The sequence below is a fragment of the Neisseria sp. LACPHL-SPEC-2024-00856 genome (assembly GCF_047915665.1).
Taxonomy (GTDB): Bacteria; Pseudomonadota; Gammaproteobacteria; order Burkholderiales; family Neisseriaceae; genus Neisseria; species Neisseria polysaccharea.
In genome coordinates this window covers 113,325-335,643 of sequence record NZ_JBLRPR010000002.1, presented here as the reverse complement: position 1 = coordinate 335,643, position 222,319 = coordinate 113,325, and the positions used below count along the sequence as shown (strand labels likewise).

Below are 222,319 nucleotides of genomic sequence, written 5' to 3'. Positions count from 1 at the left end.
CGGCGGATCGAGGTCTTCCATGCGGACCAGCCATCTTCCGCCGTTTGAGCGTGCATCGGCATAGGAAGCGACGGCGGTCAGCAGCGAGCCGATGTGGAGCAGCCCGGTCGGGCTGGGGGCGAAACGTCCTGTGTACATATTTGGTACAGCCCCTTTATTTAAGACTATTAATCAAAGCCATTATCTCATCTTTATTCAGTTCCATCCCGGGCTCTTCAAGCAAGGTTAAATCATATAGGGCATTATATTGTTCTTCGGTAGCTGAATCATCAACTTCGCCACTCGTGCTTGTACTAACACAGCAGTTTCTCGTTGGCGTTCCCCTGTTACAATTGCACTAATGCAAGTGTAACAATCTCCACACCCAGCATCATTTGCATGATGCGGGATATTTTTTAAGGAAATTTTATGGAGTTTTTTTTAGCGGTTTGGCATTCAATATTTGATTTCATAACTGGTCTATTTATATTTAAACCATGGGAAGAAGATACGGCAAAAAATAAAATAAAAAGTTTAGCTTTACTTTTCTTTCTGACAATTTGTGGCTTTATTTTTTATATTTTAGTCTTTTAAAGCAAAGCACATAAAAAACATGAAAATAATGAAAAATCAATAGCAAAATTATTCATTATTAACCCATACTCCACCATTTAGCTTGTTTCTTCTGTATTTGCCGCTCTGCTTGGCGTTGCTGCTCTATCGCTTGGTTAGCTGCACCATAATTGCGCTCTGACATAAGACCGGACGAGAAAAAATCGAAGGCTCTATTTGCAATTCGCTCATTACTTGCATTTCTATCAACCGGTTTCGTCAATTCTCTATATATGGTATGGGGAGGTACCGGATCCTTAAAAATCAGATCTGAATAAATTTCATCGGGTGAAATGATTTCGAGTGCTTTTGCCATGATTCTATTCCCTTTTGTGTTGGTGGATAATGTCGTGCATTAACTTCTTGTTAATTAATATTTTTAGGGTGAACCCACTGTGTCCGGTCAAAAGGGCGATGCCGTCTGAAAGCCTTTCAGACGGCATCGGGGATGAAAAGTTTAAACCAACGGTGAGAGCAGTTTTTCAAACGCTTCTTCAAATTGTTTCAAACCGTCTTCCTGCAAACGCGTCGCCAAGGTTTCGACATCGATGCCGAGCGCGGCGGTTTCGGCAAGCTGCGCTTGTGCTTCTTCTACGCCTTCTGTCAGCGAGGCTTTGGCTGTGCCGTGGTCGATGAAGGCTTTGAGGGTGGCATCGGGAACGGTGTTGACGGTGTGCGCGCCGATCAGGCTGTCAACGTAGAGTGTGTCGGGATAGGCCGGGTTTTTCACGCCGGTAGATGCCCATAAAAGTTGGACGCGGTTGGCACCTTTTTCGGCAAGTGCGGTAAATTCGCTGCTGCCGAAGTATTGCGCCCAATCTTGATAGGCGGCTTTGGCCAGCGCAATGGCGACTTTGCCTTTGAGCCGGTCGGGAAGGGTGGCGTCCAATGCGGCATCGACACGGGAAATAAAGAAGCTGGCGACAACTTGGATATGGGAAACGTCGTGTCCTGCTTCCAAACGTTTGGCAATGCCACGCGTGTAGGCCGCATAGGCTTTGAGGGTTTGGGCGCGGGAGAAGAGCAGGGTCAGGTTCACGCTGATGCCGTCTGAAACGAGGGTTTCGAGCGCATCGATGCCTTCGTCGGTTGCTGGTACTTTAATCATGGCATTTTTACGGCTGATGGCAGCGTGCAGGCGGCGCGCTTCTTCAACCGTGCCTTGTGTGTCTTTGGCAAGCTCGGGGGAAACTTCTAGGCTGACGAAACCGGTTTTGCCGCCGGTGGATTCGTGTTCGGCAAGGCAAACGCCGCAGGCTGCCTGTACGTCGGCAATCGCCATGGTTTCGTAGCGTTGTTTGGGGCTGAGGTTTTGCTGCTGGAGGGCGGCGATTTCATCGGCGTAAAGCGCGTCGCCGGCGAAGGCTTTTTGGAAGATGGCGGGATTGGAAGTTACGCCGCACACGCCTTGTTTCAGCATTTGCGCCAATTCGCCGCTTTGCACGAGCGAGCGGGAAAGGTTGTCCAGCCAGATTTGTTGTCCTAATGCTTTAACGTCCGATAAAATAGTCATTTCTGATTCCTTTGGATGGATGTGTATGTTTCAAAGGCTTATGCTACCCCGATTCGGAAATTTTGGGTAGTTTTATTACAGCAAAGGCGGATGGCGATGGCAGGAAACGAAAAATATCTTGATTGGGCACGAGAAGTGTTGCACACCGAAGCGGAAGGCTTGCGCGAAATTGCGGCGGATTTGGACGAAAACTTCGTCCTTGCGGCGGACGCGTTGTTGCACTGCAAGGGCAGGGTTGTTATCACGGGCATGGGCAAGTCGGGACATATCGGGCGCAAAATGGCGGCAACCATGGCCTCGACCGGCACGCCTGCGTTTTTCGTCCACCCTGCGGAAGCGGCACACGGCGACTTGGGTATGATTGTGGACAACGACGTGGTCGTCGCGATTTCCAATTCCGGCGAAAGCGACGAAATCGCCGCCATCATCCCCGCACTCAAACGCAAAGACATTACCCTCGTCTGCATCACCGCCCGCCCCGGTTCGACGATGGCGCGCCATGCCGACATCCACATCACGGCGTCGGTTTCCAAAGAAGCCTGCCCGCTGGGGCTTGCCCCGACCACCAGCACCACCGCCGTCATGGCTTTGGGCGATGCGTTGGCGGTCGTCCTGCTGCGCGCACGCGCGTTCACGCCCGACGATTTCGCCTTGAGCCATCCTGCCGGCAGCCTCGGCAAACGCCTGCTTTTACGCGTTGCCGACATTATGCACAAAGGCGGTGGCCTGCCTGCCGTCCGACTCGGCACGCCCTTGAAAGAAGCCATCGTCAGCATGAGCGAAAAAGGTTTGGGCATGTTGGCGGTAACGGACGGGCAATGCCGTCTGAAAGGCGTATTCACCGACGGCGATTTGCGCCGCCTGTTTCAAGAATGCGACAATTTTACCGGTCTTTCGATAGACGAAGTCATGCATACGCAGCCCAAAACCATCTCCACCGAACGCCTCGCCACCGAAGCCCTGAAAGTCATGCAGGCAAACCATGTGAACGGGCTTCTGGTTACCGATGCAGACGGCGTGCTGACAGGTGCGCTGAATATGCACGACCTGCTGGCGGCACGGATTGTATAAGGCATTGCAGCCGTTTCAGACGGCATTTGTGGTAAGATATGCCGTCTGAAAACAAGGAAATCCCATGCAGGCAATTTCTCCCGAATTACAGGCGCGCGCCGCCAAAATCAAACTGCTGATCTTGGATGTGGACGGTGTTTTGACCGACGGGCGCATCTTTATCCGCGATAACGGCGAAGAAATCAAATCGTTCCACACGCTGGACGGACACGGTCTGAAAATGCTTCAGGCAAGCGGCGTGCATACTGCGATTATCACAGGTCGGGACGCGCCCTCCGTCGGCATCCGCGTCAAACAGTTAAGCATAAATTACTACTTCAAAGGCATTTCGGACAAACGCGCCGCGTATGAAGAGCTGCGCGTGCAGGCAGGCGTGGAAGAAGCCGAGTGCGCCTTTGTTGGTGACGACGTGGTCGATTTGCCGGTGATGGTGCGCTGCGGATTGCCGGTTGCCGTCCCCGACGCGCATTGGTTTACGCTGCAACACGCCGCCTATATTGCCAAACACCCCGGCGGTGCGGGCGCGGTGCGCGAAGTGTGCGACCTGATTATGCGCGCGAAAGGTACGCTGGGCGCGGCTTTGAACGAGTACATCAAATGAAAGTAAGATGGCGGTACGGAATTGCGTTCCCATTGATATTGGCGGTTGCCTTGGGCGGTCTGTCGGCATGGTTGGGTCGTATCAGCGAAGTCGAAATCGAGGAAGTCAGGCTCAATCCCAACGAACCCCAATACACAATGGACGGCTTGGACGGCAGGCGGTTTGACGAACAGGGATACTTGAAAGAACATTTGAGCTCAAAGGGAGCGAAACAGTTTCCGGAAAGCAGCGATATACATTTCGAGTCGCCGCATCTCGTGTTCTTCCAAGAAGGCAGGTTGTTGTACGAAGTTGGCAGCGATGAAGCCGTTTACCATACCGAAAACAAACAGGTTCTTTTTAAAAACAACGTTGTGCTGACCAAAACCGCCGACGGCAAACGGCAGGCGGGTAAAGTTGAAACCGAAAAGCTGCACGTCGATACCGAATCTCAATATGCCCAAACCGATACGCCTGTCAGCTTTCAATACGGCGCGTCGCACGGGCAGGCGGGCGGCATGACTTACGACCACAAAACAGGCCTGTTGAACTTCTCATCTAAAGTGAAAGCCACGATTTATGATACAAAAAATATGTAAAATTTTTGTTTTAATAGCATTTTTTTCGGCATCCCCCGCTTTTGCCCTTCAAAGCGACAGCAGGCAGCCTATTCAGATTGAGGCCGACCAAGGTTCGCTCGATCAAGCCAACCAAAGCACCACATTCAGCGGCAATGTCGTCATCAGACAGGGGACGCTCAATATTTCCGCCGCCCGCGTCAACGTAACGCGTAATGGCAAAGGCGAACAGTTTATGAAGGCCGACGGCTCACCCGTGCGCTTCAGCCAAACGTTGGACGGGGGCAAAGGGACGGTGCGTGGTCAGGCAAACAACGTTGCTTATTCGTCTGCAGGCAGCACCGTAGTCTTAACCGGTAATGCCAAAGTACAGCGCGGCGGCGATGTCGCCGAAGGCGCGGTGATTACCTACAACACCAAAACCGAAGTCTATACCATCAGCGGCAGCACAAAATCCGGTGCAAAATCCGCTTCCAAATCCGGCAGGGTCAGCGTCATCATCCAGCCTTCGAGTACGCAAAAATCCGAATAATCCCAAAATGCCGTCTGAAACATAAACCCGGTTCGGACGGCATATGCCGACCGAAGATATTGAAGAGATATTTATGAGCGCAAACGTCAGCCGCCTTGTTGTTCAAAATCTGCAAAAAAGTTTTAAAAAACGCCAAGTCGTTAAAAGCTTCTCCCTCGAAATCGAAAGCGGGGAAGTCGTCGGCCTGCTCGGGCCCAACGGTGCGGGTAAAACCACCAGTTTCTACATGATAGTCGGACTCATTGCCGCCGACGCAGGCAGCGTGATGCTGGACGGGCAGGAATTGCGCCACCTGCCCATACACGAACGCGCCCGCCTCGGTGTCGGCTACCTGCCGCAGGAAGCCTCGATTTTCCGCAAAATGACCGTCGAACAAAACATCCGCGCCATTTTAGAAATCAGTACCAAAGACAAAAGCCGCATCGACGGCGAAGTTGAAAAACTGCTTGCCGACCTGAATATCGAGCGTTTGCGCAATAATCCTGCCCCATCTTTGTCGGGCGGCGAACGCCGACGCGTCGAAATCGCCCGCGTACTCGCCATGAAACCGCATTTTATTTTGCTGGATGAGCCTTTTGCCGGCGTCGATCCCATCGCCGTCATCGACATCCAGAAAATCATCGGATTTCTCAAGTCGCGCGGTATCGGCGTATTGATTACCGACCACAACGTACGCGAAACCCTCAGCATCTGCGATCGGGCTTATATTATTTCAGACGGCACGGTGTTGGCATCGGGAAAACCTGATGATTTGGTCGGAAACGAAAAGGTTCGTTCTGTTTATCTGGGTGAGAACTTTAAATATTGAGAATATTTTTCAGACGGGCGGCCTAATATCGTCGGGCAGGCGGCAAGAATACGGATTTATGCTGTTTTTACATAAATTAATTCAAATTTAAAACATTGACTTAAACCTGTTTTCAAAGAATATTACCCGATATGCTTGCATGTCGTCCCGTAATTTGGTTTAATACGCATCTCTTGACGAGACAGACAAAGGCCAGATAGCTCAGTTGGTAGAGCAACGGATTGAAAATCCGTGTGTCGGCGGTTCGATTCCGCCTCTGGCCACCAAAAAACCGCTTATAAGCGGTTATTTTTTTGCCTGCCGTTTTTGGGAAGTTGTCCGTGTCTAACCGTTATGTAGAAGGACAAAAGCGATAATGACCGCCCCGTTGTGTTTTGGAGAAGAGGGTAAAGGCAGAAAACATATGCCGTCTGAATGATATTTCAGACGGCATTTTATATTGCGGCGGCACTCAGTCCGTGTCGTCTTCAGGCAATTCTGCCGAACCCATGCGTTTGAGCACGATATTGGTTTTGTTGCGCAGCCGTTTGCTTTTCGGATGGTCGGCGTAGTAGAGCGGGGCGGGGACGCGGGCGGTCAGTTTCGCCGCCTGCTGTTTGCTCAGCTTGGCGGCGGGTATTTGATAAAAATACCGGGACGCGGCTTCCGCGCCGAAAATGCCGTAGTGCCATTCGATTGAATTTAAATACAATTCAAAAATCCTGTCTTTGTCGGTAACGGCTTCCATCATCGCGGTAATCGCGGCTTCTTCGCCTTTGCGGATATAGCTGCGGCTTTCGTTCAAAAACAGGTTTTTGGCAAGCTGCTGGCTGATGGTCGAGCCGCCCGCCTTCACTTCGCCGCTGTTCCGGTTGCGCCTGATGGCGTTTTGAATGCCGCCCCAATCGAAGCCGCCGTGTCCGGCGAAACGGGCATCTTCGGAAGCAATCAGGGCTTTTTTCAGGTTGACCGAAATGCGGTTGTAAGGCACCCAGCGGTAATCCAGTGCCACATCGCGCCCTTCTTGTTCAAACTGCTTCATCCGCATCGACATAAAGGCAGTCCGATGGGGTGCGACGGCGCGGTAGGTGATGATGTTGCCGTACACATAGGCATTGAAGAAGATAAAGATGCCGACGGGCAGGGCAATCAGCCATTTGACGATGCGGAACATATTACATGGCTTTCATATATTCGATAACGGGGCGGATGTCCGGTTTGAAACCGCGCCAAAGGGCGTAGGAAGCCGCCGCCTGACCGACCAGCATGCCCAGGCCGTCTGAAACTTCGGCCGCGCCGTTGCTTTGGGCAAAGTTTAAAAACGCCTGCGCCGCGTCGCCGTAAACCATATCGTAGGCAAGGCGGCAGTTGCGAAAAATTTCAGGGCTGACGGCAGGAAGCTGACCGCTCAAGCCGCCGGACGTGCCGTTGATGATGATATCGAAACCGCCGTTCAAATCCGCCATCGGGACGGCTTCAATGCCGAAAAGCCGCGCCAATTCCTCGGCTTTGGCGTGGGTACGGTTGGCAATAACGATACGGGCAGGACGGTGTTCTTTCAATACCGGAATCACGCCGCGCACCGCGCCGCCCGCGCCCAAAAGCAAAATGGTTTTGTCCTCGATGGCAATGTTTTTGACTTGCGTGATGTTGTTGGCCAAACCGATACCGTCAGTGTTGTCGCCGCGTATTCTGCCGTCTTCCAACCACACCAGCGTATTGACCGCACCTGCTGCCAAAGCGCGGTCGGAATGCTCGTCCGCCAGATGAAACGCTTCCTGTTTGAACGGTACGGTAACGTTTGCCCCGCAACCGCCTGTTCCAAAAAATGTCGAAACTGCCTGCGCGAAACCGTCGATGTCGGCGCAAATGCGCCCATATTCGATGTCAACGCCTTCCTGAAGGGCAAACTGCTGATGGATTTGCGGCGATTTACTGTGTGCAACGGGGTTGCCGAAAACGGCGTAGCGGGGGAGGGCGGTCATGGTCGTGTTCCAAAAGACGGGAAGGCTATTTTATAACGGCGGCGTACAGATGGAAACGATGCCGTCTGAAACGGTTGTCAGGTAGCATGACGGAATATTTTTTTCTTGAAAAAAGTTGTTTTTTTTTCACAATTTAACTTTATTTTGTTGACAAGGACGAAAGGGTCGGACATGAAAAAGATGTTGTGCTTGGCAGTATTTGCATTAGGGTTGGCAACGCCGGCGGTGGCGGCGGATTGGGTGAGGTTAGGTGATGACGGTGGCACTACCATATTTTTTGGTGATGCAGACAGCCGTACGGGCAATAGAGCATGGTTTGAACAAAGGTTCGCCAAGCCGCAAAAGTATGGTAATGGAAAATTTTTTAATAAAGCTAAAGCGTTGGAGGAAATGGATTGCAGTGGTAAACGTTATAGGGTTTTGACAGTAACGTGGTATTCCAAATCGGGAAAATCTATCGACTCTGCTACACCATCCTATGCCGAATGGAATTATGTTATGCCCGGTACGGGTGGAGAGGCTCAGTACGAATTTGTCTGCAACCACGATCCCCGTTGACCGTTTTCAAATCAAACAACAGATGCCGTCTGAACTGCTTTCAGACGGCATCTGTTTTGTCGGCATTCGGACAAAAGGGCGGGCATTCTGCTTTTGAACAGACAAACCGAAGCATATTGTTGACAATCTTGCCGTCTGAAACTATATTTTACAGCTTGAAATTTGACGCAGGGCCAGTTTCAGACGGCATGGACGTGGTAGAATCATGCTGGCCTTGCGTCAAGCCGCCGCGTTCCGCGTATTTTGCCATTTCCCTTTTCCAGGAGCTGAAAAATGTCTATTAAAAACGCCGTAAAATTGATTGAAGAAAGCGAAGCCCGCTTTGTCGATTTGCGCTTTACCGATACCAAAGGCAAGCAGCACCACTTTACCGTGCCTGCGCGCATCGTGTTGGAAGACCCCGAAGAGTGGTTTGAAAACGGTCAGGCGTTTGACGGTTCGTCCATCGGCGGCTGGAAAGGCATTCAGGCTTCCGATATGCAGTTGCGCCCCGATGCGTCTACAGCCTTCGTCGATCCTTTTTATGATGATGCGACTGTTGTGTTGACTTGCGACGTTATCGATCCCGCCGACGGTCAGGGTTACGACCGCGACCCGCGCTCCATCGCACGCCGCGCCGAAGCCTATTTGAAATCTTCCGGTATCGGCGACACGGCATACTTCGGCCCCGAGCCTGAATTCTTCGTTTTTGACGGCGTAGAATTTGAAACCGATATGCACAAAACCCGTTATGAAATCACGTCCGAAAGCGGCGCGTGGGCAAGCGGTCTGCATATGGACGGTCAAAACACCGGCCACCGCCCCGCCGTCAAAGGCGGTTACGCGCCTGTTGCGCCGATTGACTGCGGTCAGGATTTGCGTTCGGCGATGGTGAACATTTTGGAAGAACTCGGTATTGAAGTGGAAGTGCACCACAGCGAAGTCGGCACCGGCAGTCAAATGGAAATTGGCACGCGCTTTGCTACTTTGGTCAAACGCGCCGACCAAACCCAAGATATGAAATACGTCATCCAAAACGTTGCCCACAACTTCGGCAAAACCGCCACCTTTATGCCCAAACCGATTATGGGCGACAACGGCAGCGGTATGCACGTCCACCAATCCATCTGGAAAGACGGTCAAAACCTGTTTGCAGGCGACGGCTATGCCGGTCTGAGCGACACCGCGCTCTACTACATCGGCGGCATCATCAAACACGCCAAAGCCCTGAACGCGATTACCAATCCGTCCACCAACTCCTACAAACGCCTTGTGCCGCACTTTGAAGCGCCGACCAAACTGGCATATTCCGCCAAAAACCGTTCCGCTTCCATCCGTATTCCGTCTGTGAACAGCAGCAAGGCGCGCCGCATCGAAGCGCGTTTCCCCGACCCGACCGCCAACCCGTATTTGGCATTTGCCGCCCTGCTGATGGCCGGTTTGGACGGTATTCAAAACAAAATCCATCCGGGCGACCCTGCCGATAAAAACCTGTACGACCTGCCGCCGGAAGAAGATGCATTGGTGCCGACCGTTTGCGCTTCTTTGGAAGAAGCACTCGCCGCCCTCAAAGCCGACCACGAATTCCTGCTGCGCGGCGGCGTGTTCAGCAAAGACTGGATCGACAGCTACATCGCCTTTAAAGAGGAAGATGTCCGCCGCATCCGCATGGCGCCGCACCCGCTGGAATTTGAAATGTATTACAGCCTGTAAGCACGTCGGGTTTTCAGAAAAGCAATGCCGTCTGAACACAGTTTCAGACGGCATTTTGCATTGGAACGGCAAAACGGCGGCGCGGCGCGGCGTTTTCCAGCAGGCGGGCGATATTTGCTACAATAGGCTTTTGTTTTTTTTTGGCTGCACGAACGATGACTGCATCGAAATCAGGTTTTATCGGGCAAATCTTTTCCCGCAATATGCTCGTCTGTATTTTTACGGGGTTTGCCTCGGGGCTGCCGCTGTATTTTCTGATTAACCTGATTCCGGCGTGGTTGCGCAGCGAGCAGGTGGATTTGAAGAGCATCGGGCTGATGGCGTTAATCGGACTGCCGTTTACCTGGAAATTTTTGTGGTCTCCGCTGATGGACGCGGTCAGGCTGCCCGTTTTGGGCCGGCGGCGCGGGTGGATGCTGCTGACGCAGGCAGGTTTGCTGGCGGCTTTGGCGGCATATGCCTTTTTAAACCCTCGGAATCATCTGCCGCTGATTGCCGGCTTGTCGGTGCTTGTCGCTTTTTTTTCCGCCAGTCAGGACATTGTATTGGATGCGTTCAGGCGCGAGATTTTGTCGGACGAAGAATTGGGTTTGGGCAATTCCGTTCACGTCAACGCCTACCGGGTTGCCGCCCTGATTCCCGGTTCATTGAGTTTGGTGTTGGCAGACAGGATGCCGTGGTCGGAAGTATTTGTTATCACTTCATTATTTATGCTGCCCGGCCTTCTGATGACGCTGTTTCTCGCGCGCGAACCCGTGTTGCCGCCTGCCGTTCCTAAAACGTTGAAGCAGACCGTGGTAGAGCCGTTTAAAGAATTTTTTACACGTAAAGGCATCGCTTCGGCGGTGTGCGTGCTGCTGTTTATCTTCCTTTACAAGCTTGGCGACAGTATGGCAACCGCGTTGGCAACGCCGTTTTATCTGGATATGGGTTTCAGCAAGACCGACATCGGTTTGATTGCCAAAAACGCAGGACTGTGGCCGGCAGTGGCGGCAGGTATCTTGGGCGGCGTGTGGATGCTGAAAATCGGCGTAAACAAAGCCTTGTGGATATTCGGCGCGGTGCAGGCTGTAACCGTTTTGGGGTTTGTATGGCTGGCAGGGTTCGGACATTTCGATACAGTCGGTACAAGCGAGAGGCTGATGCTGGCGGCAGTTATCGGCGCAGAGGCAGTCGGCGTGGGTTTGGGGACGGCGGCGTTCGTATCGTATATGGCGCGCGAGACCAATCCCGCATTTACCGCAACGCAGCTTGCACTGTTTACCAGCCTGTCCGCTGTTCCCCGTACGGTCATCAATTCCTTTGCCGGTTATCTGATTGAATGGCTCGGTTATGTACCGTTTTTCCAGCTGTGTTTCATACTTGCCCTGCCGGGTATGCTGCTGTTGCTGAAAGTTGCGCCTTGGAACGGGGAAAAAACTCAGGATGCAGGCAGATGAACGCGTCAAACTGGAGCGTTTACCTGATATTGTGTGAAAACAGCGCGTTCTATTGCGGCATCAGCACGAATCCGCAACAGCGGCTTGCCGCCCACACAGCCGGAAAAGGCGCGAAATATACCCACGTATTCAAACCAGTAGCGATGCGTATCGTTGCAGGCGGGATGGATAAAGGCACTGCGCTCAAACAGGAAATCGCCGTCAAAAAACTGACCGCCGCACAAAAACGGAAATTGTGGGAACAGGCAGAAAAAATGCCGTCTGAAACCTGACGGTTCAGGTTCGGACGGCATGGTTACAGCAGTTGGCAACAATCAGGACAAAGCAGGGCAGGCGACGCTGTCGTTTTTGATAAAGACAATAGGTTTGTAACGGCAATGAAGATAAGTGGAAAACAGCGCGAGCATTATTTGAATACGGATTATCTGCAATGAAAAGAACGGTTTTTTCCAAGATGGCGCAAGATTTCTTCGACGGGAAAATGGATGCCGAAACGTTTTACAACCGGTTTATGGACGATTGGATTGCCAACAGTAGCAAGCCGGATGACGTGCGTGTGCCTGTTCCCTATATCGAACAGTCTTTGAGTTTGGCTGTCGACAGTTATTGTCCTGTGGAGTTTCGGGATGATATGCAGCCGTATGATTATGATGAAGAGCAGTTGAAGCGGGTTGTCGGTATTTATCTGCAAACCGATGATGTGGATGAGGCTTATCGATGATGAGGAGGCAGGGTTTGATTTGATGGCTTGATGCCGTCTGAACTTGGTTTCAGACGGCATTTTTATTGCCCTTTGTTTGGAAAAACGGGGCGTTTTGCGGCGGATGCCGCTTTTTTTTTACGGAGTTTTGAAAAAGGAAAACCGACGTTTCAACACACAGGACGGCACATAAAGCGTCGCCCTATGAAAGTGAAGGCATATATCAGTATTTTTTATACGCCAACAGAAAAGAATACGATGAACTGTTTGTTGAATTTGTATTGATTAATCAGTATATTTTTTATGCTGGAGTATTTTTCCTTATCGGTATCCCTTCTTTTATGAGGATGCCTGCCGCTCATATAAAGAACGGGGAAGACCCGATGGGAAAATATGGTACAGCCCTCGACATCGCACAATATGTCAACTTATTTGTTTGTTTTATTGGGCAGCAAAAAGGGAATTTTTTGTGTTCAAAACTTTCGACTCCGCTTAAAGTCTTGCAGGATAAGGCTTGCAGGGGTTTCTAGCCCCTTTTTTGTCCTATATGCCGCTTATTCAATATTTAAAAGATATAATGGGGAATAGTGGATTATTCTCATCCCATGCTACCTCATAATTAACAAATATATTTTTTAATGTTTTAATGAAAGGAATGTTTAATTCAAATTTCTTTCCATTCCACTCTTCAAACGCCTCTGGAATATATTCCTTTATTAAATCTATCCCTTTTTTTGTTAATACAATTTCCCCCTGATACCACACCTCATTATCATTATTAAAAGGACTTTGTTTTGCTAAATTATGGCAAAAGTCTAAAATATCATTTTTCGTTTCAAAGTTGATAGGTTCAAGAGTTGCTAATTGACATATTAATAATCTATATATGAATTCAACTGCAAATTGCCAATCTTTGTTTCCTTGACCATGCGATGCAAAATGCATTGGAAAATAACCATCTAATGCTAAATACTCAAATTCGCATTGAATATTTTCTGCTGTCTCTAAATTCATTAAAACATCCTTATCTAGCAGGGAATTTAAATTTTAACTCTGTTGGCTTGCCTTTTAAATTAATATTTAAGTTATTTAATGTGTATTTCCGTTTTTTAGATTGTGGTTTTCAATTTATAGCGAATTGGATTTGGAATATACAGCATTGCAAAAAGCGTTTGACTCTCCAATGCCGTCTGAAAACCGGTTTCAGACGGCATTGGCGTTCAGTAAGAAAGGTCGCGCCTGCCGCCCGAACGTCTCGCCGCAGCCTCTGCGTAACGGCTCACCTCTTTTTCCAAATTTTCCAAGTTCAAAGGAAAATCAGGCAGTCTGTCTCCCTGTTTCTCTTCGCGGATAATCCGCCCGCCATCCAAATACCACGTCTGTTGCGCATGATAGGTCTGTATATCCGCCGTTACGCCATCCGCTTTCAATGCTACCGTCGAAGATTGTGCAATAAAAAGATTTCCGTTTTTCAAATAATATTCGAAACTCTGGCGTTTTTTTCCATTGTCGAAACTCCAATAGACTTTTTGCGGCAGACCGTCCGCATCATAGCCGACCACAAGACTGTTTGCCTTCATCCCCCGTGGCATCAATTCCCGCATATTCTGATAAAACACAGAATCGCGCGAGTCCGACGCAATCCGGTTGCTCTCTTCGCGGAAGTCCCAAACCTTCTGCTCGTCATTCGCGACATCTCGGTATTTCGCCAAATATACCTGGGCCATCTGATAACACCCGAGACAATGCTCATAAACATCTTCCCCGATTTTCCCGCGCCCCGCCGCATCAAATACCGAACCGTCCGGTTGCCAAATAACCCGATATTCTCCTGTCGTTTCATAATTTTCCCCGTGAACCGTTCCGCCGTACACATTTACAGAAAACGGACGATCGTTCCGATACAGATATTCGGCATTAACAAACGCTTCCGGCGAGCGTTGCAAAAGCGAAACCGCAACCAAACCGCCCTCGCCGATATAGTAATCCAGCCAGACCTCTTCCCCATGTTCCTGCTCCGTTACGTGAAACCATTTCGCCTTTTCTTTCAAACGACTGAGCCGGATAGCGAGCGCAAGATAATCCTTCTCCGACTGCAACGGACCGTCATCCACAGTTTCGGCAAGACTTTCCTCCGTCCTCATCGATTCCTTCACGATGACGACCGCCCTGTCGGCATTTCGGAACAGGCGGGCAAGTTTCGCCACAAAAGCATTCGGATTTTCAGGTATTTCAGTTGCCGTATCGCTCAAAAACCAACGCGGATTAATCTCATAGGCAATACCCTTCCCCAGCCAAAAGGCAAATACAAGTGCAAAAAATGACAACAATACCGGTTTGAATTTTTTAAACATATTTATTTTCCGTTTAACAGGATATATCGATTATATCAGACGAGCTTTAATTGTTTGATTTTTAATCTAATCTACGGTTGCTACCGTACTTTAAAAACCCCTATGCAGGCTGCGGCTTGTTACTCTTGTTTGCTTCGGTTCAATTTTTTGACTAATTCAAATGCTTCAGATTGATATTGATCTTTCCATTTTTTCCAATCTAACGGCCTTCCCAAGCGTTCCCAATCTTCTAAAACCGATATTTTGAACGTTTCCATTTCCCACCAATATTCGGCATATAAACGTGATTGATTGGGAATGTCGGCTTCTGCCCAATCGGCAAAATGCAAAAAATGAGAAATATCGCAAACTATATTATTTTCAGGAACTTCTTCGGCAAATAGATTCTTGACCAACTGTAACGCTTCGGTCTGATATTTTTCTGTCCATTTCTCCCATTTTTCAGGCTTTCCCGATATTTCCCAATCTTCCAATGCGGAGGCATTTAAGATTTCCAATTCCCACCAGCAGTCGTAATAACGGGAGGATTGGTTGGGAATTTTATTTTCTACTTCGGAAACAAATTGGGTAAAACTAAAAATATCCTTAACGATTTTTTCAAATCTATTTTCCATAAATTGCTGCCTCTTCCAAATTATAGTGGATTAAATTTAAATCAGAACAAGGCGACGAAGCCGCAGACAGTACAGATAGTACGGCAAGGCGAGGCAACGCTGTACTGGTTTAAATTTAATCCACTATACGAGCCAACAACTTCGGTAAAATCAAGCCGGCAAGCCCCTGCATCCTGTGCTAATCGGAGAAAATGCCGTCTGAAAGCCGAATACCGCTTCAGACGGCATTTGCCAGATTTGACCTTGCCGGTGCTTACGGACGCTTTTTAAATATAAAGAAGGAAATATCGTCTAACGCATCTTCGGCAAAACCTTGAAAATCCGGATTGCCTTGTTTTGAGCGCAATAAAGCAATCACTTTATCGCAATCGCCGATATTTTCATGCATCCTGGCGAGATGTCCGAAACAGGTTAATGACAATCTGGCAATATCCAAGTCTTTATGCTTCGACAACTCCGTTAATTTCTCAGAAATCCAAGGGATTTCATCCTCCTCTGAACTGAAGGTCATACCGAGCATACCGTCAATAACACTCTGTTTATTCTCAGAATAAATCATCTTTTCTACTTGTTCCTTATCAGCCATCATTTTTTGTCCATTTAATTAGTCGTTTGTATTAAATTGACATTATTTATTTTCCAATTTACTTTATAACTATCTTCATAATAATCTAATTCAAAAAAACCTGATATTTCAATATCCAATTCCATTATTGTTTTAATGCATTTTTCAAAATAAATAATGAAATAAGATTTCACGCATGCGCCAAAAAAAATATAGCTGCTCCAATTAAAACTATTTGTCGGGAAAACCCACCCATTTTTATATATTTTTGCAGATTCTTTCTCTTCGATATTGAAGGGACAATTATTCCAAAAATTATTAATGTTTTCTTGGATGATTTTTATATCATCGTCAGAGCATTCAATCCATCCTTTTATGGAAACATATGATGCCATTTAATCTCCTAAACCTGTTTTAACAATGCCGCCTTTTGATTCAATATATGACTTAACTTGTGAATGAACACCGTGCCTGTTCCGTACAGCAAGCACAGGTTGGATTAAGATTCGACAATCTGTTTGGATTGACAGAAAGGTCGTCTGAAAAATCGATTACGGTTTTCAGACGACCTTTTATTGTCGGGTTCTCAATCCAACCTATGCTTGCCATTAATGTTATTCATCGTAGTAAGGTTCTGTCGAATAATTGTCTTTGCCCCCGGCAATGATAGTAACAATTTTCCCTTTTGCTTCCCAAGCTTGTACTCCTATTTCATCAAACTCATAGACATATGTCGGATAAGATTCATTTGATAAATAATATTTATCAACACCGTATGATTTAGGGTGATGGAAAAGCTGTTTAAAATCTTCAAAATTCAGACCTATTATATTAACGCCCATAAAATATAGCTCCTGATAACAAAATATAGAAATAATTTTGTTTTTTTCGACGGAAATGAGTAAATTTGAGTCGGGAGATTCATAATATTCTGTTCTAAACTCATCAGGAGGTTCATACATAAAAGTTTCCAGTATGTTTTTGTACTCTGTTATATCCGCACCAAAACGGAATATTCCTACAGAAGTAAAAGGTAAAAATTCGGGAGTTTTAACGACCGCGTCGACCATGCTCTTCTCCTTTTGTTTTTCGATTGGCATTTTTGGCAATATTTTTGATTTTTTGCTTAATCTTTAAGCGTTCATTTTTGGACATTCCGGGAATAATTTTATTTGTTAATTCAGCAATTTTTGATTCCGCTGATATTTGACTTCGACCGCCATCTCCATGTTTTTCATTCTTGGAGCTTCCTGTTCTTTTGGGCGGACAAGAATTATGAACCCAAACCCCTTCCGTTTCCGCCTGATTACCCTTGACGAAGTAAGTATGCCAATCGGCAACGGTCAGATTGTAGGCTTTGAGCGGCTGCTGTTTGAAGGTAATGTTTTGAACCGTCTGTTTTGCGCCGCTTTCGGAAAGCAGGGTGTCGCCTTTTTTCAGACGACCTGCCTGTATCCATTTTCCTTGACTGTAAAACGGGTGGATTCGGTTGGAAATCAGGGTTTGGTTGTTGCCGATGCCGTCTGAAACTTCAATGTAAACGGTTTCCCGATACGGATTGCCGTATTGGGCGGTAACGGGTTTGTATCCTGTTTCCCCGCTTGCCTCGTCCTTGGCAAAGACGCGGTCTCCGACCCAGATACGGGCAATAGCTTTGTAGCCGTCTGCCGTTTTGACCAAGGTGCTGCCGTGGAAGGAACAGGTGTAGGATTTTTGAAGAACTTAGTTCTCAATATCCTGTTTCAAATGAAGGAAATGCCGTCTGAAAAACAAGCTTGATTTCAGACAGCCTTTTAATTGTTGGGTTTTCAATCCAACCTACGGTTACTTAACCTATTATCATTGGCTTGAGCTGCGCAAGCCTAGGTCGGATGAAAACCCAACATCTCGTTTTTACTGATAGAAAGGTTGTCTGAAAAACCAAACACGGTTTCAGATGACCTTTTGATTCTTGCTACCTAAGAACTTTGTATCCATTCTTCTTTTCTAATTCCAAATTCAAATTCAGCCTGTTTAAATGCCGAATCTAATGTGTCATGATAAGTATCCGTTTGTTCCTGACCGGTCTCATCCAAATAAAATAAATAAAATCCTTGGTCATCTTCATATTGAACAATACTTAAAGCAACAGGTTTGGGAAGTATCCCCATTGGAGTGCGATGAATCGTTCTAATAGGAAAATCTTTATTTTTATCTAAGATAACTTTGAATAATTCTTTTACACTCATAATTTTCTAATCCTGAATAATTGTTACTACACTATTTTCTATTACACGTCCATTGGGTTTGTCATATGATTCAAAATGACCATGATGCGTAGATGAATTTGTTTCATGATGACCATATCGTACCTGTCGCATTCCATCTTGTGATACATATCGACCATTTGGATATGACTTATAGTTTTTCCCTAGCCATTTCTCAGCTGAATTTAAAAAAGTAGATTCAGATACAGTTCCTGCATGGTATTCGGGAGCTCTTTTGGGCGGACAAGAATTATGAACCCAAACCCCTTCCGTTTCCGCCTTATCGCCTTTGACAAAGTAAGTATGCCAGTCGGCAACGGTCAGATTGTAGGCTTTGAGCGGTGTTGGTTTGACAATGGTGTTGCGGACGGTTTGGGTTCTGCCGCTTTCGGAATACAGCCTGCTTCCCGCTTTCAAATCTTCCGCTTTAACCCATTTGCCGTCCGAATAAAACGGATGGATGCGGTTGGAAATCAGGGTTTGGCTGTTACCGATGCCGTCTGAAACTTTAATGTAAACGGTTTCTTGGTACGGATTGCCGTATCGGGCGGTAACGGGTTTGTATCCCGTTTTTCCGCTTGCTTCGTCCTTGGCAAAGACGTACTCCCCAGTTTGGATATGTGCGATGGCTTTGTAGCCGTCTACCGTTTTGACCAAGGTGCTGCCGTGGAAGGAGCAGGTGTAGGATTTTGAGAAATCCCCGCTAACTGCGGCTTTCCCCGGTTTTGCCGCCCTTCCTAGTTTTGCCACCTTCCCCAGTTTCGCCAACTTCGCAGCTTTGGCAAACGGCAGGATGTTGGCCAGGGCTTCGACGGTTTCGGCGGCATTGGGGTTTTCCTGTATCCACCGGTCAACGGCTTCGCGCGTATTCTTTTCAAAGCCCGCCACGCTGCCAAAGCCGCCGATGGCGGCGAATTTGCCCTCGGCGGGTAAGGGGGCGATGTTGCGCATTGCGGCTTTGTCTATGGCATAGCGCGTTCCGTACAGTATGTCGCCTATGCCCAAGGCTTCGCCCGCGCTGATAAAGGGGTTGAGCGCTCCGGCGGCGACGCCGTTGACAAACTCCATGCTGTTGCCCCAGCGGTCGAGCTTGGCATTGTGCTCGAACATTTTTCTGTTGGCTTCATCGGCGCGGTCGGAGAAATTGCTGCCGAGGTTGTTGTAGTTGTCGGATATGCGTTGCCGGATGCTGCGGGTGTCGGTCGGATTGAGTTTGATGCTGCGTGCTGTGCCGTTGACGTGATAGGTGTATTCGTCGCGTGCACCCGTAGGTTTGGGGTAATTGATGCCTTTGGGCCCGTCGTAGGCATCGGCGGGATGGTGCTCGTGTCCTTCCCAGTTGAGCCGGTACACGGTAAAGCCTTCGTCAACGTTGCCTTTTTCTTTGCTTGCGCTGTGGCCGGCGTGGTTGTCGAAGGGGGCGTGTTCTTCGTATCCGTGTCCGGAAAAGCGGACGGTGTAACCGAGATTGCCTTGGATTGCCGCCTGTTGGATGAGCAGGTTGCCCATCTGGTGGGTATAGTCTTGGATGACGTTGATTTGGCCGGTGCGGTCGGAGACGCTGCCGCGCGGGTCGCCGAAGAGGTGGTATTTGCCGCCGGGTTCGTAGTGCTGCCGTTGGGCGTTATCGGTAATGAACGGGTCTTGCGCCAATTCTGCCGCGAGGGCGGGCTGTATGAGTGCGGCCGCCGCTACGGCGCAGGCGGCAAGGAGGTTTGTCAGTCTGCGCAGCGGTTTCACGGTTTATCCTCCTTTGTGGCGGCGGATGACTTCGTTGCCGACATCGGGGTTTTTGCCGTTGTTTTGTTTGAAGTCGGGACGGTTTTGGGCGGTCGTGTCGCCGTAGGGGGTGATGTCGGAGAAATCGACCATCAGGCGGTCTGAGGCTTTGACGGTTTTGCCGACGCTGTAAGGTCCCATCCAGAGGGCGTATTGTTCTTGGTATTGGGATTCGTAGGCGGCGGTTTTAGGGGCAATCAGCAGTTTCCGGCTGTCGCGGTCGACGGCGAAATATTCGAGCTTGGTTTGGGCTTTAAGGGTTTCGGCGTTGTAGAGGTGCAGCTCGGTACGGCTTCGGACGGTGCCGAATACGTCGACGGTTACGAATACGTCGGTGTCGGCGTATTCGGGCGGTACGACTTCGATGCCGCGCAGGTAGAAGACGGTTTGGATGAGGTTGGTCAGGAAGGAAACGTCGCGGGGGTTGGCGAGCAGGGTTTCGTTGCGGTAGTCGCCCGTGCCGTTGACGGACAGTCCGGCGGAGCGTTCGCCTTTGCGTCCGCTGTTTTTCGTCAGAGCGGCGGCGGGGGCGTTTAAGACCGATGTGGAAGTGGTTACGCTGGAGAGCGCGTCGGATTTGGTGGTGGCGGTAGTGTCGTAGGCGGGGTAGCTGTATTGGGTGGCACTTTCGGGGTTGTTGTGGTAGCCGCCGCGTATCAGTGCGTCGATAGAGTAGCGTCCGCCGCTTATGTTGCCCGAACCTTGGTCGCCCATAACGGAGACGTAAAGGGCGGCTTTGCGTCCTTTCAGGGCGGACAAGTCCATTTCTTTGACGGCGGCGCGGGACGATGCGGCGACGAGTTCCTGTTCGACGGCAAAGCGTTTGCCGCCGCCGTGGGCGGGAATACCGGTCAGTGTGCCGCAGGCGGTGAGGACGAGGGGGATGAGGAGGAGCAGGATTTTCATGGCGGGGTTTGTTTGATGTTGAACGGGTTTGAGTGTAAGGGATTTTAAGGTTTTGTAAACAAAAGGGGCAAAAATGCCGTCTGAACGGCGGAACGGGCTTTCAGACGGCATTTGACTGTTTAAAGCGGCGGCAGTTCTACAAATGGAAAGAAATGCTGAAACCTCTGATAAATTTCAGGATGTTTTTTTAAGGCTTTTAATGCTTTTTCTTTTGAAACGGGAGGGTCATAGACATCTATCCCCCTTAAGAAAGCAATGCCTGTTAATGCATTATCCTGATTTTTTGATAAGTTATTTTCGGGAATAAATCCTATAATATCAATTAGATGGAATAGTGATTGAAGATCTGTTAAATCAAAAAAATAATTTGGAATTTCATCTAAATCCATTTCCCTTATGATTTTTTCGACCCACATTTTAAATTCGGTAATATTGATTGCTTGACAATATATACTGCCTAGAGCAAAATTTAAGTCGGTGCTATTTTCTTTATAAATTTTCCACATAATTATCTTCTTGTGTTCATCGCTTTCCAGCCGATACATCCGGTATCTTGATGATGCCAAGTGTAATCCTTTATTTTAGTTTCTTCTTTGTCGTCAAACGTTCCTTTTAGTTACCTGCTTTGTATCAAAAATGCCGTCTGAACGGCAGGACGGGCTTTCAGACGGCATTTGCGCTCAATAATAATATCCCGCGCCCAGAATACACGGTTTTGCCGCGCCGGTTGCTTTGTGCGGACTACCGTGAATGCGATTAATCCAACACGCCGCCAACCACGCAAATGCGGCGGCTTCTACCCATTGCGGATCGAGGTTCAGTTCGGCGGTGCTGTGCAGGGAAACGCGTGTGCCGAAACATTCTGCCAAATCCGCCATTAAAACAGGATTGCGGATGCCGCCGCCGCAAATATACATTTGACGGGCATTTGCCGCTGCGTGTGAGACGGCGTCGAAAACGGTTTGCGCGGTGAATCGGGAAAGCGTCCGTAATACGTTGTATCGGTTTTCGCAGCCGTCAAGGTAGGTTTCGAGCCAATTTAGGGCAAACAGTTCGCGCCCCGTGCTTTTTGGGTGGGGTTGTGAGAAATATGGGTGGGCGAGCAGCCTGTCGAGCAGGTGCGGCAATATGTTGCCTTGTGCCGCTTTTTCACCGTTTTTGTCGTAAGGCAGCTGCCAGTGTGCTTGCGTCCATGCGTCCATCAGCATATTGCCCGGCCCCGTGTCGAAGCCGAAGGCGGGTGCGTCGGGCGGGAGTACGCTGATGTTGGCAATCCCGCCGATGTTCAGCACCGCGCGTGTTTCTTTGTCGTCGCGGAACAGGGCTTCGTGAAAGGCGGGGACGAGCGGCGCACCTTGTCCGCCGGCGGCAAGGTCGCGGCTGCGGAAGTCGCCGACGGTAAAAATCCGCGTCAGTTCCGCCAGCAGCGGCAAATCGGCAAGCTGTACGCTGTAACCGTGTTCCGGCGCGTGTCGGACGGTTTGGCCGTGGCAGCCGAGGGCGGTAATGTCGTACGGCGCAAGGTTTTGACTGCACAGCAGTTCGGCGGCGGTTTGCGCATACAGGCGGCTGAGTTCTTGAGACAACATCCTGCTGCGGTGCAGTTCGTCTGTTCCTATATTTTGCAAAGCAAGCAATGCTGCGCGCAAATCGTCAGGGTAGGGGGTAAAGGCGTGCCCTTCCGCGCCCAGCCATTTGCCGCCGTCCATCCGTATCAGTACGGCATCCGCCCCGTCCATGCTTGTTCCCGACATGATGCCGATGTAAAGCTGTGTTTCCATCATCACTCCCGAACCGGTGTAAAACGCCATTTTAACGTGTATTGACGCTCGTATACCGATTTGCCGCCGCAGTGTAAATAAATGTTTCAAGACGGATTGCAAAAGGTTACAATATCCGCGAAAACCCTTTCTGTATCCACTAAGGAATCTTCCATGGCTCAAACTCAAATGAGTGCGAACTTGAAACTGATTAACGCCGTCTTTGCCGCCATGCTGGTAGGCATAGTCGGCTATTTTATCTATTGGGGTTTGGGTTACACCCACTACACGAACAGCGTGCTTTTCATCATTGCCACGATGTTCGGCGTATTTATGGCGTTTAATGTCGGCGGCAACGATATTGCCAACTCTTTCGGTACCAGCGTCGGTTCCGGCACGCTGACCATCCCGCAGGCTTTGCTGATTGCGGCGGTGTTTGAGGTCAGCGGCGCGGTCATCGCGGGCGGCGAGGTAACCGATACCATACGCAAAGGCATCGTCGATTTGAATGGTATGAATCTCGAGCCTATGCAGTTTGTGTTTATTATGATGTCCGCACTTTTGGCGGCGGCGTTGTGGCTGCTGTTCGCGTCCCGCAAAGGCCTGCCGGTTTCGACGACGCACGCGATTATCGGCGGCATTGTCGGCAGTGCGTTGTGTATGGCGTTTACACATAATGCAGACGGGGTGGCGTTGATACGGTGGGGCAAGCTGGGCGAAATCGGAATGTCTTGGGTATTGTCGCCCGTGTTGGGCGGCGCGGTGTCCTATTTCCTGTTTTCGCGCGTCAAGAAAAACGTCTTAGATTACAACGCTTGGGCGGAAGGCACGCTCAAGGGCATCAAGCAGGAAAAAAAGGCGTATAAAGAACAACACCGCTTGTTTTTCGAGGGTTTGACCGAAGCCGAAAAAGTCGAATACGCCACCAAAATGGCGCACGACGCGCAAATTTACGACGAGCCCGAATTCGATCCGCAAGAGCTGCAATCCGAGTATTATCGCGGGCTGTATGTGTTCGACAACCGCAAAGACAATGTCGATTCCTACAAGGCGCTGCATTCTTGGGTTCCCTTTATCGCTTCGTTCGGCGCGATGATGATTTCTGCCATGCTGATTTTCAAGGGCTTGAAAAACCTGCATTTGGGGATGAGCAACGTCAACAGCTTCCTGACCATCTTTATGATAGGCGCGGCGGTGTGGATGGGGACGTTTGTGTTTGCCAAAAGCCTCAAGCGTAAAGACTTGGGCAAATCGACCTTTCAGATGTTTTCATGGATGCAGGTCTTTACCGCCTGCGGCTTCGCATTCAGCCACGGTGCGAACGATATCGCCAACGCCATCGGCCCGTTTGCCGCGATTATGGATGTTTTGCGGACGAACAGTGTTGCCGCGCAAAGCGCCGTCCCCCCGATTGCGATGCTGACTTTCGGCATTGCGCTGATTGTCGGTTTGTGGTTTGTCGGTAAAGAGGTGATTAAAACCGTCGGTACGAGTTTGGCGGAAATGCACCCCGCCTCGGGTTTTACCGCCGAACTGTCCGCCGCATCCGTCGTGATGGGTGCGTCGCTGATGGGGCTGCCCGTGTCCAGTACGCATATCTTGGTCGGCGCGGTGCTCGGCATCGGTTTGGTCAACCGTAATGCCAACTGGAAACTGATGAAACCCATCGGTTTGGCGTGGGTCATTACCCTGCCTGCCGCCGCCGTATTGTCGGTTGCCAGCTATTTGATTTTGCAGGCAGTGTTCTGATTGTTAAACGATTATGCCGTCTGAACCCGTGTTCAGACGGCATTTTGTTGATGGAATGTGCGGGCTTGTGTCTTATGCACAATCTGTTCTGTCGGGATATGCCGTTTGGTATAGTGGATTAACAAAAATCAGGACAAGGCGACGAAGCCGCAGACAGTACAGATAGTACGGCAAGGCGAGGCAACGCTGTACTGGTTTTTGTTAATCCACTATATCTTGGTTTCGGAACGGTCGGACACAAAGGTGCGGAACGTTATGATATGCCGCCGCCTGTTCTTGAAAACACTTATCCTGCCGGCAGCAAAATGCCGTCTGAAAAAGCCTTTCAGACGGCATTTGTACGTTAGCCGCAATCACACCGTTTGCGAATATTTCGCCTTGGTTTCCTTGTGGCGCAAGTGGTGGTCGAACACCATAGCGATGTTGCGGATGAGGAAGCGACCCTTCGGGGTAACGGTCAGCCCCTGCTTGTTCAGGCTGACGAGTCCCAAATCTGCAAGTTTTTCCAAATCGGCGAGTTCGTCTTTGAAGTAACGGTCGAACGGAGTGCCGGATATGTCTTCGTAAACGCGGTAGTCGAGCGCGAAACGGCACATCAAATCCTGAATGATATTGCGGCGCAGGATATCGTCCTGATTGAGCTGATAACCGCGCATAACGGGCAGTCTGCCTTCGTCGATGGCGGCATAGTAGGCATCGATGTCGCGTTCGTTTTGGGAGTAGGTATTGCCGATTTTACCGATGGACGACACGCCGATGGCAACCAGGTCGCAATCCGCATAGGTCGAATAACCTTGGAAATTGCGTTGCAGCAATCCTTTTTCGAGGGCGACAGACAATTCGTCGTCCGGCTTGGCAAAATGGTCCATACCGATGAAGACGTAGCCGCGTTCGGTCAGGGTTTGGACGCAGTATTGCAGCATATCGAGTTTTTCCTCGCTGCCGGGAACGGCGGCGGTATCGATGCGGCGTTGTGGTTTGAAAACATGCGGCAGGTGGGCGTAGTGATAAAGGGCGAGCCGGTCGGGATCGAGCGACAAAACAGTATCGATGGTGGTTTTGATGCTTTCGGAAGTCTGATACGGCAGGCCGTAAATCAAATCGACGCTGACGGATTTGAACCCTGCCTCACGGGCGGCATCGATGACTTCTTTGGTTTCTTCGTAACTTTGGATGCGGTTGACCGCCGCCTGCACTTTGGGGTCGAAATCCTGAATGCCCACACTCATACGGTTGAAGCCGAGTCTGCCCAGTTTGAGGACGGTTTCCCGGCTGACTTTGCGCGGGTCGATTTCGATGGAGTATTCCCCGTCCGGAATCAGTTGGAAATATTTCCGTATCATCTCAAAGACGCGTTCCAACTGATTGTCGCTCAAAAAAGTCGGCGTGCCGCCGCCGAAGTGCAGTTGGGCAAGCTGGTGCCGCCCGCCCAAATGCGGGGCAAGCAGCTTCATTTCTTTTTCAAGATATTCGATATAGGCATCGGCGCGGCTTTTGTCTTTGGTAATGATTTTGTTGCAGCCGCAGTAGTAGCAGATGGTATTGCAAAAGGGGATGTGGATGTAAAGGGAGAGCGGTTTGTTTGACGCATCCGCGCCGCGCGAATGCAGGGCTTCGAGATATTCCTTTTCGCGGAAACCGCCGTGGAAACGGTCTGCGGTAGGGTAGGAGGTGTAGCGCGGGCCGCTGGACGGGAGGCCGGCAATCAGCTCGCGGTCAAACTCGGGACGGGTATTGTGATTGTTCTGTATCTGTATAATTTTCATGGTGCGTGTTCGATTTTATGATGTTCGTCAAATTTTGGATAGTTTGGTAAAATGCCGCCGTATGATAAACCTGTCTTGATATGTGTCAACAAATACACAATCGGGATGGGGCAAAACGCACAAAAAGGTACGGTATGGCTCCGCATAATACTACACATCAGATGAAAACGCTGTGTTCTTCCTGTTCCCTGAGGGAACTCTGCCTGCCTGTCGGGCTGCTGCCCAACGAGTTCAGCCAACTCGATGCCGTCATCCGCCAGAGCCGCCGCCTGAAAAAAGGCGAATACCTGTTCCGTGCCGGCGAAGCCTTTACCTCGCTCTTTGCCATCCGTTCGGGTTTCTTCAAAACAACCGTCGCCAGTCAGGACGGACGCGATCAGGTAACGGGTTTTTTTATGTCGGGCGAACTCATCGGTATGGACGGCATCTGTTCCCATGTACACAGTTGCGATGCGGTCGCCTTGGAAGACAGCGAAGTGTGTGAACTGCCGTTTACCCACATCGAAGAACTGGGGCAGAATATCCCCAGCCTGCGTACACACTTCTTCCGTATGATGAGTCGTGAAATCGTGCGCGACCAAGGTGTTATGCTGCTGTTGGGCAATATGCGCGCCGAAGAGCGGATTGCCGCCTTCCTGCTGAACCTTTCCCAAAGGCTCTACTCGCGCGGTTTCGCCGCCAACGATTTCATCTTAAGAATGTCCCGCGAAGAAATCGGCAGTTATCTCGGGCTGAAACTTGAAACCGTCAGCCGCACATTATCCAAGTTCCATCAGGAAGGATTGATTTCCGTCGAACACAAACACATCAAGATCCTCAATCTGCAGGTGTTGAAAAAAATGGTGTCTGGCTGTTCGCACGCCATTTGAGCCATTGTCGTCCAGGATAATGCATATAGGCAGGATATTTGTTCTTCCCATAATTTCAGATAGTATGGGAAAGCAAATATCCTGTCTTTGTTTTACAGACAAAATGCCGTCTGAAGGGAAAACACTAAATAGAGAAATCTTCGCTGACGGGTGTGTACAGGATTTTGTCCACCTTTTCACGGGTCAGGTGCGGTGCAAACGATTGGATAAAGTCATACGCATATCCGCGCAAATAAGTATCGTTGCGCAAAGCAATCCACGTCGGCGACGGCTCGAACAGGTGTGCTGCATCCACAAGCTGCAAATCGCCGTCCGTATCCGGGTTGTACGCCATTTTCGCCATCAGTCCCACGCCTAAACCCAAGCGCACATAAGTCTTCAATACGTCCGTATCCGCCGCCGCCAATGCGACATCCGGCCGTTCCAAACGGGCTTTGGCGAATGCCCGCGCGATGCTGCTGCCCGCATTGAATGCAAATTCATAAGTAATCAGCGGAAACCTCGCCAAATCTTCAATACGGAGGGGATTCCTGCATTCGAGCAGCGGATGGTCGTTCGGCACAATTACCGCGTGTGTCCAGTCGTAGCAGGAAAGTCTTCCCAATTCGGGGTGGTCGTCTATACGTTCCGTAACAATCGCCAAATCCGCCTCGCCTGATGTAACCATACGTGCGATGGCGGCAGGGCTTCCCTGTTTGATGGTCAGATTGACTTTCGGGTAGCGTTTCACGAAATCGGCAACAATCAACGGTAGGGCATAACGCGCCTGAGTATGCGTCGTAGCAACCGTCAGCGAGCCGCTGTCGTGTCCGGTAAACTCGCTGCCGATATTTTTAATGTTCTGAACATCGCGCAAAATACGTTCTGCAATATCCAAAACCACCTTGCCCGGCTGCGAGACCGAAACCACGCGCTTGCCGCTGCGGATAAAAATCTGAATGCCGATTTCTTCTTCCAGCAATTTGATTTGTTTGGAGATGCCGGGTTGTGATGTGAATAAGGCTTCGGCCGCTTCGGAAACGTTCAGGTTGTGCCGGTAAACTTCTAAGGCGTATTTTAATTGCTGTAATTTCATGTCGGGTCGGTGTGGGTCTGTGTCGGGTGGCTGAACATTGTTTATAATTTATCATATTTTCTTGCCGTTACGGTATGGGGCTTTGCCGTTGTGTTTGTTGTTTTTGTGCAACGGCAATCGTGCGATATGGAAAAAATCCCCCTAAAGTAATGACACGGAATTGATTTTTCGGCATGATAGACTATCAGGAAACAGGCTGTTTTACGGTTGTTTTCAGGCGTTGAGTATTGACAGTCCGCCCCCTGCTTCTTTATAGTGGAGACTGAAATATCCGATTTGCCGCCATGTTTCTACAGCGGCCTGTATGTTGGCAATTCAGCAGTTGCTTCTGTATCTGCTGTACAAATTTAATGAGGGAATAAAATGACCAAACAGCTGAAATTAAGCGCATTATTCGTTGCATTGCTCGCTTCCGGCACTGCTATGGCGAGCGAAGCCCATATCCACGGTTATACCGTGAGCGGCCAATCACAAGAAGTCGTACGCAACAACTACGGCGAATGCTGGAAAAACACTTACTTCGACAAAGCAACCCAAGGTCGCGTAGAGTGTGGCGATGCAGTTGAACCGGCTCCTGTTGCTGTTGTAGAGCAGGCTCCGCAATATGTTGACGAAACCGTTTCTCTGTCTGCCAAAACCCTGTTCGGTTTCGACAAAGACGTACTGCGTGCCGAAGCCCAAGACAACCTGAAAGTATTGGCCCAACGCCTGGGTCAAACCAACGTACAATCCGTACGTGTTGAAGGTCATACCGACTTCATGGGTTCTGAAAAATACAACCAGGCTCTGTCCGAGCGTCGCGCCAACGTAGTGGCAAACTACCTGGTCAGCAACGGTGTGCCTGCTTCTAAAACTTCTGCTGTCGGCTTGGGCGAATCTCAAGCGCAAATGACTCAAGTTTGTGAAGCTGAAGTTGCCAAACTGGGTGCAAAAGCCTCTAAAGCCAAAAAACGTGAGGCTCTGATTGCATGTATCGAACCTGACCGCCGTGTTGACGTGAAAATCCGCAGCATCGTAACCCGTCAGGTTGCTCCGGCTCATGTTCACACCCAACAATAAGCTTTAAAAGCATCTTGCCGATGGGTAGGGTTGGATTCCTCTCCTGTATAAGAGAAGAGGTTTACGTATCAAACTCTAATCGGTTCTGATGAAACAAAACAAACCCCGCTTTTGCGGGGTTTGTTTTTAGGATGCTTGAGGAAACGGTTATTGTCAGAATATGGGGTAGGGTTTATGCTCCATCAAAATCTTCCTGGTGTCTTGAAACTCCGGTTTTGAAGGCGATAGAATTTGGATTTGTTTGTGAGGGAACAAACTCTCTCAAATCAGTGCTGTACGCGGTGCTGCGTTTTATGTGCGGTACTGTGTAAAATACAGCAGATTAATAAAAATCAACATGGCGGTGCGTTCGGATATTTTGCGACATGAAAGAATTTGACTTCATCAAACGGTATTTGCAAACAGGTGCGGATAAGGATGTCGTATTGGGCATAGGCGACGATGCGGCGATTGTCCGCCCGCGTGAAGGCTTCGATTTGTGTTTCAGTGCGGATATGCTTTTGAAGGACAGGCATTTTTTTGCAGATGTCAAACCTGAAGACTTGGCTTGGAAGGTTTTGGCCGTCAATATTTCAGATATGGCGGCGATGGGTGCGATGCCGCGTTGGGTGTTGTTAAGTGCGGCGTTGCCCGAATTGGATGAGGTATGGCTGAAACGGTTTTGCGGCAGCTTTTTCGGTTTGGCAAAAAAGTTTGGCGTAACGTTAATCGGCGGCGATACGACCAAGGGCGATATGGCGTTCAATGTAACCATTATCGGCGAATTGCCGAAGGGTAGGGCGTTGCGGCGTGATGCGGCGGTTGCGGGCGACGATATTTGGGTGTCGGGGCGTGTCGGTATGGCGGCTGCGGCTTTGAACTGCCGTCTGAAACGGTGTGTGTTGCCGGATGATGTATTTGCCGAATGCGAACAAAAGCTGCTCCGCCCCGAGCCAAGGGTTGGGCTGGGGCTTGCGCTGTTGCCATTTGCCCGGGCGGCGCAGGATGTTTCAGACGGCCTCGCGCAAGATTTGGGGCATATCCTGACCGCTTCCGGCGTTGGGGCGGAAATTTGGGCCGATTCGCTGCCGTCTTTATCCGTATTGAAAGATATTTTGCCCCGAGCGCAATGGCTGTCTTATACTTTGGCCGGCGGCGATGATTACGAACTGGTATTTACCGCATCGGAAAGTTGCCGCGAAAGCGTGCTTGCCGCAGCAGAACGATGCGGCGTGCCGGTAACTCGTATCGGTAAAATCAATGGGGAATGCCGTCTGAAGGTTTTAGATGCCGGCGGCAGGGAATTGGAACTACATTCTTTAGGATTCGATCATTTTGGCTGACTTTAAACCTGATTGGGCGTGGCTGCGGCAGCGTCCCTTGCGTTTTTTGGCTTTCGGTTTCGGCAGCGGGCTGGCTCCGTTTGCGCCGGGAACATTCGGTACTTTGGCGGCACTGCCTTTGGCATTTGTGCTGATATTGGCGGGTGTGGACGGATGGCTGCTGGCATTGTTGTGCGCCGTGTTGTTTGTTTGGGGCATACGCATTTGCGCGTGTGCGGAAAAGGAAAGCGGCGTATCCGACCACGGCGGCATCGTGTGGGATGAAATCGTTGCGATGATGTTTGTGCTGGCGTTTGTGCCGTTCAGGTGGACGTGGTGGCTGGCGGCATTTGTTCTGTTCCGTCTGTTTGACGCGCTCAAACCGTCCCCCGTCGGTTGGTTTGACAAAAACCTGCACGGCGGTTTGGGCATTATGGCGGACGATATGGCGGCTGCGGTGATGACCTTGATTGTCTTGAGGATTGCAATGCTGTTTTAAACGGTGCTGCCTTGTAAAAATGCCGTCTGAAAGCCTTTCAGACGGCATTGTTTCGGAGGTTAACGCGTTACCGGTTTATATTTAATCCGTTTCGGTTTCGCGCCTTCTTCGCCCAAACGGCGTTTCTTGTCGGCTTCGTATTCCTGATAGTTGCCGTCGAAGAACACCCATTTGGAGTCGCCCTCGCAAGCCAAGATATGCGTGGCGATGCGGTCGAGGAACCAACGGTCATGCGAAATCACCATCACGCTGCCGGCAAATTCCAACAATGCGTCTTCCAGCGCGCGCAGGGTTTCTACATCAAGGTCGTTAGACGGTTCGTCCAGCAGCAACACATTGCCGCCGCTCAACAAGGTTTTCGCCAAGTGCAAACGTCCGCGTTCGCCGCCTGACAATTGACCTGAGATTTTGCTTTGGTCGCTGCCTTTAAAGTTGAAACGACCCAAATATTGGCGGGCGGGAATTTCAAACTGACCAACCTGCAAAATGTCGCGGCCTTCGGCGATGTTGTCGAACACGGTTTTGTCGTTTTGCAAACCTTCGCGGCTTTGGTCAATCAAGCTCATTTTCACGGTTTGACCGATTTTCACTTCGCCGGAATCAGGCTGCTCTTTGCCTGAAATCATTTTAAACAGCGTAGATTTACCCGCGCCGTTCGGACCGATGATGCCGACAATCGCGCCCGCAGGTACTTTAAAGCTCAAATCGTCAATCAGCACTTTATCGCCAAACGATTTGGAAACGTTCACAAATTCAATTACTTCGTTACCCAAACGTTCGGCAACAGGGATAAAGATTTCCTGAGTTTCGTTGCGTTTTTGGTATTCGTAGTTGCTCATTTCTTCAAAACGCGCCAGACGCGCTTTGGACTTGGCTTGGCGGCCTTTGGCATTTTGGCGTACCCATTCCAATTCCTGCTTCATCGCTTTCACGCGCGCAGCTTCGGATTTCGCCTCGTTTTCCAAACGTTTTTCTTTCTGCTCCAGCCAAGACGAGTAATTGCCTTTCCACGGAATGCCGTGTCCGCGGTCGAGTTCCAAAATCCATTCGGCGGCGTTGTCGAGGAAGTAGCGGTCGTGCGTTACCGCAACGACTGTACCGGGGAAGCGGACCAAGAATTGCTCCAGCCATTCGACAGATTCCGCGTCCAAGTGGTTGGTCGGCTCGTCAAGCAAAAGCATATCGGGCTTGCTCAACAAGAGTTTGCACAAAGCCACACGGCGTTTTTCACCGCCGGATAAATTGCCGATTTTGGCATCCCAATCAGGCAGGCGCAACGCGTCGGCAGCGATTTCCAATTCATGTTCCGCACCGCCGCCGGTAGACGAACCCGCCGCAATAATCGCTTCCAAGCGGCCCTGCTCTTCTGCCAACGCGTCAAAATCCGCATCAGGATTGGCATACTCGGCATACACTTCTTCCAAACGTTTCTGCGCCGCAGCCACTTCGCCCAAACCGCTTTCCACTTCCTCGCGCACGGTTTTTTCAGGATCAAGCTCCGGCTCTTGCGGCAGATAGCCGATTTTGATGCCGCCCATCGGCACGGCTTCGCCCTCGAATTCCTTATCCACACCCGCCATAATCCGCAGCACGGTGGACTTGCCCGCGCCGTTCAAACCGAGCAGGCCGATTTTCGCGCCGGGGAAGAAGGAAAGGGAAATATCTTTAATGATGGTTTTCTGCGGCGGCACAACCTTACTCACGCGCAGCATAGAATAGACGTATTGTTGAGACATGGTTTTTCTCGATTCGGTCAAACAAATTTCAGACGGCCCATTTTAACCGATTGCTCAAATACTTGCTTGTTCAAATGCCGTCTGAAAATAGAAATCAGCATCACAATATGCAGCAAAACCGAACCAATGCTTTCATTCTCCAAAATTTTCAACACGAAACCGTAAAAAATTTGATTTAAGCCAGTTTATCTTTGAACAAACGTTGCCAATAATCGATATGCTCCATAAAATGCGCCTATATCCTTGAAAGTACATAAACAAATAATAACGACAAAGAAACACCGCGCTAAAAACAACTTCAGATTTCCCAATACAAATACTTTTAAAATAAGGATTTGCCTCATGTCTGAACATACGCAAAAAACAACAAAACAAGGTTTGCCCTCACTGGCAAAAAGTACGATTTGGATGCTGAGCTTCGGCTATCTCGGCGTTCAGACGGCCTTTACCCTGCAAAGCTCGCAAATGAGCCGAATTTTTCAAACGCTAGGCGCAGACCCGCACAATTTAGGCTGGTTTTTCATCCTGCCGCCGCTGGCCGGTATGCTGGTTCAGCCGATTGTAGGCTACTACTCAGACCGAACTTGGATGCCGCGCCTGGGTGGCCGCCGCCTGCCCTATCTGCTTTACGGCACGCTGATTGCGGTCATCGTGATGATTCTGATGCCCAACTCGGGCAGCTTCGGTTTTGGCTACGCTTCTTTGGCGGCTTTGTCGTTTGGCGCGCTGATGATTGCGCTGTTGGACGTGTCGTCGAATATGGCGATGCAGCCGTTTAAGATGATGGTCGGCGACATGGTCAACGAGGAGCAGAAAAGCTACGCCTACGGGATTCAAAGTTTCTTAGCGAATACGGGCGCGGTTGTGGCGGCGATTCTGCCGTTTGTGTTCGCGTATATCGGTTTGGCGAATACGGCCGAAAAAGGCGTTGTGCCGCAGACCGTGGTTGTAGCATTCTATGTGGGCGCGGCGTTACTGATTATTACCAGTGCGTTCACGATTTTCAAAGTGAAGGAATACGATCCGGAAACCTACGCCCGCTATCACGGCATCGACGTCGCTGCGAATCAGGAAAAAGCCAACTGGTTCGAACTTTTGAAAACCGCGCCTAAAGCGTTTTGGACGGTTACTTTGGTACAATTCTTCTGCTGGTTTGCCTTCCAATATATGTGGACTTACTCGGCAGGCGCGATTGCGGAAAACGTTTGGCAGACAACCGATGCCTCTTCCGTAGGCTATCAGGAAGCAGGCAACTGGTACGGCGTTTTGGCGGCGGTACAATCCATTGCTGCCGTTATCTGCTCGTTTATTCTGGCAAAAGTACCGAATAAATACCATAAAGCCGGTTATTTCGGTTGCTTGGCTTTGGGTGCGCTCGGTTTCTTCTCCGTTTTCTTCATCAGCAACCAATACGCGCTGGTGTTGTCTTATACCTTAATCGGTATTGCGTGGGCCGGTATCATTACCTATCCTTTGACGATTGTGACCAATGCCCTCTCAGGCAAACACATGGGTACTTATTTGGGCCTGTTCAACGGTTCTATCTGTATGCCTCAAATCGTCGCTTCGCTGCTGAGTTTCGTCCTCTTCCCTATGCTGGGCAGCCATCAGGCAACCATGTTCTTGGTTGCCGGCGCAGTCTTGTTGATGGGGGCTTTCTCAGTATGCCTGATTAAAGAGACCCACGGCGAATAATCCGTTTCAACACCATCGGCAAAGGCCGTCTGAAACCTTTGCCGATCTGACAATTTTAATAACAGGAGCTTCATAAATGTACACGAGAATCATGGAAGTCAGCCCTTGGACACTGCGTTCGACAAAACTGGAAAAAGAGCACAAACGGCTGCAAGAGAGCCTGACCAGCTTGGGCAACGGCTATATGGGCATGCGCGGCAACTTTGAAGAAACCTACTCCGCCGACAGTCACTTGGGTACCTACATCGCCGGCGTGTGGTTCCCCGACAAAACCCGCGTCGGCTGGTGGAAAAACGGCTATCCTAAATATTTCGGCAAAGCCATCAATGCGCTCAATTTCAGCAAAGTCAAAATCTTTGTCGACGGACAAGAGGTGGACTTGGCGAAAAACGACGTTGCCGACTTCTCCGTTGAACTCGATATGCAGCACGGCGTGTTGCGCCGCTCGTTCACCGTATTCGGCGTGCGTTTCGATGTGTGCAAATTCCTGTCCGTCGCGCAAAAAGAGCTGGCTCTCATCCGCTGGGAAGCCGTATCCGTTGACGGCAAAACCCACCAAGTCCGCATCGATTCCATCATCGACGCCGACGTGAAAAACGAAGACTCCAACTACGAAGAAAAATTCTGGCAGGTATTGGACAAAGGCGTTTCAGACGGCCTCTCCTACATTGCCACCCAAACCGTCGCCAATCCTTTCGGCGTGGAACAATTCATCGTCAACGCCGAGCAAACCTTCGCCGGCAGCTTCAAAGCTCTCGGCGGCAGCCAAACCGACTGGCAGGTCTCCAATTCTTTCGAAGCCGAAGTCGGCGGCACGCCCGAAACCTTTGAAAAACGCGTGATTGTTACCACCAGCCGCGATTATCAAGGCTTGGACGCAGTGAAAGCCGCAGGCCGCTCCTTGTCGGAAAAAATCGCAGACGTTGCGTTTGAAACCTTGCTGGACGCACACAAAGCAGGCTGGCTGCACCGTTGGGAAATCGCCGACGTGGTCATCGAAGGCAGCGACGAAGCGCAACAAGGCATCCGCTTCAACCTGTTCCAACTGTTCTCCACCTACTACGGCGAAGACGCGCGCCTGAACATCGGCCCCAAAGGCTTTACCGGAGAAAAATACGGCGGCGCAACCTATTGGGATACTGAAGCCTACGCCGTACCGCTCTACCTCGCGCTGGCTAAACCCGAAGTTACCCGCAACCTGCTGCAATACCGCCGCAACCAACTGCCGCAGGCGCAACACAACGCGTGCGAACAGGGCTTGGCGGGCGCACTTTATCCGATGGTAACGTTTACGGGCATTGAGTGCCACAACGAATGGGAAATTACCTTTGAAGAAATCCACCGCAACGGCGCGATTCCTTACGCCATCTACAACTACACCAACTACACCGGCGATGAAAGCTATCTTGCCAAAGAAGGCTTGGAAGTCTTGGTCGAAGTGTCCCGCTTCTGGGCGGACCGCGTCCACTTCTCCAAACGCAACGGCAAATACATGATTCACGGCGTAACCGGCCCGAACGAATACGAAAACAACATCAACAACAACTGGTACACCAACACCCTCGCCGCATGGGTATTGGACTACACCCGCGAGGCCTTGGCGAAATACCCTCGTCCCGATTTGAACGTGAGTGCCGCCGAGTTGGAAAAATGGGCGGACATCAGCGCCAATATGTACCGTCCGCATGACGAAGAACTCGGCGTATTCGTGCAGCACGACGGCTTCCTCGACAAAGACATCCGCCCCGTGTCCGCGCTTTCGCCCGATGATTTGCCGCTCAACCAGAAATGGTCGTGGGACAAAATCCTGCGTTCGCCCTTCATCAAACAGGCGGACGTATTGCAAGGCATCTACTTCTTCGGCGACCGTTTCAACATGGACGAAAAACGTCGCAACTTCGATTTCTACGAACCGATGACCGTGCACGAAAGCTCGTTGTCGCCATGTATCCACTCTATTCTTGCTGCCGAACTGGGCAAAGAAGAAAAAGCTGTGGAAATGTACCAGCGCACCGCCCGCCTGGACTTGGACAACTACAACAACGACACCGAAGACGGCCTGCACATCACCTCCATGACCGGCTCGTGGCTCGCCATCGTCCAAGGTTTCGCCCAAATGAAAACCTGGGGCGGCAAACTCAGCTTCGCCCCGTTCCTGCCGAGTGCTTGGACAGGCTACGCCTTCCATATCAACTACCGAGGCCGTCTGATTAAAGTCGCAGTCGGCAAAGAAAACGTCGTCTTCACCCTGCTCAAAGGCGAGCCGCTCGATTTGCAGGTGTACGGCAAAGACATCACACTCAACGGCAGCCACACTGTCGCGTTGGAAAAATAAGGAGGGCGAAAAATGACGTTTACCGCAGTGCTCTTTGACCTCGACGGCGTCATCACCGACACCGCCGAATACCACTACCGCGCATGGAAAAAGCTCGCCGAAGAACTGGGCATCGGCATCGACCGCAAGTTTAACGAGCAGCTCAAAGGCGTGTCGCGCGACGATTCGCTCAAACGCATCCTCGCACACGGCGGCAAAACCGTCGGCGAAGCCGAGTTTGCCGAACTGACCCGCCACAAAAACGACAACTACGTCGAGATGATTCAGGCAGTCAAACCCGAAGACGTGTACCCCGGCATTTTGCCGCTGCTGGAAGCATTGAAAGTAAACGGCAAAAAAATCGCCCTCGCGTCCGCCAGTAAAAACGGCCCGTTCCTGCTCGAACGCATGGGGCTGACCCACTTCTTCGACGCCATTGCCGACCCTGCTGCCGTCGCGCATTCCAAACCCGCCCCCGACATCTTCCTCGCCGCTGCCGAGGGCGTGGGTGCGGACATCCGCCGCTGCATCGGCATCGAAGACGCAGCGGCAGGAGTAGCCGCCATCAAAGCCGCCGGCGCCTTGCCCATCGGCGTGGGCAAAGCCGAAGACTTGGGCAGCGACATCGCGCTGGTGTCCGGCACCGCCGAGCTGACCTACGCCTACCTGCAAAACGTGTGGGAACAGTCGGGCAGGTAAAGCACGTCAGATAAAGTGTCAAGGAAGTAAAAGGCCGTCTGAAAAATATTTCAGACGGCCTTTCTGCTTTTATAGTGGATTAACAAAAACCAGTACGGCGTTACCTCGCCTTAGCTCAAAGAGAACGATTCTCTAAGGTGCTGAAGCACCAAGTGAATCGGTTCCGTACTATTTGTACTGTCTGCGGCTTCGTTGCCTTGTCCTGATTTTTGTTAATCCACTATAGAACAGAATGATAACCCAACTTACGCAACCCTAAAAACTGAATGCCAATTTCTTAACCATGCTATTCAAATTTATTTGAACGATTTTTTTTTCTAACCAGTCAACCTTAACAATCACTATTAAAATGCGCACCGATGTTCTGTCTCCACCTGTATGCGGCTTGGGCGACGGCGAGGCTGCATTCGAGTAGGTTGCGGTTTTCGTATTCGGACGCGGTGTGCGGTTCGGTTTGGTTTTGCTTCCAAAGCCGCAGCTGGGCGATGGCGCGGCGCAGGCCGGTATCGTTGCGGAGGATGCCCAGATGGCGTTGGTTGAACGCTTGCAGGGTGGGGCGGCTGAATGCGTTTTGGAGGCCGTCTGAAAAGATGCCTGCTTCGGCGGTGGGGCTTTCAGACGGCCTTTGGGGCGGTGCGGTTTGGAACGCTTGTCCGTCCGCGATGGTTTGGGCGGCAAGCCTGGCGGTAACGACGCATTCGAGCAGGGAGTTGCTGGCGAGGCGGTTGGCTCCGTGCAAGCCGGTGCAGGCGGTTTCGCCTAAGGCGTAGAGCTGCGGCAGGGAGGTTCTGCCGCAGGGGTCGGTTTGGATGCCGCCGCAGGTGTAGTGCTGCACGGGGCGGACGGGGATGGCTTGGCGCGTGATGTCCAGGCCGCATTGGGATAAACAGTACCGATGGATGGAAGGGAAATGCCGGCGGACGAACGCTGCGGGTTGATGGCTGATATCGAGCGAGACGAAATCTTGCGTTTGTTTGGCGATTTCGGCGGCGATGGCGCGGGCAACGATGTCGCGCGGCGCGAGTTCGGCGCGGCGGTCGTAATGCGGCATAAACCGTTCGCCCGCTTGGTTGGTCAGGATGCCGCCTTCGCCGCGCACGGCTTCGGAAATCAGGAAGGTGCGGCCGTTTTCAGACGGCCTTGCCAAGCCTGTGGGGTGGAATTGGATAAATTCGAGGTTTTCGACTGCGCAGCCTGCGCGTATCGCCATGGCGATGGCGTCGCCCGTGCATTCGGGCGGCGTGGTGGTGGCGGCGTAAATTTGTCCGAGGCCGCCGCCTGCGAGTACGGTATGGAGTGCGCGGATGCGGTGGGTTTCTTGCGTTCGGCGGTCGAGGACGGTCAGTCCGCACGCCGCACCTGATTCGGTTTGAATGTCCAACGCCATCTGCCGCTCGCAAACGCGGATGTTCGGGCGGCGGCGTATTTGGGTAATCAGGCTCTGCATGACGGCTTCGCCCGTGTAGTCGGCGACGTGGGCGATTCGGCGGCAGGTGTGCCCGCCTTCGCGTGTCAGGTGCAGACCGTTATTATTTTGGTCGAACGCCACGCCCTGCGCCAGCAGCCATTCGATTGCCGGTTTGCCCTGCGACAGGATGGTGCGGACGGCGGCTTCGTTGCACAAACCTGCGCCCGCTTCCAAAGTATCGGCAACGTGTTTTTCGATGTCGTCCTCTCCCGACCACGCCGCCGCAATCCCGCCTTGCGCATGACGGCTGGCGGTGTCGTCCAGCCGGTTTTTGCACAAAATGACGATGCAGAACGATTCAGGCAGCGACAGGGCGAGCGTCAGTGCCGCCAGCCCGTTTCCGGCAATCAATACGTCGCAATCGGTTTGCATGGTGTTGTCCTTGTTTGAGAGGTCGTCTGAAACGGCAATATGGACGGCAAATCAGGCGGGGCCCATGCCGTTGAACACATCCCCGCGTTTGAGTCCTGCCGCGAAGTCGAGCATACGCTGCAAAGGCAGTTTGGCGGCTTCGCCCAGCTTCCTGTCCAACAGTATTTCGTTGCGTCCGCTTGTCAGGGCGTATTTGATGCCGCCCAGCGAATTCATCGCCATCCACGGGCAGAACGCGCAGCTTTTGCAGCTTCCGCCGTTGCCTGCCGTCGGGGCGGCGATAAATTCTTTGTCGGGCGCCTGCTTTTGCATTTCGTGCAGGATGCCCAAATCGGTTGCCACGATGAATTTTTTTTCGGGACGCGATACGGCGGCTTTCAGCAGTTTGCTGGTCGAGCCGACCACGTCGCCCAGTTCAATGACGCTTTGCGGCGATTCGGGATGAACCAGCACCACCGCGTCGGGGTGTTCCGTCTTCAACGCCGCCAGCTCCTGCCCTTTGAATTCGTTGTGGACGATGCACGAACCCTGCCACAACAGCATATCCGCGCCCGTTTCGCGGCGGATGTAGTCGCCGAGGTGGCGGTCGGGTCCCCAAATCAGTTTCTCGCCGCGCGATTTCAGATACGACACGATTTCCAACGCCACCGAAGACGTTACCACCCAATCGGCACGCGCTTTCACGGCGGCGGAAGTGTTGGCGTACACCACCACCGTGCGGTCGGGGTGTTGGTCGCAAAACGCCGAAAACGCCTCTTCCGGACAGCCCAAATCCAAAGAACATTCCGCTTCCAAATCAGGCATCAGCACCGTTTTTTCAGGGCAGAGGATTTTCGCGCTCTCACCCATGAATCGCACGCCCGCCACCACCAATGTACCGGCTTCGTGTTCCGCGCCGAAGCGTGCCATTTCCAGCGAATCGCCCACACATCCGCCCGTTTCCAAAGCCAAATCCTGAATCAGCGGGTCAACATAATAATGCGCCACCAAAACCGCGTTTTTCTCCTCCAGCAAAGCCTTGATTTCGTCTTTCAGACGGCCTGCCGTCTCGCGGTCGGGCGTATCGGCAACCTTCGCCCACGCCTGACGGATTTGGCAGGCGGAAGTCGGCGTTTGGATGAGGGGCATATCGTAGTCGAACGAGCGGCGGGCGGCGGTTTGCATGATGTTTCCTTGTAGCTGGTTTTTGAGGCGGCATGAAGGTTTGCTGTCTGTTTTTCAAACTGTTTTTACATTATGCTCAACTTGAGTATAATATGCAAGGTCGTCTGAAAACAGGTTTGCGATACCGCAAAACCGACCTGCTTGTTCCGACAAGCCGCTTTGGTTTATAGTGGATTAACAAAAATCAGGACAAGGCGACGAAGCCGCAGACAGTACAAATAGTACGGCAAGGCGAGGCAACGCTGTACTGGTTTAAATTTAATCCACTATACAATAAAGCCTTTCCCAACCGCAGAAAGCCGAGCATGGATGCCTACCCCGAAGCCGAAGCCCCGCCGCAAAGCATCGTCGAGTTGGTTCCCGTATTGATTGCCGTTACCGACGGCGGCCTGCGGGTATTGACCGTCGCCCAAGGCACGCTCCTGCCCAACGGCCCGCTCTCCCCCCTGCGCAATTCCCTGCAGGCGGGCGTGAAGCTGTGGGTCGCCAAGCAGACTTCGCAGCCTATGGGCTATGTGGAACAGCTTTACACCTTTGTCGATACCCACCGCCGCAACGAACACGGCATGCCCGTCTTGTACGTCAGCTATTTGGGGCTGGTGCGCGAGGCAGCCGACAGCATCCTGCATCCCGACGCGAAATGGCAGGACTGCTACGGCTATTTCCCGTGGGAAGACTTGCGCACCGACGGCGGACAGCGCGACGCCGTCGTCAGCCGACTGCGCATTTGGGCAAACTCGGCGGACACGGAGGAAGTGCGTCAAATGCGGCTCAAGCGCATTCATTTGTGTTGGGGGGTCGAACCGGAAAACTGGTCGGAAGAATACGTTTTGCAACGCTATGAAATGTTGTATGAAAGCGGCCTGATAGCGGAGGCCGCCGAGCCGCAGGCAAACTTCGACTTCGCGCTTACGGGGCAGCCCATGCGCCACGACCACCGCCGCGTACTGGCGACCGCCCTGTCTCGCCTGCGCGCCAAAATCAAATACCGCCCCGTGATTTTTGAACTGATGCCGCCCGAATTCACGCTGCTGCAACTGCAAAACAGTGTCGAAGCCATCAGCGGCAGATTGCTGCACAAGCAAAACTTCCGCCGTCAGATTCAGCAGCAAAACCTCATCGAGCCGTCGGATACCGGCGTATCGGGCAGCAAAGGCCGTCCCGCGCAGCTTTGCCGCTTCCGCGATGACGTCCTGCCCGACAGGCTGATTTCGGACATCGGATTGCCGCTGGGCAGCCGTTAGCCCGTTTTCAGACGGCATCAAATGAAGTTTTGCCCCATCGGTGCAACATCCATCTTTTTCAACAAAGGAAACTCCATGCCGTCTGAGAACACCCTTTTTCCCCTGCCCGACACCCTGTTGCGCCCCATGGTGGAACAAGCCTTGAGCGAAGATTTGGGCAGGCGCGGCGACATTACGTCCGCCGCCGTCATCGCGCCTGACAAAACCGCCAAACTCTTCCTCGTCAGCCGCGAAAACGGCGTCATCGCCGGCATGGACTTGGCGCGCCTCGCCTTTCAGACGATGGATCCGTCCGTCCGCTTTCAAGCTGAAATCCAAGACGGGCAAACCGTCCGCGCAGGTCAGACGCTTGCCGCCGTCGAAGGCAACGCCCGCGCCCTGCTCGCCGCCGAACGCACCGCGCTCAACTACCTCACGCACTTAAGCGGCATCGCCACCGCCACCGCGCGTGCCGTTGCCGAAGTCGCCGAATACGGTACAGATATCGTGTGCAGCCGCAAAACCATCCCCCTGCTGCGCGTCCTGCAAAAATACGCCGTCAGGGCGGGCGGCGGCGTGAACCACCGCATGGGTTTGGACGATGCCGTACTCATCAAAGACAACCACCTCGCCTATTGCGACAGCATCGCCCAAGCCGTTCGGCAGGCAAAACAGGTGGTCGGAGCATTGACCTGCGTGGAAATCGAAGTGGACACGTTGGCACAACTGGACGAAGCCATCGCAGCGGGCGCGGAACGGATTTTGCTGGACAACATGGACGACGAAACCCTGAAAGAAGCGGCAAACCGCTGCCACACGCAAACTGTCCATCCCCACACCCTCTATTGCGAAGCATCGGGCGGCATCGGCTTCGACCGACTGAAGCGCGTGGCACAAACCGGCGTGGACGGCATCGCCCTCGGCTATCTGACCCACAGCAGCCGTTCGTTGGACATAGGTCTGGATTTTGTGGCGTGAGTTTTAGGGTGTAGGCGGCTGTCTGATATGTCAGGCAAGGAACCGCTTAACCGTAATCCGGTTATTGCCTCAAGGAGGAAATGCCGTCTGAAAGATTCTTCAGACGGCATTTTTCGTGAAGGTTGTGATGCTTTAGAAAAAACAGCATTTCAGGCAGGCGCAATTTAGGCATTTCGGCATTGGAACCATTTGATGAACGGTAGCCGAAAGATACTTCATTAACGGAGCGGTCAGCCGGAACACCTATCCAATGCACCCATATCTGCACATACCACCACCGCGTCTTTCACTACCGTCGGCAACGCTAAAGCCATATCGGTATGTATCTGGTTTTTCTTGTCGAGGATGCGGTGCATCGTTAGGAAGGCACGACCGATGCACATCTTGCCCGTATCGTCGGCGGCGATGATGAAATGCCGAACCGGATGTTGGCGTTGGACAGCCTGTCGCGCAGAACGGCCTTGATTCACGGAAAATATCCATAATGGTTTTCTTAAAAAATACGGATGATTCCGCTCGGCGGCAGGGCAGGGGAAAGGACAGAGGCGGCAGTTTTATGCCGTCTGAAAGCCTGTCTTTACGCTTGTTTGCAAAAATAGTGGGAAAAGGAACATACAATCCTGTACAATGAGCCATAAACAATTGATTTATAATATAATTTATAAAGATAATCAAAATCATCCATATCTGCCGCCCGTCAATCCGCTTGGCGGGCGGAAAAGGTTTTAGGAATACCGATGAACACAATACCGCTCCACACCATACTCAAACTTATGGCGCATCCCGAACGTATGGCGATACTGATCCAACTGTTGGACAGCGAACGCAATATCGTCGAACTGGCAAAATCCTTATCCCTGTCGGCTACCGCAGTTTCCAACCATTTGAACCGCCTGCGCGTGGAAGGTCTAGTCGATTTTACGCGTTACCACCGCATTATCGAATACCGCCTGATTTCCGAAGACGCGGCGGTGATTCTGCACACGGTTCGCGATTTGGAAAACAAACGCGTGGCATAGTGTTAGAATCCTTTCCTTTTGCCGTCTGAACGTTTCAGACAGCATTTTTCGGAAATGTTATGAAAATCACCACTTGGAACGTCAATTCGCTCAATGTACGTCTGCCGCAGGTGCAAAACCTGCTTGCCGATAATCCGCCGGATATCCTTGTTTTACAAGAACTCAAGCTCGATCAGGACAAGTTTCCCGCCGCCGCCTTGCAGATGATGGGCTGGCACTGTGTTTGGAGCGGGCAGAAAACCTACAACGGCGTGGCAATTGTCAGCCGCAGCGCGCCGGAAGACGTGCATTTCGGTTTGCCCTCCCTGCCGGACGATCCGCAACGGCGCGTGATTGCGGCAACCGTCGGCGGCGTGCGCGTCATCAATGTCTATTGCGTCAACGGCGAGGCTTTGGACAGCCCCAAATTCAAATATAAGGAACAGTGGTTTGCCGCATTAACCGAATTTGTCCGCGACGAAATGACCCGCTACGGCAAACTGGTGCTGCTGGGCGATTTCAATATCGCGCCTGCCGATGCGGACTGTTACGACCCTGAAAAATGGTATGAAAAAATCCACTGTTCGTCCGTCGAACGGCAGTGGTTTCAAAATCTGCTGGATTTGGGATTGACCGACAGTTTGCGCCATATCCATCCCGAAGGTGCGTTTTACACATGGTTCGACTATCGCGGCGCGATGTTCCAGCGCAAACTGGGCCTGCGTATCGACCATATATTGGTTACGTCCGAAATGGCGGCCGTTTTGAAGGATGTCCGCGTCGATTTGGAGACGCGCGCGCTGGAGCGTCCGAGCGACCACGCGCCCGTGTGTGCGGAATTCGATTGGTAGGATGAAAGGCAGATGCCGTCTGAAACCGTTTTCGGGTTTCAGACGGCATCTTTGTTTGAAGGTTCAAACCGTGTATCGGTAAAGCGCAATCATCAGCGGCATGGTGATGACGCACAGCAGGGTAGTGATGCCGTAAATCGCGCTTGCCTTGCATGCGTCGTTGCCGTATACGACCGCCATTTGCGTGATGGTTGCCGCCGATGGGCTGATGGTGGCGAGAAAGCTGATGAGGACGACGGTTTCGGACAGGGCGTTGAGGTGTGCCAGCCCCGACAGTTTGACGACGGCAAGCAGTATCAGCGGAATCAGAATCAGCCGCAGGAATGCCACGGCATATAGCCTTGCCGAACACAAAAGCGCGTGCGGCGGCACGGAGGCTATCAGCATTCCGGCAACAATCATGGCAACCGGTCCGATCATGCTGCCGACGGCGGCGAGGGTGTTGTCCATCAGGCGGGGCAGTTTGATTTGGAAGGCAAACATCAGCAGTCCGGTAAAAATGCAGAGGATGTTGATGTTGGTCAGGATGGTTTTCCATGAAAGCCTGACGTTGCCCGAGACCAGCAGGCGCAGGTGCGTCCAAAACAGGACGGTTTGCACGATGATGAAGCCGCCGGTGTAGATGACCCACTCCGAACCGAAAACGGACATGACCAGCGGAATAATCAGGTTGCCCGAATTGCTGTACACCATCGCGGCGTGTTCCAGACTGTCGAGCCTGAGCAGCTTTTTCAGGATTTTGCCGATGGCAATCAGCAGGATGTGGAAGAGGACGGCGAGCTTGACTGAAAGCAGCAGACCTTGTGCCACTTCGGGCGTGTAGCCGATTTGGAAGGCGTGCAGCATTACCGACGGGCTGATGAGGTAGAGGGCGATGACCGACAGCGGATAGCTGTTTTCCGATTTGAGCAGCCCCGATTTCACCAAACCGATGCCCATAAAAACAATCAGTGTCAGTTCGGCGATTTTGCCTGCAAGGAGCAGGGCGGTATCCATAGAATCACCGTGTCAGAAAAAAGGGAAAGATTGTACGCCTGCGGGCGCAAATACGGAAATGCCGTCTGAAAAGCATTCAGACGGCATTGGCGTTGCAGGGCGCGTTATATGTGCCGTGCGGCATTGACGGCGCGTTGGTCGGGGTTAATCAGGATTTCGACGCGGCGGTTTTGTGCGCGGCCTTCAGCCGTAGCGTTGGAAGCGGCAGGCATATGCGAGCCGTAGCCGTAAACCGCCAGTCGCGAAGCCGCCACGCCGCGCGTCTGCAGATAGTAGGCAACCGCTTGGGCGCGGTGTTGGGAAAGCGGGTTGTTGACGGCATCCGAACCCGTGTTGTCGGTGTGGCCGTTGATGGTCAGCGTGGTATCCGGATATTGCACCAGCGTTTGTGCGGCAGTATTCAGCGCAAATTGCGCATTGTCGCTTAAAACCGCGCTGCCTGTGGCAAAGGTAACGTTTTCGGGCATTACCAGCTTAATCTGGTTGCCTTGGCGTTGAACCTGGACTTGTGTGCCGGTAAGGCTTTGGCGGAGCCGCTGCTCTTGATAGTCCATATAACCGCCGATGCCCGCGCCGATTGCGCCGCAGGCAAGCGCGGAATTGCGTGCGCCTTTGCCGCTGTGGGTCAGTGCGCCGACGATGCCGCATACTGCCGCGCCGCCCAAACCGTACATGGCGGATTTGCTTGGGGACTGCTGTCCGGTTACAGGGTCGGCAACGCAGCCGGAAAGCGCGAGTGCGGATGCGGTCAGCACGACGGTAAAGGGTTTGAAGAAAGCCATAATGTGTCCTTTTTCGGGTATAAAGGCCGATGATAAACAATCATGCCGTCCAAATAAGCGGCGTTAACCTGAAATTACCCGATTTTTCCCGAAACAACACCGGTTTGTCGGTATTTGCGCCGAAACTTCCGCCATATCCACAAAAAACGGACCTTGACGTCGTAACCGACCGAGCCAGCACCCAGTATCAGCAATACCGCCGAAACGGGCAGGGCGAAGTGGTGTCCGATTTTATGGTAGCCCCACGCACCGATGATGCCGCCGAGCAGAAAGGCCTGCATCATGCCGCTGAGCAGCCACATTTTGGGTTTGTTGACGCGGACGTGCGGCAGGCGGGGATGGTGGGTTTTGGAGTAATACAGGGCGCGTGAGATTTCGATGCCCAAGTCGGTCGCCGTACCCGTCATGTGGGTCGAGCGGATGGCACCGCCCGATAAAAGCGTCATGACTGTGTTGTGCATCCCCATGATGAAGCAGAGCAAGAACAGCGCGAGGGAAGGGAAGACCAAGCCTCCGTCCGTATCCCATTGCAGCGCGGTAATGCCGAACAGGCCGAAAACCAGCAGGTAAACCGCTTCCAGCCACATCGACAACCCGTAGCTGCCCCGAAAGCGCATTTGCTGCGTCCATAAAATCACCCAGCCCGAATGCGCCGCACCCGCGATGAAACACAACACGCTGACCATCGCCACCGCTGCCGCCGTCCATTGCTTCAGATATACCATGTCCGCCAGCAGCGACATCGAGCCGGTAACGTGCGACGTGTAGCGGGCAAATGCAAAAAAACCGCCGGCATTGATTGCGCCTGCCAGCAGCGACATGATGTAGCCCAATCGGCGGAAACGCGCATCCGAAATGTGGTGTTCGTGCAGGTAGGGGCGGTCGGCCTGCCAAAACGGCGGGATGTGGTGGCGGCTGCGGCGGGCGTGTTTGGCGTGGCGGTCGGATTCGTTCATAATGGGCGGACGGTTCGGAAAGCATGTTCAAGAACCGCATTTTATAGCGAAAACAATCTAGGGGCGAACTTCACAAATTTTTGAAAAGAGCGTACATTGAATCTGTTTCCGAGGAGGGTAGAACACCATGCGCCGATACATCGCGGCCGCCGCCGCAATACTCATACTGACTGCCTGCGCCACACCCGAACAGCAGGCGGCATACCGTCAGGCACAGCAACGCTACGAACAGGACCTGCAAGTCGCCCTTGCAGCGCAATGCGACCGCGAGACTGCACAGCTTATCCGCCGTCAGTTCGATTCAGGATATGCGCCCATGCCCGATGCCGAAAGACAGATATTTAAAACACGCTATACCGAAAAGCTTTCCGATCCCATGTTCCAAGCCTGTTACAAAATGGCGTGGCAGAACTACATCTCGCAACAGCAGCTGAAAGAAGTACGCCTGTCGCGCTATTACGACGATTGGGGCTATCCGTTTTACCGTCCCTGGTGGTAGTCAGAAGCGGCAGTATATGCCGTCTGAACGTGCCTACTGTCTATAAACCGCAATACCGTTTACAATGACCGCCTGTTTCATCACATACCCGAACATAACAATGAAAATCAGGCTGGGGCGGCATGACGCGCCCGACTTTCCACAGGGTGCCGCCGTAACCATAGGTAACTTCGACGGCGTGCACCTCGGACACAAACACATCCTCCAAAAACTCCGCCTCGAAGCCGACACGCGCGGATTACCCGTCGTGGCCGTCGTTTTCGAACCGCAACCTAAAGAATTTTTTGCAAGCCGCACCGGCAAAACCCCGCCGTGCCGCATCAGCCCCCTGCGTACCAAGCTGGAATTGCTGGAAGGCACGGGCTGCGTCGATGCCGTCTGGGTTTTGCGTTTCGACAGGAATTTTTCCGAAATATCCGCGCAGGGGTTTATCGACCGCCTGCTGCGTCAAACCTTGAATACGCGCTATTTGCTCGTCGGCGACGATTTCCGTTTCGGTGCGGGGCGGGAAGGCTGTTTTGAACTTTTGGCACAACAGCCCGATATGCAAACCGAGCGCACGCCTTCCGTCATCGTCGAAGACATCCGCACCAGCAGCACCGCCGTCCGCCAAGCCCTTTCAGACGGCAACCTTGCCTATGCGAAAAAACTTTTGGGGCACGACTACGTTTTGGGGGGCAGGGTGGTGCACGGCAGAAAACTCGGGCGCACCTTAAACGCCCCGACCGCCAACATCCGCCTGCCCGGTCACCGTTATGCCCTCGGCGGCGTGTTTGTCGTCGAAGCGGACGGCGTGTTCGGCACGCGGCGCGGCGTGGCGAGCTTCGGCTTCAATCCCACTGTTGATAGCGGCTGTTCTCAAAAGCTTGAAGTCCACCTGTTCGACTTTCAAGGCGATTTGTACGGGCAGGGGCTGAACGTCCGCTTCCTGCACAAACTGCGCGATGAGGAAAAGTTTGACGGTATGGAAGAACTGAAAAGGCAGATTGAAGCCGATATGGAAGCCGCAAGGCGTTGGTAGAAAAACCTTATACAAACCATCCGATTGGGCTACAATCAACCTTTTAACTGTTCGGACGGCACAGGGTTTTCCCGTTGTGAAATACTATTTGGGGCGCAATGCCGTCTGAAACCGAAATTATTGTAACAATAGAGATTAAAAAATGACCGATTACAGTAAAACCGTCAACCTGCTCGAGAGCCCGTTTCCGATGCGCGGCAATCTTGCCAAGCGCGAGCCTGCATGGCTGAAAAGCTGGTACGAGCAAAAACGCTACCAAAAACTGCGCGAAATCGCCAAAGGCCGTCCGAAGTTCATCCTGCACGACGGCCCGCCGTATGCCAACGGCGACATCCACATCGGTCACGCCGTCAACAAAATTCTCAAAGACATCATTATCCGCAGCAAAACCCAAGCCGGTTTCGACGCGCCTTATGTGCCGGGTTGGGACTGTCACGGTTTGCCTATCGAAGTGATGGTAGAAAAGCTGCACGGCAAAGACATGCCCAAAGTGCGTTTCCGCGAATTGTGCCGCGAATACGCCGCCGAACAAGTTGCCCGTCAGAAAAAAGACTTTATCCGCTTGGGCGTGTTGGGCGATTGGGATCATCCTTACCTGACCATGGATTTCAAAACCGAAGCAGATACCGTGCGTATGCTCGGTGAAATCTACAAATCCGGCTATCTCTACCGGGGCGCGAAACCGGTTCAATTCTGCTTGGACTGCGGTTCTTCGCTGGCGGAAGCGGAAGTGGAATACAAAGACAAAGTATCGCCTGCGATTGACGTTGCCTATCCGTTTAAAGACACTGCCGCGCTTGCCGCCGCATTCGGTTTGGCAGGTATCGAAGGTAAAGCGTTTGCCGTTATCTGGACAACCACGCCTTGGACGCTGCCTGCGAGCCAAGCCGTGTCGGCCGGCGCGGACGTGGTGTATCAATTAATCGATACGCCCAAAGGCAAATTGGTGCTGGCGAAAGATTTGGCGGAAGACGCTTTGAAACGCTACGGCTTTTCAGACGGCATTGCCATCCTTGCCGAAACCACCGGCGACAAGCTGGAAAACCTGCATATGAACCATCCGTTTTTGGAACGCGATATTCCTATGCTCAACGGCGACCACGTTACCACCGATGCCGGTACCGGCTTGGTGCACACCGCTCCCGCGCACGGTTTGGAAGACTACGCCGTCTGCAACAAATACGGCATCGAGCTTTACAACCCCGTCAACGCCGAGGGCAAATACATTAGCGAAACGCCGCGCGTTGCCGGTATGCGTGTTTGGGAGGCGAACCCCGTCATCCTGCAATGGCTGGAAGAAACCGGCAACCTCTTGGCAAACAGTAAAATCGAACACAGCTACGCCCACTGCTGGCGGCACAAAACGCCGCTGATTTACCGCGCGACAGGTCAATGGTTTGTCGGTATGGACAAAGCCGGTGCCGACGGCAAAACCCTGCGCGACAAAGCCATCAAAGCCGTGGACGATACCGAGTTTTTCCCGTCTTGGGGGCGCGCGCGTTTGGAAGCGATGATTGAAGGCCGTCCCGACTGGGTGGTTTCGCGCCAACGCTATTGGGGCACGCCGATGACTTTCTTTGTTCACAAAGAAACCGGTGAACTGCATCCGAACTCTGCCGAGTTGTTGGAAAAAGTTGCCCAAAAAATCGAAGAAAAAGGCATCGAAGCGTGGTTCTCACTCGATAAGAGCGAATTATTAAGCGCGGAAGATTGCGAACATTACGACAAACTTTCCGATACGATGGACGTATGGTTCGACTCCGGCTCGACCCATTATTCCGTCTTGAAACAACGCGAAGAATTGGAATGGCCGGCGGATTTGTATCTCGAAGGCAGCGACCAGCACCGGGGCTGGTTCCAATCGTCTATGCTGACCGGCTGCGCCTCATCAATGGGTCGCGCGCCGTACAAACAGCTTCTGACCCACGGTTTCGTGGTGGATCAAAACGGGCGCAAAATGTCGAAATCCATCGGCAACGTCGTCGCGCCGCAAGAAGTGTATAACGAGTTCGGCGCGGACATCCTGCGCCTGTGGGCGGCATCCACCGATTACAGCGGCGAATTGGCGATTTCCAAAGAAATCCTCAAGCGCGTAACCGAAAGCTACCGCCGTATCCGCAATACCTTGAGCTTTTTGTTTGCCAACTTGAGCGACTTTAATCCGATTGAAGATGCTGTTCCACAAGCAGAAATGGTGGAAATCGACCGCTACGCCCTGGTATTGGCGAGGCGGCTGCAAGAACGCGTTGCCGGTGATTTTTATCCGCGTTATGCCTTCCACTTTGCCGTGAAAGAAATGGTTTCTTTCTGCTCGGAAGACTTGGGCGCGTTCTACCTCGACATCCTGAAAGACCGCCTCTACACCACCCAAGCCGACAGCCGCGCCCGCCGCAGCGCGCAAACCGCCCTGTACCACATCACGCGCAGCCTGGTTCTCTTGATTGCACCGATTTTGTGCTTCACCGGCGAAGAAGCGTGGGACATCATCGGCGGCGGCGAAGAAGACAGCGTCCTCTTCCACACTTGGCACGAGTTCCCGACCATCAACGAAAAAGCCGAAGCCGAACTGGTGAAAAAATGGACGGCAATCCGCGAAGCCCGCGAAGCCGTTACCGCCGCCATCGAGCCTTTGCGCGCCGACAAAACCGTCGGTTCGTCCTTGCAAGCCGAAGCCGAAATCACCGCGCCGGAAGAAATGGCCGGCTACCTGAACGCCTTGGGCGAAGAATTGCGCTTTGCCATGCTGGTGTCTAAAGCAGAAGTGAAAGTCGGTGATGAACTTGCCGTTGCCGCCAAAGCCGGCAGCGGCGAAAAATGCGAACGCTGCTGGCACTACACCCACGATGTGGGCGCGGTTGCAGGCTATGAAACCGTCTGCAAACGCTGTGCAGAGAATGTCGGCGGAGAAGGCGAAACGCGTCATTACGCCTGATAAAGTTTGAGCAAATGCCGTCTGAAACCGCCGAACAGCATTTCAGACGGCATTTTTTGTGCCGCGATTTGTCTTCATAATGGCGGAGGGGTTTCAAGATTGCGGTGTTGTCGGGAATGACGGTTCGGGTATTTCACTGTGCCCGCCCGCGCCTGTCAACGGCGGGTGCATCAAAAATGCCGTCTGAAGGTTCAGACGGCATCGGTGTCGGGGAATCAGCGAGCCGTAGGGTGGGCTTCAGCCTGCTAACCCCACCAAATCCTACCCTGCGCAACTGAAGCGTCATTCCCACGAAAGTGGGAATCTAGAACGCAGGGGTGGAGCAACCGTTTTATCCGATAAGTTTCTGTGCGGACAGGTCTGGATTCCCGCCTGCGCGGGAATGACGGGTTTCAAGATTACGGCGTTTGCCGTTTCGGGTACAGGCAGGGGGTTTTCGGGTAAAATGGCACTCTTTTATCCGGCTGTTGAAAAATATGTCTTCATCTGTTTCAAGTAAAACGCGCTATTGGGTATTGGCACTTGCCGCCATCGTGCTGGACCAGTGGTCGAAGTGGGCGGTGCTGTCGTCGTTTCAGTATCGGGAACGCGTCAACGTCATTCCTTCCTTTTTCGATTTGACCTTGGTGTACAACCCGGGCGCGGCGTTCAGCTTCCTTGCCGATCAGGGCGGCTGGCAAAAATACTTTTTTTTGGTGCTGGCGGTGGCGGTGAGCGCGTATTTGGTACGCGCCATCTTGCGCGACGAGTTTGCAACCCTCGGCAAAATCGGGGCGGCGATGATTATCGGCGGTGCGTTAGGCAATGTCATCGATCGCCTGATACACGGTCATGTCGTCGATTTCTTATTGTTTTATTGGCAAAATTGGTTTTATCCCGCCTTTAATATTGCCGACAGCTTTATCTGCGTCGGTGCGGTGTTGGCAGTGTTGGACAATATCGTCCACCGCAAAGATGGCAAAAAAACGTGAATGCCGTCTGAACACGGAATGTAAAACTTATGAACGGAAAAACCATCATCCTTGCCAATCCGCGCGGCTTCTGCGCCGGTGTGGATCGGGCAATCAGTATTGTCGAGCGTGCTTTGGAAGAATTCGGCGCGCCGATTTATGTGCGCCACGAAGTCGTCCACAACAAATTCGTCGTGGACAACCTGCGTGAAAAAGGTGCGGTGTTTGTCGAAGACTTGGCGGAAGTGCCGCCGGGCGCGACGCTGGTTTATTCGGCACACGGCGTATCGAAGGCGGTGCAGCAAGAAGCGGCGGAGCGCGGTTTCCGCGTGTTTGATGCGACTTGCCCGCTGGTGACGAAAGTGCATAAGGAAGTCGCCCGACTGGATGCCCAAGACTGTGAAATCATCATGATCGGGCATAAGGGGCACGTCGAGGTTGAAGGAACGATGGGGCAGCTTGCGCCGGGCAAAATGCTTTTGGTCGAAACGGTCGGAGATGTGGCAAAACTCGAAGTCAGAAACCCCGACAAACTCGCCTATGTCAGCCAGACCACGCTCTCGGTCGATGAAACCAAAGACATCATCGCCGCGCTGAACGCGCGTTTCCCCAATATCCGCAATCCGCACAAGGAAGACATCTGCTATGCGACGACCAACCGGCAAACCGCCGTCAAAGAGTTGGCAGAACAGTGCGACATCGTGATTGTGGTCGGTTCGCCCAATTCGTCCAACAGCAACCGCCTGCGCGAAGTGGCGGCAGGCATCGGGACCGATGCGTATATGGTGGATAATGCAGGCTACCTGCAACGCGCGTGGTTTGAGGGCAAAAACAAAGTCGGCGTAACGGCAGGCGCGTCCGCGCCCGAAGTGTTGGTGCAGGAAGTATTGGCAACCATACGCGGGTGGGGGCATGAAACCGTACGCGAAGGGGAGGGTGCGGAAGAAAGCATCGTGTTCGTCCTGCCCAAAGAGCTACGCCGCGAGGGCGAAACCAAACCCGATTTGTGCAAACGTTGAGCAAGCGTTGAATGTTTGGGCAACACAAATGCCGTCTGAACAGGCTTCAGACGGCATTTTTGCCGCGTGCCGGATGCGGAAACCGATCAGGCGTAATGTCGTGCAAGAAAACCGGGCAGTTCGGACAAACCGTCCAATACGGCGAGATGCGGTGCGCTAAGGAGCTGTTCGCGCGAATGTGCGCCGGTGGCAACGCCGACTGCCGCCGCACCCGCGTTTGCCGCCATATGCAGGTCGTGCGCCGTATCGCCGACGACCAATGCCTCTTTCGGGTCGAGTCCCAGTTCGCCGCAGAGTCCGAATACCATTTCGGGCGAGGGTTTGGAGGGATATTCCCCCGCGCAGGCGGTGGCGAGCCAATAGTCGCCGGTGGCGGTTTGGCTGATGGCTCCGTCCAAGCCCGCCCGCCTTTTGCCTGTGGCGACGGCAAGCCAGTATCCTTGCGCTTTGAGCTTGTCCAGACAGGGCAGGGCATCGGGAAAGAGCGTCATATTGCGGTTGTTGGGATTGAGGTAATGTGCGGAATAAGTGCGCGCGATGTCGGCAACGGCGGTTTCAGACGGCATTTCGAGCAGGGCGCGGATGATTTCGGGCAGGCTGTAGCCGATTAGGCTGCGGACGCGCTCCGCTTCGGGCGGCGGAAAACCGCATTCGGCGAAGCTGCGGCGCATAGTGTCGATGATGGGTTGGGTCGTATCGGCAAGCGTGCCGTCCCAGTCGAAGATGATGAGTTTGGGCGTGGTCATAGCAGGTTGTTTGCAGTAAAAAAGCAGATTTTATGCGGAAAACGCAGACGTGTCGCATTTTCGACAAAATTTGTCGGCTGCGCGATATATTTTCCCGAACAAGCCGCGTTGCATTTTATTAGAATATAACAATTATCATTTATATGAATTGGACAGTTTATGTCAGTTTTCCGCATCAATATGACGGCAGCCGCTGTTTTGACCGTACTTTCTTCTTCTGCGTTTGCCGCCCAAACGGAAGGTTTGGAAACCGTCCATATTAAGGGTCAGCGTTCTTACAACGCGATTGCCACCGAGAAAAACGGCGATTACAGCTCGTTTGCCGCCACCGTCGGTACAAAAATCCCCGCTTCTTTGCGCGAAATTCCGCAATCCGTCAGTATCATCACCAACCAGCAGGTCAAAGACCGCAATGTTGACACCTTCGACCAACTGGCGCGCAAAACGCCCGGTTTGCGCGTGTTGAGCAACGACGACGGACGCTCTTCGGTTTACGCGCGCGGTTACGAATACAGCGAATACAACATCGACGGCCTGCCTGCGCAGATGCAGAGTATCAACGGTACGCTGCCCAACCTGTTTGCCTTCGACCGCGTGGAAGTGATGCGCGGGCCGAGCGGACTGTTCGACAGCAGCGGCGAGATGGGCGGCATCGTAAATCTGGTGCGCAAACGCCCGACCAAAGCGTTCCAAGGTCATGCGGCGGCAGGGTTCGGTACGCACAAACAATATAAAGCCGAGGCGGACGTATCGGGCAGCCTCAATTCAGACGGCAGCGTGCGCGGCCGCGTGATGGCGCAGACTGTCGGCGCGTCTCCGCGTCCTGCCGAGAAAAATAACCACCACGAAACCTTCTACGCGGCAGCGGATTGGGACATCAACCCCGATACGGTTTTGGGCGCGGGCTATCTTTACCAGCAACGCCACCTCGCGCCGTACAACGGCTTGCCTGCCGATGCCGACGGTAAATTGCCGTCCCTGCCGCAACACGTATTTGTCGGCGCGGATTGGAACAAATTTAAAATGAACAGCCACGACGTGTTCGCCGATTTGAAACATTACTTCGGCAACGGCGGCTACGGCAAAGTCGGTATGCGCTATTCCGACCGCAATGCCGACTCCAACTATGCCTTTGCCGGCAGCAAGCTGGGCATGAAAACCCCGGCAGGCCGCCCGGGCTGCAATACGGCTGACGACAAAGCCTGCGCGGTGGGTTTGGGTACAGAAATCAAACAAAAAGCCCTCGCGTTTGACGCCAGCTACAGCCGGCCTTTCCGCTTGGGCAATACGGCCAACGAATTTGTCATCGGTGCCGATTACAACCGTTTCCGCAGCACCAACGAACAAGGCCGTACTACTTTATATGCACGCGGCGGCCTGGCTTTAAACGAGTTCCGCAGCATACCGCAGGTTGATTTGATTGCCAACGCGCGCAAAGGCGTGCGCGGTTACAGCCATACCGTCGCTACCGAAAACCTCGACGAATTCGGCATTTACGGCAAATCCGTCTTCCATCCGGTCGACGGGCTGTCGCTCATCGGCGGCGGACGTTTGGGACACTACAAAATCGAAGCGGGCGAAGGCGACGAGTTGCACAAAGCCAGCAAAACCAAGTTCACCGGCTACGCAGGCGCGGTTTACGACTTGAACGACAACAACAGCCTCTACGCCAGCTTCTCCCAACTTTACACGCCGCAAACCAACCTCGATGCCGACGGCAAGCTGCTCAAACCACGCCAAGGCAACCAGTTTGAAGTCGGCTACAAAGGCAGCTACATGGACGACCGCCTCAATACCCGAGTTTCGTTCTACCGCATGAAGGATAAAAACGCCGCCGCACCGTTGAACCCGAAAGACCGCAACACCCGTTACGCCGCATTGGGCAAACGCGTGATGGAAGGTGTTGAGACCGAAATCAGCGGCGCGATTACACCGAAATGGCAAATCCACGCAGGTTACAGCTATCTGCACAGCCAAATCAAAACCGCCTCCAATTCGCGCGACGACGGCATCTTCCTGCTGATGCCCAAACACAGCGCGAACCTGTGGACGACTTACCAAGTTACGCCCGAGCTGACCATCGGCGGCGGCGTGAACGCGATGAGCGGCATTACTTCATCTGCAGGGATGCATGCAGGCGGTTATGCCACCTTCGATGCGATGGCGGCTTACCGCTTCACACCCAAGCTGAAGCTCCAGGTCAACGCCGACAACATCTTCAACCGCCATTACTACGCCCGCGTCGGCGGCACGAACACCTTTAACATTCCCGGTTCGGAGCGCAGCCTGACGGCAAACCTGCGTTACAGTTTTTAAAGACCAATATGCCGTCTGAAACGGCAGCCGCAGCATAATCAAACCACAACAAGCTGCGCGGCATACCCTATGCTCTCACAACTGGAGTATGGCATTGCGAAGGAAAACAGACCGAACCGGCAGGCAGACCGCTTTGCCGGTTCGGTTTTACCGCTTGCCGCCAGTCTGACCCACAGGCCGAACATCATGAAACCCATACCGACCGACACATTCCAACCTGCCATACTGCCCCAAGCCTTTGAAACCGAAATCAAATCCACCTGCACGGGGCGAATCTATCGGATTCAGACGGCAACACTCGGCGAAATGCCGTCTGAAGGCTATCCCGTCCTCTTCGTTTTGGACGGCGAAGCCTTTTTCCCCGCACTTTTCAACATCATGCAGTCGCTGATGAACAACCCCGTTACCCGAAGCCGCGCCCCCTGCCTTATCGTCGGCATCGGCTATGCCGGAGGAGGAGTGCGCGATTTGGTACAACGTGCCGCCGACTATACCCCCCCGCTGCGCAGCAACGCTTCAGAAGACGAACAGCGGCAGTTCGGACAGGCAGACCGTTTTGCCGAGTTTATCGACAGCGAACTGACCGCCTTTTTAGAAAGCAAATACCGGCTGGACAAAAATGAAACCTCCGTATTCGGGCATTCGTTCGGCGCACTGTTCGGACTGTATTCCCTGCTTTCCCACCGCCGTTTCAGACGGCATTGGCTCGTATCCCCATCGATTTGGTGGCACAACAGGCGGATACTCGACTTTATGCCGTCTGAAAACCGGCTGGACGGCATCGAGGTCTGCCTCAACATCGGCGCGCTCGAACGGGGCAGCGATTGCAAACGCAGGGAAGAACGCGACATGGCAGGGCAGGCCGAACAAATGGCGGCAGAGTTGGACAGGCGCGGGGCCGCCGTATTTTTCCGGGAATATCCGAATGCCGACCACGGCAATGTCCCGTTCTACTCACTGACCGACTGCGTCGAATATTTGAGGAAGGCTTGGCAGAGGTAGGGGGAATTAAATATATGACTGCTTTGTTTTGCATCGGAAAATAACAAGAGCTACCTAAGGGTTATTGCTCCCGTTCTCATTTTATCTTGATTAAAAATCCCTGCTTCAGGCCGTCTGAAACAGGGATAGATTAATTTAACGGACAGGCGGGCGTTTTTTCAGGCGGCATGACCTGATTTCTTTCCCGGTTCGCCGATTTGGTATTTTTGGAATGAAAGGGCGGTTTTGACACCGATGAAACCGGTTTTGGGCTTCAGACGGCATTTGTATTTTTGGTTACCAATTCACGCGCACCGACCGGCTGCCGAGCAATGTTTCCAGTTCGCCGAACAATGCGGAACTCGGCGTAACCGTCCATTTCGGCGGCACTTGAAGCCTGCCCGACGCTTTTCCGTTGGCATACGACAGTTGCAGCGGGATGCGCGGCGTGTCGGGCAGTTGGTGGGCGGCGAGCAGCCGTACCAGTCCGCCGATGTCGTGATGCGGGGCGAGGGCGAGGCTGAGGCTGCGGGCGTAGCGTTCGCGCGCCGTTTGCAGGGTCATGACTTGGTTTGCCAGAATACGCAGTCCGTCGCCTCCGCCGTAGTCGTCGCGGCTGACTTTGGATTCGATAATCAGCACTTGGTCGGCTTTGAGGCAGTCGGCGCAGTTTTCCAGCGTCTGGCCGCCGATCATGATTTCAACCTGCCCGCTTAAGTCTTCGAGGCTGACGAAGGCGATTTTGCCGCGTTTGCCCATCATGGTGCGCACGGCGGTAACGAATCCGGCGAGGCGCACGCTGTCTTGCGGTTTCAGACGGCCTAATTTGGTCGGTGCGATTTGGCGGACTTCTTGGGCATACGGGCCGAACGGGTGGCCGGACAGGTAAAAGCCGATGACGGTTTTTTCTTCTGCGAGTTTTTCCGATTCGCTCCACATCGGCGCGTCAATGAGCCGCACCGGTTCGATGGCGTCTTCCATCATGTCGAACAGCCCGCCCTGATTGGCGTTGGCGGCTTTTTGGTCGGCGTTGTTCATGGCGAGGTCGATGTTCGCCAAGAGCATGGCGCGGTTGGGTTCGATGCTGTCGAACGCGCCGCCGCGTATCAGGGCTTCGAGGGTGCGGCGGTTCATATGTTCTTTGCCGACGCGCTCGCAGAAGTCCAAGAGGCCGGTAAACTTGCCGCTGCTTTGCCGCGCGGCGATGATGGATTCGACGGCGGCTTCGCCCGTGCCTTTAATCGCGCCGAGTGCGTAGCGGATTTTCATGTCCGGATACGGCGTGAAGCGGTAATCGGATTCGTTGATGTCGGGCGGCAGGAACTCGATGCCGTTGGCGCGGCAGTCGTCGTAGAAATGCTTGAGCTGGTCGGTGTTGTCCAATTCGGACGACATGGTCGCCGCCATAAATTCGGCGGGGTAGTGGGCTTTGAGCCATGCGGTCTGATAGGAAATCAGGGCGTAGGCGGCGGCGTGGGATTTGTTGAAACCGTAGCCGGCGAATTTTTCCATGTAGTTGAAGATTTCGTCGGATTTTTCGCGCGAAATGCCTTGTTTTGCCGCACCTTCGGCGAAGATTTCGCGGTGTTTCACCATTTCTTCGGGCTTTTTCTTACCCATTGCGCGGCGCAGCAGATCCGCGCCGCCGAGCGAGTAGCCGCCGATAATCTGCGCCGCCTGCATTACTTGTTCCTGATACACCATAATGCCGTAAGTCGGGGCGAGGATGCCTTCGAGCAGCGGATGGATGTATTGGAATTCCTGACCCTTCATACGCGCGACGAAGTCGGGGATGTTGTCCATCGGACCGGGGCGGTATAGCGATACGAAGGCGATGAGTTCTTCAAACTTGGTCGTGTGCGCCGTTTTCAGCATTTTCTTCATGCCGGTCGACTCAAACTGGAACACGGCGGTGGTGTTCGCATCGCGGAAGATTTGATAGGCGGCCTGGTCGTCGAGAGGAATTTTGCCGACATCGATGATGTCGCCGGTGGTGTTTTTGATGTTGTCCTGCGCCATTTCGATAATGGTCAGGTTGCGTAGGCCCAAAAAGTCGAATTTCACCAAACCCACGTCTTCCACGTCGCCCTTGTCGTACATGGATACGGGCGAGGCGGATTCGTCCGCCTGATACACGGGGCTGTAATCGGAAATCTTGCCCGGCGCAATCAACACGCCGCCTGCGTGCATACCCAAACCGCGCGTCAGGTCTTCCAGCTTTTTCGCCAGCGTAATCAGTTCGTCCGCTTCTTCCGCTTCGATTAATTCCTGAATCTGCGGCTCTGCCTTCATCGCGTCGTCCAAACTCAAAGGTTTGTTGGCTTCCAACGGAATCAGCTTGGACAGTTTGTCGCACAGCATAAACGGCAGCTCCAGCACGCGCCCCACGTCGCGGATGACCGCTTTGGACGACATCGTGCCGAAAGTAACAATCTGGCTGACTGCTTCCGCGCCGTATTTTTCGCGCACATATTCAATCACGCGGCCGCGGTTGCTTTGGCAAAAGTCCACGTCAAAGTCAGGCATGGAAACGCGTTCGGGGTTTAGGAAACGCTCGAACAGCAGCGCGTATTTCAGCGGGTCGAGATCGGTAATCTTCAGCGAATACGCCACCAGCGAACCCGCGCCCGAACCGCGTCCCGGTCCGACCGGACAGCCGTGCGTTTTCGCCCAGTTGATAAAGTCTTGTACGATAAGGAAATAGCCGGGGAATTTCATCTGGATGATGATGTTCAGCTCAAAATCCAAACGTTCCTGATATTCCGGCATTTTTGCCGCACGCTCCGCCTCGTCGGGATAAAGCTGAACCATGCGTTCCTGCAAACCCTCATTGGAGAGTTTGATGAGATAGTCATCGAGCGATAAACCGTCGGGTGTGGGGAAAAGGGGCAGGAAGTTTTTGCCCAATGTGATGTGCAGATTGCAGCGTTTGGCAATTTCTACCGTGTTTTCCAAGGCTTCGGGCAAGTCGGCGAAACGTTCGGCCATGGTTTCCGGCGGAATGAAAAACTGGCCCGGCGTGAAATCGCGCGGACGTTTCTTGTCCGTCAATACCCAGCCGCCTGCGATGCACACTCGCGCCTCGTGCGCGTTGAAATCGTCGCGGCTCATAAACTGTGTCGGATGCGTCGCCACTACCGGTAAGCCCAATTCCTCCGCCAGTTTCACGCTGCCGGAAACGCAAGTTTCCCATTCGGGGCGTTCGGGCAGGCGTTGCAACTCCAGATAAAACGCATCGGGAAACCACGCCGCATATTTCAACGCCGCCGCGCGCGCCGCGTCTTCATTGCCGTTCAACAGATTCATGCCCACTTCGCCGTAATGCGCGCCGCTCAAACAAATCAAGCCGCTGTTGTCGCCGTTTTCCAGCCATTCGGGATTGAGTTCCGCATGATGGACATTGCGGTCTTTGCCGACATAAGCCGCCGTCAGAAGCTCGCTCAAGCGCAGATAGCCCGCATCGTTGCGGATAATCAGCATGGCGCGAAACGGCTTGTCGGGCGCATTCGGATTGCCTATCCATACGTCCGCCGCGCCGATGGGTTTAATCCCTGCGCCGCGGCAGGTTTTATAGAATTTCACCAAACCGAATTCGTTCATCAAATCGCTGATGCCCAAAGCAGGCAAACCGTATTCCTGCGCTTTGGCAATCAGTTTTTTAATCCGCACCATACCGTCGGTAATCGAAAACTCGGTATGCAGGCGCAGGGGGATGTAGGTCGGCTCGGTCATGGCAAAATCGGCGTGAACAATAAAAGGCGTATTGTAGCAGGGTTGTCTTCAGATGACGGCGCAGGTAATGCCGTTTCGGGTTCAGACGGCATTGCCTGCCAATGGTTTCCGCGCTTTTACGACGGCAAAAAAATGCCTCCTGCCGTATGGCGGAGGCTTCCCAAGGAGTATTGATAGATATAAAGGACTATCAAACTAGTTATAAGGAACTATATACCTTATTCGGACGGATGGCAAGCAGTTAAATCGATTTTACGTTCAAACAGGTTTTTGATTTCGTTTTGATGCCGATTGCCGGTGTATCGGGCAGTTCGTGTTTGAGGATGTGCATCAGCGTCAATGCGGATTCGTTGGGGAACAGGATTTGCAGCTTGCCGTTGGACAGGATTTCTTTGATCGGATGGCGGCATATGGGGTTTCAGACGGCATTTTTACTTTTACGGAACAGCTGGTGTGGGATGTGCTGCCGGTTTTGCGGTAATTTTGGGTACGGCGGCGGCAGGTGCTACAATAACGGCCTCTTTCTGCAAGGGAACATTATGGAAGCCACCGTCTATCTCGAAGACAACGAATACATCGCCCTGTGCGACCTCTTGAAATTGGCCGGACTTGCCGAAAGCGGCGGACAGGCAAAAGCATTTATCGCCGAAGGGCTGGTGTTGCGCAACGGCGAAACCGAAACCCGCAAAACGGCCAAAATACGCGGCGGCGAAGTCATCGAGTTTGACGGCGCGCGCTTGGAAATCGCAGATGGATACGACCCTGAAGCATAAAGCCGAAGCCCTTTTGGGCGAGCCGCTTTTAGACGAACCCGTCCGCCCCGAATCGTGGGAATGCTGCGGCAGCGACTGCGGCGAGGCGTGCATTCAGACGATTTACTGGGCGGATAAAGCCAAATACGACGCGCAACGGCGGAAATTGAAAGAAGCGGGTTGGGCGGAAGACGAAAATGCCGTCTGAAAACGGTTTGGCTTGATATAGTGAATTAACAAAAATCAGGACAAGGCGAGCCAACGCTGTACCGGTTTAAATTTAATTCACTATAAATCCGCGTTTTCAGACAGTCTTTTATAGTAGATTAAAATTGAAAACGTCCATATCGTCATTCCCGCGCAGGCGGGAATCCGGAAGTTTGAAATAGCAGTTAACCTTAAACATTTTTGACAAATCAAGGTCTGGATTCCCGCCTGCGCTGGAATGACGGTATAGGGACTTTTTCTTTGCATTTGCCATACACCTGTTTTTTAAAATGACCGCCGTATCCACACCAACCGATAATATTAACCCCCGTCCTTCATTCATCACGCACATAACACCCCATGATAGACCTGCACTGCCATTCCACCGTTTCCGACGGTATGCTTTCTCCCGCCGAAGTCGTCCGCCTTGCGCATCAAAACGGCTGCACGCTGCTGGCGTTGACGGATCATGACCACACCGGCGGCATCGCCGAAGCGCGTGCCGAAGCAGACAAGCTCGGTTTGCGCCTGATTAACGGCGTGGAAATCTCCGTCACTTGGCGCGGGCGCACCATACACGTTGTCGGTTTGGATTTCGACGAGCAGGACGAAAACCTGCAAAACTTGTTGGCGCAAGTGCGGCAAGGCCGTCTGAAACGTCTTGAAGCCATCGCCGCCAAGCTGGAAAAACGCGGCATTTCGGGCGCATACGACGGCGCGCTCGCGCTGGCGGCAAACAAAGAAATGGTCAGCCGCACCCACGTCGCCGAGTTCCTCATCCGGGCGGGACACGTCAAAAACAAGCAGCAGGCGTTTGCCAAATACTTGGGCGACGGCAAATCCTGCGCCGTCCGCCACGAATGGGCGACGCTGGAATACTGCGTTTCCGCCGTCAACAGTGCGGGCGGGTTGGCGGTCATCGCCCATCCGATGCGCTACGATTTGTCCGCCACCGCCAAGCGCAATCTGTTTGAAGAATTTAAAAACCTCGGCGGCGCGGGCATCGAAGTCCACAGCGGCAACTGCTGCAAAAACGACCGCCTCAACTACGCATTTTTGGCAGAACGCTTCGGCATGCTCGCCAGCGCGGGCAGCGACTTCCACCGTTTAAACGACTTCAGCGGCGGCATTCTCGGCGCGTGTCCCGAGCTGCCGGAAAACTGCAGGCCGGTGTGGGCGCATTTTTCCCGACATTGAATGAGGATAAAAATGCCGTCTGAAAATCTTTCAGACGGCATTTTTTGCGGTTTAAACGTTGTCGTACAGTTTTCGGACGGTTTTACCGATGGCGGCAATGCCTTTTTCCAGCGTTTGAGCGTCCTGCGCGATGCTCATGCGGATGCACTCGCCCGCGTGCGGGTAATCCTGCGTGTCGATGCCGACGAAGAAATGCTCGCCCGGAATAATTAGCGTGCCTTCGGCTTTGAGCATTTCGTACAGGGTTTGCGAAGAAACGGGCAGGTTTTCAAACCAGAGCCACAAGAAAATCGCGCCTTCGGGTTTGTGGATTTTCATCGGGTACGCGCCCAGCTCCCGCTTGAGCAGCGAGACGGCGGTTTGCGCCTGATTGCGGTAAAACGGCCGGATGACTTGGTCGGCAAGCCGTTTCATCTCGCCGCTTTCCAGTAGCGGGGCGGCGATGGCCGCGCCGAAGCGCGTGGGGGCAAGGTTCACAATCGCGTTCAGGCTGCTGACGGCTTTGACGACTTCGGGTGCGGCGACGATGATGCCGGTGCGAACGCCCGGCAGGCCGACTTTGGACAGGCTGAAGCAGAGGATGATGTTTTCGTGCCAATTCAGCGTTACGTCGCTGTAAATGATGTTGGGGAACGGCATTCCGTAGGCGTTGTCGATAATCAGCGGAATGCCGTGTTTTTGCGCCAAAGCGTCCAGCCGCGCCATTTCGCCGTCGGTTAGCACGTTGCCGGTCGGGTTGGTCGGGCGCGAACAGCAAATCGCGCCGATTTTGCCTTCTTTCAGCTCGGGCAGGCTTTCCAGCGCGTCAAAGTCCACGCGGTATTTGAAGAAGCCGGCTTCGCCTTCGTGTTCGACAGCTTCGATTTTCGGTTTGACGGAAACGAAGTGCCGCCCTTCGACATGCACGTCGGCATAGCCGATGTATTCGGGCGCGAGCGGCAATAAAATGGCTTTTTCTGAGGATGTGCCGTCTGAAAGCTTGAATTTGCCGCCGAAGAGGTTGAATAAATAGAAAAACGCGTTTTGCGAACCGTTGGTCAGCGCGATATTGTCGGCAGTCAGGTTCCAGCCGTATTCGCGGTTGAGGAAGGCGGTCAGCGCGTCAATCAGCGCGGCATCGCCTTGGGGGTTGGAGTAGTTGCCGATGTTTTCGACGGCGTGTTCCGCCGCCAGTTTGGAGAATATGCCGGCAAACGCCCGATCGATTTCCGGAATGCGCGCCGGATTGCCGCCGCCGAGCATGTTGACGGGCTTGTCGCTTTTGAGCGCGTCGCCGAGGTCGTCCATCAGTTGGAGGATGCCGCTGTGTTGCGTGAATTTTTCGCCGAATGCCGAGAACTGCATGTCAAACTCCGTGTGTGTAAGGTAGGTTGGTTTGTACGTTATGCCGTCTGAAGGTTCAGACGGCATTTTTTCTGTGTGTTTCTCGTACCCAAAGCAGGTCGCAGATGCCGTCGCTCGGGGCAAAGCCGGTCGGGGCGTTGATGAGCAGGGTGCGGATTGCCTGCTGGTCGTAACGGTCGCAGGCCGAACGGATGCGGTTGAGCAGGGCGGAGAGCTCGTGCCACGGCAGCATCGCCTCGTCAGCCGTCATAATGCGTGGATGGGCGGTTTTGCGGACGTTGTCGCCGATGAGCAGCTCTTCGTAGAGTTTTTCGCCGGGACGCAGTCCGGTAATGAGGATTTCGATGTCGCCGTCGGGTTGTTCGGGTGTTTTGGGTTTGAGGCCGCTTAAGGTAATCATTTGGCGGGCAAGGTCGATGATTTTGACGGATTCGCCCATGTCGAGGACGAATACGTCGCCGCCCGTACCCATCGCGCCTGCCTGTATGACGAGTTGGGCGGCTTCGGGTATGGTCATGAAATAGCGTGTGATTTCGGGGTGGGTTAGGGTGAGCGGGCCGCCTTGGGCAATCTGTTTTTCAAACAGCGGGACGACGGAGCCGGACGAACCTAAAACATTGCCGAAACGTACCATGCTGAAGCGGGTTTTTTGTCCGGGTTCGGCGGCGAGTGCCTGAAGGCAGAGTTCCGCCATGCGTTTGCTGGCACCCATGGTGTTGGTGGGGCGGACGGCTTTGTCGGTGGAGATGAGGACGAAGGTTCTTACGCCCGAAGCCGTGGCGGCAAGCGCGCACTCGAGTGTGCCGAAAATGTTGTTGCGTATGCCTTCGACGGTGTTGAATTCGACCATGGGGACGTGTTTGTAGGCGGCGGCGTGATAGACGGTCGCAACGGAAAAGGCGGTCATGACGTGTTCGAGCAGGGTGCGGCTTTGCACCGAACCCAAAAAGGGCAGGATTTCGGCGGCGATGCCGTTTCGGGCGCAGTATTCGCGCAATTCTTTTTCGACGGCGTACAGGGCGAATTCGGATAACTCAAACAGCAGCAGCTTTTCGGGGCGGCGGCGGATAATCTGGCGGCAGAGTTCCGAACCGATGGAGCCGCCCGCACCGGTTACCATGACGGTTTTGCCTTCGATGTCGGCACTCATCAGGCGGTCGTCGGGCGCGACGGAATCACGCCCGAGCAGGTCGGACACGGAGATTTTTTTGAGCGTGCCGATGCTGATTTTCCCGTCCATCAGGTCTTTCATTCCGGGAATGGTCAACACTTCGCAGGGATAGGCTTCCAGTTTGTTGATGATTCGGCGGCGTTGTTCCTGAGTCGCGCTGGGAATGGCGAGCAGGATTTTTTCCACGCCGTAGCGTTCGATGAGGAAGGCGATGGCATCGGGCTGGTAAACGGCAAGGTCGTAGATGACGGTGTGCCACAGTTTGGGGTCGTCGTCCACAAAGGCGGCGGCGGAATATTCGCGCATTTGTTTGACGGCCTCGAGAAGCTGTCTGCCCACCTGCCCTGCGCCGTAAATAATGACGGGGGTCATCTGTTTTTTGGGGTGTTCGGACAACAGTCCGCGCAAAACCATACGCGAGCCGGTCACGGAAACAAACAGCAGTAAGAAATAGACAATCGGCAGGGCGAGGCGCAGCCTTTCTTCAAAAATCAATGTGTTGAGGAAGAACAATACGGCGGAGGCGAGGCTGCCTGCCAGCGCGGTGGAGAGGATGCGGAAGCTGATGAAGCGTGTAACGGCACGGTAGAGCCCCATTCTGACGAACAGGCCGATGGTCAACAGCGCGGTCAATAGGAAAGACTGCCAGTTGGCAGGGTCGAACCATTCGTTCGAGTAGTCGGCCTTCAGGCTTTGGGTAAACCAGAAGGCGGTGAAAATCATCAGAAAATCGTGTATGAGGAAACAGATTTTCTTGATGTTGCGCGGCAGGTCGATCAGGGTTTCCAGATTCATATCGTGGGGCGGTATGTGTTTTCGGGCGGCATATGCCGTCTGAAGGGTTATCGTGTGGCTTCTGCCAATACGGCTTCGATGTGCTCTTTGCAGAACGCAATTTCGTCGTCGGTCAGCGTCGGATGCACCAAGAACATCAGGCTGGTGTCGCCCAGTTCGACGGCGTTTTTCAGCCGCTCTTTCGGCCGCCACGGCGTATTGTCGAAGGCTTTTTCCAAATACACTTCTGAGCAGCTGCCTTGATAGCAGGGGACTTTGCGCGCGTTCAGTTCGTTCACGATGCGGTCGCGCGTCCAGCCGTCTTTCAGGTGTTCGGGTTTGATGAAGGCGTAGAACTTGTATTGCGCGTGTTCGATGTAGTCTGCGACTTCAACCAAGCGGATGCTGGCGAACTTGCCTAGGCTTTCCTCCAGCTTGGTGGCGTGCGCTTGGCGGCGGGCAGTCCATTCGGGCAGGCGTTTGAGCTGGATGCGGCCGATGACTGCCTGCATTTCCATCATGCGCCAGTTGGTGCCGAAACTTTCGTGCAGCCAGCGGAAACCGGGCGCGTGTCGGCGGTGGTACACGGCATTGTAGCTTTTACCGTGGTCTTTGTACGACCACATTTTTTCCCACAGGGTTTTGTCGTTGGTCGTAACCATACCGCCCTCGCCGCCGGTGGTCATGATTTTGTCTTGGCAGAACGACCATGCGCCGACGTGTCCGATAGAGCCGACGGATTTGCCTTTGTATTTTGCGCCGTGCGCTTGGGCGCAGTCTTCAATCACCCACAAATCATGTTCTTTTGCCAAAGCCATGATGCCATCCATTTCGGCAGGCATACCGGCAAGGTGAACCACGATAATCGCTTTGGTATTCGGGGTCAGCACGGTTTTGACGGTTTCCGCGCTGATGTTTTGGTTGTTCAAATCCACGTCGGCAAACACGGGGGTTGCGCCCGCGTTCACAATGCAGGACGCGGAGGCGAGGAAGGTGCGCGAGGTAACGATGACGTCGTCGCCTGCGCCTATGCCCATTGCTTTAAGCGCGACATCGAGTGCCAGCGTGCCGTTGGATAGGGCGACAGCGTACTGTGTGCCGGCGAAGGCGGCGAATTCTTTTTCAAATTCGCGGCATTCGGTGCCTGTCCAGTAGTTGACTTTATTGGACAGCAGGACTTTGGAAACGGCATCGGCTTCTTCTTGTGTGAAGCAGGGCCACGGGGAAAGGAAAGTGTTCAGCATGATGGTTTGTCCGTCGGTTTTCAGACGGCATTTCCTCATTTCTGCCGTCTGTTGCTTAGGCTGTTTATTTTAATCGTTTACGACCGCAGGGTCTCGGTATTTTTGCCTGTCAATGGCTTTGCCGGGTTGCCCGCGACGGTCATGCCGTCTGAAACGTCGCGCACGACGACTGCGCCCGCGCCAATGGTTGCGCGGCTGCCGATACGGATCTGCTGGCGGCTGCACGCGCCCGTGCCTATCCAGCTTTCTTCGCCGATATGCGTGTTGCCCGACAGGTGCGCGCCCGGGCTGATGTGGACGAAAGCGTCAAGCAGGCAGTCGTGATCGACGGTGGCGGCAGTGTTCACAATCACGCCGTCTTTCAATACGCTGCCGGCCTGTACGACTGCCTGAGCCATAACGACGCTGCCTTGTCCGACTGTTGCAGAAGGCGAGACGGTCGCGTTGGGATGAACCAGAACGGGCAGGGCGAAGCCGAGCGCGGCGGCTTTTTCGGCGATTTGGCGGCGGATGTGGTTGTTGCCGACGGCGACGGCGACGTCGTATTGTTCGGGCGATAAACTGTTTTCAAGCAGCAGCGTCGTGCCGATGACGGGGAAGCCGTTGACGCTGCCTTGTGCGCGGTCGTCCAGAAAAACGATTTCCCTGTACCGGTTGAGTGCGGCGGCAAGGTCGGCAACGACTTTTCCGTGTCCGCCCGCGCCAACGACGGCAAGTTTGCGTTTTCCTGTGAAAGGGGGCATGGTAGCTTCGCCCTGTGCGGAAATCCCTTCCTTGATTAATACTTTTTTAACCGTCAGCAGTAGGATTTTGATGTCGAGGCACAGGCTGAAGTGGTCGATATACCAGATGTCGCATGCGAAGCGTTCGTCCCATGAGGCGGCGTTGCGCCCGTTGACCTGCGCCCAGCCGGTAATGCCGGGTTTCATTTCGTGGCGGCGGTTTTGGAAGTTGTCGTACAGCGGCAGATATTGCATCAGCAGCGGGCGGGGGCCGACCAGGCTCATGTCGCCTTTGAGGACGTTCCACAGTTCGGGCAATTCGTCCAAACTGGCAGCACGCAGTTTTTTGCCGAACGGTGTCAGGCGTTCTCCGTCGGGCAGCGGAATGCCGTCTGAATCAAGCGCGTCGCGCATGGAACGGAATTTGACCATTTTAAAAGGTTTTCCGTCCTTTCCGGGGCGTTCCTGAATGAAGAAGACGGGTGAACCCAGATTCTTGCGGATGAGGTACGCCAAAATCAGGAAAACGGGTGAGAGGACAATCAGCCCCGATGCGGATGCGATGATGTCGAACAGGCGTTTGAAGAATTTACTCATGGGCTAATCTTTCAATCAGGTTGACGATTTTCCGATAGGAAATGTCGCGCCTGAAGCGGCGGACGATTTCGTCGGACTGAACGGGGTCGTTTTTGCACGCCATTTGGCAATCGATGATGTCGTGCCCGTGCCGCACGGACCTGACATAGAAGTGGTCAGGATGATTTTCATAATGGGAAACCTTGTTTTTTCAAATAATGAAACAGTTTGTGCAAATCTTTCCGGTGGCGCAGGATGCAGCCTGCCAGATATGCCGCCCATACGCCGGCAAACAGGGGGTAGTTTGCCGGCGTGCCGAAGCAGGTGTAGGCCGCCGAGGAGGTCAGGCAGAACAATGTGTGCATATAAAGCGGCAGGCGTTTGAGCGGCTGCCACAGGCGGCAGGAGCTTTCGGTCTTGAAAGCAAAAAACAGCCAGAATGAGGCGGCACAGGCAACCGCCGCGCCGCGCGCGCCGCCGGACGGTACGGCAAGCCCCAGCAGCAGCAGGTTTGCCGCCAGCGCGCCCAAGGTGGCGAGCGCGATCGGGCGTGTTTTTCGGACGACGTTCAAACCGATGCCGCTGATTTCTGCCAGCGTGCAAAACAGCGGCGGCAGCATACACGATACGACGATAAACCGGACGGCGGCGTAGTTTTCCGGCAGCAGGAGGGAGGCGAGGGGCGAGAAAATGCCGGTCAGGCAGAGGGCGGAGGCAAGCAGGGCGGCGGCGGATTCTGCCGTTGCCGAGAGACGGGCGGGCGGGGCGTTTTCTTCGATTGCGCGGAAAATATACGGTGTCCAGACCGTTGAAAAGATGCTTTGGAACAATAATGCCGCCCCGCCGAACGAAATACCCATCGAATAAACGCCGAGCTGTTCCAGGCCGGCATATTTTTTCAGGAACAAACGGTCGGCGGATGCCAGCCCCCAATAGGCGATGCTGCTTAGTGCGATCGGTATGCCGTAGCGCAGGCCGCGATGCAGGACGGCGGATGAAAACGGTGCGCGCCGGACGGCCTTCAGACGGCATCGGTTTTGAAACAGCAAAAAGGCGGCGGCGGCAAGGTTTGCCAGCGCGTAAACGGCGGTCAGGACGGCGGTGTTCGCCGGAAAGTGCAGCAGCCCGACCGTTAGCGGCAGCAGCAGCAGCAGGGCGAGCTTGGGCACGAGTTGCGCGGACGAAAAGGCAAGGGCGCGTCCTTCCATACGCAAAACCAGTAAGAGAAAGCGGATGGGCAGGAAGCTCAGTTCAAACAGCACCAGCCCGATGCCGGCGGCGGCATCGTCGAGCGAAAACAGGATTTCAGACGGTATGGCCGGATGGGAAAGCAGCAGGGCGGCTATCGCGGCGGAAAACAGCAGCGGCGGCAGGAACAGGGTTTTGAACAAAGTGTCTTTGTCGTCGGCGGCATAGTATTCGCGGACGTATGCCTGATCCAGCCCGAGGCACAATACCGACACCGTCAGTCCCGCTGCCGTCTGCATCAGCACGATGCGCCCGATGTCGTCGGCAGGGAAATACCACGACAGCAGCGGCAGGATGATGACGGCTAAAACCGCGCTGCCGATCGAGCCTGCCGCGTAGCCGAGGATTTCTTTTGTGTCCATTTTTGATGTCCGGACGGAGGCGGGATGCTGCCTATGCCGTCTGAAGCCTTTCTTGATCGGAATTTGACGGCTTTCAGACCGTCGCGGCTGCCGGCGGGGTGCGGCAGTCCGGGTTGCGCTTTTTCGGGTGGGCGGCGGTCTGAATGGTGCCGTTTTTTATCGGCGTTATTATATAGTGAAACGGCGCAAACCCTTTAAAAGGCGTTGCCGTTTTTCCGGAACACGGTTTTGATGTCGTGTCCGAGGATTTCGCTTGAAACGGGTGTCCACAAGGGCGGTGCGGAAAGGGCGGCGCGGTTTTCGGGCAGGGAAAACAGGTCTTTGCCGCTGCCGAGGATTTTGGGCGAACGGTACAGCACGATTTCGTCCGCCAAATCTTCTGCCAAAAATGCGGATGTGAGTTCGGAGCCTGCTTCGACCATGATTTCGCCGAAACCTTCGTCAGCAAGGAGACGCATCAGGTGGTGCAGGTCGATTTTGCCGTCTGCCGTTTCAGACGGCATCAGGATGCGGATGTGTGCGTGTTCCCGATAGGGGCGGAGTTTGTCTTCATCGCGTTCCAAGGTGGCGATGTAGGTCGGAGATTGTCCGTCGGTAACCAAATGGCTGTACGGGGGCAGGCGCAGGCGGCTGTCTAACACGATGCGTGTGGGTTGGTGCAGGGTTGGGAAGTCGCGGACGTTGAGCCGGGGATTGTCCGCCAACACCGTGCCGATGCCGGTTAGCACCGTGCAGCTTTCGGCGCGCAAAACCTGTACGTCGGCACGCGCTTCTTCGCCGGTAATCCAAAAGCTGCTGCCGTCTGAAAGCGCGGTTTTGCCGTCCAGCGAAACGGCGCATTTGAGGCGGACAAAGGGGCGGCGGCGTTCGATGCGCGACAGGAAGCCTCGGTTGAGTTCCCTTGCCTGATGTTCGAGTAAACCGCATTCCGTCTTGATGCCTGCCGATTCGAGCAGGGCAAGCCCTTTGCCGGCAACCAGCGGGTTGGGGTCGCGCATGGCGGCAACGACGCGTGTTACGCCGGAACGGAGCAGAGCTTCGGCGCAGGGCGGGGTACGCCCGTAATGGCTGCACGGTTCGAGGGTAACAAAGGCGGTCGCGCCTTTTGCCATTTCGCCCGCCTGACGCAGGGCGTGGACTTCGGCATGAGGACCGCCTGCTTTGACGTGGAAGCCCTGCCCGACAATTTGGCTGCCGTGTGCGATAACGCAGCCGACGCGCGGATTGGGCGAAGTGGAAAAACGTCCCAAAGCGGCAAGTTTGAGGGCGTTTTGCATCATAGAAATATCTGTTTCGGAAAACATCGGGATACCGTATTAGTATGGGTTGGGGGAATCAGGTTTTGCCGCCTGTTTTGACGGCTTGCGCCAGCCACGAGGCGAAATGTTCCGGGCTGTCGAAGCGTTTGTGCAGGGCGGCGAAGCGTATGGCGGCTTCCGTATCTTGTCGGAGCAGTTCTTTTAGCACCATGTCGGCAAGTGCGGCAGAGGGGATGTCGCGCTGACCCGAAGTGTAGAGCCTGTGTTCCGTCAGGCGGACGGTTTCGTCGATCTGTTCGGGTGTCAGGGCGGATTTTCGGGCGGTGGCGGTCAGGTCGTTGCGGAGGCGTTGTGCATTGAAGGGCGAACGTTTTTTGTCCGTACCGATGACGGTGGGCATTTTGAATTCGGCGGTTTCGAGCGTGCCGAAGCGTTTGCCGCAGTTGGGGCAGTGGCGGCGGCGGCGCACGGCGTTGCGTTCTTCCATCAGGCGCGAATCGGCAACGCGGGTGTCCGTGTGGCTGCAAAACGGGCATTTCATGGTATTTCCTCCCTGATGCCGTCTGAATCAAACCGATACGCCGGCTGCGCGTGCGATTTCCAGACCTTCTTCAGTACTCATATAGACGGGGTTACGGGGTCGGTCGTTTAAAATAATTTTGCCTTCGCGGAACATGACCAGTTCGTTCACGGCAAGTTGGGACCATGATTCGTCGCGGGTCAGCGGCAGGGTGGCGATAACGGCAACACGGTCGTCCGGTGTGGTTACTTCGGCAAAATCGACCATTACATCGTCGTCGAGCAGACGTGCCTTGCCGAACGGGGCTTGGCGGACGATGTAGTGCAGCAGTGTGCTGGCGTGGGCAAACAGTGATACGCCGTCGGACAAGACGAAGTTAAACAGTCCGAATTTGCGGATTTCGTGCGTCAGCCCGGCAATGGCGTCGAACAGGGTTTCGTCGTCGGGACGTGTGTCGAAGCGGGTGCGGAGGCGGTTGAGGATGTGGCAGAATGCGCGTTCGGAGTCGGTGGTGCCGACAGGATGGAAGAATTCGCCCTGTGCGGGAAAGAAGTCGACCAAATGCCCGTTGTGTGCAAACAGCCAGTAGCCGCCCCACATTTCGCGCATAAAGGGATGTGTGTTCGCCAGCGAGGTTTGTCCTTGCGATGCTTTGCGGATATGGGCGACGACGTTTTCCGATTTGATTTGGTAGGCGCGCACGAGGTCGGCGACGGGGGAATTTGCGCTCGGCTTGTCGTCGTGGAACAGGCGCACGCCTTTGCCTTCGAAAAAGCCGATGCCGAAACCGTCGGCGTGATGGTCGGTAATGCCGCCGCGCCGGCGGAAGCCTTCAAAGGAAAACATAATATCGGTCGGCGTATTGCAGTTCATGCCCAGCAGTTGACACATAGTTTGTCCAAATGATTCAGATGGTCGCAAGTATTCGGATTATACCCTGAACTGAAAATGCCGTCTGAAATACGGCTTGTTCCCCATTATTCCCGCGAAAACAGAAAACAAAGACGGAAACTTAAGATTCCGTCATTCCCGCGCAGGCGGGAATCCGACTTGTCCGGTTTCGGTTGTTTTTCGTTCCGTAACTTTTGAGCCGTCATTCCCGCGTAGGCGGGAATCTAGAATTTCAATGCCTCAAGAATTTATCGGAAAAAACCAAAACCCTTCCGTTGTCATTCCCACGAAAGTGGGAATCTAGAAATGAAAAGCAACAGGAATTTATCGGAAATGACCGAAGCTGAACGGACTGGATTCCCGCTTTCGCGGGAATGACGGCGACAGGGTTGCTGTTATTCCGGATAAATTCCTGTGATTTTGAATTTCTGGATTTCCATCTGCGCGGAAATGACGGCGGACAGGTTGTCGTTATTCCAATAAACCCCTGCGATATGGAATAACCGGATGCCCGCTTTTACGGAGAATGATGATGGAAAGTCATCATCGTGCGTCAAACCCGCGCGGCAGCACACCGGTAAAGCCGATGCCGTCTGAACGCCCTTCAGACGGCATCGGTATGGCTGATCAGAGATACGGTTGCAGGGTGCGGCGGAGGATGTCCGTGTCAGTAATTTCGGTGATGACGGCTTCGCCCAGACGGTTCAACCCGATAAAGCGCATCACGCCGCCGCTGACTTTTTTATCGTGGCTCATATGTTCGAGCCATTTTTCAAAGGCAAACACGGGCGGCGCGGACGGCAGTCCGGCGGCTTCAAACAGGGCGGCAAGCCGTGCGGTATCTGCGGCGGAGATTTTGCCCAGTTGTTCGGACAAACGCGCCGCCAACACGCAGCCGGCGGCGACGGCCTCGCCGTGCAGCCATACGCCGTAACCCATTTCCGCTTCGACGGCGTGTCCGAAGGTGTGTCCGAGGTTGAGCCATGCGCGTATGCCCTGTTCGGTCTCGTCTTGGGCGACGATGTCTGCCTTCATCTGACAGCAGCGGTACACGGCTTGGGTGAGGGGCGCGCATTCGAGTGCCATCAGTTCGGGCATATGCTGTTCCAGCCATTCAAAAAAACCGATGTCGCCGAGCGCGCCGTATTTGATGACTTCCGCCATACCGGCGGACAATTCGCGTGCGGGCAGGGTGTGCAGCGTGTCCAAGTCGGCAAGCACCGCCTGCGGCTGGTAGAACGCGCCGATCATATTTTTGCCGAGCGGGTGGTTGATGGCGGTTTTGCCGCCGACGGAGGAATCGACCTGACTTAATAAAGTAGTGGGAATTTGAACAAATGGCGCGCCGCGTTGATAAGTAGCCGCCGCAAAACCCGTCATATCGCCGATCACGCCGCCGCCCAGTGCGATGAGCGTGGTTTTGCGTTCGGCGTGGTTTTGCATCAGCCCGTCAAAGATGAGGTTGAGCGTCTGCCAGTTTTTGTGCGCCTCGCCGTCGGGCAGGATAATGCTGAAATGGGGAATGCCTGCCTCGTCTAATGCCGTCTGAAGCGTATGGAGATAAAGCGGGGCAACGGTTTTATTGGTGATGATGGCGGCGCGTTTTCCCAAATGCGGTTTGAGCAGGCTTCCCGCCTGCGGCAGTAGCCCGTTGCCGATAAAGATGGGGTAGCTGTGCGAAGGTGCGTGTACGGTCAGTGTTTTCATGCGTCGGTTTTTATTCGGATAAAAGGTTGAGTAGGATTTGTACGGTTTGCCGGCAGTTTCCCGATTCGATAGTGAAGTCGGCGGTTTGCCTGTAAAGCGGGTCGCGTGCGGTGTAGAGTTCGCGCAATCTGCCCAAGGGATCGGTAACTTGTAAAAGGGGGCGGCTACTGTCGCAGCGCGTGCGTTCGAGCAGGGTTTCGGGTGGGGCGTGCAGATAGACGACCGTGCCGCTTTTGCGGATAAGGGCGCGGTTTTCTTCTTTTAACACCGCGCCGCCGCCGGTGGACAGGACGATATGCGGCAGGACAATTAGTTTTTTGAGTATGGCGGTTTCGCGCGAACGGAATCCCTGTTCGCCTTCCATTTCAAATATGGTGGGGATGGGAACGCCGGCGGCTGCGGCGATTTCGTGATCGCTGTCGTAAAAACGGTAATCCAGCCGCTGCGCCATTTGCCGGCCCAACGTGGTTTTGCCCGCGCCCATCAGTCCGATGAGGATGAGTTTGTCGTTAAAGTTTTTCATCACGATTCCTTAATGTTTGACACCCCGCCTTCCGAGGCGGCAGGGTTCGGGCTTGTCGGGTTACGGCGGGATTTTATACGAAATCGGCAGGGCGGCGGTACGTTTGGAAAAATAACCCGACCATCCCGAACCTTTCTGATTTTAAGGAAAAATAAAAGAAATCAGGGAGGTTTTTTATTTCAGGCTGTGTTTTGACAATCCGTTGATTTCACTTACTTATTTGTCAGGAAAAGGCAATTATCTTTGCTTAGGTAAACAATTATCCAATTGAATATATTGAAGATAATATGTTTATCAATATTATAGTGGATTAACAAAAACCAGTACGGCGTTGGCTCGCCTTAGCTCAAAGAGAACGATTCTCTAAGGTGCTGAAGCACCAAGTGAATCGGTTCCGTACTATTTGTACTGTCTGCGGCTTCGTCGCCTTGTCCTGATTTTTGTTAATCCACTATAAAGACCGTTGGGCATCTGCAGCCGTCATTCCCGCGCAGGCGGGAATCCAGTCCGTTCGGTTTCAGCCGTATCCGACAGATTCTTGCCGCGTTGCGGTTCTAGATTCCCGCCTGCGCGGGAATGACGGGATTTTAAGTTGCCGTTTCGGGTTGCTGTTTTTTGTGGAAATGACGAGGCTTTGGATGGCGAGGATTTATCCCTTCCGCCGTCATTTCCACAAAAGTGGGAATCTAGAAATGAAAAGCAACAGGAATTTATCGGAAATGACCGAAACTGAACGGACTGGATTTCCGCTTTCGCGGGAATGACGGCTCAAAAGTTACGAGACGAAAAACAAGCGAAACCGGACAAGTTGGATTCCTGCCTGCGCGGGAATGACGGCATTTCGGTCGCGGCAAAAAGCATAAAGAAAGGGCATATGCCGTAAAACATATGCCTTTATCTGGCCGCATTAATAGCGCAGGCTGTTGCCGGCCGTATCCATAATCCTCGGGGTAATGAAAATCAGCAGTTCGCGGCGGTTGGTGCTTTTCCCGCGTGTTTTAAAGAGGTTGCCGATAACGGGGATGTCGCCCAACAGGGGGACTTTGGTCAGCGTATTGCCGTTCTCTTCTTCATAAATGCCGCCTACAATCAAAGTACCGCCGTTTTCAACCATAGCCTGAGTATTCAGGTTTTTGGTTTGGATACACTTGGTCGTCTCATCTTTTACGGTACAGTCGACAGGCGTGTCTTTATTGATTTTGACGGTCATAATGATTTGCCCGTCGGGCGTGATGTTCGGCGTAACGGTCAGCCCCAAGACGGCTTTTTTGAAGGTTGTGGTTGTGCTGCTGCTGCTGCCCGAACTTGAAGTGTCTTGGTAGGGGATTTCTGTACCGGATTCGATTTTGGCCTCTTTGCGGTTTTGGGTCAGCACGCGCGGATTGGCAAGCGTTTTGGTTTTTGAAAGCGACTCGGATGCGGACAATTCCAAATTCAACGCGCCGGAGGAAATCGCGCGCACCAGCGAAATGCTGTTTGCTGCAGCGGCAACCGGCAGGTTGATGCTGGTTTGGGCAGACCATTTGCCGTTGTCGCCGCCTTCAAAACCCGAGTTCACGCCCCAGCCGAATGCGCGGTCAGCATCTTTCAGCTTTTTCTTGCCTGTCGCGCCGAACTTAACGCCCAAATCGCGCGAGAAGCCGTCTGCCGCTTCGACGATGCGTGCCTCAATCATCACTTGTTGCGCGGGTACGTCCAATTCGTCGATCAGTTTGCGGAATTTTTCGATGACGCTGCGGGTGTCGGTAACAATCAGGGTGTTGGTGGCGGGATCGATCAGCACGCTGCCCCTGCCGCTGATAAGCGTGTTGCGGTTTCCGGTCGTGTCGGCATTGTCCAAACGCAGGATGCTGCGGAATTCTTCCACATTTTTGTATTTCAACTGGAAGTTTTGGGAATACAGCGCGCCCAGATCGGCAATGTCTTTTTCTGCCTGTAAGAAGGCTTTGTCTTTGGCAAGCAGCTCGTCGCGGGGTGCGATGTTGACGATGTTCCCTTGCTGGCGCATATCGAGGTTGCGCGCCTGCATAACCAAATCCAAAGCCTGATCCCAAGGCACATCTTTGAGGGAGAGGGTCATTTTGCCGTTGACGGAGTCGCTGGCAACAATGTTCATCCCGGATTCTTTTGCCAAAATCTGCAGGATGGTGCGGACTTCGACATCTTGGAAGTCAAGGGAGATTTTCCGGCCTTTGAAGGTTTTGGGCGCATTGTTCACGCCGCCTGACTCGAGGTTTTGTTTTTTCGGCAGGACTTGGAAGGTAAAGTATCCGGGCGCGGCGGATTTGTTGACGAGTTCCCAGTTGCCGGTTGTCGTGATAATCAGTTGGGTGTCGTTATTGAGGCGTTTCAGCGTAACCTTTTGAACCGGTGTTTTGAAGTCTGCCACATCCAAACTGCGTTGGAGCGCGGTCGGCAGGGTATGGTTTTTCAGCGTAACGATGATGTGGTCGCGTTGTTGGCTGATGTCGGGCTGCCCGGCAAAGCCCAATGCCGCCAATTCGATAATGCCGGCATTTTTGCCGTCTTTGCGGAAATCGATATTGGTTTGTTTTGCCGGTGCCGCCGCCTGTTGTTTTGCCGACGCGGCAGGCGCGGCTTTTACGGCGGGGCGGGCGGGGGCGGACACGGTATCGTCCGATTCGTTGATGAGAATCCAAACTTCATTTCCGCGTACTTCGGTATTGTATTGACCCGGTTTGTTCAGATTCAGAACCAGACGCGCACGGCTGCTGTTTTGTGCGGCACTGATTTTGCTCAACAGAGGGTCGGCATACTCGAGTACCTGTTGATTCATGGAAATGCCGGTTTGTTCAAAGTCCAAGGCGATGCGCGCGGGCGACGAAGTGATGAAGCCGGTCGGGTTGACAACCTCTTTGTCAAAGCTGACTTTGACGATTTTCTGCTTGTTGGGCAGGGAGGAAACTTTGATGTCTGTAATGTTTCCCGCCGATGCCGTCTGAAAGGCGGCGGTTGCGACAAACAGGCCGGAAATGATTTTTGTCAGTTTGGTATTCATATGGATTAATCCCCTTCTTAATTTTGTTCTGCGGCGGGTGCTGCCGCTTGTTCGGTGTTTTTGTCGGAAGCGTTCAGAGGCAGTTCCGCCCTGCGGGAAACCCAGTTGCCCGTACCGTCTTCGATTAATTCGTTCAAAACGATGCTGTCGTCGGTAATGCTTTGGATTTTACCGTAATTTTGCCCTAAATAGTTGCCGATGCCGACCGTGTAGACATAGCCGTCGGCTTCGACGAAGCCGGATACTTTCTGACCGGACTTCACAATGCCGACATAGCGTATGTTTTCCAGGCTGAATTTCTCCAGCGCTTCTTTAATACGCTTGGTATCGGGGGCGTTACCCCCTTTTTTGGCGGCTTCCATCCGGTGGAAATCGAAAGCGTTGGGCCCTGTCGGCTGAGGGGGGCTGTATACCGGCGCGACCGGCAGGGTAGGAGCCTGGAAAGGTATGATTCCTGCTTTGGCTTCTTGCTGTGTCTGAGCCATCCACGCGTTCAGGTCTTCAGAATCTTGGGAACAGGCGGATAGGGCGGCAAGACTGATGAATAAGGCGTAATATTTCATGGTTTCCCTAACATAAGTTATTTTTGTCCGGCATTTTCTGCCGCTTCTGCAGCCTGCTGTTGTGCGGCAAGTTCTTCTATGGATTTTGCCTTATAGGTGGTGGCGATGGCGCTGAGGTTCAGGATGCTGCTTTTGCCGTCCGCCCCTCCTCCGTTTTCGGCAGATTGGGTGATTTTGAGCGATTCAAGGGTAATAATCCGCGAAAGGCTGCCGACATCGCGCGTGAACTGGCTGATTTGATTGTAGTTTCCGGTAATGGAGATGGAATAGGGCAGCCTTTGTATCGGGCCGTCGTCAACGGGCGGCTGCGGTATGACGCTGTCCAAGCGCAGGCCGTTGCTTGAGCCTGCCTGATGAAGCTCTTGAACCAAATTGGGAATTTCGGAATCGGTCGGAAGCTGTTTCAGCATAATGTTGAAGGCGGATCGGATGGCGGCAAGCTCTTCTTTCAGATTGTCCAAACTGGCCGCGTCGATACTTTTCTGTTTGTAGGTGTTTTTCAGTTCGGTTTCTTTTGCTTCATATTCCTCAAGGGATTCCAGCTGGCTTTTGAACAATCCGGCATAACCGCCGCCCAGTATGGCGGCAACGGCCAGCAGGGCGATAAAAAGCCTAGCAGGAAGGTTGAGCAGGTGAAGGTTGTTGAAATCCAAGTTGTTTTTAGATGATTTAGAAGCCATTCAGTTTGCCTCCTGTGCGTTTCCCGAAGCCGGATTCTCTTTGGATTCGACCGCCTTTACGATGGGTTGTAATGTTGCCTGAAGGGTAAATTCTTGATACGAATTGTTTTTCTTAATGCTTAACAATTCGGGTTGCTTGAATATGCCGGTATTGGGCATCGCCCTCATCATGGCGGCAACGCGGTTGTCGCTGGATGTCCTGCCGTTTAACCGGTAAGAGTCGGCGGTAACGGCATCCAGCGAGGTCAGGTAGGTGCTTTCGGGGACGGCCTCATTCAGGCTGTCGAGAATTTTTGCGGCTTGGAGGCGTTTGAGCTGGAGCTCCTCGATTTTGTTTTTCTTAATCAGGAAGGCATCTTTTTCCTGTTTGAGCTTTTGTATTTCCGACAGCTCGGTATCCAAGTGTGCGATGGAGGTTTCCAGCAGCGTGTTTCTTTCCGACTGGTTATTGATCATATTGTCGATAAACAGGTAGGTTGCCGCAACGGCGGCAACGCCCGTCAGCACAGCACCGTACATCAGCATTTTAAACTGCTGCTGTTTGCGCTTGTTCATCTCTTCCCTGTAGGGGAGGAGGTTGATTTTGATTAAATTGTTCATAATTATAATCCCCGTACCGCCAAACCGAACGCCCTGGTCAGTGTCGGCGCATCAAGTTCGAATTGTTGTTCGTCTGTTTTGAGGTTGTCCGCAAAATAACGTGCGGGATGGACGCATTGTACATCCGCATTGGTTTGCGAGGCGACGGTTTGGGCGATGCCTTCCTGGCGCACCGCTTCCCCGGTCAGCAGGATATGCTTGATGTCGGTCATATCGTCTGCGGTCTGCGTGGTGTAATAAAACTGCAAGACCCTTTGTATTTCTTGGGTAATCTGCTGGTTGAAATGGTTTGCCACACTTTCTTGGTAATCGGAAGGTTTTTGCGGTGAGTTGATGATTTCTTCCGCTTTTTCTTCTGTTACCTGATAGGTGCGCTGGATGAGTTGGTTGAGCTGTTCTTCGCTGACGGAGGTTTCCTGTTTGTATAGGATTTTTCCGTCTTGGATGACCAAGGCGTAGGTCTGTGCGGCATATACGCCGAAAATGGCGACTTTTTCAGCCGCAAGCTCGGGGGCGAAATGGTTTATCCACAGCGCGTAGGCGTTGTATTGTCCGAAAATGTCCACATCAAGCGCGGATAATTTCATACCGGCGGCGTTGAATGCGTCAATCAGGGGTTCGATTTCATCCTTTCTCGATGCGACGGCCAAAATAGCTTCTCCGGCGGCCGATTGGGACAAGACCTGATAGTCGTAATTGGCTTCTTCGAGCGATATCGAGCTGACTTCGGAGATGGAGGACTCCACGAACCCCTGCAGGTCCAATTCTGCATCTTTGGCCGTGTAGGTCAATTGTTCGATGGTTGCCAGATTTTGCGGGACGGACGCGATGATGTTTTTGCACGAGGTACCCAGTTCGGCATAGGCTTGTTGTAAATATGTAACAAGTTGATCGTAATTTTGGACTTTATTGCCTTGAACGATATTCTTTGGTAATTTGGCAATGACGTATTTTTCCAATTGAATTTGGTTTAAACTACGTCCTGACAATTGGACCATTTTAATGGAATGCTGGTCGATATCGATGCCGATTGCCGCGCGGTTATTGAGTCCCGAAGATTTTTTAGGGAGCTTGGCATCTGTTTTTTTAGGGTTTTTCAAGCTTTTAAACAAGCGCATGATGAAAGTTCCTGCTTTATTTGTACAGTGAGTAACCGTTTCGGTATCCGTAATGGATTTCTTGTTCTTTGCACATTGAAACCGTGCTTTGTAGAAATCGGCTGCTATTTTACTTTATTTAATACCAATAATGGTAAATTATCATTTCAGCTATGATTAAAAAGATTATAACGACTTGTTTTGGTTTGGTTTTTGGGTTTTGTGTATTTGGAGTGGGTCTGGTTGCCATTGCTATTTTGGTAACGTATCCGAAACTGCCGTCTTTGGATTCTTTGCAGCATTACCAGCCTAAAATGCCGTTGACTATTTATTCGGCGGATGGAGAAGTCATCGGTATGTATGGGGAGCAGCGGCGCGAATTTACAAAAATCGGCGATTTCCCCGAGGTGTTGCGGAATGCGGTTATCGCCGCCGAGGATAAACGCTTTTACCGGCATTGGGGGGTAGATGTTTGGGGCGTTGCCCGCGCTGCCGTCGGCAATGTCGTGTCCGGCAGCATGCAGTCGGGTGCGAGTACGATTACACAGCAGGTGGCGAAAAATTTTTATTTGAGCAGTGAAAAAACGTTCACACGCAAATTCAATGAGGCGTTGCTTGCCTATAAAATCGAGCAGTCTTTAAGCAAAGATAAAATCCTCGAGTTGTATTTCAATCAGATTTACCTCGGTCAGCGCGCCTATGGTTTTGCATCTGCCGCGCAAATCTATTTCAATAAGAATGTCCAAGATTTGACTTTGGCGGAAGCCGCCATGCTTGCGGGACTGCCCAAGGCCCCGTCTGCCTATAATCCGATTGTTAATCCGGAACGTGCCAAGTTGCGCCAGAAGTATATTTTGAACAATATGCTCGAGGAGAAGATGATTACCGTGCGACAGCGCGATCAGGCGTTGAATGAGGAGCTGCATTACGAGCGGTTTGTTCAGAAAATCGATCAGAGTGCTTTATATGTGGCGGAAATGGTGCGTCAGGAACTGTATGAGAAATATGGTGAAGATGCCTATACGCAGGGTTTTAAGGTTTATACCACGGTCCGCACCGATCATCAGAAGGTGGCAACCGAGGCATTGCGCAAGGCTCTACGGAATTTCGATCGCGGCAGCAGCTACCGCGGTGCGGAAAACTATATCGATTTGAGTAAGAGTGAAGATGTCGAGGAGACTGTCAGCCAGTATCTGTCGGGACTCTATACCGTCGATAAAATGGTTCCCGCCGTTGTGTTGGATGTTACCAAAAAGAAAAATGTCGTCATACAGCTGCCCGGCGGCAGGCGGGTTACGCTTGACAGGCGCGCCTTGGGTTTTGCGGCCCGCGCGGTCGATAATGAGAAAATGGGGGAGGACCGTATCCGCAGGGGCGCGGTCATCCGTGTCAAAAACAACGGCGGGCGTTGGGCGGTGGTTCAAGAGCCGTTGCTGCAGGGGGCTTTGGTTTCGCTGGATGCAAAAACTGGGGCTGTGCGCGCGCTGGTCGGCGGTTATGATTTTCACAGCAAAACATTCAATCGTGCCGTTCAGGCAATGCGGCAGCCGGGTTCGACCTTTAAACCGTTTGTCTATTCGGCGGCATTATCTAAGGGGATGACCGCGTCCACAATGGTTAACGATGCGCCGATTTCCCTGCCGGGGAAAGGGCCGAACGGTTCGGTGTGGACACCTAAAAATTCAGACGGCAGATATTCGGGATATATCACTTTAAGGCAGGCTCTGACAGCTTCCAAGAATATGGTTTCCATCCGTATTTTGATGTCTATCGGTGTCGGTTACGCGCAACAGTATATCCGGCGTTTCGGATTCAGACCGTCCGAGCTGCCTGTCAGCCTGTCTATGGCTTTAGGTACGGGCGAGACGACGCCGTTGAGGATAGCGGAGGCATATAGCGTATTCGCAAACGGGGGTTATAGGGTTTCTTCGCACGTGATCGATAAGATTTATGACAGAGACGGCAGGTTGCGCGCCCAAATGCAGCCTTTGGTGGCGGGGCAAAATGCGCCTCAGGCAATCGATCCGCGCAATGCCTATATTATGTATAAGATTATGCAGGATGTGGTCCGTGTCGGTACGGCAAGGGGGGCAGCTGCGTTGGGAAGAACAGATATTGCCGGTAAAACGGGTACGACCAATGATAATAAGGATGCGTGGTTTGTCGGTTTTAACCCTGATGTGGTTACTGCCGTATATATCGGCTTCGACAAACCTAAGAGTATGGGGCGTGCCGGCTACGGCGGTACGATTGCGGTGCCGGTTTGGGTGGACTACATGCGTTTTGCGTTGAAAGGAAAGCAGGGCAAGGGGATGAAAATGCCTGAAGGTGTGGTCAGCAGCAATGGCGAATACTATATGAAGGAACGTATGGTAACCGATCCGGGCTTGATGCTGGACAACAGCGGTATTGCGCCGCAACCTTCCCGACGGGCAAAAGAAGATGATGAAGCGGCAGTAGAAAACGAACAGCAGGGAAGGTCTGACGAAACGCGTCAGGACGTACAGGAAACGCCGGCACTTCCGAGCAATACGGATTCCAAACAGCAGCAGTTGGATTCCCTGTTTTAAAGACTCCGCAAAATGCCGTCTGAAAAGTCTTTCAGACGGCATTTTAGATTTGGCAGTGGCAATTTTTTAAATGTTTGCGGTCGGTCAAGTGGGGGGGAATACGGTTTCCGTATAATTGGGGTCAGTTTTCCTCTAGAGAGGCGGCGGCATCTGCTGTGTCAAACCAGCTTCCGACAGTTCGGTTGGTCTCGTCAATACCTTGTTTTTTCAGGCTGGAAAACAGCTGTACGCTGATGTTTTGCCTGTCGGAATAAGGTTTGAGCAGTTTTTTGACTTGGGACAGGGTTTTTATCTGTTCGTTTTTGGATAATTTGTCGGCTTTTGACAGAAGGATGTGAACCGGTCTGCCGGTCGTGTGGAAAAAGTCCAGCATACGAATGTCGAGTTCTTTTAGAGGATGGCGGGCATCCATAATCAGAATCAGACCGATAAGCTGTTTGCGCTGTTGCAGATAGTCGCCGAGCAGCTTGACCCAATGTGCGCGTACTGCTTCGGGGACTTGGGCATAACCGTAGCCGGGCAAATCGACCATAAAATTGCCGTTCTGCAGCTCAAAAAAGTTGATATGCTGCGTCCGTCCCGGTGTTTTTGAAACGTAGGCAAGACGGACATGGTTGGTCAGGGTATTGATGGCGCTGGATTTTCCGGCATTGCTCCTGCCGACAAAGGCAATTTCGAGCGGTGTGTCCGGCAGGTCTTTGAGATGGTTTACCGTCGTGAAGAATTTGGCGTTTTGAAAAATGTTCATGGGCATATCCTTGTTTTTCCGCCGCCGTTTGTCCGACAGCAAAAATATGCGGTTGGTTTTATGTGAAACACAGTAGTAATTTAATGTAAATTTAGTATAGAATATCACGTTTACAGAATCATCGGTTTTAATCGGGTCAAAAATCCCGTATTTGAATATAAAAAGAGCATTGTTGCGTTATCCAATGCTGTAATCAGGAGCACTCCATGAAACGATTGACTTTATTGGCCTTTGTTTTGGCTGCCGGTGCGGTTTCCGCATCTCCCAAAGCAGACGTGGAAAAAGGCAAACAGGTTGCCGCAACGGTTTGTGCGGCTTGCCATGCAGCAGACGGTAACAGCGGCATTGCGATGTATCCGCGTTTGGCGGCACAGCATACTGCTTACATCTATCATCAAACTATCGGTATCCGCGACGGCAAACGCACCCACGGTTCGGCAGCTGTGATGAAGCCGATGGTAATGAATTTGAGCGATCAGGATATTTTGAATGTATCCGCATTCTATGCCAAACAGCAGCCCAAGTCCGGCGAAGCCAATCCTAAGGAAAATCCCGAATTGGGCGCGAAAATCTATCGCGGCGGTTTGAGCGATAAAAAATTACCGGCGTGTATGTCCTGCCACGGTCCGAGCGGTGCGGGTATGCCGGGAGGCGGAAGCGAAATTCAGGCTTATCCGCGTTTGGGCGGTCAGCATCAGGCATATATTGTTGAACAGATGAATGCCTACAAGTCCGGTCAGCGCAAAAATACCATTATGGAGGATATTGCAAACCGTATGTCTGAAGAAGATTTGAAAGCGGTTGCCAACTTTATTCAAGGTTTGCGTTAATTCCGCAATAGTCTGTTTTAGAGGCCGTCTGAAAAGTTTTCAGACGGCTTCAGACAATTTTGCGATAAGTTTTTTCAATCGCAACCGTTGGAATCGATGCAGGCTGTCTTCATTGTCTTGAAATAAAAAGCATCAAGACAGTAGAATCGGGGCGTTGTTTTCTGTTTGCCCAATTCTGCTTTCCCATATTCCTGATGGCGGAATAAACACACAATGAGTAAATCCCGTATATCTTCCCCACTTCTTTCCCGTCCGTGGTTCGCTTTTTTCAGCTCCATGCGCTTTGCGGTCGCCTTGCTCAGTCTGCTGGGTATTGCATCGGTTATCGGCACGGTGTTGCAGCAAAACCAGCCGCAGACGGATTATCTGGTCAAATTCGGATCGTTTTGGGCGCAGATTTTTGGTTTTCTGGGACTGTATGATGTCTATGCTTCGGCATGGTTCGTTGTCATTATGCTCTTTTTGGTCATCTCGACCAGTTTGTGCCTGATTCGCAATGTGCCGCCGTTCTGGCGCGAAATGAAGTCTTTTCGGGAAAAGGTTAAAGAAAAATCTCTGGCGGCAATGCGCCACTCTTCGCTGTTGGATGTAAAAATTACCTCCGAAGTTGCCAAACGTTATTTGGAGGTGCAGGGTTTTCAGGGAAAAACCATTAACCGTGAAGACGGTTCGGTTTTGATTGCCGCCAAAAAAGGCACGATGAACAAATGGGGCTATATCTTTGCCCATGTTGCTTTGATTGTCATTTGCCTGGGCGGGCTGATAGACAGTAACCTGCTGTTGAAACTGGGTATGCTGACCGGTCGGATTGTTCCAGACAATCAGGCGGTTTATGCCAAGGATTTCAAGCCCGAAAGTATTTTGGGTGCGTCCAATCTCTCATTTAGGGGCAACGTCAATATTTCCGAGGGGCAAAGTGCGGATGTGGTTTTCCTTAATGCCGACAACGGGATGTTGGTTCAGGACTTGCCTTTTGAAGTCAAACTGAAAAAATTCCATATCGATTTTTACAATACGGGTATGCCGCGCGATTTTGCCAGTGATATTGAAGTAACGGACAAGGCAACCGGTGAGAAACTCGAGCGCACCATCCGCGTGAACCATCCTTTGACCTTGCACGGTATCACGATTTATCAGGCGAGTTTTGCCGACGGCGGTTCGGATTTGACATTCAAGGCGTGGAATTTGGGTGATGCTTCGCGCGAACCTGCCGTGTTGAAGGCAACCTCCATGCGCCAGTTTCCATTAGAAATCGGCAAACACAAATATCGTCTTGAGTTCGATCAGTTTACCTCTATGAACGTGGAGGATATGAGCGAGAGTGCGGAACAGGAAAAAAGCCTGAAATCCACGCTGAACGATGTCCGTGCCGTCTCTCAGGAAGGTAAAAAATACACCAATATCGGTCCTTCCATTGTTTACCGCATTCGTGATGCGGCAGGGCAGGCGGTCGAATATAAAAACTATATGCTGCCGGTTTTGCAGGAACAGGATTATTTTTGGATTACCGGCACGCGCAGCGGTTTGCAACAGCAATACCGTTGGCTGCGTATTCCTTTGGACAAACAAGGGAAAGCGGACACTTTCATGGCATTGCGCGAGTTTTTGAAAGATGGGGAAGGGCGCAAACGCCTGATAGCCGATGCCACTAAAGATGCGCCTGCCGAAATCCGGGAACAGTTTATGCTGGCGGCGGAAAACACGCTGAATATCTTTGCACAAAAAGGCTATTTGGGATTGGATGAGTTTATTACAACCAATATTCCGAAAGAGCAGCAGGAGAAAATGCAGGGCTATTTCTACGAAATGCTTTACGGCGTGATGAACGCCGCTTTGGATGAAACCATCCGCCGGTACGGATTGCCCGAATGGCGGCAGGATGAGGCGCGAAACCGCTTCCTGCTGCACAGTATGGATGCCTATACGGGCTTGACCGAATATCCCGCCCCGATGCTGCTCCAACTGGACGGGTTTTCCGAGGTGCGTTCTTCCGGTTTGCAGATGACCCGCTCGCCGGGCGCACTTTTGGTCTATCTCGGCTCGGTGCTGTTGGTTTTGGGTACGGTATTTATGTTTTATATACGCGAAAAGCGGGCGTGGCTGCTGTTTTCAGACGGAAAAATCCGTTTTGCCATGTCTTCGGCCCGCAGCGAACGGGATTTGCAGAAGGAATTTCCAAAACATGTCGAGAGTCTGCAACGGCTCGGCAAGGACTTGAATCATGACTGAACACTATAAAACCCTTCCGGAACACGAGCTGCTGATTCAGAAATCTTTGATCCGCAATCTGAATCTTTGGGATTGGGTGTTTGCCGTGCTGGTTTTTGCGGCTGCGGTTTTCGTACAGACCTTATCCGGTGTCCGTATGGATATGTATGAAACGGTTATCTTATGGGCAAGTGCCGGTATTGCCGTGTTTTTGGGCTGGTTTTTCAAACCTGTACGCTGGTTTGTGCCGCTGTGCATATTGCTTGCTTATGCTGCCGTCGGTCTGTACGGGGGCAACATCAAATCGGCAGAAGGCTTTTTGCTGCGGTATTTCCTCAGCAGCCAGTCGGCGATTATGTGGCAGTGTGCATTCGTCTTCTTCGCCCTGTTTGCCTATATTGCCGGCGCGGTTTTGGCAAGCGTGAAAAATGTGCCGGGCAATACGCTTTTGGGTATGGGAACCGTGTTTGCATGGGTGTCTGCCGTAGCAGGCTTTACCGGTCTGCTGGTGCGCTGGCACGAAAGCTATCTGCTCCGTCCGGATGCGGGGCATATTCCGGTTTCCAACCTGTATGAAGTCTTCATCCTGTTTCTGGTGATTACTGCGCTGATGTATCTGTATTACGAGGGTAAATTTGCCGTGCAAAAATTGGGCGGTTTCGTATTCAGTTTTATGGCGGTCGTTGTCGGCTTTGTGTTGTGGTACAGCGTTTCACGCGAGGCGCATACCATCCAGCCGCTGATTCCGGCATTGCAATCTTGGTGGATGAAGATACACGTTCCGGCAAACTTTATCGGTTACGGCGCGTTCTGCATTTCCGCGATGCTCGGTATTGCCGAACTGGTTTCCCTGCGTGCGGAAGAGAAGGGCGGGAAATCGTGGCTGCCGCCGTCGGTATTGATTGACGAGGTGATGTATAAGGCGATTGCCGTCGGCTTTTTGTTCTTTACCATTGCCACCATTTTAGGCGCGTTGTGGGCGGCGGACGCGTGGGGACGCTATTGGAGTTGGGACCCGAAAGAGACGTGGGCGTTCATCGTTTGGCTCAATTACGCTATTTGGCTGCACTTGCGGCTGGTTGCCGGTTGGCGCGGCAAAGTGCTGGCGTGGTGGGCGATTATCGGTTTGTTCGTAACCGCCTTTGCCTTTATCGGGGTCAATATGTTCTTGAGCGGCTTGCATTCTTACGGAACGCTTTGATACGGTGCGGCGATGCCGTCTGAAGGGCTTCAGACGGCATTTCCCGCTTTGGGCGCGCTGGTTTTTCAATTTTCGGACGGTATCGGATTATGTTGGTATTAGGAATCGAATCTTCTTGCGACGAAACCGGCGTCGCGCTTTACGATACGGAACGCGGATTGCGGGCGCACTGCCTGCACACTCAAATGGCAATGCACGCCGAATACGGCGGGGTCGTGCCGGAATTGGCGAGCCGCGACCATATCCGCCGCCTTGTTCCGTTGACTGAACGCTGTTTGGCGCAGGCGGGCGCATCGTATGGCGACATTGACGCGGTTGCCTTTACGCAGGGCCCCGGTTTGGGCGGTGCGCTGCTGGCGGGTTCGGGCTACGCCAACGCATTGGCTTTGGCGTTGGACAAGCCTGTTATTCCCGTCCATCATTTGGAAGGGCATTTGCTTTCGCCGCTGTTGGCGGATGAACAACCCGACTTTCCTTTTGTCGCGCTGTTGGTTTCGGGCGGGCATACGCAGATTATGGCGGTCAGGGGCATAGGCGACTACGAGCTTTTGGGCGAGAGCGTCGATGATGCGGCGGGCGAGGCATTCGACAAAACGGCGAAACTGCTGGGCTTGCCGTATCCGGGCGGTGCGAAACTGTCGGAACTTGCGGAATCGGGCAGGCCCGAGGCGTTTGTTTTTCCGCGCCCGATGATTCATTCCGACGATTTGCAGATGAGTTTTTCAGGTTTGAAAACCGCCGTATTGACCGCCGTCGAGAAAGTGCGCGCGGAAAACGGGGCGGATGACATTCCTGAGCAGACACGCAACGACATCTGCCGTGCGTTTCAAGATGCGGTGGTAGATGTGTTGGTGGCAAAAGTGAAAAAAGCCCTGTTGCAGACAGGGTTCAGAACAGTAGTGGTCGCCGGCGGGGTCGGTGCAAACCGCAAACTCCGCGAAACTTTCGGCAACATGATGGTGCAAATCCCGACCCCCAAAGGCAAGCCGAAACATCCGTCCGAAAAAGTCAGCGTGTTTTTCCCGCCGATGGCATACTGCACGGACAACGGTGCCATGATTGCCTTTGCCGGTGCGATGCATTTGAAAACGGGCAGGGAGGCCGGCGCATTCAATGTACGCCCGCGTTGGTCGTTGTCCGAAATCGTCAAATGACAAAATGCCGTCTGAAATGGTGCAGACGGCATTTTTATTTTCGTTACGGTGCTTTATAGCGGTTGTACATAAACAGATACTGCGTCGGAAAACGGCGTATCCAATATTCGGCATTGCGGTTGAACACGGCGGCATCGTGGGCTTTGTCGCCGTTCAATTCCCCTTGGACGGGGCGGATGTGCAAATCGAAGCCCTGTCCGTCGGGCAGGCGTTCGCAGCAGAAAAACAGCGTGTTCACGCCTTTGACGTGTGCCAATTTTGCCGCCAGCGTCATGGTATAGGCAGGTTTGCCGAAGAAATCCACCCATACGCCTTCCCCGCCTTCTTGAGGGGAGGGGACGTGGTCGGGCAGGACGATGGTTGCTTCGCCCGAACGTAGGGCTTTGATGATTTGTTTGACCCCTTGTATGCTGGTAGGCGCGGTTTTTCCTTTGCCGCGAACCCTGCCTGCTTGCATCACTTTGTCTATTGCTTTAATTTTCGGCGGTTTATACATGGCGGTTAAGGGGAATGGCAGCCGTTGGCTGATGTAGCGTCCGCCCAAATCGTAGCTGCCGATGTGCGGCGTGATGAACAGCAGCCCTTCGCCCTTGTCCAAAGCCTGCTGCACGTGTTCCCAGCCGTGTACCGACTTGAACATTGTTTCTATGTCTTCCGGTTTTTTGAAAAATGCGAGGGCAAGTTCCAAACCGCCTTTTGCCGTTTCCGCAAAAACGGCTTTGACTGTTTTTGGGTCGGGATTCATGCCTGCCTGACGCATATTGGCAATAATGCGCGCGCGGTCTTCCTTTAAAAGGTAAAACGCCAGATGCCCGAGGAAAACGCCCAGTTTGTGCAGTGAGGGCAGGGGCAGCAGGGAAAGGGATTTGAGCAGGGCGGTCAACAGGATGTGCATGGCGGTTCGCAAAGGGGGAAACAGCCCGAATTGTAAACGAAACATGCCGTCTGAAAAAGGGAAGTATTGCGGCGGCAGGGCTTTTCTGCTAACATCGCCCGCTTGCATCAAGAGTTGGAAATTCCATGCCAACCTGCTTTTCAAAAGGAAAAGTAAGGTGGACGGTTGAAAAGCCGATGTGGCCGCAAAGGCAATCCAAACCCGCTTGATGCGGGAATTTTTTTGCCTGTGCGAAACGTACGGGCAGAGATTCCAAAGTGCCGTTCAAATGGGAATATTTCTCAACCGGATGACACGAATAGGGAAATTTTGCTATATTTCCCGCTTTCGACATTATGTTCATACAACATGCCGTCTGAAGAAGATGGTTTGTTTTTCAAGGAAAATTTCAATGAGCGAATATCTGTTTACTTCCGAATCGGTATCCGAAGGCCATCCGGACAAAGTAGCCGACCAAGTGTCCGATGCGATTTTAGATGCCATTTTGGCGCAAGACCCCAAAGCGCGTGTCGCCGCAGAAACCTTGGTCAACACAGGCTTGTGCGTATTGGCGGGCGAAATCACCACCACCGCCCAAGTGGACTACATCAAAGTCGCACGCGAAACCATCAAACGCATCGGCTACAATTCCTCCGAGCTGGGCTTTGATGCCAACGGCTGCGCGGTCGGTGTGTACTACGACCAACAATCTCCGGACATCGCCCAAGGTGTGAACGAAGGCGAAGGCATCGACCTGAACCAAGGCGCGGGCGACCAAGGTTTGATGTTCGGCTATGCCTGCGACGAAACCCCGACCCTGATGCCGTTTGCCATCTATTACAGCCACCGCCTGATGCAGCGTCAAAGCGAATTGCGCAAAGACGGCCGCCTGCCTTGGCTGCGCCCTGATGCCAAAGCCCAACTGACCGTGGTTTACGACAGCGAAACCGGTAAGGTAAAACGCATCGATACTGTCGTCCTCTCTACCCAGCACGATCCGTCTATCGGTTACGAAGAGCTGAAAAACGCCGTCATCGAACAGATTATCAAGCCTGTTTTGCCGTCTGAACTGCTGACTGCCGAAACCAAATACCTGATCAACCCGACCGGCCGCTTCGTCATCGGCGGTCCGCAAGGCGACTGCGGTCTGACCGGACGTAAAATCATCGTCGATACCTACGGCGGCGCGGCTCCGCACGGCGGCGGCGCGTTCTCCGGCAAAGACCCGTCCAAAGTAGACCGTTCTGCCGCCTACGCCTGCCGTTATGTTGCGAAAAACATCGTTGCAGCAGGTTTGGCGACCCAATGTCAGATTCAGGTTTCCTACGCCATCGGCGTTGCCGAACCGACTTCGATTTCCATCGATACCTTCGGCACAGGCAAAATCAGCGAAGAAAAACTGATTGCCTTAGTTCGCGAACATTTCGACCTGCGCCCCAAAGGCATCGTCCAAATGCTCGACCTCTTGCGCCCGATTTACGGAAAATCCGCCGCTTACGGACATTTCGGACGCGAAGAACCTGAGTTCACTTGGGAACGCACCGACAAAGCTGCTGCATTGAAAGCAGCCGCGGGGCTGTAATTTGGTCTGAATAAAGAAATGCCGTCTGAAACCGAACCGCCTCCGGAGGCGGTTTGTGTTTCAGACGGCATTTTTGCAGCCTTTTGCAGCCTTAATGTTGCGTTACAATCGGAATTCTCGGTTCGTAGAGCAGGTCATAGGTCGGCTTGTTGAGCAGGTCTTGGAGCGTGAAACCGTCCAGATACGTGAAAAACGACTTCATCGCGCCGCCGAGTATGCCTGTCAAACGGCAGGATGGTGTAATCAGGCATTCGTTGTTCTCGCCCATGCACTCGACCAGCTGCATCGGTTCGAGGTGGCGGACAACCGAGCCGATGTTGATGCGGTCGGGCGGTGCGGCAAGCCGCAGGCCGCCGCCTTTTCCGCGCACACTGTGGAGGAAGCCGCCTTTGACCAGCGCGGTAACGACCTTCATCAGATGGCTTTTGGAAATGCCGTAGGTTACGGCGATGGTACTGATGTTGACCAGCGCATCGTCGTTGATGGCAGTGTAGATAAGGACGCGCAGCCCGTAGTCCGTATGTTGTGTCAAATACATGATTTTCTCGGTATGGATCGTTATTCTTATCGGTACGGTTTAAGTTTCACGGAAAATACCTTAATGGTTGAAACCCTGTCCGTCGGGGCGGTAGAATGCAGCCTGTCTGCGGCGGTATGCCGTCTGAAACATCCGCGCTACTGTTTGATAATTTGTTATTGTAACCTAAATTTATGAAACCGTTGAAACGACATTCCGCCCTTGTCGGGCTTTCGCGCGAACACCACCACTCGCTTTCCCTGTGCGTGCGTCTGTTGCGGACGCCCGGGGCAGAGCATCGTGCCGAACTCGAACCGCATTTTTCCGAATTGGAAACCCATTTTCGCGAAGAAGAAGCCAAGTTTGCCCCAATTTGGCAGAATGTCGCCCCCGAATTGAAACAACGTTTCGAGAAAGACCACGCCCGACTGCGGCAGATGATGGCAAGCCCCGAATACGGTAACGCGGCGTGGAATACCGCTTTTGCCACAACCCTGCGCGACCACGCGCGCTTTGAAGAACGCGAGCTGTTTCCCGCCGCCGAACCGTTTTTGCCGGCATGATTCCGTTTTGCGGCAAATATATTAATGATAAACAAGGAACACACATGAAATTTACCAAGCACCCCGTCTGGGCAATGGCGTTCCGCCCATTTTATTCGCTGGCGGCTCTGTACGGCGCATTGTCCGTATTGCTGTGGGGTTTCGGCTACACGGGAACGCACGAGCTGTCCGGTTTCTATTGGCACGCGCATGAGATGATTTGGGGTTATGCCGGACTGGTCGTCATCGCCTTCCTGCTGACCGCCGTCGCCACTTGGACGGGGCAGCCGCCCACGCGGGGCGGCGTTCTAGTCGGGTTGACCGCCTTTTGGTTGGCTGCGCGGATTGCCGTCTTTATCCCGGGTTGGGGTGCGGCGGCAAGCGGCATACTCGGTACGCTGTTTTTCTGGTATGGCGCGGTGTGCATGGCTTTGCCCGTCATCCGTTCACAGAACCAACGCAACTATGTCGCCGTATTCGCAATATTTGTGCTGGGCGGCACGCATGCGGCGTTTCACGTCCAGCTTCACAACGGTAATTTTGAGGGGCTGTTGGGCGGTTTGCAGTCGGGGCTGATTATGGTGTCGGGCTTTATCGGCCTGATTGGGATGAGGATTATTTCGTTTTTTACGTCCAAACGTTTGAACGTGCCGCAGATTCCCAGTCCGAAATGGGTTGCGCAGGCTTCGCTGTGGTTGCCCATGCTGACTGCCATGCTGATGGCGCACGGTGTGTTGGCTTGGCTGTCTGCCGTTTTTGCCTTTGCGGCAGGCGTGATCTTTACCGTGCAGGTGTACCGTTGGTGGTATAAGCCCGTGTTGAAAGAGCCGATGCTGTGGATTCTGTTTGCCGGTTATCTGTTTACCGGATTGGGGCTGATTGCGGTCGGCGCGTCTTATTTCAAACCTGCCTTCCTCAATTTGGGCGTGCACCTAATCGGCGTGGGCGGTATCGGCGTGTTGACTTTGGGCATGATGGCGCGTACCGCGCTCGGTCATACGGGCAATCCCATTTATCCGCCGCCTAAATCCGTTCCGGTCGCATTTTGGCTGATGATGGCGGCAACTGCCGTCCGCATGGTTGCCGTATTTTCTTCCGGTACCGCCTATACGCACAGCATACGCACATCTTCGGTTTTGTTTGCCCTTGCGCTTTTGCTGTATGCGTGGAAGTATATTCCTTGGCTGATACGTCCGCGTTCCGACGGCAGGCCCGGTTGAGTAAAACCGCCGCAGATTCCCGGTCTGCGGCGGTTTCGGTTTGGGCGCGATGCCGTCTGAACATCAATTCTCATCAGACCAGCTGTCGCGCGTGGCTTTGGCTTCTTCAAAATAGCGGTACAGGGAGGGGCGGTCCCGGTTAAGCAGGATGGTTTCCAAAGTGTCCAACTGCCTGCCCAAGCCCCGAATCAGCTCCAACAGGTTGTCCCTGTTGGCAAGGCAGATGTCCGCCCACACGGCAGGGTGGCTGGAGGCGGTGCGGGTAAAGTCCTGAAAGCCCGTGGCGGCAAATTTCAGATACGCCTTTCCGTCGGGGTGGTCGAAAAGCTGGTGGACATAGGCGAAGGCGGCAAGGTGGGGCATATGGGAGACGGCGGCAAAAACCGCATCGTGTTTTTGCGCGTCCATCGTATAAATTTCGGCCCCGACGGCGCGCCATAGGTTTTCTATCAATGAGATGCCGTCTGAATCTTCGCCGCCGTGTGGTGTGATGATGAGTTTTCTATTTTGGAACAGGTCGTACTGCGCCGAATTTGCCCCGCTTCTGTCGGAACCGGCAATCGGGTGGGCGGCAATACAGCGGTGAATGCTGTCGGGCAGGCAGCGTCGGAAAGCCTCGATAACGGAGATTTTGGTGCTGCCGACATCGGAAATCCAAGCATGGGCGGGTAAAACGGGTGCAAGCGCGGTTAAGATGCCGGAGACGGAGGCAACGGGCGTGGCGATAACAATCAAATCCGCATCGGCGATGCTGTTTTTATCGATGACGGCGGAAGCCCGGTCAATCACGCCGCGTTCTAGCGCACGTTGCAGGTTGTCGCGGTCGGTGTCGATGCCGGTAACGGTACGGACGAGTCCTTGTTTCTTGAGGTCTAGGACGAACGAACCGCCGATCAGCCCGACGCCGACGAGGACGATATGGTTCAAAATGTGCATTTGTGTAAAAGACTTTCGCAAAGTACCGTCATGGTAGCTTATCGGCGGAATATCCCGCAAGATGGGTGGGTAAAGGAGGAAAAGTGGACAAAATCAGAGTTGCCGCCGTGCAGATGGTGTCGGGCGTGTCGCCGGAAACCAACGTCGCCGCCATGAAACGCCTGGTCGCACGGGCGGCGGAGCAGGGTGCGGATTGGGTGCTGCTGCCCGAATATTGGGTGCTGATGAGCGCAAACGATACCGACAAACTTGCGCTTGCCGAGCCTTTGGGCGGCGGACGCTTTCAGACGGCATTGAGCGAAACGGCGAAAGCGTGCGGCGTGGTACTGTTTGGCGGAACCGTGCCGCTGCAAAGCAGCGAGGCGGACAAGGTGATGAATACGCTGTTGGTGTACGGACGGGACGGCGTAAGAACGGGTCTGTATCACAAAATGCACCTCTTCGGTTTTTCCGGTTTGGGCGAACGCTATGCCGAAGCCGATACCATCAGCGCAGGGCGGGAAGTGCCGCACTTGTCGGCAGAAGGCGTGCCGGTGGCGGCAGGTATTTGTTACGATGTCCGCTTTCCCGAATTTTTCCGCCGCCAGCTGCCGTTTGACGTATTGATGCTTCCGGCGGCATTTACCCATACGACGGGCAAGGCGCATTGGGAGTTGCTGCTGCGCGCGCGTGCGGTGGAGAACCAATGTTATGTTGTCGCGGCGGCGCAGGGCGGATTGCACGAAAACGGCAGGCGCACATTCGGACACAGTATGATTGTCGATCCGTGGGGCGACGTATTGGACGTATTGCCCGAAGGCGAAGGCATCGTTACGGCAGACATCGATGCCAACCGCCTGAACAGCGTCCGCAACCGGCTGCCAGCCCTGAAACACCGGGTTTTGGATGCCGTCTGAACGCGGCAGGCGGTTTGTTCCGCCGCCCTGTTCCTTACCGCCCGAACCGCCCGCCGTCTGCGGCGGTAGAATCCGAACGGCTGCGGAAGCCGCCGCTTTCCGCCTGTTGCCTGATGTGCCGTCCCGCGTGCCGAGACAGCCGCACAAACAATTTTTAATCTGGATACTTTAAATGTTTTACCAAATCCTTGCCCTGATTATCTGGAGCAGCTCGTTTATTGCCGCCAAATATGTCTATGGCGGCATCGATCCCGCATTGATGGTCGGCGTGCGCCTGCTAATTGCCGCGCTGCCTGCACTGCCCGCCTGCCGCCGGCATATCGGCAAGATTCCGCGTGAGGAATGGAAGCCGTTGCTGATTGTGTCGTTCGTCAACTATGTGCTGACCCTGCTGTTTCAGTTTGTCGGGTTGAAATACACTTCCGCCGCCAGCGCATCGGTCATTGTCGGACTCGAGCCACTGCTGATGGTGTTTGTCGGACACTTTTTCTTCAACGACAAAGCGCGTGCCTACCACTGGATATGCGGCGCGGCGGCATTTGCCGGTGTCGCGCTGCTGATGGCGGGCGGTGCGGAAGAGGGCGGCGAAGTCGGCTGGTTCGGCTGCCTGCTGGTGTTGTTGGCGGGCGCGGGCTTTTGTGCCGCTATGCGTCCGACGCAAAGGCTGATTGCACGCATCGGCGTACCGGCATTCACATCTGTTTCCATTGCCGCCGCATCGTTGATGTGCCTGCCGTTTTCGCTTGCTTTGGCGCAAAGTTATACCGTGGACTGGAGCGTCGGGATGGTATTGTCGCTGCTGTATTTGGGTTTGGGGTGCGGCTGGTACGCCTATTGGCTGTGGAACAAGGGGATGAGCCGTGTTCCTGCCAATGTTTCCGGGCTGTTGATTTCGCTCGAACCCGTCGTCGGCGTGCTGTTGGCGGTTTTGATTTTGGGCGAATATTTGTCGCCCGTATCCGCCTTGGGCGTGTTTGTCGTCATCGCCGCCACGCTTGCCGCCGCCCGGCTGTCGCATCAAAAATAAAGTTGGGAGGCGGTGTTTGATGGTTGCCGGATAGGCGGAAATCTTTGCGCCGTCATTCCCGCGCAGGCGGGAATCCGGTTTTTTGAGTTTCGGTTATTTCCGACAAATTGCCGCAGCGTCGGATGCCCGGATTCCCGCCTGCGCGGGAATGACGAGAAAAGTAATGCGCCCCTTTGATGGGGTGCAATATATAAGGTTTTGGGTTTCTGTTTTTTGGGAATGATGGGATTTTAGGTTTCTGTTTTCGCGGGAATGACGATTTAGAAGTTGCCTGAAATTCAAAAAAACGAAGCTTAAAAAACGGATTCCCATTTTTTGCGGGAATGACGGGATTTCAGGCATTTGTTTTTGATTTTTGCAGAAACGGAAAACCGCCGCAATGGCGGCGGTCGGCTTGCCGGCGGATGCCGGTTTCGGGGATTAGAATTTCACACGGACACCGGCGGTATATTCGTGATCCCAAACTTTAGCATTTTCAAACTTGCCCAAATAATTGAAGCGGTAGCCCAAATCCAAAGTTACGTTGGGTGCGACTTCAAAGCCGACACCGCCCAATGCGCCGACGCTTACTTTGGTTTTTTTATAGTCTTCGGCTTTCAAACGGTTCAGACCCAAACGCGCGCCGACATAAGGTTTGACGATGGAATTGGTATTGAAGTCTTTGATGACGGCAACGCCTGCGCCTTGGAGTGTGGCGGTGACATCATCATTTTTGTCGCGGATGCGGTAGTAATCTGCGGCAATACGCATATCGCCGGTATCATAACCGACAGAAACGCGAGGGATAAAATCGCTGCCTCTAAGTGTTTCACCATCGGCGTGAATGGAGACAGAGGCAACGCCCACGTCACCTTGTACATAAACACCCGGTTGGCTGTCGGCGGCAAATGCGGCAGCGGGGAGGGCAAGCACGGTTAATGCAGTAAGGAGTTTTTTCATTTTTTGATTCCTAAAAATGTTCAAAAGTTTTTGAATATCGGAATCCGTTAGGGAATCCGTTAGGGAATCCGTTAGGGAATCCGTTAGGGAATCCGTTAGGGAATCCGTTAGGGAATCCGTTAGGGAATCCGTTAGGGAATCCGTTAGGGAATCCGTTAGGGAATCCGTTAGGGAATCCCGTTCCATTATACAATATTTTTCAAATTTTTGCCCGCCTTCGGCCTTTTATCGTTCCGACTTTTCCGGTGTTGTCCGTGGCTTTTGTTGCCGCCTGTTTGTGCCGGTGTGCTAAAATTTTCCGTTTCCGCGTATTGTGTTTTCCGCCGCCGGGCGGTTTGTTTGCGAATCGGACGAGAATTTATGCCTTCTGCCCATTATCCTGAGATGAATGAAAAACTGATGGCGGTCCTGATGGCGATGCTGGTCGCGCTGATGCCGTTTTCCATCGATGCCTACCTGCCGGCGATTCCCGAAATGGCGCAATCGCTGGGTGCGGATGTCCACCGTATCGAACAGAGCCTGAGTGTGTTTATGTTCGGCACGGCGTTCGGACAGGTGGTCGGCGGTTCGGTGTCCGACATCAAAGGGCGCAAACCCGTCGCGCTGACCGGATTGGCCGTCTACTGCCTTGCCGTTGCCGCCATCGTATTTGCCTCAAGTGCCGAACAGCTCCTCAACCTGCGCGTCGTGCAGGCATTCGGCGCGGGTATGACCGTCGTCATCGTCGGCGCAATGGTGCGCGATTATTATTCCGGACGCAAAGCCGCGCAGATGTTTGCCCTTATCGGCATCATTCTGATGGTTGTGCCGCTGGTCGCACCTATGACCGGCGCGGTATTGCAGAGTTTGGGCGGCTGGCAGGCGATTTTCGTTTTTTTGGCGGCTTATTCGCTGGTGTTGTTCGGTTTGGTGCAGTATTTCCTGCCCAAGCCCGCCGCCGGCGGCAAAATCAGACGGGACGTGTTCGGACTGGCGGCGGGGCGGTTTAAGCGCGTATTGAAAACCCGCGCCGCTATGGGTTATCTGTTTTTCCAAGCATTCAGCTTCGGCTCGATGTTTGCTTTTTTGACCGAATCGTCCTTCGTGTACCGGCAGCTTTACCGCGTTACGCCGCACCAATACGCTTGGGCGTTCGCACTCAACATCATCACGATGATGTCGTTCAACCGCATTACCGCGTGGCGGCTCAAAACCGGCGCGCATCCGCAAAGCATCCTGCTGTGGGGGATTGTCGTCCAGTTTGCCGCCAACCTGTCCCAATTCGCCGCCGTGCTGTTTTTCGGGCTGCCGCCGTTTTGGCTGCTGGTTGCGTGCGTGATGTTTTCCGTCGGCACGCAGGGTCTGGTCGGTGCGAACACGCAGGCGTGCTTTATGTCTTATTTTAAGGAGGAGGGCGGCAGTGCAAATGCCGTGTTGGGCGTGTTCCAATCCTTAATCGGCGCGGGGGTGGGTATGGCGGCGACCTTCTTGCACGACGGTTCGGCAACTGTGATGGCGGCAACCATGACCGCGTCCACCTCTTGCGGCATCGCACTTCTGTGGCTCTGCTCGCACAAGGCGTGGAAGGAAAACGGACAAAGCGAATACCTTTAACGGAAAATGCCGTCTGAAACCGCTTCAGACGGCATTTGATGTTAGAATGCACGGCAAACTACCGTTCAGGCGAAATTATGTCCCAAACTATCGACGAACTCCTCCTTCCTCACCGCAACGCCATCGACAGCATCGATGCGGAAATCCTGCGCCTGCTCAACGAACGCGCGCAACACGCGCACGCCATCGGCGAACTGAAAGGCACGGGCGCGGTGTACCGCCCGGAGCGCGAGGTTGCCGTGTTGCGCCGCATTCAGGATTTGAACAAAGGCCCGCTGCCCGACGAATCCGTCGCCCGCCTGTTCAGGGAGGTGATGAGCGAGTGCCTCGCCGTCGAACGCCCGCTGACCATCGCCTATCTGGGGCCGCAGGGCACGTTTACCCAGCAGGCGGCAATCAAGCATTTCGGACACGCCGCACGCACGATGGCGTGTCCGACCATAGACGACTGCTTCAAACAGGTTGAAACGCGTCAGGCGGATTATCTGGTCGCCCCCGTGGAAAACTCGACCGAAGGCTCGGTCGGCCGCACGTTGGATCTGCTTGCCGTTACCGCGTTGCAGGCCTGCGGCGAAGTTGTCTTACGCATCCACCACAACCTGTTGCGTAAAAACAGCAGCAGTACCGAAGGCATCACCAAAGTATTTGCGCACGCGCAGGCGTTGGCGCAGTGCAACGACTGGCTGGGCAGATACCTGCCCAACGCCGAGCGTGTCGCCGTATCGAGCAATGCCGAAGCCGCGCGGCTGGTTGCCGAATCGGAAGACGGTACGGTTGCCGCCATCGCCGGGCGTACTGCGGCGGAAATCTACGGACTTGATATGGTTGCCGGGTGTATCGAAGACGAGCCGAACAACACCACGCGCTTCCTGGTTATGGGTCATCATGAAACCGGTGCCGGCGGCAGCGACAAAACCTCGCTGGCCGTTTCCGCGCCCAACCGGGCAGGCGCGGTTGCCTCGCTGCTGCAGCCTTTGACCGAATCGGGCATTTCTATGACCAAATTTGAAAGCCGCCCGAGCAAATCCGTTTTGTGGGAATACCTGTTCTTTATCGATATCGAGGGACACCGGACGGATGACAAGGTTCGGACGGCATTAAAACAGTTGGGCGGGCGCGCATCGTTCGTCAAAATCATCGGTTCGTATCCGGCCGCCGTTTTGTAGCGGCGGCAGCGTTCAGACGGCATTTCAGGCATTATGTCCGAACACCGAGTCAATCACGAACCCGTTTTTATGCTGGCATCTTCGCCTTGGCGCGAAAGCAGCCTGCGGGTTGAAGCGTTCAGCCGCCGTTACGGGCGTGTGGCTTTGCTGGCGCGGAGCGCGCGCAAACGGCAGAGCGAGCTGCGCGGCGTATTGGTGCCGTTCGTCCCCGTCAGCGTGTCGTGGTACGGCAGTCAGGAACTCAAAACCCTTCACCGCGCCGAATGGGTCGGCGGTTGGCGGCAGCCTCAGGGCAGGGCGTTGTTTGGCGGATTGTATGTGAACGAGCTGGTTTTGAAACTGACCGCGCGCGAAGATCCCATGCCTGAGTTATACGATGCATTGGCTGAAGTGATGAAGGCAGTCTGCTGCGAGGCAGACCATGTTGCCGATTTGCGCCGCTTCGAGTGGAAGCTGCTGACGGCCTTAGGCGTCGCCCCCGATTTGCATACGGACGGAGAGGGCAGGGAAATCCAGTCATCCGCCAGATACTGTATCAGACCGGAAGAAGCAGTCATGCCCGTAGGCAGGGAATGTGTTTTGCCGTCTGAAACCGTCATTATTGCCGACGGACAGAGTCTGATTGATTTGCAGACGGGCAGTTTCGGCAGTGCGCAAAGCCTTCAGGATGCCCTGAAAATCACACGGCTGCTGACAGGCAGCCTGCTTCCTGAAGGGGTGAAGTCGAGGCAGGTGTTGGAACAGATACGGCAGTTTGACCGTCGTGCAACATAGGTGCCGACGCAGCGTACCGGTATGCTGCAAAATAAAAAACCGAAGAGGAAAGGAAACATCATGCTTTTAGGTGTCAACATCGATCACATCGCCACCGTCCGCAATGCCCGCGGCACGACCTATCCCAGCCCTGTGGAAGCGGCATTGGTCGCGGAAACGCACGGTGCGGATTTGATTACCATGCACCTGCGCGAAGACCGCCGCCACATCAAAGACGCGGATGTGTTTGCCGTTAAAAACGCCATCCGCACACGCCTGAACCTTGAAATGGCACTGACCGAAGAAATGTTGGAAAACGCACTCAAAGTCATGCCCGAAGACGTGTGCATCGTGCCTGAAAAACGTCAGGAAATCACGACAGAAGGCGGTTTGGACGTATTGGCGCAACAAGAAAAAATCGCCGCATTCACCAAAATCCTGACCGATGCAGGCATCCGCGTTTCGCTCTTTATCGATGCCGACAACGAGCAAATCCAAGCCGCCCATGATGTCGGTGCACCCGTTATCGAGCTGCACACCGGCGCATACGCCGACGCGCGCAGCCACGCCGAACAACTCAAGCAATTCGAGCGTCTGCAAAACGGCGCGCATTTTGCCGGCGATTTGGGCTTGGTCGTCAACGCCGGACACGGACTGACCATACATAACGTTACCCCCATCGCCCAAATCCTCGCCATCCGCGAACTGAACATCGGGCATTCGCTGATTGCCCAAGCCCTCTTCCTCGGACTGCCCGAAGCCGTGCGCCAAATGAAGGAGGCGATGTTCAGGGCAAGGCTGCTGCCGTAAGGGCAGGCAAACCCTTTCAGACAGCATTTCACGACAGGGATATGTTATAGTGGATTAAATTTAAATCAGGACAAGGCGGCGAAGCCGCAGACAGTACAAATAGTACGGCAAGGCAAGCCAACGCCGTACTGGTTTAAATTTAATTCACTATATGAATCAAAAGTATATTTTATCTGCAAACAATAATAGTTTGATAGAAGAAATTCACAATACAGTACAGAGTATTGGGTATTGTATTGTTCGAGGTCTTAATCTAAACCATCTTGATGGCAGCCGGAGAAACAAGAAATTATTTGACTTTCTATCTCAATTAGGAATGCTGACAAACCACAAAGGCGATGGTTTTAAATCTATATTTTGGGATATTAAATATTGAGGCGATGATTATGTAATATAGTGGATTAACAAAAATCAGGACAAGGCGACGAAGCCGCAGACAGTACAAATAGTACGGAACCGATTCACTTGGTGCTTCAGCACATTAGAGAATCGTTCTCTTTGAGCTAAGGCGAGGCAACGCCGTACTGGTTTTTGTTAATCCACTATAAATAATGATATAACTTTCTCGGAAGATGTTGGAGAATGTCCACTTCATAGTGATTCATCTTTTAGTGAAAACCCGGAAAGTTATTTGGTTATGTATGTAGTAAAATCAGCCAATGATGGAGGTAATTCCCTATTTTTAAGTTCATCAGATATTGTCAATCAGTTATCTAAAACAGAAACCGGTAAAAAACACTTAAAAACATTAACAGGCAATTTATATCCATTTAAAACACCAGCATCATTTGATAAAAAACAAGGTGTGAGATGGGGTAATATCTTATCGGTCAATACTCAAATGATTAGATTTAGAAGTGATTGTATCTATAAAGGTATTGAAGAAAATAGAAATAAAGTATCAGAGGAAATGGTATTTGCACTTGATTATCTTGTAAAGATTATAAAAAATGCGAGTGATATTCAAGAATTTTCTGCACAAGATGATGATTTAATTATTATTGATAATGTCAATGGTTTGCATGCCAGGACTGATTATACGGATAAAAACAGACATTATATTAGAGCAAGAATTACTGTATAAAGGACGGTTATGCAAGAAATAATGCAATCTATCGTTTTTGTTGCTGCCGCAATACTGCACGGAATTACAGGTATGGGATTTCCGATGCTCGGTACAACCGCATTGGCTTTTATAATGCCATTGTCTAAGGTTGTTGCCTTGGTAGCAGTACCGAGCCTGTTAATGAGCTTGTTGGTTCTATGCAGCAATAACAAAAAGGGTTTTTGGCAAGAGATTGTTTATTATTTAAAAACCTATAAATTGCTTGCTATCGGCAGCGTCGTTGGCAGCATTTTGGGGGTGAAGTTGCTTTTGATACTTCCAGTGTCTTGGCTGCTTTTACTGATGGCAATCATTACATTGTATTATTCTGTCAATGGTATTTTAAATGTATGTGCAAAAGCAAAAAATATTCAAGTAGTTGCCAATAATAAGAATATGGTTCTTTTTGGTTTTTTGGCAGGCATCATCGGCGGTTCAACCAATGCCATGTCTCCCATATTGTTAATATTTTTGCTTAGCGAAACAGAGAATAAAAATCGTATCGCAAAATCAAGCAATCTATGCTATCTTTTGGCGAAAATTGTTCAAATATATATGCTAAGAGACCAGTATTGGTTATTAAATAAGAGTGAATACGGTTTAATATTTTTACTGTCCGTATTGTCTGTTATTGGATTGTATGTTGGAATTCGGTTAAGGACTAAGATTAGCCCAAATTTTTTTAAAATGTTAATTTTTATTGTTTTATTGGTATTGGCTCTGAAAATCGGGTATTCAGGTTTAATCAAACTTTAATTCATTATTAAATGCCTTAACTCCTTATTAAATAATTGGCACGATGTTTTAGAATTTCAAATGCAAAAGGTTACAATGAAAATTGTTACCGACAAAACCCCAAAAGTGGATATTCACGCCATTTTAACGCCCCAAGAAATTGACGGCATTCATCATCACATTCATCACTACCCGCAACCAAGGGCGAAGGAGCGCAAATATGATTTACGGCATCGGCACAGACATCGTTTCCCTCAAGCGCATCATCCGCTTAAACAAAAAATTCGGACAGGCGTTTGCCGGGCGCATCCTCACTCCGGAAGAGCTGCTTGAATTTCCGCAAGCGGGCAAACCCGTCAACTACCTCGCCAAACGCTTTGCCGCCAAAGAAGCCTTCGCCAAAGCCGTCGGCACGGGCATACGCGGCGCGGTTTCCTTCCGCAACATCGGCATCGGGCATGACGCATTGGGCAAGCCCGAATTTTTCTACGGCCCCGCCCTGTCCAAATGGCTGGAGGAACAAGGCATCAGCCGCGTCAGCCTCAGCATGAGCGACGAAGAAGACACCGTATTGGCATTTGTCGTTGCCGAAAAATAATGCCGTCTGAAATGCGGCAAACCCGTTGACGGCATTGCCCGTCCCTCATTTGCACTCCGACCGACCAACCGCATACCCGCCATGATCCAAGACACCCGCCCCCTTATCCGCGTCGTTGCCGGCATCCTGCTCAACCGGGACGGCGACTACCTGCTCAGTTCCCGCCCCGAAAGCAAACCCTATGCCGGATATTGGGAATTTGCCGGCGGCAAAGTCGAAGCGGGCGAAACCGACTTCCAAGCCCTGCAACGCGAGTTTGAAGAAGAACTCGGCATCCGCATCCTCGCCGCCACGCCTTGGCTGACCAAAATCCATTCCTACGAACACGCCCGCGTCTGCCTGAAATTCCTATGGGTCAACCCCGGCCAATGGACGGGCGAACCGCAATCCCGCGAAGGGCAGGAATGGTCTTGGCAGAAGGCGGGCGATTTTACCGTTGCCCCTATGCTGCCTGCCAACGGCGCGCTTTTGCGTTCGCTGTCCGTTCCGCGCCGTTTGTACGGCAGCCTGAAAACGGGTTTGTACGGGGAGAACAGTATGGGCGCGTACCGCGTCCTGCCTTTGGGTTCGGCAGAGGGAAGCGGTGCGAACGTTTTGATGGAGACGGCACAATGGCAGGACAAACCCGAACACGCCGACAGCGTGTGGATGATGGTGCAGAGCCGCGAACAATGGCGGCAGGCGCAGGAAAAGGGCGCGGATGTCGTCGTGTGGCGCGTGTGCAATGATGTTCAGGCACAAGAGGCGGCAGAAGCCCTGCGTCAGGGCGTATCTGTGCCGCTCGTACTTGCAGCAAACGGACAGACGGTCGCACGTTATGGGAAACTGTGGCTCGGCTTGGGGGCGCACGCGGTGGTAAGGGACGAAACAATAGGGGAGAACCATGAATAAAAACCGCAAATTACTGCTTGCCGCATTGCTGCTGATTGCCTTTGCCGCCTTCAAGCTCGTTTTGTTGCAATGGTGGCAGGTGCAGCAGCCGCAAGCCGTGGCGGCGCAATGCGATTTGACCGAGGGTTGCACGCTGCCGGACGGAAGCCGCGTCCGCGCCGCCGCCGTTTCAACCAAAAAACCGTTTGATATTTATATCGAACACGCGCCCGCCGACACGGAACAGGTCAGCATCAGCTTCAGTATGAAAAATATGGATATGGGTTTCAACCGCTATATGTTCGAGCGGCAACCGTCGGGGACTTGGCAGGCAGTACGCATCCGCCTGCCCATCTGTGTCGAAGGCAGGCGCGATTTTACGGCGGACATTACAATCGGCAGTCGGACATTTCAGACGGCATTTACCGCCGAATAAACCTTTCAATCCGCCATTGCCGGAACATCCGTCCGGAAAGGACACGTTATGAATACTTTATATACACTTTTCGCCACCTGCCCGCGCGGCTTGGAGACCGTTTTGTCTCAAGAACTCGGAAGCCTCAGCTGTACCGATGTTCAAGCGTTTGACGGCGGCGTTTCCTGCCGCGGCGGATTGGAACAGGCCTACGCCGCCAACCTGCATTCGCGTACCGCTGGCCGTATCCTGCTGCGTCTGACCAAAGGTACATACCGCAATGAGCGGGATATCTACAAACTTGCCAAAAACATCAACTGGTTCAATTGGTTTACCTTGCAGCAGACGTTCAAAGTCAAAGTCGAGGCAAAACGCGCCAACGTCAAAAGCCTCCAATTTGTCGGTTTGACCGTCAAAGATGCCGTCTGCGACGCTTTCCGCGACATTTACGACGCACGTCCGAGCGTGGACAAAGCCGCGCCCGATGTCCGCATCCACGCCTTTTTGAACGAACGCAATGTCGAAATCTTCATCGACACTTCGGGTGAAGCCCTGTTCAAACGCGGCTACCGGCTGGATACCGGCGAAGCCCCATTACGCGAAAACCTTGCCGCCGGACTGTTGCTCTCGGCAGGTTACGACGGCACGCAGCCGTTTCAGGATCCGTTTTGCGGCAGCGGCACGATTGCTATCGAAGCCGCTTGGATTGCCGCCGGCCGCGCACCGGGCATGATGCGCCGTTTCGCTTTTGAAAAACTGCAAAATTTCGATAAAACGCTGTGGGCGGATTTGCGCCGCCGCGCCGAAGCGCAAATCCGCCCCGTCCGCGCCCCGATTGCAGGCAGCGACAACGACCGCCGCATCGTTCAGACGGCATTGGACAACGCGCGCCGTGCCGGAGTGGACGACATCGTTTCCTTCAGCGTTGCCGACGCGCAGTCCGTCCGGCCGAACGGCGAAAACGGCATTATGGTGTCCAATCCGCCCTACGGCGTGCGCCTCGAGGAAGTCCGCGCCTTGCAGGCACTTTATCCGCAGCTGGGGACGTGGTTGAAAAAACACTATGCCGGCTGGTTGGCGGCAATGTTTACCGGCGACCGGGAAATGCCCCGGCTGATGCGCCTGTCGCCAAAACGCAAAATCCCACTTTATAACGGCAATATCGATTGCCGCCTGTTTCTGATTGATATGGTGGAAGGGTCGAACCGTTGAGGAAAGTGTAGAAAAATGCCGTCTGAAAAATGTTCAGACGGCATTTTTTTGAATCAGCCCCGTTTTAATACAGATGTATTGATGTAGCGTTGGACACCCGAGGCAATGGATTGGGCGCACTGCCGGCGGAAGGATTCGCTGCCCAGCAGCTTCTCTTCGGAAGGGTTGGACAGGAAGGCGGTTTCGACCAGGATAGACGGCATATCGGGCGCGCGCAAAACGGCGAAATTGGCTTCGTCCACCCTGCCTTTGTGCAAGTGGTTGAGCCTTCCCAATTCTTCAAGCACCAGTTTGCCGAGTTTGCGGCTGTCGCGCAGCGTGGCGGTCTGCGTCATATCGAGCAGGGCGGTATCGACATTGCGGTTGCCGCTGGTCGGTACGCCGCCGACCGCGTCGGCATTGTTTTGGGTTTGTTCCAAGAATTTGGCGGCGGAGCTGGTCGCGCCTTTGGTGTTCAGCATATAAACCCCTGTGCCGCGCGCGGAGGGGCTGGTGAAAGCATCGGCGTGGATGGAGACAAATACGTCCGCCCGCCTTGCCCGTCCTTTGGCGACACGCACGCCCAAAGGGATGAACACGTCTTCGTTGCGCGTCATAAAGACGTTGTAACCCAATGCTTCCAATTGCTTTTTGGTTTCGCGGGCGATGGAGAGGACGACGTGTTTTTCCTGCAAACCGCCCGGGCTGACGGCGCCGGGGTCTTCGCCGCCGTGTCCGGGGTCGATCATAATGACGGGTCTGCGCCCGTTTTTGCCGCGTTCGGTTTGTGCGGGAGTGTTTTGAGCGAGGTCGGCTTCCGGAGAGCCGCGCCGGGTTTTGTTCGGGCTGCCGTTAAGCAGCGCCATCATCGGATCGTCGGCATCCATCCCTTGCGGATAGAGATCGACGACGAGGCGGTTCTTAAAGCCGCCGACGGGCGGAAGCGCGAAGACTTGTGCGTGGGTGGGCTGTTTCAAATCGATGACGAGGCGGACGGTGGTCGGCGTGTTCTGACCCGCGCGTATGCTGCGGATAAAGGGGTCGTCTGCCATGACTTTCTGAGACAGTCCGTGCAATACGGTATTGATGTTCGCGTTTTGTATGTCGACGACCAGCCTGCCCGGGTTGTCGAGCGTGAAGTGTTGGTATTTGAGCGCGGCGGTGCTTTCCAGCGTTAGGCGGGTGTAGGTGTGCGACGGCCATATCCGTGCGGCGGTGAATTGCGGGGCGCGTACCGTTTTGGCAACGGCGGATGCGATGGGGCTTAGGGCGAACAGTGTGCCGGCGGTGCGGCGGATGATTTGTCTTCGTGTCAGTTTGGTCATAGCGGCAGGCTTTCGCGTCCTCGTTCGGTATGGGCGGTCAGCAGGCATTTTCTGCCGCCGCCGTCGTGTGTCAATGTTGCGGTGATGTCGGCAGGCGGCGTAAATTCCCCGCCCTGTTGCGGCCATTCGATCAGGCAGACGCTGTTTGCGGCAAACAGTTCGTCAAGCCCCGCATCTTCCCATTCTTCGGGGAACGAGAAGCGGTAGAGGTCGAAATGGTGCAGGGTGAAGCGTTCCAGCGGATAAGATTCGACGATGGCGTAGGTCGGGCTTTTGACTGCGCCCAGATGACCCAATCCGCGCAGGATTCCGCGTGTCAGCGTGGTTTTTCCCGCACCCAAATCCCCTTCGAGGTAAATGACCAGCGGTGCGTTTAAACGGGAAGACCACGCCGCACCCAAATCGAGTGTGGCGGCTTCGTCGGCAAGGAATCGGGAAACGGGGGGAAAATCAGGCATAGGGGCTTTACAACTTTTATGTGGCGGATCGGAGGGGCAGGCGGTCGGCAAACCGTGCGCCCGGCGGCATTGCCGTACATTATAACAGCCAAATCCGCATCCTGCTTTCAGACGGCAACGGCTGTCAAGAAAAAGCGGCGCGTGTACAATACGCGGATTGTATGTTTAGGACAGATTGGAAAAAGGATGGAAAATATCGGCAGGCAGCGACCCATCGGCGTTTTTGACTCGGGAATCGGCGGTTTGACCAATGTGCGCGCACTGATGGAGCGGCTGCCGATGGAGAACATCATTTATTTCGGCGACACGGCGCGCGTGCCTTACGGGACGAAATCTAAGGCTACCATCGAAAATTTCTCGATGCAGATTGTCGATTTTTTATTGGAACATGATGTCAAGGCGATGGTTATCGCATGTAATACGATTGCGGCGGTGGCGGGGCAGAAAATCCGTCAAAAGACGGGCAATATGCCTGTGTTGGACGTGATTTCCGCCGGCGCGAAAGCCGCGCTAGCAACCACGCGCAACAACAAAATCGGCATTATCGCCACCAATACCACAGTCAACAGCAACGCCTATGCGCGCGCCATCCATAGGAACAACCCCGACACGCTCGTCCGCACGCAGGCCGCGCCGCTGCTCGTCCCTTTGGTGGAGGAAGGTTGGTTGGAACACGAAGTTACCCGCCTGACCGTATGCGAATACCTCAAACCATTGCTTGCAGACGGCATCGATACGCTGGTGTTGGGCTGCACGCACTTTCCCTTGCTCAAGCCCTTAATCGGCAGGGAGGCGCACAATGTCGCGTTGGTTGATTCTGCAATTACGACGGCTGAAGAAACCGCACGCGTCCTTGCGCAGGAGGGATTACTCAATACCGACAACAACAATCCCGACTATCGTTTTTACGTCAGCGATATTCCTTTGAAATTCAGAACCATCGGCGAGCGTTTTCTGGGCAGGACGATGGAGCAGATTGAAATGGTGTCTTTGGGGTAGCGGCAGGTACGGACGGAAACCGCCCCCGTCCGCGCCATCCGCATACGCACCTGCAACGCCCTGCCGTATTAAACGCCCCGTCGCCGCAAATGCCGTCTGAAAGGTTTCAGACGGCATTTTTCCGTTCAAGCCGCCCCTCAAGCTGCGGTTTTTCAGTTTTTTTTTCGTTTCGGGCAATTTTCAAACCGTCATTCCCGTGAAAACAGAAAATTAAAAACAGAAACCGCTCCGCCGTCATTCCCGCGCAGGCGGGAATCTAGACATTCAATGCTAAGGCAATTTATCGGGAATGACTGAAACTCAAAAAACTAGATTCCCACTTTTGTGGGAATGACGGGATATACGTGGGAATGACGGGATATAGGTTTCCGTGCGGACGCGTTCGGATTCACGACTGCGCGGGAATGACGGGATTTTGGTGTATTCCCTAAAAAAAATAAAAAAGCATTTGCAAATTTGTTAAAAATAAATAAAATAATAATCTTTATCATTCTTTAATTGAATTGGGTTTATATGAACAATCCATTGGTGAATCAGGCTGCTATGGTGCTGCCGGTGTTTTTGTTGAGTGCTTGTCTGGGTGGCGGTGGCAGTTTCGATTTGGACAGCGTGGAAACCGTGCAAGATATGCACTCCAAACCTAAGTATGAGGATGAAAAGAGCCAGCCTGAAAGCCAACAGGATGTATCGGAAAACAGCGGCGCGGCTTATGGCTTTGCAGTAAAACTACCTCGCCGGAATGCACATTTTAATCCTACATATAAGGAAAAGCACAAACCATTGGGTTCAATGGATTGGAGAAAACTGCAAAGAGGAGAACCAAATAGTTTTAGTGAGAGGGATGAATTGGAAAAAAAACGGGGTAGTTCTGAACTTATTGAATCAAAATGGGAAGATGGGCAAAGTCGTGTAGTTGGTTATACAAATTTCACTTATGTCCGTTCGGGATATGTCTACCTTAATAAAAATAATATTGATATTAAGAATAATATAGTTCTTTTTGGACCTGACGGATATCTTTACTATAAAGGGAAAGAACCTTCCAAGGAGCTGCCATCGGAAAAGATAACTTATAAAGGTACTTGGGATTATGTTACTGATGCTATGGAAAAACAAAGGTTTGAAGGATTGGGTAGTGCAGCAGGAGGAGATAAATCGGGGGCGTTGTCTGCATTAGAAGAAGGGGTATTGCGTAATCAGGCAGAGGCATCATCCGGTCATACCGATTTCGGGCTGACCAGCGAGTTTGAGGTTGATTTTTCTGATAAAACAATAAAGGGCACACTTTATCGTAACAATCGTATTACTCAAAATAATAGTGAAAACAAACAAATAAAAACTACGCGTTACACCATTCAAGCAACTCTTCACGGCAACCGTTTCAAAGGTAAGGCGTTGGCGGCAGATAAAGGTGCAACAAATGGAAGTCATCCCTTTATTTCCGATTCTGACAGTCTGGAAGGCGGATTTTACGGACCGAAAGGCGAGGAACTTGCCGGTAAATTCTTAAGCAACGACAACAAAGTTGCAGCGGTGTTTGGTGCGAAGCAGAAAGATAAGAAGGAGGGGGAAAACGCGGCAGGGCCTGCAACGGAAACCGTGATAGATGCATACCGTATTACCGGAGGGGAGTTTAAGAAAGAGCAAATAGACAGTTTTGGAGATGTGAAAAAGCTGCTGGTTGACGGAGTGGAGCTTTCACTGCTGCCGTCTGAGGGCAATAAGGTGGCATTTCAGCACGGGATTGAGCAAAACGGCGTGAAGGCAACGGTGTGTTGTTCCAACTTGGATTACATGAGTTTTGGGAAGCTGTCAAAAGAAAATAAAGACGATATGTTCCTGCAAGGTGTCCGCACTCCGGTATCCGATGTGGCGGCAAGGACGGAGGCAAACGCCAAATATCGCGGCACTTGGTACGGATATATTGCCAACGGCACAAGCTGGAGCGGCGAAGCCTCCAATCAGGAAGGTGGTAATAGGGCAGAGTTTGACGTGGATTTTTCCACTAAAAAAATCAGTGGCACACTGACGGCAAAAGACCGTACGTCTCCTGCGTTTACTATTACTGCCACGATTCAGGGCAACGGTTTTTCAGGTGTGGCGAAAACCGGTGAAAACGGCTTTGCATTAGATCCGAAAAGTACCAGCAATCCGGTCTATACGCGCATTCAGGCGGATGTATCCGGTGGCTTCTACGGCAAAAACGCCATTGAGATGGGCGGTTCATTCTCATTTCCGGGAAATGCACCGGAGGGAAAACAAGAAAAAGCATCGGTGGTATTCGGTGCGAAACGCCAACAGCTTGTGCAATAAGCACGGCTGCCGAACAATCGAGAATAAGGCTTCAGACGGCACCGCTCCTTCCGATGCCGTCTGAAAGCGAAGAGTAGGGAAACACTATGCAACAGCAACATTTGTTCCGATTAAATATTTTATGCCTGTCTTTAATGACTGCGCTGCCCGTTTATGCAGAAAATGTGCAAGCCGGACAAGCACAGGAAAAACAGTTGGATACCATACAGGTAAAAGCCAAAAAACAGAAAACCCGCCGCGATAACGAAGTAACCGGTTTGGGCAAATTGGTCAAAACCGCCGACACCCTCAGCAAGGAACAGGTACTCGATATCCGCGACCTGACTCGCTACGACCCCGGCATCGCCGTCGTCGAACAGGGGCGCGGCGCAAGCTCGGGTTACTCGATACGCGGTATGGACAAAAACCGCGTTTCCTTGACGGTAGACGGCTTGGCGCAAATACAGTCCTACACCGCGCAGGCGGCATTGGGCGGGACGAGGACGGCGGGCAGCAGCGGCGCAATCAATGAAATCGAGTATGAAAACGTCAAAGCTGTCGAAATCAGCAAAGGCTCAAACTCGGTCGAACAAGGCAGCGGCGCATTGGCGGGTTCGGTCGCATTTCAAACCAAAACCGCCGACGATGTTATCGGGGAAGGCAGGCAGTGGGGCATTCAGAGTAAAACCGCCTATTCCGGCAAAAACCGGGGGCTTACCCAATCCATCGCGCTGGCGGGGCGCATCGGCGGTGCGGAGGCTTTGCTGATCCACACCGGTCGGCGCGCGGGGGAAATCCGCGCCCACGAAGCCGCCGGACGCGGCGTTCAGAGCTTTAACAGGCTGGTGCCGGTTGAAGACGACAACCAATACGCTCATTTCGTGGTCGAAGAAGAATGCGAAAGCGGGAGTTATGAAACGTGTAAAAGCAAACCGAAAAAAGATGTTGTCGGCAAAGACGAACGTCAAACGGTTTCTACCCGAGACTACACGGGTCCCAACCGCTTCCTCGCCGATCCGCTTTCATATGAAAGCCGGTCATGGCTGTTCCGCCCGGGTTTTCGTTTTGAAAACAAACGGCACTACATCGGCGGCATACTCGAACGCACGCAACAAACTTTCGACACGCGCGATATGACGGTTCCGGCATTCCTGACCAAGTCGGATTTTGATGCAAATCAAAAACAGGCGGGTTCTTTGCCCGGCAACGGCAAATACGCGGGCAACCATAAATACGGCGGTCTGTTTACCAACGGCGAAAACGGTGCGCTGGTGGGCGCGGAATACGGTACGGGCGTGTTTTACGATGAGACGCACACCAAAAGCCGCTACGGTTTGGAATATGTCTATACCAATGCCGATAAAGACACTTGGGCGGATTATGCCCGCCTCTCTTACGACCGGCAGGGCATCGGTTTGGACAACCATTTTCAGCAGACGCACTGTTCTGCCGACGGTTCGGACAAATATTGCCGCCCGAGTGCCGACAAGCCGTTTTCCTACTACAAATCCGACCGCGTGATTTATGGGGAAAGCCATAAGCTCTTGCAGGCGGCATTCAAAAAATCCTTCGATACCGCCAAAATCCGCCACAACCTGAGCGTCAACCTCGGTTTTGACCGTTTTGGTTCCGACCTCCGCCATCAGGATTATTATTATCAAAATGCCAACCGCGCCTATTCGTCGAAAACGCCCCCTCCAAACGGCGATAAAAAAATCAGCCCCAACGGCAGCCAAGACAAACCCTATTGGGTCAGCATAGGCGGGGGAAATGTGGTTACGGGGCAAATCTGCCGCTCGGGCAACAATACTTATACGGACTGCACGCCGCGCAGCATCAACGGCAAAAGCTATTACGCGGCAGTTCGGGACAATGTCCGTTTGGGCAGGTGGGCGGATGTTGGCGCGGGGTTGCGCTACGACTACCGCAGCACGCATTCGGACGACGGCAGCGTTTCCACCGGCACGCACCGCACCCTGTCCTGGAACGCCGGCATCGTCCTCAAACCTGCCGACTGGCTGGATTTGACTTACCGCACTTCAACCGGCTTCCGCCTGCCCTCGTTTGCGGAAATGTACGGCTGGCGGTCGGGCGATAAAATAAAAGCCGTCAAAATCGATCCGGAAAAATCGTTCAACAAAGAAGTCGGCATCGTGTTTAAAGGCGATTTCGGCAACTTGGAGGCAAGTTGGTTCAACAATGCCTACCGCGATTTGATTGTCCGGGGTTATGAAGCGCAAATTAAAAACGGCAAAGAAGAAGCCAAAGGCGACCCGGCTTACCTCAATGCCCAAAGCGCGCGGATTACCGGCATCAATGTTTTGGGCAAAATCGATTGGAACGGCGTATGGGATAAATTGCCCGAAGGTTGGTATTCTACATTTGCCTATAATCGTGTCCGTGTCCGCGACATCAAAAAACGCGCAGACCGCACCGATATTCAATCACACCTGTTTGATGCCATCCAACCCTCGCGCTATGTCGTCGGCTTGGGCTATGACCAACCGGAAGGCAAATGGGGTGTAAACGGTATGCTGACTTATTCCAAAGCCAAGGAAATCACAGAGTTGTTGGGCAGCCGGGCTTTGCTCAACGGCAACAGCCGCAATACAAAAGCCACCGCGCGCCGTACCCGCCCTTGGTATATTGTGGATGTGTCCGGTTATTACACGATTAAAAAACACTTCACCCTCCGTGCGGGCGTGTACAACCTCCTCAACCACCGCTATGTTACTTGGGAAAATGTGCGGCAAACTGCCGGCGGCGCAGTCAATCAACACAAAAATGTCGGCGTTTACAACCGATATGCCGCCCCCGGCCGCAACTACACATTTAGCTTGGAAATGAAGTTCTAAACGTCCAAACGCCGCAAATGCCGTCTGAAAGGCTTCAGACGGCATTTTTTACACAATTCCCGCCATTTTCCATCATTCCCAACAACACCGTAATCTCGAAACCCGTCATTCCCGCGAAAAAGGCGGGCGTAGGATGTGCAGCGTGGGCATAGGGCAGGCTGCAAGGCAGGTGTAGGGCTGGCTGTAGGGTGGGCTTCAGCCCACCAATCCCACCGTTTCCACCTATCCCTCCAACTCCGTCAATGTTATCCATCTTGCCCAATCCCACCGAAAACCGAAACCGCCGAATCACGCCTATTCCCCAAAAAACCTTTGATGCGGTGAAATTGGTGGGATTGGTGGGCTGAAGCCCACCCTACAGCCCACCCTACGGCTCGCTGAAATTTCGTCATTCCCGCGCAGGCGGGAATCTAAGTTTGTCGGTGCGGAAACTTATCGGATAAAACGGTTTCTTTAGATTTTACGTTCTAGATTCCCGCCTGCGCGGGAATGACGGGATGTAGGTTTCTGTGCGGACGTGTTCTAGATTCCCACTTTCGTGGGAATGACGGGATTTCAGTTTGCGGATTGATTTGAAGTTGCAAAATCCCAACGGACCGGATTCCCGCTTTCGCGTTTCAAAGTTACGGCGTTATCGGAAAAACAGAAAATCAAAGCTGCGAGGATTTATTTAAAACAACCGAATTTCAACGAACCGGATTTTCGCCTGCGCGGCGGCGGAAGGTTTTTTGTTTTTCCTGACAAATGTCCGCAGTCTGAAATTCCGGCCGCCGGCATAACGGTATAAATATTTTCTATTTGAATCCAATATAAAATGCCGTCCGAACGATGTTCGGACGGCATTTTTAATGCTTCAAATCAGTTGGTGCCGACTTTGATTTTCTGCCACAGGCTGACTGACAGTTTTTTCGCATCCGCGCTCATTTGCGGCATCACGAAACCGTCTTTCATATCCTGCTCGTTCGGGAAGATGGAACGGGTGTTCACCAGTTCGGCAGGCATTTTTTCGCGCGCCGGTTTGCTGGCGGGGGCAAAGGTTACGGCGATGCCGTTTTTCGCCGCGATTTCGGGGTCGAGCGTGTAGTTGATGTATTTGTGGGCATTGGCGACGTTTTTCGCATCGGCGGGAATCAGCCAAGACTCAATCCAGAAGCCCATACCTTTCGGTGTCAGCACTTCGATGCCGACGTTGTTTTTCACTTCTTCGGAACGTGCTTTCGCCAAGTTCAAATCGCCGCCGTTGCCTGCCGCGAGGCAGATGTCGCCGCGCGCCAGCTCGTCGATGATGGACGGGCTGAAACGTTTGACATCCGGACGGATAGACTTCAACACTTCCGCCGCCGCCTTCAAATCTTCAGGATTCGATCCTTTGGGGTCTTTGCCCAAGTAGTTCAGCAAAATCGGGAACATTTCGCTCGGGGTGTCCCACAGGGCGATGCCGCAGGATTTCAGCTTGTGGGTGTATTCGGGTTTGAACAGCAAATCCCAGCCGTTTTCGGGCAGCTTGCCGCCCAAAAGCTCTTTGCCCTTCGCCGTAATCGCAATCGTGTTTACGCCGGAGAAATAGGGGACGGCATATTGGTTGCCCGGGTCGGCGGTTTCCAGCATTTTCAAGAGTTCGGGATCGATGTTTTTATAGTTGGGAATCAGGTCTTTGTTGACTTTTTGATACGCGCCCGCCTCGATTTGGCGCGGTAGGAAGGCGATGCCCGGCACAACCAAATCGTAACCGGATTTGCCGGTCAGCATTTTGGCTTCCAGCGTTTCGTTGTTTTCGTACAAGTCGTAAGTCAGCTTCAGATTGTTGGCTTTTTTAAAGTCTTCGACCGTACTCTCGTCAACATAGTTCGACCAGTTGTAGATGTTCAGAGTATCGGTGGCAGCGGCTTCGGCATTGGCAGCAGACGCAGCGTCTGCTTGAGGTTGCACGGCGTTTTTTTCGCTGCCGCCGCAGGCTGCCAGAGACAGCGCGGCCAAAACGGCTAATACGGATTTTTTCATACGGGCAGATTCCTGATGAAAGAGGTTGGAAAAAAAGAAAACCCCGCGCCCCATCGTTACCCCGGCGCAAGGTTTGGGCATTGTAAAGTAAATTTGTGCAAACTCAAAGTGATATTGGACTGATTTCCCTAAAAAATTATCCTGTTTCCAAAAGGGGAGGAAAACGTCCGCACGATTTTGCCGTTTTTTTGCGCTGTCAGGGTGTCCGACGGGCGGATAGAGAGAAAAGGCTTGCATATAATGTAAACCCCCTTTAAAATTGCGCGTTTACAGAATTTATTTTTCTTCCAGGAGATTCCAATATGGCAAACAGCGCACAAGCACGCAAACGTGCCCGCCAGTCCGTCAAACAACGCGCCCACAACGCTAGCCTGCGTACCGCATTCCGCACTGCAGTGAAAAAAGTATTGAAAGCAGTCGAAGCAGGCGATAAAGCTGCCGCACAAGCGGTTTACCAAGAGTCCGTCAAAGTCATCGACCGCATCGCCGACAAGGGCGTGTTCCATAAAAACAAAGCGGCTCGCCACAAAAGCCGTTTGTCTGCAAAAGTAAAAGCACTGGCTTGATTTTTGCAAAACCGCCAAGGCGGTTGATACGCGATAAGCGGAAAACCCTGAAGCCCGACGGTTTCGGGGTTTTCTGTATTGCGGGGACAAAATCCCGAAATGGCGGAAAGGGTGCGGTTTTTTATCCGAATCCGCTATAAAATGCCGTCTGAAAACCAATATGCCGACAATGGGGGTGGAGATGAATATACGGAATATGCGCTATATCCTTTTGACAGGACTGTTGCCGACGGCATCCGCTTTTGGAGAGACCGCGCTGCAATGCGCCGCTTTGACGGACAATGTTACGCGTTTGGCGTGTTACGACAGGATTTTTGCGGCACAGCTTCCGTCTTCGGCAGTGCAGGAAGGGCGGGAGTCGAAAGCCGTACTCAATCTTACGGAAACCGTCCGCAGCAGTCTGGATAAGGGCGAGGCGGTCATTGTTGTTGAAAAAGGCGGGGATGCGCTTCCTGCCGACAGTGCGGGCGAAACCGCCGACATCTATACGCCTTTGAGCCTGATGTACGACTTGGACAAAAACGACCCGCGCGGGCTGTTGGGCGTACGCGAACACAATCCGATGTACCTTATGCCGGTTTGGTACAACAGTTCGCCCAACTATGCTCCGGATTCGCCGACGCGCGGTACGACTGTACAGGAAAAATTCGGACAGCAGAAACGTGCGGAAACCAAATTGCAGGTTTCGTTTAAAAGCAAAATTGCCGAAGATTTGTTTAAAACCCGCGCGGATCTGTGGTTCGGTTATACGCAGAAATCAGACTGGCAGATTTACAACCAAGGCAGGAAATCCGCGCCGTTCCGCAATACGGATTATAAACCCGAAATTTTCCTGACCCAGCCTGTGAAGGCAGATTTGCCGTTCGGTGGCAGGCTGCGTATGCTCGGTGCGGGTTTTGTCCACCAGTCCAACGGGCAGAGCCGTCCCGAATCGCGTTCGTGGAACAGAATTTACGCCGTGGCGGGGATGGAGTGGGGCAAATTGACGGTGATTCCGCGCGTGTGGGTGCGTGCGTTCGATCAGGGCGGCGATAAAAACGACAATCCCGATATTGCCGACTATATGGGGTATGGCGACGTGAAGCTGCAGTACCGCCTGAACGACAGGCAGAATGTGTATTCCGTATTGCGCTACAACCCCAAAACGGGCTACGGCGCGATTGAAGCCGCCTACACGTTTCCGATTAAGGGCAAACTCAAAGGCGTGGTACGCGGATTTCACGGTTACGGCGAGAGCCTGATCGACTACAACCACAAGCAGAACGGTATCGGTATCGGGTTGATGTTCAACGACTGGGACGGCATCTGAGCCGCGTGTTCAGACGGCATATCAAGTTGCCGTGCCGTCTGAAGCCGCCGGCGGTTTGGCGGGGCGGGATAAAAAATTCGTTTGAATCCGGGCAAACGCGTATAATGTGCGGTTTGTACGGACTTTGTCGGAATCAAGCAAGATGACGGAACCTGCGGCCGAAGGCGGCAAAGCTGCCAAGGCGTTAAAAAAATATCTGATTACGGGCATTTTGGTCTGGCTGCCGATTGCGGTAACGGTTTGGGTGATTTCCTATATCGTTTCCGCGTCCGACCAGCTCGTCAACCTGCTGCCGAAGCAATGGCGGCCGCAATATGTTTTGGGCTTCAATATCCCGGGGCTGGGCGTTATTGTTGCCATTGCCGTATTGTTTGTAACCGGATTATTTGCCGCCAATGTATTGGGTCGGCAGATTCTTGCCGCGTGGGACAGCCTGTTGGGGCGGATTCCGGTTGTCAAATCCATCTATTCGAGTGTGAAAAAAGTATCCGAGTCCCTGCTTTCCGACAGCAGCCGTTCGTTTAAAACACCGGTACTCGTGCCGTTTCCCCAACCCGGTATTTGGACGATCGCATTCGTGTCCGGGCAGGTGTCGAACGCGGTTAAGGCCGCATTGCCGCATGATGGCGATTATCTTTCCGTGTATGTTCCGACCACGCCCAACCCGACCGGTGGTTACTATATTATGGTAAAGAAAAGCGATGTGCGCGAACTCGATATGAGCGTGGACGAAGCGTTGAAATATGTGATTTCGCTGGGTATGGTCATCCCTGACGACCTGCCCGTCAAAACATTGGCAGGACCTATGCCGTCTGAAAAGGCGGATTTGCCCGAACAACAATAAAGCCGCCGTTCAGACGGCATTTTCTGTTTTCAGTTTAAATCAATAAAAGGTGATTTTATGCGTACCAACTATTGCGGTCTGATTAGCGAGCAATACTTAGACCAAACCGTTACCGTCAAAGGCTGGGTACACCGCCGGCGCGACCATGGCGGTGTGATTTTTATCGACCTGCGCGACCGCGAAGGCATCGTCCAAGTCGTGATCGATCCCGACACGCCCGAAGCGTTTGCCGCTGCCGACTCTTCCCGCAACGAATACGTTTTGAGCATTACCGGCCGCGTACGCAACCGTCCCGAAGGCACGACCAACGACAAAATGATTTCCGGCAAAATCGAAATTCTTGCCAAAGAAATCGAAGTGTTGAACGCTGCCGCTACGCCTCCGTTCCAAATCGACGACGAAAACATCAGCGAAAACGTGCGCCTGACCAACCGCGTTATCGACCTGCGCCGCCCTGTGATGCAGCGCAACCTGCGCCTGCGTTACCAAGTCGCTATGGGCGTTCGCCGCTATTTGGACGCACAAGGCTTCATCGACATCGAAACCCCGATGCTGACCCGCTCCACGCCTGAAGGCGCGCGCGACTACCTCGTGCCGAGCCGCGTTCATCCGGGCGAGTTTTTCGCGCTGCCTCAATCGCCGCAATTATTCAAACAACTGTTGATGGTGGCGGGTTTCGACCGTTACTACCAAATCACCAAGTGCTTCCGTGACGAAGACTTGCGTGCCGACCGTCAGCCTGAATTTACTCAAATCGACTTGGAAACCTCGTTCTTGAACGAGGATGAAATCATGGACATCACCGAAGGCATGGCCAAACAAGTCTTCAAAGATGCTTTAAACGTAGATTTAGGCGACTTCCCGCGTATGCCTTACGCCGAAGCCATGTTCTACTACGGCTCTGACAAACCGGATATGCGTATCAACTTGAAATTTACCGAGTTGACCGACCTGATGAAAACGGAAGAATTCAAAGTCTTCCGTGGCGCGGCAGATATGAAAGGCGGCCGTGTAGTCGCCCTGCGCGTACCGAACGGCGCAAAATTCAGCCGCAAAGAAATCGACGAATACACCAAATTTGTCGGCATCTACGGCGCGAAAGGTCTGGCATACATCAAAGTAAACGATGTGAGCAACCTCTCCAACGGCGAAGACAGCGGCCTGCAATCTCCAATCGTGAAATTCCTGTCCGAAAATGCCCTGAAAGAAATCATCGAGCGTACTGGCGCACAAAACGGCGATATTATCTTCTTCGGCGCAGACAAAGCCAAAGTCGTGAACGAAGCCATCGGCGCATTGCGTATTAAAGTCGGCTTGGAACACGGCAAAGATAACGGCTACTTCGTAGACGAATGGAAACCTTTGTGGGTTGTCGACTTCCCGATGTTCGAATACGACGAAGAAGCCGACCGCTACGTAGCCGTACACCATCCGTTTACCGCGCCTAAAGAAGGTCATGAAGACCTGATGGTTTCCGACCCTGCAAACTGTCTGGCCCGTGCCTACGATATGGTATTGAACGGCTGGGAAATCGGTGGCGGCTCTATCCGTATCCACCGTGCAGACGTGCAAGAGAAAGTGTTTGCCGCGCTGAAAATCAGCCCTGAAGAGCAACAAGAGAAATTCGGCTTCCTCTTGGACAACCTGAAATTCGGTGCGCCTCCTCACGGCGGCCTTGCATTCGGCCTCGACCGTCTGGTTACCCTGATGACCGGTGCAGAATCTATCCGCGACGTGATTGCCTTCCCGAAAACACAACGTGCACAATGCCTGCTGACCAACGCGCCCAACAGCGTGGACGACAAGCAGTTGCGTGAATTGAGCCTGCGCCTGCGCCCAAAGGCGGCAGAAACCAAAGAAGCATAAGGAAAACAGAGCCGTTTGACGGCTCTGTTTTTTTTCAGACGGCATTTACGCTTCTTAACTTCCCTCTAATTCAAACCTAATTTTGCTGTGTTTTAATGGCGGTATTGAAAAACACATCTTGTTCAATCAACCGATAAAAAAAGGACTGAAAATGAAAAAATTGTTATTGGCTGCCGTTGTTTCCCTGAGTGCCGCAACCGCATTTGCCGGCGACTCTGCCGAGCGTCAGATTTACGGCGATCCCCATTTTGAACAAAACCGCACAAAAGCCGTAAAAATGTTGGAACAGCGCGGTTATCAGGTTCACGATGTCGATGCCGACGGCCATTGGGGCAAACCTGTTTTGGAAGTGGAAGCCTATAAAGACGGTCGCGAATACGACATCGTGTTGTCTTACCCCGACCTGAAAATCATCAAAGAGCAGCTCGATCGCTGACTCCTTTGATAGAAAGATGAACCAAAATGCCGTCTGAAGCGTTCAGACGGCATTTTGTTTTCCGGTGGGGAGACAGGTTTAGAACAGCGAATCAAACGGTTCGGAAGCAGTGTTTTTAAAAGTTTCAGTTTCTGCCTGCGGTACGGATTCGGTAACCGGTTCGACATCGGCCGGCGGCAGGGTGGGAATGGGATGGACGATTTGAACCGGCGGTTGTTCGGCAGCTTGGGCAACCGGCTGTTCGACAGGATCAACCCGAGTAGTTTGGACGGGTGCCTCAGCTTGGCTGTATGAGGAAGAACCCTGTATCCACGCCAGCGATTTGAGCGGCATCTTCATCTTACCGTTTTTGCCGCAGGTCAGGCAGACGGGCGCGCCGGTACGTGCTTTAAGTACGGCATCGATTTTATCGGATGCGATGGTTTTGCCCTGTGTTTTTGCCCATTGCCCGATGCTTTTTTTCAGGGAGGCGGTGTCAAGGTTGTTTTTGCCGTAGGGGTCGCGAAAAGCGGCAAGCCACAAATTATGTTCCGCATCTTCGTTAAGGCCCGCCATTTGATAAATGACTGAAGCCGGCGAGCCGCTGGCGATAGTTTTGGCAAACTCGAGCGCGTCGGGCGATTTCATGCGGACGCAGCCGTGACTCCGAACCCCGGGGACGCTGGCCGGCGCATTGGTTCCGTGTATGCCCAAACCGAGTTTCGGGTCGCCTAAGCGGACAAAAACTGGCCCCAAAGGGTTGTCCGGGCCGGCGGCTATGGTTTTTACGCCGTCGCCACGTTCTTTCTGTATGGATTTGGGGATGTGCCAAACAGGGTTATAGGCTTTCGCCCCGATTTTATGTTCGCCTAGATTGGTTTGCGTCATCGCCCGACCTACTGCAACGGGATAAACCTTGGTCAGTTTGCCGTCGGTGTAGAGAAACAGGCGTTGTTGAGGGATGTTGATGAAGACATGTTGACCTTGCGCAATAGGGGAAACATCGGGAATAACTGTATGCGCGTATGAAAAACTGGTTATAGACAGTACGGCGGTGAGGCAGATTGTTTTATTCATATCAAAATGTAGTGTGCGTTCGATGGTGTTTTGGCAAATCATACCTGAAACCGTGCGGTTTTGTGCGAAAATATGCGTTTCGGTACAGTACGGACGGATTTGGGAGTGGAGACGGAAGTAAATGTCGCGGAAATTTCCGCCTTGGATTATGAAGGCAGGGGTGTGGCAAAGGTTGGCGGCAAAACGGTTTTTATTAAAGGGGCATTGCCGTCTGAAAGGGTTGGTTTTCGGATTGTCAGACAGAAAAAGCAGTTTGACGAAGCGGAGGCGGTGGCGATATTCAAAGTTTCAGATGAGCGTACCGTCCCGCAGTGCCGTTATTTTGAACGCTGCGGCGGTTGTTCCCTGCAACATATTTCCCCGGCGGCGCAGGTGGCGTTCAAACAAAGGATGATGGAAGAGCAGCTCGAGCGTATCGGCAAGGTCAGGCCGCAGCAGATATTGCCGCCGATTTACGGACATGTATGGCATTATCGGGACAGGGCGCGGTTCAGTGTGTCATTAGACAAACTATGCCGTCTGAAACTGGGGTTTCAGGCAAAGAAAACGAATGATGTGGTGGATATTTCGTCATGTATGCTTCTTCCGAAGCCGGTTTCGGACAAACTGTCCGCCATCAGGGGGCTTTTGCAGGATTTGGCGGAAGAGGGAAGTGTTGCCCGGTTTGCCGAGTTTTATCGCGGCAGTGAAATCACCGTATTGAACATCGCGTTCAAAAGCAAACTTCGGCAGAACGAAGAAAACCGGATTCGGCAGTGGTTTGATTCGGAATTGTCGGACGGCTGGCAGGTTTGGCTGCAAATCGAAGGGGGTGTATCGCAACCGTTTTATCCCAAAACAGACAAAACATTAAAATATACATTACCTGAATTCGGCATCGAAATGCCGTTCCGGCCGGGAGATTTTACACAAATCAATACCGATACCAACCGGCTGATGGTTTCACGCGCCGTAAAAATGCTCGACATACGGCGGGGCGAAAGGATTGCCGACCTGTTTTGCGGTTTGGGCAATTTCAGTCTGCCGATGGCAAAAAGCGGGGCGGATGTCGTCGGCATCGAAGGTGCGGAAAACCTGGTCAGGCGCGCCCGGCAAAATGCACGGTTGAACGGTTGCGACGGACAGACGGATTTTATTGCCGCCAACCTCTTTGATTGCACCGAAAAGACAGTCGCCTCTTGGGGAAGGTTTGACAAAATGCTGATAGATCCTCCCAGAAGCGGTGCGTATGAAGTCGTCAAATCGCTGCATACACCCTACCTTCCGCAAAAAATCGTTTATGTATCCTGCAACCCTTCCACTTTGGCACGGGATGCGGGCGTGTTGGTTGAAAAAGGCTATATACTCGGCCGGGCAGGGATAATGAATATGTTTGCCCAGACATCCCATACCGAGTCTGTCGCCGTATTCGATTTGTTGCCGCAAACAGGAAAATAACTTTTTGAAAATCAAAGGAAAAGAATAATTAAGGAAGGGGGTGCAAACAGATAGTGCCCGACAAATACATTTAAACGTATAAAACATAAAGGGCCATATGGCAAGGCTTGTGCAGAAGGCATATTGTCAAACGTTAAATTATGGTATGATTTGAAACTTACAAGTCTATTTCGGTAAATCGTTAATAATAAAAGCGGACAATTGCCGTTGCAGGCAGTCGGCCATCCGCTCGTTACGGTATCGGGAGTATCCTTTGGAAAACTCATTAATTATCGGTCTGGCACTGGCGGTATTGCTGGTGCTTTTGGTTATGCGTGCGAAGCAGGGTAAGAAAACACCGAAGCGCAAATCCCAAGGTGTCGGCAATACGCAGGGGCAGTCGCCCGGAAGCAATGATTCGGACTGGGTCGATCAGGTTGACCAATCGGTTTCAGACGGCACGCAGACGGGATTTTCTTGGAATGAGAGTGCCGAGACCGCATCTGCGGCAGTATCCGCGCAAGAAGTCGATCCGCTGACGGAATATCAGGTTTATAAGCAGTTCGGTTATCAGGGCAAGGCTGCCGAGTCTTTGGCTGCCTATCTGGACGGCATTCCGGATGGTGAAGCGAAACCTGAAAACCTTATCCGCGAGCTGCTCGATATCAATCTCGAAGTGGGGGATGTCGATGTTTTGGCAGACAATTTGCAAAAATACGGCAAACTGATTCCTTCCGAACTTTTGGCAAAATATATCGAACAGGCATTACAGCGCGATTCAAACCATTTGCGTATCCGCGTCTTGGCGGAAGAAGGTTTGGGATGGGGCATTCAGGAGATTGAAAAACGTGCGGAAGGCGGTTCTGCGACGGCAGCTTCCGCATCGCCCCCGCCGGATGCCGGCGGTAAGGCTTATGGAGCCGAAGAAATCAAGCGCATCCCGATTGTGCGGGGCAAAAAAGACGTGTCCGGAATCAGCCAAGAGGAAATCGGTGCGATTGCCGGTCTGGTCCGCGCCGATCAAGGTGCGAAAATCCTTAAAGACAAAGTCAGCTACGAAACGGCATCGAAACAATACGACCGTGCCATCCAAACTTCCGAAAAACCTGCAAACCTGATTATCGATGCGTTGAAACTCGATTACCAACACGCGGACATAGACCGTTTTGCCGGACATTTGTGGAAGCTTTACCAAACATTGGGCAACTATGGCAGGCAGGTTAAAGAGCGGATGCTGGGTTGGGGGTACAGCTTGGGGTACCATGAAGTTTTCGATGATTTGGAAAAGGGGCCGAACGACCAGCAAATCAAAGACATCGGTATGGGGCACGGGTATCTTCCGAAAAATATACAGAAATTCAAAGCGCAACATCGGGATTTGGTGCTTCAAGATTCTTCGTTGATCAACACCGGTTCGTCTCCGGCAGATGATGCGGTTAAAGAAGTAGAATCTTTGCTGATGTATGGTCAACTGGATGCGGCAATGGATGTGTTGGAGCAGGCGGTATTGAAATATCCCGATGAGTCCCAGCTTTATATTACGTTGATCGATATTTACGAACGTACTGAAGATTGGGATAGGTTGGGGCAGTTTTTAAGGGTATTGAGGGAACGTGCGGACAGGCTTCCTGAAGAGGTCGTTATGCTGATGAGCCGGCTGCTGCAGCGTATGAATCAAAATATAAAAAAATAAAACGGTACGGAAAATAAAAATGGAAGTTCAACTGCCGAAAATTAAAACAGTACGCGTAATGTTGGCGGGGATGACGGCGCAGCAGGAATCCGTTTTCAAAATGGCATTCAAAATGCACAATACCACCCGTTATGAAACGGTATCCCCTTCAGACGGCAGTGTCGTGCCCGATTTGGTTTTGGCGGATACCGATGCCGAGGGCGGTTTTGAACTTTGGAAAGAGCTTGCCGAGCGTTATAAGGATATACCCGTCGCCGTCTGTTCGGAGAAAGTTCCCGATTCTGAAGTTCCCTACCTGCCCAAACCGATTCGGTTTGAAACATTGTTTCCTATGCTCCGCAAGTTGTTGCAGGGCGAGAATGTTTATGGGAAATCGTTTATTGCACCCGCAGACCGGTCGGCGAAAAACAACGGGAATGTGCAGCGTACGGTTACGATACGCCGGTTTAACCCGAATAAAGGATTATTGGGGGCGTTGCGGTTTGCGGAAAAGAACAGGCGGGACATCGCTATCTTGCATGGAAATAAGCCGGTCCTTATTGTTTTCCCCTCGATACAACGGGTTTTGCTGACAGAAAGTGTGCAAAAACTCGAAGAATTGTGCAAAGACGAAAATTTGCAGGTCAGTTGCAAGACTGTTCCCGATAACCCGCAATGGCGCGAAAAGGCTAAAGTAGGCATTATGTCCTGTATGTGGCAATTTTCCATTTGGACGGCGCAGGGCAGGTTGATTTATCCGATTTCTCCCGATACTCCGTTTACGTTGAAATCTTGGCCAAACCTGACCCGGTTGGCAAATGTGCCAGGGTCGATACGCTTGTCGGCATTTCTGACCAAGGCATCCGTCAACCTTAATGTGTTGTATAAAGTGATGCCTTTAAACCTCAATGATATTCTGAATTATCTTGCGGCAACCTATACAACCGGGTTTTTGTCGGTAGATTTAAAAACGGTTTCACAACAGGCATACTCCGATATGGCGGATAAAATAAATATCGGGGCCGATTCTGCCTCTGATAGTGAAATGGTGAAAAAAGCGGAAAAAATCACGACCCCATCCCAATCCCAGCCGCGCGGCCTTCTGCAAAGGCTGATGAAAAAACTGTTGGGCAGCTAAGAGGCGGAGAGATGAGAGAAAATAAAATTATTTTCACAGGACCTGTCGGCGTAGGGAAAACCACCGCCATTGCGGCTATTTCGGACGAAGCACCCGTCCAGACCGATGCTTCCGCATCCGATATGACTTTGGATAGGAAAAGGAATACGACAGTGGCGATGGACTACGGGGTCATCAGCTTGGATGAGGATACCAAAGTTCATTTATATGGTACGCCCGGTCAGGAACGGTTTAACTTTATGTGGGAAATCTTAAGCCAAGGCAGTATGGGTTTGGTCTTGCTTTTAGATAATGCCCGAACCAACCCGTTGAAAGATTTGGAATTCTTTTTACATTCGTTTCGAGGGCTGCTGGAGAAGGCACCTGTCGTTGTCGGTATTACCAAGATGGATATACGCTCTCAGCCCGGTATCGACGTGTATCACAAATATCTTGCAAAACATAATCTTAATGTTCCGGTTTTTGAAATTGATGCCCGTAAGGAAGATGACGTAAAGCAATTGGTTAGCGCAATGTTATTTTCTATTGATCCGGGACTGGAGGTTTAATATGGAATCAACACTTTCACTACAAGCAAATTTATATCCCCGCCTGACTCCTGCCGGTGCATTTTATGCCGTATCCAGCGATACCCCCAGTGCCGGTAAAACCTTGTTGCACAGCTTGTTGAAAGCGGATGCGGACGAAGTGGTCAGCAGTGAGAAGCTGCTCGCCTGGGCGGACACCGCCGACATCGATACCGCTTTGAACCTGTTGTACCGTTTGCAAAAACTCGAATTCCTTTATGGCGATGAAAACGGTCATTCAGACGGCATCAATCTGTCGGACGAGCAATTGCCGCTGTTGATGGAGCAGTTGTCCGGCAGTGGTAAGGCATTATTGGTCGATCGGAACGGCCTGTATCTTGCCAATGCCAATTTCCATCATGAGGCGGCTGAAGAGTTGGGGTTGCTGGCGGCAGAAGTTGCACAGATGGAAAAGAAACACCGGCTGCTGATTAAGAACAACCTGTATATCAACAATAACGCTTGGGGCGTTTGCGACCCTTCCGGTCAGAGCGAATTGACATTTTTCCCATTGTATATCGGTTCAACCAAATTTATTTTGGTCATCGGCGGTATTCCGGACTTGAGCAAAGAGGCATTTGTTACTTTGGTCAGGATTTTATACCGCCGTTACAGTAACCGTGTGTAAAACTTGGGATAGGAGGGTTTATGCAGCAATTATTAATTTCGGTTTTGGAAGACTTGAACAACACATCTCCGGATATTGTCGCATCTGCCGTTATCTCAACCGACGGATTGCCGATGGCGACAATGCTTCCTTCACATTTGAATTCGGACAGGGTAGGGGCGATTTCTGCCACTTTGCTTGCTTTAGGCAGCCGTTCGGTGCAGGAACTCGCCTGCGGAGAATTGGAACAAGTGATGATTAAAGGAAAATCAGGCTATATCCTTTTAAGTCAGGCGGGTAAAGATGCCGTGTTGGTGCTGATGGCAAAAGAAACCGGCAAACTTGGTTTAATCCTATTGGATGCCAAACGGGCGGCAAGACATATTGCAGAAAGTATATAAGGGTTGTACATTCAAAGGCGGAGTACAATCAGTTGTAAATATATGTTGACATAGTCTGCATTTTAAATTAATATTTAAAGCTATTCCCCGATAGCTCAGTCGGTAGAGCGACGGACTGTTAATCCGCAGGTCCCTGGTTCGAGCCCAGGTCGGGGAGCCAAATTCCAAAACCCTCTAGGTATTTTCTTAGAGGGTTTTGTTTTTGTCAGAGAATCCGGTACGGCATTCTTTTATGGAGGGAAAGTTGTTACCCAATCAAGGCGGATTTTAGAATACGTAGAGAAGCAATGCGGCACGGTTCTTAAGTATTTGTGGATAAAATATCCCGATTCTGCCGTGTTGAGGCATGGTGGGAATAGGGGGAAATGGTATGCACTAATCGGGAGGATTGCCAAAAGCCGTTTGGGTTTGCAGGGGATGGAGGGGTAACATCCATTAATGTGAAGAGTAATCCTGATATGGTTTCCGTTTTGAGGTGGGGAGAAAATTTTTTACCTGCATACCATATGAACAAGCAGCATTGGGTCGGTATCGTGTTGGATTATGGTGCGGAAACGGATGAAATATTGACGCTGTTGGATTGGAGCTATGATTTGATGGGGAAATAAAAATGCCGTTTGGACTTGACTGCACCCTATAAGTTGGGGCAGTGCAAGTTCAGACGGCATTTTATCGTGGGTCGGCAGAAATCAGAACAAGGCGGTGAAACTGCAAACTGTACAGCAATGCGGTAACCTGTTAATTCACTATATTTTTGTTCGTTCAGGCGCGGCGTTCTTTGCACATCAGTTTCGCATCCAGCCAGCCGTCGCCGCCGGAGATGATATTTTTAGAAACGAAGTTGTCCAAGTCGGGCAGCAGGGAAACGGCGCGACCGCTGTTGATGATGACAACCACCACCATCGGTTTGTCGCCCAGCCAATAACCTGCAAGGGCGCGGACATTGTTGAGCGTGCCGGTTTTTAAACGCAACAGACCGCCGCTTTGTTTGAAGCGGTTGCGTAAAGTCCCGTCTGTGCCGGCGATAGGGAGCGTGTCGATGAAATCTTGTGCAAACGGGCTGAAATAAGCCGTTTCCAACATTTGAGCCATCATTCTCGCCGTTACCCTTTCTTTTCTGGACAGACCCGAACCGTTTTCCAAAACCAAATCCGCAACATCGATGCCCGACACGGCAAGTTCTCGCCGGACGGCAGACGCTGCCTGTTCGGAAACGGCGGGCAGTTTGCCGTCGCCGCCGAGTTTGAGGAAGACGGAACGCGCAATCAGATTGTCCGAACGCTTGTTCATGTCCGTCAAAATTTCCTTCATCGGTTTGGCGTGTGCAAGGGCAAGCGTCTGCGCGCCTTCCGGCGTGTCGGCTATGCCGATGCCGTCTGAAATCCGTCCGCCGCCGAGCAGCCAGTGGTTGGTAAAACTTTGCCGGATCAGTTCGTCAAGCGCGAACATCCGGACACCGACAGGCTTGCCCAAACAGCTTTCGGGAATATTGCCGCGCAATTTCAGCGTATTGTCCGAAAAAGATGCACGCATCAGTTTTTTGACCGAAGGGCAGGCAGCTTGGGAGGCGGTAATTTTCAAGTTGTTTTGGGCAAAAATATGCGGCAAAGGCGGATCGGTAAGGATGTCGGTACTGCCAGCGGCATTGCGTTCGGCGCGCACCATAACCATACCGGCAGACAGCATAGTCGGATTTGGGGGCGTCATAAACGGCGAACCGCCGTCAGCTTCAAAATGGTCGGGACTGCCGACTTCGCCCCACAGCTTGTGGTCGAGTATCAGGTGTCCCGTGATATTGCGTATGCCTTTGTCGCGCAACTGGCGTTGGACGGCAAGCAGGTTTTCCTGATCGAAAACGGGGTCGCCGCTGCCTACCCAGTACAAATCGCCATCGAGCGTGCCGTTACTCACTTTGCCGTTGCTTTTAAACTCGGTCGCCCAGCGGTAATTGCTGCCGAAGGTTTTGAAGGCGGCAAACGCGGTAACGAGTTTCATCGTGGACGCGGGATTGACGGGGACATCCGCGCGATGGTCGATGACGACCCTGCCGCTGCCGAGTTCTTGGACATATACGGCGATTTCGTTTTGCGGAATGCGGCCGGTATCGAGCGCGTGTGCGGCGAGGGAGGCGAGAAGCAGCAGCAGGGAGGCCGCTGTTTTGGGGAAATTCATAGGTGAATCTGTTACATAAAAAAAGCAATTATAAGGCAAAGCCGGATAAGTGGGAACGCTGGGGCGGCGGTCCGGCTTGTTTGCAGGGGAAATCACATATATAATAATCGTTATCATTATGAAATGATTGAGACGTACAAACTTAATATTCAGGAGGAATGATTGTGGCTAAGAAAATCAGTATTTTGGTGGGTAGTCTTCGTCGTGCTTCTTTTGCACGCAAGGTGGCATTGAATGCGGTACAGATGTTTCCAGAAGGCTATCAGGCGGAAATTGTCGAAATCGGGCATCTGCCGCTTTACAATTTCGATTATGACGACCCTGCGGTGGAAGATGTGCCGTTGCCCGAAAGCTACACGGCTTTCCGCGAAACGATTAAGGCTTCAGACGGCATTTTGTTCATCACGTCCGAAAACAACCGCACCGTTCCCGCCTGTTTGAAAAATGCGGTGGACATCGGCTCGAAACCGAATGCCGACGTGGCGTGGAAAAACAAACCGGCCGGCATCATCAGCCATTCCGTCGGCAAGATGGGGGGCTACAGTTCCCAAAAAAACCTGCGTCTTGCTTTGTCTTATTTCGATATGCCGCTGACAGGGCAGCCTGAGGTGTTTTTGGGCAATTCACCGACGCTGTTTGATGAAAAAGGTAAATTGATCGACTCGGCAAGGGATTTTGTTCAGTCATATATTAATCAGTTTGTCTCTCTGGTGGAGAAACACGCAAAATAGTTGGAAACGGTCAAAAACCGCAGAATTTCTGTTCTGCGGTTTTTTGTTGCCGCTAAATTGCAGCTAATGTTCAAGTGTTAGAATAGCCGCGGTTTGTCTGAAAGGGAAAGTTGATGCGTGTTTTGCTGGTTGAAGATGATGCGATGATTGCGGAAGCGGTGTCGGCAAATTTGAAAGACGGCGGTTATGCGGTGGATTGGGTCAAAAACGGCGCGCAGGTTGCAGCGGCGGCCGCTGCCCAGCCTTATGACCTGATGCTGCTGGATTTGGGTTTGCCGGGGCGCGATGGTTTGGATGTTTTGTCGGAAATACGCGCGGCAGGCTGTACCGTCCCCATCCTGATTGTGACGGCACGGGATGATTTGTACAGCCGGCTGAACGGTTTGGACGGCGGTGCGGACGACTATATCGTCAAGCCGTTCGATATGGCGGAGCTTAAGGCGCGGATGCGGGCGGTGTTGCGGCGCGGGAGCGGTCAGGGACAGGTTTGCCTGTCCAACGGTGTGATTTCGCTGAATCCGGCAACGTATCAGGCGGAAATTGTTGCCGAAGGGCGGCAGGTCGCGTTGAGCAACAAGGAGTTGCTTTGCTGGCAAGGCCGGGCGTGATTTTGTCGCGCTCGGATTTGGAGGACAAGGTTTACGGTTGGGGCGAGGAAGTCGAAAGCAATGCGGTGGATTTTCTGATTCACGCGCTGCGTAAGAAACTGGGTAAGGAAAGCATACAAAATGTGCGCGGTGTCGGCTGGCTGATGCCGCGTCAAGATGCCGTCTGAACAGGAACGAAGATGCCGGACCGTTTTTTTAAAATTTTAAAACATTCGCTTCAGGTCAGAATCAGCCTTGCCCTGATTTGGATGTTTGTTCCGCTGGCAATGCTTGCAGGTATGTTTTCCTACTACGAAACCTTCCACGAAACGGAAGAGTTGCAGGACGACCTGCTCCGTCAGGCGGCATTGTACGTCAGCCCCGATTCCAAACCCGAAACTTTGCCTGAGGGCGACGGCGATACGCGTATTTTCGTGCAGATGCCGGATCAGGAGCCGATTGTCAGTCTGCCGATACATTTGAAAGACGGACTGCATACTTTGCGTGCGGACGGGGACGACGATTATTACCGCGTCTATATCCGCACGACCGAACAGGGACGGATTGCCGTCATGCAGGAAAACGAATACCGTGAAGATTTGGCGGCGGATGCGGCACGGCAAAGCGTGTTGCCCCTGTTGGCGGCACTGCCGCTGATGATACTGCTGACCGTGTGGATTACGCACAAAGCCATGCGCCCCGTCCGCAAATTGTCGCAAAGTCTCGAACAACGCCGAATCAATGACCTGTCTGCTTTGAGTGTGGACAATATTCCCAGTGAAATCAGAGGGTTTGTAACCGCCATCAACCTGCTTTTGAAACGTGCGGATGAAGACATCCGCCACCGTCAGCGGTTTGTTGCCGACGCGGCACACGAATTGCGTACGCCGATGACCGCCCTTTCCCTTCAGGCGGAACGGCTCAACAATATGCCGCTCCCGCCCGAAGCGGCGCGGCAGTCCGCCATTTTGCAGCAGAGCATCAGGCGCAACAAACACCTGCTCGAACAGCTTTTGGCACTGGCGCGTTCGCAGTCGGACGAAACCCCTCTGACGAAAATGACATTCGGTCTGCAAAGCCATTTCCGCCAAGTGTTGCAGGAACTGATGCCGCTGGCTTTGGAAAAACGTCAGGACATCGGTGTGGCGGTCGGAGGCGATGTCGAAGTGTCTGCCGACGAAACGGAAATCTATACGCTGGTTAAAACCTTTGCCGACAACGCGGTACGTTATACGCCGCCCGAAGGCAGGATAGATTTGGGTTTCACGGACGAAGGGAAATATCTCGCCGTGTGGGTGGAAGATAACGGGAACGGCATTCCCGAATCCGAACGCGCCCGCGTCCTCGATCCGTTTTACCGTATTTTAGGAACGGAGCAGCAGGGGATGGGGCTGGGTCTGTCTCCATCGCCAACACGCTTGCCAAAAAATACGGCGGATATTTGGAATTGTCAGACAGCCGCCGTTTCGGACACGGGCTGCTGATACGCGCCTTGTTGGACAAGGAATCCCTGAAATAGACAGATGCCGTCTGAAGCCTTCAGACGGCATTTTTTTACATCAGCACTATATCGTATTGTTCCTGTGTGTAAGCGGTTTCGACCGCCAGAGAAATAAAGAAATCGGGTTGCCGATAAAGCCTGTTGCCACAAAATACGGCGGATATTTGGAATTGTCCGACAGCCGCCGTTTCGGACACGGTCTGCTGATACGCGCCTTGTTGGACAAGGAAACCCTGAAATAGACAGATGCCGTCTGAAGCCTTCAGACGGCATTTTTACATCAAAACGATGTCGTATTGTTCCTGCGTGTAAGCTGTTTCGACTGCCAGAGAAATCGGTTTGCCGATGAAATCTATCAGCATTGCCAAGGATTGTGATTCTTCGTCGAGGAAAAGGTCGATGACGTTGGGTGCGGCGAGGATGCGGAAACTTTCGGCATCGTAGCGGCGCGCTTCGCGGACGATTTCGCGCTGGATTTCGTAGCACACGGTTTGCGGCGTTTTCAGACGGCCTCTGCCTTGGCAGGAAGGGCAGGGTTCGCAGAGGATTTGGCTTAAGTTTTCGCGCGAGCGTTTGCGCGTCAGCTCGACCAGCCCCAGACTGGTAAAACCGTGCAGGGTAACGCGGGTACGGTCGAAGGCGAGGGCTTTGGCAAGCTCCTGCAACACGGCTTCGCGGTGGCTTTCCTGCGCCATATCGATGAAGTCGATGATGATGATGCCGCCGAGGTTGCGAAGGCGAAGTTCGCGGGCGATGGTGTGGCAGGCTTCGAGGTTGGTTCGGAAGATGGTTTCGTCGAAATTGCGCGCGCCGACAAAGCCGCCGGTGTTCACGTCTATCGTGGTCATCGCTTCGGTGGACTCGATAATCAGGTAGCTGCCGAAGTTGAGGTTGACGCGCGGTTGCAGGGCGCGGCTGATTTCCTGCTCGACGTTGTGGGTTTCAAACAGCGGGCGTTCGCCTTTGAACAATTCTATCCTGCCCAATGCGCCGTGGACGTATTGTTCGGCAAAACGCGTCATCCGTCCGTGGTTTACGGTGGAATCGACGAGGATTTTCTGCGTGTCGCAGCCGACCATATCGCGCAATACGCGCAAACTCAAGGGCAAATCCTGATAAAGCAGGGTTTCCGGCGGCCGGATTTTCGCCTGTTCTTGGATGTGTTCCCACACTTTGGTCAGGTAGTCGATGTCGGACTGGAGCTGTTCGTCGGTGGCGTTTTCGGCGTTGGTGCGGATGATGTAGCCCCGACAGGCATTTTCCGGCAGGAGCTTGTCGAGGCGTTCGCGCAGGCTGCTGCGTTCGGCATCGTCTTCGATGCGTTGGGACACGCCGATGTGGTCTTCTTGCGGAAGATGGACGAGGAAACGCCCCGCCAGCGAGATTTGGGTGGAAAGCCGCGCGCCTTTGGTGTTGATGGGGTCTTTGATGACCTGCACCAAAACCGACTGTCCTTCAAACAACATATGCTCGATGCGCTGGGTTTCTTCGGGGTTGCGGCGTTGTTCGAGGACATCGACGATGTGTAAAAACGCCGCGCGTTCCAAGCCGATGTCGATAAACGCGCTCTGCATCCCGGGCAGCACGCGGCGCACCACGCCCAGATAGATATTGCCGACCAGGCTGTGTTCGCTGTTGCGCTCGATGTGCAGCTCGCAGATATTGTTTTCCTCCAACACCGCTACGCGCGTTTCCTGCGGCGTGATGTTGACCAATATCGTTTCGGGCGGGCGCGCGATGTCTTTGGGGATGGGGAGTCCTGACAACATGGTTTTTCCTGAAAATGTAATAAAAATATTTTTGCATCCGTTCCGCCGCGCAGCGCGGGTGCAAAAATATTTTTCACAATGTCTATCATACTTTAAAAAAGAAACTTTGACACATTCCGCACATGCCGTTTGAACGTGCATCTGTTCCGCACTTGCCAAACAGGGGAAATGCCCCTATATTGATTATCATTGCAAAACTTTCGGAAACCCAATATGCAGACCGTTACCATGTACACAGGTCCGTTTTGCCCCTACTGCGCGATGGCGAAAAGGCTGCTGCACGCGGCAGGTGTCGGACATATCGACGAAATCCGTGTCGATGCAAGCCCCGAAGCCTTTGCCGAAATGCAGCAGCTTTCGGGACAGCGCAGCGTGCCGCAGATTTTCATCGGCGAAACGCATGTCGGCGGATTTACCGACCTCTACCGCCTCCAGCAGGAAGGCGGGCTGGACGGACTGCTGAACCCTTAACCCCCAACTAGGAAAACAAAATGAGCGAAGAACTGCAACCCGTATTCAGCATCGAGCGACTGTATGTCAAAGACTTGTCTTTGGAAGTGCCGCACGCGCCGCAAATCTTTTTGGAACAGGGCGAGCCCGAAGTGGATATGCGCGTTTCCACCGGCAGCCAAAAGCTGGAAGACGGTTACTACAACGTGGACGTAACCGTAACCGTTACCGCCAAGCTGGATAACGAGCGCACGATGTTTTTGAACGAAGTAACCCAAAGCGGTATTTTCCGTCTGGAAAACATCCCCGAAGAAGATGCCGACCTGCTGCTCGGCGTGGCGTGTCCGAACATCCTCTTCCCTTACGCGCGCGAAGCCGTTTCCAGTACGGTAACGCGCGCCGGCTTCCCGCCCGTCTTGCTTGCGCCGATTAATTTTGAGGCGATTTACCAACAACAGCAGGAAGCCGAAGCCGCCGAGGCTTGATTCCTGTCTGCCGATGCCGTCTGAATCCGTTTCAGACGGCATTTTTGTTTTCGGATAAAATAGGCGCGTCCAAAGGAATCTGCCTATGATGTCACCCGAAACCCGAAAACAGCTCAAAATCACCGATGTTTCCGCCAAGAAGCTCGACAAACTCAACCTCCATACCGCATGGGATTTGGTTTTGCATCTACCGCTGCGTTACGAGGACGAGACGCACATCATGCCGATTAAGGATGTGCCGATCGGCGTGCCGTGTCAGGTCGAAGGCGAAGTTATTCATCAGGAAGTAACGTTCAAACCGCGCAAGCAGCTGATTGTCCAAATCGCCGACGGTTCCGGCAGCGTCCTTTTCCTGCGCTTCATCCACTTTTACGCCAGCCATCAGAAACAGATGGCGGTTGGCAAACGCATCCGCGCCGTGGGAGAAATCAAACACGGGTTTCACGGCGACGAGATGATTCACCCTAAAATCCGCGATGCCGAGAGCAGTGGTTTGGAGGAAAGCCTCACGCCGATTTATCCGACCGTAAACGGTTTGAACCAGCCCACTTTGCGCCGCATCATTCAGACGGCCTTGGACGTTACGCCGTTGCACGACACGCTCCCCGATACTTTATTAGGCCGTCTGAAATTACCGCACTTAGCCGAAAGCCTGCGCCTTTTGCATTCGCCGCCGCCAAGTTTCACTATTCATCAACTTTCAGACGGCACGCTGCCTGCATGGCAACGGCTCAAATTTGACGAACTTTTGGCGCAACAGTTGTCCATGCGCTTGGCGCGGCAGAAGCGCGTCAGCGGCACGGCGGCGGCATTGGGCGGCGACGGTACGCTGACCCAAGTCTTGCGCAACGCCTTACCGTTTGCCCTGACCGACGCCCAAGAAAGGGTCGTGTCCGAAATCCGCCGCGATATGGCGCAAACCCACCCCATGCACCGCCTGTTGCAAGGCGATGTCGGCAGCGGCAAAACCATCGTCGCCGCCCTGTCCGCGCTGACCGCCATCGAATCCGGCGCGCAGGCGGCCGTGATGGCGCCGACCGAAATCCTTGCCGAACAGCATTTCATCAAGTTCAAACAATGGCTCGAGCCGTTAGGTCTTGAAGTCGTCTGGCTTTCCGGCAGTCAGCGCAAAAAAGCCAAAGACGAAGCCAAAGCCAAACTCGCCGACGGCACCGTCAAAATCGCTGTCGGCACACACGCCCTGTTTTCAGACGACGTCGAGTTCCAAAATCTGGGTTTGGTGATTGTGGACGAACAACACCGCTTCGGTGTCGCCCAACGCCTCGCCCTCAAAAACAAAGGGCGCGACGTCCACCAGCTGATGATGTCCGCCACGCCCATCCCGCGCACGCTCGCCATGAGTTTCTTCGCCGACTTGGATGTGTCCGTCATTGACGAACTCCCTCCCGGGCGCACCCCGATTAAAACCCGCCTCGTCAACAACGTCCGCCGAGCCGAAGTCGAAGGTTTCGTCCTCAACATCTGCCGCAAAGGGCAGCAGGCATACTGGGTCTGCCCGCTGATTGAAGAAAGCGAAACCTTGCAACTGCAAACCGCCACCGAAACCCTAGAGCAGCTTCAGGCGGCATTGCCCGAACTCAACATCGGCTTGGTACACGGGCGCATGAAGGCCGCCGAAAAAGCCGAAGTCATGGCGGAATTTGCCACAGGCCGTCTGAACGTCTTGGTTGCCACCACCGTCATCGAAGTCGGTGTAGATGTGCCCAATGCCGCCCTGATGGTGATCGAACACGCCGAGCGCATGGGCTTGGCGCAGCTTCACCAATTACGCGGGCGGGTAGGGCGCGGCGCGGCAGAAAGCGTGTGCGTCCTCCTGTTTGCCGAACCCTTGAGCGAACTCGCTAAAGCGCGGCTGAAAGTCATCTACGAACACACCGACGGCTTTGAAATCGCCCGCCAAGACCTCAATATCCGCGGCCCCGGCGAATTTCTCGGCGCGCGCCAAAGCGGCGTTCCCATGCTGCGCTTCGCCAACCTCGAAGAAGACCTGTACCTCTTGGAACAAGCGCGTGAAATCGCCCCCATGTTAATCGAACAAAACCCCGAAATCGTCGAAGCACATTTGGCAAGATGGCTTTCCAGCAGGGAAGGGTATTTGGGCGTGTGAGCAAAATGCCGTCTGAAATATTAGAAAAAAGTGTAACGGAAATCTGATTTTGCATTATTTTTGACACATTTTCATGATTTCAAATCCCGTTATTCCCAAGTGGGCGGAAATCCGGTCATGGGAAGCCGCAGAGACTTATCGGGAAAAACGGCAAGCCCTCCGCCGTCATTCCCGCGCAGGCGGGAATCTGGAAATGAAAAACCACGGTGTTATCGGCAATGACTAAAGCAGGAGAAATGACGGAATCGAAGCGTGTGGAAATGTGTCGAAAATTGCTGAAATCGGATAAACTAGATTCCCACTTTTGTGGGAATGACGGTATTTTAGATTTTTGTTTTCGTGGGAATGGATGGGTCAAAAGCCGTCCGAACCAAAAAAACCGCCGCTTTCAGACGGCATCAAAAAACCGCAGGCACGATGCCTGCGGTTTGCTGTTTGCGCTTCAGGGGAGCAGGGGGATTGCGTCCAAGCCGTGTGTTTCCTCCAGTCCGAACATAATGTTCATATTTTGGACTGCCTGACCCGCCGCGCCTTTGACGAGGTTGTCGATAACGGAAAGGACGACCCACACATCGGATTGCGCCGCCTGTTGGATGCTGATGCGGCAGAGGTTTGCGCCGCGCACGCTGCGGGTTTCGGGTGTCGAACCTGCGGGCAGGATGTCCACGAACGGGCTGTTGCGGTAATAGTCGCGCAGGACGGTTTCGGGGCAGATGCCGTCTGAAAGGTGGAGGTAAACGGTGGCGTGCATACCGCGTATCATCGGCACGAGGTGCGGCGTGAACACGAATCCTTCGGCGATGCCGTCCTGAAGCCCGGCGATGGTCTGCCTGATTTCGGGCAGGTGGCGGTGTCCGGTTATGCCGTAGGCTTTGAAGTTGTCGCCGGCTTCGCACAACAGCGAACCGACATTGCCTTTCCTGCCCGCGCCGGACACGCCGGATTTGCAGTCGGCAATCAGCGGCATACCGGGCTTCAGACGGCATTGCCGCAACAGCGGCACGAGCGGCAGGGATACGCAGGTCGGGTAGCAGCCGGGGTTGGCGACGAGGCGCGCCTGTGCGACGGCTTCGCGGTTGAGTTCGCTCAATCCGTACACGGCTTGGGAAACGAGGCCGGGGGCGGCGTGGGTCATGCCGTACCAGTGTTCCCAGGTCGGAATGTCCCGTATGCGGAAGTCGGCGGAAAGGTCGATGACGCGCACGCCCTGTTCAATCAGGCGCGGTGCGTCTTTCATGGCGATGCCGTTGGGCGTGGCGAAGAAGACGATGTCGCATTGTTCCAAACCTGCCTCGTCGGGCGTTTGGAAGGCGAGGCCGTACACGCCGCGCAAATTCGGAAAGTAATCGGCAACTGCGGTTCCCGCTTCGCTGCGGCTGGTTACGGCGGCAACTTCGACATCGGGATGGGCGGCAAGCAGGCGCAGCAGTTCCACGCCCGTGTAGCCCGTCGCGCCGACAATGCCGGCTTTGATTTTTTTGCTCATGGTTTTTCCTTTGTGTGGTTGGCGGGTATGCCGTCCGAACGCTGCGAAACTGCGGTTCGGACGGCATTCTGTTTTAAAACATACGCTGCCGTTTGCGGTTGAGCAGGAAGCCGTGCCCGCCCGAGTTGGTGCAGAGTACGCCGTTTTCGAGGCTGCCGCACTGCCAACCTGTGCCTTTGATGCTGCTGCCGTAGGCGAGGACGGGCGGTTCGGGGCTGTACGGGTAGTCGCTGTAACAGCTCATATAGGCTTTCCCTTTGTTGTCGATGTTGAACACGTTGCCCCAGTCGAATCCGCATCCTTTGGGTTTCGGCATGGCGGGTTTGGTATTGTCGGTTTCGTGGATAAAGCAGGATACGCCGTGCCACGGTTCTTCGCCTTCCGGCGATCCGGTGTCGCCGCCGCAGACGATGTTGCCGCTCGGGGATTGGAAGTTGACGGTAAAAACGCCGTCGGGCGCATCGGCGCGTGCCGAAGCAAAGACGGCTGCGGAGATGAGGATGAGGAGGTTTTTTTGCCGCATCGTTTTATCCTTCGGATGTTGTGGGGAGATTGCTGGAAACGGTTTGCCCGGTTTGCGCGCCAAACTCCGCCAGCGTTATATTTAAAGACTGAAGGCAGGGTTGCATCAGCCTGCCGACGGCTTGTCCGACGGGGTTTTGATTGGCGGCGGAAGGACGGTACACAAAGCGTTTGAAAAGCGTGTCTAATTTAATGGCATCCGCCCCTGTTTTTAAAACCCAGCCCTGCCGTCCGGAATAAACATAACCGTAGCGCGCCAGTTTTTCCAAGAGCGCGCCCAATTCGTCGTAGCCCATACCGATATGCCGTCTGAACTGCCGGACCCGCAGGGCTTTGCCGCGTTTTTGCGCCGCGTCGAGCAAGAGTAAAATGTCCAACACATCGTCAAAGCCGCCGCGCGCGTCCGCATTTTTCCGAAACGCCCCGCCCTGCCAATACGACAGTGAGGCCGTCAGCACCGCCCCGCCCAACACCAGCGTCCATAACAGGTTTAACCACAGCAGGAAAAACGGCACGGCGGCAAACGCGCCGTAAATCGAGCGGTAGCCGTCGAAACTGCCCATATACCACACAAAAGCCGCGCGCGCGCACCACAGGCACAAAGCCGTCGCCGCCGCCCCGATCAAAGCGTGCCGCGCGGGTACGAAACGGTTGGGGACAAAGCAGTACAGCCCCCACAAAAGCAGCACCGTTCCCAGCGGCATTGCCAGCGGGCGCAGCAGCCACGATTCCCCCCATCCCGCCGTCAGCGAGATGCCCACGCCCAAAAACAGCGGCCCGCAAGTCAGCAGGGCCCAATAAACGAGGAACTGCATCATCCAAGGACGCTGTTCGCCAACGCGCCAAATGCGGTTAAACGCCTGATCTATCGTCCGAACCAGCATCAGCGACGTGACGAACAGCATCACGCTGCCGATGGCGGTCAGGCTGCCTGCCTGCCGGCGGAACGCGTCGAGGTAATCCAGCACCTTGTCCGCCCCTTGCGGCACGACGGTTTGTTTGACGAAGGACACAAACGCACCCGACCAGCTCTCAAATACCGGAAAGACCGAAACCGCCGCCACCGTTACTGTCAGTACCGGCACCAAAGCCAGCAGCGTGGTAAACGTCATACTCGCCGCCGCCTGCGGTACGCGCTCTTCACTGAAACGGCGGGCGACAAACAGCAGGAAGGCTACGCCGCCGTTTTCCATACCTTTTTGCCAATACTTTGAAAATACCGTCATTTTTATATGCCTGTACCGAACGGAAAGCACAGATTGTAACCGAAACCGCCGCCGCCCCCAAATCCTGCCCGTTGCGCCGCAGGTGCGGGGCCGGATGAAAACAAGCCGAAGCCTTTGCTGGCGCATCGCTTATGGGGGCTTTGTTTTCAAATGCCGTCTACAAAATGAATAAGCCCCCGATTTTTTTATTTTGACGGCGTTTCAATACTGAAAAATAATTGCCTTTTCCCCGGCAAATAGTCGGAATCGGCGGATGGTTCAGACGCAGCCTTTATTTTTTCCCAATATCGGCAAGGTCTTGGCCGGTTGGGGGCGGCGCATCGTGATGCGTCAAATTCCGCGAACAGGCTGTTTTTCGGAGATTTCAAGCCGCGCCGTTTCCCGGCCGGATGCCGCGGCGGTTTCAGACGGCATCGGCGGCGGTACGCAGTCCGCATTCGGAGTTTGTTATAATCCGATTTTTCCAACTTCGCGGTTCGCAAACCTCCCGCGTTACCAAAACTAGGATTCGATATGTCAAACCAACAAGCCCTGGTCATCTTTTCGGGCGGTCAGGATTCGACCACCTGCCTGATTCAGGCGGTTCAAACCTACGGGCGCGAAAACGTCCGGGCCATCACCTTCCGATACGGGCAACGCCACGCCGTCGAGCTGGAACGCGCAGAGTGGATCGCGCAGGATTTGGGTGTCAAACAAACCGTACTCGATTTGAGCCTGATGCGGCAGATTACGCACAACGCCCTGATGGACGAAGCCGCCGCCATCGAAACTGCCGGAAACGGCGTTCCCAATACCTTTGTGGACGGACGCAACGCGCTTTTCCTGCTCTACGCCGCGATTTACGCCAAAGGGCAGGGGATACGGCACATTATCGCGGGCGTGTGCGAAACCGATTTTTCCGGTTATCCCGACTGCCGCGACGTGTTCGTCAAATCCATGAACGTTACCCTTAATCTGGCGATGGACTATGATTTCCAAATCCACACGCCGCTGATGTACCTGACCAAGGCGCAAACTTGGGCGTTGGCGGATGAAATGGGCGTGTTGGACTATATCCGCGAGCAAACCCACACCTGCTATAACGGCATTGTCGGCGGCTGCCACGAATGCCCGAGCTGCGTGTTGCGCGAGCGCGGGTTGGCGGAATATTTGGAAAGTAAAAAGGCCGTCTGAAAATACAACCATCATCCGATACAAGCCTTATCATGCCCAAACTTTATATGTTCTATCTCGGCGGTAACGCAGGCCGCTCCAATATCGAAGTGCACGACATCCAATTTGCCGTGTGCGACGATTACTGCGAAGCCATCCCCGCGCTCAAAGCCGCATGGTTCGGCGATGCGGACAAAATCCACATCGACGGCTGGCAGGTTGTCGAATGGGCGGACGGTTACGACATCGCCGTATCCGAAACGCCCAAAACGAAAATGCCGTCTGAAAACGCCCCACGCCTGTATTTTGCCAATGTCGGCGGCTATCGCGCAGGGCAGCTCGCCGAAGCGCACGCTTTCGGGTTGTTCGCCGCCGCCACGCCTGCCGAAGCCAAACAAAAAGCCCTGCAAACCCTGTTGACCGACAGCTATGTTCAGCAGCATAAAGACAACTTAAAAGATGTGGACAACCTGCTTGCGCTCGACCGCATCGGCAATTTCCATATCCGCCTGACCCCGAATCCGCACGGCAAACCCGCCGAAATCGGCTTTCATGGCTATTTGCCCATTTGAGAACCCATGAAAATCACCAAAATCTTCACCTTCGACTCTTCGCATATGCTCGACGGGCATGACGGCAAATGCCAAAACCTGCACGGGCATACCTACAAACTCGAAATCACCGTTTCAGACGGCATTATCAAAGGCGGCGCGAAAGACGGTATGGTGATGGACTTTACCGACTTGAAAACCATTGTCAAACAACACATTACCGACCCCTTCGACCACGCCTTCATCTACCACGGCGGCAACGGGCGCGAATCTCAAATTGCCGCACTCTTGGAAGGCTGGAACATGAAAACCCTGCGCCTGCCCTGCCGCACCACTGCCGAAAATATGGCGGTCGAAATGTACGACCGTTTGAAAAACGCGGGGCTGAACGTGTGCCGCGTGAAATTGTGGGAAACGCCGACATCGTGTGCGGAGTATGAAGGGGAGTAGGGAATATCTTGAACGTATCGATATAGTAAATTCAAATAAGACATGCCCAACCGCGTCATTCCCGCGAAGGCGGAAACCCGGACCTTGGTTTTTCAGGAATATTTAAAAATTGCAGCAATTCCAACTCTTTGGATTCCCGCCTGCGCGGGAATGACGGTGTGGAGCGTCCTTATTTGAATTTATAGTGGATTAGATTTAAACCAGTACGGCGTTACCTCGCCTTAGCTCAAAGAGAACGATTCTCTAAGGTGCTGAAGCATCAAGTGAATCGGTTCCGTACTATTTGTACTGTCTGCGGCTTCGTCGCCTTGTTCTGATTTTTGTTAATCCACTAGTGGTACAAAATTCAAGATAGATTTCAAAGGGAGAGTTAATATTGTTAATTAAAAAAATAATTTTATGGGTAGTTATGACTTTATTTTGGATTTTCATTTTTTATCCAAATGAGAAGGAATTATCAACAAAACGATTTATTTTTGAGAAGTCATACAGTTATAATTCTGGCATACCATTTAACTATTTCTTAATAGATAAAAATCAGAATTCCATTATTTATTTCTTTATTAATAACTATATAGAAGAGGGTAACTTTATTTATTTTTCATATATTGATGGAGGTATTGTGCATGATTTCTGCTATACAAATAAAAAGTTAAAGCTATTACGTATTAACAAACTAACTGATAGTATAGAAAATGCTCAAATAAATAAGCACCAAATAGTTTTTGATAAAATTAATAAAATAAAATACAGTGATTTAACATGGTTGCAAAGTGAATATAATAGATGCAAGTAAATTTCTGTATTGATTATTTATTGGAAAAATTGCATTGTTTACACTTTTTTCATGCTGATCAGTGCACAGGTAGGGGGCGTGCTGGGGCAGAATGCGGTGGAGAATAATGCCCTAGACCGTTTGGACGGATTCACACCCGGCGAACGAAGCCTGAGAGCCAGAGCAGATAAGATCTACCAATATACCGTAAAACGGTTTTTTCTCCTGCACGGATTCCCCGTCTTTTCAAACGGCATTCCATCTCAAACGTACCCATTAAAAGGAACACCCATGAAACTCCTCTCCACCATTCTCGTTCTCCTCGTCGCCGCCGAACATTTCTACATCGCCTGGCTTGAAATGACACAGATTCCCAGCGAAAAAGCGGCGGAAATATTCAAGCTGCCTTATGAATTTATGGAACAAAAGCGCGTGCAGACCCTGTTTGGCAACCAAGGGCTGTACAACGGCTTTCTTGCCGTCGGGCTTTTGTGGGCGCAGTTTGCCGCGCCGGATAACGCCGTGTACGGCGCGACAGTACTGTTTCTCGGCTTCGTCCTGATTGCCGCCGCGTGGGGCGCGTTCTCTTCCGGCAACAAAGGCATACTCGTCAAACAAGGTTTGCCCGCATTTTTGGCAGCGGCGGCGGTGTTGGCGGTATGAAAAAAATCAGCGTCGCCCCCGAAAATCCCCAATACCGCATCGTCGAAATTTTTGAGAGCCTGCAAGGCGAGGGCTGGAACACGGGCATGCCTGCCGTTTTCGTCCGCTTGGGCAAATGCAACCTCGCCTGCGGCTGGTGTGATACCGATTATTTGACATTCAGCATAATGAGCCTGTCCGACATCTTAGGCCGTCTGAAAGCCTATGCCGCCCGCAATATCATCATTACCGGCGGCGAGCCGACCATCCAGCCGCATCTCGATGCGCTGCTGGACACGCTCAAGGCGGAAGGCTATTTCCTCTGTCTCGAAACCAACGGACTCAATCCTGCACCGCCGCAAATCGACTATGTCGCCACCAGCCCTAAAGCCTACTATGCCGCCAAATACGAAAAAAGCTGTATCGAAACAGCCGACGAAGTGCGGATTGTTGCCGACGGCGATGTCGTCGGGTTCTGCGAAAATATGGAACGCAAAATCCGCGCACATCATTACTACCTTTCGCCCTGCGAACAAGACGGTGCGATGAACATCTACGACACCATCCGCCAAATCGGTATTCTGAACAGCCGCCCCTACGCATCCGTGCATTGGCAGTTGAGCGTGCAGACACACAAATGGGCGGGGATAGAGTAGTTTAAGTAGTGCAACTCAAGGGGTCGGCTTACCGTTTTACCGATGTTTGACATACGGGAAGTGTACCGCTTCCGCGTGAAATTGCCGACATTTCCGCTGCCTAATTGGTTTGTAACCTTACTGAATAAGATGCCATCGTTGGGTACAAGCCCGGCTTCCTAAATTCCGATGGTCTTTTGAACCTTGCCGATACTCTGTGCCAGTGCGCGCAAATGGCAGGGTTAGGGAAAACAAAATGCCGTCTGAAACAGCATTCTGTTTCAGACGGCATTTTTCTGTTGCCGCCAAAAGGAAAAACCGCTCCGGCAATTTATGCCGAGGCGGTTTGGATTTGGTCGGAATGAGAGGATTCGAACCTCCGACCCCTTCGTCCCGAACGAAGTGCGCTACCGGGCTGCGCTACATTCCGAATTAAGTAAGGCGTGATTATAGCGCAAAAAATACGGCGTGCCTATACCGTTTTGCCTTTTTGCCGCGTGTCGGGCGGATTTAAAAGGCCTCTCCGACTTTTACGCCGCCCGCCGTGTCCTGCGGCGAGGCAAGGCCGGCAACAAAGGCTTGCGCCGCTTGGAAATCCGCCGTCTGCATCACGGCTTGCGCGGCGGCACTGCCGAGCGTGTTGGCCATATATTGCCAACGTTGCGCCAAAGCGGGATTGTCAGGAATGCGGAAATCTTCGCGCAGTTCATCCACAAGGTCGGGACGGTTGCAGACGAGGACGATGTCGCAACCTGCCTCAAAGGAAATGCGGGCGCGTTCTTTGATGCCGCCGACACCGCACGCGCCCTCCATAGTCAAATCATCCGAGAAAATTACGCCTTTAAACCCGATGTCGCGGCGCAAAATTTGTTTGAGCCAGATTTCGGAAAACCCTGCGGGCTTTGTGTCCACTTGTGGATAAACGACGTGGGCGGGCATAACCGCCGCCATACCTTCGCGGCTCATAATGCGGAAGGGGGCGAGGTCGGCGGCTTCGAGTTCGGACAGGCTGCGCCTGTCTTCCGGCAAGACCAGATGGCTGTCTCCTTCGACAAATCCGTGTCCGGGAAAATGTTTGCCGCAGGATTTCATACCGCCTTTTGCCAAACCTTTTTGAAGGGCGAGGGCGAGGCGTGCGACCGCTTCGGGGTTGCGGTGGAAGCTGCGGTTGCCGATGACGGCGCATTGTCCCCAGTCCAAGTCGAGAACGGGGGTGAAGGAGAGGTCTATGCCGCAGGCGGAAAGCTCGGTTGCCAACACCCGGCCGACTTGTCCGGCGGCGGTTTCGGCGGCGGACGCGCCGTCTTTGTCCCAAATTTGCCCTAAAACGTTCATTGCGGGCAGGCGGGTGAAGCCTTCGATGAAACGTTGCACCCTTCCGCCCTCGTGATCGATGGCGATGATGAGTTCGGGTGTGCGCAGGGCTTTGATTTCGGCGGTGAGTGTTTTGAGCTGTTCGATGTTTTGGAAGTTGCGGCGGAAGAGGATGATGCCGCCGATTGCGGGGTCGAGCAGGCGTTGTTTTTCTTCTCCGGTCAGGCGGAAGGCGGCAATGTCGGCCATTAAGGGGCCGCGCGGAATATGGGGGACGGTCATTGCGGTTTGCTCCAAAAAGCTTCAGACGGCATAGGCCGTCTGAACAGGGAAAGGGGTCAGGCGTTGGCGCGTTTTTTGTCTTTCAACAGAAAAATCAGCACCGCCAATACAATGCCTGTCGTGCCGAAGCCCAACAGCGCGGATTTTGTCAGACCCAATGCGAGGTAGCCCGATGCGGCGGCGGCGGCAACCGTCAGGGCATAAGGCAGTTGCGAGGTAACGTGGTCGATGTGGTTGCAGCGTGCGCCGGTGGACGACAGGATGGTCGTGTCGGAGATGGGCGAGCAGTGGTCGCCGCATACCGCCCCCGCCATTACTGCGGACATACACGGGATAATCAGCGCGGGTTCGACTTTGACTGCCATGGCGGCGGCAATCGGCAGCATAATGCCGAACGTTCCCCAGCTTGTGCCGGTGGCAAACGCCATCACGCTGGCGAGCAGGAAGAGGATGACGGGCAGAAAGCCGGGGCGGATGCTGTCGGCAACCAGCGTGGAGAGGTAGTCGCCGGTGTGCATTTCGCCGACAACCGTACTGATGAGCCAGGCGAGGATTAAAATGGCGATTGCGCCGAACATAGATTTCGCACCCTGCCAAACGGCTTTGGGATAGTCGGCGGTTTTAATCGTGCCGAGCGTGCAGAGGACGACGGCAAGCACGCCGCAAGTGCCGCCGAATACCAGCGAAGTGTTTACGTCCGTATTTTCAAACGCACCCAAAATGCTGAAGGTTTCGCTTGCCTGCGCGCCGGTGTAGATCATGGCGGCGACGGTGGAGGCGATTAAGGTCAAAACGGGAATAATCAACGCGTAAACCCTGCCCGCGATGCCGTCTGAAACGGCTGTTTCATTATGGGTTTCGTTCAAGGCGGCTTGTTCGAAACGTGCCATCGAGCCGATGTCGAAGGAGAACCATGCGACGACGAATACCATAATCAGGGCAAACAGCGCGTAATAGTTCATCAGGCTCATGGCGACAAACGTCCCCATCGGCGTGTATCCGGTGATTTTGTAGGTAACGAGCAATCCGGCAAGCGTGGCGATAATCGATGCGCCCCAGCTTGAAACGGGCATCAGGACGCACATCGGCGCGGCGGTAGAGTCGAGGATGTAGGCGAGTTTGGCGCGGGAAACTTTAAACTTGTCGGTAACGGGGCGGGCAATCGCGCCGACGGCGAGGCTGTGGAAATAGTCGTCGATAAAGGTTACGAACACGAGGCAGGCGGTCAGCATTTTCGCGCCGCGCCGGTTTTTAATGTGCCGTTTTGCCCAGTCGGCAAACGCCTGATTGCTGCCGGAGTAGGTCAGCAGTGAAGTGAAAATGCCCAAAAGTATCAGGAAAACCAAGATTTTTGGTTTGCCCAGCGACCAATCGCCGTCTGACCAAGCCAAGCCGACGACCATGTCTTTCAGGTGTGTCAGACCGTCGACGGGGTTGCCGCCGACCAAAAAGGCAACGCCGACCAAAATACCGATGCCTAAAGACAGCAGTACGCGGCGGGTAATGACGGCAAGTGCCAGTGCCAAAAAGGGTGGCACAACCGAGAAAAATGAATGTGAATAGTCGATCAGCTGCATGGTTATGGGGGTGTTAAGCGTCCGGATGGGGCGGTTTCTGTCCGCAACGGTTCGGATTTTGTTGGCAAAATGGGCGAAAGTATTTTCTGTTCCGGAAAATACTTATTTGAAATCAATTAACTGATTTTTTAAAATGCCCGTTAATCAGTGTTGACGGGCATTTTATCATCTAAAAAAATATTTTGGTCAAATTATGTGGGTTATTGCAGGGTTAATGCGATAAACAGTGTGTTGCCACGGCGCATGACCAGCAGGGGGACGTTTTTGCCTGCCTTGTCCATAGCTTTGCGGAAACCGTCTTCGTCATTGACGGGGACTTGCCCGACGGCGAGGATTTCGTCGCCGCGCCTCAAGCCTGCGCGTTCTGCCGCGTCGGAAACCCGTACGACGACGAGGTGTCCGCCGCTGCTGTCGGTATGTGTCTGAAGGGTAATGCCTGCGGATTCGACCGAGAACGTACCGGATTGCTGTTCGGTGTAGGGGGCTTCATCTGTTTTGGATGATGCGCCGGTATGCTCGGCGGCGTTGCCCAGCTTGACTTTGACTGTGATTTCTTCGCCTTTGCGCCATACGCCGAGGCTGACTTCTTTTCCCGGCGTAATGGCACCGACCATAACGGGAAGGTCTCCGGAAGAACGTATTTCTTCTCCGTTGAGGCTGAGGACGATGTCGCCCGCCTGCAGGCCGGCACGTTCTGCGGGGCTGCCGGGCAGGACTTTGGCAATCAGTGCGCCGCCGGCTTTGTCCAAACCGAACGATTGCGCCAAACCGTAGGATACTTCTTGAATAATCACGCCCAGTTGTCCGCGTTGGACTTTGCCGGTATTTTTCAGCTGTTCGGCAACATTCATGGCAACGTCAATCGGGATGGCGAAGGAAATGCCCATAAATCCGCCGCTGCGGCTGTATATTTGCGAGTTGATGCCGACGACCTGTCCTTTTAAGTTGAACAGCGGACCGCCGGAGTTGCCCGGATTGATGGCAACGTCGGTTTGGATGAAGGGTGTGTAGCTTTCGTTGGGCAGGCTTCTGCCTTTGGCGGACACGATGCCGGCGGTAACGCTGTTGTCGAAGCCGAAGGGCGCGCCGATGGCGGCGACCCATTCGCCCGGTTTCAAATCTTTGGGATTGCCGATTTTGACGACAGGGAGGTCTTCCGTGGCGTCTATTTTTAAAAGCGCCACGTCAGATTGGACATCCGAACCGATGAGTTTGGCGGTATATTCGCGCTTGTCGTTGAGCAGGACTTTGATGCTGCCCATACCGGCAACGACGTGGGTATTGGTCAGGATGTAGCCGTCTTTGCTGATGATGAAGCCCGAACCGAAGTTCAATCCGCCGTCGTCGGATTCTTCTTGGGGAATTTCGGGCATGTTCGGGACGAGGCGTTTGAAAAATTCGTAGAATGGATCGCTGTCGGCAAGCGGGTTGGAATCGGTTTCGGCATTGCCGCTGCCGTTTTGGGTGCGCGGGGCGGGGGCTGCCTGAATATTGACGACTGCCGGACCTTCGCTTTGCACCAATTGGGCAAAGTCGGGCAGCAGCATACTGACGCTGCCGTCGTCTTTGGTGTGTTCGATGCGTTCTACGAAGGATGCTTCTTTTTTGTCCGCACCGAAAAAGCTGCCTGCCTTGTCGCAGCCTGCCAGCGAGGCGGCACACAGTGCTGCCAAAGCGAGGTATTGGTATTTTTTGAACACGTTTTGTCCTTTGTTTCGTACCGATATTGACTTCAATGCCGTCTGAAACGCATGTTGTCGGCTTCAGACGGCATAGGTTGAAATTCTACAACGTCCGTCCGAATTTTCAAGCGTTTCATTTTGAAGGGCGGCGGCGGTCAGGCTTTGGCGGGATATTCGCACAAATCGTTGATGATGCAGGTTTGGCATTGCGGCTTTAAAGCCTTGCAGGTGTAGCGTCCGTGCAAAATCAGCCAGTGGTGCGCGTCCATCAGGAACTCTTTGGGGATGAAGCGCATCAGTTTGTCTTCGACTTCGCGAACGTCTTTTCCGGGTGCGATTTTGGTTCGGTTGGATACGCGGAAAATATGTGTATCGACTGCCATAACGGGATGGCCGAACGCCGTGTTCAATACGACGTTTGCCGTTTTGCGCCCCACGCCCGGCAATGATTCCAAAGCCTCGCGGTCTTCCGGCACTTCGCCGTTGTATTTTTCCAGCAGGGTGCGGCAGGTCTGCATGATGTGCTTGGACTTGGTTTTATACAACCCGATGGTTTTCGTGTATTCCATCACGCCGTCCAAACCCAAATCCAGCATCGCCTGCGGCGTATCGGCAACGGGAAACAGCTTCGCCGTCGCTTTGTTCACGCCGACATCGGTCGCCTGCGCCGACAGTAAAACGGCGATTAAAAGCTCGAAAGGGGAGTTGAAGTTGAGTTCGGTGGTCGGATGAGGGTTGGCGGCGCGGAAACGCTCGAAGATTTCTTGGCGGATTTGTCTGTTCATTTTTTTGTGCAGTCGGTTTGTGCGTCCGGCATTATAACGCACGGTTCAGGCGGCGTAATATTGCATTCCCCACAGAATGAAGGCGTAACGCGCCGTTTTGCCGGCAACCAGCATCAGCCCGCTTGTCCACGGATTCAACCGCAGCCAGCCGGCGGCAAGCGGCAGTGCGTCGCCGATGACGGGCAGCCAGGCAAACGCAAGCAGCCATACGCCGTAACGCTTCATTATCCTGATTGTTTTTTCAGACGGCATTTTTCGGGAAGGCAGCAAACGCCCCATCCAATAGGAAACCATACTGCCCAATCCGTTGGCAAGGCCGGCGCACAGCCATGCGCCGTATGCGTGTTCGGAAAAGCGGTGGACGAATAGGGCAAAGGCGGCTTCCGATGTGCCGGGCAGGAGGGTGGCGGAAGTGAAGGCGGAAAAGGCGAGTGCGGCGTAGGCGGAAAAAACGGTCATGTACGGTTTGTGATAAATCAAAATGAGGATTGAAAAAATACAGCGTCGGCGTGCTTGTCGGGATAATAGCGGATGTTGTCCGGCAAGGATATGCCGACGGCTTGCAAATTTGTGAAATGTCAGTATGATTCACGCCGCCCTTGAAGAATGTCAATTTTTGCCGTCCGAACCGTGTAATGTATTCCAATAAAATGAAAGGCAAATCATGTCTGCGCAATCACAAAACAACCATACGTCCCCGTTGGTCGTCTTGACCACGCTGTTCTTCATGATGGGTTTTATTACCTGCATGAACGACATCCTTATCCCTCATTTGAAAGAAATTTTCGACCTAACTTACGTTCAGGCGATGCTGATTCAATTCTGTTTCTTTACCGCCTATGCGGTGATGTCGATTCCCATGGGTACGCTGGTGGGTAAAGTCGGCTATAAAAACGGCGTTATCGGCGGCTTTCTGCTGACGGCGGTCGGATGCCTGCTGTTTTATCCTGCTGCGGGCAGCCATTCTTACGCGGTATTTTTGGGTGCGTTGTTTATTTTGGCTTCCGGCGTAACGCTGCTTCAGGTCGCCGGTAATCCTTATGTTACCCTGCTGGCGAAACCCGGCAAGGAATCGGCAACGCTGACGCTGGTTCAGGCGTTCAATTCTTTGGGTACGACCATTGCGCCTCAAATCGGCGCGTTCCTGATTCTGGCGGACGCAACCCAAACCGTCAGTAAGGCGGAACAGATTTCTTCCGTACAGATTCCCTATTTGGGACTGGCGGGGCTGCTGATTATCCTTGCCGTTTTCGTGAAAATGATCCGCCTGCCCGACGCGCGCAAAATTGCCGCCGAGGAAAGCGCGCACAACCACGACGGCAAAACCGGCGTATGGCAATACAAACATCTCGTGTTCGGTGCGGCAGGCATTTTCTGCTACGTCGGCGCGGAGGTGTCTATCGGTTCGCTGATGGTCAACGTATTGGGTTATCTGAAAGGGCTGGACCATGCTTCCGCCGCCCATTATCTGTCGTTTTATTGGGGTGGCGCGATGGTTGGACGGTTCCTCGGTTCGGCGGTGATGGCGAAATTCGCCCCCAACCGTTATTTGGCGTTTAACGCATCGGCTGCGGTCGTACTGCTTGCCGTCGCGATGGCGACGGGCAGCGGCAATGCGGATGTGGCGATGTGGTCGCTGCTTGCCATCGGTTTTTTCAACTCGATTATGTTTCCGACGATTTTCTCTTTAGCAACCAAAGGGTTGGGCAAATTCACCAACGCGGCTTCCGGTGTGCTGTGTACCGCGATTGTCGGCGGTGCGGTCGTGCCGGTGATTCAAGGTTGGGCGGCGGATACTTACACCCTGATGTCTTCGTTTGTCGTTTCCGTCATCTGTTACCTGTATATCGTGTTTTTTGCGGTGTACGGATATAGGGCGGACGAATAATCTTTTTCTTGAGAAATGCCGTCTGAACATCTTTCAGACGGCATTTTTGCGTACCGGTGTTTGCGGCGTGTGTGCCGAGGTTTTAATACTTCAATCCATAAAAGTCTTATATGCCAACAAACAAAAAAATAAAAAATTATATTTCAAAAAAATTAATTTAAATTGAGAAAATTGCCGTTTTGTTTCTGTCCGGCTTTTGTAAAACGCCAAAATGCCGTCTGAAAACGTCGGGCGGATTCGGTATGGTGTGTTAGAATCCGTTAACTTTATATCAAATCGGGCAAAGAATCATGTTTGCTTTCAAATCCTTACTCGATATGCCGCGCGGTGAGGCACTTGCCGTCGTCGTCGCTCTGATTGCCGCGATGGGCTATACCATCATTTCATTGGAGTGGCTGCCGCATATGTCCATTATTGCCGCCATCGTCGTGCTGATTTTGTACGGCTTGGCGCGCGGTTTGAAATACAACGATATGCAGGCAGGGATGATAGGTGCGTTGAATCAGGGTATGGGCGCGATTTACCTGTTTTTCTTCATCGGGCTGATGGTCAGCGCGCTGATGATGAGCGGCGCGATTCCGACGCTGATGTATTACGGTTTCGGACTGATTTCCCCGACTTATTTTTATTTTTCCGCCTTCGCGCTGTGTTCCGTCATCGGCGTGTCCATCGGCAGCAGCCTGACCACCTGCGCTACGGTCGGCGTTGCCTTTATGGGGATGGCGGCGGCGTTTCATGCCGATATGGCGATGACGGCGGGCGCGATTGTTTCGGGCGCATTTTTTGGCGACAAAATGTCCCCGCTTTCGGATACGACGGGCATTTCCGCGTCCATCGTCGGCATCGACTTATTTGAGCACATCAAAAATATGATGTACACCACCATCCCCGCGTGGCTCATCAGCGCGGCACTGATGCTTTGGCTTTTGCCGAATGTCGCGGTACATGATATGAACAGCGTCGAATCTTTTCGCAGCCAGCTTGAAGCCACGGGATTGGTGCACGGCTATTCGCTGATTCCGTTTGCACTATTGGTCGTTTTGGCATTGATGCGCGTCAACGCCGTCGTCGCCATGCTCTTTACCGTCATGGTTGCCGTTGCCGTAACGTATCTGCACAGTACGCCCGATCTGCGTCAGCTCGGCGCGTGGTTTTACGGCGGCTACAAACTCGAAGGCGAAGCGTTTAAAGACATTGCCAAACTCATTTCTCGCGGCGGTTTGGAAAGTATGTTTTTCACGCAGACCATCGTGATTCTCGGGATGAGTTTGGGCGGACTGTTGTTTGCGCTCGGTGTGATTCCTTCCTTGCTGGAGGCCGTCCGCAGCTTTTTGACGAATGCCGGGCGTGCCACATTCAGCGTTGCTATGACTTCGGTCGGGGTTAATTTCCTGATCGGCGAGCAATATTTGAGTATTTTGTTGTCGGGTGAAACGTTCAAACCCGTTTACGATAAGCTCGGTCTGCATTCGCGCAATCTGTCGCGGACGCTGGAAGATGCGGGGACGGTGATTAACCCGCTCGTACCGTGGAGCGTATGCGGCGTGTTCATCAGCCACGCGCTGGGCGTGCCGGTTTGGGAATATCTGCCGTATGCCTTTTTCTGCTATTTGAGTTTGGTTTTGACCCTGTTATTCGGTTGGACGGGGCTGACTTTGAGCAAAAAATAAGCGGATAAGCGAAATGCCGTCTGAAACTTGCAACGGTTTCAGACGGCATTTTTATGTTTGGCGGATGGGGCGGATTGAAACAGAAAACGCCCGTACCGTCATTCTAAACTGTGCAGAAACGGCGGTGCTTACTTCACGCGGGTCGCCATCAGCGTATGCAGACGGCGGTTGTCGGCGCGTGCGACGGTGAACTGCAAACCGCCGATAAGGACTTTTTCGCCGCGCACGGGCAGGTGTCCCAATTCCTGAATGACCAGGCCGCCGATGGTGTCGGCTTCTTCGCTGCTGTAATCCGTGCCGAAAAAGGCGTTGATGTCTTCGATTTCGGTAGCCGCGTGGATGCGCCAGCGTTCGGCGGAAACGGCGTGGATGTTGTCCGCGCTTTCGTCTTCGTCAAACTCGTCTTCGATGTCGCCGACGATTTGCTCGATGATGTCTTCAAAAGTGACCAAGCCGGATGTTCCGCCGTATTCGTCGATGACAATAGCCATATGGTTGCGCTGTTCGCGGAATTCTTTTAAAAGCGCGTTCAGCGATTTGCCTTCGGGGACGAAGACGGCAGGGCGCAATATCGATTTGAGGTGGAACTGCTCGGGGTTGAACATATATTTGAGCAGGTCTTTGGCGTGCAAAATACCCAAAACTTCGTCTTTGTCTTCACCGATGACGGGGAAGCGCGAATGGGCGGTATCGATGACGTAGGCGGTGATGCGTTCGATGCTGTCGTTTTCTTTTAAAACGTTCATACGGCTGCGCGTAATCATGGCATCGCGTACTTCCAAATCGGAAAAATCGAGGACTTTTTCCAACCTCAAAAGCGTATCCGCGTCAAATACCTCCTGTTCGTGCGCCTGCCGAAGCAGGTTTAATACGTCTTCGGCGGAATTGGGTTCGCGGGCGAGTCGGGCAATCAGGCGTTCAAAAAAATTTGTTTTCGGTTGTGCGCCGTCCATTTTAATGTTCGTCCTCTCGGTAGGGGTTGGGATAGCCTACCGCCCGCATCAGGCGGATTTCTTCGGCTTCCATTATTTCGGCTTCATCGTCTTCGATGTGGTCGTAGCCCATCAGGTGTAAAGTACCGTGTATGGTCAGGTGGGCAAAATGCTGCTCGGGTGTTTTGCCTTGTTCGGCGGCTTCTTTCAAAACCACTTGCGGACAAATCACCAAATCGCCATACAGGCCGTCTGAAAACTGGTCGGGCAGGATTTCGCCTTCGTTGAGCGCGAAACTCAATACATTGGTGGCGTAATCTTTGCCGCGGTAGTCGCGGTTGTAGGCGCGGGCTTCTTCTTCGTCCAGAAGAATCAGGCTGATGTCTGCGCGGCGGTATTCGTTTTTCAGGGCAGACCATGCCCAGCGGTAGAAATCGCGTTCGCTCGGAAGATTGGCGGCGGAAGAAGCGTTTTCAAAGTTCAGATGAAAACGTTGCCGCTGTAAGGATAAAAAAGGATATTGTTTGGCGCGTTTCATGTTGTCCGGAAAATTTGGTTTTTAGGTATAAATATAACATATTCACCCTCATGCCGTCTGAAAAAACGTTCAAAATATGATAGACTTCACGCCGTTTCCATTCTTTGAACGCATTGAACATGAACCCGAAAAAACTCGTTATTGCCAGTCGCGAAAGCCTGCTTGCCATGTGGCAGGCAAAACATATCCAAGGCCGTCTGAAAGCCCTGTATCCCGATTGCGAAGTCGAGATTTTGGGCATGACCACGCGCGGCGACCAGATTTTGGACAGGACTTTGTCAAAGGTTGGCGGTAAAGGCTTGTTTGTCAAAGAGTTGGAACAGGCTTTATATGACGGGCGCGCTGATTTGGCCGTGCATTCGATTAAAGACGTACCGATGGATTTGCCTGAAGGTTTCGCGCTTGCGGCCATCGGCGAACGCGCCAATCCGTTTGACGCGTTTGTGTCCAACCAATACGCGCGTTTGGAAGAAATGCCCAAAGGCGCGATCGTCGGCACATCCAGCCTGCGCCGCGAAGCCCAGTTGCGTGCGCGCTATCCACATTTGCTTATCAAACCTTTGCGCGGCAATGTGCAAACCCGTTTGTCCAAACTCGATAACGGCGAATACGACGCAATTATCTTGGCTGCCGCCGGTTTGCAGCGTCTGGAATTGGATGAACGCATCCGCATGATTTTGTCGGAATCCGACAGCCTGCCTGCAGCCGGACAAGGCGCATTGGGTATTGAAATTGCCGCGCACCGCGAAGATTTGTACGAAGTTTTGAAACCCTTGAACCACGGCGTTACCAATGCTTGCGTTACCGCCGAACGTGCGTTGGCGCGCGCTTTGGGCGGAAGCTGTCAAGTGCCGCTGGCCGCATATTGCACGGAAGAAAACGGCTTGCTGACCTTGCGCGGCTTGGTCGGTCATCCTGACGGTTCGATCATTTTGCAGGCGGACGCGCAAGCACCTGCCGAATACGCCGACGCGCTCGGACGCGCAGTCGCTAAGAAATTGGCGGACGACGGTGCGCAGGAATTGATTGGGGCAGTATTGAATACGGAAAATTGATTTTATCGAAAATTTATAGTGGATTAACAAAAACCAGTACGGCGTTGCCTCGCCTTGCCGTACTATCTGTACTGTCTGCGGCTTCGTCGCCTTGTCCTGATTTTTGTTAATCCACTATAAAGAAAATAATATAAGTTATTGTTTTTAATTAGTTTGTTTCATCAGTTTTACTTGCCTTATTTCGTCATTCCCGCGCAGGCGGGAATCCAGTTTGCTCGGTTTCAGTTATTTCTAATCAATTCTTGCAGCATTGGGTTCCCGGATTCCCGCCTGCGCGGGAATGACGGCGGAAAGGTTTTTGTGGCTTCGGATAATACTGTGGCGTTCAAATTTTGAATTTGAGAATGATGATATTCGTATTTTTTATTTGAGTTCATCATATTGGGTTGATTTTATAGATGTTTTTAGCTTGTTTGAAATTGTTATAGTTTATTGTTTTTTAACAAAAAACAGATGCCGTCTGAACTGGTTAAGGTTCAGACGGCATTTTCATATGGCTGTGCTTTTTACAGTACTTTTACGATGCTTTCGCACAGATAATCGATGTTGTCGTCGGTAATGCCGGCGACGTTGATTCGGCCAGAACGGACGGCATAAATGGCAAACTCGTTTTTCAGGCGGTCAACTTGTTCGGGAGTTAAGCCGCTGAAGGAGAACATACCGTTTTGTTCGATAATGAAATCAAAGTCTTGGCTTGCACCTTTGGCTTTGAGCAACTCGACAAATTTTTGGCGCATGGCTTTGATGCGGCCGCGCATTTCATCGAGTTCGGCAATCCATTGTGCTTTCAAATCATCATTTTTCAACACCAGCGCAATGGTGTTCGCGCCGTGTGAGGCCGGGTTGGAATACAAGGTACGGATGATGGTTTTGACTTGGCTGTGGGCGCGGGCTGCTGTTTCTTCATCTTCGGCCACCAAAGTGAACGCGCCCACGCGCTCGTTGTACATACCGAAGTTTTTGGAATAAGAGCTGGCAATCAGCAATTCTGTATTGTGTTTCAAGAACACGCGCAAGCCGTAGGCATCTTCTTCCAAACCGTTGCCAAAGCCTTGGTAGGCAAAGTCAAACAGCGGCAACCAGCCTTTTTCGGCAGAAAGTTTTGCCAGAGTTTCCCATTGTTCGGGCGTAGGGTCGATGCCGGTAGGGTTGTGGCAGCAGCCGTGCAGCAGGACGATGTCGCCTTTTTGCGCTTGGCTCAAGTCTTCAATCATACCGTCCCAATCCAAACCGTGTTTGGCGGCATCATAGTAGCGATAAGGTTTGTCTTGGATACCGACCGCTTTGGCGATGGCGTTGTGGTTTGGCCAAGTCGGATTGGAAATCCAGATGGTTTGCGCGTTCAACTGACGTTTGGCAAACTCGGTCGCAATACGCAATGCGCCTGTACCGCCAAGGCTTTGCGCTGTTTTGGCGCGGCGGCTGGCGATGATTTCGTGGTCTTTGCCAAACAGCAGGATTTGGGTTTGCGCGTTGTAATCGGCAACGCCGTCGATGGTCAGGTAGTTTTTGGTGGTTTCACTTTCCAACAGGCGTTTTTCGGCTTCTTTGACAGCTTTGACAATGGGTGTCGCGCCGGATGCGTCTTTATAAACGCCGATGCCGAGGTTGACTTTTTCGGGGCGGGTTTCGGCTTTGAACGCTTCGCCCAAACCGAGAATCGGATCGGCGGGGGCGGCTTCGATGTGCTTGAAGAACATAGCTTGCTCCTTGATGGGGACGGAAGGTCATTCGGGTTTGCCGATTTTACGCTGTTTTACACGGGCTGGAAACAGACGCAATCACGCCTGCCCGATATGGGCGAATGCCGTCCGGTTTGACAGGATGTGTTCTGCAAGTAGGGGCAGTCTTGTTCGGCGGATTCGGCAATATCCTTTATTTTGCCGATGGCGTAAAATGGGCGCACGCCAACCACGCAAAGGAAAATCAAATGGACAATCTGAATCCGCAGGAAATTTCCGTGTTGCCGGAAAATCTGCCGCTGTATTGCTTGGGGCCCGACAACGAGCAGTGGAACGGGCATCCGAGAGTGTTTTTGCCTTTGGGCGAAGGAGAATCGGGCAGCGTTGCCTGTCCGTATTGCGGCACGCGCTACCGTCTTGACGGAAAGATGCCGCATCATCATTACGCCTGAATGCAAACGGCGGAAAAATGCCGTCTGAAGCCTTTTCCGGTTTCAGACGGCATTTGTTTGGCGGGGCGGGCTGTTCCGGCACCGGGATTCTGCCCGACGCGCCACCCGGACGGGGAACGGCGGTTTCCGTTCCCCGCGTGCTGCCGCTATGGATGGCGGCGTTTCGCCTAGAGGAAGAAAATCATTGCCGTGACGACGGCAATCACGCCGTAAATCGCCATCGGGATAACGGTTTTCTTGATAATCGCACCTTCGGAATTTTTCACATCCAATACGGTACATACGGCGATGATGTTGTTGAGGCACACCATATTGCCCATCGCGCCGCCGACGGACTGCAACGCCAAAATCAGGGTAACGGAGAGTCCGGTATCAAGGGCGATTTGCTGCTGAATCGGGCCGAAGGTCAGGTTGGACACGGTGTTGGAGCCGGAGAAGAACGCGCCGATCGCACCCAGGTAGGGCGAGAAGTAAACCCAGTGTTCGCCCGCCATTGCGGCAAATTCCTTGCCGATGATTTTCACCATCGAATTGTCGCCGCCGACCAGCATCAGCTGAACCATAATCAGCGCGCCCATCAGGGCAAGCAGCGGTTTTTTGGTTTGATTGAAGGTTACGGCATAAATCGTCCAAGCATCTTTGAATTTGGTCTTATACAGCAGGATGCAGATCCAAACGGTAAAGACAAACGGAATCCAAGCGGGAACGTACAGCGTTTGGTAAGACGCGCTGACATCTTGTCCGAAAATATTGCCGAAGGTAATCGTCAGGGAGTCGCTGACGGTAATTTTGGACAAATCAAACGGCAGTTGGAAGCTGAACCATTCTTCTTTGCTGGTCAAAATGCCTTTGATGCCGATCTGTTTGATGCGCGTAACCACCAGCATACCGATCAGCATACCCAAAGGGGCGAGTGCTTTGGCGACTTGGGCGAACGGCACTTTTTCGGCATTCGGGTCTTTGGCGTGGTCTTTGCTCAAGCCCCAGCCTTTATTAGCTGCAAATACGGAAAACATCAGACCGATTGCGCCGGCAACCAAAGAAGGAAATTCTTCGTTGACCATTGCTAATGCGACATAGGGAAGGGTACAGGAGAAAACGGCAATGGCGACGAAGCCCAAGTTTTTGCGGATTTCAGACCAAGGTACGATAAAACTCAAGCCGATGACGGGGATGACGAAACCCGCGAAGAAGTGCATCACGCCGGTCTGCCTGCCGATGGCGAGGATATCTTCGGCACTCAGGTTCAGCGGTGCGAAACCGAACCAGGTCGGCGTACCGACCGCGCCGAACGATACCGGCACGGAGTTCATCACCAAAGTGAAAATCGCTACTTTCAACGGATTGAAGCCCAAGCTCATCAGAATCGGCGCGGCAATCGCAGCAGGCGTGCCGAAGCCGGATGCGCCTTCAATCATAAAGGCAAACGACCAGCCGATAATCATCAGTTGCGCTACGGGGTTCGGACTGATGGTCGCCAGCCATTTGCGGATGACATCGATGCAGCCCGTGGTTTCCATCATACGGTTGAACATAATCGCGCCGAAAATTACGGTAATCGGCGTGAGCGTTTTGACGAGGCCGGAAGCGGCGGTGGCGTTGAGCAGCATTCCCGCATCGCCGAAGTAGAAAAGTTTGATGGCGTAAATCAGCACTGCGGTAATCGGCAGCGCGACGTAGGAAGGCATACTGTTTTTTTTCACCATCAGCCAAATCAGCAGGACGATGGGGAATATGCTGAGGAAAAGTGCCATAACGAATCCTTTTTAGGCATTTGCATCATAAGGCGCGTTGAGGTTTGGAAAGACGTTCAAATCCCGCACACCCGATATTTTGGTTAAAAGATAAATTGGTAAGACCAATTATTATGCGTTTACACACTTTACGTAATCTTATGTAATCGGTCAAGCATTTTATCGATAATGGCTATTAATGCGGGTTAAGGATGGTGATGATGCGGCGGAGGGAGTGTGGGAAAGGGGCGTGTAAAAAAAGCCGTCCGAAAGGCTTCAGACGGCATTTTCAGCATTTTTCCAGCGGCACGAATACCGCGCCGTCCCCGTCCACACGCAGAATCGAGGCATAACTGCCGTGCCAGTCGCCCAAAACGATGCGGGTAAAGCCGTTTTCGTGATGGATATGCTCGCGGTGGGTATGCCCGTGTATCAGCCTTTCCGCACCGAAGGCGCGGACCTGCCGCGCGGTAAAGGCGGCATTGACATCCATAATATCGGCGGGCTTGACCTGTTTTTCCATTTTGCTGACACGCCTGATTTTGGCGGCAAGGCGCGTGCGCCACTTCAGGGGCAGCATCAGGAACAGTTTTTGCAGCCGCCTGCAATGCACGATGCGGCGGAAACGCAGGTATGCCCTGTCATCCGTACACAGAGTGTCGCCGTGGCAGATGAGGGTTTTGCAGCCGAACAAGTCCAAAACCGAGTAATCCGGCAGCAGCGTCATACCCGCCTGCCGGCAAAAATCCCGCCCAATCAGGAAATCGCGGTTGCCCCTGACGAAGAACACGGCAACGCCTTTGTCGGACAATTTCCTGATTTCACGCGCAACCGAAGTATTCAACTCGGAAACTTCGTCATCGCCCACCCAGAAATCAAACAAATCGCCCAAAATATAAACCGCCCGCGCCTGCCCGGCGGCGGAAGAACGTAAAAAACGCAGCAGCAGCGCGGTCAGTTCGGGGTGCTTTTCGCTCAAATGCAGGTCGGAAATGAAATAGGCGGGTTTCATAGGTTGATTTCCAATCGGGCGGATGTAGTGGCGGATTATAACGCGCCCGGTGGCGGGGCAATACGGCAAATGCCGCGCCAAGCATCGGGCGTTGGCGGAACCGGGGTTCGGGCGCGTTAAAAATGCCGTCTGAAGGCTTCAGACGGCATCGCGGGCGTAGGATGCGGTAAGGTTTTGCCGGAAAGATATGGGGTGGTGCGGCGGGATTTCCGTTAAAATACGCTTCTTTTTTATTTTTTCCGACCATTATGCGCCTGACCCACATCAAACTCTCCGGCTTCAAATCTTTTACCGACCCGACCACGATTCATGTTCCGGGGCAGCTTGTCGCGGTTATCGGGCCGAACGGCTGCGGCAAGTCGAATGTGATTGACGCAGTGCGCTGGGTGTTGGGTGAGGCTTCGGCGAAGCAGCTTCGCGGCGAGAGTATGCAGGACGTGATTTTTAACGGTGCGGCGACGCGCCGTCCTGCGCCGAGGGCTTCGGTGGAGCTGGTGTTTGACAACAGCGACCACAGTTTGCAGGGGGCGTGGGGGCAGTATGCCGAGGTGAGCATCAAGCGGCAGCTGACGCGGCAGGGCGAATCGACTTATTTCATCAACAATCAGACCGTGCGCCGCCGCGACATTACCGATTTGTTTCTAGGTACGGGCGTGGGTGCGCGCGGTTATGCCGTTATCGAGCAGGGGATGATTTCGCGCATCATCGAAGCGCGGCCGGAGGAGTTGCGCGCCTATATCGAGGAGGCGGCAGGCGTGTCCAAATATAAGGAACGCCGCAAGGAGACGGAAGGCCGTCTGAAAGACACGCGCGAGCATTTGCAGCGTTTGGGCGATTTGCAGAACGAGTTGGCGCGTCAGGTGGAAAAGCTGGAAAAACAAGCGGAAACCGCCGAACGCTACAAATCCCTGACCGCGCAGTTGAACCAACAACAGGATTTGCTCGATTACGCCCAATGGCGGCAATCGCTTGCCGCCGCTGACAAGGCGACCGCGCAGCATCAGTCTTTGCAGGCGCAGCAGGACGAAACCGCCGCGCAGGTTCAGGCGTTAAACGACGAAGTACACGCCTTGCAGACCGCCGAACAGTCGCAGCAACAGGCGGTACATGAATTGAGCAACAAACGCGGCGTGTTGCGCGAGCAGATTGCCCGTTTGGAAGAACAAATCCGCCACCGGCAAAACCTGCACCAACGCATCGAACGCGACAAGCAGGCGGCGCAGGCGCAGATGCAGCGCATCCATCAGGAGCAGCAGCAAATCCGCGTGCAGCTTGAAGAAAACGAGTTGCAGGCTGAAGAAAAGCAAACCGAATTGGCGGAATGGGCGATGCAGGTTGCCGAACACGAAGAGCGTCTGCCCGAATTGGAAGAAGCCCAAACCGCGCTCAACGCCGCCTTCCAAACCCGGCAGGACGAGGCAAACCGCATCCGCCGCGAGTTGGCGTTGAAGCAGCAGCAGCTTGCCCATGCCGAACAAACGATTGCCAAGCACGAAGAGCGCAAAGGCCGTCTGAAACAGGAAAACCAAGCCCTGAACCTGCCCGACGAAGCCGAAACCGCCGCCGCGCAGGAAGCCGCCGCCTTGTTGCAAAGCCGGCAAGAGCATTACGAAGAACAAATCATTGCCGCCGAAGAAGCCTTACACGCCGCCCGCGAGGCGTTTCAGACGGCCTCAAGCCGATTCCAAAGCCTGAAGCAGCAACACATTACCTTGCAGGCGCAGCAGCAGGCGTTGTCGCAAATCCTGTCGCAGCAGCAGGAAGCCGCCGACTTCTGGCAGGCAACTAACCACGCCACCGCGCCGCAACTGTGGCAACACATCACCGCGCCCGCCGAGTGGCGGCACGCCTTGTCCGTCATCCTTGCCGAACGCCTGCACGCCCGCGCCGTGCCGCAAGGTTTCGTTCCCCCCGAACCTTTGCCGCAGGGGCAGGCGGCGTGGCTTTCAGACGGCCTCTCCGGTGGCATCAAAAAATCGCTGCCCGTACAGGCATTGCTGAACCAAATCCAAGCGCAGCCGCCGTTTCAGACGGCATTGCACCACTGGCTCGACGGCGTATTGTGCGCGCCCGATTTGAGCTACGCCCTCGCGCATCAAAACGATTTGGGCGCACACCAAATCTGGCTCACGCCCGAAGGCCATCAGATCGACAAAGTCAGCGTCCTGCTCTATGCCAAGCCCGCACAGGAAAGCCTGATTGCCCAAAAAGCGCGCCTCGACGGCATCGCGTCCGAACTGGAAAACCTCGCCCCCGAACTCTCCGCCGCCGAAGCCGCGTTTAAACAGGCGGAAGCCGCTGTGCGCTCGTCTGAAGTGCAACATAAAAACCTGATGCAGCAGCAACAGCAGCACACGCGCCAATACAGCCAAGCGCAGCAACGCGCAGCCGAACTTTTGGCGCGCACCAACCAAGGGCAAATCCGCCGCGAACACATCGAGCGCGAACTGGCGCAATTGGCGGAAGAACAGACCGTGTTGCAACACACGTCCGACGGTCTTTCAGACGACATCGCCATTTTGCAGGAAGCCGCCGCCGAACTCGAACACCAGCAGCAAACCGCCGCGCACAGCCGCCAAGAGCAGCAAGGCCGTCTGAAACAGGCGCAGCTTGCCCTGTTGGAAGCCAACCGACAATATGGGCTGGCCGAAGTTGCCGTTCACAAGCTCAACCAACAAAAACAAAATTACCAACAGCAAATTGCACAGCTTGAACAGCAAACCTTCGACTGGCAGGAACGCCAGCAAGAGCTTGCCCTCGCCTATGAAACCGAGTTCCAAAACGACGAGCAGCACATCAAGCTTGAAGAATTAAGCGAAGCCGTACAGACCTTGGACGAAGAATATATTGTTGTGCAAGAGAAACTCGCGCAGATTCAGGAACAGGGCAGGGAGCAATACGCTAAAGTGCAAACCCTGCAAACCAAGCTGCCGCAGCTTCAGGCCGCTACCCAAACCGCCCTGTTGCAGCAGCAGGAAGCCCTGATCAACGCCAAACGCTACCATCAAAACCTGACCGAACGCGCCGCCGATTTGGACGCGCTCGAAGCGTTGGCGAAAGAATCGCCGAAAGTATTGAACACCAGCATCGGCAGCCTTTCGCAACAAATCGAAGCACTCGGCGCGGTCAACCTCGCCGCCCTGCAAGAACTCGAAGAAGCGCGCGAACGCGACGGCTACTACCGCAGCCAAAGCGAAGACGTGCAGGCAGCCATTACTCTTTTGGAAGAAGCCATCGCCCAAATCGACGACAAAACCAAAGCGCGTTTCAAAGAAACCTTCGATGCCGTCAACAGCAAAGTCCAAACCTTCTTCCCGACCCTGTTCGGCGGCGGCGAAGCCACCCTCAAAATGATAGGCGACGACCTCCTGACCGCAGGCGTATCCATCATGGCGCGTCCGCCTGGCAAGAAAAACAGCACCATCCACCTCCTTTCCGGCGGCGAAAAAGCCCTTACCGCGATGAGCCTCGTGTTCGCCCTGTTCAGCCTCAACCCCGCTCCGTTCTGCCTTTTGGACGAAGTCGACGCTCCGTTGGACGATGCCAACACCTCGCGTTTCTGCAACCTGGTCAAAGAAATGTCGGCGCAAACCCAGTTCCTCTACATTTCTCACAACCGCCTGACCATGGAAATGGCAGAGCAGCTGGTCGGCGTAACCATGCAGGAAAAAGGCGTATCGCGCGTCGTCGCCGTAGACATCAAGCAGGCGTTGGAAATGGCGGAAGCCGTTTGAACGGGTTGCAGAACGGCTGAATCTTGCCGTTTTTAATGAAGTGTTGCGATACGGGTTTTCAGACGGTATAGTGAATTAAATTTAAATCGGTACAGCGTTGGCTCGCCTTGCCGTACTATTTGTACTGTCTGCGGCTCGCCGCCTTGTCCTGATTTTTGTTAATTCACTATAATGACGTGTTGCGATAAGGGTTTTCAGACGGTATTTCAAACAGAACAGATTAAAATCAAATCCAAATCCATAAAAAAATGCCGTCTGAACAGCGTTCAGACGGCATTTCGATGTGTACTGCCACGTCAAATCAGTGGTGGTGGCCGCAGCCGCATTCTTTTTTCATATCGATCACCATACGGCCGGTGATTTTGCCTTCGCGCATTTCTTGGAAAATGGCGGGTGCTTCATCCAAAGCACGCAGTTGGACTTTCGGCACAACCAAACCTTCCGCGCCGAATTGGAAGGCTTCTTCCAAATCTTTGCGCGTGCCGACCAAAGAGCCGACCACTTCGATGCCGTCCAAAACCAAACGTGGGATGGACAAATCCATCGATTCCGGCGGCAGTCCGACGGCAACCACACGTCCGCCAGCACGGACGCAATCCACGGCAGAGTTGAATGCGGCAGCAGATACGGCGGTTACGACCGCAGCGTGTGCGCCGCCGGTTTTTTCCTGAATCACTTTGGCAGCGTCTTCTTTGGCGGCGTTGACAATCAAATCCGCGCCGGTTTCTTTGGCAAACGCCAGTTTTTCATCGTTGATGTCGATGGCGACAACGTGCGCGCCGAATACTTTTTTCGCGTATTGGACACCCAAGTTGCCCAAACCGCCCGCGCCGTAGATGGCAATCCACTGTCCCGGACGCACGCCGGACACTTTCACGGCTTTGTAGCAGGTAACGCCGGCGCAAGTGATGCTGGACGCTTGGGCGGGGTCGAGACCGTCGGGGACTTTGACTGCATAATCCGCATTGACGATGCAGTGGGTCGCCATACCGCCGTCGGCGGTGTAGCCCGCGTTCAATACGGAACGGCACAGGGTTTCGCGGCCGGTATTGCAGTATTCGCAAGAGCCGCAGCTTTGGAACAGCCAGGCGATGCTGACGCGGTCGCCGACTTTCAGATTTTTCACACCGTCGGCAACTTCTTTAACCAAACCGATGCCCTCGTGTCCCAACACGCGGCCCGGTTTTTCGCCGTAGTCGCCTGCCGCAACGTGCAGGTCGGTGTGGCACACGCCGCAATATTCGACTTCGACCAATGCCTCGCCGTATTCCAACGGGCGAACCTCGCGTTCGACTACTTCCACGTCGCCCGCTACATTTTTATTCACAACAACTGCCTGCATTTTCATGATTGCGCTCCTTAGTTACGGTAAAAAAACCTGTAAACGGAATGTTGTCCGATATAAGGGTAAGCATACGCTTCCGCATCTTACAGGTCAAATTGTATGTTGTTGAAAAATATGGGTTATATGTTATACTATAACGGCTTGGAAAGGCGCGGCATCCGGGCGGTTGCCGGATAAGGGGCGGCAGGTTTTCAGTTTGAAAAAACCGGACGGGAAACCCGCAAAAATGCCGTCTGAACACAGCTTCAGACGGCATTTTTACGGGTTTGCGGGTTCGGCGGAGGATCAGTCGAAGTCCGGGCAGGACTGTCCGGTGCCGGCGGCGGAAAGCGTGCCGCCGTCGTTGAGCGTGACAATGCAGGTTTCGCCTTCGTTGGTCGCCGGATCGGGGACGGCCTGAAGGGTGAAGTGGTCGGGGTTGACTTTGCTTAAGGTAATTTTGAAATACTTGTTTTGTTTCAGTTTGGTTTGGTCGTAGTTGTCAAACGTCCCTTTTTGGCGGTAGTAACGCTCCAAGTTTTGCGCGTTCATCAGCAGGGTGGATTTGACTTCCGACAGGCGGATGCGGCGGGTGTAGGCTTTATAAGAAGGGTAGGCGATGAGCGTCAGGATGCTGAGGATGGCGACGGCAATCAGCAGCTCGAGCAGCGTGAAGCCTTTTTGAACGTTTTTCATAGCAATGTGTTTCCATTTGTTTGTCGGTCGACGGCATTATAACGCCGTATCGGAAATGGCGGAATATGTAAACGGATTGAAATTTTCGGGAAAGCAGATTGTATAAGCCATTTAAAACAAATGGTTATTTTTATTGTCGGCAGTTTGCCGCCTTGGATGGGGCAGGGATTTGCGGTAGAATCCGCTTCCGATTTATGGGATTGGCGCATACAGAGAATTGAAAATATGGCAAAAATGATGAAATGGGCGGCTGTTGCGGCGGTCGCGGCGGCAGCGGTTTGGGGCGGATGGTCTTATCTGAAGCCCGAACCGCAGGCTTCTTATATTACGGAAACGGTCAGGCGCGGCGACATCAGCCGGACGGTTTCTGCGACAGGGGAGATTTCGCCGTCCAACCTGGTATCGGTCGGCGCGCAGGCATCGGGGCAGATTAAGAAACTTTACGTCAAGCTCGGGCAACAGGTCAAAAAGGGCGATTTGATTGCGGAAATCAATTCGACCTCGCAGACCAACACGCTCAATACGGAAAAATCCAAATTGGAAACGTATCAGGCGAAGCTGGTGTCGGCACAGATTGTATTGGGCAGCGCGGAGAAGAAATACAAACGCCAGGCGGCGTTGTGGAAGGATGATGCGACCTCTAAAGAAGATTTGGAAAGCGCGCAGGATGCGCTTGCCGCTGCCAAAGCCAATGTTGCCGAGCTGAAGGCTTTAATCAGACAGAGCAAAATTTCCATCAATACCGCCGAGTCGGAATTAGGCTACACGCGCATTACCGCAACGATGGACGGCACGGTGGTGGCGATTCCCGTGGAAGAAGGGCAAACCGTGAACGCGGCGCAGTCCGCGCCGACGATTATTCAGCTTGCCAATTTGGATATGATGTTGAACAAAATGCAGATTGCCGAGGGCGATATTACCAAGGTGAAGGCGGGGCAGGATATTTCGTTTACGATTTTGTCCGAACCGGATACGCCGATTAAGGCGAAGCTCGACAGCGTCGACCCCGGGCTGACCACGATGTCGTCGGGCGGCTACAACAGCAGTACGGATACGGCTTCCAATGCGGTCTATTATTATGCCCGTTCGTTTGTGCCGAATCCGGACGGCAAACTCGCCACGGGGATGACGACGCAGAATACGGTTGAAATCGACGGCGTGAAAAATGTGCTGATTATTCCGTCGCTGACCGTGAAAAATCGCGGCGGCAAGGCGTTCGTACGCGTGTTGGGTATAGACGGCAAAGCAGTGGAGCGCGAAATCCGAACCGGTATGAAAGACAGTATGAATACCGAAGTAAAAAGCGGTTTGAAAGAGGGGGACAAAGTGGTCATCTCCGAAATGACCGCTGCCGAGCAACAGGAAAGCAGCGAACGCGTCATGGGCGGCCCGCCGCGCCGATAAACGAATATGCCGTCTGAACACGGAAACGGTTTCAGACGGCATTTGTTATTGATTTACGGAATATTATGAGCTTGATCGAATGTAAAAACATCAACCGCTATTTCGGCAGCGGCGAGAACCGCGTCCATATTTTGAAAGACATCAGCCTGTCGATAGAGAAAGGTGATTTTGTCGCCATCATCGGGCAGTCCGGTTCGGGCAAGTCCACGCTGATGAACATACTCGGCTGTTTGGATACCGCCGGTTCCGGTTCGTACCGAATCGACGGCATCGAAACTGCCAAAATGCAGCCTGACGAACTGGCGGCATTGCGCCGCGAACGCTTCGGTTTCATCTTCCAACGCTACAACCTCTTAAGCTCGCTGACCGCAAGGGATAACGTCGCGCTGCCGGCCGTGTATATGGGTATGGGCGGCAAAGAGCGTTCCGCGCGGGCGGAGAAGTTGTTGCAGGATTTGGGTTTGGCAAGTAAAGAGAGCAACAAGCCCGGCGAACTCTCGGGCGGACAGCAGCAGCGCGTCTCCATCGCCCGCGCCCTGATGAACGGCGGCGAAATCATCTTCGCCGACGAGCCGACCGGCGCACTCGATACCGCCAGCGGCAAAAACGTGATGGAAATCATCCGCAGGCTGCACGAAGCCGGGCATACCGTCATTATGGTCACACACGACCCCGGCATTGCCGCCAACGCCAACCGCGTCATCGAAATCCGGGACGGCGAAATCATTTCCGACACCTCGAAAAATCCCGAAATCCCCACAAGCAAGGTCGGGAGGATTCAGGAAAAAGCCTCGTGGTCGTTTTATTACGACCAGTTTGTCGAAGCCTTCAGAATGTCGGTGCAAGCAGTATTGGCGCACAAAATGCGTTCGCTTCTGACGATGCTGGGCATCATCATCGGTATCGCTTCGGTGGTTTCCGTCGTCGCATTGGGCAACGGTTCGCAGAAAAAAATCCTTGAAGACATCAGTTCGATGGGGACGAACACCATCAGCATCTTCCCCGGGCGCGGCTTCGGCGACAGGCGCAGCGGCAAAATCAAAACCCTGACCATAGACGACGCAAAAATCATCGCCAAACAAAGCTACGTTGCTTCCGCCACGCCCATGACTTCGAGCGGCGGCACGCTGACTTACCGCAATACCGACCTGACCGCTTCTTTGTACGGCGTGGGCGAACAATATTTCGACGTGCGCGGGCTGAAGCTGGAAACGGGGCGGCTGTTTGACGAAAACGATGTGAAAGAAGACGCGCAAGTCGTCGTCATCGACCAAAATGTCAAAGACAAACTCTTTGCGGATTCGGATCCGTTGGGTAAAACCATTTTGTTCAGGAAACGCCCCTTGACCGTCATCGGCGTGATGAAAAAAGACGAAAACGCTTTCGGCAATTCCGACGTGCTGATGCTTTGGTCGCCCTATACGACGGTGATGCACCAAATCACAGGCGAGAGCCACACCAACTCCATCACCGTCAAAATCAAAGACAATGCCAATACCCAGGTTGCCGAAAAAGGGCTGGCTGATCTGCTCAAAGCGCGGCACGGCACGGAAGACTTCTTTATGAACAACAGCGACAGCATCAGGCAGATGGTCGAAAGTACCACCGGCACGATGAAGCTGCTGATTTCCTCCATCGCCCTGATTTCATTGGTAGTCGGCGGCATCGGCGTGATGAACATTATGCTGGTGTCCGTTACCGAGCGCACCAAAGAAATCGGCATACGGATGGCAATCGGCGCGCGGCGCGGCAATATCTTGCAGCAGTTTTTGATTGAGGCGGTGTTAATCTGCGTCATCGGCGGTTTGGTCGGCGTAGGTTTGTCCGCCGCCGTCAGCCTCGTGTTCAATCATTTTGTAACCGACTTCCCGATGGACATTTCGGCGGCATCCGTTATCGGGGCGGTCGCCTGTTCGACCGGAATCGGCATCGCGTTCGGCTTTATGCCTGCCAATAAAGCAGCCAAACTCAATCCGATAGACGCATTGGCACAGGATTGAGGTTGGACAAAGATGCCGTCTGAAGCTGCCGCGACAGGCTTCAGACGGCATTTGAAAAAGGCTTGGAACACGGTTTCAAGCCTTTTGTTTTGCGGATGGATTATTGGTTTTTGCGGATGATTTCCTCCAGTTGGGGCATCGGGCTGTAGCCGCTTTGGCTGCGCCCGTTGGGGAAGACGAGGGTCGGCGTGCCGTTGAAGCCGAACTGTTCGCCCAAGGAAGTGGTTTCCGCGACGGGGTTGTCGCAGATGCTGCCGCCGGCCGGGAATTTGCCTTTACGCATCCATTCCGTCCACGCTTTGGCGCGGTCGGGCTGGCACCATAAGATTTGCGCCTTGCGGGCGGCATCGGGGTGCAGGCCGGCAATGGGCATCATAAAGCTGTAAACCGTTACGTCGGTCATTTTTTCAAACTCGTGTTCCAAGCGTCTGCAGAACGGGCAGTCTGGATCGGAGAAGACGGCGACTTTCAGTTTGCCGTTGCCGCGCACTTCTTTGATGGCTTTGTCCAAAGGCAGGGAGGCGAAGTCGATTTTGTTCAAATCTGCCATACGCTGTTCGGTGAGGTTTTTCCGGTTGTTGATGTCAATAAGTTCGCCGGAAAATAGATAATCGGCGTTTGCATCGGTGTAGATAATCTGCCTGCCGCTGACGACGACCTCGTAAATGCCTTTGACCGGTGTTTCGCTGACGCTCAACACTTTCAAATCTTGGGCGGAATAGATTTTTTCCAAACGCGCTTTCAAAGAGGCGGCAACGGATTTGCCGGCGGACTCGGCTTTGACGGCGGGTTCGGCGTTGGCATTGGAAACGGGCGTTTGCCCGCAAGCCAGCAGCGGGAGGACGGTAAAGGGGGTTAAGATTTTGATTAACTTGGTTTTCATATAAAGATGATTGCGCGTGTTGGAAAAGCGGCATTGTATCAAACCTCTGTTGCGCCTGCATTGCGCCGAGGCTCAATTTATCGTCTGAAAATAGCTTCCGGCTGTTAAAATACGCAAAAAATAATTTGATTGTTTGTATGATCTACCACCGCATCGCCGTAAACATATGGCTGGGCGGACTTTAGTGCGGTTTGAGGCCGTCTGAAAGATTTGCTGCGGGCAACTGAAAGATTTTATCGACATTTTGAGAGAAAAAATGAACCAACAAGAATACGCTGAATATCTGTTTAAGCTGCAGGGCGAAGAGCCACGGGCAGCAGAGAAATATAATGGCTGGGAAGATTATTTCTACGGTTTGTTTCAGGGGTTTATGCCCGACGGAGAAGGCGTGGCTGCGGTGTTTGAACCTTTGGAAAAGGGACAGGAATTGCTGGCGCGCATTATGCCTGTATATCAAAACACTGCCGAACACAACCAAGAGATCCTCGACGGCGGCTATATTCCCGGCTATTTCTGCCCGCCTGCGCAAGATGAGGCAGAAGTGAGACAGACGGGTGAGCATTTGTTGGAAGGGTTGCGCGAATTTGCCCGCTTTGTTGAAGACGAAGAGCTGATTGCAGCCTTGGCAGCGATTAAACAGATACGTTTTGGCGAGCCTGCGGAAGAGTTTGACGATACTCAAGACTTGTTTGGAGAAGCATTTGATGAATGGCGGATTAGTAATACAGATGACAACAGCCCCGAACAAGTGTTGGACGAAGCCTATTATTCTATAAATTGCGATTATTACCTGTCCGCCTATCTGCAATATCCGCTTTACCGCACCAAGCCCGACAGCGATTTTCTCCGTCCTTATTTCGATTTGTGGAAACAGGGTTACGGCTTTACTTTAGATAAAGACTGTTTGTATTTGTGCAAATAGCTTCCGTCTCTTCAGACGGTCTCAAACCATTTTTCCGACCACGCTATGATCTACCACCGTATTGCCGTAAACGTGCCGCTTTCAGACGGCCTTTTGACTTATTCCCATTCCGAGCCGCTGCCGCAGGGAATGCGGGTGCTTGTGCCTTTCCGCAATAAAACCGTGGTCGGGATAGTGTGGGAAACGGATATTGCGCCGGATATGGATATGGCGCGGATTTTGAGCGTTCAGACGGCCTTTTCGGACGAGCCGCTGCTGCCCGAAAGCTGGCGTGATTTGTTGGCGTTTACGTCGCGTTATTACCACTATCCGACCGGGCAGGCGGTGTTTGCCGCACTGCCGCAGGGTTTGAAGGAAACGCGCGCGGTGGAAATGCCGCAGCCGCCGTTGTTTTACGCTTTGAACGAAGCGGGTAGGGCGCAAACGCCGCCGCCGGCGCGGTTCAACAAAAAAGCGGCTTTGTGGGACGCGCTGCTTTCGGGCGGAATGACGATGGTAGCGTTGAAGCAGGTGAACGCGCAGGCGGCGAAATTGATTGAGAATTGGGCTGAACAAAGCTGGATTGAAACGACGGAAGCGGCGAAACCTGTATTGAGGTCGTACCACGGGCAGGCTTCGTACTCTGAATTTGTGTTGAATGCCGACCAACGGCAGGCTTCCGATGCCATTCAGACGGCATTGGGACGCTTTCAGCCGTTTCTCCTGTACGGCATCACCGGCAGCGGCAAGACCGAGGTGTATTTCGATGCGATGGCGAAAGTGTTGGCGCAGGGGCGGCAGGTGTTGTTTCTGTTGCCCGAAATCAACCTCACGCCGCAGCTTTTAAAACGGGTGGAAGACCGTTTTGCTGACGTACCGACCGCCGTGTTGCACAGCCAGATGGCGGCAGGCAGGCGCACGCAGGATTATCTGCGCGCTATGTTAGGGCAGGCGAAATTGGTCATCGGCACGCGGCTGGCGGTGTTCACGCCTTTGCCTGATGTTGGGCTGATTGTAGTCGATGAGGAACATGACGGCTCGTTCAAACAAGACAACGAATTGCGCTATCATGCCCGCGATTTGGCGGTGTGGCGGGCGAAGCAGAGCGGCTGCCCCGTCGTGTTGGGCAGTGCCACGCCCAGCTTGGAGAGCTGGCACAAGGCGCAAAGTGGCGCGTACCGCCTGCTGCAACTGACCGAGCGCGCCCATGCTTCAGCGCAACTGCCACAAGTGGAAATCCTCAACGTAGGCCGTCTGAAACTTGACAACGGCTTCTCGCCGCAAGCCTTGCAGCTTTTGAAACAGAATTTTGAAGCAGGCGGCATGTCGCTGGTGTACCTCAACCGGCGCGGCTTCGCGCCCGCGCTGTTTTGCGGCGACTGCGGCCATACCTTCGGCTGCCCGAACTGCTCCGCCAAAATGGTGCTGCACCAACGCGCCCGCCAACTGCGCTGCCACCACTGCGACCACCGCGAACCCATCCCGTTCAAATGCCCCGACTGCGGCAACCAAGACCTGACCGCCGTCGGCCACGGCACGCAGCGCGTCGAAGAAACCTTGCGAGCCTTTCTGCCCAAGGCCGCCGTCGTCCGCGTCGATAGGGACAGTACCGCACACAAAAATGACTGGGCGGATTTGTACCGCCGCATCGCCGACAACGAAATCGACATTCTGGTCGGCACGCAGATGCTTGCCAAAGGCCATGATTTTGCGCGGCTCAACCTCGTTATCGTGTTGAACGCCGACGGCAGCCTGTACAGCGCGGACTTTCGCGCACCGGAAAGGCTGTTCGCCGAGCTGATGCAGGTGTCCGGCAGGGCGGGGCGTGCCGACAAACCCGGCAAGGTGTTGATACAGACCCAACTGCCCGAACATCCCGTCTTCGCCGCCGTCAAAGCGCAAGACTATGCCGTGTTTTCCGAAAACGAATTGAACGAGCGGCAAATGTTCGCCATGCCGCCCTTCGGTTTTCAGACGGCCGTCCGAGCCGACGCGCCGCGCGTTGCCGATGCGATGGAATTTCTCAACGCCGCCAAAGAAACCATTGCTCCGCTTTTGCCCGAAAGTGTCTCCCAGTTTGGTGCAGCCCCCATGCTGATGGTACGCCTTGCCGAACGCGAACGTGCGCAAATCTTCCTCGAATCGGCATCCCGACAAGATTTGCATCGCGCCGTGAGTTTGTGGGTACAGGTGTTGCAGCAAAACCGCGACGGCAAAATCAGATGGTCGGTGGACGTTGATGTGCAAGAGGCTTGATTATCGGCAATACGATGCCGTCTGAAAACCGTTTCAGACGGCATTTTTATTCCGGATCGCCTGTAAACGCATTCGCCCGAAAAATCGGAACAAACGTGAAAAGATAAAGCACGAACACGGCGGCGGTCAGAATCGCGGGGACGGTGATGAAGAATATCGGGTTCACGTTCATTAAAACAGCGCGCGAAACGGCGGCGGCGAAAAGGATGGGGACGGCGATGCGGCAGAGTTTCGGGTAGTCGAGTTTGGTAAAGCCGCTGTGCCACAGTCCGGCGGTCAGCCACACCATCATCACGCCGCCCATCATGCCGCCGAGGGTAATCAGGTGCAGGGGCGCGGAGGCGGGCAGGTTTTGCAATTTCGCCGCGCCTGTCCATAAATAGCCTGCCGCGGCAAAGAGCTGGAGCAGGTAATAAGTGCGGACGTAGTGTTTGCGTAAGAGTTCGTGATGGTGAAGCTCACGCAGCTTGGCGAGCAGGATGAAGCCGACGGCGAGCGCGGTAAAACCGGCGGTTTGCGCGGGCAGCCAAAGTTCGGCGGCGGCGTGCAGCAGCAGGAAGGTGATGGCGATGTTTTTATAAACGGCGTTGGGGATGAATACGGGGTCTTTCAGACGGCATTCTTTGAGGGCTTCCGCGCCCAAAAGGACGCTGACGCGGACGGATACGAACATCACCGCCGCCATATTCAGATGCACTTGCGCGCGCAACAGGTTCAAATCGCCGCTGACGGCATATGCCGTCTGAAAAACAGTGAACGCGGCGAGCAGCATTAAGAGGGCGAAGTTGTCGGTGTTTCGGTCCAGCCAAATCAGCCGGGCGCAGAACAGCAGCAACACCAGCCAATAAGCGGCAACGAAAAATGCGGCAAGTTGCGGTAAGAACGGCAATAAAACAGCCGCAACAAGCAACAACACCGCCATCAAAGTAGCGGCAGGTTTCAGGTTGCCCGAAAAACCTGTCCAATCCAACAAAGCCGCAGTCAAAAAACCGCCGTATGCCGCCGGCAGCATGAGTTCTAAAAAGATTTGGCGGTGCAGGACGATGGCGCCGGGGCTGATGAAAAACACCGACGCGCCGAGTATGGCAAGCACTGCCGCGCCGACGAAAAACGGCCGCATAGGGTGGGTGAGAAAGGTGTTCATAATTTAATCCCGTTCGGGCATTGATGCCCAATGTTGGCAGCCCGGTCTGCAATTACACCAATGCACCAATCACATTGCGGAAATTTTCCAAAGCCGCTTCGATATTTTCAATGATTTCATCGGCTAAAATATCGGGGGCGGGCAGATTGTCCAAGTCGGTTAAAGAATGGTCTTTCAGCCAGAAAATATCCAAGCTGGTTTTTTCGCGCTGATTGATTTCATCGATACTAAATTTACGCCAGCGTCCGTCGGGATTGTTTTCGGCATGATAGGTTTCCACACGTTTTGAACGGTCCTCAGGGCAATAGCAGGAAATGAAATCCTGTAAATCTGCCAACTGCATCGGTTTTTTCTTCAGCGTGTGATGCACATTGGTGCGGTAGTCATACACCCAGACTTCTTGGGTAACGGCTTTTTCCTGTGCGGGGCGGTTATCAAAAAATAACACGTTTGCCTTAACACCATTCGCGTAGAAAATACCCGTCGGCAAACGTAAAATTGTATGCAAATCAGTAATTTGCAAAAGCTTCTTACGCACAGTTTCGCCTGCACCGCCTTCAAACAGCACATTATCGGGTACGACGACGGCCGCCCGTCCGTTGTTTTTGAGCATGGTGTAAATATGCTGCAAGAAGTTGACCTGTTTGTTGGAAGTGGTTGCCCAAAAGTCTTGGCGGTTATAGACAAAATCTTCGGTTTCGGCTTCGCCCTCGGCATTGGTAATGGTCATGGTGCTTTTTTTGCCGAATGGCGGATTGGCCAAAACCAAGTCCGCTTTGCGCGGGCTTGGTGCAACCAAGGAATCGTCGGAGCTGATCGGGCTATCGCCGTCCATTTCGCCGATGCCGTGTAAAAATAGGTTCATCAAACACAAACGGCGGGTATTGGCGACGATTTCATTGCCGAAAAACGTCCCGTTTTTTAACCGCGCTTTTTGCTCGGCATTTAAATCGGCATGTTTTTCCAAATAGCCGTATGCCGCCAATAAAAAGCCGCCGGTACCTGCCGCCGGGTCGGCAATCAGGGTATCCGGCTGCGGGCGGACGCATTCGACAATTGCTTGAATCAAAGCGCGCGGCGTAAAGTATTGCCCCGCGCCGGATTTGGTATCTTCGGCATTTTTTTCCAAAATACCTTCGTAAATATCGCCTTTCACATCCACGCCCAAGCGCGTCCATTTGGTTTCATCAATCATCGCCACCAAACGGGATAATTTGGCAGGGTCTTGGATTTTGTTTTGCGCCTTGGCAAAGATTTGCCCAAGCAAGCCTTTACGCATACTTAAATCGCGCAACAAAGCGAGATAATGGCTTTCCAATTCCGCGCCCGTGCGGTCGGTCAGGCTTTGCCAGTTGTATTCTTCTGGAATGCCGACATCGCGATTGTAGGGAGGCAGGCTGTATTCAAAAGCCATTTTCAAAAAAATCAGATACGTAATTTGTTCCAAATAGTCGCCGTAGCTCACGCCGTCATCGCGCAGCATATGGCAGAAACTCCAAACCTTTTGGACGATGGCATTTGATGTATGGTTTTGCGTTGTGGTCATATTCGTTTTCTCTTTAATTTATTTATCCAAAAGGCTGCCTGAAAAAGCCGCTTTTAAGACCGCCTGTTTGAGCAGCTCGGCTTGTTTGAGTTGTTTGGCAAGTTCGTCGGCAAGTTGGTCGCAGGCGGTGAGTTTGCTTTCTAAAATAGCAACGATTTCGGTTTGTTCGGCTAATGGAGGCAAACTAAAAGCCCAAGTAGATACAAAATCTTTTGGAACTCGCTTGTGTCCAACAGAACCCGTCATATTATGAATGCCTGCTTGTCTAAAGTCTGGTGTATTAACAAGAAAATATAAAAATTTTGAAAGTATTTGGTTACTAGATCTCAAGACCATAAATTCTGTTGAGCCTGTACCAATTCCATTAATTAAATCTTGAGCGACAGCACTTTTCCCATTTTCAAAACAAGGAGTAATTTTAGCTAATAACACATCGTTATTTCTAAATACAGTAAATCCTTTTTTTACGTCTGCCCATTTTTTAATTTCATATGTCAAATGTTCTGAAAGCGATGATGACATCAAGTGCATTGATGAAAAAGAAACATCAGTATCATCATCGATAGCCTTTTCTTTTTTAGGTGAGATTGTTACAACTTCACCAATAGTTATATTCTGCCAGTCGGTAAGCTGTTGGGCGTGGTGTTGTTCGCGGGCCGTCTGAATTTGGGGGAGCAGTTCGTTTTCAGACGGCAAGGTATCTGCGTGCTTGCTGCGCCATTCTTTGGTGAGTTCGCCGTTAAAGGCGTTTTTAAGCAGGGATTGGCGGTATTGTTGGATTTGCTGTGCTGCGGTTTTCAGACGACCTATGCCTTCGTCGATTTCGTCAAACAGGCTTTCGATTTTATTGACGATGGCTTGTTGGGTTTCTTTGCTGGTTGGGTAGATAATGGGGATTTTTTTAGCGTTTGATGCGGATAGCTCAAGAAAAGTTGTTCCACTTCCTAAGCTCTCAATAGTACTTTTTATTGATTTTAAATAATAATATGCGTACTCAGAAAGAATGTCGTCTGAAAGAATAAAGTTTTTGAAACCTTGATTTGTTGATAATTCACTTTGAGCAATAGCAACATATCCAATTAGCGCTCTACTGCTTAAAAGAACTGTTCCTGCTGGTAATAGTTTTGCTGAACAAGATTTATAACCATCAATACTTAAATCTCGCGCACCATTAGAAATAAATTTATCTGTATATTTGCTTAAATCAGCGGGAGTAATCCAACCTATTCCCTTTCCTTTCTCAGCAAAGTTTGTTTCTAATTTGGTGCTTGGGGTGCCGCCGCTTACTACTTGTGCAACGTCCTCAAAAGTTGTTTTCTTCCACCCTTTCGGCAATTGCTGTTCTGTGGTCATTGTTATGCTGTCCATTGTCGGTTAATCTCGTCTAATAGGGTGTTAAAGTCTTGGTCGTTGGCGGCAATTTCGCTCAATACATCACAGGCTTGTCCCAATCCACCGTGTTGGTTGAACGGGGTAAGTTCAAAGTCATTTTCTTCGATGGCAAAGGAAGTGATGATGTGGTCACGAATCATGGTCAGCCATTGCATTTGCTCTTCGGTCAGCGGTTTGTCGGCGCGGGCGTTGTGTTCAAACGTCCATGTTTGGAAGTTTTTACGCACGGTTTTGGTAAATGGGGTGATTTTGTCATCAATGCCAATCACGCGGCGAACAAGGCTGACTAAGGCGGTGAGTTCGCTTTCTGCCTGTTCGCTGACGTTATCCAAACGCGCGTACGCCTGCCAAATATGGGTAAATGCCAATTTCGGTTTGGCTTTTTTGATGGCGGCTGCCAGCTCTTTAATCATCGCAAGGCTCAAGGCTTGGCGTTGATAAGGCTGGTTATAGAAAATCTGCAAGGCGGTGATTTCGTCTTTGTTGCTGCGTATCCATTCGGCAAAATCTTGGGTCAGGGTTTCATCATTTTCTGCCCAGCCTGCGTGGATGACTTCATCAATCTCGGCGTCAATTTTCTGCTCGTTTTGTTTGCGGATGTCGTCCAACGTGGTGATGAGCTCCATGGAAAGCGGACGTGTGGCGGCTTTGACGCGCTGTTTTTGTATCTTTAAAACTGTTTCTTCAGACGGCGTCTCATCAATGGAAATGCCTTCTTGCTCGCAGGCTGCCCGATGGATTTCATCGGCATTGATGGCGTGAAATAAATCTTTGACCAGTTGCGGTAATGGAATGCCGCCTGTGATGGCAGTGATTTGCTTCTGTTGTTCGTCATCAAGTTGTTTGTTTAAACGGGCAAGGCGCGCCGCCAGTGAGCTGATGCTGTCGCTATCATATGCGCCGCCGAAAACGACGGCTTTTCCTAAATCGGAGAAGCTGACCGAACGCTTGGTGTCTAATTGTTGGCTTGCCGTTTTGAGCGATTTGGTAACGCCAATCGCATCGACAATCACATAATGGGTTTTGGCTGATGATGCGGAAGGGCTGACTTTTTGCAAGCCTTCTTTATCAAGCGTGCGTGTGCCGCGTCCTTTCATTTGCTCAAAATAGTTGCGGCTTTTGACATCGCGCATAAACAGCAGGCATTCGAGCGGGCGGACATCGGTTCCCGTGGCAATCATATCGACGGTAACGGCAATGCGCGGGTTGTAGCTGTTGCGGAAATTCGCCAAGACGGTTTTGGGTTCTTCGCCTTGTTCGATGATTTCGCCGTTCTCTCCCACAATATCGTCTTTGGCTTTGTAAGTGATTTTTTTGCAAAATTCGTTACCTTGCCCAAACTCTTCACGCACCATTTTGATGATGTCGTCGGCGTGGCTGTCGTTTTTGGCGAAAATCAAGGTTTTAGGCACTTCTTGACGATTTGGGAACATGATGGGCAAATGGTCGCGGAATGTCCGGATAATGGTGCGGATTTGGCTTGGATTGACAACATCTCTGTCGAGTTGCTTGGCGGTATAGTCTTCATCGCTATCTTGCTGCTGCCAGCGTTTGCGGCGTGTGGTGCGTTCGCGGTGTTCGACCAGCTCTTCGGCTTTGAATTTGCCGCCATCCAGGCTGATTTTGGTATTGATCAGATAGACTTCATTGCCTACGTTTACGCCATCGGCAACGGCTTGTTCGTGGCTGTATTCGCTGACGACGTTTTGATTGAAAAAGCCAAAAGTGCGGTTGTCCGGTGTGGCCGTTAATCCAATCAGATAGGCATCAAAATAATCCAACACTTGCCGCCACAGGTTGTAAATGGAGCGATGGCATTCATCGATAAAGATAAAATCGAAAAATTCCGGCGGTAGATCCGGTTGATAGGCAACGGGCAATGGTTCTTTTAAGCGGTTTTCCCATTCTTCCAATTCCATACTGTCATCCGGTATCGCTAGGTCTTCCCCTTTTAATAGCGAATACATGCGCTGAATGGTACAAATGCAGACTTCTACGCCGTTGGGAATGTGCGGCGATTTGATGATTTGAGCGTTGTAGAGTTCAGTAAATTTGCGGTTGTCGTCAGGTGGAGTGAAAACCAACATTTCCTGCTCGGCCTGTTCGCCCAAATTGACGGTATCTACTAAAAATAAAATGCGGCGTTTGCCTGTGTATTTGAGCAAACGATACATAATACTGATAGCGGTATAGGTTTTGCCTGCACCTGTGGCCATCTGAATCAAGGCGCACGGCAAATCTTTTGCCAAAGAGTCTTGCATATTTTCGATGGCGGTTAATTGGCAATCGCGCAAACCAAGTTCGGCCGCAGACAGATGGTTGGGATTGGGAGCAGGTATGGCTTTAAGTTTGGCGCGCAGGGTGTTTTTGCCTTCGCTTGCCCATTTTTGTAGCGTTTCCGGACGGTGAAAGTGGAATACTTCACGGGCACGAGGGGCGGGATCGTTGCGGTTGGTAAAGCGGGTAATGACACCTGTGCTTTCATATAAAAAAGCAATATCCGCTTGCGGGATATGCTTGAGTTCGCTATCGGCATAGCGTGCGCTTTGCTCTTCAACCATATTGAGCCTATGACCGAAGTTTTCTTCTTTGGCTTCGATAAGGGCAAGCGGCTCTCTATCGACAAATAAGACATAATCTGCCGGTCCGCTGTCGGTCGGATATTCGCGCACGGCTGCTCCGAGGCTTTTATTGGGATTAAACTCTTTGAACGATTGCACATCCCAGCCTGCTTCACGCAATTTCTTATCGATTAAATCACGCGCCCGCTGTTCGGGATTTTGGTTGTAGGAATATGCGTTATCCATCATTATCCGTTATCTGTCTGCTGTTGCGAAATGCCTGACAGTATATCAAACCGCTTGTAAGAATGTTGCAGTTCTGCCGGGCATAAATGACTGATTGGCAATGTTCTTGTTAAGTTCAAAAAATGACTATGCCGTCTTTCCCCGTCACTCATAATAATGAATCCCTTGAAACTCCCTTGCTACCACGGCTTCTTCAAAAGCCGAATCGCGTTCGGACAGCGGCGTGGGCAGGGTTATCACGTTTTGCACGTTCATGCCCTTAGTGGAGAGCAGCATAATTTCATGGCTCAGGCGTGCTGCTTCAAAGCGGTCATGTGTTACCAGCATACACGCCATAGTCTGCCGCTCGATTTTTTCCACCAGCATGGCAACCAAAATATCGCGTAAATCGCGGTCCAAACCGACAAACGGCTCGTCCAGCAAGGCAAGGTCGCAGCCGCACAGCAGCAGGCGCAGAAACGCCACCCGTTTCGCCATGCCGCCGGACAATTCGGTCGGATATTTGTTCAAGTCGCCCGCAGTCAGCCCGACTTTCGCCGCCAGTGCGATGATTTCGCCTTCATCGGGTTTGTCCATAAAAATCGCGATATTCTGCATCGCGGTCAGGTTTTCCGGCAGGCGGTTTTCCTGAAACAGAAAACCCGTTTTACGGAAAGTATTACGTATCGTGCCCGATTTTGGCGTTTCCAAGCCCGCAATCAACCGCAAAACCGTCGTTTTGCCGCAGCCGCTCGGCCCGAACAAGGCCTTCACTTCGCCGTGTTGCAGGTTCAAACTGAAATCGCGCACGATGGGGTCGCGGAGAATTTCAAAACGCACGTTTTCAAGACAGAGCATCATCTTCTCCACGGCATAAACAAAATTTCCAAAGGCTTGGTAATCAGGTATTCAAACAGCGACACAAACACGATAACCAACACTACATAAGCCATCACCGTCGAAGTCTCCAGCATCGCCCTCGCGTCCGCAATCCGCGCGCCCACGCCTTCGCTCGCGCCCAAGAGTTCCGCCATAATCACCACCTTTACCCCCATCGCCACCGCCACGCCGATGCTGGAGATCACATAGCCCGTCAGATGCGGGATATACAGATAACGGATTTTTTTCAGACGGCCTAATTTATAAGCGTCAAACAACTCCTCATGCTGCTTGTTCACGCTCGCCATCCCAACCGCCGCACTCGCAAACGTCAGCGGCGCAACCAACACAATGATGGTAAACAGCACGCTCGGATTGCCGAAACCGAACCAAAACAGAGCCATCACCACCCAAATAATCGGCGGCATCGCCAACAAAACCGTAATCACAGGCTTAAGCAACGCCATCGCCGTCTTAAAACTGCCCGCCACCAGCCCCGCCGCCAATCCCGCCACCAGCGCAACCGAAATCCCCACCACCGACCGCCATAGCGAAATCCCGATTTCGTTTTCCTGAAAATGTTTCAATAAATCCAATGACTTTTGAAACACCTCCACCGGCTCAGGCAGCATAAACTCACCGAACACGGCACTGCCCCACGCCCACAACGCCACCACCACCATCGCCACGCCCAGACCGGCAAAGCCGCTCCAAAGGTAGTCGATGATGTAAAACACCGCAGGCTGCGGTTTGCGGATTTTGTCGGTTTTAATCATGGTTTGGGTGTTGGTTGATGGGGATGATGGTTTGGGGATAAACTTAAAATATAGTATTTAGTGCTATAGACTACAGCCTGCTATTCATTAAATATTGCGATTAACAATACTATCAAGATAGAAATTTTCTTCTGGCTCATTTCCTAATGCTATATCCAAAAGTAATTTTAACTGCCATTGGGATGGTGTCATTACTTCATCAAAATCGATTGGATGATCACCGTAATCATCCACACTTAAAGGATATTCAAAATTGACAAACCACCATTTTTCTATTTTGCATAACAAATTTATCAAACAAACGAATTTATCTAAATCAATATTTTTATCTGAGTCAGTAATAAATGCAAAGGGCTTATGAGCTAATTCATTTCTATGTTGCCTTATCTCATCAAAATCATTAATATCGGCTTGTTCTATAGCTGACAATTCTTTCAGCCATAACAAAGAGGCATATATTTTACTTTTATTCTTTGATAAAACATCATTTCTATATCTTTTATCAATGATAAATTCCCCTTTTTCATTAAGTCCATTTATAAAAAATAATTCAGGAAGTTCGCTCACTCTCTCTTTGAACATCTCAAAAGCAGTCAAAAAAAGAGAAATTGAAATTAAATTATCTTTTAGTTTTTTAGATGATAAAAATTTTTCCCAATCTTTATTAATTTTATCCATAGAATTCAGCTCATATATAAAATTTATCTAATTCGAGCCCCAAACAGCAAGCGTAGGTTGGGTCATGATCCAACATTTCAGACAGTTCAACGGTTTTGTCGGATTTAACAGCTTAACCTACGGTTACCCACCCGCCGTCATTCCCGCGTAGGTGGGAATCCAGAGTTTTGACGTTGCTGCAATTTTAAAACATTCCTGCAATATCGAGGACTGGATTCCTGCCTACGCGGGAATGACGGCTTTTTGCGTACTGTTCTAACTATTATCTGATAGGTCGTCTGAAAAGGGTATATTGGATTCCCCAATACTACTTCTCCCTTTTCAGACGACCTCCCCTCCTTTTAAGCCAAGAAGAACCCGTTATCCGGCAGCTTGCCTCCCAAAAGTTTCGGGTTGAACTGCATCAGGATTTCGTAAAACTTCAAAATCTCGTCCTTCACTTCGCTGCCTTTGCTTACCGTCAGCCGCGCGCCGTCCAAGCCCATGACTAGGGCGGGTTCGGGGGCGGGGAGGTAGTTTTTGCCGATTTTCGCCGCGCTTTGGCGGTTGGTCAGTATCCAGTTGAGCGCGTTTTTCAAATCCTGATGGAAGAGTTCGAACTGCGCTTTGTGCGCGTGGAAATATTCTTCGTTGGCGATGATGCCTGCCATCGGAATCAGCGGTTTGGTGTCAAACGCCTGCCCCCATGCTTTCACTAAGTCAAAACCGCGTACGACGTTTACGCCCATGGTTTTGCCTTTAAGTAGGCTGGCGGTTGCCATCGGTTCGGGTAGGATGACGGCGTGGTAATCTCTACTTAGAAACAGTCCAACTGCTTCGGGCGGTGTGGCAGCGTAGGTAATGCTGACTTTGTGTGCGTCGATTTTCAGTTTTTTCAACAAGGCTTGCAGCACGATGTCGGGCATATCGTTTTTAAACGGCACGAGGATTTTTTTGCCGATCAAATCCTGCGGCGAGGCAATCGCGCTGCCTTTGCACATCAGCTGCGTGATGCCGTTGGTCAAAATATTCACCATGCCGACTTTTTGCCCTTGGTTGCGCAGATTTACGCCGACATTGCTCGGGCTCATCATGACTTTAAATTGTCCGCTTGCTACGCCTGCACGCAGTTGGTCGGGTGAACGCCAGATTTTCAGCGATACATCCGCCTGTTTCGCCAGCTTGCCTTGCAACGCCGCTACGGCGATGGTAACGCTGGGCATCGCCGGTGCGCCGTACACGGTAAATTGTTCTTTACCGGCTGCCAACAGCGAAGGCGAAACGCCTGCGGCTGCCAGTGCGGCGGTCATTTTTAAGAAATCGCGTCTTTTCAGTTCCATTTTTTATCTCCTAATTCTTAATAAGCCAATGCAGGCATTCTTTCAGACGGCCTGATTTTAAAAAGCCGCATGCAAACTCAACCAATATGTCCTGCCCGGTGCATACACGACACTGGGCGACAGGGCGAGGACGTGGTCGCCGCTGATGTGTTCGGCGTATTTTTTGTTGAACACGTTGTTCACGCCCAAGCGCAAGCCGTATTTGTCTTTGATGTTTACGCCTGCGTACACGTCGGCAACGGTAAAGCCTTTGGCGGCTTCGCGTTTGTCTATGCCCAGACCGCTTGCCGCGTCAAAATCGCCGCGCGTTTGTTTGGCAACAAAGCGTGTTGCGGCGCCGATATTGTAGCTGCCGTGGGTAAAGTAGTTTTTGTAGTCGGCTTGGACGGCGGCTTCAAACGGACGGATTTGATAGAGCGGCCTACCGTCGGTTTCGTTGTGTCCGTAGTTGTAGGCGACTTTGATGCCTGCCGCCCAATGCGGATTGAAGTTGTAACGCGCGTAGGCCTGCGCGGTAAACAATCGCGCGTCCACGTTGCGTGTGATGATGCCGCCGCCTTTGGAAGCTGTGCCGCTTTGTCCGTGGGCGCGGTCAAAAATAATCAGGTCTTTGACTTTGTCCGCCACAAGCGTGCCGCCTACGTTCCAGCCTGCGCCTGCCAACGAGTTCATGTAGCCGTTGTAGTAGTCGTTGCGGCTGTCGGCGGTAAGCTTGATGCGGTTGTGTTTTTCGGTTTTCAGCAGGGGATTGCCTGCGATGGCGGCGGCTGGGTTTTGGTTCATCAGCGCACCGTTCATGCGGTTTTGCACGATGGCGGCAAGCGAGTTGAAGCGTTCGGTGTTGTCGCCGATGCGTTCCAAATGTGCGAGGGAAACGCTGTATTTTTGCGTTTCAGACGGCGTGAAATCGTATTTGAGTTCGCCCGACAAAGCATGACGGCGCACTTTGCCGTTGAAGTCGTAGCCGTAATGGGTTTTCCAGATTTGTTGCGATGAAGCGAAGGCAAGGTTGCGGTTCATCGGATGGGCGGGCTGTGCCGTATTTTTGCGTACGTCCGCTTCGTTGATTTCGTAGCTTAAGCCCAAGCCCAGTTTGTGTCGGTCGTCAAACTTGTAAGACAAGGTATCGGCAATGCGCCAGCGGTCGATGTGCACATCGGCGAAACGGTAGCCGTTGAGGAAGTCGCGCATGGCGGTGTGGGCGTTGCGCTCGCCGTTTTGGCTGTCGTTGCGGTAGCTGACGGCGGCGTTGTTGTGGAATTTGCCGAAGTCCGCGTCGTGTTTGAGCGAGAAGTCGTACACTTTGCGGTCAAGCTCTACGAATACTTGCTGCTGCGTGTTGTTTGGACGCAGTGAGTAATTGTCGGCATGGCGTTTGAGTTTGATGACGCCTGCTTCTGCGCTGACCGTATTGCTCAAATCGGCATTGCCCCAACGCGCGTTGAGTTTGGCGATGTGGCGTTCGGTGTCCAATGCGTCGTTGACGAACTGCGGCTGGCGGTCGTTGTTGATGTCGTCGTGCAGATAAGTGAGGCGGTATTCTTGATTTTCAGACGGCACGAAACCGAGTACCAAAGCCTGATTGAAGCGGCTGTATTTCCAATCGGTATCGCGCCCGCCGCCGTCTTTATAGCCGTTTGCCTTGGTGTGATTGAGGTTGGCTACGCCGTATACCTTCGCCCCGCGTGCTTGCGCGGTAACGGAGTTGTAAAAGCTTTTGCCGTAAAAGCCGCTGTTTGCCTTCAGCGGACGGAAGGCTTGGTCTATGTTTTCAGTAACAAAGTAATGATCGCTGCGGTCGGTGCGGTCGAATTGGTTTTCGGGGAAATAGCCTTGTGCGACGGTCGGTGCAATCGGTTTGGGCGGGGAGAAGGTTTTGACGGATTGTATTTCTTCAGTATTTGCCAGTTGTTCTGCCCAAGATGGAGCAACGGAAAGAACGGTTAAGGCCCATAGGAGCGGATTCGGTTTCATTTTCCATCCTTTGATAATAATTATTATTTATTATCCTATTAAAAATATTTTAAGTAAACAAGAAAATGATATAAAAACGCCTAGAGCATGATACATCGGCTGAAACTTGATTTTTGGAGCGTTTCGGCAGATTGATTTGGAACTGTTGCCATACTATCGTTTTTGCAGCGGCTGATAAAAAAGGCTGTATTTTAATAATCCGTTGATTACAACTATTTGTCAGGGAAAAGAAAATTATTTTTTCGGTTGGGTAGAAACCTATCCTATTAAATACCTTGAAGCCGAGTATGCCTGTCGGCACTATATTAAAACACAGCCTAAAAAAGCGCGAACCAAACGGTTCGCGCTTTTTTCAGACGGCATCAATTATTTTTTGTCGTCTTTTACTTCGGTAAAGTCCGCATCGACCACGTCATCGTCTTTTTGGGATGATGCGTCCGCTTGTGGACCCTCGCTGGCTTGGGCTTCGGCTTGCGCTTGCGCGTAAACCATTTCGCCCAGTTTTTGGCTGGCTATGCCCAGCGCCTCGGCTTTGGCATCGATGGCGGCTTTGTCGTCGCCTTTAACTGCTTCTTCAGCTTCTTTCAGCGCGGCTTCGATTTTTTCTTTCTCGGCAGCGTCGAGTTTGTCGCCGTAGTCCGCCAAAGATTTTTTCACGGAGTGAATCAGGGCTTCGGCTTGGTTGCGGGAAGCGACCAATTCAGTCAGTTTTTTATCTTCCTCGGCATTGGCTTCGGCATCTTTCACCATGCGTTCGATTTCTTCTTCGCTCAAACCTGAAGAACCTTGGATGGTGATGTTGGCTGCTTTGCCAGTGCCTTTGTCTTTGGCGGAAACGTGCAGGATACCGTTGGCGTCAATATCAAAGGTAACTTCGATTTGCGGCATGCCGCGCGGTGCGGGTGCGATATCGCCCAAGTTGAACTGACCCAAAGATTTGTTGGCAGCCGCGCGTTCGCGTTCGCCTTGCAGTACATGGATGGTTACTGCGCTTTGGTTGTCTTCGGCGGTAGAGAACACTTGCGATGCTTTGGTCGGGATGGTGGTGTTCTTCTGAATCAGTTTGGTCATCACGCCGCCCATGGTTTCGATACCCAAAGACAGAGGAGTTACGTCCAGTAGCAATACGTCGCTGCGGCCGCCGCTCAATACTTCGCCTTGGATCGCTGCGCCTACGGCAACGGCTTCGTCAGGGTTCACGTCTTTGCGCGGTTCTTTGCCGAAGAAGTCTTTAACGGCTTCTTGTACTTTCGGCATACGGGACTGACCGCCGACCAAAATCACGTCATCGATGTCGCCGGTGCTCAAGCCGGCATCTTTCAATGCGGTGCGGCAAGGCTCGATAGAGCGGGCAATCAGGTCTTCAACCAGGCTCTCGAATTTGGCGCGTGTAATTTTCATTGCCAAGTGTTTCGGGCCGGTTGCGTCCATGGTGATGTACGGCAGGTTGATTTCGGTTTGCTGGCCGCTGGACAATTCGATTTTGGCTTTTTCGGCAGCTTCTTTCAGACGTTGCAGAGCCATTACGTCTTGTTTCAAATCAATACCTTGTTCTTTTTTAAACTCGTCAATGATGTAGTCAATCAAGCGTTGGTCGAAGTCTTCGCCGCCCAAGAAAGTATCGCCGTTGGTAGCCAATACTTCAAATTGTTTGTCGCCGTCGAGGTTGGCGATTTCGATGATGGAAATATCGAAGGTACCGCCGCCCAAGTCATATACGGCTACTTTGCGGTCTTTGTTGTCGCCTTTATCCATACCGAATGCCAAAGCGGCTGCGGTCGGCTCGTTGATGATGCGTTTTACGTCCAAACCGGCGATACGGCCTGCGTCTTTGGTGGCTTGACGTTGGCTGTCGTTGAAGTAGGCAGGGACGGTAATCACGGCTTCGGTTACTTTTTCGCCCAAGTAAGCTTCGGCGGCTTCTTTCATTTTACGCAGGACTTCTGCGGAAATTTGAGGAGGAGACAGCTCTTTGCCTTGCGCTTTCACCCATGCGTCGCCGTTGTTGGCTTTGATGATTTCAAAAGGCATAGATTCGATGTCGCGTTGGACTTCTTTGTCTTCAAATTTGTGGCCGATCAGGCGTTTGGCGGCGTAAATGGTGTTTTTAGCGTTGGTTACGGCTTGGCGTTTGGCAGGCGCGCCGACGAGGATTTCGCCGCCGTCCAGATAAGCGATGACGGATGGTGTGGTGCGTGCGCCTTCAGCGTTTTCGATAACTTTGGTTTGACCGTTTTCGGAAATGGCCAAACAAGAGTTGGTTGTACCTAAGTCGATACCGATTACTTTTGCCATGTGGATACTCCTATTTGATTTTGCTTATTTTGAGAAATATGTTGGAACATTTTGTCCCGATGGGCTGTAAATAGGGCGGGCGGCGGGCTGTTTCAAGCTACAGCATGGTTATAATTATATAACTTTATGAATATATTGGTTTTATATTTGATTTAATACATTTGGCTCCAATGCATTCAAGCATAATATTTCAAATGGCAGGCAGGTTTATTCATAGACAATGCCGGCGAGCATTTCCTGTTCGTTCAAGTTGCCGTACTCTTTTTCCCAGTCGTGTGAAGACTCGATGATGTCGCATTCTTTGGAAAGGGAGACTTGTTCTGCATCCATATCTTTGGCGTTCAGTATGTTGAATTGTTCGCACAGGGATGCGGATAAAGTGATGTCGGGCTGTTTGGCTTCAGAACGGTTTTCTTGGAAGGCAAAGCAGAATGCGGTAAATGCCGCAGTATAGATAAGATATTTGCCGGTTTTCTTCATTTTTCTATCCTTTTTCTGTCAATTAAGGATTAAATCTATGGAAAATCTGAAAAATTATGTATTAAGTAAGAAAAATCATAATTTAAATTTAGTTTATCATAGTTGTTCCGTTTTTGGGATAGCTAAGGTAAAATATATTTCATGTTTACTTTAGATGATTGAATGAAGGGGAGCGGAAGGATATTTATGGAAACCTTTAAAGACAGACTGGTTTTTTTATGGAAAAGCGAAGCGAAGCAGGCAAAAATCGCATCCGATATTGAAATGACGATTGCGGGCTTCAGCAGGATATGGAATGAAGGCGGTTTGCCGAAGTCTGAAACATTAAAAAAAATCAAGCAGTTGAAGGGGTGTAGTATCGATTGGCTGCTGACCGGGGAAGGAGAGCCGTTTCCGGGCGCGAAGCCTGAAAAACCTGCCGCCTGCGATACTTTGGGCAATGAAGTCGATACGGACGAGTTTGTCTTCGTGCCGAGATATGATATTCGTGCGGCAGCGGGATACGGGCAGTTTGTCGATCACGAAGAGCCTGTATTTACAATGGCGTTCAGACGGCATTGGATCGAGAACTACGTTACCCGCGATGTGAAAAACCTGTCTGTGATTTCCGTTAAGGGCGATTCTATGGAGGGGGTTTTGAATGACGGCGATTCGATTTTGGTCAATCATGGGGAAAATACGCCGAGGGACGGTCTGTATGTGTTGCGGATTAATGAAAATCTGCTGGTCAAACGCCTGCAAATCGTCCCCGGCGGGATAATCAACGTTATTTCCGCCAACGAGGCTTACCCTGCTTTTGAAATTAATTTGAATCATCCTGCCGATGATGTGGAAATCATCGGGCGGGTCGAGTGGTTCGGCAGGGCGGTTTGAGTCCGGGGCTTGAAATCGGGAGCGGTCAAACTTATCTGTAAGGCAGTTTCTTTTCAGGGAACAAGCCCCCGCTTGCCTTTGCAAGGGGTTTGAGAGAGAATGCGTAAATATTATATTAAGGAATCACACCATGTCGGATGAAAGCCCTATTATTTTTACTGACAGCTGCTGTGCCAAAGTTGCCGATTTGATTGCCGAAGAAAACAATCCCGATTTGAAATTGCGGGTTTTTGTCAATGGCGGCGGCTGTTCGGGTTTCCAGTACGGATTTACTTTTGACGAAATCAAAAACGACGACGATTTTGAAATTGAGAAAAACGGTTTGGTCTTTTTGGTCGATCCGATGAGCTATCAATATCTGGTCGGTGCGGAAATCGACTATACGGAAAGTTTGCAGGGTTCGCAATTCGTCATCCGCAATCCGAATGCGGAAACAACCTGCGGTTGCGGATCGTCGTTTTCCGTATGACCGCTTGGTTTGTGTGATGCCGTCTGAACGTTCAGACGGCATTTTTACTTTTGGAAAATATATTATCGGGATGAATTCACATATAATCCGATTGTTTGAAGATGAATCGGGTTTCCCGAAAGGAACGGGCGGAACGGTATCAGGCGTATTTGTTCCCTTATGATTGAGATGAGTAAAGATTACCGAAATGATTTGTACGATGTATATGTTTCCTACCCGCCCCAAGTGGATCGCGGGCTTATCCGGGAGTGCCTCAGGGAGAATCTCGGCGAGGAAAAGGCGGAAGGATTGATCGAATCGCTCGATTCCAAACCGCAAGTGCTGGTTGAGGAAAAATGCACTTGGGCGAAACGGGAAGAGTTGCACGATTATTTCAGCTATTTGGGTTTGGATATTATTACCCGGAGATATATGGAGTTGGAAACGGTTGTGCCGCCGGAGGAAGGGGAGGGCGAAGGAGAAGGCGCGGATGGGGAAATGCCCGAATATCTTGAACTTCACGGCGGGCGGGAAGATGATATTTCCGCACCTTCGCAACCCGAACCGCCGTCCCGCAATATCAAACTGCTGGTTTTCGGGCTGCTGATTGCCTTTTTGGGCTATCTGCTCGGTAAGATTTTTTGATTGTCCGATAAATGCTGTATTCGGGATTTTATATATGAAATGGTTGAAACGTCTGACGGTCATTGTCGGGACTCTTTACCGCTATCGGCTGGCAGATCTGTGCGCTTCGCTGATGGGTAGCGGTTGGATATGCGCTCTGCTGAAAATGATGCCGCAGTCGTCCAAATTGAAAAACGAACCGCCTGCCGTCCGACTTCGCCTTGCCTTGGAAAGCCTGGGGCCGATTTTCATCAAATTCGGACAGGTATTGTCCACGCGCCCCGATTTGATTCCGCACGATTACGCCGTCGAACTGGCAAAGTTGCAAGACAAAGTGCCGCCTTTTGACGCGCGGCTTTCGCGTGAACAAATCGAAAAATCGCTGGGCCAGCCCATCGAAAAGCTGTATGCGGAATTTGAAACCGAGCCCGTCGCCAGCGCGTCCATCGCCCAAGTACACAAAGCCCGCCTGCATTCGGGCGAACAGGTCGCAGTGAAAGTCTTGCGCCCCAACCTTTTGCCCGTTATCGAACAGGATTTGTCGCTGATGCGCTTTGGTGCGGGCTGGGTGGAGCGTTTGTTTTCTGACGGCAAGCGTTTGAAGCCGCGCGAAGTGGTGGCCGAATTTGACAAATACCTGCACGATGAATTGGACTTGATGCGCGAAGCCGCCAATGCCAGCCAGCTCGGTCGCAATTTCCAAAACAGCAATATGCTGATTGTGCCGAAGGTGTTTTACGACTACTGCACCAGCGATGTGCTGACCATAGAATGGATGGACGGCACGCCGGTATCCGATATTGCCAAACTCAAAGCAGACGGCATTGATTTGCACAAACTTGCCGATTACGGCGTGGAAATCTTCTTCACGCAAGTATTCCGCGATGGCTTTTTCCATGCGGATATGCACCCCGGCAATATTTTGGTCGCCGCCGACAACCGCTACATCGCCCTCGATTTCGGCATCGTCGGCACGCTGACCGACTACGACAAACGCTATCTCGCCATCAACTTCCTCGCATTCTTCAACCGAGATTACCACCGCGTCGCCACCGCTCATATCGAATCGGGCTGGGTACCTGCCGACACGCGTGCGGAAGAATTGGAAGCCGCTGTCCGCGCCGTGTGCGAGCCTGTATTCAACAAACCGATTTCGCAGATTTCCTTCGGCTTGGTGCTGATGCGCCTGTTTGAAGTCAGCCGCCGCTTCAATGTCGAAATCCAACCGCAGTTGGTATTGCTGCAAAAAACGCTGCTCAACATCGAAGGCTTGGGACGGCAGCTTGATCCCGATTTGGACTTGTGGAAAACCGCCAAACCGTTTTTGGTGAAATGGATGAACGGGCAGGTCGGCCCCAAAGCCCTTTGGCGCAACCTCAAAAACGAAGCCCCCGACTGGGCGCAAATCATTCCTTCATTGCCGCGCAAAATCAATGCCTTGGTCGATGAGGCGCGCCGGCAGGAAATGCGTGATGCCTATATCCATTTGGTCAAAGTGCAGCAGCGGCAAAGCCTGTGGCTGGCTGTGATTGCGGTTGTTTTGCTGCTGATTTTGCTTTTGAAATAGGCTTTGTCCGAATCATCGCCCGACTCCGCCCATTTACAAGGAAACCGGTTATAGTGGATTAACAAAAACCAGTACGGCGTTGCCTCGCCTTAGCTCAAAGAGAACGATTCTCTAAGGTGCTGAAGCACCAAGTGAATCGGTTCCGTACTATCTGTACTGTCTGCGGCTTCGTCGCCTTGTCCTGATTTTTGTTAATCCACTATATTTCCGGTTGCGTGGGAATCGGGTGTATCGAATAAAAGGCATTTTGTCCGACTGGCAAGTGCCGGTATCGGCGGCATATCAAGGCGCAAGCTTGAAGCGGGCAATGCCGTCTGAAGCCCGTTTGGCGTTTCAGACGGCATTGGTGCGGATATTCAAATCATAAAGTCGATTTCGGCAAACTGGATATTTTGATCCATATCCGCCGACGGTGTTTTGGGTGCGCGTGCCACGGGTTTGGCGGGTACGCCGACAACCGTGACGGACGGCGGCACGTCTGAAACCACGACGCTGCCCGCGCCGATTTTGGCATTGCTGCCGATGCGGATATTGCCCAATATCGAGGCGTTTGCGCCGATCATCACGCCGTCGCCGATTTTGGGGTGGCGGTCGCCGCCTTCTTTGCCCGAACCGCCGAGCGTTACGCCGTGCAAAATCGAAATATTGTTGCCCAACACGGCGGTTTCGCCGGCAACAAAGCCTGTGGCGTGGTCGAGCATCAGCCCGTATCCGAAACGGGCGGCGGGATGGATGTCCACGCCGAATACTTCGGACATACGGTTTTGCAGGAAATACGCCAGCGTCTTGCGCCCGTCGAGATACAGCCGGTGGTTGATGCGGTGTGCCTGAATGGCGTGGAAGCCTTTAAAATATAAAAGCGGTAGCGAATATTCGCCGCAGGCGGGATCGCGTTCGTAAATGGCTTTTAAATCTGCTTCTACGCATTTGCTGATTTGATTGTCGCCGCACAATGCCTGCTGGCAGATTTCAAACAGGGCGCGCACGTCCATAATCGGGCTGCCGAGTTTGCTGGAAAGGTGGTAGGCAAGGACGGAGCCGAGGGAGTCGTGGCGCAACACGGTTTGGTGCAAAAAACTTGCCAGCATCGGCTCGGCGGCGGCCGCGGCCCCGGTTTCTTCGCGGATGGTGTGCCAGAGGTCGAAACCGGTTGTGTTCAAATGGTTTTTTTTCATAATGGATGCCGTCTGAAAAGCATAAGGTCGGCGGTATCTTACCGTTTATATGGTTTTTGCGGTAGGGTATTCGGCGGCGGATGTGAAATTTCCTGCCTTTGCTTGAAGTTTCTTGAAAATGTCCTTATCTTGCGCGGGTAATAACCGGATTTTGATTTCCAATTTGTTTTAAGGGATACGATATGAGCGAACAGACGCAGCAACAGCAAAACAGTGAAGAAGTGTTGGAAAATGTGGAAGCGGAAACTTCCGTCGAAGAGGCCGGAACAGCGGAAACAGTAGAAAATAATCCTGATGGACAGGAAACAACTGTTGCTCCGACTTATGAGGATTTGCAGGCGCGTGTTGCCGGGCTGGAAGCGCAGTTGAAAGACGAACAACTGCGTGCTTTGGCAAACGAGCAAAACCTGCGCCGCCGCCACCAGCAGGAAATTGCGGATACGCACAAGTTCGCCGGACAGAAGTTTGCCGTGGAAATGCTGCCGGTCAAGGATTATCTGGAAATGGCGCTTTTGGATCAGAGCGGCAATTTCGATGCGCTGAAAATGGGCGTGCAGATGACTTTGAACGAGTTGCAGAAAGCATTTGATGCTACGCAAATCAAGGAAATCAATCCTAAAGCGGGCGATAAGCTCGATCCGAATATCCATCAGGCGATGCAGGCGGTGGCAAGCGAACAGGAACCCAATACCGTGGTGGGCGTGATGAAGAAGGGTTATACGCTGTCCGACCGCGTGTTGCGCCCGGCTATGGTTACGGTGGCACAGAAGGAAGCCTGAAGGCGTCTGGGGAATAATCTGATTTATTTCCTGAAGCGCGTTTTGCGTATAAACCGATCGAAGTAAAGCGGCAATGCCGTCTGAACCCGCCTGTCGGGCTTCAGACGGCATTTTATAGTGGATTAACAAAAATCAGGACAAGGCGACGAAGCCGCAGACAGTACAGATAGTACGGCAAGGCGAGGCAACGCTGTACTGGTTTAAATTTAATCCACTATATTTCGGCATTAACGGTCAACCCGTATGCCGCCTGCCTGTTTTTCTTCATCCAGTTTCTTTTGCAGGGTGTCGCAAGGTGTGTCGCAGTCGCACATTTTTTTCATACCCAAGGCGGTAATGCCGCCGCAACTGCCTTTGATGCTGCGTTTGGAGAAAATATAGCCGACCGCCATACCGATGATGACGATCAGGAAGATGCCGAAGGTGAGGAGCAGGGTTTTCATAGTGTTTCCCAATCGGTGTGTGTTTAACGGAGCAGCTTGGCAAATTCGGAAGATATCGCGGTGCGGTAGCCGCCTTTATCCCTGACAATCAGGAAAACGGCGAGTTTTTCTTGTTCTGCCAGCTTTAAGGCTTCGGTTTCGCCTAAAACAAATAATCCTGTGGACAAGCCGTCCGCCGTCATCGCGCTGTCTGCGACCACGCTGATGGAGGCGAGGTTGTGGCTGATGGGGCGTTTGTTGTTCGGGTTGATGATATGGGAGAGGCGTTTGCCGTTTTTATCGACGTGGAAAATACGGTAATCGCCGGAAGTGGCAAGCGAACGGTTGTTCAGCGGGACGATAATCTGCGTATTGCCGCCTTGGACGATATTGGGCTGCTCGATACCGATGCGCCACGGTTCGCCGCGCGCGTTTTTGCCTTTGCCGTGCAACTCGCCGCCGATTTCGACCAGATAATTTTGAATGCCGTATTTTTCCAGTTCGCCCGCAACTTTATCGACACCGAAGCCTTTGGCAATCGAAGATAAATCCAAATAGGCCTTGGGGTGGGTTTTGCTCAAGGAAGCGTAATCTTTGCCTTGTTTCAAAATGATTTTGTCTATGCCCGTATAAGATGCCGCCTGTTTGATTTGTTCCGGCGACGGTTCACGGGTAACGGATTTGTCGGGGCCGAATCCCCAAAGGTTGACCAAGGGGCCGACAGTTACGTCCAGTGCGCCGTGTGTCAGGCGGTTCAGGCGGACGGCTTCGGCAGTAACGTATGCGAAGTCGCTTGAAATGCGGAGGGGCTTGCCGGCTGTGTGTTGGTTGAACCGGCTGATTTCGGAGTCGGGCTGATAGGTGGACATCTGCCGGTTGACTTCTTTAAGCGCGTCATCGATGCGCTTTTGTATTTCGGCAGGTGAGGGGAGTTTGTCCCGATTATTTGAAAGGTATTTGACGGTATAGGTCGTGCCCATCGTTTCGCCTTGCAGGGTAACGGTTTGCGCGGTTTGTTCCGAACAGGCGTTCAGGAAGATGAAACCCAGGGCAAATATCAAGGCGCGGATAAAGTTCGGCAGGCGTGTTTCAGACGGCATAGTGTTTGACGGTTTTGGCAAATGGCTTGAATTATATCGCAAAACGGCCGGTATGTTTCTATGCCGATGCCGTCTGAAGGGTGTTCGGACGGCATCGCCCGTCGTTTAGGTGGCGGTAATATAGTGGATTAAATTTAAATCAGGACAAGGCGACGAAGCTGCAGACAGTACAAATAGTACGGCAAGGCGAGGCAACGCCGTACTGGTTTAAATTTAATCCACTATAAAAAACAAACCGGTGTTTTACCAACCGGTTTGTCAGGGTTTAATGGTCAGCGCGTCCTGCGTTGCCATTTATTGTAGTAGTATTCGTAATCTTCATCACGACCGCCCGATTCAATCCAATCATCGTATTCGGGGCTGTTTTCAAAGCTGTCAGACATTATCCGTACCTCGCAAAATGGGTTTATCGATACTTTTTTAGTTATGGAATCAACCATAACTAAAAAGAAGTATACTTCTTTGCTTTTCCGCCAGAATATTTAACCGCACATCCGCCGCAGGGTAAAAATGGAAGTTCAACGATATTGATACTGGTATGGGCGGATGCCGTCTGAAGGGTGTTCGGACGGTATCGGATAAAAAAAGGAAGAAACCGAGGTTTCTTCCTTTTGTGTTTGAAGCCGAATATTTAACCGCCGAAATCGTCCAAGAGGATGTTTTCGTCTTCCACGCCTAAGTCTTTGAGCATTTTGATGACGGACTGGTTCATAATCGGAGGGCCGCACATATAAAATTCGCAGTCTTCCGGTGCTTCGTGATTTTTCAGGTGGTTTTCGTAAACCACGTTGTGAATGAAGCCTGTGTAGCCGTCCCAGTTGTCTTCAGGCAATGGGTCGGACAGGGCGACGTGCCACGTGAAGTTCGGGAATTCTGCTGCGAGTTGGTCGAAGTCTTCGACATAGAACATCTCGCGTTTGGAACGTGCGCCGTACCAGAAGGTGATTTTGCGTTTGGAGTTCAAACGTTTCAACTGGTCGAAAATGTGGGAACGCATCGGCGCCATACCCGCGCCGCCGCCGATAAATACCATTTCGGCATAGGTGTCTTTGGCGAAAAATTCGCCGAACGGGCCGGAGATGGTTACTTTGTCGCCGGGTTTGAGCGACCAGATGTAGGACGACATTTGTCCCGGAGGCGCATCAGGTACGCGTGGGGGCGGCGTGGCGATACGCACGTTCAGCATAATGATGCCTTTTTCTTCAGGGTATGAAGCCATAGAGTAGGCGCGCAAAATCGGCTCGTCCACTTTGGAAACGTATTGCCACAAATTGTATTTGTCCCAGTCTTCGTGATATTCCTTAGGAATGTCGAAGTCTTTGTAGGCGACAGTGTGCGGCGGGGCTTCGATTTGGATGTAGCCGCCGGCGCGGAAGGGGACTTCTTCGCCTTCGGGAATGGCAAGCTTGAGTTCTTTAATGAACGTGGCTTTGTTGTCGTTGGAAATGACGGTGCATTCCCATTTTTTCACGCCGAACACTTCTTCGGGTACTTCGATGTCCATGTCGGTTTTAACGTTGACTTGACAAGACAGACGGCAGCCTTCGCGCGCTTCGCGTTTGCTGATGTGGGACAACTCGGTTGGCAGAATGTCGCCGCCGCCGCTTTTCACGACAACGCGGCATTGTCCACATGAGCCGCCGCCACCGCAGGCGGAAGGAACAAAAATACCTTGGCTGGCAAGCGCGCCCAAGAGTTTGCCGCCGGCGGGCATCGTCAGTTCTTTTTCATCATTGACTTTGATGGTGATGTCGCCTTCGCTCACCAACTTGGATTTGGCAAACAGAATCATCAGTGCCAAAGCTAAGACGATGACGGTAAACATTACAATACCTAAAATAATCTCCATGCCGATTCCTTTCTTATAACTGGATGCCGGAGAACGACATAAACGCCATCGCCATCAGGCCAGCGGCGATAAAGGTAATGCCCAAGCCTTTGAGGCCTTTGGGAGCGTCCGAATATTTCATTTTTTCGGTAATGCCCGCCAAAGCGACAATCGCCAACATCCAGCCCAGGCCTGCGCCGAAGCCGTACACGACGGACTCGCCGAAGTTGTATTCGCGTTGCGCCATAAAGGATACGGCACCGAAAATCGCGCAGTTTACGGTAATCAGCGGCAGGTAGATACCCAATGCGTTGTAGAGGGCGGGGACGAATTTATCCAAGAACATTTCCAAAATCTGCACCAAAGCGGCAATCACGCCGATGAAGGTGATGAATTTCAAAAAGGTCAAATCCACGCCTTCGACAATCGCGCCGTCTTTGAGCAGCGAGTAAACCAATTGGTTGGCGGGGACGGACAGTCCGAGTACGAAAATCACCGCCACACCCAAACCGAATGCGGTGGATACTTTTTTGGATACCGCCAAAAACGTGCACATACCCAAAAAGAAGGATAGCGCCATATTTTCGATGAAGACGGATTTGATAAAGAGGCTCAAATAGTGTTCCATAGCTTATTCCTCCGCCTGTTCGGGTTTCCAGGTACGCAGTCCCCAAATCAAAAAGCCGATAATGAAGAACGCGCTGGGGGCGAGCAGGAACAGGCCGTTGGTCTGATACCAGCCGCCGTCCTGCACGGTTTGAAAGACGGTATAACCTAAAAGTTTGCCTGAGCCGATCAGTTCGCGTACGGTGGCGACGACAAGCAGCATCATCCCGTAGCCCGCGCCGTTGCCGATACCGTCGATCAGGCTTTCCAGCGGAGGTTCTTTCATCGCAAATGCTTCGGCACGGCCCATCACGATACAGTTGGTGATAATCAGACCGACGAATACGGAAAGTTGTTTGGACAGCTCATAAGCAAAGGCTTGGAGCAGTTGGTCGACCAGCGTAACCAGCGACGCGATAATCGCCATTTGCACGATGATGCGGATGCTGTTGGGGATGTAGTTGCGTACCAAAGAAATGAAAAAACTGGAAAAACCGGTTACCAAAGCTACGGAAATACCCATTACGATGGCCGTCTGAAGTTTGGTGGTAACCGCCAAAGCCGAACAAATACCCAAAACCTGCAAGGCAATCGGGTTGTTGTCGATAAAGGGTGAAAACATCAAGTGTTTCAAGCGTTTCATATCAGCCATTATTGTGCTCCTGCTGATTTCAATTTGTTCAGGTAGGGGATATAGCCGTTTTCGCCGAACCAGTAGGCGAACGAACCTTGCACGCCTTTGGAAGTCAGCGACGCGCCGGAGAGGGCATCTACGCCGTGTTCTTTGTCTGAACCCGCGCCTTTGCCGACGTGCAGGGCGAGTTTGCCTTGTCCGTCAAACAGTTTTTTGCCGACGAATTTTTGCTGCCACAAAGGATTGCCGATTTCGCCGCCCAAGCCCGGGGTTTCGCCTTGTTCGTAGTAGGTAATGCCGTTGATGGTGTTGCCGTCGGGTTGGATGGCGACAAAACCGTACATCACCGACCACAAACCGTTGCCGTGCATCGGCAGGATGATTTGCCCGATTTTGCCGTCTTCGCCTTTTACCAAGTAAACCTCAGTGTATTTGGCACGGCTTTTGATGCCTGCCAAATCGTCTTCAGGTTTGATTTGGATGCTTTGCGCGGGGTCTTTGCCGGCAACGCGCGCGCTGAAGTCTTTCGGCGCGTCTTTCACATATTCGCCGGTCGCCAAGTCCACGACACGTTGCTCGATACGTTCGGCAAAGGTTTTGCCGATGTCGGTGTTTTTATCCATCAAACCGGCTACGCTCAAGATATAGCCTTGTTTGTCTTGGAGTTTTTGTTTTTCTTGGATGGGTTTCAAGCCGACGACCGCACCGGCAACGATGACCGAGCAAATCAGGCTGACCGCCAACACCACAATCAGCGTGCCGCTGAAGCTGTCTTTATCGAATTTCTTAGCCATTGCTGCGCGCCTTTCTGCGTTTGATGTTCGCTTGTGCGACGAAATAGTCGAAAATCGGGGCAAACAGGTTGGCAAACAGAATCGCCAACATCATACCTTCGGGGTAAGCCGGATTGACCACACGGATTAACACGCACATCACGCCGATAAGCGCGCCGTACCACCATTTGCCGACATTGGTAAAGGAAGCGGAAACAGGGTCGGTCGCCATAAACAGCATACCGATGGCGAAGCCGCCGACGACCAAATGCCAGTACCAAGGCATAGCAAACATAGCGTTGGTGTCCGAACCGATGAAGTTGAACAGCGAAGACATCGCAATCATACCGATCATCACGCCGACAATAATGCGCCAAGAAGCGATGCGGGCAAACACGATAAACGCGCCGCCGATTAAGAGCGCCAAAGTGGAGACTTCGCCGATGGAGCCGGGCAGTTTGCCGATAAACGCGTCCATCCAAGTGATGGTTTGACCGGTTACGGCGTTTTTCAGGCCGTCTGCACCGTGTGCCGCCCATTGCGCCAGCGCGGTTGCGCCGGAATAGCCGTCAACCGCCGTCCAAACCGCATCACCGCTCAAGTTGGCAGGGTAGGCGAAGAACAGGAAGGCACGGCCTGCCAGCGCAGGGTTCATAAAGTTTTTACCCGTACCGCCGAATACTTCTTTCGCAACCACAACGCCGAAAGAAATACCCAAAGCCGCCTGCCACAGCGGCAGCGTGGGCGGAACGATTAAGGCAAACAGAATCGAAGTAACGAAGAAACCTTCGTTGATTTCGTGTTTGCGCACGGTGGCGAACAAGACTTCCCAAAAACCGCCGACGATAAATACGGTCGCGTAAATCGGCAGGAAATAAATCGCGCCGAACAGCATTTTGCCCAACACGCCCGCTTCAGACGACATATTGATGCCCAAAGCGTCGGCAAGGGCGTAATGCCAGTCGTTGGCGATGCTTTGTTGCAGCAAATCAGGCGTCAGCGCACCGAATGCCTGCGCGCCGACGTTGTACATGCCGTAAAACATGGCGGGGAACAAAGCCAGCCACACCAAAATCATCATGCGCTTGGAGTCGAGCGCGTCGCGGACGTGTGCCGCTTTGCGCGTTACCGCGCCGGATGTGTAGAAAATCGTCGCCGCAGCTTCATAGAGGGCATACCATTTTTCATGTTTGCCGCCCGGCAGGAAGTGCGGTTCGATTTTTTCCAGAAAATGTTTCAAGCCCATAATCAGCCTTCCTTCTCAATGGTTTCCAGCACCTTGCGCAACAGCGGGCCGTATTCGTATTTACCCGGGCAGACGAAGCTGCACAAAGCGAGGTCTTCTTCGTCCAATTCCAAGCAACCCAAAGCCTGCGCGCTGTCGGTATCGCCGACGATTAAATCGCGCAAAAGCAAGGTAGGCAGGATGTCCAACGGCATTACGCGCTCGTAAGTACCAATCGGCACCATGGCGCGGTCGCCACCGTTGACGGCTGTCGTGAACTTGAAGAGTTTGTTTTTCAGGAAATGACCGAGGGTCGTACGCGTAATCGAGTATTTGTCCGGCTGCGGCGCAACCCAGCCGAACAGCTCTTTGCTGCGACCTTCTTCGATAACGGAAATCTGATTGTGGTAGCGTCCCAAATAATCATGCGCGCCTTGTGCAATCGCGCCGTTCAATACCGAACCGGAAATCACGCGGTTGTCCGCGTCAACCAATTCGCCGGCGGTAAGTTGAGACACCTTCGCGCCCAAAACGGTACGCAAGAGGCGCGGTTTGTTGACTTGCGGACCGCCCAAGGCAACCACGCGCTCGGTATTCAGACGACCTGTTACGAACAAACGTCCGATGGCAGTCACGTCTTGATAATTGATGGTCCAAACGGTTTTATTCGCACCGACAGGCTCGATGAAATGAATGTGCGTACCGCTCAAACCCGCGGGATGAGGACCGCCGAATTCGTGTGTTTCAATGTTGGCGGCGTTTTCAGACGGCACGTCCGCACCAGCTGCCTTACAAACATGGATTTTGCGTTCGGTCAGACGGCTCAACACCAGCAAACCTCGTCTGAAATCCTCAGCGGCTTCTTTGATGACGACCACAGGGTCTGCCGCCAGCGGATTGGTATCCATCGCATTGACGAAAATGGCGAACGGCTCGGCATCGACGGCAGGGATTTTGCTGAACGGACGGGTACGCAGCGCAGTCCACAAACCGGATTGAATCAGATTGCGGCGCACTTCTTCGCTGCTCAATTTTGCCAGTGCTTCAGGTGCGTAGCGTTCAAACTCGATTTCGTCGTTGCCTTCTACGGCAATCACGACTGACTGAAGTACGCGCTTTTCACCACGATGGATGGCGGCGATTTTGCCTGAAGCCGGAGCAGTAAATACTACGCCCGGATTCTTTTTGTCTTCAAACAGCACTTGGCCTTTTTTGACGGCTTCGCCTTCCTTGATTTTCATCGAGGGGCGCATGCCGGCATATTCTTCGCCAAGCAACGCGACTTCGGTAATGGCCGGGCCGTCATAAATGACTTGCTCCGGTCTGCCCGCGATGGGCAGGTTTAGGCCTTTTTTGATTTTAATCATAGATTTGCATTACTTGTGATGGTTAAGGTAAAAACGGCGTGTTTTGATACGGTGTCGCGAGGCATCAAAAGCATTGAATAAATTAATGTAGCAAAGTGTTAGATTTTATCAGGAATTGTACCTGTTTGTCAGATTCGCCGCTTTTTTCCTTGCGGAAGCCGTTTTTAATTGTCGGAAGGGGAAAATATCGATTTGATTATGCTGAAATTTAAAATGCCGTCTGAATGTTCAGACGGCATAGCGTTTACAGCAGTTTGAAAACGAAAAAGATAAGGGTATGTACGATGAAGACGGGTATCAGGAAGGCGACCGACCACATCATATAGCCGAAGAAAGTCGGCATTGGTACGCCGCGCTGTTCGGCAATGGCTTTGACCATGAAGTTCGGCGCGTTGCCGATATAGGTCAGTGCACCCATAAATACCGAACCCATAGAAACCGCCAGCAGGGTATGGAACAGGGGCCCCGTCATCAAGGCTTGGGCATCGCCGCCCGCCATATTGAAAAACACGAGATAAGTGGGCGCGTTATCCAAGAATGCCGACAATATGCCGCTCATCCAAAAATACATCGTATTAATCGGATGACCTGCCGTATCGTGAACCAGCGATACCACCCCACCCAGCGCGCCTGCCTCGCCTGCTTTCAGAATGCTCAGGACGGGGAAGATGGTGATGAAGATGCCGAGGAAGAGTTTACCCACTTCGGCGATGGGTTCAAAGTTGAATTCGTTGCCTGCGCGGACTTGTTTGGGCGTGATTGCCATAGATACGGCGGTCAATGCAATCAGGATGACATCGCGGACGAGGTTTTGCAGGGCGTAACGGCTGCCGAGGATTTCAAATCCCGGGTGTTCGGGTTTCCAAAGGCCGGACATTAGAACCGCGCTAACCACGCCCGCCAGCAGGAGGAAGTTCCATTTGCCGAAGATGGCGATTTTTTCGGGTTTTTCCTGTTGCGCCGGAGTATCTTGTGCAATGCTTTCCTGTTTGAAGAAACGGTTGTCGATGAAATAGAAGGCGGTCAACAGGACGGCGGTGCTGATCAGGACAGGGGCAAGCATATGTTTGACCGTCCACATAAAATCTACGCCCTTAAGAAAGCCGAGGAAGAGCGGGGGGTCGCCCAAAGGGGTCAGACCGCCGCCGATGTTTGCAACCAAGAAAATGAAGAAGATGACGATGTGTACGCGGTGGGCACGGGTTTGATTGGCTTTCAGCAAAGGGCGGATCATCAGCATTGCCGCGCCGGTCGTACCCATAATTGAAGCCAGTGCCGTGCCGACGGCAAGCAGGGCGGTGTTGAGTTTGGGTGTGCCGTTCAAGTCGCCCCAAACCAAAATGCCGCCTGAAATGGTGTACAGGGCAAGCAGCAGCAGGATGAAGGGGATGTATTCTTCAACGAGTGCGTGTGCGACGGTATGGATACCGGTGGACGCGCCAAAAACCAAACTGAATGGGATGAGGAAGAGCAATGTCCAAAAGGCGGTAATTTTGCCGTAATGGTGATGCCAGGTATGCGAAAAAAACAAGGGACCCAATGCGATAGACAGCAAAATCAGGACAAAGGGCAAGCCCCACAGCAGGTTTAGGTTTGCGCCGTCCAAATCTGCGGCGTAAACCGATGCAGGGAAAAGCATTAGTGAAAACAGGGGTAGGTGGCGCATCGTGTTTCCTCGATTCAAGCACTGCCTTGCGCGGCGCGCGGGAGTGATACAGGCTTCGTGCCGCCCGGACATAGGCGGACTGTGCTGCCTGTTTGTTTTTGAAAAAAGTTTTCCGATTGATTGTAAAGTAAATAATCAGGATAAACCAGTTTCCCAAACCGGAAGGCGGCGGGAAGGCGGATTGCCGTGCTTGGGAATATATGTTCTTTTTGATAAATAATTTTATTTAAAACAAATAAATATATGTCTCTAATAAATAATCTATCGAAAACGAAAAATGAATTTATTTTAACATATATTTGCAATGAAGCAGATTTGCCCCGTCCGTTTGTTTGCCCTTATCCCTTTCAGACGGCATTCAAGATTCGGGTCTGCGCCACATCCATATGGCGACAAGGGAACAAAAAACCGATGAAACCGCCCCGACCCACCAACGTTGGGGAAACTGCCAAAATATCATCAGGCAGGATGCGGTCATCATACTGATGGCGAAAATCTTGGCTTTGCGCGGCACTGCGCCGTTTTGTTCCCAGTTATGAACCATCGGGCCGAAATAGCGGTGCCGGTGCAGCCAGCGGTGAAAGCGCGGGGATGCCTTTGCCCAGCAGGCGGCGGAGAGCAGTACGAACGGTGTGGTCGGCAACAGGGGTAGGAAAATACCGGCAATCCCCAAGAGGAGGGAGATGCCGCCGCAAATAATCAATAGATAACGTATCATTTTCCAATCCGGTCTTTATCGGAGACAAACAGGTATTGTAAGAATCCAGCCCGTTCCTATCCGCCGTGCCGGTAGGGAAAATGGGTAGGAAGGCCTTATTCCTACAACAGATGGTTGAGTGGTAGGGATGTGGTATGTTTGATTTCTTTTAAAACGAAACTTGATTGGGCATCCTGTACGCCGTGGTGGGATAAAAGCGTGTCAAGAACGAAATGGGAGAACGCGCTCATGTCGGTAAAAAATGCCTGAAGCAGGTAGTCGGTCTCTCCGGTCAGTGCGAAACAGCTTAAAACTTCAGGCCATTTTTGAACAGAGGCTGAGAAATCCTCCCGTGCGTCTTTTGCTTTGCTGATGGAAACGCGGATAAATGCCTGAAGCCCCAGGTTGACGGATTCCGGAGACAGCAGCGCGGCATATTGGCGGACGATGCCGGCATCTTCCAACTGCTTCAGACGGCGCAGGCACGGAGAAGGCGAAAGTGCGACACGTTCGGACAGTTCGACATTGGTCAGCCTGCCGTTTTCCTGGAGAACCTGTAAGATTTTAATATCTGTCTTGTCTAAAGTGATTTGTGTCATAAATTTGTGTTCCGCTGATGGAATTCGGGCAGGTTGCGATAATCCGTATATATAGGCTTGGGGCATATTAACATATAAAAAGTTGTGTAGTCATCAGAGTTGGTTTTCATTTTTAGGTAGTCGATTTAAAACTCGTGGAGCAGGCCTGTATATGTTCAAGACGGCTTGCCCAAACTGCCTTTTCAAGCCATAATCGCGCCATGTGCAGGAGAGAGCTACATTAGGTTACGCGTAGCCGCCGAAGGCGCAGATGCCCTTAAATCGCTCAGGCAACAGGGACTGCACATTGAAATAAAACATCTGGAGAGCGGTGCGCTCGCACCCACCGAAGGGGAGAAGGTCGTCTGAACCACCATTCAGACAACCGCGCAAAGCAGTGAGCAGACTGGTTTGCCATCATGCGGATACGGCCGAAAATCTCAGGTTCAAGGACAGATAGGGTCTTCCGCGCATCTTGCGCGGGCGGCATCTGAACAATAAATCCGGAGAAGCTGAGAATGACTGCCCTGAAAACCACCCCATTTCATCAAGCCCATCAAGATGCAGGCGCGAAGCTGGTAGATTTTGCCGGCTGGGAGCTGCCCATCCATTATGGTTCGCAAATCGCCGAACACGAAGCCGTGCGCACCGACGCCGGTATGTTCGACGTATCCCATATGCTCGTTACCGACGTAGCAGGCGCAAATGCCAAAGCCTTTTTCCGCAAATTGATTGCCAACGATGTCGCCAAGCTCGCTTTTATCGGCAAAGCCCTTTATTCCGCTTTGCTCAACGACAACGGCGGCGTGATTGACGACTTGATCGTTTACCTCACCAACGAAGCCGAAACCCAATACCGCATCGTGTCCAACGGCGCGACTCGCGAAAAAGATACGGCACAATTCCACAAAATCGGACAAGAATTCGGCGTTGCCTTCAATCCGCGCTACGACCTCGGCATGCTCGCCGTACAAGGTCCGAAAGCCATCGAAAAACTCCTGACCGTCAAACCTGAATGGGCGGATGTGATTCACGGCCTCAAACCGTTCCAAGGTGCAGACTTGGGCAACGACTGGTTTGTCGCCCGCACCGGCTACACCGGCGAAGACGGCGTCGAAGTGATTCTGCCGGGCACCGAAGCCGTCGCATTCTTCAAAGCCCTGCAAGCAGCAGGCGTACAGCCTTGCGGCCTCGGCGCACGCGACACCCTGCGCATGGAAGCCGGTATGAACCTCTACGGCAACGATATGGACGACAACACCAGCCCGCTCGAAGCAGGCATGGGTTGGACCGTTGATTTGAAAGACGAAAGTCGCGATTTCGTCGGCAAAGCCGCCTTGCTGGCATTGAAAGAAAAAGGCGTTGCCGTGAAACAGGTCGGCTTGTTGCTCGAAAAAGGCGGCATCCTGCGCGCGCATATGGAAGTGTTGACCGACAAAGGCAAAGGCGAAACCACCAGCGGCGTATTCTCGCCAAGCCTGAAACAATCCATCGCCATCGCACGCGTACCGAAAGACTTTGACGGCGATACCGCTAAAGTGCTGATGCGCGGCAAAGAAGTGGACGTACGCGTACTGAAGCTGCCGTTTGTCCGCAACGGTCAAAAACAGTTTGATTAATATCGGTTCTGACGGCCTTTATTTGTTAAGGGCCGTCTGAAAGCAGGTTTTAATTGTCGTCCGATACGGACGTTTGTAGAAAGTATTGAACAAGGCATCTGTGGATATTGATTCATGAAGATGCCGTCTGAAAATAACCCCCTATCAATGGAGTATCAAACCATGAGCAACATCCCAGCAGAACTGAAATACGTTGCCAGCCACGAATGGCTGCGCCTTGAAGAAGACGGTACCATCACCGTCGGCATTACCCATCACGCGCAAGAGCTGTTGGGCGACATCGTGTTTGTCGAGCTGCCAGAAGTCGGCGCAAACCTGGCTGCCGAAGAGCAAGCCGGTGTGGTCGAGTCTGTGAAAGCAGCGTCCGACGTGTACGCGCCGATTGCGGGCGAAGTCGTTGCCGTCAACGATGACTTGCCCGGCGCACCTGAAACTGCCAACAGCGATCCTTACGGCGCAGGCTGGTTCTTCAAAATCAAACCTGCCAATCCTGCCGACTACGACGGTCTTTTGACTGCCGAACAATACGCGGGCGAAGTGGACTAAATCCCTATCCTGATAATAGGATGCCTGATTTAAGGAACTGCACCTTCAGACGGCATTTCTGCGGTCGGAGGTGCAGTTTTTTGTCCGTGTTTTAAGGAAGCAGTTAGGCTATAATAACGGTCTATATCCATCTTCACCGATTTTTTCATGCAACTTACCGCTGTCGGACTCAATCATCAAACCGCACCTTTAAGCATACGGGAAAAGCTGGCGTTTGCCGCTGCCTGCCTGCCCGAAGCCGTCCGCAATCTTGCCCGAAGCAATGCGGCAACGGAGGCGGTAATCCTTTCTACCTGCAACCGCACCGAGCTTTACTGCGTCGGTGATTCGGAAGAAATTATCCGATGGCTTGCCGATTACCACAGTTTGCCGATTGAAGAAATCCGTCCGTATCTGTACACGCTGGATATGCAGGAGACTGTGCGCCATGCTTTCCGCGTCGCCTGCGGGCTGGATTCGATGGTGTTGGGCGAGCCGCAGATTTTAGGACAGATTAAGGATGCGGTCAGGGTTGCTCAAGAGCAGGAAAGTATGGGTAAGAAACTCAATGCCCTGTTCCAAAAAACCTTTTCTGTTGCTAAAGAGGTCCGTACCGATACTGCCGTCGGCGAAAACTCGGTTTCCATGGCTTCCGCTTCCGTCAAATTGGCGGAACAGATTTTTCCCGACATCGGCGATTTGAATGTCTTGTTTATCGGCGCAGGCGAAATGATTGAGCTGGTTGCTACTTATTTTGCTGCTAAAAACCCCAGATTGATGACGGTTGCCAACCGGACGCTGGCGCGCGCACAGGAGTTGTGCGACAAGCTCGGTGTTAACGCCGAACCGTGTCTGCTATCCGATCTGCCTGCCATTCTGCACGATTACGACGTGGTGGTTTCTTCGACGGCGAGCCAGCTTCCCATTGTCGGCAAAGGTATGGTGGAGCGAGCATTGAAACAAAGGCAGAGTATGCCGTTGTTCATGCTTGATTTGGCAGTGCCGCGCGACATTGAGGCGGAAGTCGGCGATTTGAATGATGCCTATCTTTATACTGTGGACGATATGGTCAATATCGTCCAAAGCGGCAAGGAGGCAAGGCAGAAGGCCGCCGCCGCCGCCGAAACGCTGGTGTCTGAGAAGGTTGCCGAATTTGTCAGGCAGCAGCAGGGCAGGCAGAGTGTCCCGTTAATCAGGGCATTGAGGGATGAGGGAGAGAAAGCGCGCAAACAGGTCTTGGAAAATGCGATGAAACAGCTTGCCAAAGGCGCAACGGCAGAAGAGGTTTTGGAACGGCTGTCCGTCCAACTGACCAACAAGCTGCTGCATTCGCCGACCCAAACCTTGAATAAGGCGGGGGAAGAAGATAAGGATTTGGTTCATGCCGTCGCGCAGATTTATCATTTGGACAAATAACGGTGCGCCGGAAAAGGATGCCGTCTGAAGGGGTTTCAGACGGCATATTTTTGTGCTGTCTGACAACATCGTGAAATCCCACATTATATCGATGTAATTACAAAGTATTATCCCGTATGCGGATTGGTTTTAAGATTTGTAAATTTGATTTGCATCAAAAAATCGCCGATAGATGATTCATATAATATCAATATTAAAGAGTATCGGTATATCGGGGATAGCTATGTCCTGTTTTTCAATCCGGCGTATGTCTGCGTTTCGGGCGCGGATAACGGCGTTTTTTGTCGCCTTTGTCTTTTTGACGGTGGCACTGCCCGCTTATGCGGAGCGTCTGCCTGATTTTCTGGCGAAAATACAGCCTTCGGAAATCTTTCCGGGGGCGGACCGTTACGGCAAACCGGAAGGTAAGCCCATGGTCGCCCGCGTTTACAAAGGCGATGAGCAGCTCGGTCTAGTCTATATTACAACCGATGTGGTTAATACGCGCGGTTATTCGAGTAAGCCGATTGATACGCTGATGGCGTTGGCAAACGACGGCACGATAGCCGGAGCGAAACTGGTCGATCATCACGAACCGATTATGCTGATCGGTATCCCGCAGTCGCGTGTCGATAAATTCATCGACAAATATATCGGTCTGAACTTTATTAAAAATCCGCCGACTCCGGGCGTGGCGCCGGGCGACATTATCAGCGGTGCAACTGTTACGCTGATGGTGATTAACGACAGCATCCAGCGTTCGTACAAGGTCATTGCCAACCAATACCGTCTGGGTTCGGATAAGGCCCTTCAGACGGCATCCGCTTCCGATGTTCAGGAAGCCGCGCCTGCGGCAGAAACCCGTCCGCGCCGTATGGCAAATCCCGACAAGCAGGATATTTTGTCTTGGGACGAACTTTTGAAACAAAAGGCCGTCGGCCATCTGCATATCACGCTCGATCAAATTAACAAATTGTTTGAGAAAGGCGGCAAGGCTGGCGTGGCCGATCACGCCGAACAGGGCGATCCTGACGATACCTTTATTGATTTGTATGTTGCCTTGGTCAGCCAGCCTTCCATCGGTAAAAGCCTGCTGGGTGAGGACGGCTGGGCACATCTGCAAAAACGGCTGAAACCCGGGCAGCAGGCGGTTTTGGTTGCCGGAGAGGGTCGTTACTCATGGAAAGGTTCTGGCTATGTGCGCGGCGGTATTTTCGACCGTATCGAGATGATACAAGGGGAGAACAGCTTCCGTTTTACCGATGCCCAACACGAACGCGTCGTTGCACTGTCTGCCGCCGGTTCGCCGCGTTTTAAAGAAGTTTCTTGGTTTACCATCCCTGAAGGCGTAGCGTTTGACGGTGCGGAGCCGTGGCGTCTGCAATTAATGGTTCAGCGCGTCTTGAGCGTGAACGATAAAGCCTTTGTTACCGCCGATTTGGATTACGAATTGCCTCAGGGTTATTATGTCGATGATCCCAAAGCGCCGCCCGTAGAAATCAGTGCGCCTGTCGAAGCTGTGCCTGCCGCGGCATCCGATACCGCTTCAGACGGCATTGCCGAAGATGCGTCAGCTGAAAACGGTGTATCCAACCAATTATGGAAACAGATTTGGAAAGCGAAACAGGGGCAGATTATCGTTGTCGGCATTGCGCTGACCATATTGTTACTGGTGTTTTTGTTCCAAGACTGGATTGTGCGTTACGAAAAATGGTACGACCGCTTCCGCCTCGCCTTTTTGACCTTCACGCTCTTCTATATTGGCTGGTATGCGCAGGCACAGCTTTCGGTCGTCAATACGCTGACACTGTTTTCCGCCATCCTTACCGAATTTCATTGGGAATTTTTCCTGATGGATCCGATTGTGTTCATCCTGTGGCTGTTCACGGCTGCAACCATGCTGCTGTGGAACAGGGGAACGTTTTGCGGTTGGTTGTGTCCGTTCGGCTCATTACAGGAATTGACTAACCGGATTGCCAAAAAACTGGGTGTGAAACAGATTACCGTGCCGCATATGCTGCATACCCGCTTGAGCGTCATCAAATACCTGATTTTCTTCGGGCTTTTGGCAATTTCGCTGTATGATTTGGGTACGGCGGAAAAATTTGCCGAAGTCGAACCCTTTAAAACCGCGATTATTTTGAAATTCATGCGCGATTGGTGGTTTGTCGCCTTTGCCGTCGCCCTTTTGGTTGCGGGGCTGTTTATCGAACGTTTCTTCTGCCGTTATCTGTGTCCTTTGGGTGCGGGCATCGCGCTGCCGGGCAGATTCCGCGTGTTTGATTGGTTGAGACGTTATAAAATGTGCGGTAATCCCTGCCAAATTTGTACACATGAATGCCCTGTACAAGCGATTGCCCCGGAGGGAGATATCCATCCGAACGAATGTATCCAGTGTCTGCATTGCCAAGTCATGTACCACCACGATACGCGCTGTCCGCAAGTTGTGGCGGCAAATAAGAAAAAACAAAAACAGGCTGCTGCAAAATCAGGGGAATTGGAAAGTGTCTCCAAGCAGCCGCAGGAACAGGTCGTCTATTTTGTCAAACCCGAAACGGCGCAACCTGAAAAATAAGCATCCGGGGAAAGCCTGAAGCCAAAGTGTCAGGCAGGCAGGGTTTCCCCGGAAGGATAATAAAATTTTTTTCCCATCGGCTTGCCGTCTGAAAACCGGTTTGCCGTATTTTATCCAAGGAGTGTTGTATGTCAGACGAAAAATTAGAACAAAACGGCTTGAGCCGTCGTTCATTCTTAGGTACGGCCGCCGCTTCCGGTGCAGGTATTGCCGGTGCGGGCCTGTTGGGTTTGGCGGGTTGCTCTAAAGACGGCGAACAGGCTGCTGCTTCTGGCGCCGCCCCTGTCGCCAAGGAGCATGGTGAAGCCAAACCCGGCCAACTGTCTTCCGAAGTCGGTCCGGGAGAACTCGACCAATATTACGGCTTCCTTTCCGGCGGTCAGTCCGGCGAGATGCGCCTGATTGGTCTGCCTTCCATGCGCGAACTGATGCGTATCCCCGTGTTCAATATGGACAGTGCGACCGGTTGGGGACGTACCAATGAGAGCTTGAAAGTCCTCAACGGCAATATTACTGAAGAAACCCGTAAATTCTTAAAAGACAGCGGCCTGCGCTGCTACCCCAACGGCGACTTGCACCACCCACACTTGTCGTTTACCGACCAAACTTATGACGGCCGCTATGCCTATGCCAACGACAAGGCAAACAACCGCGTCTGCCGCGTGCGTTTGGATGTGATGAAGGCCGACAAAATCATCGACATCCCCAATGCCTCGGGTATTCACGGTCTGCGTCCGCAACGTTATCCGAAAACCGGTTATGTCTTTGCCAACGGCGAACACATCACCCCCGTCAGCGGCGTAGGCAAACTGGATGATGCGAAAACTTGGAATGCCGTGTACACCGCCATCGACGGCGAAACCATGGAAATCGCATGGCAAGTATTGGTTGACGGCAACTTGGACAACGGCGATGCCGACTACCAAGGCAAATATTCTTTCTCCACCTGCTACAACTCCGAGCGCGCGCTGACCGTACAAGGTGCGTCTTCCAACGAGCAGGACTGGTGCGTCGTTTTCGACCTGAAGGCTATTGAAGAAGGTATTAAAGCAGGCGACTTCAAAGAAGTGAACGGTGTGAAAATGCTGGACGGCCGAGCTGAAGCCAAATCCAAATACACGCGCTATATCCCCGTGCCGAACTCTCCTCACGGCTGTAACGCAAGCCCTGACGGTAAATACATCATGCTCAACGGTAAGCTTTCTCCAACCGTTACCGTATTGGATGTCAGCAAACTGGACGATTTGTTTGCAGGCAAAATCAAAGAGCGCGATGTGGTCGTAGCCGAACCGCAACTGGGTCTCGGCCCCTTACACACCGCATTTGACGGTCGCGGCAATGCTTATACGACATTGTTTATCGACAGCCAAATGGTGAAATGGAATATTGACGATGCGATCAAAGCCTACAAAGGCGAGAAAATCGATCCGATCAAACAAAAACTTGACGTTCACTATCAACCGGGCCATAACCATACGACCATGGGCGAAACCAAAGAAGCCGACGGTCAATGGCTGGTGTCTTTGAACAAGTTCTCTAAAGACCGCTTCTTGAATGCCGGCCCGTTGAAACCCGAGTGCGACCAATTGATCGACATCTCCGGCGACGAAATGCGTCTGGTACACGATAATCCGACTTTTGCCGAACCGCACGACTTGTGCTTGGTTGCCGCGTCTAAATTGAACCCGGGCAAAACTTGGGACCGCAAAGATCCGTGGTTCTGGCAGGATGCTTTGGAACAGGCGAAAAAAGACGGTGTCGAGCTGGAAAAAGCCGCCAAAGTCGTACGCGAAGGCAACAAAGTACGCGTGTATATGACGGCCGTCGCGCCTGCTTACAGTATCCCGCAATTTGAAGTGAACCAAGGCGACGAAGTAACCGTATACGTTACCAACGTCGAAACCATCGAGGATTTGACCCACGGTTTCACTTTGGAAGGCTACGGCATCGCTATGGAAATCGGTCCGCAAGCCACTTCTTCCGTAACCTTCAAAGCCGTCCGTCCGGGCGTGCACTGGTACTACTGCCAATGGTTCTGCCACGCCTTGCACATGGAAATGTCCGGTCAGATGATTGTTCATCCCAAATAATGCGGCCTGACGGCTGAATATGGAGAATGCCGTCTGAAGGCAACAGGTCTTCAGACGGCATTTATAGCCAAACCGCTTGCCGTACCGTTTCAGGCGGTTTCGCTATAAAAACAGGCACATTTGAATGATGCTTTATTTTGTTCGGCCATACCGAACGAAACAGAGGGACACTATGCACACATCCGCGCTCCGTATATGGCTGAAGGCCGTGCTGATACTTGCCGCCAGCAGCATTTTTCAGACGGCATCGGCAGCCGTCGTCCACGTTTCCCCGCAAGACAACCTTGCCGAAATTTTTGCCCGCGCCCGAGCGGGCGATACGCTCAAACTGGCTTCCGGCGTATATCAAACCAAACTTCATATCGACAAACCGATTACGATTGAAGGGCCTGCCGACCGTTCTGCAACCATCGAAGGGGACAGGAGCGGGCGTACCATAGCCGTACACGCGCCGGACGTAACGCTCCGCAACCTGACCGTTACCCGTTCCGGTATGAGCCTGCCGGCAATGGATGCCGGTATTTATCTCGAAGAAACCGCCCCGCGCGCCCTGATTGAACACAATAATATTTTTGATAATTCGGTCGGCGTATATCTGCATGGTTCTGCCGATGCGATGGTGCGGGAGAATAAAATTGTCGGCGACGCGACTTTGCGCGTGAACGAGCGCGGCAACGGCGTTACCGTTTGGAACGCGCCCGGCGCGCAGGTCGTCGGCAACGACATTTCCAAAGGGCGGGACGGTATTTTTTCCAATACCAGCACGCACAACACCTATAAAAACAACCGTTTCAGCGATTTGCGTTTCGCCGTCCACTATATGTACACCAACGACAGCGAAGTCAGCGGCAATATTTCCGTGGGCAACAATATGGGCTATGTGCTGATGTTTTCCGAGCGGCTCAAAGTATTCGACAATATCGCCGTCGGCAGCCGCGACCAGGGCATTATGCTCAACTATGTCAACTATTCCGATATTCACGACAACATTATCAACAAGGCGGGCAAGTGCGTTTTTGCCTACAATGCCAACTACGATAAACTGTCCGCCAATCATTTTGAAAACTGCCAAATCGGCATACACTTTACCGCCGCCATCGAAGGCACGTCCCTGCACGACAATTCCTTCATCAACAACGAAAGCCAGGTCAAATACGTCAGCACGCGCTTTCTCGACTGGAGCGAGGGCGGACACGGCAACTATTGGAGCGACAACAGCGCGTTCGATTTGAACGGCGACGGCTTCGGCGACAGCGCGTACCGTCCCAACGGCATTATCGACCAAATCATCTGGCGCGCGCCGGTTGCACGCCTTCTGATGAACAGTCCCGCAATCAGTATCGTCAAATGGGCGCAGGCGCAGTTTCCCGCCGTTTTGCCAGGCGGCGTGGTGGACAGCAAACCGCTGATGAAGCCTTATGCCCCCAAAATTCAAACCCGTTATCAGGCAATGAAGGACGAGTTGCTCAAAGAAGCCGAAACGCGGCAGTCGGAATGGGGCAGGGCGGAAAACGGTTCTTTGAACTAGTCTGCTTCAGACGGCATCCGGATCCAAATGCCGTCTGAAAACACAAAAGGAACAACCATGACCACACATCATGTCGAATTGAGGAATGTCACCAAACGGTTCGGGGCGCAAAAAGCCGTCAACCAAGTCGATTTGGTTTTGAAGGCCGGAGAAAGCGTCGGACTTGCCGGACACAACGGCGCGGGCAAGTCCACCATCATGAAGCTGATACTCGGGCTGATTACCCCGACCGAAGGCGAAGTGATGCTTTTGGGCGAACGTACCGGCAGCAAAGCGGGGGCGCGGCTTCGCAGCCAAATCGGCTACCTGCCCGAAACCGTTGCGCTGCACCCTTCGCTGACCGGCATCGAAACGCTGGACTTTTACGCGAAACTTAAAAAACAGCCGCTCACACAAAACCGGGGGCTGCTTGAGCGCGTCGGCATTTCACAGGCGGCACACCGCCGCGTCGGCACTTATTCTAAAGGTATGCGCCAACGCCTTGCCTTGGCACAAGCCCTGCTGGGCGAGCCCAAAGTCCTGCTGTTTGACGAACCGACAACCGGCCTCGACCCTGCATCAAGGCAAATGTTTTACGAAGTCGTGCGCGAACTCAACGGGCGCGGCGCGACCGTATTGCTCAGTACCCACGCCCTTGCCGAGTTGGACGGGCACGCCGACCGCATTATCGTGATGAAAAACGGCGTTAAGGTTGCCGACGGCAGTATGGACGAATTGCACATCCAAAGCGGACTGCCGCTGACCGTCAATATCCGCCTCAATGCACCGCGCACCTTGAGCAGCCGCTGGCAGCCGCTTTCAGACGGCATTTCCTATCGGGCGCAATGTCAGGCGGAAGAACGTATGGAACTGTTGGGCGAATTGGGCAGTCTGTCCGACCTTGCCTATCTCGATATCCACACCCCGACGCTTGACGAAATGTATGCACAGTTCTTGAAAAGGGAGGACGTATGAACCCCGTTTGGATTATTACCGGCAAAGAAGTCCGCGACAGCCTGCGCAACCGCTGGGTGCTTGCCGCCGCCCTCCTGCTTGCCGCACTCGCCCTTTCTTTGGGTTTTCTCGGCAGTTCGCCCACCGGTTCGGTCAAGGTCGATCCGCTGACCGTTACCGTTGTCAGCCTGTCGAGCCTGTCTATTTTCCTGATTCCGCTGATTGCGATGCTGCTCTCCTACGATGCACTAATCGGCGAAATCGAACGCGGTACGATGGCGTTGCTGTTGAGTTATCCCATTTCGCGCAACCAAATCCTTGCCGGCAAGTTTGTCGGACACCTCATCATCCTTGCCCTCTCCACCACGGCAGGTTACGGGTTGGCAGGCATTACGCTGCAACTTGCCAACGGCAGCTTTGATATTGCCGCTTGGAAACCCTTTGCGCTGTTGATTGCCGCCAGCGTCATCCTCGGCGCGGCTTTTCTGTCTATGGGCTACTTGATTAGTGCAAAGGTCAAAGAGCGGGGGACGGCGGCCGGTATTTCCATCGGTGTGTGGTTGTTTTTCGTCGTCATCTTCGATATGGCGCTTTTGGGTATTCTGGTTGCCGACTCGAAACAGGTCATTACCGCGCCTGTCGTTGAAACCGTGCTGCTGTTCAATCCTACCGACATTTACCGCCTGCTCAACCTGACCGGTTACGAAAATACGGCTATGTATGCGGGTATGGCGGGTTTGAGCGGACAAATCAGCCTGACCGTCCCCGTTTTGCTGACCGCGCAGGTTTTATGGGTTATCATTCCGCTTGTTTTGGCAGCCGGAATTTTTAGAAAGCGACAAATATGAAAAAAACCCTGTTGGCAATTGTTGCCGTTTTCGCCTTAAGTGCCTGCCGGCAGGCGGAAGAGGGACCGCCGCCTTTACCCCAGCAGATTAGCGACCGTTCGGTCGGACACTATTGCAGTATGAACCTGACCGAACACAACGGCCCCAAAGCCCAGATTTTCTTGAACGGCAAACCCGATCAGCCCGTTTGGTTCTCCACCATCAAGCAGATGTTCGGCTATACCAAGCTGCCCGAAGAGCCTAAAGGCATCCGCGTGATTTACGTTACCGATATGGGCAATGTTACCGATTGGACGAATCCCAATGCCGACACGGAGTGGATAGATGCGAAAAAAGCCTTTTACGTCATCGACAGCGGCTTTATCGGCGGTATGGGTGCGGAAGACGCGCTGCCGTTCGGCAACAAGGAGCAGGCTGAAAAATTTGCAAAGGATAAAGGCGGCAAGGTTGTCGGTTTCGACGATATGCCCGATGCCTATATTTTCAAATAAATCCAAACAAAAATGCCGTCTGAACGTTGAAGCCAAGGTTCAGACGGCATTTTTTATAGTGGATTAAATTTAAACCAGTACAGCGTTGCCTCGCCTTAGCTCAAAGAGAACGATTCTCTAAGGTGCTGAAGCACCAAGTGAATCGGTTCCGTACTATTTGTACTGTCTGCGGCTTCGTCGCCTTGTCCTGATTTAAGTTTAATCCACTATATTATGGGTTCAAACGGGGCAGGTTTGAACAACGGCCCCATTCCTTATTCCTGACCGGGCGTAACGGCGGAATAGGGTTCACATCCCGCCGTAATTCGGCCCGCTCGCGCCTTCGGGGCAAATCCAAGTGATGTTTTGCGTCGGGTCTTTGATGTCGCAGGTTTTGCAGTGCACGCAGTTGGCGGCGTTGATTTGCAGGCGCGGACTGCCGTTTTCTTCGACGATTTCATACACACCGGCCGGACAATAGCGCGTTTCAGGCGAGGCGTATTCTTTGTAGTTCACGTCTATCATCGTTTGCGGATTGTTTAGTACCAAATGGTCGGGCTGGTTTTCTTCGTGCGCGAGATTGGCAAGGAAGACGCTGCTTAAGCGGTCGAAAGTCAACACGCCGTCGGGTTTCGGATAATCAAACGGTTTGCATTCGGCGGCTTTTTTGAGCTGCTCGTTGTCTTTGCCGTGATGTTTCAAGGTCCACGGGGCTTTGCCTCTGAAAATCATCTGGTCGATGCCGGTATAAAGCGAGCCGAGGTAAACGCCCCATTTGAATGACGGACGGACGTTGCGCGCGGCATAAAGCTCTTGATACAGCCAGCTTTGTTCAAAACGTTGCCGGTAATCCGCCGCCTCTTTGCCGCTGTCGAAGTTTTCCACTTCTTCAAGGTTTTCCAATAAGGGGAACACGGCTTCGGCGGCAATCATAGCGGACTTCATCGCGGTATGGATGCCTTTGATGCGCGGCATATTGAGGAAACCCGCCGCATCGCCGATTAAAACGCCGCCTTTGAACGAGAGTTTCGGCAGGCTTTGCAAACCTCCTTCAATCAGCGAACGCGCGCCGTAAGCGATGCGGCGGCCGCCTTCAAAGGTTTTGCGGATTTCGGGATGGGTTTTGAAACGTTGGAACTCTTCAAACGGCGACAGATACGGGTTTTGATAGTCCAAACCGACCACGAAGCCGACGGCGACTTTGTTGTCGTCGAAATGGTAAACAAACGCGCCACCATAGGTTTTGCTGTCCAGCGGCCAGCCTGCGCTGTGCACCACCAAACCGGGCTGATGCTGTTCAGACGGCACTTCCCAAACTTCTTTAATGCCCAAGCCGTAAGTTTGCGGCTGGCTGTTTTGGTCGAGTTGGAAACGTTCGATGACTTGTTTGGAAAGCGAACCGCGACAACCCTCGGCAAACAGGGTTTGCTGCGCCCAAAGTTCCATACCGGGCTGGAATGAATCGGTCGGCTCGCCGTCTTTGCCCACGCCCATATTGCCGGTCGCAATGCCTTTGACCGAACCGTCTTCGTGATACAGCACTTCGGCGGCGGCAAAGCCCGGATAGATTTCCACGCCCAAATTTTCCGCCTGCTCCGCCAACCAGCGCACGACTTCGCCCAAGCTGGCGATGTAGTTGCCGTGATTGTCGAAATTCGGGGTAATAGGCAGATTGAACGCTTTTTTCTCCGTCAGGAACAACACCTTATCCTGAGTTACCGTGCGCGTCAGCGGCGCGCCTTTTTCTTTCCAGTCGGGAATCAGCTCATTCAGCGCAATCGGATCGATAACCGCACCCGCCAGCGAATGCGCCCCCGCTTCAGAACCTTTCTCTACCACGCAAACGCTGATTTCGCGCCCGTTTTGTTCGGCAAGCTGCTTGAGTTTGATGGCGGCGGACAAAC

200 protein-coding genes, 3 tRNA genes, 9 pseudogenes and 2 riboswitches (1 of these 214 running past the window's edge) are annotated in these 222,319 nt (G+C 52.6%); of the genes and pseudogenes, 115 read left to right on the top strand and 97 right to left on the bottom strand.

Translation table 11 applies throughout. The features are described from left to right. Window positions 1–138: glutamate--tRNA ligase family protein (locus ACNAU7_RS03775; protein ID WP_416300821.1), on the bottom strand; the 138-nt coding region annotated here is incomplete at its 3' end. Between the two features lie 270 nt (window positions 139–408). Between ACNAU7_RS03775 and ACNAU7_RS03770 the strand changes: the two genes are divergently transcribed. Continuing rightward, complete coding sequence (locus tag ACNAU7_RS03770) at window positions 409–573, top strand: hypothetical protein (RefSeq protein ID WP_003750295.1); 165 nt, start codon at window positions 409–411, stop codon at window positions 571–573. Between the two features lie 58 nt (window positions 574–631). On the opposite strand, the gene ACNAU7_RS03765 is transcribed toward ACNAU7_RS03770, so the two are convergent. Continuing rightward, on the bottom strand, window positions 632–907 hold the full coding sequence (locus tag ACNAU7_RS03765; protein ID WP_416300787.1) for a hypothetical protein: 276 nt from the start codon (window positions 905–907) through the stop codon (window positions 632–634). 141 nt (window positions 908–1,048) lie between these two features. After that, entirely contained in the window at window positions 1,049–2,104 is a 1,056-nt protein-coding gene (gene tal / locus ACNAU7_RS03760; protein ID WP_416300785.1) for a transaldolase, read from the bottom strand. Between the two features lie 96 nt (window positions 2,105–2,200). Here tal and ACNAU7_RS03755 point away from each other — a divergent pair, with 96 nt between their 5' ends. The 6 genes from ACNAU7_RS03755 (at window position 2,201) to ACNAU7_RS03730 (ending at window position 5,939) form a co-directional block, all read left to right on the top strand. After that, the gene (locus ACNAU7_RS03755) at window positions 2,201–3,175 is read left to right on the top strand and encodes a KpsF/GutQ family sugar-phosphate isomerase (RefSeq protein ID WP_416300783.1); all 975 of its coding nucleotides are present in this window, start codon (window positions 2,201–2,203) and stop codon (window positions 3,173–3,175) included. Window positions 3,176–3,239: 64 nt separating this feature from the next. Continuing rightward, the gene (locus ACNAU7_RS03750; RefSeq protein ID WP_416300781.1) at window positions 3,240–3,776 is read left to right on the top strand and encodes a KdsC family phosphatase; all 537 of its coding nucleotides are present in this window, start codon (window positions 3,240–3,242) and stop codon (window positions 3,774–3,776) included. Continuing rightward, window positions 3,773–4,354, top strand: a complete 582-nt coding sequence (gene lptC, locus ACNAU7_RS03745; RefSeq protein WP_124202027.1) for an LPS export ABC transporter periplasmic protein LptC — start codon at window positions 3,773–3,775, stop codon at window positions 4,352–4,354. The genes ACNAU7_RS03750 and lptC overlap by 4 nt, the downstream gene beginning before the upstream one ends. Beyond that, window positions 4,335–4,865, top strand: coding sequence for a lipopolysaccharide transport periplasmic protein LptA (gene lptA / locus ACNAU7_RS03740; RefSeq protein ID WP_003676538.1), 531 nt, complete (start codon window positions 4,335–4,337; stop codon window positions 4,863–4,865). Before lptC ends, lptA begins: the two co-directional genes overlap by 20 nt. Before the next feature lie 73 nt (window positions 4,866–4,938). Further along, window positions 4,939–5,673 (top strand): LPS export ABC transporter ATP-binding protein, encoded by a 735-nt coding sequence (lptB, locus tag ACNAU7_RS03735; RefSeq protein WP_411722893.1) that lies wholly within the window; start codon window positions 4,939–4,941, stop codon window positions 5,671–5,673. A gap of 190 nt (window positions 5,674–5,863) precedes the next feature. Then, window positions 5,864–5,939, top strand: a tRNA-Phe gene (locus tag ACNAU7_RS03730). Window positions 5,940–6,124: 185 nt separating this feature from the next. Here the strand turns inward: ACNAU7_RS03730 and mtgA are convergent. Further along, window positions 6,125–6,826, bottom strand: coding sequence for a monofunctional biosynthetic peptidoglycan transglycosylase (gene mtgA / locus ACNAU7_RS03725; protein ID WP_416300778.1), 702 nt, complete (start codon window positions 6,824–6,826; stop codon window positions 6,125–6,127). A 1-nt stretch (window position 6,827) separates the two neighbouring features. After that, the gene (gene aroE, locus ACNAU7_RS03720; RefSeq protein WP_416300776.1) at window positions 6,828–7,637 is read right to left on the bottom strand and encodes a shikimate dehydrogenase; all 810 of its coding nucleotides are present in this window, start codon (window positions 7,635–7,637) and stop codon (window positions 6,828–6,830) included. A 171-nt stretch (window positions 7,638–7,808) separates the two neighbouring features. Between aroE and ACNAU7_RS03715 the strand changes: the two genes are divergently transcribed. From ACNAU7_RS03715 to ACNAU7_RS03690, 6 genes are all read left to right on the top strand, one after another. Next, window positions 7,809–8,195, top strand: a complete 387-nt coding sequence (locus tag ACNAU7_RS03715) for a surface-adhesin E family protein (RefSeq protein WP_416300818.1) — start codon at window positions 7,809–7,811, stop codon at window positions 8,193–8,195. 273 nt (window positions 8,196–8,468) lie between these two features. Then, the gene (gene glnA, locus ACNAU7_RS03710) at window positions 8,469–9,887 is read left to right on the top strand and encodes a type I glutamate--ammonia ligase (protein WP_416300774.1); all 1,419 of its coding nucleotides are present in this window, start codon (window positions 8,469–8,471) and stop codon (window positions 9,885–9,887) included. A gap of 155 nt (window positions 9,888–10,042) precedes the next feature. Next, entirely contained in the window at window positions 10,043–11,326 is a 1,284-nt protein-coding gene (locus ACNAU7_RS03705) for an MFS transporter (RefSeq protein ID WP_416300772.1), read from the top strand. Then, window positions 11,323–11,598 carry a GIY-YIG nuclease family protein gene (locus tag ACNAU7_RS03700; protein WP_013448457.1) on the top strand — a complete coding sequence of 92 codons (276 nt, stop codon included), beginning with the start codon at window positions 11,323–11,325 and terminating at the stop codon, window positions 11,596–11,598. The genes ACNAU7_RS03705 and ACNAU7_RS03700 overlap by 4 nt, the downstream gene beginning before the upstream one ends. Window positions 11,599–11,756: 158 nt before the next feature. Then, window positions 11,757–12,047, top strand: a complete 291-nt coding sequence (locus ACNAU7_RS03695; RefSeq protein ID WP_416300770.1) for a colicin immunity domain-containing protein — start codon at window positions 11,757–11,759, stop codon at window positions 12,045–12,047. Between the two features lie 30 nt (window positions 12,048–12,077). Beyond that, window positions 12,078–12,311 (top strand): hypothetical protein, encoded by a 234-nt coding sequence (locus ACNAU7_RS03690; RefSeq protein ID WP_416300768.1) that lies wholly within the window; start codon window positions 12,078–12,080, stop codon window positions 12,309–12,311. A gap of 273 nt (window positions 12,312–12,584) precedes the next feature. Here ACNAU7_RS03690 and ACNAU7_RS03685 read toward each other — a convergent pair whose 3' ends face one another. The 3 genes from ACNAU7_RS03685 to ACNAU7_RS03675 all read right to left on the bottom strand — a co-directional run bounded on the left by ACNAU7_RS03685 (window position 12,585) and on the right by ACNAU7_RS03675 (window position 14,994). After that, on the bottom strand, window positions 12,585–13,040 hold the full coding sequence (locus tag ACNAU7_RS03685) for a hypothetical protein (RefSeq protein ID WP_070843107.1): 456 nt from the start codon (window positions 13,038–13,040) through the stop codon (window positions 12,585–12,587). Between the two features lie 206 nt (window positions 13,041–13,246). Then, window positions 13,247–14,380, bottom strand: coding sequence for a hypothetical protein (locus ACNAU7_RS03680; RefSeq protein WP_416300766.1), 1,134 nt, complete (start codon window positions 14,378–14,380; stop codon window positions 13,247–13,249). 119 nt (window positions 14,381–14,499) lie between these two features. After that, window positions 14,500–14,994: a hypothetical protein gene (locus ACNAU7_RS03675; RefSeq protein ID WP_101132492.1), complete on the bottom strand. Its 495-nt coding sequence runs from the start codon at window positions 14,992–14,994 to the stop codon at window positions 14,500–14,502. 15 nt (window positions 14,995–15,009) lie between these two features. Between ACNAU7_RS03675 and ACNAU7_RS03670 the strand changes: the two are divergent. Beyond that, window positions 15,010–15,123 (top strand): annotated as a pseudogene (locus ACNAU7_RS03670) (IS5/IS1182 family transposase); the annotation flags it as partial. 124 nt (window positions 15,124–15,247) lie between these two features. Here the strand turns inward: ACNAU7_RS03670 and ACNAU7_RS03665 are convergent. The 10 genes and pseudogenes from ACNAU7_RS03665 to ACNAU7_RS03620 form a co-directional block, all read right to left on the bottom strand. Beyond that, a complete protein-coding gene (locus ACNAU7_RS03665) occupies window positions 15,248–15,583 on the bottom strand; it encodes a hypothetical protein (RefSeq protein WP_002235455.1) in 336 nt (111 codons plus the stop codon). Between the two features lie 11 nt (window positions 15,584–15,594). Next, a complete protein-coding gene (locus tag ACNAU7_RS03660) occupies window positions 15,595–15,954 on the bottom strand; it encodes a hypothetical protein (RefSeq protein ID WP_101132493.1) in 360 nt (119 codons plus the stop codon). Next, a pseudogene (locus ACNAU7_RS03655) lies at window positions 15,955–16,032 on the bottom strand (restriction endonuclease fold toxin); the annotation flags it as partial. It lies immediately after the preceding gene. A gap of 141 nt (window positions 16,033–16,173) precedes the next feature. Continuing rightward, on the bottom strand, window positions 16,174–16,629 hold the full coding sequence (locus tag ACNAU7_RS03650) for a hypothetical protein (RefSeq protein WP_013448463.1): 456 nt from the start codon (window positions 16,627–16,629) through the stop codon (window positions 16,174–16,176). Then, entirely contained in the window at window positions 16,610–17,239 is a 630-nt protein-coding gene (locus tag ACNAU7_RS03645) for an HINT domain-containing protein (protein ID WP_416300762.1), read from the bottom strand. The genes ACNAU7_RS03650 and ACNAU7_RS03645 overlap by 20 nt, the downstream gene beginning before the upstream one ends. A 278-nt stretch (window positions 17,240–17,517) precedes the next feature. Next, window positions 17,518–17,787: a hypothetical protein gene (locus ACNAU7_RS03640; RefSeq protein WP_070688942.1), complete on the bottom strand. Its 270-nt coding sequence runs from the start codon at window positions 17,785–17,787 to the stop codon at window positions 17,518–17,520. 6 nt (window positions 17,788–17,793) lie between these two features. Continuing rightward, window positions 17,794–19,545 carry a polymorphic toxin MafB class 1 gene (gene mafB / locus ACNAU7_RS03635; protein WP_416300760.1) on the bottom strand — a complete coding sequence of 584 codons (1,752 nt, stop codon included), beginning with the start codon at window positions 19,543–19,545 and terminating at the stop codon, window positions 17,794–17,796. Between the two features lie 3 nt (window positions 19,546–19,548). Continuing rightward, window positions 19,549–20,490 carry an adhesin MafA gene (gene mafA, locus ACNAU7_RS03630; protein WP_416300816.1) on the bottom strand — a complete coding sequence of 314 codons (942 nt, stop codon included), beginning with the start codon at window positions 20,488–20,490 and terminating at the stop codon, window positions 19,549–19,551. A gap of 119 nt (window positions 20,491–20,609) precedes the next feature. Then, window positions 20,610–20,996, bottom strand: coding sequence for a hypothetical protein (locus tag ACNAU7_RS03625; protein WP_416300758.1), 387 nt, complete (start codon window positions 20,994–20,996; stop codon window positions 20,610–20,612). A gap of 174 nt (window positions 20,997–21,170) precedes the next feature. Beyond that, window positions 21,171–22,271, bottom strand: coding sequence for an anhydro-N-acetylmuramic acid kinase (locus ACNAU7_RS03620; RefSeq protein WP_416300814.1), 1,101 nt, complete (start codon window positions 22,269–22,271; stop codon window positions 21,171–21,173). 153 nt (window positions 22,272–22,424) lie between these two features. On the opposite strand from ACNAU7_RS03620, the gene ACNAU7_RS03615 reads away from it, so the two are divergent. Beyond that, complete coding sequence (locus tag ACNAU7_RS03615; protein ID WP_416300756.1) at window positions 22,425–23,999, top strand: inorganic phosphate transporter; 1,575 nt, start codon at window positions 22,425–22,427, stop codon at window positions 23,997–23,999. Between the two features lie 353 nt (window positions 24,000–24,352). Here the strand turns inward: ACNAU7_RS03615 and hemN are convergent, their stop codons facing one another. Further along, complete coding sequence (hemN, locus tag ACNAU7_RS03610) at window positions 24,353–25,765, bottom strand: oxygen-independent coproporphyrinogen III oxidase (protein ID WP_416300754.1); 1,413 nt, start codon at window positions 25,763–25,765, stop codon at window positions 24,353–24,355. A gap of 134 nt (window positions 25,766–25,899) precedes the next feature. Between hemN and fnr the strand changes: the two genes are divergently transcribed. After that, window positions 25,900–26,634, top strand: a complete 735-nt coding sequence (gene fnr / locus ACNAU7_RS03605) for a fumarate/nitrate reduction transcriptional regulator Fnr (protein WP_308027438.1) — start codon at window positions 25,900–25,902, stop codon at window positions 26,632–26,634. A gap of 124 nt (window positions 26,635–26,758) precedes the next feature. Here the strand turns inward: fnr and ACNAU7_RS03600 are convergent, their stop codons facing one another. Then, window positions 26,759–27,709, bottom strand: coding sequence for a CysB family HTH-type transcriptional regulator (locus ACNAU7_RS03600; RefSeq protein WP_196428343.1), 951 nt, complete (start codon window positions 27,707–27,709; stop codon window positions 26,759–26,761). A 363-nt stretch (window positions 27,710–28,072) separates the two neighbouring features. Between ACNAU7_RS03600 and ACNAU7_RS03595 the strand changes: the two genes are divergently transcribed. The 3 genes from ACNAU7_RS03595 (at window position 28,073) to ACNAU7_RS03585 (ending at window position 30,568) form a co-directional block, all read left to right on the top strand. Further along, a complete protein-coding gene (locus ACNAU7_RS03595; protein WP_025458266.1) occupies window positions 28,073–28,768 on the top strand; it encodes an OmpA family protein in 696 nt (231 codons plus the stop codon). Window positions 28,769–29,133: 365 nt separating this feature from the next. Further along, the gene (thiL, locus tag ACNAU7_RS03590) at window positions 29,134–30,090 is read left to right on the top strand and encodes a thiamine-phosphate kinase (RefSeq protein ID WP_416300751.1); all 957 of its coding nucleotides are present in this window, start codon (window positions 29,134–29,136) and stop codon (window positions 30,088–30,090) included. Further along, window positions 30,083–30,568: a phosphatidylglycerophosphatase A gene (locus tag ACNAU7_RS03585; protein ID WP_416300749.1), complete on the top strand. Its 486-nt coding sequence runs from the start codon at window positions 30,083–30,085 to the stop codon at window positions 30,566–30,568. The genes thiL and ACNAU7_RS03585 overlap by 8 nt, the downstream gene beginning before the upstream one ends. 59 nt (window positions 30,569–30,627) lie before the next feature. Here the strand turns inward: ACNAU7_RS03585 and ettA are convergent, their stop codons facing one another. Further along, entirely contained in the window at window positions 30,628–32,304 is a 1,677-nt protein-coding gene (gene ettA / locus ACNAU7_RS03580) for an energy-dependent translational throttle protein EttA (RefSeq protein ID WP_416300747.1), read from the bottom strand. A gap of 342 nt (window positions 32,305–32,646) precedes the next feature. Here ettA and ACNAU7_RS03575 point away from each other — a divergent pair, with 342 nt between their 5' ends. The 3 genes from ACNAU7_RS03575 (at window position 32,647) to pgmB (ending at window position 37,012) form a co-directional block, all read left to right on the top strand. After that, entirely contained in the window at window positions 32,647–33,999 is a 1,353-nt protein-coding gene (locus ACNAU7_RS03575; protein WP_036493892.1) for an SLC45 family MFS transporter, read from the top strand. A 76-nt stretch (window positions 34,000–34,075) separates the two neighbouring features. Further along, window positions 34,076–36,334 carry a glycoside hydrolase family 65 protein gene (locus ACNAU7_RS03570; protein ID WP_416300744.1) on the top strand — a complete coding sequence of 753 codons (2,259 nt, stop codon included), beginning with the start codon at window positions 34,076–34,078 and terminating at the stop codon, window positions 36,332–36,334. Window positions 36,335–36,346: 12 nt separating this feature from the next. After that, window positions 36,347–37,012 carry a beta-phosphoglucomutase gene (pgmB, locus tag ACNAU7_RS03565; RefSeq protein WP_416300742.1) on the top strand — a complete coding sequence of 222 codons (666 nt, stop codon included), beginning with the start codon at window positions 36,347–36,349 and terminating at the stop codon, window positions 37,010–37,012. A gap of 331 nt (window positions 37,013–37,343) precedes the next feature. Here pgmB and nadB read toward each other — a convergent pair whose 3' ends face one another. Together nadB and nadA are read right to left on the bottom strand one after the other, a co-directional pair. After that, window positions 37,344–38,852, bottom strand: a complete 1,509-nt coding sequence (gene nadB, locus ACNAU7_RS03560; protein ID WP_416300740.1) for an L-aspartate oxidase — start codon at window positions 38,850–38,852, stop codon at window positions 37,344–37,346. Window positions 38,853–38,903: 51 nt separating this feature from the next. Further along, window positions 38,904–40,016 carry a quinolinate synthase NadA gene (gene nadA, locus ACNAU7_RS03555; RefSeq protein ID WP_416300738.1) on the bottom strand — a complete coding sequence of 371 codons (1,113 nt, stop codon included), beginning with the start codon at window positions 40,014–40,016 and terminating at the stop codon, window positions 38,904–38,906. A gap of 305 nt (window positions 40,017–40,321) precedes the next feature. Between nadA and ACNAU7_RS03550 the strand changes: the two genes are divergently transcribed. After that, on the top strand, window positions 40,322–41,260 hold the full coding sequence (locus ACNAU7_RS03550) for an NUDIX hydrolase (protein ID WP_127254402.1): 939 nt from the start codon (window positions 40,322–40,324) through the stop codon (window positions 41,258–41,260). A gap of 75 nt (window positions 41,261–41,335) precedes the next feature. After that, on the top strand, window positions 41,336–42,217 hold the full coding sequence (gene nadC, locus ACNAU7_RS03545) for a carboxylating nicotinate-nucleotide diphosphorylase (RefSeq protein ID WP_416300735.1): 882 nt from the start codon (window positions 41,336–41,338) through the stop codon (window positions 42,215–42,217). A 230-nt stretch (window positions 42,218–42,447) separates the two neighbouring features. Here nadC and ACNAU7_RS03540 read toward each other — a convergent pair whose 3' ends face one another. Continuing rightward, complete coding sequence (locus ACNAU7_RS03540; protein ID WP_416300733.1) at window positions 42,448–42,687, bottom strand: hypothetical protein; 240 nt, start codon at window positions 42,685–42,687, stop codon at window positions 42,448–42,450. Window positions 42,688–42,954: 267 nt separating this feature from the next. Between ACNAU7_RS03540 and ACNAU7_RS03535 the strand changes: the two genes are divergently transcribed. Both ACNAU7_RS03535 and xth read left to right on the top strand, forming a co-directional pair. Further along, window positions 42,955–43,236 (top strand): ArsR/SmtB family transcription factor, encoded by a 282-nt coding sequence (locus ACNAU7_RS03535; RefSeq protein WP_127207158.1) that lies wholly within the window; start codon window positions 42,955–42,957, stop codon window positions 43,234–43,236. 59 nt (window positions 43,237–43,295) lie between these two features. After that, window positions 43,296–44,066 carry an exodeoxyribonuclease III gene (gene xth, locus ACNAU7_RS03530; protein ID WP_416300731.1) on the top strand — a complete coding sequence of 257 codons (771 nt, stop codon included), beginning with the start codon at window positions 43,296–43,298 and terminating at the stop codon, window positions 44,064–44,066. Window positions 44,067–44,129: 63 nt separating this feature from the next. Here xth and ACNAU7_RS03525 read toward each other — a convergent pair whose 3' ends face one another. The 3 genes from ACNAU7_RS03525 to ACNAU7_RS03515 all read right to left on the bottom strand — a co-directional run bounded on the left by ACNAU7_RS03525 (window position 44,130) and on the right by ACNAU7_RS03515 (window position 46,800). Continuing rightward, the gene (locus ACNAU7_RS03525) at window positions 44,130–45,062 is read right to left on the bottom strand and encodes an AEC family transporter (protein WP_416300729.1); all 933 of its coding nucleotides are present in this window, start codon (window positions 45,060–45,062) and stop codon (window positions 44,130–44,132) included. Window positions 45,063–45,166: 104 nt separating this feature from the next. Beyond that, window positions 45,167–45,844 (bottom strand): OmpA family protein, encoded by a 678-nt coding sequence (locus tag ACNAU7_RS03520; RefSeq protein WP_416300727.1) that lies wholly within the window; start codon window positions 45,842–45,844, stop codon window positions 45,167–45,169. 74 nt (window positions 45,845–45,918) lie between these two features. Then, window positions 45,919–46,800: a YoaK family protein gene (locus ACNAU7_RS03515; protein ID WP_003749744.1), complete on the bottom strand. Its 882-nt coding sequence runs from the start codon at window positions 46,798–46,800 to the stop codon at window positions 45,919–45,921. Between the two features lie 127 nt (window positions 46,801–46,927). Between ACNAU7_RS03515 and ACNAU7_RS03510 the strand changes: the two genes are divergently transcribed. From ACNAU7_RS03510 to ispH, 5 genes are all read left to right on the top strand, one after another. Beyond that, window positions 46,928–47,299 carry a hypothetical protein gene (locus ACNAU7_RS03510; protein WP_416300724.1) on the top strand — a complete coding sequence of 124 codons (372 nt, stop codon included), beginning with the start codon at window positions 46,928–46,930 and terminating at the stop codon, window positions 47,297–47,299. Between the two features lie 100 nt (window positions 47,300–47,399). Continuing rightward, window positions 47,400–48,320, top strand: coding sequence for a bifunctional riboflavin kinase/FAD synthetase (gene ribF / locus ACNAU7_RS03505; RefSeq protein ID WP_416300722.1), 921 nt, complete (start codon window positions 47,400–47,402; stop codon window positions 48,318–48,320). A gap of 142 nt (window positions 48,321–48,462) precedes the next feature. After that, a complete protein-coding gene (ileS, locus tag ACNAU7_RS03500; RefSeq protein WP_013449470.1) occupies window positions 48,463–51,252 on the top strand; it encodes an isoleucine--tRNA ligase in 2,790 nt (929 codons plus the stop codon). Between the two features lie 476 nt (window positions 51,253–51,728). Beyond that, the gene (gene lspA / locus ACNAU7_RS03495) at window positions 51,729–52,223 is read left to right on the top strand and encodes a signal peptidase II (RefSeq protein WP_036470606.1); all 495 of its coding nucleotides are present in this window, start codon (window positions 51,729–51,731) and stop codon (window positions 52,221–52,223) included. 29 nt (window positions 52,224–52,252) lie between these two features. Beyond that, window positions 52,253–53,221: a 4-hydroxy-3-methylbut-2-enyl diphosphate reductase gene (ispH, locus tag ACNAU7_RS03490; RefSeq protein WP_416300719.1), complete on the top strand. Its 969-nt coding sequence runs from the start codon at window positions 52,253–52,255 to the stop codon at window positions 53,219–53,221. 86 nt (window positions 53,222–53,307) lie between these two features. On the opposite strand, the gene ACNAU7_RS03485 is transcribed toward ispH, so the two are convergent. Further along, window positions 53,308–53,967, bottom strand: a complete 660-nt coding sequence (locus ACNAU7_RS03485; protein WP_416300717.1) for an HAD-IA family hydrolase — start codon at window positions 53,965–53,967, stop codon at window positions 53,308–53,310. A gap of 159 nt (window positions 53,968–54,126) precedes the next feature. On the opposite strand from ACNAU7_RS03485, the gene ACNAU7_RS03480 reads away from it, so the two are divergent. Together ACNAU7_RS03480 and ACNAU7_RS03475 are read left to right on the top strand one after the other, a co-directional pair. Continuing rightward, on the top strand, window positions 54,127–56,283 hold the full coding sequence (locus ACNAU7_RS03480) for a TonB-dependent siderophore receptor (protein WP_416300715.1): 2,157 nt from the start codon (window positions 54,127–54,129) through the stop codon (window positions 56,281–56,283). A gap of 69 nt (window positions 56,284–56,352) precedes the next feature. Beyond that, window positions 56,353–57,285 (top strand): alpha/beta hydrolase, encoded by a 933-nt coding sequence (locus tag ACNAU7_RS03475; RefSeq protein WP_416300713.1) that lies wholly within the window; start codon window positions 56,353–56,355, stop codon window positions 57,283–57,285. 276 nt (window positions 57,286–57,561) lie between these two features. Here the strand turns inward: ACNAU7_RS03475 and dnaE are convergent, their stop codons facing one another. After that, window positions 57,562–60,996 carry a DNA polymerase III subunit alpha gene (dnaE, locus tag ACNAU7_RS03470; RefSeq protein WP_416300710.1) on the bottom strand — a complete coding sequence of 1,145 codons (3,435 nt, stop codon included), beginning with the start codon at window positions 60,994–60,996 and terminating at the stop codon, window positions 57,562–57,564. Between the two features lie 12 nt (window positions 60,997–61,008). Between dnaE and ACNAU7_RS03465 the strand changes: the two genes are divergently transcribed. From ACNAU7_RS03465 to ACNAU7_RS03450, 4 genes are all read left to right on the top strand, one after another. Beyond that, entirely contained in the window at window positions 61,009–61,170 is a 162-nt protein-coding gene (locus tag ACNAU7_RS03465) for a hypothetical protein (RefSeq protein ID WP_192888316.1), read from the top strand. A gap of 365 nt (window positions 61,171–61,535) precedes the next feature. Continuing rightward, complete coding sequence (locus ACNAU7_RS03460; protein WP_002240013.1) at window positions 61,536–61,769, top strand: RNA-binding S4 domain-containing protein; 234 nt, start codon at window positions 61,536–61,538, stop codon at window positions 61,767–61,769. Then, window positions 61,747–61,956 (top strand): oxidoreductase-like domain-containing protein, encoded by a 210-nt coding sequence (locus ACNAU7_RS03455; RefSeq protein WP_004467907.1) that lies wholly within the window; start codon window positions 61,747–61,749, stop codon window positions 61,954–61,956. The genes ACNAU7_RS03460 and ACNAU7_RS03455 overlap by 23 nt, the downstream gene beginning before the upstream one ends. A 359-nt stretch (window positions 61,957–62,315) precedes the next feature. Continuing rightward, on the top strand, window positions 62,316–63,152 hold the full coding sequence (locus ACNAU7_RS03450; protein ID WP_416300707.1) for a PHP domain-containing protein: 837 nt from the start codon (window positions 62,316–62,318) through the stop codon (window positions 63,150–63,152). A gap of 51 nt (window positions 63,153–63,203) precedes the next feature. Here the strand turns inward: ACNAU7_RS03450 and ACNAU7_RS03445 are convergent, their stop codons facing one another. The 15 genes from ACNAU7_RS03445 to pilM all read right to left on the bottom strand — a co-directional run bounded on the left by ACNAU7_RS03445 (window position 63,204) and on the right by pilM (window position 81,473). Further along, window positions 63,204–64,496: a valine--pyruvate transaminase gene (locus ACNAU7_RS03445; RefSeq protein WP_416300812.1), complete on the bottom strand. Its 1,293-nt coding sequence runs from the start codon at window positions 64,494–64,496 to the stop codon at window positions 63,204–63,206. 55 nt (window positions 64,497–64,551) lie between these two features. After that, a complete protein-coding gene (gene pglD, locus ACNAU7_RS03440; RefSeq protein WP_416300705.1) occupies window positions 64,552–66,462 on the bottom strand; it encodes an NADH-dependent dehydratase PglD in 1,911 nt (636 codons plus the stop codon). A 47-nt stretch (window positions 66,463–66,509) separates the two neighbouring features. Continuing rightward, window positions 66,510–67,685 carry a DegT/DnrJ/EryC1/StrS family aminotransferase gene (locus ACNAU7_RS03435; protein WP_416300810.1) on the bottom strand — a complete coding sequence of 392 codons (1,176 nt, stop codon included), beginning with the start codon at window positions 67,683–67,685 and terminating at the stop codon, window positions 66,510–66,512. Window positions 67,686–67,762: 77 nt separating this feature from the next. Continuing rightward, complete coding sequence (locus ACNAU7_RS03430; RefSeq protein ID WP_416300703.1) at window positions 67,763–69,004, bottom strand: NeuD/PglB/VioB family sugar acetyltransferase; 1,242 nt, start codon at window positions 69,002–69,004, stop codon at window positions 67,763–67,765. Between the two features lie 167 nt (window positions 69,005–69,171). After that, entirely contained in the window at window positions 69,172–70,593 is a 1,422-nt protein-coding gene (locus ACNAU7_RS03425; protein WP_416300701.1) for a lipopolysaccharide biosynthesis protein, read from the bottom strand. A 194-nt stretch (window positions 70,594–70,787) separates the two neighbouring features. Next, window positions 70,788–71,897, bottom strand: coding sequence for a bifunctional diaminohydroxyphosphoribosylaminopyrimidine deaminase/5-amino-6-(5-phosphoribosylamino)uracil reductase RibD (gene ribD / locus ACNAU7_RS03420; protein ID WP_416300699.1), 1,110 nt, complete (start codon window positions 71,895–71,897; stop codon window positions 70,788–70,790). 31 nt (window positions 71,898–71,928) lie between these two features. Continuing rightward, window positions 71,929–72,393, bottom strand: coding sequence for a transcriptional regulator NrdR (locus ACNAU7_RS03415; protein ID WP_416300697.1), 465 nt, complete (start codon window positions 72,391–72,393; stop codon window positions 71,929–71,931). Between the two features lie 27 nt (window positions 72,394–72,420). Further along, window positions 72,421–73,263, bottom strand: coding sequence for a class II glutamine amidotransferase (locus tag ACNAU7_RS03410; protein ID WP_003676371.1), 843 nt, complete (start codon window positions 73,261–73,263; stop codon window positions 72,421–72,423). 627 nt (window positions 73,264–73,890) lie between these two features. After that, on the bottom strand, window positions 73,891–74,970 hold the full coding sequence (gene aroB / locus ACNAU7_RS03405; protein ID WP_416300694.1) for a 3-dehydroquinate synthase: 1,080 nt from the start codon (window positions 74,968–74,970) through the stop codon (window positions 73,891–73,893). Window positions 74,971–74,980: 10 nt separating this feature from the next. Then, window positions 74,981–75,493, bottom strand: a complete 513-nt coding sequence (locus tag ACNAU7_RS03400; RefSeq protein ID WP_416300692.1) for a shikimate kinase — start codon at window positions 75,491–75,493, stop codon at window positions 74,981–74,983. A gap of 907 nt (window positions 75,494–76,400) precedes the next feature. Beyond that, window positions 76,401–78,512: a type IV pilus secretin PilQ gene (gene pilQ / locus ACNAU7_RS03395; RefSeq protein WP_416300690.1), complete on the bottom strand. Its 2,112-nt coding sequence runs from the start codon at window positions 78,510–78,512 to the stop codon at window positions 76,401–76,403. Between the two features lie 17 nt (window positions 78,513–78,529). Beyond that, window positions 78,530–79,075 carry a pilus assembly protein PilP gene (locus tag ACNAU7_RS03390; RefSeq protein WP_003710240.1) on the bottom strand — a complete coding sequence of 182 codons (546 nt, stop codon included), beginning with the start codon at window positions 79,073–79,075 and terminating at the stop codon, window positions 78,530–78,532. A 17-nt stretch (window positions 79,076–79,092) separates the two neighbouring features. Then, window positions 79,093–79,755, bottom strand: coding sequence for a type 4a pilus biogenesis protein PilO (locus ACNAU7_RS03385; protein WP_003710238.1), 663 nt, complete (start codon window positions 79,753–79,755; stop codon window positions 79,093–79,095). Then, complete coding sequence (locus ACNAU7_RS03380; protein ID WP_416300687.1) at window positions 79,756–80,355, bottom strand: PilN domain-containing protein; 600 nt, start codon at window positions 80,353–80,355, stop codon at window positions 79,756–79,758. It abuts the gene before it with no gap. Between the two features lie 2 nt (window positions 80,356–80,357). Next, on the bottom strand, window positions 80,358–81,473 hold the full coding sequence (pilM, locus tag ACNAU7_RS03375) for a type IV pilus biogenesis protein PilM (protein ID WP_411723004.1): 1,116 nt from the start codon (window positions 81,471–81,473) through the stop codon (window positions 80,358–80,360). Window positions 81,474–81,625: 152 nt separating this feature from the next. On the opposite strand from pilM, the gene ACNAU7_RS03370 reads away from it, so the two are divergent. Beyond that, window positions 81,626–84,022, top strand: a complete 2,397-nt coding sequence (locus tag ACNAU7_RS03370) for a penicillin-binding protein 1A (RefSeq protein WP_416300685.1) — start codon at window positions 81,626–81,628, stop codon at window positions 84,020–84,022. Between the two features lie 121 nt (window positions 84,023–84,143). Here the strand turns inward: ACNAU7_RS03370 and yihA are convergent, their stop codons facing one another. Next, window positions 84,144–84,770 carry a ribosome biogenesis GTP-binding protein YihA/YsxC gene (gene yihA, locus ACNAU7_RS03365; protein ID WP_416300683.1) on the bottom strand — a complete coding sequence of 209 codons (627 nt, stop codon included), beginning with the start codon at window positions 84,768–84,770 and terminating at the stop codon, window positions 84,144–84,146. 206 nt (window positions 84,771–84,976) lie between these two features. Here yihA and ACNAU7_RS03360 point away from each other — a divergent pair, with 206 nt between their 5' ends. The 4 genes from ACNAU7_RS03360 (at window position 84,977) to tsaD (ending at window position 90,163) form a co-directional block, all read left to right on the top strand. Then, entirely contained in the window at window positions 84,977–85,600 is a 624-nt protein-coding gene (locus ACNAU7_RS03360) for a c-type cytochrome (protein WP_003750259.1), read from the top strand. A 276-nt stretch (window positions 85,601–85,876) separates the two neighbouring features. Continuing rightward, window positions 85,877–87,829, top strand: coding sequence for a cytochrome c biogenesis protein ResB (locus ACNAU7_RS03355; protein WP_416300808.1), 1,953 nt, complete (start codon window positions 85,877–85,879; stop codon window positions 87,827–87,829). Next, window positions 87,822–89,009: a c-type cytochrome biogenesis protein CcsB gene (ccsB, locus tag ACNAU7_RS03350; RefSeq protein ID WP_416300680.1), complete on the top strand. Its 1,188-nt coding sequence runs from the start codon at window positions 87,822–87,824 to the stop codon at window positions 89,007–89,009. Before ACNAU7_RS03355 ends, ccsB begins: the two co-directional genes overlap by 8 nt. Window positions 89,010–89,098: 89 nt before the next feature. Continuing rightward, entirely contained in the window at window positions 89,099–90,163 is a 1,065-nt protein-coding gene (gene tsaD, locus ACNAU7_RS03345; RefSeq protein WP_416300678.1) for a tRNA (adenosine(37)-N6)-threonylcarbamoyltransferase complex transferase subunit TsaD, read from the top strand. A gap of 43 nt (window positions 90,164–90,206) precedes the next feature. Here tsaD and ACNAU7_RS03340 read toward each other — a convergent pair whose 3' ends face one another. Then, on the bottom strand, window positions 90,207–91,103 hold the full coding sequence (locus ACNAU7_RS03340; RefSeq protein ID WP_416300676.1) for a lysophospholipid acyltransferase family protein: 897 nt from the start codon (window positions 91,101–91,103) through the stop codon (window positions 90,207–90,209). Between the two features lie 54 nt (window positions 91,104–91,157). After that, a riboswitch (SAM-I-IV-variant riboswitch) is annotated at window positions 91,158–91,267 on the top strand. A gap of 182 nt (window positions 91,268–91,449) precedes the next feature. Between ACNAU7_RS03340 and metK the strand changes: the two genes are divergently transcribed. After that, complete coding sequence (gene metK / locus ACNAU7_RS03335; RefSeq protein ID WP_137426572.1) at window positions 91,450–92,619, top strand: methionine adenosyltransferase; 1,170 nt, start codon at window positions 91,450–91,452, stop codon at window positions 92,617–92,619. 91 nt (window positions 92,620–92,710) lie between these two features. Here the strand turns inward: metK and ACNAU7_RS03330 are convergent, their stop codons facing one another. After that, window positions 92,711–93,157 carry an Rrf2 family transcriptional regulator gene (locus ACNAU7_RS03330; protein WP_025457981.1) on the bottom strand — a complete coding sequence of 149 codons (447 nt, stop codon included), beginning with the start codon at window positions 93,155–93,157 and terminating at the stop codon, window positions 92,711–92,713. 173 nt (window positions 93,158–93,330) lie between these two features. On the opposite strand from ACNAU7_RS03330, the gene ACNAU7_RS03325 reads away from it, so the two are divergent. Both ACNAU7_RS03325 and ACNAU7_RS03320 read left to right on the top strand, forming a co-directional pair. Next, a complete protein-coding gene (locus ACNAU7_RS03325) occupies window positions 93,331–93,699 on the top strand; it encodes a hemerythrin domain-containing protein (RefSeq protein ID WP_416300673.1) in 369 nt (122 codons plus the stop codon). Between the two features lie 44 nt (window positions 93,700–93,743). Then, on the top strand, window positions 93,744–94,898 hold the full coding sequence (locus ACNAU7_RS03320; RefSeq protein WP_416300671.1) for an NnrS family protein: 1,155 nt from the start codon (window positions 93,744–93,746) through the stop codon (window positions 94,896–94,898). Between the two features lie 63 nt (window positions 94,899–94,961). Here ACNAU7_RS03320 and ACNAU7_RS03315 read toward each other — a convergent pair whose 3' ends face one another. Further along, window positions 94,962–95,834: a prephenate dehydrogenase gene (locus ACNAU7_RS03315; RefSeq protein WP_416300669.1), complete on the bottom strand. Its 873-nt coding sequence runs from the start codon at window positions 95,832–95,834 to the stop codon at window positions 94,962–94,964. A gap of 83 nt (window positions 95,835–95,917) precedes the next feature. Between ACNAU7_RS03315 and ACNAU7_RS03310 the strand changes: the two genes are divergently transcribed. The 3 genes from ACNAU7_RS03310 to ACNAU7_RS03300 are packed head-to-tail and all read left to right on the top strand — an operon-like array spanning window position 95,918 to window position 97,757. Next, window positions 95,918–96,730 carry a carbon-nitrogen hydrolase family protein gene (locus tag ACNAU7_RS03310; RefSeq protein ID WP_416300667.1) on the top strand — a complete coding sequence of 271 codons (813 nt, stop codon included), beginning with the start codon at window positions 95,918–95,920 and terminating at the stop codon, window positions 96,728–96,730. Next, a complete protein-coding gene (locus ACNAU7_RS03305; RefSeq protein ID WP_118996995.1) occupies window positions 96,720–96,902 on the top strand; it encodes a hypothetical protein in 183 nt (60 codons plus the stop codon). The genes ACNAU7_RS03310 and ACNAU7_RS03305 overlap by 11 nt, the downstream gene beginning before the upstream one ends. Next, window positions 96,903–97,757, top strand: coding sequence for a DMT family transporter (locus ACNAU7_RS03300; RefSeq protein WP_416300664.1), 855 nt, complete (start codon window positions 96,903–96,905; stop codon window positions 97,755–97,757). It abuts the gene before it with no gap. A 420-nt stretch (window positions 97,758–98,177) separates the two neighbouring features. Here the strand turns inward: ACNAU7_RS03300 and ACNAU7_RS03295 are convergent, their stop codons facing one another. Further along, window positions 98,178–98,696, bottom strand: coding sequence for an opacity family porin (locus ACNAU7_RS03295; RefSeq protein ID WP_101141708.1), 519 nt, complete (start codon window positions 98,694–98,696; stop codon window positions 98,178–98,180). A 360-nt stretch (window positions 98,697–99,056) separates the two neighbouring features. On the opposite strand from ACNAU7_RS03295, the gene ACNAU7_RS03290 reads away from it, so the two are divergent. From ACNAU7_RS03290 to ACNAU7_RS03235, 12 genes and pseudogenes are all read left to right on the top strand, one after another. Continuing rightward, window positions 99,057–100,289 carry a multidrug effflux MFS transporter gene (locus ACNAU7_RS03290; protein ID WP_416300661.1) on the top strand — a complete coding sequence of 411 codons (1,233 nt, stop codon included), beginning with the start codon at window positions 99,057–99,059 and terminating at the stop codon, window positions 100,287–100,289. Window positions 100,290–100,327: 38 nt separating this feature from the next. Further along, on the top strand, window positions 100,328–101,455 hold the full coding sequence (gene pheA, locus ACNAU7_RS03285; protein WP_416300659.1) for a prephenate dehydratase: 1,128 nt from the start codon (window positions 100,328–100,330) through the stop codon (window positions 101,453–101,455). A gap of 33 nt (window positions 101,456–101,488) precedes the next feature. Next, window positions 101,489–102,229: a DNA repair protein RecO gene (gene recO / locus ACNAU7_RS03280; protein ID WP_416300657.1), complete on the top strand. Its 741-nt coding sequence runs from the start codon at window positions 101,489–101,491 to the stop codon at window positions 102,227–102,229. A gap of 60 nt (window positions 102,230–102,289) precedes the next feature. Continuing rightward, window positions 102,290–103,018, top strand: coding sequence for a pyridoxine 5'-phosphate synthase (pdxJ, locus tag ACNAU7_RS03275; protein ID WP_416300655.1), 729 nt, complete (start codon window positions 102,290–102,292; stop codon window positions 103,016–103,018). 42 nt (window positions 103,019–103,060) lie between these two features. Beyond that, window positions 103,061–103,171 (top strand): annotated as a pseudogene (locus tag ACNAU7_RS03270) (IS5/IS1182 family transposase); the annotation flags it as partial. Continuing rightward, window positions 103,170–103,391 (top strand): annotated as a pseudogene (locus ACNAU7_RS03265) (taurine catabolism dioxygenase TauD); the annotation flags it as partial. The pseudogenes ACNAU7_RS03270 and ACNAU7_RS03265, both read left to right, overlap by 2 nt. A 171-nt stretch (window positions 103,392–103,562) precedes the next feature. Continuing rightward, window positions 103,563–104,102 (top strand): annotated as a pseudogene (locus tag ACNAU7_RS03260) (TauD/TfdA family dioxygenase); the annotation flags it as partial. A 9-nt stretch (window positions 104,103–104,111) separates the two neighbouring features. Further along, on the top strand, window positions 104,112–104,879 hold the full coding sequence (locus ACNAU7_RS03255; RefSeq protein WP_039638193.1) for a sulfite exporter TauE/SafE family protein: 768 nt from the start codon (window positions 104,112–104,114) through the stop codon (window positions 104,877–104,879). A 199-nt stretch (window positions 104,880–105,078) separates the two neighbouring features. Next, window positions 105,079–105,456 (top strand): holo-ACP synthase, encoded by a 378-nt coding sequence (gene acpS / locus ACNAU7_RS03250; RefSeq protein WP_002212541.1) that lies wholly within the window; start codon window positions 105,079–105,081, stop codon window positions 105,454–105,456. Window positions 105,457–105,537: 81 nt separating this feature from the next. Beyond that, window positions 105,538–106,347, top strand: a complete 810-nt coding sequence (locus tag ACNAU7_RS03245; RefSeq protein WP_096100613.1) for an NUDIX domain-containing protein — start codon at window positions 105,538–105,540, stop codon at window positions 106,345–106,347. Then, window positions 106,340–106,762, top strand: a complete 423-nt coding sequence (locus tag ACNAU7_RS03240) for a hypothetical protein (protein ID WP_269057326.1) — start codon at window positions 106,340–106,342, stop codon at window positions 106,760–106,762. Before ACNAU7_RS03245 ends, ACNAU7_RS03240 begins: the two co-directional genes overlap by 8 nt. A gap of 48 nt (window positions 106,763–106,810) precedes the next feature. Beyond that, window positions 106,811–107,953, top strand: a complete 1,143-nt coding sequence (locus ACNAU7_RS03235) for a THUMP domain-containing class I SAM-dependent RNA methyltransferase (RefSeq protein ID WP_416300650.1) — start codon at window positions 106,811–106,813, stop codon at window positions 107,951–107,953. A gap of 53 nt (window positions 107,954–108,006) precedes the next feature. On the opposite strand, the gene ACNAU7_RS03230 is transcribed toward ACNAU7_RS03235, so the two are convergent. Both ACNAU7_RS03230 and tsaE read right to left on the bottom strand, forming a co-directional pair. Then, a complete protein-coding gene (locus ACNAU7_RS03230) occupies window positions 108,007–109,257 on the bottom strand; it encodes an N-acetylmuramoyl-L-alanine amidase (protein WP_416300648.1) in 1,251 nt (416 codons plus the stop codon). Continuing rightward, on the bottom strand, window positions 109,254–109,715 hold the full coding sequence (gene tsaE / locus ACNAU7_RS03225) for a tRNA (adenosine(37)-N6)-threonylcarbamoyltransferase complex ATPase subunit type 1 TsaE (RefSeq protein WP_002239492.1): 462 nt from the start codon (window positions 109,713–109,715) through the stop codon (window positions 109,254–109,256). The genes ACNAU7_RS03230 and tsaE overlap by 4 nt, the downstream gene beginning before the upstream one ends. Window positions 109,716–109,901: 186 nt before the next feature. On the opposite strand from tsaE, the gene murI reads away from it, so the two are divergent. The 4 genes from murI to ACNAU7_RS03205 all read left to right on the top strand — a co-directional run bounded on the left by murI (window position 109,902) and on the right by ACNAU7_RS03205 (window position 116,013). Beyond that, window positions 109,902–110,714, top strand: a complete 813-nt coding sequence (murI, locus tag ACNAU7_RS03220; RefSeq protein WP_002226097.1) for a glutamate racemase — start codon at window positions 109,902–109,904, stop codon at window positions 110,712–110,714. A gap of 513 nt (window positions 110,715–111,227) precedes the next feature. Next, window positions 111,228–113,027: a transferrin-binding protein-like solute binding protein gene (locus tag ACNAU7_RS03215; RefSeq protein WP_101094706.1), complete on the top strand. Its 1,800-nt coding sequence runs from the start codon at window positions 111,228–111,230 to the stop codon at window positions 113,025–113,027. Between the two features lie 86 nt (window positions 113,028–113,113). Next, window positions 113,114–115,861, top strand: coding sequence for a transferrin-binding protein TbpA (gene tbpA / locus ACNAU7_RS03210; protein WP_416300642.1), 2,748 nt, complete (start codon window positions 113,114–113,116; stop codon window positions 115,859–115,861). Between the two features lie 17 nt (window positions 115,862–115,878). Continuing rightward, a complete protein-coding gene (locus ACNAU7_RS03205) occupies window positions 115,879–116,013 on the top strand; it encodes a hypothetical protein (protein ID WP_258861358.1) in 135 nt (44 codons plus the stop codon). A gap of 706 nt (window positions 116,014–116,719) precedes the next feature. On the opposite strand, the gene ACNAU7_RS03200 is transcribed toward ACNAU7_RS03205, so the two are convergent. Continuing rightward, a complete protein-coding gene (locus ACNAU7_RS03200) occupies window positions 116,720–117,862 on the bottom strand; it encodes an extracellular solute-binding protein (protein ID WP_019272516.1) in 1,143 nt (380 codons plus the stop codon). Between the two features lie 302 nt (window positions 117,863–118,164). Here ACNAU7_RS03200 and rpsT point away from each other — a divergent pair, with 302 nt between their 5' ends. From rpsT to ACNAU7_RS03175, 5 genes are all read left to right on the top strand, one after another. Beyond that, complete coding sequence (gene rpsT, locus ACNAU7_RS03195) at window positions 118,165–118,428, top strand: 30S ribosomal protein S20 (RefSeq protein WP_002212556.1); 264 nt, start codon at window positions 118,165–118,167, stop codon at window positions 118,426–118,428. Between the two features lie 160 nt (window positions 118,429–118,588). Beyond that, the gene (locus tag ACNAU7_RS03190; protein ID WP_416300626.1) at window positions 118,589–119,737 is read left to right on the top strand and encodes a phospholipase A; all 1,149 of its coding nucleotides are present in this window, start codon (window positions 118,589–118,591) and stop codon (window positions 119,735–119,737) included. A 142-nt stretch (window positions 119,738–119,879) separates the two neighbouring features. Beyond that, window positions 119,880–120,581: a DUF502 domain-containing protein gene (locus ACNAU7_RS03185; protein ID WP_416300624.1), complete on the top strand. Its 702-nt coding sequence runs from the start codon at window positions 119,880–119,882 to the stop codon at window positions 120,579–120,581. Window positions 120,582–120,638: 57 nt separating this feature from the next. Beyond that, the gene (gene aspS / locus ACNAU7_RS03180) at window positions 120,639–122,447 is read left to right on the top strand and encodes an aspartate--tRNA ligase (RefSeq protein ID WP_416300622.1); all 1,809 of its coding nucleotides are present in this window, start codon (window positions 120,639–120,641) and stop codon (window positions 122,445–122,447) included. A 151-nt stretch (window positions 122,448–122,598) separates the two neighbouring features. Next, entirely contained in the window at window positions 122,599–122,883 is a 285-nt protein-coding gene (locus ACNAU7_RS03175; RefSeq protein ID WP_416300620.1) for a PepSY domain-containing protein, read from the top strand. A gap of 78 nt (window positions 122,884–122,961) precedes the next feature. Here the strand turns inward: ACNAU7_RS03175 and ACNAU7_RS03170 are convergent, their stop codons facing one another. Further along, window positions 122,962–123,981 carry a L,D-transpeptidase gene (locus tag ACNAU7_RS03170; RefSeq protein ID WP_416300618.1) on the bottom strand — a complete coding sequence of 340 codons (1,020 nt, stop codon included), beginning with the start codon at window positions 123,979–123,981 and terminating at the stop codon, window positions 122,962–122,964. A 30-nt stretch (window positions 123,982–124,011) separates the two neighbouring features. On the opposite strand from ACNAU7_RS03170, the gene rlmD reads away from it, so the two are divergent. From rlmD to ACNAU7_RS03130, 8 genes are all read left to right on the top strand, one after another. Further along, a complete protein-coding gene (rlmD, locus tag ACNAU7_RS03165; protein ID WP_416300616.1) occupies window positions 124,012–125,376 on the top strand; it encodes a 23S rRNA (uracil(1939)-C(5))-methyltransferase RlmD in 1,365 nt (454 codons plus the stop codon). A gap of 253 nt (window positions 125,377–125,629) precedes the next feature. Next, on the top strand, window positions 125,630–127,048 hold the full coding sequence (locus ACNAU7_RS03160; protein WP_416300614.1) for a tetratricopeptide repeat protein: 1,419 nt from the start codon (window positions 125,630–125,632) through the stop codon (window positions 127,046–127,048). A gap of 19 nt (window positions 127,049–127,067) precedes the next feature. Continuing rightward, window positions 127,068–128,165: a response regulator gene (locus tag ACNAU7_RS03155; protein ID WP_115178068.1), complete on the top strand. Its 1,098-nt coding sequence runs from the start codon at window positions 127,068–127,070 to the stop codon at window positions 128,163–128,165. An 11-nt stretch (window positions 128,166–128,176) separates the two neighbouring features. Then, complete coding sequence (locus ACNAU7_RS03150) at window positions 128,177–128,713, top strand: GTP-binding protein (RefSeq protein WP_003710372.1); 537 nt, start codon at window positions 128,177–128,179, stop codon at window positions 128,711–128,713. Between the two features lies 1 nt (window position 128,714). Beyond that, window positions 128,715–129,359, top strand: coding sequence for a hypothetical protein (locus tag ACNAU7_RS03145; protein ID WP_003710371.1), 645 nt, complete (start codon window positions 128,715–128,717; stop codon window positions 129,357–129,359). A gap of 20 nt (window positions 129,360–129,379) precedes the next feature. Beyond that, complete coding sequence (locus ACNAU7_RS03140) at window positions 129,380–129,739, top strand: roadblock/LC7 domain-containing protein (protein ID WP_019272530.1); 360 nt, start codon at window positions 129,380–129,382, stop codon at window positions 129,737–129,739. 84 nt (window positions 129,740–129,823) lie between these two features. Then, window positions 129,824–129,899, top strand: a tRNA-Asn gene (locus ACNAU7_RS03135). A 205-nt stretch (window positions 129,900–130,104) separates the two neighbouring features. Further along, window positions 130,105–130,347 (top strand): MmcQ/YjbR family DNA-binding protein, encoded by a 243-nt coding sequence (locus tag ACNAU7_RS03130; RefSeq protein ID WP_416300610.1) that lies wholly within the window; start codon window positions 130,105–130,107, stop codon window positions 130,345–130,347. A gap of 154 nt (window positions 130,348–130,501) precedes the next feature. On the opposite strand, the gene dacB is transcribed toward ACNAU7_RS03130, so the two are convergent. After that, window positions 130,502–131,911 carry a D-alanyl-D-alanine carboxypeptidase/D-alanyl-D-alanine-endopeptidase gene (gene dacB, locus ACNAU7_RS03125; RefSeq protein ID WP_416300608.1) on the bottom strand — a complete coding sequence of 470 codons (1,410 nt, stop codon included), beginning with the start codon at window positions 131,909–131,911 and terminating at the stop codon, window positions 130,502–130,504. 158 nt (window positions 131,912–132,069) lie between these two features. Between dacB and ACNAU7_RS03120 the strand changes: the two genes are divergently transcribed. The 4 genes and pseudogenes from ACNAU7_RS03120 to ACNAU7_RS03105 form a co-directional block, all read left to right on the top strand. Then, window positions 132,070–132,642 (top strand): NADPH-dependent FMN reductase, encoded by a 573-nt coding sequence (locus ACNAU7_RS03120; protein WP_416300606.1) that lies wholly within the window; start codon window positions 132,070–132,072, stop codon window positions 132,640–132,642. Window positions 132,643–132,755: 113 nt separating this feature from the next. Then, a pseudogene (locus ACNAU7_RS03115) lies at window positions 132,756–133,417 on the top strand (response regulator transcription factor). An 81-nt stretch (window positions 133,418–133,498) separates the two neighbouring features. Next, window positions 133,499–134,748: pseudogene (locus ACNAU7_RS03110) on the top strand (ATP-binding protein). Between the two features lie 122 nt (window positions 134,749–134,870). Further along, a pseudogene (locus ACNAU7_RS03105) lies at window positions 134,871–134,972 on the top strand (sensor histidine kinase); the annotation flags it as partial. 33 nt (window positions 134,973–135,005) lie between these two features. Here ACNAU7_RS03105 and rng read toward each other — a convergent pair. Beyond that, window positions 135,006–136,499: a ribonuclease G gene (rng, locus tag ACNAU7_RS03100; RefSeq protein WP_416300604.1), complete on the bottom strand. Its 1,494-nt coding sequence runs from the start codon at window positions 136,497–136,499 to the stop codon at window positions 135,006–135,008. A gap of 213 nt (window positions 136,500–136,712) precedes the next feature. Here rng and grxC point away from each other — a divergent pair, with 213 nt between their 5' ends. The 3 genes from grxC to recG all read left to right on the top strand — a co-directional run bounded on the left by grxC (window position 136,713) and on the right by recG (window position 139,562). Then, window positions 136,713–136,970 (top strand): glutaredoxin 3, encoded by a 258-nt coding sequence (gene grxC / locus ACNAU7_RS03095; protein ID WP_002221441.1) that lies wholly within the window; start codon window positions 136,713–136,715, stop codon window positions 136,968–136,970. Window positions 136,971–136,990: 20 nt separating this feature from the next. Beyond that, window positions 136,991–137,434: a protein-export chaperone SecB gene (gene secB / locus ACNAU7_RS03090; RefSeq protein ID WP_416300595.1), complete on the top strand. Its 444-nt coding sequence runs from the start codon at window positions 136,991–136,993 to the stop codon at window positions 137,432–137,434. An 85-nt stretch (window positions 137,435–137,519) separates the two neighbouring features. Beyond that, window positions 137,520–139,562 carry an ATP-dependent DNA helicase RecG gene (gene recG, locus ACNAU7_RS03085; RefSeq protein ID WP_416300593.1) on the top strand — a complete coding sequence of 681 codons (2,043 nt, stop codon included), beginning with the start codon at window positions 137,520–137,522 and terminating at the stop codon, window positions 139,560–139,562. Between the two features lie 442 nt (window positions 139,563–140,004). Here recG and argC read toward each other — a convergent pair whose 3' ends face one another. The 3 genes from argC to ACNAU7_RS03070 all read right to left on the bottom strand — a co-directional run bounded on the left by argC (window position 140,005) and on the right by ACNAU7_RS03070 (window position 142,796). Then, entirely contained in the window at window positions 140,005–141,048 is a 1,044-nt protein-coding gene (argC, locus tag ACNAU7_RS03080) for an N-acetyl-gamma-glutamyl-phosphate reductase (RefSeq protein ID WP_416300591.1), read from the bottom strand. 73 nt (window positions 141,049–141,121) lie between these two features. Next, window positions 141,122–141,571 carry a DUF6636 domain-containing protein gene (locus ACNAU7_RS03075; protein WP_416300589.1) on the bottom strand — a complete coding sequence of 150 codons (450 nt, stop codon included), beginning with the start codon at window positions 141,569–141,571 and terminating at the stop codon, window positions 141,122–141,124. 4 nt (window positions 141,572–141,575) lie between these two features. Next, window positions 141,576–142,796, bottom strand: coding sequence for a YihY family inner membrane protein (locus tag ACNAU7_RS03070; RefSeq protein ID WP_416300587.1), 1,221 nt, complete (start codon window positions 142,794–142,796; stop codon window positions 141,576–141,578). A gap of 513 nt (window positions 142,797–143,309) precedes the next feature. On the opposite strand from ACNAU7_RS03070, the gene queC reads away from it, so the two are divergent. The 6 genes from queC (at window position 143,310) to ACNAU7_RS03040 (ending at window position 147,022) form a co-directional block, all read left to right on the top strand. Further along, window positions 143,310–143,969, top strand: coding sequence for a 7-cyano-7-deazaguanine synthase QueC (gene queC / locus ACNAU7_RS03065; protein WP_416300585.1), 660 nt, complete (start codon window positions 143,310–143,312; stop codon window positions 143,967–143,969). 32 nt (window positions 143,970–144,001) lie between these two features. After that, the gene (locus ACNAU7_RS03060; protein WP_416300583.1) at window positions 144,002–144,520 is read left to right on the top strand and encodes a DUF1543 domain-containing protein; all 519 of its coding nucleotides are present in this window, start codon (window positions 144,002–144,004) and stop codon (window positions 144,518–144,520) included. Window positions 144,521–144,526: 6 nt separating this feature from the next. Beyond that, window positions 144,527–144,949, top strand: coding sequence for a 6-carboxytetrahydropterin synthase QueD (queD, locus tag ACNAU7_RS03055; protein WP_416300581.1), 423 nt, complete (start codon window positions 144,527–144,529; stop codon window positions 144,947–144,949). A 376-nt stretch (window positions 144,950–145,325) separates the two neighbouring features. Further along, window positions 145,326–145,745 (top strand): hypothetical protein, encoded by a 420-nt coding sequence (locus ACNAU7_RS03050; protein ID WP_042508533.1) that lies wholly within the window; start codon window positions 145,326–145,328, stop codon window positions 145,743–145,745. 270 nt (window positions 145,746–146,015) lie between these two features. After that, a complete protein-coding gene (locus ACNAU7_RS03045) occupies window positions 146,016–146,387 on the top strand; it encodes a DUF1304 domain-containing protein (protein WP_025456926.1) in 372 nt (123 codons plus the stop codon). Beyond that, window positions 146,384–147,022: a 7-carboxy-7-deazaguanine synthase QueE gene (locus ACNAU7_RS03040; protein WP_416300579.1), complete on the top strand. Its 639-nt coding sequence runs from the start codon at window positions 146,384–146,386 to the stop codon at window positions 147,020–147,022. Before ACNAU7_RS03045 ends, ACNAU7_RS03040 begins: the two co-directional genes overlap by 4 nt. A gap of 332 nt (window positions 147,023–147,354) precedes the next feature. Here ACNAU7_RS03040 and ACNAU7_RS03035 read toward each other — a convergent pair. The 6 genes from ACNAU7_RS03035 to ACNAU7_RS03010 all read right to left on the bottom strand — a co-directional run bounded on the left by ACNAU7_RS03035 (window position 147,355) and on the right by ACNAU7_RS03010 (window position 153,100). Further along, window positions 147,355–147,431, bottom strand: a tRNA-Pro gene (locus ACNAU7_RS03035). 80 nt (window positions 147,432–147,511) lie between these two features. Then, complete coding sequence (gene nagZ / locus ACNAU7_RS03030; protein ID WP_416300806.1) at window positions 147,512–148,597, bottom strand: beta-N-acetylhexosaminidase; 1,086 nt, start codon at window positions 148,595–148,597, stop codon at window positions 147,512–147,514. Between the two features lie 56 nt (window positions 148,598–148,653). Beyond that, the gene (locus ACNAU7_RS03025; RefSeq protein WP_416300577.1) at window positions 148,654–150,174 is read right to left on the bottom strand and encodes a Na+/H+ antiporter NhaC family protein; all 1,521 of its coding nucleotides are present in this window, start codon (window positions 150,172–150,174) and stop codon (window positions 148,654–148,656) included. Between the two features lie 200 nt (window positions 150,175–150,374). Then, entirely contained in the window at window positions 150,375–151,874 is a 1,500-nt protein-coding gene (locus ACNAU7_RS03020; RefSeq protein WP_416300575.1) for a DegQ family serine endoprotease, read from the bottom strand. A 137-nt stretch (window positions 151,875–152,011) separates the two neighbouring features. Then, window positions 152,012–152,641: an endonuclease III gene (gene nth / locus ACNAU7_RS03015; protein WP_416300573.1), complete on the bottom strand. Its 630-nt coding sequence runs from the start codon at window positions 152,639–152,641 to the stop codon at window positions 152,012–152,014. A gap of 45 nt (window positions 152,642–152,686) precedes the next feature. After that, a complete protein-coding gene (locus ACNAU7_RS03010) occupies window positions 152,687–153,100 on the bottom strand; it encodes a YqaA family protein (protein WP_314169365.1) in 414 nt (137 codons plus the stop codon). Window positions 153,101–153,305: 205 nt separating this feature from the next. On the opposite strand from ACNAU7_RS03010, the gene ACNAU7_RS03005 reads away from it, so the two are divergent. Both ACNAU7_RS03005 and nhaC read left to right on the top strand, forming a co-directional pair. Further along, a complete protein-coding gene (locus ACNAU7_RS03005; RefSeq protein ID WP_416300570.1) occupies window positions 153,306–154,529 on the top strand; it encodes a sugar MFS transporter in 1,224 nt (407 codons plus the stop codon). Window positions 154,530–154,819: 290 nt separating this feature from the next. After that, window positions 154,820–156,199: a Na+/H+ antiporter NhaC gene (nhaC, locus tag ACNAU7_RS03000; protein WP_416300568.1), complete on the top strand. Its 1,380-nt coding sequence runs from the start codon at window positions 154,820–154,822 to the stop codon at window positions 156,197–156,199. A 128-nt stretch (window positions 156,200–156,327) separates the two neighbouring features. On the opposite strand, the gene ACNAU7_RS02995 is transcribed toward nhaC, so the two are convergent. Then, window positions 156,328–157,152 (bottom strand): HlyC/CorC family transporter, encoded by an 825-nt coding sequence (locus tag ACNAU7_RS02995; protein ID WP_411722951.1) that lies wholly within the window; start codon window positions 157,150–157,152, stop codon window positions 156,328–156,330. Between the two features lies 1 nt (window position 157,153). Next, window positions 157,154–157,669, bottom strand: coding sequence for an rRNA maturation RNase YbeY (gene ybeY / locus ACNAU7_RS02990; RefSeq protein WP_416300566.1), 516 nt, complete (start codon window positions 157,667–157,669; stop codon window positions 157,154–157,156). 119 nt (window positions 157,670–157,788) lie between these two features. Here ybeY and hemC point away from each other — a divergent pair, with 119 nt between their 5' ends. Then, complete coding sequence (hemC, locus tag ACNAU7_RS02985) at window positions 157,789–158,724, top strand: hydroxymethylbilane synthase (protein ID WP_416300564.1); 936 nt, start codon at window positions 157,789–157,791, stop codon at window positions 158,722–158,724. 506 nt (window positions 158,725–159,230) lie between these two features. On the opposite strand, the gene ACNAU7_RS02980 is transcribed toward hemC, so the two are convergent. Then, complete coding sequence (locus tag ACNAU7_RS02980; RefSeq protein WP_416300562.1) at window positions 159,231–160,424, bottom strand: amino acid aminotransferase; 1,194 nt, start codon at window positions 160,422–160,424, stop codon at window positions 159,231–159,233. Between the two features lie 230 nt (window positions 160,425–160,654). Between ACNAU7_RS02980 and ACNAU7_RS02975 the strand changes: the two genes are divergently transcribed. Continuing rightward, window positions 160,655–160,858, top strand: coding sequence for a zinc-finger domain-containing protein (locus ACNAU7_RS02975; protein ID WP_127245347.1), 204 nt, complete (start codon window positions 160,655–160,657; stop codon window positions 160,856–160,858). Between the two features lie 167 nt (window positions 160,859–161,025). Here ACNAU7_RS02975 and ACNAU7_RS02970 read toward each other — a convergent pair whose 3' ends face one another. Beyond that, window positions 161,026–162,612: an L-lactate permease gene (locus ACNAU7_RS02970; RefSeq protein ID WP_096107983.1), complete on the bottom strand. Its 1,587-nt coding sequence runs from the start codon at window positions 162,610–162,612 to the stop codon at window positions 161,026–161,028. A gap of 268 nt (window positions 162,613–162,880) precedes the next feature. Beyond that, window positions 162,881–163,603, bottom strand: coding sequence for a UDP-2,3-diacylglucosamine diphosphatase (lpxH, locus tag ACNAU7_RS02965; protein WP_416300560.1), 723 nt, complete (start codon window positions 163,601–163,603; stop codon window positions 162,881–162,883). A gap of 248 nt (window positions 163,604–163,851) precedes the next feature. Here lpxH and smc point away from each other — a divergent pair, with 248 nt between their 5' ends. Beyond that, window positions 163,852–167,337 (top strand): chromosome segregation protein SMC, encoded by a 3,486-nt coding sequence (gene smc, locus ACNAU7_RS02960; protein WP_416300558.1) that lies wholly within the window; start codon window positions 163,852–163,854, stop codon window positions 167,335–167,337. Window positions 167,338–167,638: 301 nt separating this feature from the next. Here smc and adhP read toward each other — a convergent pair whose 3' ends face one another. Both adhP and ACNAU7_RS02950 read right to left on the bottom strand, forming a co-directional pair. After that, window positions 167,639–168,685, bottom strand: a complete 1,047-nt coding sequence (gene adhP, locus ACNAU7_RS02955) for an alcohol dehydrogenase AdhP (RefSeq protein ID WP_416300556.1) — start codon at window positions 168,683–168,685, stop codon at window positions 167,639–167,641. A 282-nt stretch (window positions 168,686–168,967) separates the two neighbouring features. Beyond that, the gene (locus ACNAU7_RS02950; RefSeq protein ID WP_416300554.1) at window positions 168,968–169,357 is read right to left on the bottom strand and encodes a type IV pilin protein; all 390 of its coding nucleotides are present in this window, start codon (window positions 169,355–169,357) and stop codon (window positions 168,968–168,970) included. 225 nt (window positions 169,358–169,582) lie between these two features. Here ACNAU7_RS02950 and ACNAU7_RS02945 point away from each other — a divergent pair, with 225 nt between their 5' ends. Both ACNAU7_RS02945 and ACNAU7_RS02940 read left to right on the top strand, forming a co-directional pair. Continuing rightward, window positions 169,583–170,761 (top strand): MacA family efflux pump subunit, encoded by a 1,179-nt coding sequence (locus ACNAU7_RS02945; RefSeq protein ID WP_416300803.1) that lies wholly within the window; start codon window positions 169,583–169,585, stop codon window positions 170,759–170,761. Between the two features lie 65 nt (window positions 170,762–170,826). Continuing rightward, on the top strand, window positions 170,827–172,761 hold the full coding sequence (locus ACNAU7_RS02940; protein ID WP_416300552.1) for a MacB family efflux pump subunit: 1,935 nt from the start codon (window positions 170,827–170,829) through the stop codon (window positions 172,759–172,761). A gap of 100 nt (window positions 172,762–172,861) precedes the next feature. Here ACNAU7_RS02940 and ACNAU7_RS02935 read toward each other — a convergent pair whose 3' ends face one another. Next, complete coding sequence (locus ACNAU7_RS02935) at window positions 172,862–173,644, bottom strand: DsbC family protein (RefSeq protein ID WP_416300550.1); 783 nt, start codon at window positions 173,642–173,644, stop codon at window positions 172,862–172,864. Between the two features lie 256 nt (window positions 173,645–173,900). On the opposite strand from ACNAU7_RS02935, the gene ACNAU7_RS02930 reads away from it, so the two are divergent. Continuing rightward, window positions 173,901–174,566, top strand: coding sequence for a hypothetical protein (locus tag ACNAU7_RS02930; protein WP_416300548.1), 666 nt, complete (start codon window positions 173,901–173,903; stop codon window positions 174,564–174,566). A 45-nt stretch (window positions 174,567–174,611) separates the two neighbouring features. Further along, the gene (locus ACNAU7_RS02925; RefSeq protein ID WP_416300546.1) at window positions 174,612–176,801 is read left to right on the top strand and encodes a primosomal protein N'; all 2,190 of its coding nucleotides are present in this window, start codon (window positions 174,612–174,614) and stop codon (window positions 176,799–176,801) included. 46 nt (window positions 176,802–176,847) lie between these two features. Here the strand turns inward: ACNAU7_RS02925 and ACNAU7_RS02920 are convergent, their stop codons facing one another. The 11 genes from ACNAU7_RS02920 to ACNAU7_RS02870 all read right to left on the bottom strand — a co-directional run bounded on the left by ACNAU7_RS02920 (window position 176,848) and on the right by ACNAU7_RS02870 (window position 192,070). Then, window positions 176,848–177,945, bottom strand: a complete 1,098-nt coding sequence (locus ACNAU7_RS02920) for an NnrS family protein (protein ID WP_416300544.1) — start codon at window positions 177,943–177,945, stop codon at window positions 176,848–176,850. A gap of 52 nt (window positions 177,946–177,997) precedes the next feature. Next, a complete protein-coding gene (locus ACNAU7_RS02915) occupies window positions 177,998–179,491 on the bottom strand; it encodes an N-6 DNA methylase (RefSeq protein WP_416300542.1) in 1,494 nt (497 codons plus the stop codon). Window positions 179,492–179,509: 18 nt separating this feature from the next. Next, window positions 179,510–180,844, bottom strand: coding sequence for a restriction endonuclease subunit S (locus tag ACNAU7_RS02910; RefSeq protein ID WP_416300540.1), 1,335 nt, complete (start codon window positions 180,842–180,844; stop codon window positions 179,510–179,512). A gap of 2 nt (window positions 180,845–180,846) precedes the next feature. Next, complete coding sequence (locus ACNAU7_RS02905; protein ID WP_416300538.1) at window positions 180,847–183,693, bottom strand: DEAD/DEAH box helicase family protein; 2,847 nt, start codon at window positions 183,691–183,693, stop codon at window positions 180,847–180,849. 141 nt (window positions 183,694–183,834) lie between these two features. After that, on the bottom strand, window positions 183,835–184,527 hold the full coding sequence (locus ACNAU7_RS02900) for an ATP-binding cassette domain-containing protein (RefSeq protein ID WP_416300801.1): 693 nt from the start codon (window positions 184,525–184,527) through the stop codon (window positions 183,835–183,837). After that, window positions 184,527–185,324 (bottom strand): ABC transporter permease, encoded by a 798-nt coding sequence (locus ACNAU7_RS02895; RefSeq protein WP_416300536.1) that lies wholly within the window; start codon window positions 185,322–185,324, stop codon window positions 184,527–184,529. The genes ACNAU7_RS02900 and ACNAU7_RS02895 overlap by 1 nt, the downstream gene beginning before the upstream one ends. Before the next feature lie 87 nt (window positions 185,325–185,411). Then, a complete protein-coding gene (locus tag ACNAU7_RS02890) occupies window positions 185,412–186,002 on the bottom strand; it encodes a hypothetical protein (RefSeq protein WP_416300534.1) in 591 nt (196 codons plus the stop codon). Window positions 186,003–186,343: 341 nt separating this feature from the next. After that, on the bottom strand, window positions 186,344–187,321 hold the full coding sequence (locus ACNAU7_RS02885; protein ID WP_416300532.1) for an ABC transporter substrate-binding protein: 978 nt from the start codon (window positions 187,319–187,321) through the stop codon (window positions 186,344–186,346). Between the two features lie 57 nt (window positions 187,322–187,378). Further along, entirely contained in the window at window positions 187,379–189,295 is a 1,917-nt protein-coding gene (locus tag ACNAU7_RS02880) for a TonB-dependent receptor (RefSeq protein ID WP_416300530.1), read from the bottom strand. A 366-nt stretch (window positions 189,296–189,661) separates the two neighbouring features. After that, entirely contained in the window at window positions 189,662–191,590 is a 1,929-nt protein-coding gene (gene dnaK, locus ACNAU7_RS02875) for a molecular chaperone DnaK (RefSeq protein ID WP_416300528.1), read from the bottom strand. A 207-nt stretch (window positions 191,591–191,797) separates the two neighbouring features. Then, window positions 191,798–192,070: a hypothetical protein gene (locus tag ACNAU7_RS02870; RefSeq protein ID WP_002225570.1), complete on the bottom strand. Its 273-nt coding sequence runs from the start codon at window positions 192,068–192,070 to the stop codon at window positions 191,798–191,800. Window positions 192,071–192,256: 186 nt separating this feature from the next. Between ACNAU7_RS02870 and ACNAU7_RS02865 the strand changes: the two genes are divergently transcribed. The 6 genes from ACNAU7_RS02865 (at window position 192,257) to ACNAU7_RS02840 (ending at window position 195,949) form a co-directional block, all read left to right on the top strand. Next, complete coding sequence (locus ACNAU7_RS02865; RefSeq protein ID WP_308075781.1) at window positions 192,257–192,943, top strand: helix-turn-helix transcriptional regulator; 687 nt, start codon at window positions 192,257–192,259, stop codon at window positions 192,941–192,943. 130 nt (window positions 192,944–193,073) lie between these two features. Then, entirely contained in the window at window positions 193,074–193,412 is a 339-nt protein-coding gene (gene erpA / locus ACNAU7_RS02860) for an iron-sulfur cluster insertion protein ErpA (RefSeq protein WP_002219692.1), read from the top strand. A 16-nt stretch (window positions 193,413–193,428) separates the two neighbouring features. Next, on the top strand, window positions 193,429–193,575 hold the full coding sequence (locus tag ACNAU7_RS02855; protein ID WP_003709540.1) for a hypothetical protein: 147 nt from the start codon (window positions 193,429–193,431) through the stop codon (window positions 193,573–193,575). Continuing rightward, a complete protein-coding gene (locus ACNAU7_RS02850) occupies window positions 193,572–194,036 on the top strand; it encodes a hypothetical protein (protein WP_002214376.1) in 465 nt (154 codons plus the stop codon). The genes ACNAU7_RS02855 and ACNAU7_RS02850 overlap by 4 nt, the downstream gene beginning before the upstream one ends. A 34-nt stretch (window positions 194,037–194,070) precedes the next feature. After that, on the top strand, window positions 194,071–195,582 hold the full coding sequence (gene ubiB / locus ACNAU7_RS02845) for a ubiquinone biosynthesis regulatory protein kinase UbiB (RefSeq protein ID WP_416300518.1): 1,512 nt from the start codon (window positions 194,071–194,073) through the stop codon (window positions 195,580–195,582). Window positions 195,583–195,808: 226 nt separating this feature from the next. Next, window positions 195,809–195,949, top strand: coding sequence for a hypothetical protein (locus ACNAU7_RS02840; RefSeq protein WP_416300516.1), 141 nt, complete (start codon window positions 195,809–195,811; stop codon window positions 195,947–195,949). Here the strand turns inward: ACNAU7_RS02840 and cysE are convergent. Then, a complete protein-coding gene (gene cysE, locus ACNAU7_RS02835; RefSeq protein ID WP_416300514.1) occupies window positions 195,939–196,757 on the bottom strand; it encodes a serine O-acetyltransferase in 819 nt (272 codons plus the stop codon). The two genes, ACNAU7_RS02840 and cysE, sit on opposite strands and share 11 nt — an antisense overlap. Window positions 196,758–196,939: 182 nt before the next feature. Here cysE and grpE point away from each other — a divergent pair, with 182 nt between their 5' ends. Then, a complete protein-coding gene (grpE, locus tag ACNAU7_RS02830) occupies window positions 196,940–197,536 on the top strand; it encodes a nucleotide exchange factor GrpE (RefSeq protein ID WP_416300512.1) in 597 nt (198 codons plus the stop codon). A 227-nt stretch (window positions 197,537–197,763) separates the two neighbouring features. Here the strand turns inward: grpE and nqrM are convergent, their stop codons facing one another. From nqrM to ACNAU7_RS02775, 11 genes are all read right to left on the bottom strand, one after another. Further along, entirely contained in the window at window positions 197,764–197,979 is a 216-nt protein-coding gene (gene nqrM / locus ACNAU7_RS02825) for a (Na+)-NQR maturation NqrM (protein ID WP_013449391.1), read from the bottom strand. Window positions 197,980–198,002: 23 nt separating this feature from the next. Further along, a complete protein-coding gene (locus ACNAU7_RS02820) occupies window positions 198,003–199,058 on the bottom strand; it encodes an FAD:protein FMN transferase (protein WP_416300509.1) in 1,056 nt (351 codons plus the stop codon). Window positions 199,059–199,689: 631 nt separating this feature from the next. After that, window positions 199,690–200,907, bottom strand: coding sequence for an NADH:ubiquinone reductase (Na(+)-transporting) subunit F (nqrF, locus tag ACNAU7_RS02815; RefSeq protein ID WP_416300507.1), 1,218 nt, complete (start codon window positions 200,905–200,907; stop codon window positions 199,690–199,692). Window positions 200,908–200,920: 13 nt separating this feature from the next. Then, window positions 200,921–201,514 (bottom strand): NADH:ubiquinone reductase (Na(+)-transporting) subunit E, encoded by a 594-nt coding sequence (nqrE, locus tag ACNAU7_RS02810; RefSeq protein WP_002223986.1) that lies wholly within the window; start codon window positions 201,512–201,514, stop codon window positions 200,921–200,923. 3 nt (window positions 201,515–201,517) lie between these two features. After that, window positions 201,518–202,144, bottom strand: a complete 627-nt coding sequence (locus tag ACNAU7_RS02805) for an NADH:ubiquinone reductase (Na(+)-transporting) subunit D (RefSeq protein ID WP_002214361.1) — start codon at window positions 202,142–202,144, stop codon at window positions 201,518–201,520. Then, a complete protein-coding gene (locus tag ACNAU7_RS02800) occupies window positions 202,144–202,920 on the bottom strand; it encodes a Na(+)-translocating NADH-quinone reductase subunit C (protein ID WP_101036385.1) in 777 nt (258 codons plus the stop codon). The genes ACNAU7_RS02805 and ACNAU7_RS02800 overlap by 1 nt, the downstream gene beginning before the upstream one ends. Next, window positions 202,913–204,145, bottom strand: a complete 1,233-nt coding sequence (locus ACNAU7_RS02795) for an NADH:ubiquinone reductase (Na(+)-transporting) subunit B (RefSeq protein ID WP_416300490.1) — start codon at window positions 204,143–204,145, stop codon at window positions 202,913–202,915. The genes ACNAU7_RS02800 and ACNAU7_RS02795 overlap by 8 nt, the downstream gene beginning before the upstream one ends. 2 nt (window positions 204,146–204,147) lie before the next feature. Beyond that, window positions 204,148–205,491 (bottom strand): Na(+)-translocating NADH-quinone reductase subunit A, encoded by a 1,344-nt coding sequence (locus tag ACNAU7_RS02790; protein ID WP_025457883.1) that lies wholly within the window; start codon window positions 205,489–205,491, stop codon window positions 204,148–204,150. Window positions 205,492–205,735: 244 nt separating this feature from the next. Beyond that, on the bottom strand, window positions 205,736–207,157 hold the full coding sequence (locus ACNAU7_RS02785) for a sodium:proton antiporter (protein ID WP_416300488.1): 1,422 nt from the start codon (window positions 207,155–207,157) through the stop codon (window positions 205,736–205,738). A gap of 358 nt (window positions 207,158–207,515) precedes the next feature. Beyond that, complete coding sequence (locus ACNAU7_RS02780) at window positions 207,516–207,875, bottom strand: YbaN family protein (protein ID WP_416300486.1); 360 nt, start codon at window positions 207,873–207,875, stop codon at window positions 207,516–207,518. 101 nt (window positions 207,876–207,976) lie between these two features. Beyond that, window positions 207,977–208,453 carry an Lrp/AsnC family transcriptional regulator gene (locus ACNAU7_RS02775; RefSeq protein WP_025457884.1) on the bottom strand — a complete coding sequence of 159 codons (477 nt, stop codon included), beginning with the start codon at window positions 208,451–208,453 and terminating at the stop codon, window positions 207,977–207,979. Window positions 208,454–208,648: 195 nt separating this feature from the next. Next, window positions 208,649–208,745, top strand: a riboswitch (glycine riboswitch). A gap of 205 nt (window positions 208,746–208,950) precedes the next feature. Here ACNAU7_RS02775 and gcvT point away from each other — a divergent pair. The 9 genes from gcvT to ACNAU7_RS02730 all read left to right on the top strand — a co-directional run bounded on the left by gcvT (window position 208,951) and on the right by ACNAU7_RS02730 (window position 220,436). After that, window positions 208,951–210,051, top strand: coding sequence for a glycine cleavage system aminomethyltransferase GcvT (gene gcvT / locus ACNAU7_RS02770; protein ID WP_416300483.1), 1,101 nt, complete (start codon window positions 208,951–208,953; stop codon window positions 210,049–210,051). A gap of 147 nt (window positions 210,052–210,198) precedes the next feature. Then, window positions 210,199–210,597: a glycine cleavage system protein GcvH gene (gene gcvH / locus ACNAU7_RS02765; protein WP_162818839.1), complete on the top strand. Its 399-nt coding sequence runs from the start codon at window positions 210,199–210,201 to the stop codon at window positions 210,595–210,597. Window positions 210,598–210,744: 147 nt separating this feature from the next. Continuing rightward, window positions 210,745–211,992 carry a glutamyl-tRNA reductase gene (gene hemA / locus ACNAU7_RS02760; protein ID WP_416300481.1) on the top strand — a complete coding sequence of 416 codons (1,248 nt, stop codon included), beginning with the start codon at window positions 210,745–210,747 and terminating at the stop codon, window positions 211,990–211,992. Between the two features lie 247 nt (window positions 211,993–212,239). Further along, window positions 212,240–214,546, top strand: coding sequence for a 4Fe-4S binding protein (locus ACNAU7_RS02755; RefSeq protein WP_416300479.1), 2,307 nt, complete (start codon window positions 212,240–212,242; stop codon window positions 214,544–214,546). A 128-nt stretch (window positions 214,547–214,674) separates the two neighbouring features. Continuing rightward, window positions 214,675–216,636: a TAT-dependent nitrous-oxide reductase gene (gene nosZ, locus ACNAU7_RS02750; RefSeq protein WP_416300477.1), complete on the top strand. Its 1,962-nt coding sequence runs from the start codon at window positions 214,675–214,677 to the stop codon at window positions 216,634–216,636. A 172-nt stretch (window positions 216,637–216,808) separates the two neighbouring features. Further along, the gene (locus ACNAU7_RS02745) at window positions 216,809–218,164 is read left to right on the top strand and encodes a nitrous oxide reductase family maturation protein NosD (protein WP_416300475.1); all 1,356 of its coding nucleotides are present in this window, start codon (window positions 216,809–216,811) and stop codon (window positions 218,162–218,164) included. A gap of 57 nt (window positions 218,165–218,221) precedes the next feature. Next, window positions 218,222–219,118 (top strand): ABC transporter ATP-binding protein, encoded by an 897-nt coding sequence (locus ACNAU7_RS02740; RefSeq protein WP_416300799.1) that lies wholly within the window; start codon window positions 218,222–218,224, stop codon window positions 219,116–219,118. Next, entirely contained in the window at window positions 219,115–219,945 is an 831-nt protein-coding gene (locus ACNAU7_RS02735) for an ABC transporter permease (protein ID WP_118787253.1), read from the top strand. The genes ACNAU7_RS02740 and ACNAU7_RS02735 overlap by 4 nt, the downstream gene beginning before the upstream one ends. Next, complete coding sequence (locus tag ACNAU7_RS02730) at window positions 219,942–220,436, top strand: nitrous oxide reductase accessory protein NosL (protein WP_118787254.1); 495 nt, start codon at window positions 219,942–219,944, stop codon at window positions 220,434–220,436. The genes ACNAU7_RS02735 and ACNAU7_RS02730 overlap by 4 nt, the downstream gene beginning before the upstream one ends. A gap of 148 nt (window positions 220,437–220,584) precedes the next feature. Here the strand turns inward: ACNAU7_RS02730 and ACNAU7_RS02725 are convergent. Beyond that, window positions 220,585–220,647: pseudogene (locus ACNAU7_RS02725) on the bottom strand (transposase); the annotation flags it as partial. Window positions 220,648–220,724: 77 nt separating this feature from the next. Beyond that, window positions 220,725–222,319: the 3' portion of an electron transfer flavoprotein-ubiquinone oxidoreductase gene (locus ACNAU7_RS02720; protein ID WP_416300472.1), read on the bottom strand. It continues 67 nt past the right edge of the window; 1,595 of the gene's 1,662 nt are visible here — the last part of the coding sequence; the start codon falls outside the window, past its right edge; it ends in the stop codon at window positions 220,725–220,727.

Excerpts from the sequence above, each read along its gene's own strand:
- ACNAU7_RS03425 (WP_416300701.1), bottom strand. The coding sequence starts at position 70,593 with ATGGACACAAAAGAAATCCTCGGCTACGCGGCAGGCTCGATCGGCAGC.
- erpA (WP_002219692.1), top strand. The coding sequence starts at position 193,074 with ATGTCGGATGAAAGCCCTATTATTTTTACTGACAGCTGCTGTGCCAAA.
- ACNAU7_RS02925 (WP_416300546.1), top strand. The coding sequence starts at position 174,612 with ATGATCTACCACCGTATTGCCGTAAACGTGCCGCTTTCAGACGGCCTT.
- pilM (WP_411723004.1), bottom strand. The coding sequence starts at position 81,473 with ATGCGCTTGTTTAAAAGCTTGAAAAACCCTAAAAAAACAGATGCCAAG.
- recO (WP_416300657.1), top strand. The coding sequence starts at position 101,489 with ATGTCCGAACACCGAGTCAATCACGAACCCGTTTTTATGCTGGCATCT.
- ACNAU7_RS03205 (WP_258861358.1), top strand. The coding sequence starts at position 115,879 with ATGCCGTCTGAAAGGCTTCAGACGGCATTTTTTACACAATTCCCGCCA.
- ACNAU7_RS02980 (WP_416300562.1), bottom strand. The coding sequence starts at position 160,424 with ATGTTCTTCAAGCACATCGAAGCCGCCCCCGCCGATCCGATTCTCGGT.
- aroB (WP_416300694.1), bottom strand. The coding sequence starts at position 74,970 with ATGAAAACACTGACCGTACACGCACCTTCGCACAGCTACCCCATCTTT.
- ACNAU7_RS02920 (WP_416300544.1), bottom strand. The coding sequence starts at position 177,945 with ATGAACACCTTTCTCACCCACCCTATGCGGCCGTTTTTCGTCGGCGCG.
- queC (WP_416300585.1), top strand. The coding sequence starts at position 143,310 with ATGTCAAACCAACAAGCCCTGGTCATCTTTTCGGGCGGTCAGGATTCG.
- nadC (WP_416300735.1), top strand. The coding sequence starts at position 41,336 with ATGCCGTCTGAGAACACCCTTTTTCCCCTGCCCGACACCCTGTTGCGC.
- ACNAU7_RS03075 (WP_416300589.1), bottom strand. The coding sequence starts at position 141,571 with ATGCGGCAAAAAAACCTCCTCATCCTCATCTCCGCAGCCGTCTTTGCT.
- ACNAU7_RS02865 (WP_308075781.1), top strand. The coding sequence starts at position 192,257 with ATGGAAACCTTTAAAGACAGACTGGTTTTTTTATGGAAAAGCGAAGCG.
- ACNAU7_RS02910 (WP_416300540.1), bottom strand. The coding sequence starts at position 180,844 with ATGACCACAGAACAGCAATTGCCGAAAGGGTGGAAGAAAACAACTTTT.
- ACNAU7_RS03130 (WP_416300610.1), top strand. The coding sequence starts at position 130,105 with ATGGTATGCACTAATCGGGAGGATTGCCAAAAGCCGTTTGGGTTTGCA.
- nqrF (WP_416300507.1), bottom strand. The coding sequence starts at position 200,907 with ATGGAGATTATTTTAGGTATTGTAATGTTTACCGTCATCGTCTTAGCT.
- ACNAU7_RS02970 (WP_096107983.1), bottom strand. The coding sequence starts at position 162,612 with ATGGCACTTTTCCTCAGCATATTCCCCATCGTCCTGCTGATTTGGCTG.
- thiL (WP_416300751.1), top strand. The coding sequence starts at position 29,134 with ATGAAAGAATTTGACTTCATCAAACGGTATTTGCAAACAGGTGCGGAT.
- ACNAU7_RS03070 (WP_416300587.1), bottom strand. The coding sequence starts at position 142,796 with ATGACGGTATTTTCAAAGTATTGGCAAAAAGGTATGGAAAACGGCGGC.
- ACNAU7_RS03385 (WP_003710238.1), bottom strand. The coding sequence starts at position 79,755 with ATGGCTTCTAAATCATCTAAAAACAACTTGGATTTCAACAACCTTCAC.
- ACNAU7_RS02890 (WP_416300534.1), bottom strand. The coding sequence starts at position 186,002 with ATGGATAAAATTAATAAAGATTGGGAAAAATTTTTATCATCTAAAAAA.
- ACNAU7_RS03060 (WP_416300583.1), top strand. The coding sequence starts at position 144,002 with ATGCCCAAACTTTATATGTTCTATCTCGGCGGTAACGCAGGCCGCTCC.
- ACNAU7_RS03620 (WP_416300814.1), bottom strand. The coding sequence starts at position 22,271 with ATGGAAACACAGCTTTACATCGGCATCATGTCGGGAACAAGCATGGAC.
- rpsT (WP_002212556.1), top strand. The coding sequence starts at position 118,165 with ATGGCAAACAGCGCACAAGCACGCAAACGTGCCCGCCAGTCCGTCAAA.
- grxC (WP_002221441.1), top strand. The coding sequence starts at position 136,713 with ATGCAGACCGTTACCATGTACACAGGTCCGTTTTGCCCCTACTGCGCG.
- tbpA (WP_416300642.1), top strand. The coding sequence starts at position 113,114 with ATGCAACAGCAACATTTGTTCCGATTAAATATTTTATGCCTGTCTTTA.
- nth (WP_416300573.1), bottom strand. The coding sequence starts at position 152,641 with ATGAACAGACAAATCCGCCAAGAAATCTTCGAGCGTTTCCGCGCCGCC.
- gcvH (WP_162818839.1), top strand. The coding sequence starts at position 210,199 with ATGGAGTATCAAACCATGAGCAACATCCCAGCAGAACTGAAATACGTT.
- ACNAU7_RS03575 (WP_036493892.1), top strand. The coding sequence starts at position 32,647 with ATGTCTGAACATACGCAAAAAACAACAAAACAAGGTTTGCCCTCACTG.
- ACNAU7_RS03245 (WP_096100613.1), top strand. The coding sequence starts at position 105,538 with ATGATCCAAGACACCCGCCCCCTTATCCGCGTCGTTGCCGGCATCCTG.
- ACNAU7_RS03200 (WP_019272516.1), bottom strand. The coding sequence starts at position 117,862 with ATGAAAAAATCCGTATTAGCCGTTTTGGCCGCGCTGTCTCTGGCAGCC.
- argC (WP_416300591.1), bottom strand. The coding sequence starts at position 141,048 with ATGAGCAAAAAAATCAAAGCCGGCATTGTCGGCGCGACGGGCTACACG.
- ACNAU7_RS03520 (WP_416300727.1), bottom strand. The coding sequence starts at position 45,844 with ATGGCTTTCTTCAAACCCTTTACCGTCGTGCTGACCGCATCCGCACTC.
- ACNAU7_RS02730 (WP_118787254.1), top strand. The coding sequence starts at position 219,942 with ATGAAAAAAACCCTGTTGGCAATTGTTGCCGTTTTCGCCTTAAGTGCC.
- ACNAU7_RS03140 (WP_019272530.1), top strand. The coding sequence starts at position 129,380 with ATGCAGCAATTATTAATTTCGGTTTTGGAAGACTTGAACAACACATCT.
- metK (WP_137426572.1), top strand. The coding sequence starts at position 91,450 with ATGAGCGAATATCTGTTTACTTCCGAATCGGTATCCGAAGGCCATCCG.
- hemA (WP_416300481.1), top strand. The coding sequence starts at position 210,745 with ATGCAACTTACCGCTGTCGGACTCAATCATCAAACCGCACCTTTAAGC.
- aspS (WP_416300622.1), top strand. The coding sequence starts at position 120,639 with ATGCGTACCAACTATTGCGGTCTGATTAGCGAGCAATACTTAGACCAA.
- ileS (WP_013449470.1), top strand. The coding sequence starts at position 48,463 with ATGACCGATTACAGTAAAACCGTCAACCTGCTCGAGAGCCCGTTTCCG.
- ACNAU7_RS02930 (WP_416300548.1), top strand. The coding sequence starts at position 173,901 with ATGAACCAACAAGAATACGCTGAATATCTGTTTAAGCTGCAGGGCGAA.
- ACNAU7_RS03370 (WP_416300685.1), top strand. The coding sequence starts at position 81,626 with ATGATTAAAAAGATTATAACGACTTGTTTTGGTTTGGTTTTTGGGTTT.
- ACNAU7_RS03595 (WP_025458266.1), top strand. The coding sequence starts at position 28,073 with ATGACCAAACAGCTGAAATTAAGCGCATTATTCGTTGCATTGCTCGCT.
- ACNAU7_RS02975 (WP_127245347.1), top strand. The coding sequence starts at position 160,655 with ATGGACAATCTGAATCCGCAGGAAATTTCCGTGTTGCCGGAAAATCTG.
- ACNAU7_RS03450 (WP_416300707.1), top strand. The coding sequence starts at position 62,316 with ATGATAGACCTGCACTGCCATTCCACCGTTTCCGACGGTATGCTTTCT.
- ACNAU7_RS03640 (WP_070688942.1), bottom strand. The coding sequence starts at position 17,787 with ATGAGTGTAAAAGAATTATTCAAAGTTATCTTAGATAAAAATAAAGAT.
- ACNAU7_RS03700 (WP_013448457.1), top strand. The coding sequence starts at position 11,323 with ATGAACGCGTCAAACTGGAGCGTTTACCTGATATTGTGTGAAAACAGC.
- hemN (WP_416300754.1), bottom strand. The coding sequence starts at position 25,765 with ATGAAAATTATACAGATACAGAACAATCACAATACCCGTCCCGAGTTT.
- nagZ (WP_416300806.1), bottom strand. The coding sequence starts at position 148,597 with ATGACCGTCCCCCATATTCCGCGCGGCCCCTTAATGGCCGACATTGCC.
- ACNAU7_RS03535 (WP_127207158.1), top strand. The coding sequence starts at position 42,955 with ATGAACACAATACCGCTCCACACCATACTCAAACTTATGGCGCATCCC.
- ACNAU7_RS02785 (WP_416300488.1), bottom strand. The coding sequence starts at position 207,157 with ATGCGCCACCTACCCCTGTTTTCACTAATGCTTTTCCCTGCATCGGTT.
- mtgA (WP_416300778.1), bottom strand. The coding sequence starts at position 6,826 with ATGTTCCGCATCGTCAAATGGCTGATTGCCCTGCCCGTCGGCATCTTT.
- smc (WP_416300558.1), top strand. The coding sequence starts at position 163,852 with ATGCGCCTGACCCACATCAAACTCTCCGGCTTCAAATCTTTTACCGAC.
- ubiB (WP_416300518.1), top strand. The coding sequence starts at position 194,071 with ATGAAATGGTTGAAACGTCTGACGGTCATTGTCGGGACTCTTTACCGC.
- ACNAU7_RS03170 (WP_416300618.1), bottom strand. The coding sequence starts at position 123,981 with ATGATTTGCCAAAACACCATCGAACGCACACTACATTTTGATATGAAT.
- glnA (WP_416300774.1), top strand. The coding sequence starts at position 8,469 with ATGTCTATTAAAAACGCCGTAAAATTGATTGAAGAAAGCGAAGCCCGC.
- ACNAU7_RS02805 (WP_002214361.1), bottom strand. The coding sequence starts at position 202,144 with ATGGCTGATATGAAACGCTTGAAACACTTGATGTTTTCACCCTTTATC.
- ACNAU7_RS03455 (WP_004467907.1), top strand. The coding sequence starts at position 61,747 with ATGGATACGACCCTGAAGCATAAAGCCGAAGCCCTTTTGGGCGAGCCG.
- ACNAU7_RS03240 (WP_269057326.1), top strand. The coding sequence starts at position 106,340 with ATGAATAAAAACCGCAAATTACTGCTTGCCGCATTGCTGCTGATTGCC.
- ACNAU7_RS03650 (WP_013448463.1), bottom strand. The coding sequence starts at position 16,629 with ATGGTCGACGCGGTCGTTAAAACTCCCGAATTTTTACCTTTTACTTCT.
- tal (WP_416300785.1), bottom strand. The coding sequence starts at position 2,104 with ATGACTATTTTATCGGACGTTAAAGCATTAGGACAACAAATCTGGCTG.
- ACNAU7_RS02870 (WP_002225570.1), bottom strand. The coding sequence starts at position 192,070 with ATGAAGAAAACCGGCAAATATCTTATCTATACTGCGGCATTTACCGCA.
- dnaK (WP_416300528.1), bottom strand. The coding sequence starts at position 191,590 with ATGGCAAAAGTAATCGGTATCGACTTAGGTACAACCAACTCTTGTTTG.
- ACNAU7_RS02800 (WP_101036385.1), bottom strand. The coding sequence starts at position 202,920 with ATGGCTAAGAAATTCGATAAAGACAGCTTCAGCGGCACGCTGATTGTG.
- ACNAU7_RS02745 (WP_416300475.1), top strand. The coding sequence starts at position 216,809 with ATGCACACATCCGCGCTCCGTATATGGCTGAAGGCCGTGCTGATACTT.
- ACNAU7_RS03010 (WP_314169365.1), bottom strand. The coding sequence starts at position 153,100 with ATGACCGTTTTTTCCGCCTACGCCGCACTCGCCTTTTCCGCCTTCACT.
- ACNAU7_RS03665 (WP_002235455.1), bottom strand. The coding sequence starts at position 15,583 with ATGATGGCTGATAAGGAACAAGTAGAAAAGATGATTTATTCTGAGAAT.
- ACNAU7_RS02780 (WP_416300486.1), bottom strand. The coding sequence starts at position 207,875 with ATGATACGTTATCTATTGATTATTTGCGGCGGCATCTCCCTCCTCTTG.
- ACNAU7_RS03525 (WP_416300729.1), bottom strand. The coding sequence starts at position 45,062 with ATGGATACCGCCCTGCTCCTTGCAGGCAAAATCGCCGAACTGACACTG.
- ACNAU7_RS03355 (WP_416300808.1), top strand. The coding sequence starts at position 85,877 with ATGCGCTTTGCGGTCGCCTTGCTCAGTCTGCTGGGTATTGCATCGGTT.
- ACNAU7_RS03300 (WP_416300664.1), top strand. The coding sequence starts at position 96,903 with ATGTTTTACCAAATCCTTGCCCTGATTATCTGGAGCAGCTCGTTTATT.
- ACNAU7_RS02850 (WP_002214376.1), top strand. The coding sequence starts at position 193,572 with ATGATTGAGATGAGTAAAGATTACCGAAATGATTTGTACGATGTATAT.
- lptB (WP_411722893.1), top strand. The coding sequence starts at position 4,939 with ATGAGCGCAAACGTCAGCCGCCTTGTTGTTCAAAATCTGCAAAAAAGT.
- ACNAU7_RS03005 (WP_416300570.1), top strand. The coding sequence starts at position 153,306 with ATGTCTGCGCAATCACAAAACAACCATACGTCCCCGTTGGTCGTCTTG.
- ACNAU7_RS03330 (WP_025457981.1), bottom strand. The coding sequence starts at position 93,157 with ATGTATTTGACACAACATACGGACTACGGGCTGCGCGTCCTTATCTAC.
- ACNAU7_RS03625 (WP_416300758.1), bottom strand. The coding sequence starts at position 20,996 with ATGTGGAAAATTTATAAAGAAAATAGCACCGACTTAAATTTTGCTCTA.
- ACNAU7_RS03410 (WP_003676371.1), bottom strand. The coding sequence starts at position 73,263 with ATGTGTCAACTGCTGGGCATGAACTGCAATACGCCGACCGATATTATG.
- ACNAU7_RS03515 (WP_003749744.1), bottom strand. The coding sequence starts at position 46,800 with ATGAACGAATCCGACCGCCACGCCAAACACGCCCGCCGCAGCCGCCAC.
- ACNAU7_RS03675 (WP_101132492.1), bottom strand. The coding sequence starts at position 14,994 with ATGGAAAATAGATTTGAAAAAATCGTTAAGGATATTTTTAGTTTTACC.
- ACNAU7_RS02820 (WP_416300509.1), bottom strand. The coding sequence starts at position 199,058 with ATGCCGTCTGAAACACGCCTGCCGAACTTTATCCGCGCCTTGATATTT.
- dnaE (WP_416300710.1), bottom strand. The coding sequence starts at position 60,996 with ATGACCGAGCCGACCTACATCCCCCTGCGCCTGCATACCGAGTTTTCG.
- lpxH (WP_416300560.1), bottom strand. The coding sequence starts at position 163,603 with ATGAAACCCGCCTATTTCATTTCCGACCTGCATTTGAGCGAAAAGCAC.
- ACNAU7_RS03305 (WP_118996995.1), top strand. The coding sequence starts at position 96,720 with ATGCCGTCTGAACGCGGCAGGCGGTTTGTTCCGCCGCCCTGTTCCTTA.
- ACNAU7_RS03430 (WP_416300703.1), bottom strand. The coding sequence starts at position 69,004 with ATGAGTAAATTCTTCAAACGCCTGTTCGACATCATCGCATCCGCATCG.
- pheA (WP_416300659.1), top strand. The coding sequence starts at position 100,328 with ATGTTAGAATGCACGGCAAACTACCGTTCAGGCGAAATTATGTCCCAA.
- ACNAU7_RS03550 (WP_127254402.1), top strand. The coding sequence starts at position 40,322 with ATGGATGCCTACCCCGAAGCCGAAGCCCCGCCGCAAAGCATCGTCGAG.
- ACNAU7_RS03510 (WP_416300724.1), top strand. The coding sequence starts at position 46,928 with ATGCGCCGATACATCGCGGCCGCCGCCGCAATACTCATACTGACTGCC.
- ACNAU7_RS02995 (WP_411722951.1), bottom strand. The coding sequence starts at position 157,152 with ATGGACGGCGCACAACCGAAAACAAATTTTTTTGAACGCCTGATTGCC.
- murI (WP_002226097.1), top strand. The coding sequence starts at position 109,902 with ATGGAAAATATCGGCAGGCAGCGACCCATCGGCGTTTTTGACTCGGGA.
- ACNAU7_RS03705 (WP_416300772.1), top strand. The coding sequence starts at position 10,043 with ATGACTGCATCGAAATCAGGTTTTATCGGGCAAATCTTTTCCCGCAAT.
- ACNAU7_RS03290 (WP_416300661.1), top strand. The coding sequence starts at position 99,057 with ATGCCTTCTGCCCATTATCCTGAGATGAATGAAAAACTGATGGCGGTC.
- ACNAU7_RS03320 (WP_416300671.1), top strand. The coding sequence starts at position 93,744 with ATGAAATTTACCAAGCACCCCGTCTGGGCAATGGCGTTCCGCCCATTT.
- ACNAU7_RS03380 (WP_416300687.1), bottom strand. The coding sequence starts at position 80,355 with ATGAACAATTTAATCAAAATCAACCTCCTCCCCTACAGGGAAGAGATG.
- nhaC (WP_416300568.1), top strand. The coding sequence starts at position 154,820 with ATGTTTGCTTTCAAATCCTTACTCGATATGCCGCGCGGTGAGGCACTT.
- ACNAU7_RS03185 (WP_416300624.1), top strand. The coding sequence starts at position 119,880 with ATGACGGAACCTGCGGCCGAAGGCGGCAAAGCTGCCAAGGCGTTAAAA.
- ACNAU7_RS02790 (WP_025457883.1), bottom strand. The coding sequence starts at position 205,491 with ATGATTAAAATCAAAAAAGGCCTAAACCTGCCCATCGCGGGCAGACCG.
- ACNAU7_RS03215 (WP_101094706.1), top strand. The coding sequence starts at position 111,228 with ATGAACAATCCATTGGTGAATCAGGCTGCTATGGTGCTGCCGGTGTTT.
- ACNAU7_RS03755 (WP_416300783.1), top strand. The coding sequence starts at position 2,201 with ATGGCAGGAAACGAAAAATATCTTGATTGGGCACGAGAAGTGTTGCAC.
- adhP (WP_416300556.1), bottom strand. The coding sequence starts at position 168,685 with ATGAAAATGCAGGCAGTTGTTGTGAATAAAAATGTAGCGGGCGACGTG.
- ACNAU7_RS03715 (WP_416300818.1), top strand. The coding sequence starts at position 7,809 with ATGAAAAAGATGTTGTGCTTGGCAGTATTTGCATTAGGGTTGGCAACG.
- lptA (WP_003676538.1), top strand. The coding sequence starts at position 4,335 with ATGATACAAAAAATATGTAAAATTTTTGTTTTAATAGCATTTTTTTCG.
- ACNAU7_RS03325 (WP_416300673.1), top strand. The coding sequence starts at position 93,331 with ATGAAACCGTTGAAACGACATTCCGCCCTTGTCGGGCTTTCGCGCGAA.
- ACNAU7_RS03175 (WP_416300620.1), top strand. The coding sequence starts at position 122,599 with ATGAAAAAATTGTTATTGGCTGCCGTTGTTTCCCTGAGTGCCGCAACC.
- rlmD (WP_416300616.1), top strand. The coding sequence starts at position 124,012 with ATGCGTTTCGGTACAGTACGGACGGATTTGGGAGTGGAGACGGAAGTA.
- ACNAU7_RS03765 (WP_416300787.1), bottom strand. The coding sequence starts at position 907 with ATGGCAAAAGCACTCGAAATCATTTCACCCGATGAAATTTATTCAGAT.
- ACNAU7_RS02915 (WP_416300542.1), bottom strand. The coding sequence starts at position 179,491 with ATGACCACAACGCAAAACCATACATCAAATGCCATCGTCCAAAAGGTT.
- cysE (WP_416300514.1), bottom strand. The coding sequence starts at position 196,757 with ATGAAAAAAAACCATTTGAACACAACCGGTTTCGACCTCTGGCACACC.
- nosZ (WP_416300477.1), top strand. The coding sequence starts at position 214,675 with ATGTCAGACGAAAAATTAGAACAAAACGGCTTGAGCCGTCGTTCATTC.
- xth (WP_416300731.1), top strand. The coding sequence starts at position 43,296 with ATGAAAATCACCACTTGGAACGTCAATTCGCTCAATGTACGTCTGCCG.
- pdxJ (WP_416300655.1), top strand. The coding sequence starts at position 102,290 with ATGCTTTTAGGTGTCAACATCGATCACATCGCCACCGTCCGCAATGCC.
- ACNAU7_RS03685 (WP_070843107.1), bottom strand. The coding sequence starts at position 13,040 with ATGAATTTAGAGACAGCAGAAAATATTCAATGCGAATTTGAGTATTTA.
- ACNAU7_RS02905 (WP_416300538.1), bottom strand. The coding sequence starts at position 183,693 with ATGATGGATAACGCATATTCCTACAACCAAAATCCCGAACAGCGGGCG.
- pilQ (WP_416300690.1), bottom strand. The coding sequence starts at position 78,512 with ATGAATACCAAACTGACAAAAATCATTTCCGGCCTGTTTGTCGCAACC.
- ACNAU7_RS03695 (WP_416300770.1), top strand. The coding sequence starts at position 11,757 with ATGAAAAGAACGGTTTTTTCCAAGATGGCGCAAGATTTCTTCGACGGG.
- ACNAU7_RS03460 (WP_002240013.1), top strand. The coding sequence starts at position 61,536 with ATGGAAGCCACCGTCTATCTCGAAGACAACGAATACATCGCCCTGTGC.
- grpE (WP_416300512.1), top strand. The coding sequence starts at position 196,940 with ATGAGCGAACAGACGCAGCAACAGCAAAACAGTGAAGAAGTGTTGGAA.
- ACNAU7_RS02940 (WP_416300552.1), top strand. The coding sequence starts at position 170,827 with ATGAGCTTGATCGAATGTAAAAACATCAACCGCTATTTCGGCAGCGGC.
- ACNAU7_RS03295 (WP_101141708.1), bottom strand. The coding sequence starts at position 98,696 with ATGAAAAAACTCCTTACTGCATTAACCGTGCTTGCCCTCCCCGCTGCC.
- pglD (WP_416300705.1), bottom strand. The coding sequence starts at position 66,462 with ATGAATCTGGAAACCCTGATCGACCTGCCGCGCAACATCAAGAAAATC.
- nqrE (WP_002223986.1), bottom strand. The coding sequence starts at position 201,514 with ATGGAACACTATTTGAGCCTCTTTATCAAATCCGTCTTCATCGAAAAT.
- ACNAU7_RS03145 (WP_003710371.1), top strand. The coding sequence starts at position 128,715 with ATGGAATCAACACTTTCACTACAAGCAAATTTATATCCCCGCCTGACT.
- fnr (WP_308027438.1), top strand. The coding sequence starts at position 25,900 with ATGGCTCCGCATAATACTACACATCAGATGAAAACGCTGTGTTCTTCC.
- ACNAU7_RS03190 (WP_416300626.1), top strand. The coding sequence starts at position 118,589 with ATGCCGACAATGGGGGTGGAGATGAATATACGGAATATGCGCTATATC.
- ACNAU7_RS03390 (WP_003710240.1), bottom strand. The coding sequence starts at position 79,075 with ATGAAATATTACGCCTTATTCATCAGTCTTGCCGCCCTATCCGCCTGT.
- nadA (WP_416300738.1), bottom strand. The coding sequence starts at position 40,016 with ATGCAAACCGCCGCCCGCCGCTCGTTCGACTACGATATGCCCCTCATC.
- nadB (WP_416300740.1), bottom strand. The coding sequence starts at position 38,852 with ATGCAAACCGATTGCGACGTATTGATTGCCGGAAACGGGCTGGCGGCA.
- ACNAU7_RS02735 (WP_118787253.1), top strand. The coding sequence starts at position 219,115 with ATGAACCCCGTTTGGATTATTACCGGCAAAGAAGTCCGCGACAGCCTG.
- queD (WP_416300581.1), top strand. The coding sequence starts at position 144,527 with ATGAAAATCACCAAAATCTTCACCTTCGACTCTTCGCATATGCTCGAC.
- ACNAU7_RS02795 (WP_416300490.1), bottom strand. The coding sequence starts at position 204,145 with ATGGGCTTGAAACATTTTCTGGAAAAAATCGAACCGCACTTCCTGCCG.
- ACNAU7_RS03230 (WP_416300648.1), bottom strand. The coding sequence starts at position 109,257 with ATGACCAAACTGACACGAAGACAAATCATCCGCCGCACCGCCGGCACA.
- aroE (WP_416300776.1), bottom strand. The coding sequence starts at position 7,637 with ATGACCGCCCTCCCCCGCTACGCCGTTTTCGGCAACCCCGTTGCACAC.
- ACNAU7_RS03600 (WP_196428343.1), bottom strand. The coding sequence starts at position 27,709 with ATGAAATTACAGCAATTAAAATACGCCTTAGAAGTTTACCGGCACAAC.
- ACNAU7_RS03235 (WP_416300650.1), top strand. The coding sequence starts at position 106,811 with ATGAATACTTTATATACACTTTTCGCCACCTGCCCGCGCGGCTTGGAG.
- hemC (WP_416300564.1), top strand. The coding sequence starts at position 157,789 with ATGAACCCGAAAAAACTCGTTATTGCCAGTCGCGAAAGCCTGCTTGCC.
- ACNAU7_RS02740 (WP_416300799.1), top strand. The coding sequence starts at position 218,222 with ATGACCACACATCATGTCGAATTGAGGAATGTCACCAAACGGTTCGGG.
- tsaE (WP_002239492.1), bottom strand. The coding sequence starts at position 109,715 with ATGCCTGATTTTCCCCCCGTTTCCCGATTCCTTGCCGACGAAGCCGCC.
- ACNAU7_RS03770 (WP_003750295.1), top strand. The coding sequence starts at position 409 with ATGGAGTTTTTTTTAGCGGTTTGGCATTCAATATTTGATTTCATAACT.
- ACNAU7_RS03570 (WP_416300744.1), top strand. The coding sequence starts at position 34,076 with ATGTACACGAGAATCATGGAAGTCAGCCCTTGGACACTGCGTTCGACA.
- ACNAU7_RS03340 (WP_416300676.1), bottom strand. The coding sequence starts at position 91,103 with ATGTTTCGTTTACAATTCGGGCTGTTTCCCCCTTTGCGAACCGCCATG.
- acpS (WP_002212541.1), top strand. The coding sequence starts at position 105,079 with ATGATTTACGGCATCGGCACAGACATCGTTTCCCTCAAGCGCATCATC.
- mafA (WP_416300816.1), bottom strand. The coding sequence starts at position 20,490 with ATGAAAATCCTGCTCCTCCTCATCCCCCTCGTCCTCACCGCCTGCGGC.
- ACNAU7_RS03445 (WP_416300812.1), bottom strand. The coding sequence starts at position 64,496 with ATGCAGTTCTCGGCATTCGGCGAAAAATTCACGCAACACAGCGGCATC.
- ACNAU7_RS02755 (WP_416300479.1), top strand. The coding sequence starts at position 212,240 with ATGTCTGCGTTTCGGGCGCGGATAACGGCGTTTTTTGTCGCCTTTGTC.
- ACNAU7_RS02935 (WP_416300550.1), bottom strand. The coding sequence starts at position 173,644 with ATGAAAACCAAGTTAATCAAAATCTTAACCCCCTTTACCGTCCTCCCG.
- ACNAU7_RS03415 (WP_416300697.1), bottom strand. The coding sequence starts at position 72,393 with ATGAAATGCCCGTTTTGCAGCCACACGGACACCCGCGTTGCCGATTCG.
- tsaD (WP_416300678.1), top strand. The coding sequence starts at position 89,099 with ATGTTGGTATTAGGAATCGAATCTTCTTGCGACGAAACCGGCGTCGCG.
- ACNAU7_RS03360 (WP_003750259.1), top strand. The coding sequence starts at position 84,977 with ATGAAACGATTGACTTTATTGGCCTTTGTTTTGGCTGCCGGTGCGGTT.
- lptC (WP_124202027.1), top strand. The coding sequence starts at position 3,773 with ATGAAAGTAAGATGGCGGTACGGAATTGCGTTCCCATTGATATTGGCG.
- ispH (WP_416300719.1), top strand. The coding sequence starts at position 52,253 with ATGAACGGAAAAACCATCATCCTTGCCAATCCGCGCGGCTTCTGCGCC.
- ACNAU7_RS03660 (WP_101132493.1), bottom strand. The coding sequence starts at position 15,954 with ATGGCATCATATGTTTCCATAAAAGGATGGATTGAATGCTCTGACGAT.
- ACNAU7_RS03045 (WP_025456926.1), top strand. The coding sequence starts at position 146,016 with ATGAAACTCCTCTCCACCATTCTCGTTCTCCTCGTCGCCGCCGAACAT.
- ACNAU7_RS02855 (WP_003709540.1), top strand. The coding sequence starts at position 193,429 with ATGCCGTCTGAACGTTCAGACGGCATTTTTACTTTTGGAAAATATATT.
- ACNAU7_RS03480 (WP_416300715.1), top strand. The coding sequence starts at position 54,127 with ATGTCAGTTTTCCGCATCAATATGACGGCAGCCGCTGTTTTGACCGTA.
- ACNAU7_RS02775 (WP_025457884.1), bottom strand. The coding sequence starts at position 208,453 with ATGACACAAATCACTTTAGACAAGACAGATATTAAAATCTTACAGGTT.
- pgmB (WP_416300742.1), top strand. The coding sequence starts at position 36,347 with ATGACGTTTACCGCAGTGCTCTTTGACCTCGACGGCGTCATCACCGAC.
- ribF (WP_416300722.1), top strand. The coding sequence starts at position 47,400 with ATGAAAATCAGGCTGGGGCGGCATGACGCGCCCGACTTTCCACAGGGT.
- ACNAU7_RS03690 (WP_416300768.1), top strand. The coding sequence starts at position 12,078 with ATGCCGTCTGAACTTGGTTTCAGACGGCATTTTTATTGCCCTTTGTTT.
- ACNAU7_RS03615 (WP_416300756.1), top strand. The coding sequence starts at position 22,425 with ATGGCTCAAACTCAAATGAGTGCGAACTTGAAACTGATTAACGCCGTC.
- ACNAU7_RS03315 (WP_416300669.1), bottom strand. The coding sequence starts at position 95,834 with ATGCACATTTTGAACCATATCGTCCTCGTCGGCGTCGGGCTGATCGGC.
- ccsB (WP_416300680.1), top strand. The coding sequence starts at position 87,822 with ATGACTGAACACTATAAAACCCTTCCGGAACACGAGCTGCTGATTCAG.
- gcvT (WP_416300483.1), top strand. The coding sequence starts at position 208,951 with ATGACTGCCCTGAAAACCACCCCATTTCATCAAGCCCATCAAGATGCA.
- recG (WP_416300593.1), top strand. The coding sequence starts at position 137,520 with ATGATGTCACCCGAAACCCGAAAACAGCTCAAAATCACCGATGTTTCC.
- ACNAU7_RS02945 (WP_416300803.1), top strand. The coding sequence starts at position 169,583 with ATGGCAAAAATGATGAAATGGGCGGCTGTTGCGGCGGTCGCGGCGGCA.
- ACNAU7_RS03485 (WP_416300717.1), bottom strand. The coding sequence starts at position 53,967 with ATGACCACGCCCAAACTCATCATCTTCGACTGGGACGGCACGCTTGCC.
- lspA (WP_036470606.1), top strand. The coding sequence starts at position 51,729 with ATGTCTTCATCTGTTTCAAGTAAAACGCGCTATTGGGTATTGGCACTT.
- secB (WP_416300595.1), top strand. The coding sequence starts at position 136,991 with ATGAGCGAAGAACTGCAACCCGTATTCAGCATCGAGCGACTGTATGTC.
- ACNAU7_RS03120 (WP_416300606.1), top strand. The coding sequence starts at position 132,070 with ATGATTGTGGCTAAGAAAATCAGTATTTTGGTGGGTAGTCTTCGTCGT.
- yihA (WP_416300683.1), bottom strand. The coding sequence starts at position 84,770 with ATGAACATTTTTCAAAACGCCAAATTCTTCACGACGGTAAACCATCTC.
- ACNAU7_RS03040 (WP_416300579.1), top strand. The coding sequence starts at position 146,384 with ATGAAAAAAATCAGCGTCGCCCCCGAAAATCCCCAATACCGCATCGTC.
- rng (WP_416300604.1), bottom strand. The coding sequence starts at position 136,499 with ATGTTGTCAGGACTCCCCATCCCCAAAGACATCGCGCGCCCGCCCGAA.
- ACNAU7_RS03750 (WP_416300781.1), top strand. The coding sequence starts at position 3,240 with ATGCAGGCAATTTCTCCCGAATTACAGGCGCGCGCCGCCAAAATCAAA.
- dacB (WP_416300608.1), bottom strand. The coding sequence starts at position 131,911 with ATGAATTTCCCCAAAACAGCGGCCTCCCTGCTGCTGCTTCTCGCCTCC.
- ACNAU7_RS02950 (WP_416300554.1), bottom strand. The coding sequence starts at position 169,357 with ATGAAAAACGTTCAAAAAGGCTTCACGCTGCTCGAGCTGCTGATTGCC.
- ACNAU7_RS02885 (WP_416300532.1), bottom strand. The coding sequence starts at position 187,321 with ATGGAACTGAAAAGACGCGATTTCTTAAAAATGACCGCCGCACTGGCA.
- nqrM (WP_013449391.1), bottom strand. The coding sequence starts at position 197,979 with ATGAAAACCCTGCTCCTCACCTTCGGCATCTTCCTGATCGTCATCATC.
- ybeY (WP_416300566.1), bottom strand. The coding sequence starts at position 157,669 with ATGAAACGCGCCAAACAATATCCTTTTTTATCCTTACAGCGGCAACGT.
- ACNAU7_RS03150 (WP_003710372.1), top strand. The coding sequence starts at position 128,177 with ATGAGAGAAAATAAAATTATTTTCACAGGACCTGTCGGCGTAGGGAAA.
- ACNAU7_RS02880 (WP_416300530.1), bottom strand. The coding sequence starts at position 189,295 with ATGAAACCGAATCCGCTCCTATGGGCCTTAACCGTTCTTTCCGTTGCT.
- ACNAU7_RS03435 (WP_416300810.1), bottom strand. The coding sequence starts at position 67,685 with ATGCTGAACACTTTCCTTTCCCCGTGGCCCTGCTTCACACAAGAAGAA.
- ettA (WP_416300747.1), bottom strand. The coding sequence starts at position 32,304 with ATGTCTCAACAATACGTCTATTCTATGCTGCGCGTGAGTAAGGTTGTG.
- ACNAU7_RS02900 (WP_416300801.1), bottom strand. The coding sequence starts at position 184,527 with ATGCTCTGTCTTGAAAACGTGCGTTTTGAAATTCTCCGCGACCCCATC.
- ACNAU7_RS03680 (WP_416300766.1), bottom strand. The coding sequence starts at position 14,380 with ATGTTTAAAAAATTCAAACCGGTATTGTTGTCATTTTTTGCACTTGTA.
- ribD (WP_416300699.1), bottom strand. The coding sequence starts at position 71,897 with ATGTTTTCCGAAACAGATATTTCTATGATGCAAAACGCCCTCAAACTT.
- ACNAU7_RS02895 (WP_416300536.1), bottom strand. The coding sequence starts at position 185,324 with ATGATTAAAACCGACAAAATCCGCAAACCGCAGCCTGCGGTGTTTTAC.
- ACNAU7_RS03400 (WP_416300692.1), bottom strand. The coding sequence starts at position 75,493 with ATGAAAAACTTTAACGACAAACTCATCCTCATCGGACTGATGGGCGCG.
- ACNAU7_RS03255 (WP_039638193.1), top strand. The coding sequence starts at position 104,112 with ATGCAAGAAATAATGCAATCTATCGTTTTTGTTGCTGCCGCAATACTG.
- ACNAU7_RS03025 (WP_416300577.1), bottom strand. The coding sequence starts at position 150,174 with ATGCAGCTGATCGACTATTCACATTCATTTTTCTCGGTTGTGCCACCC.
- ACNAU7_RS03475 (WP_416300713.1), top strand. The coding sequence starts at position 56,353 with ATGCTCTCACAACTGGAGTATGGCATTGCGAAGGAAAACAGACCGAAC.
- ACNAU7_RS03155 (WP_115178068.1), top strand. The coding sequence starts at position 127,068 with ATGGAAGTTCAACTGCCGAAAATTAAAACAGTACGCGTAATGTTGGCG.